This is a genomic window from Thermotoga sp. 38H-to, from assembly GCF_011057665.1.
Taxonomy (GTDB): Bacteria; Thermotogota; Thermotogae; order Thermotogales; family Thermotogaceae; genus Thermotoga.
Map to the genome: position 1 here is coordinate 512,702 of NZ_LNFZ01000001.1, position 230,686 is coordinate 743,387.

The following is a 230,686-nucleotide window of genomic DNA, read 5'->3' on the forward strand; positions in this document are numbered from 1 at the left end:
GTGGCACCTATGATCTGCGAAGACGGATTCTGGAAAACGTAACCCACATTCTTTCTCAAAAGGAACAGATCCGCCGGTGAACCATCCAGCAGGATCTCTCCTTCAGCTTCCAGGAGTCCCGCGAGGATCTTCAAAAGGGTGGTCTTCCCGGAGCCGTTTCTCCCCACCACAACGTAGATCTTTCCCGTTTCGAACTCGGCGTTCACGTCCTTCAAAACGTAGTCTCCGTTGTATCTGAAGGAAACGCTATTCAGCGTTATCTTCATCTTCTTTCAATCCCTTCACGGATCTGTAAACCCTTATTCCACCTGTTTTGCAGAGCTCCTCCACGTTCCCGAAAACCTCTTTCATGAAATCTCTGATCCTTCTGCCACCTTTGTTGTGGTAAGCGACGATCTGAAGGCTTCCGCCCTCTTCAAGGAACTCGGGAGCCCTTTTCACTATTTCCATCCAGACTTTCTTTCCTGCAACGATCGGAGGATTGCTCACGATCATGTCGAACTTCATACCTTCCCATGGCTCGTAGAGATTTCCCCACCTTATATCGACTTCGACGTTGTGATTCTTCGCGTTTATCTTGGCGAATTCCACTGCGCGCTTGTTTATGTCACTCATGTAAACTTCAAGATCTGGATATTCTCTTTTCAGGACGATTCCTATCACACCGTAGCCGCATCCAAGATCGAGCACTTTCTTTCCGTGGACTTTCAGGTTTTCAAGGAGCACCTGCGTGGCTTTGTCTATCTTTCCGTAAGAATACACACCGGAAGGTGTTTTGAAAATGTACTCATGACCGTTTTTTAGAACGAGTTTCGCTTCCCTGACCTTCAGCTTCGATGTGGGTTCCACCGTGTAGTAGTGTTCGAATTTTTCACTCATTGTTTTCACCTCCTTTCAATTCTTTCTCAAGATTTTCCAGAGTTTCAAAGAGAAAAGCTGCAAAACCGGGGTTCTCCGGGTCCCAGAGTCCCTTCTGCTTCAGTTCGATGGTATTTATCTCATAACCGTCTCCATTTTTCTTCCTGACGATGTGCCAGTTCACATCGGGATCAGAAAGAATGAGACTCGCAAGTGCTCCGGCTACGTCCCCAACCGGCTGGCAATCCACACTTTTCAGATAGAACCGCGCTTCCACTCTCGTTCCCTTTCCTCTTTCTGTGTGTAATTTAACGAATCCTCCCGTCTGTTCCGTGGCCTGTTTCAAAAACGGAAGACCGAGCCCCACTTTTCTCAGCCTGGGATCCCTTGTGGTGAAGAAGGGATCGAACACCCTCTCTGGATTCTCTATCCCCGGTCCATCGTCTTCCACAACGAAAGTGAACCATTCATCGGTCTCTTCTATCTCTATCTTTATGTTCTTCGCTCCTGCTTTCACGGCGTTTTGCGCTACATCCATGAGGTGATCAGCGATCGTTCTGAGCAATCGATTCACCTCTCAATTCCGAGCAATGCGAACACCTTTGCGTCTTCTACCATGTGCGAGATCCTTCGGTATTCGTTGGGTTGATGAGCAGTCCCATCTATCGTGCTCCAGACGACAGCGGGCCAGCCTTTCTTTCTGAAGAACGCAGCGCAGGTGCCTCCACCTATACCTCCCACTTTCGCTTCCAGGCCTCTTAGACTTCCCAAAGCACTGGAAAGTTTTGCCACGAGTTCTGAATCAGGCGGAGTTGGCTCGGGTGCAGGCTGTTTTACAACAACCTCCAGCTCAGCGCCTCTTCCATCGAGAATCGACTTGACGATGGACAGCACCTCGTCGAGATTGTAGCGAGGCAGGACCCTGCAGTCGAAGTAAAAGACGAATCTGCCGGGAACGGTGTTCACGTTGTCCACAGTTTTTTCAGCGCGAGTGGGCTCGAACGTGCTGAGCGGTTCATCGAAGAGTTCATCTCTATCGGAGTATTTCCTGTGGAGTGCTTCATCTATCTCTGTTATGAGATGTGCACCCTTTCTGAGAGCGTTCTCTGTTGTTTGCGGTCTTGAAGCGTGTCCCTGTTTTCCGTTCACCATCACTTTGAACCACAGGATGCTCTTCTCTGCGATCTCGATGAAGTCTCCCTTTTCGTTTCCAGCATCCGGGACCAGGAACATATCCTCTGGGCTGAACAACCCTTTTTCTATCAGATATTGGATTCCATACTCACTTCCCGCCTCCTCATCGGCAACGAGTGCAAGACCGAAGTTGTACTCGGGAGTGATACCAAGGTCGATAAGAGCCTTCCCAGCGTATATGGAGGCTATCATGGAACCTCCGTTGTCTTCGGCTCCCCTACCGTAAACTTTCCCGTCCTTCACAACGGGCACGAAAGGATCCGTCTCCCACAAAGAGAGATCTCCCGGTGGTACCGTGTCGATGTGAGTCACGATCCAGAGCGTTTTTTCTCTATTTTTTCCCGGAATCTTTGCCACAATGTTCGATCGCCATATACCCCTATCGTCTCTCACATCGCAGCGGTCGACCTCGAAACCGAAATCCCTGAGGAGGCCTTCAAGCCAGTCGGCCTTTTCTTTCTCTCCCGGGCCTCCAAAAGCAGGATTCACCGAGTTGATGGAGATGAATTTCTTCAAGGATTCCACCATTTCCTCTCTGAGCTCTTCTATTCTTTTTGTGATCTCCATTGAAAACACCTCCCAGATTCAAGTATATCCTAAAAAAATATTTGAAATGATACCCCAAGATTTTATATAATTGATTGATAGAAAAAATTTAGGGAGGTGTTTACATGGCAGAATTTTTCCCAGAAATCCCAAAGATTCAGTTTGAAGGTAAGGAAAGCACGAACCCGCTGGCGTTCAGGTTCTACGATCCGAACGAGGTGATCGATGGGAAGCCCCTCAAGGATCATCTGAAGTTTTCCGTCGCCTTCTGGCACACTTTCGTGAACGAGGGAAGAGATCCGTTTGGAGATCCAACCGCTGAACGCCCATGGAACAGGTTCTCCGATCCCATGGACAAAGCTTTTGCAAGGGTGGACGCTCTCTTCGAGTTCTGCGAAAAGCTCAACATCGAGTACTTCTGTTTCCACGACAGAGACATCGCTCCCGAAGGAAAGACGCTCAGAGAGACAAACAAGATACTGGACAAAGTGGTGGAAAGAATTAAGGAAAGAATGAAGGACAGCAACGTGAAACTCCTCTGGGGAACGGCGAATCTGTTCTCCCACCCGAGGTACATGCACGGCGCCGCGACGACATGCAGTGCGGATGTCTTTGCCTACGCGGCGGCCCAGGTGAAGAAGGCCCTCGAGATCACAAAAGAACTAGGAGGAGAAGGCTACGTCTTCTGGGGTGGAAGAGAAGGCTATGAAACACTCCTCAACACAGATCTCGGGCTGGAACTCGAAAATCTCGCGAGATTTCTCAGAATGGCAGTGGAGTACGCAAAGAAGATCGGCTTCACCGGACAGTTCCTCATAGAACCCAAGCCGAAAGAACCCACCAAGCACCAGTACGATTTCGATGTGGCAACGGCCTACGCTTTCCTGAAGAACCACGGCCTTGATGAGTACTTCAAGTTCAACATTGAAGCGAACCACGCGACACTTGCCGGTCACACATTCCAGCACGAACTGAGGATGGCAAGGATCCTCGGAAAACTTGGAAGCATCGACGCCAACCAGGGAGATCTCCTGCTCGGCTGGGACACCGACCAGTTCCCAACGAACATCTACGACACAACACTTGCCATGTACGAAGTGATAAAAGCAGGAGGATTCACAAAGGGTGGCCTCAACTTCGACGCGAAGGTGAGGAGGGCTTCCTACAAGGTAGAAGATCTCTTCATCGGTCACATCGCAGGAATGGACACCTTCGCCCTCGGCTTCAAGATAGCGTACAAACTCGCGAAAGACGGAGTGTTCGACAAGTTCATCGAGGAAAAATACAGAAGCTTCAAAGAAGGTATCGGAAAAGAGATCGTAGAAGGAAAAACCGATTTCGAAAAACTCGAAGAGTATATAATAGACAAAGAAGATATCGAACTTCCATCTGGAAAGCAGGAGTACCTCGAAAGCCTGCTCAACAGCTACATAGTGAAGACAATAGCAGAACTGAGGTGATGTGGGGTTTGAGACCCCTTTTCTTGAGACTTCAAAAGTTTCTTCTGCCACTTCTGATCACGATCGGAATAATTGTTGTAGTCGTTGTATCCGGACAGAGCGACAGGGTGAAGTTCCCAAAAGGAAGGATTGTGATCACAGATGGTGAAAAGTCACTCAAACTGGATGTGGAAATAGCGAACACCCCCGCTCTTCGTTCCATTGGTCTGATGTACAGAAAGAGCATCCCGGACGATTTCGGGATGCTCTTTGTTTTTGAAGAGGACACCTGCTCGGGTTTCTGGATGAAGAACACGTACGTTCCCCTCGAGATCGCTTTCATAGACAAAAACGGTGTCATATTCTCCATTCAGGAGATGGAGCCATGCAAAGAGGAACCCTGCAAGATCTACTACGCACCAGGCCCTTTCAGGTACGCTCTCGAGGTGAAGAAAGGCTTCTTCGAAAGGCACAGATTCGGCGTGGGAAGCAGGGTTTCAATAGAGAAATGATCACAATATAGACTGCGGCTTTGGGTACAGTCTAACTTCGGTTCCTTCATTCGTATGTACGATTTCTAACGAGAAGAAGTAGCACTTTCCATTCACCAATATCATCGGCCATTGAACCGCCGTTGTCGTTCCATCCACCGTTGTACACTTAAGAGAAAGGAAATAGGTCTTATCGACGAAATCTGGTTTGTTGTTAAGGAGAAATGGGATGAACTTTGTGGTATATTCCGTTATTCCCTCGATTTCGATCGATGTGACGGTTGCAGGCATGAAGAAACTTACCTGAAACACATAGTAGAGATACTGCCAGCCTTCTGCCCACACGAGTTGTTCGAAATCGCTTGGAATGTAGATCATAGAAGAGGCACCTTCCAGAAATCCCATCGCCCAATCCTCGTACTCGTCTGGAGAACTATCGGGATCTGGTATTTCAAACGAAGATGTGTTGCTCATCACCGCTTAAAGCTGATCGACGAGTCCCCTCGCTGCTTCTGAAAGCGTGTCAGCTTCCTGTGTTCCGCTGAGAAGATCAAACAGGCCAGAAAACACACTTTCTTTCCCATGATCATCCCCCCTATTATTGTTTGTATTATATTAAAATTTCGCCTGAAAAAGCAAAGTGTTTTTTGAAGAATCGCTGGAAAACAGAAAGATACCAGTTAAAACAAAAACAGGGATGCCTTTTGGCATCCCTTTACACTTCTGCTATTGCATCTGGCAGCCCCACGGGGAATCGAACCCCGACCTCCGGACTGAGAATCCGGCGGACTGGCCGTTATCCTATGGGGCCATCCAAGGGTAATTTTAAACCATATCGGAAAGAAAATCAAGTGGGGAGTTAAATTTTCCAGATACCAACACATCTAAGAGCTCTACGGAGGGCCGAACGAAAATCCATAAGGGTTGAAATCTTCACATCCTGTGATAAAATATAAAGACGGCGGGGCGTAGCGCAGGTGGCTAGCGCGCTTGCATGGGGCGCAAGAGGTCGCTGGTTCAAGTCCAGTCGCCCCGACCACGCAGAGGTCCCCACGTTTGGGGACCTCTTTTCATTTGTCGTATCTTTTCAGAAAGGCGTATATCTCAGCGATCACAAGGTACATCTCTTCAGGAATCTCTGAGAAAAGATCCAGTCTCAAAAGATCGTCTATGATATCCGGCCTTTCTTCTATTGGTATGCCATGCCTTCTGGCCATCTCGATTATCCTTTCTGCAACTTCACCCACACCCTTTGCCACAACCTCAGGTGCACTCGTTCTGGTGGGATCGTATTTCAAAGCCACTGCTTTCTTTATCTCATCCGTACGCATTGAATCCCTCCCAGTTCATGGGATCCTTTCTCAAAAAGAAGACGTGCGCGATCAATCCCAATCTTTCGAATTCCTTCTGAAGCTCTTCGCTGTGAGCGGACAATTCCTCCGAATTCTTCTCAGCGTAGAATCTCACCGAGAGAGATCTGCCCTCCAAAATCACGTCGGCAACGACCCTGCCGAACCGCACGGTGTTAACAACAAGGATCACTCTATTGTTGTCTTTCTCCCACCACATCTCCTGAACACCGAAAGAAGGCATCGAAGCGAACCTGACGTTTTCTTCCAGAAGGCTGTTCAAAAGAAAGACGGCATCTAAGAGGTCATCGTCCACCAGTTTTTCAGGTCTTGGGAGGAGTTCTTTGTCCGGAAGTTCAAACTCCATCATTTCTCTGTCTTTCCAGATGAGGACCCAGCCGTTTTCTCTTTTCTCAACCGCTACTTTGTCGTTCACAAAATCCTCAAAGAAGGTCAGATCCGGCTCCTCCTTGAGTTTGAATTCGACAAACGGAAAGTTTCTCCTTCTGAAAACAACAATCAGGTACTTTCCAGAGAGAGGTAATGCCATGTAGTTCTTCCCCGAGAATCCCTTAGAGAGCGGTTCATTCATCTGATAGACATCGTACTCTTCGGTGGAAAGGATGGGTCTTTTCAAAGTGACTGTTCTTCTGAGAGCCTCTTCATTTATATTCCGATTGATTGGAAAGTTCTTTTGAACGTACTCAAAGAAGCTCTTGACGGAAAACCTGATCCGAACGCTGGAAGGTCCTGACTCGAAAACCTCAGGGAAAGATTTCATTATGATCTTCTTTTCTTCATTGTTCATCTTGAGGAAGCGAGATGGAACGAGGTGTTTCACAAACAACTTCACAAAGTGAACGTACTTCTTATCGAACCCGCGGGAAATGTCGTGCAAGAATTCCAGAAGACCCGGCACTTTGAGAACCTTGAGGGAGAGTTCTTCATCGAAGTGTGCCAGGAGCTTCGCTTTGAGCTCCTTTCCGGTCATGACCCTGTTGTTCCAGACTCTCACGCTCTCTCCCGGCTTCGGTGCCTTGCCGTTTATCTCGAGGATGAGGATGCTGTTTTTCTTCGAGAGAACGAGCACGTTGCTGTACCTTCCCAGAACCTTCCAGACGTCCATTCTTCATCCTCCCCCTATGATTATCGACAGTCGTTTAAAATCATAAACGTGGAGGTGGAAGAATGTTCCTTCAAAAAATCCTCGGAGCGTTTCTGGTAACACCCGGTCTTTTCATACTCCTGTTGATCGTGGGGAGTTTCTTTTTCAAAAAAGCAAGATGGTTCCTCTTGGCTTTGGCAGCGATTGTGTATCTTTTCAGCAGTTACGTGGGGGAGTTTCTCTTTCTCTGGCCTCTCGAGAAAAACCTCGATGTTCCTGCAACGCTTCCAAACGACGCTGTGATCGTTGTTCTCGGTGGTGGTGTGGAAAGAAACACGAAGGCGGGTGACAACCTCAGCGATGCCACTCTGAGAAGGCTTCTGACAGGTGTACAGATCTACCAGAAGACAAAAATGCCTATACTCGTAACCGGTGGTAGTTTAACCGGGCTGAGGTCGGAAGCGATGATAATGAAAGACTACCTTGTTTCGCTGGGTGTTCCCGAAGAAAAGATCACCGTTGAAGACAGATCGAGAAACACGTACGAAAACGCCCTTTTCACGAGGGAAAAAATAGGAGATGTGCCCATCATTCTGGTAACCGATTCGATCCACATGAGAAGGGCTGTTTTCACTTTCAAGAGGTTTTTTCAGAGTGTGACACCGTACCCCGCTGGATTCTACTTTGGAGATCCGGAGTTCGTAGATTTCCTTCCGAATGCCACCTCTTTCTATCTGAATTCACGGGCCATCTACGAGTGGATCGGTCTTGTCTGGTACAATTTCAGGTGGAGGTGATACGATGAATCTTTCAACCGCGAAAACGTTGGCGGGGGTAGGGATGATACTCAAACTGTTTGGTGCGGTGCCGGTGGTAGGGTGGATCTTTTCTCTTGTGGGGCTCATACTGTTTCTCATTGGTATCTACAATATTTCACAGCAGGTGGGGGAAAGAAGAATCTTCAACTACCTCTTGATACCCGCTGTTTTGCTGTTGATCGTTTCTGTGATCTTCTCTGTTTCACTCGTTGCTTCACTCTTCGCGGGCGGTCTGTTCGCTGGTGGTGTGACCTTAGCCGGCTTCGTAACCATTGTTGTTCTTGGAATAATAGCCCTCGTTTACAAGGTGAAAGCCTACAGAATGATCGCCGAGAGTTTGAAAATCTCAGTCTTCAACACCGCCGCGTCTTTCTACAAATGGGGAGCGATCCTTCTTGTTGTTTTCGGGGTGGGTTTCATACTCATGTTCGTGGGTGATATTCTCGCGATAGTTGGCTTTTTCTCAAAACCATCCGAAGAAGCGGCTTGAAAAAACTCGGGGGGATGATTTTTTATCTAAATCACGGAAGAAAATGCCTCTTGATCAGGAAGTTTTGGAATCCTTGAAAAACATCTCCTGGAATTCGTCACTCTGAAAACTCAAGCTTCAATCCTGCATAGCAATCCATGATGTTCCCGAGAAACTCTCTTTTGAAGATATCAACTGCTCTTTCACCCGTGCAGTGACAGGGAACCACAGTTTCAACTACGAGTTCGTTGAAGATCTTCGCGATTTTCTCTATCTCATCATCGGAAGATCTCAGAAGATGGAAGCCTCCCATCACCATTTTGATGCGCTCGTTGAAAGTCTCTGCGATGTCAAGAAGAACGTTGTCGATCCCGCGGTGGGAACACCCGGTTATGACGACCAGTCCTCCCTTTGTTCTCACCACCAGAGTCTGTTCGTCTTCGAAGAGATCTTTTCGTCTCTCGCCGTTTCTCTCAACAAAGAAGTCCCCACCGGGAACCTTTCCTCTCAGATTCGCCGGTCCAACAAGAAGCATGTTTTTTTCGATCTCGGTGATTTCTTCGGCCACGAATTTCACCGTGTTTTTCTTGAGTACTTCATCCCAGTCGACTCCTGCGTATCTTTTTTCAGAATACTTCGGATCCAGAGCTTCCTTTCTGAGCCACACTCTCTTTCCAGACAAATACAAAAGACCCCCTGAGTGATCGTAGTGACCATGACTGATGACCACATCCTCCGGCAGTCCAATTTCCAGTTTTCGCGCGTTTTTGAGAAACACATCGAATTTCCCCGTATCGAAAAGAACGGAATCCACAAGCACAGAAAAACCGTGTTCGCTTTCAAATCCATTTCGAGATGAATTATCACAGAGAACGTGTATTCGCATCTTTCTCCCTCCGTTCAAAAACTGAAGGGGGTTGATACCCCCTTCATATTATTACCACCAGCCTCTCCATCCCCATCCTCTTCTATGTCTCCAGGAAAGGCCCACTCCAAATAGCCAGCCTCTTCTCCATCCATAACTAAAACCTCTCCCCCATTCCCAGGGTCTTGCCCAGCTACCACCGAACCTGCACCATCCATGACCTCTGCCCGTCATCGGTCCAAGTTCCATCGGGCCCATTCCATCGAACCTTGGCATACTGCTCACCTCCTGTTTTCAAGCTCTTCCAACCTCTCTTCAACATATCTGAGCTCTTCTTCCAGGTATCTTTTGTAATCCAGAAGCATTTCTTTTTCCTCTTCATGAGAAGGTGGCACTGGAGGATAATCGTAGTAAGCCCACCACGGTCCTCCTCCAAAACCGAATCCTCTCCTCCAGCCTCTTCTCCATCCGTATCCTCTGCTCCACCACATATTCTCACCTCCTATATATGTATTTTACATATATATATGAGGAAAAGTCAAGTTGTTCTCGACTTCAACATCAATTATTCACTGTAAGTTTTTCCCAGATTTCTTTGATCTTTTCGTGTTTTTCCCTGAAAATCTCAATCAGCTTGGGATGAAAATTGGACGGTGAGGTTCTTCCATCTCCCTCGAGGATCACCCTGACAGCCTCTTCATGGGACAAGGCTTTTTTGTAGGGTCTTTCTGAGCACAGGGCATCGTAAACATCAACTATCTTGACGATCTGTGCTTCTATGGGGATCTCGTCGTCTTTCAGGCCGAACGGATAGCCCGTTCCGTCGTAATTTTCATGGTGGTAGAGGGCTATGTTTCTTGCAATTTCCAGTTCTTTTCTGCCGGAGAGCAACTCCCCACCCCAGATGGTGTGTTTCTTCATGATTTCCCATTCTTCCGCTGTGAGCTTTCCTTTTTTATTCAAAATCTCCTTGGGGACCTTTATCTTTCCGATGTCGTGGAGTGGAGCGTACAGATATATTTTGTGAACAAGATCCTCATCGAGGCCCATCTCTTCGGCGAAGAACTTCGACAGTTTTTGAACTCTTCTGACGTGGTTCCCCGTCGGCTCGTCGAAACCTTCCACGATATCCACCAGTTTGTAGGTGAAAAATTCGTACGCTTCTTTGATGGCTTGGCTTTTCTCCTCTATCTCCTGTGCCATCTTCTGAAGCTCAGAATAAGACGCTTCGAGTTCCTCGTAGGATGCTTCGAGTTCTTCTCTCTGAGATTCAATAATGGTAATCATATCGGAGACTTCATCGATGAGCTGATTGATCTCAAGTATTTTCGAAGATGTACTTCCTAAGTCGAAGATCCTGGAACTCAGGTACTCTTTTGAAGCTTTCGAGAATACTTCGAGGGGAACTCTGAGTTCCCTGTCGATCAACTTGGATATTCTTAGAACGATCGGGAAAGAAATGACAAAAGCCAGCCCGATCACATAATTCAGGTGAAGAAGAGAGTTCCTCAGAAAAACAAGAAGCGGTACCTGAATCACAAAGACCGTGGATCCTGTTTTTCTGAAAAATGCAACACCAGACATGCTTATTTTCGCACCGCGATCTGTCGATTCGAAGTCTTCGGGATCGAGTTTCACATGGATCTCACCGTTTTGAAGAAGGATCGTTCCATCTTCTGAGAAAACGTACATGCCCGGCTGCAGAAGATCCTTCATCACCTTTGATGGAACGATATCTATTCCCAGAACACCGAGTAGATTTCCACGCTCATCAAATATTGCTTTTGAAATAGCGAAAGTGACTACTCCAAGAATCCGGTGAACGAAGGGAGGAGTAACCACAGCAGAGTTTGGGTTTTCGACAGCAGCTTTGTACCAGGGTCTCTTTCTTGGGTCGAAATCGGAAGGAAACGTGTAAAGAGGGTAGATGTAGTAAGTGCCATCCGGAGTGGCAAAGATGGGATAAGCTATGTAATCCCCGAAATGTTCACGAATCAGTTTCAAAACCTTGAGAGTCATTCCGGGATTTTCAAAATCCTCTCTGTGGTCGGCGAAGAAATCGAGGACATCCCGGTAATGATCGATTGTTCTTTTCCACTCGTTCGAAACACGTGTGAGCTTTTCGAACCAGGCATTTTTATCAATATAGTAGGTTACTGTAAAAACAATTATGGCTATCGCAAGCGATAGGAGAAAAATGAAGATCAGATTTCTTTTGTAAACCAGATTTTTGATAACATCACTCAATTTTCTCGGCGCCACGTTATCACCTCTTGACGTCATTCTTATTTTACTACATCCAGATCCAGAAAGCACATTACATCTTGACATATCCACTTACGAAGTGTTATGATTGAGCAGTACCATCTTTTGTTAAGGAGGCATGTGTTATGAGAGGAAAGGTTAAGTGGTTTGATGCCAAGAAGGGCTACGGATTCATCACAAAGGACGAAGGAGGAGACGTGTTCGTACACTGGTCAGCCATCGAAATGGAAGGTTTCAAAACTCTGAAAGAAGGCCAGGTCGTCGAGTTCGAGATTCAGGAAGGCAAGAAAGGTCCACAGGCAGCACACGTGAAAGTGGTTCAGTAAAGAGACGAATCAGCCCCCGTCCGGGGGCTTAAATTTTCTTTCTCTACTTGATTTTTGGTCTCACATATGGTACCATTTGGCATGTGAGACGTAATAATATTCATGGAGAGGTGAGGACACGGTGAAAAAGGGAATACATCCAGAGATGAAGCTCGTAACTGTTAAGTGTGCGTGTGGTACTGAGCATACTTTTTACACGACGGTTGACAATATAAGAATCGATGTGTGTTCTAATTGCCATCCATTCTACACCTCCGGTGGAAAAGGAGGCGTTCTTATAGTGGACACGGAGGGTAGAGTGGAGAAGTTCAAGAGGAAGTACGGAGACAACTATTGAGAGGCAATATCACTTTTGTGAGGAGGGTTTTTCGTGAAAGTTGGTGAACTTGTGAAGGGAAAGGTTTCTAAGATCGTGAAATACGGAGCCTTCGTGGATATCGAAGGGGGGGAAAGAGGATTCATTCACATTTCCAAGATCTCCAAAAACTATGTGAAAAGAATCGAAGATTATCTCCACGAGGGACAGGAGATATCCGCGAGGGTGATAGGAAGAGCCAGAAACGGCGGCTGGGAACTTTCCCTGAAAGATCTTGAAGAAGAAACACCGAAGACAAGTGAGAAATCTGAAGAAAAGAAGAATGTGGATTTCGAGAAGAAACTATCCAGATTCTTGAAAGAAAGCAGTCAAAAGCTTTCCGAATACAAGAAGAGACTCGAGAAAAAAGGCAGAAGAAGTGCATGGTAAAAAAGCGGGGATGACCCCCGCTTTCATTTTTTTTAATAGATCCTTTCTGGAAATTCTTTATCTTCTTTTACCACCACAACCTCCGTTCCAACACCAGCAAAGGCGTCGATTTCTTCCACATCTCTGTTGAACATCCTGATACAACCGTGTGAGATCCTTTTTCCTATTTCCCACGGTTTCGAGGTGCCGTGTATCGCGTACGTGGGATCCGATAACTGCATATACCTCGTTCCGAGTCCGTTGAGAGGCGTTCTGGGAGATATGTACTCTCCAAACCAATAAAGGGCGGGATCTATCTCTTTTCTGAGAATCCAGTAACGTCCTGGAGGGGTGGCGTCGTTCCTTCCAAGGGCCACGGGATAAACTTTGAGTAGAACCCCATCGTAGTAAAGAGCAACTTTGGATGAAAACAGGTTCACAACTATCGTGACAGGGTTCTCTTTGAAATAGACCCTTCCGATCTTCAAAATCTGACCAGCCATTATCCTGTCGGGATTTTCCAGACGATTTATCAAAACAATGTCCCCAACCCTCACACCGTATTGATTGGCAATGCTCCAGAGTGTTTCTCCCCTTTTCACAACGTGATCAGCGAACACAGTGTAGTTGAATGCTCCGTCCTCCCCTCTCATGGGTACCGCTACGCGTCTTATGACGTAGATTTCTTTCTTCATGTTGAAGGTGTAACCGTAGGGACCTTTGAAAGTAATTTCCAGTTCATGCACACCATCTTCAAGAAAGGAACTGAAAACGCAGATCCACTTCCCTTCCAGATTGAAAAATTTGAATCCCTTCCCCTCCAAGTTCAACGAAACAGGTATCACATTTTCTGGAGACTGAACGAACACGTACACCAGAACTTCATCGTTTTTTATGTCCGAGATCACTCTTATTTCGGGTTTCTCCAGAGGTACCATTAAAACCTGAGGTAATACACGGTGCATTCTCCTCCCGAAGGAATTCACGCCTTCGACAATCGGAAAGAAGGGACCTTCAAAATCCACCTTGAAGGTGTAATCGCTGTTTTTCACTTTTTCGGGGAACACGAATCCCGCTGGGGAGTAAAGAAGAAAAGTCGTTATTTCTCCTTCGTAGAGTTTTTTCACAGAGAGAGTCACACGATCTTCAGAAACGCTTTTCAGTTCAAGAAGGTGATCTGCCAGCAAGATCTGAAACAACATCAAGAATACCGCAAGCCACACGAATCTTGTCATCTTCATCAATCCTTTTGCTGAAACCGTCCCTGTCGTATATATAGACCTCCACTCTGTCGGAAGAGAACGCCTTTCGGGCATCGTTCAGAACGAGCAAATCCAGGTTTTTCTCTTTCAATTTCTTCATAGCGTTCTCTTCGAAATTTTCGACCTCAGCTGCGAAACCTACAAGAATCTGGTGTGATTTTCTCTGTCCGAGTTCCCTGAGAATATCTTTTGTTCTCTCAAGATGGAGAACGAGCTCGCCCTCTGTTTTCTTCAGCTTTCCCTCAAAAACTCTCTTCGGTCTGTAATCTCCCACAGCGGCGTTCATTATCACGATATCTGTATCTTCGAATCTTTTCATCACCTCTTCGTACATCTCTTCAGCGCTTTCCACCTTCACAAACTCATCCACATAATAAGGTGGTTTCAAAGATGTTGGTCCGGATACAAGAGAAACACTGGCTCCCATCCTCTTTGCGACCGTTGCCAGTGCGTATCCCATCTTTCCGGAACTCGCGTTGGTGATGAACCTCACAGCGTCTATGCGCTCTCTTGTTGGTCCCGCGGTGATAAGAACTCTCTTTCCGGCAAGTTTCTTTGGAAAAGTCAAAAGGTGTATCGCTTCGACTATCTTTTCGTTTTCCGGATACCTTCCCTTTCCAACTTCACCACATGCGAGATGCCCTTCTTCGGGTTCCACAATGAACCAGCCGTTTCTTCTTAGCTTCTCAAGATTCTCTTGGAGCAGTCTGTTGTTGTACATACGGTAATTCATCGTGGGAACAAGAATCTTCGCGTCTTTATCAAAAGCGAGAGCGACGAGCGTGAGGAGGTTGTCCGCTATTCCGTTTGCAATCTTTGAAATGGTGTTCGCAGTCGCGGGGGCAACAACGAGCACGTCCGCTGTTCTGGAAAGCTCAGTGTGCGGGATCCATCCATCATTGACATCCATCCAGTCATAATACACAGAACAGTTTCCAACAGCGGAAAACAACACCGGAGAAATCATTCTGGTGGCGTCCGGCGTCATCACTACGTGAAGTTCATGCCCTTCTTTTCTCAACTTGCTTGCCAAATCCACAGCCTTGTATATCGCTATGCCGCTACTGACACCGAGTACTATTCTCATCCTCACTTCACCTTCGGAATGAGTGCTTTCAGTATCTCCTCGTTTTTGATCCTGATGTAATTCAGGCTGAGCTCCATGAAGGCGATACTTACAGGATTCTCATCATCTGTGATCACAAACGGTTTGGCGTATTCTCTGATCGCTTCTGCACGCTTTGCCACAACAACAGGTATAGCGTACTTGTATGGTATCTTCTTCAACAGTTCATCGTACCTGAGATTGAACTTCACCATCTTTTCCATCCTTTCACCTCCATCTTGAACTGTTCTATCCTGTCCTGATTTCTGATGACTTTTGCCCTCTCGGTTCTCACAATCGACACAACCACTTCCACAGCATCTTCGAGCCTTTCGTTTATCACGATATAATCGAACTCATCCATGAACATGAGTTCCCACTTGGCGTTTTCGAGCCTTACAAGCACGTCCGCTTCCTTTTCTGTTCCTCTTTTGAGTATACGTTCCCTCAGATCTGCATAGGATGGAGGAGCCACATAGATGAACACCGCACCTGAGTATTTCTTTTTCACCGAAAGTGCCCCCTGAACGTCTATGTCGAGTACAACATCTTTTCCTTCGTTAATATGGGATTCCACAAAAGAGCGAAGAGTCCCGTAGAGATGACCGTGGACACGAGCCCACTCGAGAAACTCTCCTCTTTCAACACGCTTCAAAAACTCTTCTTCTGTGATGAAGAAGTAATCCTTACCGTCTTCCTCGTACGGTCGCTTCGGCCTCGTCGTGCAGGAAACGGAGAAAACTACGTTGTCCAGTCTTTTGAGAACTTCTTTGATTATACTGGTTTTCCCCGCACCGGAAGGACCACAGATGACGAAAAGCTCTCCTTTCATCAACCACACTCCTATTTTTTCGTTTCTCGCAACACTCTTTCTATTTCGTAGAAGTTCTCCATGAATCTCTGAGCGATCGTTTCCGGCTGGATGGCACTCAGAATGATATGGTTACTGTCCGTGATGATGATCGATCTTGTTTTTCTTCCATATGTGGCATCGATGAGCTTCCCCTCAAGCTTCGCCTCATCTTTCATTCTCTTCAAAGGAGAGGACTCGGGATTCACGATGGCGATCACACGGTCACCCGCCACCACATTTCCAAAACCGATGTTGATCAGACCGTACATTCTTTCTCCCCCTCACTCAACGTTCTGAATCTGTTCCCTGAACTGAGAAACCAGTACCTTCCCCTCGAGAGCAAGGCTGGTTATCTCACCGGAAATGGACTTGGAAAGGATTGTGTTCAACTCCCTCAACATCTCCTGACCGAGAAAATCCAGGTTCATCCCGACCGAATCGTCGCTTTCTATCAGCTCGAGAGCTCTTTTTATGTGACTTCTGAGCCGGGTGATCTCTTCTCTTATATCGGCTTTGGTAGCCATGAAAGCCACATGATTCTCCAGAATGTCTTCTTTCACAGAGACATCCTGTGGAAGGATCTTTTCTACTTCCTCCTTTATCTTTTCGCGGTAAAGTGCGGGAAGCTGATCAGAGATTTTTTCTATTTCTTCAACTCGGGATGAAAGGTCTTCCAGGATCCTCTTCAGGTCCACGCCTATCTTTTGACCCTCTTTCTTTCTTTCCTCGACAAGTTTTTCAAAGGCCTCTCTGAGAATGGGAATCAGATGGTTCCAGATGCTCTCTATCTCTTCGTCTGAAAGTTCTATCCGAAAGACCTCTCTGAAATTCAGAAGGTCCGAGAGTTTCACGGGTTCAGGAAGAGAAAGTTCCCCAACTATCTCATCGAGCATCGAATAATACGCCCTGACAACGTTTTTGTCTATTTCGAGAACCTTGGGAGGTTCCAGGAACTTCACCTGAATTCGGATTTGAACTTTTCCCCTGTTCACGTACTCCTGCACGAGATTGTTCAAATCTATTTCTTTCATTGAAAGGTACCCAGGCAACTGGTTTATGATGTTCAGACCTTTCGAATTCAAAGACTTCACTTCGACTCTGAAGTGATAGGGACCAGACACCTTCTCGACTCTGCTGAAGCCGGTCATGCTTCTTATCACCAGATATTCCCCCTTCTGGTTGAAATTATACCATTATCGGCGATTATTTTCAGTTAAATCCAGAAAACCGAGAATTTCTTCGATTTTCTCGAGGAAATAATTCACTTCTTCCTCCGTGTTGTATTTGCAGAGGCTGATTCTGATGGCCCCTTGGGCAATTTGTCTATCGATTCCCATCGCATCCAGAACATGGCTCAATCTTTCATCTTTGCTGGTACAGGCTGATGACGTTGAAACATAAATACCATACCCGGAGAGAAGGTTCTGAAGAGTGGACCCTCTGATGTTCGGAAAAGAAACGGAGAGTGTGTTGGGAAGGGATACCTCCAGAGGAGTTATGATTTGGGCTCCCAAGCTCTTCAAACCAGATACGAGTTTGCTTCTGAGTTTCTCCATGTGTTTTGCTGCTTCGCTCAGCTCTTCAACGGCGATTTCCATGGCACGGGCTGCCCCGACGATTCCCGGCACATTCTGCGTTCCAGATCTGAGCCCTCTTTCCTGCCCCCCACCGTGTATGAGGGGTCTGATGGGAACTCCCCTCCTGACGTATGTTATTCCAACGCCTTTCGGTCCGTGAAATTTGTGCGCGCTGAAACTCGCGTAGTCCACTCCCAGTCTCTCGAGGGAGAACGGGATCTTCCCAATCGTCTGAACGGCATCGACATGAACAAGAATTTCTCTGTTCTTTTTTTTCACTATCCTGACCACATCTTCAACAGGCTGGATGGTACCCACCTCGTTGTTCGCAGCCATGATACTGACGAGGAACGTATCCTCATCTACGAGCTTTTCCAGTTCTTCCAGTTTCACAACACCCCTGGAGTCAACGGGAACGTACTTCACCTTGAAACCCTTCATCGAGAGATATTTCACTGTTTCAAGAACCGCTTTGTGTTCTACGGGAGTGGTGATGATGGTTCTTTTTCTTTTCTCAAATGTCTCAGCGACTGTTTTGAGGACCCAGTTTATCGACTCCGTCGCACAGGAGGTGAAGAATATTTCTGAGGGTGAGACACCGAGTATTTTCGCCACCTTTTCTCTTGCTTTTTCCATGTGCAAATTGACTTCTATACCCATGCCGTGTGCGGAATTGGGATTTCCATACTTTTCGCGGTAGAAAACGATCATCTCTTCGAGAACCCGATCGTCCACCCTCGTCGTCGCGTTGTTGTCAAAATAAACCTTCATTTCGACCACCTCGTTTCTAACTCTTCAACACCCCTTTTCACAACCTCTTCCACGTATTTTCTGAGTTCTTCCTCGCTCGAAAATTTTTTCGGATCGATCGGCTCGTGTATCTTGAGAAAGACTTTTCCGGGGGTGAACGTCCATCTTCCTTTTGGAATCAGCAGATAAGTTCCCCAGATGGAAACGGGAAGAACTGGAACACCGGTTTTCATAGCGATCATGAGGCTGTCCTTTTTGAAAGGAAGAACCCTTCCGTCCGGTGATCTTGTTCCCTCCGGAAAGACGATGAAGGTAACACCACTTTTGAGCTTTTCAATAGCTTCCCTGAGAGCTCTCACCGCTCTTCTCGGATTTTTCCTGTCAAGAAACACACCGTTCAGATATCTTATGTACCAGTTCACCCCTGGAATTTTTCTCAGTTCTTCCTTCGCTATGAATGCGCCTGTGGCAACGAAGCCGAGAATCAACGGGATGTCCATGAGACTCTGATGATTCGCAGCCACCACGAAATTCTTGTCCTTTGGAATGTTTTCTCTGCCTTCAACTATCACATCAGAAAAAAGCCAAGTGAAGGCTCTTTTGCCGAATTTTTCTATCTCCTTCAAAACGTACTTTCTGGCTTTTTCACGATCTCTCATTAAAAATGATCTGAAAAGCACGTATCCTCCGTAAAAAACAATGTATACGGTGGCTATGAAGTAGAAGTACAGTGTCAGCAGAAGATCTTTGATTTTTCTCACTCTATCACCTCGACTTTTCTGGAGATGAACGCTTCTTCTTCGAGAGCAGGTAGATCAGGAATCTGATGTTCCAGCTTCTCGAGGATCGAGGGATGGGATCTCGTTGCAGGATTTTTCGGAGCAAAGAAAACACAACTGTCCTGGTAAGGCTTTATAGAGATCTCGTAGGTCCCAATTTCCTTCGCCTTTTCGACGATTTCTGTTTTGTCAAAACCAGAAAGAGGCCTTATCACGGGTCTTGTGGTCACGCTCTCTATGGACCAGAGGTTTTCCAGTGTCTGGCTCGCAACCTGACCTATGTTCTCTCCCGTGTAAAAAGCAATAGCGTCGGTTTCTTCTGCTATTTTTTCCGCTATCCTGAACATGGACCTTCTGTACATGATCAACGAGTATTTATCAGGTACCTTCTTTTTGATCTCAAGCTGCAACTTTGTGAGATTCACGATGTGCAATCTCAGGGGATGACCTCCACTGAACTCTCTGAGAACTCTCAATATATCTCTCACTTTTTCCACGGCCCCCTCCGATGTGAACGGAGGAGACACAAACGTGACAGACTCTATTAGAACTCCTCTTTTCAGAGCGTACCAGCCTGCCACCGGGCTGTCTATCCCTCCAGAGAGAAGAAGGACCGCTTTTCCTCCCGTTCCCACAGGGAGTCCACCGTAGCACTCCACCCTGTCCGTGAAAATCAGAACCCCTTCTGGTCTCACTTCCACCCCGAGAACAAAATCCGGATTGTGTACATCAACGGAAAGTTCCTTGAAGTTCTTGAGTATCAAAGCACCGAGTTCGCTGTTTATTTCGTACACGCCTTTTTCGTACTCCTTGTAGGCTTTCTTGGCCTGTACCTTGAAAGTTCTGTAATTTCTTTTTTCCAGCTTTTCTTTCACCGCAATGAGTGAATATTTCTTCACTTCCTCGAAATCGTGACTCACTAAGAATCCTTTGCTGAAATTTTGAATCCCAAAGATTTTTTTCAGCTTATCGTCGAGTGTTACGTTCTCATCTATCGGAATGAGAAACCTTCCCCACTGTCTCTTCACCTTCATTCCGGTGACCCTCTCGATGTTTCTTCTGAGAATCTCTTCAAAATCTTTTCTGTTTTTTCCTTTGAGACCTATCTCAGAGTATCTCACTATGTAAACTCTCAACTTTTCCACCTCCGGATAAGATTTTAGCAGAAGAAACACAAAATTTGCCGTTTTCTGTTTCATGATGTAAAATGAATATGAACCGCAAGTTTCAGGAGGGATGGCTGATGGCGGAACACATAATAACGCTCGTTTTATCTGGAGAAAAGCTGGAGATCACCACTTCGACGCCTTTCGTTGTGGCCCTCAGAGATCTCCTTTACGAAGGAGACTGGGAACCCTTAAAAGAAGACATGAAGAAAAAAGAGAACATAATGAAAGAAGTACAAACCTGTGAAATACTGGAGAAAGTAGTTCATCTCGATGAGACCGTTTATGAACCTCTCATCTTTCCCGAATTTCAGGAATGGCTCAGGGAAGAGAACATAAGCCCAAAAGATTTTAAAAATGTTTCTCTCAAAGGTCTGTACGATCTTGCACTGGAATACGCTGATCGTAACTTTTACGATACAGCACACGATATCATAAAGTTCATGCTCGACATAGATGAAAACTACGCTCCAGCCTATGAACTGAAAGGTTCTCTTCTAGTCGAGCAAGGCAAGATAGAAGAGGGAATAAAATACCTCGATAAAGCCGTGGAGATAGATCCCTGGCTGGTACAGGCGTACGCCTCCCTTGGGGAAGCCCATTATAACTTGGGTGATTATGAAAAAGCAATTCATTACTGGGAAAGAGAACTGGAATACAACCCAAACGACAAGATCACATATTTCATGATCACAGAAGCGTACCATGAGATAAACCGCAAAGATCTCGCCGCAAAAACACTGGAACGTCTTTTGAAAATAGATCCAGACAACATACCTGCCCTCTACCAGCTTTCTCAGCTTTATAGAGATCTAGGCAACGAAGAAAAGGCAAAAGAAATGGAAGAAAAGATCATGAACTGTAAACCCAAGTATCCCACAGAAGTAGAACCATGGGCTCGCGTGATGCTGAAACACGGAAAATACAAAGAAGTTGCTGAAGAGCTCGAAAAGATCGTGGAATCTTCTCCTTTGAACACTCTGGCACGGTTGCTCCTCGTGGTTCCCTACGTGAAACTCGGTCAGATCGATAAAGCCAGAGAAATCCTTGAGGATATTGGGCAGAACAATTTCTGGTATTATTATGGAAAAAAAGAGGTACTGGACGAACTTCTCACAGAGGAGGAAAAACAGGCTTGTGGAATCTCCTGACGTTCGTGATAGGCATCACAGTCGGAAGCTTTTTGAACGTTGTCATATACAGATCCACGAAGGAGGATCTCAAATTATGGGATCCTCCTCATTCATTCTGTCCCAGCTGTAAGAGGAAAATAGAGTGGTACGACAACATTCCCGTTGTCAGCTACATTCTGCTGAAAGGGAAATGCCGGTATTGTGGATGGAAAATCCCGATCAGATACCCTGTCGTGGAGTTCTCAACAGGGGTTTTGTTTCTGATAAATCGCGCCCTCATAAAAGATCCCCTGCTGTTCGTATCTTCGTGTGTGATCGTTTCTGCCCTCATCGCGATATCACTCATAGACTTTGAAACGTTCCTGATTCCGGATTACCTGAACTTTACCGTTCTGATCTTTTCCTTTGTGGTGGCCTTGAGAACCTCCTTTCTGGAACATTTGATCTCTTTTCTCATTGTGACAACCATATTTTTGGTTTTGAAAGTAATGTACAGAGACGGCCTGGGAACAGGTGATGTGATTCTTGCGATGGGAATAGGCTTCCTCCTCTCACCAGTTCCTTCCATTTTTGCCATCTTGATTGCTTCAATTTCTGGGATACTCTATGCACTCATCAAAGGAAAAGGTAAAATGGATATAAAAACGCGTATACCGTTCGGACCTTTCCTCGCCCTTGGAGGATACATTCTCTTTCTCATATCGTACGGAATGGGGTGGTTGTAGTTGGCAAAAGTGTTTCTGAAGAGTATAAATCGAAGAATCTCAGGTGGTCACCTATGGATTTTCTACAACGAGATTCTAAAAGTTGAAGGGGAGTATGAAAACGGAAGTGTTGTGGATGTTTTCAGACCAGATGGTTCTTTCTTCGGAAAGGGTTACATAAACGACAATTCAAAGATCAGGGTGAGAATCCTTGCCTGGAACAACGAGGTCATCGATCGAAACTTCATAAAGGACAGGATAGAGAGCGCTTTGAAGAGAAAGAGAAAGCTTGTGAAAGAAACAACGGCCTTCCGAGTCGTGCACAGCGAGGGAGACTTTCTGCCGGGTCTCATAGTCGATCTCTTTGGAGATTATCTGGTTTTTCAAATAACGACTCTGGGAATGGAGAAGATGAAAGAGTGGATCTTGGATAGTCTCATCGAGATATTCGAACCGAAGGGAATATACGAGAAATCCGAGGGCACTTTCAGGGAGAAAGAAGGACTTGAAAATCGATCGGGATGGATCTATGGTGAAGGTCCTGAACTGATAGAGTTCGAGATGAACGGCCTCAAATTCCTTGCTGATACCAGAGGGCAGAAAACGGGTTTCTTCTTGGACCAGAGGGAAAATGCCAAAATGGTGATGGATCTGGCCGAAGAGAAAGTCTGTCTGGACGCGTTTTCTTACACTGGAAACTTCGCGGTGCATCTCCTCAAAGGAGGAGCGAAACACGTTACCCTCGTTGACTATTCGGAGAGGGCTCTCGAAGTTGCCAGAGAGATTCTGAAACTGAACGGTTTTGACAGCGGCAGGTACGATCTGCTTCCGGGGAACGCTTTCGATATTCTTAAAAGTTTCGACAGAGAAGGACGAAAGTACGATCTCGTGGTCCTCGACCCTCCCTCTTTCGCGAAGAGTTCGAGCAATCTGGAAAGTGCGAAGAGAGGATACAAGGAGATAAACCTGAGAGCGATGAGGATACTGAAAAAACCAGGTGTTCTCGCGACTTCCTCCTGTACTCAGATAGTTTCTGAAGAGTTGTTCAGAGAAATCCTTCTGGATGCATCCTTTGATACGAAAACGAGTTTGACCGTTTTGAGAAGAGGAGGACAACCTCCAGATCATCCCGTTCTCATGAACGTTCCTGAAACGCAGTATCTGAAGTTCTATATCCTTCAGGTTGACAAGAGGTGATGGGTATGTTTTCTGAACGAGTTCTGCTGACCGAAGAAAGCCCCATCAGAAAACTGGTCCCTTTCGCTGAAATGGCAAAAAAGCGAGGAATAAGAATACACCATTTGAACATAGGACAGCCCGATCTGAAAACTCCCGAGGTGTTTTTTGAGTACATCTACAAGAATAAGCCAGAAGTGGTGTACTACTCGCACTCTGCGGGGATCTGGGAATTGAGAGAAGCCTTCGCATCTTACTACAGAAGAAGACAGAAAGTAGATGTGAAACCAGAAAACGTTTTGGTGACAAACGGTGGAAGCGAAGCCATTCTTTTTTCATTCGCTGTGATAGCAAATCCTGGTGACGAGATCCTCGTTCTGGAACCATTCTACGCGAATTACAATGCTTTCGCAAAGATCGCCGGTGTAAGATTGATCCCCGTAACAAGGAAAATGGAAGAAGGATTCACCATTCCTAAAAACATCGAAAGCTTCATAAACGAAAGGACGAAAGGAATAGTACTCTCAAACCCCTGCAATCCTACCGGTGTGGTTTATGGAAAAGATGAGATTAATTATCTCGGAGATATAGCGGAAAGGTACGGACTCTTTCTGATCGTTGATGAGGTGTACAGTGAAATTGTGTTTCAGGGAGAATTCGCAAGTGCCCTCAGCATTGAAAGTGACAGAGTCATAGTGATAGACAGCGTTTCGAAGAAGTTCAGCGCCTGTGGTGCGAGAGTGGGATGTTTGATCACTAGAAACGAAGAAGTGATAACACACGCTATGAAACTGGCTCAAGGAAGACTCGCTCCACCTCTGTTAGAACAAATCGGGTCTGTTGGTTTGCTGAACCTTGACGATTCCTTTTTTGATTTCGTGAGGGAGACGTACCGGGAAAGGGTCGAAACAGTATCGAGAAAACTCGAAGAACATGGCTTAAAACGATTCACTAAACCTTCGGGTGCCTTCTACATAGCCGTGGAACTTCCTGTGGAGGATGCGGAAGAATTCGCAAGATGGATGCTGACGGATTTCAACATGAACGGTGAAACAACCATGGTTGCTCCTCTGAGAGGATTCTATTTGACTCCCGGGCTCGGGGAAAAAGAGATAAGAATCGCGTGCGTGATTGAGAAGGATCTCCTTTCCAGGGCCATCGACGTGTTGATGGAAGGATTGAAAACGTTTTGTTCCAGTCGTGTCTCCTGTTGAAAAATATTCATTAAGGCATCACAGGAGGTTGGTTACTGAAGTGACAGAAAAAATGGAAAAACTCATCAATTTCCTTGAGATTTCCATGATTGTTCTCCTTTCCAGTTTCTCTTTCTTAGAAATTCTCAATGGTAATTTACTGTCTCTCGCTTACCCCTGTTTTGTTTTTGTTTTGCTTCTTTCCCTGTTCAGACGCAAGTGGTTTAGAAATTTGAAAAATGAGATGAACGAAAAAAGTGAAGAAATGTCTGCCATGAATCAGGAACTTACAGCGTTAAACCAGCAACTCACAGCCGTGAATCAGGAGCTGGAAGCCTCTTACGAAAGTCTTCAGGTTCTCTCCACCCAGCTGGCCAGAATCATGGAAACCATGGGAGAAATGGATCTTGAAGTCGATCCTGTTCCCACTCTTGAGAGGATTTTTTACGACGTGAAAAAACTTGTAGAACCACTCTCAGGACTCGAATTGAAAAACTCGCAGAGAACCATCGTTGTCGGTGAGTTCACAGAGAATCTGCTTTACAAAGAAGCCGGAAAGACATCCGCCAAAATCTTCGTCAGTAGAGAACTCGAAAAAGACGAAGAGTTGTTCCTGAATTCCGTTCTGAACTTTTCTCTCTTTCTTCTGAACGCCCACGATTCGTATCTTGAGGTTATGAGAAACAGAAACACACTATCCAATATGATCAGTTCTCTGGAAGAGGTTTTAAACGTTTCAAGAAGAACAGAACTCATAGAGAAGATACTACACTATCTGAAGGACATGTTCCCCGGAATCGTTCTATCGTCCGTTTCTTTTCTCGAAGGCAGAGAAATAAAAACCTTCTTTTTGAGGGACGGTCAGGTTGAAATGGTCAATCTCAGAAAAGGAATCGTAGTAAAGGCTTTTGAAACAAAGAAGGATCTCTTCGTAAACGATGTGAGGGATTTTCCAGAGTTTTACGATGTCTCAAACGGAAGAACACGATCTGCAGCTGCCATTTTCTTCGAGTACGAAAACACACCTCTCGTCCTCGAAATCGAAAAGGACTCGGAAATCACCGAATACGAGCTCTCATCCCTCAAAATGATGGCAAGAATCTTGGCGATCTTCTTCTCGCGTTTGAGTCTCTACAGAAAACTCCGAAAAACTTTTTTCCAAACAATAGAAGCGTTCTCATATGCGGTGGAGCTGAAAGATCCCTACACCAGCGGACACAGCATGAGAGTCGCCGATTATTCACAGGAAATAGCCAGAAGGATGGGTCTCCCCAATCATGTGGTGGAGAGAATCAGAATAGCCGCCGTTCTCCACGACATAGGAAAGATAGGTGTCAAAAGCGCCGTTCTAAACAAAACTTCCAAGCTCACAAAAGAAGAGTACGAAGAAGTGAAAAAGCATCCGGAACTCGGTGAAAAACTGATCAGCAAAATCGAAGACTTCTCTGATATAGCGAAGATAGTGAGGCATCACCATGAATGGTACAGTGGTCAGGGATACCCGGATGGACTTCGCGGGGAAGAAATACCGTTGGAATCGAGGATCATCGCTGTAGCTGACGCGTTCGACGCAATGACAAGCGACAGACCGTACAGAAAAGCCATGGATAGAAAAACAGCCCTCGAAATTCTCCGCAAAAACGAAGGTCTCCAGTGGGATCCTGAAATTTTGAAGATTGCCATAGACTACTTCAGCGGATTTTGATGAATTTTATTCCTATCTTTTCGCACGCTCCATCGTTCAATTCGTCGTCCCCGTACATAACACAGTCTTCCGGAGAAGCACCCATCTTTTCACATATCTCGAGGTAGTACCTCGGGTCTGGCTTGCAAAAATGGAAGCTCTCCATATCAGTTATCAGATGAAAATCATCTTCCGACAATCCAATCCAGTTCAGTCGCTTCAAAATGGCGATCCTTGGAAAGACAGGATTCGTTGCCAGAACAACTTTTCCCTCTTTTTTCTTCTCTTTCAAAAGCCCCACTGTCTCTTTCACGGGTTTGACAGTATCTTTGAGCGAATCGAAAAGCTCGCTTTCGTAAAACTCCATGAAGAGTTCTTTCCATTTCTCTGCACTTCGTGACGTTTTCTTTTCAAGGCATTTCATGTATCTCTCCAGATTGGTCGATCCATCTGGATTCCTGGTTATTCCCTCCACACAACCAAGAACCAACTCCGGCGAGATCGAAACACCTCTATCTTTAGAGAAAGAAATAAGCTTCTTAAAATATTCCTCTGCGAATCCGTTGTCTTCGGCCAGTGTGCCGTCGTAATCGAAAAGGAAAATTCTCACACTCACCCCTCCTTTTTAACTATCCTAACACTGGTTCGATGATAGAATCTTTAACGGGAGGTGACTGGTTTTGGAAAGAGAAACCATTGGAATAAAACTTCTGAGAGGAGATCCCAGAAAAGCCATAGTGAAACTCTCAATTCCCATGATGCTTGCCATGCTGGTCCAGACGATTTACAACTTAGCTGATGGTATCTGGGTCGCGGGACTGGGGCCTTACGCACTGGCAGCGATAGGATTGTTCTTCCCTGTTTTCATGGTGATCATCTCCCTCGCCGCAGGTATAGGGGTTGGAGCGAGTTCGGTGGTGTCCCAAAAGATCGGAGAAAGAGACAAGGAAGGAGCAGATACCGCGGCTTCTGTTTCCATCCTGCTTTCAATCGTCATTGGTTTTTTGAGCATTGCTGTTATTCTTCCCTTTATTTCTGACATCCTCATCTTCACGGGAGCCAGGGGAGAAACTCTCAGACTGGCCCTCGAGTATTCGGTGATCCTCGTGTATTTCATTCCCCTTATCATGTTCAACAACGTAGCAAACGGTGTTTTCAGAGGTGAGGGAGACGCGAAAAGGGCGATGGTGGCCATAACGATAGGTTCCCTTCTGAACATAGGTCTGGATCCCGTGTTCATCTACGTCTTCGGTATGGGGGTCAGAGGAGCAGCGTACGCCACCGTGGTATCAATCGCTGTTTCTTCCTTTCTGATCGCGTACTGGATGTTTTTCAAGAAGGACACGTACGTATCCTTCCGTTTGAAATGGGATGGAGAAATCCTGAAGAGGATACTGAAGATCGGTATTCCGGCTTCGCTGGCACAAATTTCAATGTCGGTGGCGATCTACGTGCTCAACATCTTTGCGGTGAGGGCAGGAGGAGACTACGGCGTGGCGGTTTTCACGAGTGCGTGGCGTGTCATAAATTTTGGGACTGTCCCGCTCATCGGAATGGCCATGGCCGTGACATCCGTTACAGGTGCCGCTTTTGGTGAGAGAAACGGAGAGAAACTCGAAACGGCACATCTCTACGCCGTGAAACTCGGATTTTTCGTAGGGCTGGCAGTGATGTTCACAATCTTGATTTTTGCCCCATACATCGCTAGGCTGTTCACTTATTCCCAGGAAGGTGAAAAATTATACAGCGATCTGGTGAAAGCCCTCAGAATCCTGAGTCTTTTTCTTCCAGGTGTTCCATTTGGAATGTTCACTTCCTCCATGTTTCAGGGAGTGGGTCAGGGACTCAAAAGTCTGATTGTCACCATAATGAGAACTGTGATTATGCAGGTTGTTTTTTCGTGGCTGTTCGTCTTTGTTCTGAGAATAGGACTTGTGGGCGTCTGGTGGGGCATAGTCCTTGGAAACGCCACATCGGCTTTCATCACTTTCAACTGGGGAAGGTTCACAGTGAAACACCTCAAAAGGGATTTTCAAAAAAACATCGTATAGGAGGGGTTTGAATGCTCAAGTTGGAGGCCAATTACTCCACGATCGAGAAGATCGTTCTGAAAAGCACCGAAGGATTTTCTCAATTCTCACTTTCGAAGGAGGATGAAAACCTTAAGGTGAAACTGAAACACGGTTCCTTTCCTTTTTCCCTGTCGGTGAAAGTCAAAGTAGTATCGACGCAGAAAACACCCGATGATCCCATCATCCTGAAAGTAGGTGTGCCCTCTTTCCTGATGGAAATGCTGAAAAGCAGAATAGAGCGAGAAGGACTGGAAGTTCACGGGAACGAGATTCACATCTACCCCAAAAAGATAGCGAGATTTCTCGAGGATCTGATCGTATCGAGATTGGAATTCGAAGACGACAGAGTGATACTTCACCTCGAGGAGGTCTGATCCTTGGCGACCTTCTGCAGAGGCTGACAGTTTCTGAGGATGAAGTATCTGGAAGCCTCTATTTGCTGTATGGCCTTTACATAGCCATCTAAAAACTCCACGTACCTTTGAGGAGTACCATTTTTTCTGTCGACAGCCAAACTCTTATCCAGTCTACCGTCCCATGAGACAATGAACACTCGGTTGTCGTCTATGAAAGATCCGTCCGGAACGTGATATCTCAAAGCAGCAAAACCATGTTTCGCGTTCAGAAGATCCTGCCCCATGAAGAAACCTTCTCTGTAATTTATTCCCATCACATTCAGGATCGTGGGAAGAAAGTCTATCTGTCCTCCAGGGATGTTGACCACTCTACGAATGTTCTTTCCAGGGATGTGGATAGCAAAGGGAATGTTGAGGGCGATTTCGAAAGAAAATTCTCTATCCAGGATCTCGGGTATCTTCGTTTTGACTTCCCTGTTGAATGGATACAGGCCCGCGTGGTCACCGTAGAGAACGATCACAGAGTTTTCGTAGAGGCCAGCTCGTTTCAATTCATCAAGAAAAACACCGAACGCTTCATCGGCGTAATGTATAGCCTGCAGATAGTGTCCAACGATGGTATCTGATATGTCTTCAGGAAGTTCGAGTTTTCTGTGCTCTTCAGGAATAACAAAGGGAGTGTGACTGGATATAGTTATCAAAAAAGCGTAGAAGGGTTGTGGATAGTTTCGCAGTTTCTGAACAGCCTGCTTGAAGAAAGAAACATCTGCCAGTCCCATCCCGAAAACCTCATCTTGCTGGAAATCCTCAAGACTCACGAATTCGTCAAAACCGATGTGTTTGTAAACCTCTTCTCTGTTCCAGAACCAGCCAACGTTTCCATGAAACGCTATTGTGTGATAGCCGTTTTGTTTCATAATTCTGGGCAAAGCAGGAAGGTTTATCACGGGGTACTCTTCATAGACCACACTGTCTCCCAGTGTGTGAAGAGAGGTGTTCACAACAAACTCGGCGTCGGCTGTGTTCCCGCTCCCCACCTGCTGGTAGCAGTTCGAGAAATAGACGGTTCCGGAGTCTCTCAAAAATGAATTTATGTTCGGCGTGATCTCTTGCCCGTTCACTTCAAGACCGATCACGAAATTCTGCAGCGATTCCATCTGAACGACTATCACGTTTTTTCCTTTTCCTATTCCAAAGAGGATTTTTTGAGAGGGTTCAGCTGTTTCACTTCTAACGGAAGAAACCGCCAAATCGTTGTTTTCTTCTTTCTTGTTCACAAAGAGATTGATGATGTCCTGAACGTGATAATCAAAAACACCGTATCTGTTGAAGACAAACTTCGACTGCAGATTCTGAGAGGTGTGGACGGCACCGAGAAAGGTGAAAGACAGAACCAGGACAAAAAGCGATGACAGAGAAAACGTTCGCTTCGTGTTTTCTTTGAAGAAGAACCACACAAAAGGAAGATCTGCCACAAAGAGAAGAGAGTACAAATCGATGAAGTACTTGATTTCACCGCCGAGATTTCCCACTTGAGGAAGCAGAACTACTTCCTTAATGGATGGAAGGTTTCCGAAGTTCTGAAAATACAAAAAATCAACGAATAACATAAGGGAGAGCACCGTGTAAAGAAGCTTGTGCCCTCCCTTAAAAACCAGAAGCAGCAACATCAACCATCCTGCGGTACTGAAAACAACGGAAACGCTGAAAGAACTCAAAGTAGGTACGTAGAAAAGAACGATCTTTGCTGCCAGAAAAACTATCAGAAGATAGTCGCTCATTTCATTCTCCTGTCGATGTAGAAGGTGTAGATTCTTCTGATGCTTTCATGGCTTCGAGAATTGATTCCACCTGATTGTAGGCAGACTCGTAATCCATGAAATTTGGATCGATTTTTTTCATCTCATCAAGGTAATACTTCGCAGACGTGGGATCGTTCAGTGCAAGGCTCATATCGTAGAGCATGTAATAAGAGTCGAGACGTATGCTGGTAGAAGCGTCCGTTGCATTGGCCACTGTGTAGAGACCGAGAAGAACCCCAAATATCTGGTTCGGATCGTAGGTTCCAGTTGACAGATAAGGTTTGATCTGGTTGTAAAGATTGGAGTAATAGCTGTACCTGATGTTGATGTCGTTGGGGTGCAAGCGGTACGCGTATTCCAGTACATACGTGGAAGACGGGTAGTTCTCGTAAAGATAATCCACAACTGTTTTCTTTTTGTTTTCCACATCTGCTTTCTGTTTCTCAAGTTCCTCTTTTTTTGCATCGGCTTCTTCAATGGAGAGTTTCCCGTACTTCTTTATAAGATCCTCATCTGGTTCCTGAGAATTTTCAAGCACTGTTCTGTACTGAGTCAATTCGGCTATCTGTTTGGTGAGTTCCTGGATCTTGCTGTCGGAGAGAAGGACGAAGAGAGATTTCAGCTCATCAGATGTTTCTGTTACCAGGTTTTCTCCCTGGAAGAGAAGGTTCGCCAGTTTTCCGTAGAGGTCTTCTTCGTTCTTGAAGTACTTCCACCAGTATTCAAGAACCTGATCGTTGAACGCGTACGATAGATTTTCTTCCTTCATGAACTCTTCCAACCACTTCTGGAATTTTTCCTGTTCCAGCTTCGTTTTCACATCACTGTACGCGTCGCTGTTCTCGAAGGCGTTGAAATCTGTGAGAACCGAGGAAGTCTTCACCCTGAACACGTACCACTGATCGAGGAAAAAGAACGGTCCAACAATCGAACCTGGAGTGGCACTGAACAGAGCCGTGTCTATTTCATCCGGGAAAATCCCCCTTGTAGCGTTGGAAAAAGGTTGAACAGTAACATTCATACTGGAAGCTGCTTCATCGAAACCCACCTCACTTGCTTTTGCAATGAACCCCTGAGCCGTGGAACTGCTGTCGAACGACACAGCTTCTATGTCAACTCTGTCGTACTGCTTCTGAAGGTCTTCCTTGTTTTCCTCGAAATATTTCTTTATTTCATCCTCGGTGACAACTCCCACTTTTTCCTGAACCTTCTTGATGGTGAGCTGAACTCGAATTTGAGGCTCCAGGTAGTTCTTCTCGTAGTTCGAAAGACTTCCGTACGTTCTCTCTATCCGGTTGAGCTGATTTTGATCGTTCTTTATTGTTTGGATAACGTTGTTCACTTCCTGGTTGATTTCTTTCTTGGAAGGCTTTATGTCGTTCTTTTCCGCATAGTAAAGAACCACTTTCTGCTGGAGAAAGACGTCCGCTATCAGAGCTTTGAGTCTGGGTTCCTCAAAAAGTGGATCTAGAGATATGATCTGATAAGAACTCAACAGGTTGGAGTAGTAGTCGTTCACTTCCCACGGCATGAGCCAGTAGGTAGGATCGTTCAGAGCCGTTCCGTCTTTTGTGATGTAAGCGAGACTCTGTTCGAGGGAGTATTTAACGTTGTTCTGGGTGTTTCTGAGGTTGATAGACACCGACCACCAGATCATACCCGCCACGAACGCAATAGCAATCGTCCAAATAATGACCCCTTGCCACTTTTTCATCCATTTTCTCATTCTTCAAACCCTCCTTCGAATTCCGCCTCTTCTTCCTCGAACTTTTTGGGTTTCACAATGGGGAAGGGAATCACATCCCTTATTGTGGGAGAATCCGTGATGAACATGAAGAGCCTGTCAAGACCAATTCCCAGTCCTCCCGTGGGAGGCATTCCATACTCGAGGGCCCTCACAAAATCGAGATCCATCATGTGTGCTTCTTCGTCCCCCTCTTCTCTCATTTTCGCCTGTTCGAGAAATCTCTGGTATTGATCAACGGGATCGTTCAGCTCACTGAACGCGTTCGCGATCTCCCTTCCAAATATGATGAGTTCGAACCTTTCCGTGAGTCTAGGATCCTCTCGGTGTCTTTTGGCAAGAGGGGAAATCACCACAGGATGATCGATTATGAAGGTGGGATTCACCAGTTCTTCTTCCACCAGATCTCTGAGTTTATCTATGAGGTGTGCTCTGTTCTTTATTTCCAGTTCCACTCCATATTCTTCGAGCTTCTTCAACAACACTTCATCGGGATCTTCGAGGATGTCCACCCCGAGTTTTTCTTTGAGAAAGTCTCTCATTCTCACTCTTTTCCAGGGTGGTGTGAAGTCTATCTCCTTGCCCTGGTAGGAGATTTTCAAGGTGCCGCATGTTCTTTTCACAACTTCCACTATCAGTTCTTCAGTGAGATCCATCATATCGTTGTAATCCGCGTAAGCCTGGTAGATTTCTATGCTGGTGAACTCGGGACTGTGTTTGTAAGATATTCCTTCGTTTCTGAAGTTCTTTCCTATCTCGTATATCTTCTCAAAACCGCCGATGATCAACCTCTTCAGGTAAAGCTCCGGTGCGATTCTCAGATACATATCTATATCAAAAACGTTTAGGTGGGTCACAAAAGGTCTCGCTTCCGCACCACCTGTGACGTAATGGAGGATAGGCGTTTCCACCTCGATGAATCCCCTGCTGTTGAGAAATTCCCGTATCACTTGAACAGCCTTGAAGCGCTTTCTGAACCTCTCAATAGCCTCGTCGCTTACGATGAGTTCGAGGTACCTCTGCCTGTATATGATTTCCTTATCTTTTATGCCGTGCCACTTCTCGGGCAAGGGACGTAGAGCCTTACTCAGAAGCGTGTATTCTTGAACGTAAATGGTCAACTCTCCGGTTTTGCTTTTGAACGGAAAGCCTCTTACTCCTATAAAGTCACCTATTTTGACGTGTCTTTTGAAGAGATCCATTTTTTCCTTTCCAACAGAATCTGCCCTTACGTAAGCCTGGATTCGACCTGTGTCATCTTTCATGTGAAAGAAGGCCGTCTTTCCATGGTGGCGTATCGACATGACTCTCCCTGCGAAAGAGAGTTTTTCAGATTCAAGAACTTCTCCAGCTTGGAGATAGTCGTACTTTTCTCTTATTTCCCTGGCTGTGAGTTCTTTTTCGAATTTGTAGGGATATAGCTCTATACCCATGGAACGAAGTTCCTGTATCTCCTTGAGCCGTTGTTCTTTGAACTCTTTTAACACACAACCACCTCCGTTACTTGTTCATAACCGCTATCACCTGATAACGCTGAACACCACTGGGAGCTTTTACCTTTACCACATCTCCCACCTTTCTACCGAGAAGGCTTTTGCCCAGTGGAGAGTCGGAGCTTAGCTTTTGAGCGAAAAAGTCCGCTTCCTGAGGTGTGACGATTCGAAACTTGTGTTCTTCACCGGTATCCAGGTTCTTTATAACAACCCATTTCCCCAGTGTGACCTCGTCGTTTTCCTCAGAATCTTCTATGATCTCCGCATTGCTCAGAATCTGCTCGATCTCCATGATCCTGCTTCCAACACGCCCCTGTTCGTTCTTCGCGGCTTCGTATTCCGAGTTTTCCGATAGGTCTCCGAGTTCCCTCGCTTCTTTTATTCTTTCAGAGATCTCGTACATGAATTTCCTTTTCAGATCTTCCAATTCCTTCTTCAGCTTTTCATAGCCCTCACGGGTGAGCCGAACCTTCTTCATTGTTCTTCGCCCTCCTTCTCTCTTTTTAGTTCTTTCACGATCTCCAAGAATTGATCCACTTCCCTGAAATCACGATAGACTGAAGCGAATCGTACGTAAGCAACCTGGTCCAGTTTCTTCAACTCCTCCATAACCAGTTCTCCTATTCGTTTCGTTTCAACTTCGAAGGATCCTTCTTCTCTGAGTTTCAAGCAGATTCTGTTCACAGCTTCTTCGATCTGCTCGTAGGTGACAGGTCTCTTCTCACAAGCTTTTATCATACCATTTTTTATCTTTTCCCTGTCGAACTTTTCCCGTCTGCCATCCTTTTTTACAACGAGAACAGGCGCTTCTTCGTATCTCTCGTAGGTGGTGAATCTTTTACCACAAGAAGAACACTCCCTGCGTCTTCTGATAGCAGTTCCATCGAGGGTTGGCCTCGAATCGAGCACTCTTGTGTCCATCGAACCACAAAACGGGCACTTCATTTTACATCACCAAACCTTTCAGCTATTTTGATAATTCTTTTCAGTTTCGAGTATATTTGAGATTTTGTGAGATTTAACTTTTTCCCCAGCTCTCTGAGTGAGAGTTCTTTGTTTCTCAATCGAACCAGGGCGACTCTTCTCAAATCTTCGGGTAAGTTTTCGAGTCCCATGTTCTCTTTTATAAGCTCTATCGCGCGTATCTGACGTGCTGTACTGTTGGCCGTTCTGATGGCGTTCGCCTCTATAAAGTTGACCGTTCTGTTCACATCACCGATCACTTTTCTTTCAGTGACGATTCGATCTATCTCTTCAAGCTTTCTTTGAACCCCTATAGCTTCAAGGAACACAAGAATATCCTTTATAGACTTTATATAAAGTTTTCTCGTATTTCTGAGTTCTACGATGCCTGCGTTTATGTTGAAGAACTCTTTCAAACTCTTTTTTGTGAGAGCGAGCGTTTCTTCCTCAAAAAGATTAATTTCCAGATGATAATGATACCTTGGATTCGTCATGGATCCTCCGCTGAGAAACAACCCTCTCAAAAATGAAACAAAGATGGCTACGTCGAAGAACGGATCTATCATCATGAAACTTTCTGAATACTCCGCAGTGATTTTTATGTACCTCTTCTTTATGTTGTGCGATTTCTCTACGATTATCTCCGAAACGGGTTTTGAGAGATACTTCATTAAATTCAAAAGCCGCCTCGAGGCGGCAAAAGAATATAAAGAAAAAACGATATGCCTGCTCTTGACGTCCAGATCGCCTCGTGCTTTTATGAAACCCAAGAGTTCCGCTATAGCCTCATCACGACTACCAAAAGGAACGTTCACGAGTTCTTCTTTTATCTCTTCAGAGAAAGTTCGCCTCAAGAGGCTCACCACCTCGAAATTCTCTCAATCACATCCGCCAGTTTCACAGAATCGTGTCTTATCTTTCTTTGACCATCTGAGGGATCTACTACCTCTATAAGAAAAGGCTCTGCTAGAATGGTGTTCTGTATGTTTTCAGCGTCGATCTCCACGAAATCACTGCCCTCTTTTCTATACCTTTCGAGCACCTCTTCAGAGGGCTTGCGGGTGTTCACCAGCACGAAATCTACGCTTTGCTCCAGGTACCTTTCGAGTTCTTTGACGTGGTCCGAGACCCTGTATCCTGTTGTTTCACCTGGCTGGGTCATGAGGTTACACACGTATATTTTTTTCGCTTTTGATCTTTTTATCGCATCCTTCACACCGTTTACGAGAACGTTTGTGATGATACTCGTGTAGAGACTCCCTGGGCCAAAGATGATGATATCGGCCCTTTCAATCGACTCGAGGACTTCGGGAAGTGCATCGATCGGTCTATCCAGCCTGACTTCGACTATCTTTCCACCTCTTCTGACGATGTTCGTTTCACCGATCACCTCTTCTCCATCTTCGAACCTTGCCACAAGTCTTGCGTGATCTTCGCTTACGGGTAAGACTCTCCCTTTTATAGCGAGCACCCTCTCCAAGATCCTTATGGCCTCCGAAAAACTTCCTTCGATCTTGGTAAGAGCCGCTATTATCAGGTTTCCCAGACTGTGTCCCTTAAAAGACCCCTCACTGAAACGATAGCTCATCAGCTTCGCAAGAAGATCTTCATCTTTTGCCAGAGCCACGATGTTGTTTCTCACATCGCCTGGAGGAGGTACGTTCAGCTCTTTTCTTAACTTTCCGGAGCTTCCCCCTTCGTCAGTGACTGAGACAACGGCGGTTATTTCAAAAGAATCGATGTTTTTCAAGCCTTTCAAAAGAGTGGAAAGTCCCGTTCCTCCACCTACAGCGACCACCTTCACCGCTCACACCTTCTCTCTGTCCCTGTGTTTCTCAATGACCGTAAAACCTTCTTTTTCCAGCATTTCTTTCAGCCTGTGTGCGATATACACAGATCTATGCTTGCCGCCGGTACATCCTATTCCCACAGTGATTATTCTTCTTCCAGTTCTCTGGTACTCTTCTATCGCCACTTTGAGTACTTCATAGATCTTTTCGATGAACTCTTCCACCACTGGATAATTTTTAAAGTACGCTTCTACCTCGCTATCCAAACCCGTTTTTGAAGAAAGTTCCGGTACGTAGTGTGGGTTCGGGAGAAAACGAGCATCAAAAACGAAATCCACGTCCATTGGAATTCCGTGTTTGAATCCGAAACTCATTATTCTGACAGAGGTTCCACCGGCCTGGTTCACGAGAAAATGCGTCAGAGTTTCGCGCAGTTGATGTGTGTTCATGCTGGTTGTATCTATCACAACGTCCGCGATTTCCCTTATACGAGACAGGATTTTCCTCTCCTTCTCTATGGCATCTTCCAGCCCTACTCCGTCCTTCTGAAGAGGGTGTCTTCTTCTCGTCAGAGCGTATCTCCTCAGAAGTTCCTCCGTGGACGCCTCCAGAAAAATTACCAGAGCGTTCGTCTTTTCTTTTATTCTCTCAACCGTCGATATGGGATCTCCGAGGTGTTCGCTTCGCACATCAATGGCCATCGCCATCTTTTCAAGATCGGAACTCATGAAGAGCTTCAAGAGTTCCTCCAGTATGTTACCGGGAACGTTATCAACACAGAAATACCCCAGATCCTCAAGAAAACCCATGGCGGAGGTTTTACCCGCTCCCGAAAGCCCGGACACAACGACTATTCTTTTCAAGGTTTCTGATCACCTTCCCTGAGTGCCTGAGAGAGTTTTTTCTTCAGATTTTTGATTCTCTCACTCATTTTCACATTTTCGAGCACGGTGTTGGCCAACATGACGAACAGGATGTTATCTATCCCCACTTCATCGATGAATTCTTCGTACCGCTTGAAGTCTTTTTCTATTTTCTCTATAGTTTGATTGACTATCTCCAGATCTTCATCCGTAACGAGGTTGTACACTTTCTTTCCAAGTCTAACGCTTATTTTCTTCTTCATCCTGTATCATCCCCTGATCGGTTGTGAGGGAGAGAAAGCGCTGAATTTTCTCCACGAGCGTGTTCAGGGACCTTTTGTGCTGCTCGATGGTCTTTTCCAACTGTTCTTTCTCCTTTTCTAAGTGAAGTATCCTCTCGTTCAACTGTTTCACCTTCGACCACAGTTCTCTGTTCTCTTCTTTCAGCTTTCTGTAATCTTCTATCATTGAATTGAGAATCCTTTCGAGATCCTCCAGTTCTTTCATTTGTTTTCCCTCCTTCGTGATTATATTAACACATCACGAATCGTTTTTATAACCAGGTTTTCAGGTATTTCAAGACCACGCAGCAGGATTTTTGCCCCCCTTTCTGTGTAATCCATCTCAACAAGTTCCAGTCCCATCATCTCTACAACTCTGAACACGTTGTTCAATTCCTGATAATTTACTTCCACTTCGAACTCTTTCATGAGCCTCAGCCTTCTCAGCTCTGCTCCCTTGACCGCTGTCTCAGCAGCCGAAGAGTAAGCTTCTATGAGTCCACGAACACCCAGTTTCACCCCACCGAAATATCTTGTGACAACGATCGCTGTGTTCATAAGATTGTATTTTTTCAAAACCCCAAGAATGGGTCTGCCCGCCGTTCCGTTCGGCTCGCCATCGTCCGAACTGTGTTCAAGGATACCGCTTGGAGAGAAAATTCTGTAAGCCCAGCAGTTGTGAGTGGCATCTCTTTCCGAAACTTCTTTCAACTTTTCACGAAAGTCTTTTTCATCCTTTATCGGAAATATGGTGGCATAGAACTCCGATCTCTTAACGTTGATCCTTTCCGTGTGGGGTTTCACCACCATCTTCCATTCCACCAGATTTCGACCTCCGTTTCCAGCTCCACACCGTATTTCTCTTTCACCTTTTTTTTCACAAACTCGATGAGTTTCATCACGTCGTTGAAAGTAGCGTTTTCTGCGTTCACGATGAATCCCGCATGTTTTTCCGATATCTGAGCCCCTCCGATTCTGTAGCCTTTCAAACCCAGGGATTCTATGGCCTTTCCCACGTAGAAATCCTCTCTTGGCCTCTTGAACACACTTCCCGCGCTTGGAAGGTCAAGGGGTTGTTTCTCCAGACGCCTCCTCATATAATCATCCATCCTCGCTTTTATGGTTTCCTTCTTCTCTTTTTTGAAGCTCATCATCACACGTGTTATGATCAATTTCTCCTTTTTAAATGTACTGTCCCTGTAGCCGAAAAAAATCTCGTTCTTCGAAAGCCAGATCCTTTCTCCATCTCTTAGAACCTCGACCGCTTCGACGAACTCCCCGATTTCTCCACCGTACGCTCCCGCGTTCATATAGATGGCTCCCCCCACACTCCCCGGTATCCCGTACGCGAACTCCAGTCCCCCGAGTTCCGCTTCCATCAAAAATAGACAGAGTCTCTTCAAGGGAGTTCCACTTTCCACCAGTACCTTTTCCTCCTTTATTTCAATTTGATTCAGCCTTTCTGTTTTCACCACTGCGATATCCAGATCCTCATCTTGAACCAGAAGATTCGTGCCGAGTCCCATTATTTGAAACGGAAGATCCTTCAGAACGGTGATGGCTCGTTCCAGGGAAAAAACATCGTTGGGAAGGACAAGATATTTCACCCTTCCACCGATTTTTATGCTGGTATGGCAGGAAAGTTTTTCGAACATTCGCACATCACAGCCTGCTTTGTAAAGAGATTCAAAGATTTTGTCCAAAGATATCCCTCCTTAAACTCTATAGTATAATTTCAAACTGGGAGGTGTTGACTTGAAGAATCTACTCGATCTTTCTTATGAAGAACTGGTAGCCAAGATCACGAACCTGGGTCTCGAGCGTTACAGGGCAGATCAGATTTTGGACTGGGTGTTCAACAAAAAAGTGAACAACTTCGATGAGATGACAAACCTTTCAAAACAGCACCGTGCTCTTCTGAAAGAGCACTTTTCTATTCCTTTCTTGAAACTCCTCGACAAGAAGGTTTCCAAAATAGATGGTACCACCAAATTCCTCTGGGAACTCGAAGACGCGAACACGATAGAATCTGTGATGCTTTTCCATCCGGACAGAGTAACGGCCTGCATCTCAACCCAGGTTGGATGTCCCGTGAAGTGTATTTTCTGCGCCACAGGAATGAGCGGATTTGTCAGAAATCTAACCACAGGAGAAATCGTAGCACAGATCCTTTCCATGGAAAAAGAAGAGAAGAAAAAAATAGGAAACGTTGTGTACATGGGAATGGGGGAGCCTCTTTTGAACTACGAAAACACGATAAAAAGCATAAGAATACTGAACCACAAAAAGATGGGAAATATAGGTATCAGGAGGATCACGATTTCGACAGTTGGAATCCCGGACAGAATAATCCAGCTGGCTGAAGAAGGGCTTGATGTGAAGCTTGCTCTTTCACTCCACGCTCCGACAAACTTCAAGAGGGATCAGCTCGTTCCTTTGAACAAGAAGTACTCCATCGAAGAGATCTTGAATGCGGTTAAGATCTATCAGAAGAAGACAGGAAATCGTGTAACGATAGAGTATGTGCTCATAAGGGGCATAAACGATGAGATAAGCGACGCAAAGAAACTGGCCGAAATCTTGAAGAACATGAAGGTTTTCGTGAATCTGATCCCCGTGAATCCAACAGTGGAAGGCTTGAGAAGACCGTCGAGGGAACGTCTTTTGACCTTCAAGAGGATACTACTGGAAAACGGAGTCGAAGCAGAAATCAGACGAGAAAAAGGTAGCGACATCGAAGCGGCCTGTGGTCAGCTGAGGCTGAAGAGAATGAATTCAACATCATGAGGGTATTTCTCGGAATAGTAACGGGCATTGTGGTTGGTGGTTTTTTCTTTCTGTTCGCAATAAAGCTTTATCAGAGTCAGTACAGCACGGTGCCAGATGTTGTCGGGCTTTCTGGAACAGAAGCGTGTGAAAGACTGAAGGCATCTGGTTTGTTTTGCGACACGTCTTCTTCCGAAACGGTGGTAGACGCTTATCCACGAACCGGTTCAAGGGTGAAGAAGGGAAGAACGGTAAACCTCTATTACGAAAATCCTCAAAAAAGAACCGTGCCTCGTCTTTCACAGCTGAATCTCTCAGTCGCAGAAGAGATCCTGAAGAGGCTCGGGTGGAATTATGAAACCGTTTATTTTCCTTTTGGCACCGAAAAAGACAGGATTCTCGCAACCTATCCGGAAGAGGGGCAGGTTTACAAAGGAAGATTAATTCTTCTGATCGATACAGGTGAGAGAGAAAGCTATTTTTTGGTGGAGAATTTTGTGGGCAAAAAAGCGGACGAACTGAAGGACGATCCCCGTGTTTTGCTTCTTGGAACGGGTGATACGGTAGTGGCACAGTATCCTCCTGAAGGTTCCATGGCAACGGAGGTTATCCTCATCCTTGGGGAGGAATGAGTTTGAGAAGAAGAGGAATAGTGGTGAGTTTTCACTCGAACATGGTCACGGTTGAAGACGAGGAAACAGGTGAAAAAGTCCTCTGCAAACTGAGAGGGAAATTCCGCCTGCAAAACCTCAAGATATACGTTGGAGACAGGGTGGAGTACACACCGGACGGAACAGGTTCTGGAGTCATAGAGAACGTGCTACATAGGAAAAATTTGCTCACCAAACCTCACGTTGCAAACGTGGATCAGGTGATTCTCGTGGCCACAGTGAAAATGCCGGAAACTTCGACCTACATAATCGATAAATTTCTTGTACTCGCCGAAAAGAACGAACTGGAAACGGTGATAGTCATCAACAAGATAGACCTTTACGATGGAGACGATTTGAAGAAGGTGAGAGAACTGGAAGAGATCTATTCTGAACTTTATCCAATCGTGAAAACCAGCGCGAAAACCGGAATGGGAATTGAGGAGCTCAAGGAATATCTAAAGGGAAAGATCAGCACGATGGCCGGACTCTCCGGGGTCGGAAAAAGTAGCTTGCTCAATGCCATAAATCCCGGCTTGAAGCTTCGTGTGAGCGAAGTCTCAGAGAAACTCCAGAGAGGAAGACATACCACAACAACTGCTCAGCTCTTGAAATTCGATTTCGGTGGTTATGTGGTTGATACTCCGGGTTTCGCAAATCTGGAGATCAACGACATAGAACCCAAGGAACTGAAACACTACTTCAAGGAATTCGGAGACAAACAGTGTTTCTTCTCAGATTGCAACCACGTGGATGAACCGGAGTGTGGAGTGAAAGAAGCTGTGGAGAACGGAGAAATCGCAGAGAGTCGATACGAGAACTACGTGAAGATGTTTTACGAGCTTCTGGAAAGGAGGAAAAAATAATGGCGAAAGTGGCCGCTTCAATTCTCGCATGTGACCTTGCAAGACTGGCCGATGAAGTGAAAAGAGTGGAAGAGCACGTGGATATGATCCATTTCGATGTCATGGATGGTCACTTTGTTCCAAACATTTCCTTCGGGCTTCCCGTTCTGAAAGCCCTCAGGAAAGAAACAAAACTTCCCATAAGTGTACACCTGATGATCACCAATCCCGAAGATTACATCGACCGATTCATAGAAGAAGGAGCAGATATGGTGGCCATCCATTACGAATCGACCTTTCATCTCCACAGATTGGTCCATCGTGTTAAAGACCTTGGAGCTCAGGCCTTTGTGGCCATAAACCCGCATACTCCCATCGATCTTCTTTCAGAGATCATAACCGACGTCGACGGTGTACTGGTGATGAGCGTCAATCCTGGTTTCTCTGGTCAGAGGTTCATAGCAAGGAGTCTTGAGAAAATAAGAAACCTGAGAAAGATGGTGAAGGAACTGGGACTGGAAACAGAAATCATGGTCGACGGCGGTGTAAACGAAGAGAACGCGTCGATACTGGTTAAAAACGGTGCGACGATCCTTGTAATGGGATACGGTATCTTCAAAAACGACAATTACGTCGAACTGATAAGGAGCATCAAACAGGAAAGAGAGGAATTTGCTGACTGAATCTGTTCGATTTTCCGTTTTTCTTCGTGCTGTTTTTAAAATTCCTCTCCAGAATCTCATAAGCTCTGTTTATGACCCTGTCAGGAATACCCGCTATCTTTGCGACCTCTATTCCATAACTTCTGTCTGCCACACCTTTCACCACCTTGTGGGTGAATATCACGTTTTTGCCCTCTTCCTTTACCAGAATGGTTTTGTTCTGGACCTGTGGAAAGTGTTTTTCGAGTTCCGTGAGTTCCGTGAAGTGAGTGGCAAACAAGACCTTACATCCTCTTTTTATGAGTTCTTCTGAAATTGCCCAGGCTATGCTGACTCCGTCCTGGGTGCTTGTGCCTCTTCCCACCTCATCCAGGAGAACCAGGCTCTTCTCCGTTGATTTCAGCAGGATGAGTGCCATCTCGTTCATCTCGACAAGGAACGTACTTCTACCACCAGCAAGATCGTCTCTGGCACCCATTCGTGTGAAGATCCTGTCGAACACGGGAAGAACCGCCTTCTGTGCTGGCACAAACGATCCTATCTGCGCCATGAGGGATATGAGACCCACCTGTCTGATGAAGGTGGACTTTCCGCTCATGTTGGGGCCTGTTATCACCACAAATCTCTTCTCGTTGTCCATGTAAATATCGTTTTCAACGAAGTTTTGCGTGAACCTTTCAACGACCGGGTGTCTTCCACCTTTGATCTCCAGTCTGTCTTCCGAAAAGACGGGTTTTGTGTAGTTGCACAGGATAGCATCGTAGGCTAACGTCGAAAGCACATCGATTTTTGCCAGTTCCTCTGAGATCTTGAGGAGAATCTCCTTGTGCTTTTTCACCTCTTCGCACACGTTTTTGAAAAGTTCCTTTTCCAGTTCTTCTATTCTCTCTTTAGCGGCCATTATCTTTGTCTCGAATTCCTTCAATTCGGGTGTGATGAATCTTTCAGAATTGACAAGAGTTTGTTTTCTTTCGTAATCATCGGGAATCTTGTCCAGATTCGCTTTCGTCACCTCTATGTAGTAACCAAAGACCTGGTTGTATCCAACCCTCAGCTTTTGAATACCCGTTCTTTTTCTCTCCTTCTCTTCAAACTCTTTGAGTCTCTCTTCGGCATGTTCCAGAAGATCCCTGTACTCGTCGAGTTCAGGTGAGAATCCCCTCTTTATAACCTTTCCCTCGCCGGGACTTCCCACCGGGTCATCTTCAATGGCTCTTCGAAGCAGGTCAAGCAGTCTTTCCGGGAAAGCGAGTTTTTCGAACACACCGAAAGTTGAAAGAATTTCGTTCAGTTTCGGAATGATTTCCAGCGTCTCTCTGAGTGCCACCAGATCCCTGGGAACGGTTCTATTGTATTCCACCCGTGAAACGATCCGCTCCACATCCCTTACGTTCGAAAGGAGGTTCCTCATCTCCTCCAGGCTCACCCTGTCGTTCACCAGTCTTTCCACAGCCTCGAGCCTTTCTTCGATCTGTTCTCTATCAACCAAGGGGTGGAGAATCCATTTTTTCAGGAGTCGAGACCCCATGGGAGTTTCCGTGTTGTTCAACACATCGAAAAGGTTCTTTCCTTTGTCACCGGGAATCAACGAAAGATTTTCCACCGTTGCGGAATCGAGTATCATGTAATCTCTCTGAGAGATGAGAAGAGGGGGCTTCAGATTCAGCTCTTCCGTGATCATCGTGTACTTGACATACTTTATCAGCGCCGCAAGGGTCTTCAGTGCAAGGGGTGAAAGTTCGAAATGATGAATGTCCTTCAGATTGTAGGCTTTTTCCACTTCTTCCAGATCTGAGAAATACCACTCGCTTATGGACTCTGTGTAAACACCTGGAAAGCGTTCCCTCAAAGAAGATTTCAGGTGCTCTGGACAGATGATCTGGGAAATGGAGTAATTTTTCAGCAGGTCCATCGTTTCCTGTTCGTCTGAACTTTCATGAACCAGGACCTCACCTGTCGAGATATCACAGAAAACCGTACAGTACCGTCCTTTCTCTTCTGAGACAACGGCCATGTAGTTGTTCGTTTCGCTGAGAAACTCATCTTCTACGATGGATCCAGGAGTGACAACACGCGTGACTTCCCTTCTGATCAGTTTCTTCGACTTCGAAGGCTCCTCCATCTGATCACAAATTGCCACCTTGTAGCCCGCTTCGACGAGCTTTTTCAGGTAGGTGTTCAGCGCGTGGTACGGGATGCCCGCCATGGGAGCGTCCTGCCTTCTTGTGAGAACTATGTTCAGAACCTTCGAAACGATCTTCGCGTCTTCGAAAAACGCCTCGTAAAAATCTCCCAGTCGAAACAGCAGAATGGAATCTTTGTACTGTTCTTTTATTCTCAGGTACTGTTCCATGAGAGGGGTTAACTTCACCGTTTCACCACCTTCACCATCCTCACGTGCGGAATGTTCGCTTCGTAGAAGACCTCCCCTTCCGCCCTGTAACCGAGTCTCTCGTAGAACTCTCTCACCTGGATTTGAGCGTTCAAAACGATCTTTTGAACTCCTTTAGAGGAAAGCTCTCTTTCTATACTCTCCATGAGGAACCTTCCGTGGCCCTTCCTTCTTTCTTCTTTCAGAATCGCCACACGTTCTATCTTGAACGTTCCATCATCGATCTTTCTTATCCTTGCGGTTCCTATGAACTTTCCTTCCTTTTCGAGAAGCACGTGAACACTCTCAGGATCTTTCCCATCGAGTTCTTCTTCCTCGGGAACTCCCTGCTCTTCTATGAAAACCTTCCTTCTGATTTTCAAAGCTTCTCTCAGGAGTTCTTCGTCGTTCTCAAAAAAGATCACCTGCATCTCGAATCACCTCTCAGGATATTTTAACCCCGGGTGATAGAATTTTCAGGAGGGGGTGAAAATTATGAGAAGCTTGTTAATTCTCTTATTCACGTCGACAATGATCTTTGCAACATCCGTTCTCATCCTTTTCCAAGACGGTGCGGTTCTCATGGAAAGTTTATCCGTGAGCGGCACAGAAACCGTCTCCGTTCCTCAGGGCTGGAACGTGATGGATGTAATCGGAGCAAAAAGCTGGTACGTGGTTTCGGAAAAAGAACCTTCCTGGGAAGAAATTATAAAAGGAAAAACCGTCGAAGCGGTGGACGAACCTCCCTCTCAGTTCGAAGTGATAAGTACTTCTCCTCTCGTTTTGAAAAAAGACACGAAGTACTACATCTACAACTCCACGTTGAAAAAGTGGCTTGTCCTGGAATACGAAGAACCTCAGAGTGATCGGAAACTCGTGATGAACGGGCAGGGAAAGGTAACTTTGCTTCTGCGTTCCTCAGGAAGCTGGAACGTCAGGTACTATCTCTTCGAAGATACTCTCACGGGAAACGCCTTTCTATCGGTCTCTGGTGTGGAAAGCGCGGATGTTTTCTTGGTTTCCAGGCCCGTCGAAGAAGTTTCAATTCGGAAAATGATGTACTTCAGCTCTTCACCCTCAAGAGAAATGCCCGAAGAACACGAGTCCGAGGAAGTCAAGGTGTATCACCTCGGCAAAGTAAAAGATCTGGACAAATCTCCTGTTGTGAATCTCATAGAAACGAATTTGCCCAGCACTAACGAGTACTACTCATACTCTTTTGCAGTGAACGATTCAATTTTCAACTATCAGAAAACCACCTTCACGAGAAGTTTCAAGACTCCTGTGGATCTTCCGGGAGGCACGGTGAGCATATTCTCTAACATTTCCGGTGTGGATATAATGATCGGGGAAACGAGCATCCCCGACACTCCGAAAAACTCCCTTCTGGAGCTTCCCGTAACGGATTCCTGGGACGTTCGCGTGAGAGGAGAGATTCTGGACGAGAGGAACTACAAAGACACATACGAATACGAAAGGACCTGGAAAGTGACCGTTCAGAACCTGAACGAAACGGAATCGAAGGTGAGAATCAACGTCTACGGGAATATGATGAGACTGCTCAGATTTTCCATCAAACCGTTGAAAGAAACTTCGGACCAGATCGTTTTCGAATTGATCGTTCCGCCCAATTCAGAGAAAGAATTCGAATTCAAAGTGAGAAGCGGGTGGTGAAGATTGGTAAAGGCACTTTTCAGCTTACTCTTCGTTGCGTTCATCTGGGGATCGACATTTCCTATACAGAAGATCGTACTGGTGGGAGTCTCTCCCACCTTTTATATCGCCGTTAGATTCTTCATCGCAGCGCTTTTTTCTTATTTTCTGTTTGGAAAGGGAAACATCAAATACGGAGCGATCCTCGGAACACTCCTGGGAATTGCCTACACCACTCAAACGTGGGGACTCACGATCACCACCTCCACGAAGAGCGGTTTCATCACATCGATGTACATCGTTTTCGTTCCGGTCTTTGCGTATCTTCTGGAGAGAGAAATCCCCACGATATTCCAGATCGTTTCCTTTTTTGTCGCAAGCCTGGGGCTTTACATGATCTCCGGTGGAATCAAAGATTTCAACTTCGGGGACTTTCTCACCCTGATCTGTGCGGTGAGCTTTGCTTTGCATGTTGTTCTGATAACGATGTTTTCAAAACGAGTCAAAGAAGTGGATCTCCTCTTTCCACAGTTTCTGGTGGTGGGGATTTTGAACCTGATACTGAATGTTTTCTGGAAGAACTGGAACTTCACACTCCCGGCTTTTGGGAGTGCGGTATTCACCGCTCTTGCGGCCACCATTCTGGCCATCTACCTTCAGGCAAAGTACCAGAAAGCGCTTGGAAACAACGTGTCTGCGATTGTTTTCCTGGGAGAACCAGTTTTCGCAGCAGTTGTTTCTTATTTCATGCTGGGTGAAACGATGACAAGAGAACAGCTTTTAGGGGCAGCACTCCTTTTGATCTCCATGGTGTTTTCCAGTCTGGAACGTGTTAAAATAGTTCGTGATGCGAACCAAAAGGGGAGGGATGAGTGTGAAGATTCTCTTTAAAAACGCCACGGTCTTTCCCATAACTTCCAGACCCTTCAAAGGAGATGTGCTTGTCTCGAACGGAAAAGTGGAAAAGGTGGGAGAAAACATAGAAGATCCCGACGCGGAAATCGTTGATCTAACGGGAAAATTCCTGTTTCCCGGTTTCGTAGATGCGCACTCCCACATCGGACTCTTCGAGGAAGGAGTAGGGTACTACTACAGCGATGGAAACGAAGCCACGGATCCCGTCACACCGCATGTGAAAGCACTCGACGGTTTCAATCCGCAGGATCCGGCCATAGAACGAGCCCTTGCCGGTGGAGTCACATCCGTGATGATCGTTCCTGGAAGCGCCAACCCGGTGGGTGGACAGGGAAGCGTGATAAAGTTCAGATCCATAATTGTGGAAGAGTGCGTTGTGAAGGATCCCGCAGGTTTGAAGATGGCGTTCGGAGAAAATCCAAAGAGGGTCTACGGTGAGAGGAAACAAACTCCTTCAACGAGAATGGGAACAGCGGGAGTGATCAGAGACTACTTCACTAAAGTGAAGAATTACATGAAGAAAAAGGAACTCGCCCAGAAAGAAGGGAAAGAATTCACCGAAACGGACTTGAAAATGGAAGTCGGTGAGATGGTCCTCAGAAAGAAGATTCCCGCCAGGATGCACGCCCACCGAGCGGACGACATTCTCACCGCCATCAGAATAGCGGAGGAGTTTGGTTTCAACCTCGTCATAGAACACGGAACGGAAGCTTACAAAATTTCTAAGGTGCTAGCGGAGAAGAAGATACCCGTCGTTGTGGGACCTCTCCTCACCTTCAGAACAAAGCTGGAACTGAAAGATTTGACGATGGAAACTATCGCAAAACTCTTGAAAGATGGGGTTCTTATAGCCTTGATGTGTGATCACCCGGTGATTCCTCTCGAGTTTGCAACCGTTCAGGCGGCAACTGCCATGAGGTACGGTGCGATGGAAGAAGATCTGCTGAAGATCCTGACGGTGAATCCTGCTAAGATCCTCGGACTCGAAGATAGAATCGGTTCCATCGAACCCGGAAAGGACGCGGATCTTGTGGTCTGGAGCGGACATCCGTTCGATATGAAATCCGTGGTGGAGAGGGTCTACATAGACGGAGTGGAAGTCTTCAGAAGATGAGGGCCTCAGATCACGAGGCCCCCATCTATTCCTATCACCTGTCCGGTGACGTAACTTGACTCGTCCGATGCGAGGAAGAGTATAACCTGCGCCACCTCTTCTGGTTTCCCAAACCTTCCCAGCGGTATTCTGGAAAGGGCCGCTTCACGTGCTTTTTCTGGAAGTTTTTCGGTCATGGGGGTTTCTATGAATCCGGGTGCCACAGCGTTCACTCTGATGTTTCTTCCAGCGAGTTCCTTCGCCCACGTCTTGGTCATCCCTATGACTCCCGCCTTCGACGCCGCGTAATTCGTCTGACCAGGATTTCCGTATATTCCAACGACAGAGGAGACGTTCACGATCGAACCGTTCCTCTGTTTGATCATGTATGGCACCACCATCTGAGTCACGTTGAAAACACCCTTCAGATTCACGTTTATTACCGCATCCCAGTCTTCTTCTTTCATCCTCACAAGAAGCGCATCCTTTGTTATTCCCGCGTTGTTCACCAGAACGTCGATTCGACCGTACTTTTGAACGACTTTTTCCACAACTTCCTTTATCTGATCCCTGTCGGTCACGTTCAGGACATAGGGATCGACCTTTCCTGGAAGTCCTTCTGCCTCTTTCACAAGAGAATCGAGATTTTCTTTCGAGATATCGCCAGCGATCACCGTTGCTCCTTCCTGTGCAAAAAGAAGCGTGGTGGCTTTCCCTATCCCGCTTCCAGCCCCTGTGATCAGACACACCTTCCCTTCAAGCCTCATGAACACACCTCCTTGCGTTTTTTTAAATTGTATCACGTGTTCTATTTAAGAAACCATTAAAGTTGCCCCGAAAGGGGTATAATCCTCTCATAAGGAGGTGGAACAACGCGCTCCTTTTTGATAGGAATAGCAATTACCATGATCGGACTGTCCGTTTTGAAAGTTCTGGATACTTACCTGTTCGTTGTACCGGAGAAGGATCTGGTGTATCAAAACATCAGAAGTGTTGAAAAAGAAAGTTTAAAAGACGATTTCACTTTCATTGTCTTTGGTGACAACAAAAATTCCATCTCCACCTTTTCCAAACTCATAGACACGGTGAACAGAGAACAAAACACAGCATTTGCCATAAACACGGGGGATATGGTCTTCGATGGATCTCTGTTCAAGTGGGAGTTGTACCTGGAACAGCTCAGAAGATTCAAAATACCGGTTCTTCCCGTCCCGGGTAATCACGATCTCGCGGACGATCCCGGAAACTATTTGAAGATTTTCGGGCCTCTCTACTATTCCTTCCACGTGGGAAACTCATATTTCATAGTCCTCAACAACGCGAACGAGAAATATGTGGACGCGTATCAATTAGAATGGTTAAAAAAAGAACTGGAGAAATCCCAGTCTTACAGATACCGATTCGTTTTTATGCACGTACCAGTGTACGATCCACGTAAGGAAAAACAACCTGGGCATTCCATGAAGGATCTGGAAAATGCCCAAACGCTTTTGAATATCCTGAAGAAATACAACGTCACAATGGTTTTTGCCGGTCACATCCACGGTTACTTCAGGGGAGAATGGAACGGTGTGCCGTACATCATCACGGGTGGAGCAGGAGCGGAGCTTTTTGGTACCGATCCAGAGCACTACTTTTACCATTTCATAAAGGTTCATGTGTCTCCAGTTGGAGTGAACTACGAGGTAATAAAGCTTCCGACTCCCGATTTCAACATGATCGATCGAACGGTGCACACTCTGTGGATCTACACCTATTCCTTCGTGATTCAGAACTACTGGATTGTTCTGCTTGGAATGGGATTGTTCACGTTGAGCGCCATTGTTCTGTCGGGTAAAGAGCGAGAGGTGGGAGAATTTCTGATGAGAAGAAGACTCGTCAGGTTTGTGGTGAAACTCTGGGAGCTTTTTGGAAATCAAGGAAGGGGGAGAAGCTGATGGAGATCGATCTTGCAGCGATAGTGAAGAACCTTGTGGATAGAGAGAAGCATTTCAAAGAAGAGGTCAGAAAATTAGAAGAAGAGATGGAAAATGAATATAAAAAAGAGATCGAAAAGCTCAGAGAGTTCAAAGAACAACGGAAAAAATTGATAGACGAACACTACAGGGAGCTGATCGAAAACGCGAAGCTGGAGATGGGTAGAATCGAATCCAAAGCCAAAAGGGAGCAAGCGGAGCTGAGGAAACGAATGGAGGATCTGGAATCACATCTTGATGAACTCGTTAGTGAAATAGTAGATATGCTCCTGTCAGAGGAGTGATGAAATGAAGCTCATGGGTCTTTCTGCAAAAGTGAAGGCCATGAAGTCGAAAATGCTCACCAAAGAGGACTTCAGGAACCTCATGAAGACGAACAACGTGATAGAGATAGCCGATTATTTGAAACAGCACACACATTATCAGAGGTTCTTGAAAGATGTAGACGTATCGAAGATCCACAGAAGAGATCTGGAAATCCTGTTAAGGGGAGCCATTGTCCATGATCTGTACAGAATCTACTTCTATCTTCCGTACGATATAAGGAAAATCTTTTTCATGTTCGAAAAAAGATTTGAGATCGAAAACGTAAAATTCATCATTCGAATAGTCCATTCCGGATACTTCGAGAACCTCAGTGAGTCAAAACTCTATCCTCTTTACCATAAAAGTATCAATGAATCCTCGCTTCTCTCAGCAAAAAACATGGAAGAGCTCTGGAAAGTACTCGAAAAAACGGAGTATCGCGTGCCGCTGGAGAACGCTTACAGGAACTACCAGACCTCTGGAAAGGTTTACTATCTGTTGAACGCTTTGGATCTGTGGTACTTCCTAACGATGAAGAGGAAGCTAAGTGGATCTTCTTTCTGTACAGAGGGAATCAGAGATCTGTTTTACTTACAGATAGACATGACGAACATAGAATGGATATACAGAGCGCGCCTTTTGTTCAAGCTTCAACCTTCCGAAGTTCTGAATTTACTCATTCCACTCAGGGGTTTACTCGAAAGACAGCTTTTCGTGGAGCTTTCCAACGTGTCCTCTACAGAAGAATTTCTCAAAAAACTTTCTCAAACTCCGTATGGAAAGTTCTTCAAGGATGTAAAGGAAGACGATCTGCCGTTCGTTCTGGAAAGAATATGTGATCGAATACTTCTCGATAAAGCGAGGAGGCTATCAAACAATTTGCAAAACGGGTGCGATGTTGCAGGTGGTTACGTCTATATTCGTGAGTACGAATACAAAGATCTCGTGACCATCATAGAAACAAAGAGATACAGCCTGAGTTTTGAAGAAGCCAAAGGATACCTTGTGACTTTTGAGGAGTGATCTGTATGCAAGAGAAACTCAGTGCGTTCAGCATCATAGCACCTGTTGATGAATCCGAAAGATTGCTGAAAAGAATCCTCGATACGGAGAGTGTGGAAATGATTCCGCTGGAGTCTATCCTCGAAGAGGAGACCCTGAATCTTCTTAGAACCCCAGACCATACCTTTTACGATGATATTTACAGCAAGTTCATGAACCTCTACGAGATGATTGGTGAAACACCATCACCGGAACCCCAGAATGTGGACATTTCGAAAATGAATATCTCACTGAAAGATGTGAATGCGTTCATAGAAAAAGTACTTCCCGTTGTTGAAACTCTACACAGAAAAATGAACGATTTGAAGCAGGAAAGAGAAAAGAAAACGAAAGATCTCGAGATAGTTGAAAGACTTCGGATGATAGATGTGAATCTGAAAGATTTAAGAGAATCTGAATTCTTCCGATACCACTTTGGAAACATAGGTAACGATTACGTGGAAAGATTGAAAGAGAGCGTCAAAGATGAAGATGTGTTGATACTGGAAGTAGCAGTCGAGGAGGAAAAAACATGGCTTTTCGTTATCCATCGAAAGGAATTGGACTTGGAGAGCACGTTAACGACAGCCGGTTTCGTGGAGTACTCTCTCTCCGAGAGCTACTCCGGTACTCCTTCTGAAATCTCCTTACAGCTCGAAGATGAACTGAAGGTGCTGGATTCAGAAATAGAGATACTGAATTCAACCATAAGAAGGGAGTTCTACAAGAACAGACGGCTTGTGAAAAATTATTTTGAGTACATCTACATCTTGAAAAATATCCACGATCTCCTCCAAAAAACGAAATCAACGGAGAATTTCCTCGTGATCTCGGGCTGGACAACCCATCAGAACCTGGAAGAAATGAAACGATTCCTGGAATCCAATCCCCGGATGGTTCTCCTGTCGTGCCAACCGAATACGAAACCCCCAACACTCTTGAAAAACAGAGGATTTTTCAAACATTTCGAGTCCATAACACGAATGTTCGGCATACCTTCCAGTGACGAAATAGATCCCACCCCTTTTGTTGCCATAATGTTTCTGGCGTTCTTTGGAATGATGTTCGGTGATGTTGGGCACGGTCTGGTTCTGGCGCTGTTCGGCTTTGGATTGTACTGGAGATTAAAAAACGATCTTCTCTATGTAATTGGATCGGCAGGAGTATCTTCTTCTATATTCGGGATGCTTTACGGGAGCGTATTCGGCTACGAGATCATTCCTTCTATCTGGAAAAGGCCCATGGAAAACATAAACTACTTCCTCGCTTTTTCCATATATATTGGAATAGCCACCATCACGTTCGCAATGATTTTGAACATTGTCAACAATCTAAAAAATCGAGAAAAACGAGAACTACTTTTCAACCACAACGGGATACTCGGACTGCTTTTCTACTGGATCGCCGTCGTATCGGTTTTGATCTTTTTCATGAATGGGTCTTTCCCAAGGTTTGGACTCATATCCATGGGTGTCCTCGTGGGTGTTATGTATGTGTACAGTTTCATATTCACAGAAGCCCCTTTATCAGAAAGAATTGTACAGGCTTTCTTCGAAGTTTTCGAGATTCTAATAAGCTACTTCAGCAACACCCTCTCCTTTGTGAGGCTTGGAGCTTTTGCCTTGAACCACGCCGGACTTTTCCTTGCATTTTACACCATGGCAAAAATGGCAAAGAATCCTGTTGTGACGTTCGTGATACTCTTTCTTGGAAACATCATAATAATCGGTCTGGAGGGACTCGTCGTATTCATTCAGACTTTGAGGCTTGAATTTTACGAATTTTTCACAAGATTCTTCAAAGACAGTGGAAGGGAATTCAATCCAGAAAGATACAAACTCTGATTGGAGGTGTAAGCATGGTTTTTCTGGTAGCAGCGATGATTCTTGTGGTGGCAACGTTGATTGGTGGTTTTTTCCTTTCTAGGAAAACTACCAAGAAAAAAACAGCTTTTGGTATTCTTCTCGGCAACGTGGTTGCGTTTTCATTGATAGTTTTCCTCGCCGTTGTTAGCCTTTCTTCGAGCGCGTTCGCACAGAACGTCCCCACCACACAGGCTCCATCATCGCAATCTTCAAATGGCCTTGGATTGATGGCAGTTGCCCTATCCACAGGACTGGCAGCGGTTGGAGCAGGCATAGCAGTGGGAATGACAGGAGCGGCTTCAGTTGGAGCCATAAGTGAAAAACCAGAACTGCTTGGAAGAACTCTCATTTACGTTGGTCTTGCCGAAGGAATAGTTATATACGGTCTTATCGTGAGTATCATGATACTCGGGAGGTTATGAGATGAGGTTTTTCCTCATCAGTGACAACATAGACACCGCCATTGGTCTTCGGTTGGCAGGTGTTGCGGGTACAGTTGTCCACGGAAGGGAAGAAACACTGGAGGCCTTCAAAAAAGCAATAGAAGACAAAACCATTGGAATCCTCCTCGTCACAGAACTCGCCGCGAAAGAAATACCAGAAGAGATCAAATCACACAAAATTTCCGGGAAACTTCCCCTGGTATTCGTCATACCTGACAGACACGGCTGGCGAGGCGACAGGAATTTCATTACAAGATACGTGGAAGACGTGGTGGGGGTGAAGCTCAATGAATGAGATAGAGACAAAACTTGAAAATCTCTACTCCGTTTTTGAACAACGCTTGAGAGAAATTCGCGAAGAGTTGAAAGAGAAGTACGATCGACTCATTGAAGAAGAGAAGAAGCACATCGAAAAGGAACTCAAAGAGTACGAAGAGACATTGATGAGAAAAGCGGAGCTGGAGAGAAAACAGATGATAGATAGAAAAACTTCCCAGATCACGTCGGAATTGCGAAAAGAGAAACTCCTCTACAATAAGAAATTGATATCCAGAGTATTCTCATCGTTGAGAGAACGGCTTCTCAATTTGCCCATCGAAGAGAAAAAGATACTTTACAGAAAACTCTACAACGACGCTTTGAGATTGATAGAGAGCGAAGATTTTGTGATAGTCTGCAATCCTGAAGACGCCGAAATCGTTTCTGAAATAGCAGGGGACAAGAGAGTGGAAACGAGCTCAGAAGTAACTGGAGGAATCCTTTTAAAGAAGGACAGAACAATCGTTCGAAGCACCGTGGATACTTTCCTCGAAGAACGAAAAAGCGAAATATTCACCTTCATAACGAAGAAGGCAGGTGAAATATGATGCGTGTTCTGGAAATAAACGGTCCTGTTGTACGCGTTGAAAACACGGAAGGGCTGTTCATGCATGAAGTGATTTACGTTGGAAAGATGAGATTGACCGGAGAAGTGATTGCGCTGGACGAAAAAACAGCGATCGTTCAGGTCTATGAAGAAACCTCCATGCTGGAACCCGGCGAACTCGTTGAGAGAACAGGAAAGATGCTCTCGGTTGCTCTGGGACCGGGGCTCCTTGGAAACATATACGATGGAATACAGCGACCGCTGAAGGTACTTCTTGAAAGCTCGGGGCCTTTCATAGGAAGGGGAATTCAAGCCTTTGGGTTGGACACTGAAAAATTCTGGTCTGTCAATGTGCTGAAAAAAGAAGGAGATAGAGTAAGAGGAGGAGAAGTGATAGCCGAGGTCCAGGAAACGGGTAGTGTGAAGCATAAAATAATGATTCCTCCTCACATAAAAGAAGGGACCTTATTGAATGTGAAACAAAGTGGTGATTACAAAGTAACCGACACTATAGCTGTGGTGAAAACAGAAAACGGAGAAGAGGAAATAAAGCTTTACCAGGAATGGCCCGTTCGTGTCCCGAGGCCAGTGAAGAGGTTTCTGGAGCTTTCGATTCCTTTGATTACGGGACAGAGAGTCATCGACATCTTCTTTCCGATCAGCAAAGGAGGGACCGCTGCCATACCTGGAGGTTTTGGAACAGGCAAAACCATCACACAACATCAGCTGGCGAAATGGGCAGACGCAGACGTGGTCGTGTACATAGGTTGTGGAGAGCGAGGTAACGAGATGACAGAGGTTTTGGAAGAATTCCCTCACCTTCAGGATCCACGTACCGGAAAACCTCTGATGGATAGAACCGTCTTGATAGCCAACACTTCGAACATGCCTGTTTCCGCGAGAGAAGCCTCCATATACACGGGTATCACCATTGCAGAGTACTTCAGAGACATGGGTTACCACGTGGCTCTCATGGCAGATTCCACTTCCAGATGGGCTGAGGCACTGCGTGAACTCTCCGGGAGACTGGAAGAGATGCCTGTGGAGGAAGGATATCCCGCTTATCTTGCTTCCAGAATCGCTCAATTCTATGAAAGGGCCGGTCTTTGTGAGAACCTCAACGGAACCACCGGATCTGTGACCATCATAGGTGCTGTTTCACCTCCAGGTGGAGACTTCTCAGAACCGGTCACACAGCACACGAAGAGATTCGTCAGATGCTTCTGGGCTCTGGATAGAAACCTGGCGTACTCGAGACATTATCCTTCCATAAACTGGATCACGAGTTACAGTGAGTACGCTGAAGTGTTGGAAGACTGGTTCAAGGAAAATGTGAACGAGAAGTGGCCAGAATACCGTCAGGAAGCAATTGACATTCTTGTAGAAGACGATAGGCTTCAGCAGATTATAAAGATAATGGGGGAAGACGTCCTTCCAGACGATCAGAAATTAACGGTGTTGGTGGCCAGAATCATAAAGGTCGGTGTTCTACAGCAAAATGCTTTTAGTGAGGTGGACGCTTTCTGCCCTCCTGAGAAGCAGTTCAGAATTTTGAAGCTCATTGTCGATACATACCGCAGTGCACGAAAGTTCATCGAAAAATCGATTCCTGTTGGGAAAATTCTTCCACCGGAAATCGTTTCAAAGCTCTCTACGCTGAAAGAAAGCAGGAATTTCGAAGAAGAAATCGTAAAAACCGAAAAAATCATCAAAGATCATTTTGAACAGCTTGAAAAACTCTATGCAACAGGAACGAGGTGATACGATGGCTGTGAAAGAACAAACCGGCCTCTCTGAGATAAAAGGCCCAATTATGGTCATGGAAAACGTGAGCGGTGTCCGATACGATGAGGTTGTCGAAATAGTTCTGGAAAATGGAGAAAGAAGAATGGGAAGAGTCATCATAGCGAAAGAAAAAGCGGTCGTGATTCAGGTGTTCGAAGGAACTGACGGGATAGACGTTGGAAAAACGAAGGTTAGATTCCTCGGCAGACCTCTGGAAGTCAAACTCTCTCGTGATCTGCTTGGAAGGACACTCGACGGCCTCGGAAACCCAAGAGACGACCTCGGTGAGATCATTCCTGAAAAAACTATGGATATAAATGGTTCCGCGATAAATCCTGCTGCGAGGGAATATCCCAGAAATTTCATTCAGACGGGTATATCCAGTATAGATGTCCTGATGACTTTGATAAGAGGGCAGAAACTTCCCATATTCGCCGGAAACGGTCTTCCTTACAACAGGCTCGCGGTCCAGATAGCGCGTCAGGCGAAGGTGACAACAGGCGAGGAATTCGCGGTGGTCTTTGGTGCAATAGGACTGAGAAAGGACGATGCTAGTTTTGTGGTGAAGAGTCTTGAGGAAAGCGGAGCTATAAAAAACATGGTCGTGGTTCTGAATCTGGCGAACGATTCCGTGGCAGAGAGAATAGCTACTCCACGGGTAGCTCTCACGATAGCCGAGTATCTTGCCTTCGATCTCGGTATGCATGTTCTGGTCATTCTCAACGATATGACCAACTACTGCGAAGCTCTGAGAGAACTTTCAAACTACAGAGGAGAAGTACCCGGGAGAAAAGGTTACCCCGGGTATCTGTACTCAGATCTGGCTTCCATCTACGAGAGGGCTGGTATCATAAGAGGGAAGAACGGTTCGATCACTCAGATACCGATACTCACTATGCCGAACGACGACATAACGCATCCAATACCTGACCTCACCGGATACATAACAGAGGGACAGATCGTCATGTCCAGAAACCTTTTCAGCAGGGGAATATATCCTCCACTCGACGTTCTATCGTCCCTCTCGAGGCTCATGAAGGACGGAATAGGGAAAGGTTACACAAGAGAAGATCATCCGGATGTCGCTTCACAGCTCTTCTCTGCCTATTCCAGGGTGATGGAGGTAAAATCCATCGCTTCTATCGTGGGTGAAGAGGACCTGCCGGATATCGACAGACTGTATCTCAAATTCGGTGAGGAGTTTGAACACTCTTTCGTGAATCAGGGTTTTGACGAAGAAAGGACGATAGAACAATCCCTGGATCTGGCGTGGAAAACCTTATCGATCCTTCCGAAAAATGAACTCACGAGGATCAAAGAGGAACACATAGAGAAGTACTACAGAGAAGGTGAAAAAACGTGAGTGTGGCTCCAACCCGCGGCAACCTGATCGCTCTGAAAGAACGTCTTTCCTTAGCACTTCAGGGATACGATCTTCTGGAAAGAAAACGAACGGTCATCATGAGGGAACTTGTGAGCCTCATAGAAGAAGCAAGGAAACTTCAGGAGGAATTGCTCAAGGTCTTCGAAAAAGCTTACCGTTCCCTTCAGAGAGCTAATCTGGACCTGGGAATAGAGAGTGTGGAAGAATACGCCAGCGGGATTTCTGAGTTCAGCGCTCTGAAGATCGTTTTCAGAAGTGTCATGGGAGTTGAGGTACCTGAGATGGAAATAGAAGGTTTCGATACGGAAATACCTTACGAGATTTACAGCACAAACGCAGCTCTCGATCAGGCCTATCTCGCCTTCAGGAAAGCGCTCGAGCTGGTAGCAAAAGTTGCGGTGATTGAGAACAAGGTCTATAGACTGGCTTACGAGGCAAAAAAAGTGAAGAAAAGGGTCAATGCTCTGGAGAACGTGGTGATCCCCCAGCTCAAAGAAACGATAAAATACATTCAGGATACCCTCGAAGAACAAGAAAGAGAAGAGTTCTTCAAGATCAAGCGATTGAAAGAAAGGGTGCAGGTTGGAAGAAGATGACTGCGGGTAGAATAAGAATAGACGAGGTTATAAAAGATGGTGAGAAAATCATCGCCGTTTCGAGAACAAGCCCTTTCTATACAGACGGAAAGGGTGGACAGCTTGGTGATAGAGGAAAGATCGGTCCTGCAAATGTTCTGAAGGTGAAGGAAAAGAATGGATACATCCTTCATTATCTGGATGCTCATCTCGAACCGGGTGAGTACGAGTACGAAATAGACCTTGCCAGGAGAAAAGACATCGCCTGTCAGCACACCGCTCAGCACATCCTCTCAGCCGCTTTTCTGAAAGTGGCCGATCTTGAAACGGTGAGTTTCCTCATGGGAGAGAGGGTCTCCACCATAGATCTGAACGCTCCGTTCGTTCTCGAAGATGTTCTGGAAGAAGCTGAGGATCTGGCCAACGAAGTGGTGAGAAGCTGTGAGAGAGTTGAAATTCTCGAGATAGAAAAAGAAGAAGCAGAGAAAATGAACCTCAGAAAACTGCCCAATGTGGAAGGAAAAGTCAGAGTGGTGAAGATAGGAGATTTCGATGTCACCGCCTGCGGAGGGTTTCATGTAGAAAACACTGGAGAAATCGGTCTGATAAAGATCGTGGACACGGAGAAGGTGAAGAAGGTGCTAACAAGGATCTATTTCGTTGCAGGCGATCGAGCCCTGAAAGATTACAGAGAAAAAGATAAACTCTTGAAGTCACTCTCCAGAGTGCTGACCACATCCACAAAGGAACTCCTGAAGAGAGCAGAGAACCTTCTCGAAGAAGTCAAAGAGAAGAGTGCAAAGCTCGACAAACTGTCGGAAAAGTACGCCGAGATTCTCTCAAAAGTAGCAGAACCAGAAAAGATCGGAAAGTACTATCTGTATCACTTCTCTGGAACTCCAGAGGAAATGAAGTACTTACCCAAGTTCCTCGCAGATCGCAAAGACACAATCGTTCTTTTAGAGCATCCTGACCGGGTAGAGATCGTTTCGAACTGGATAGATTGCAGAAAGATCTTCGAGAAATTGAAAGAACAGTTGAACATAGAAGGCGGATCGAGCCAGAAGAGGGCTGTGATAACAGCAAACTCCACTTCGAGAATCGTTGAAAAATTGAGGGAGATATTGAAATGGTTCTGAACTTTGTGGGCACCGGAACCCTCACGAGGTTTTTTCTTGAGTGTTTGAAAGATCGGTGTGAAATAGGATACATCCTGTCCCGCAGTATAGATAAGGCTCGAAACCTTGCTGAAGTTTACGGGGGAAAAGCTGCCACGATAGAAAAGCACCCTGAGTTGAACGGTGTGGTCTTCGTTATCGTCCCGGACAGATACATAGAAACGGTGGCGAACCACTTGAATCTCGGAGACGCTGTTTTGGTACATTGTTCTGGATTTCTCTCGTCGGAGATTTTCAAAAAGAGTGGAAGAGCATCGATCCACCCGAACTTTTCTTTTTCCAGCCTCGAAAAAGCCCTTGAAATGAAAGACCAGATCGTCTTTGGATTGGAAGGAGACGAAAGAGGTCTCGCGGTTGTGAAAAAAATCGCAGAAGAGATCTCCGGAAGGTACTTCGTGATCCCTTCGGAAAAAAAGAAAGCTTACCATCTCGCCGCTGTCATCGCTTCGAATTTCCCGGTGGCACTTGCCTATCTTTCAAAGAGGATATACACTCTTCTTGGTCTGGATGAACCGGAACTCCTCATTCACACCCTGATGAAAGGTGTGGCGGACAACATAAAGAAGATGAGAGTGGAATGTTCTCTGACAGGCCCTGTGAAAAGAGGAGACTGGCAGGTGGTAGAGGAAGAGCGCAGGGAGTACGAAAGGATCTTCGGAAACACCGTGCTCTACGATGAGATTGTGAAGCTGCTCAGGGAGGTGGCAGAAAGTGAACGTCGAGAAGCTCAAGAAGATGAAAGGTAAGGAAAAGATCGTGATGGTCACCGCGTACGATGCTCCCAGCGCCAGAATCGCGAGAGATGCCGGCATAGATGTCATTCTCGTTGGAGACTCCCTTGGAAACAACGTTCTCGGGTACGAAAACACGATTCCCGTAACTATGGAAGAAATGCTGATACACGTGGCAGCCGTGAAAAGGGGAGCCCCAGACGCTTTCATAGTAGCAGACATGCCTTTCCTTTCCTACCAGACTTCCGTGGAAAAAGCCGTGGAGAACGCTGGGAAGTTCTTGAAGGTCGGTGCGAATGCCGTGAAAATAGAGGGTGGAGAGGAATTCGGTGAGCTCGTTCAAAAACTGGTCGAAAGTGGAATACCAGTGATGGGTCACATAGGTCTCACGCCTCAATTCGTGAACCGTTTCGGTGGTTACAGAGTCCAAGGAAAAACGGAAAAAAACAGAGAATACCTCTTGAGAAGCGCCAAAGAACTTGAAAAGAGGGGGGCTTTTGCCATCGTTCTGGAGCTCATCGTCGAGGAAGTCGCTAAGGAGATCACAGAAAGTGTCTCCATTCCAACCATTGGTATCGGTTCAGGTCGTTTCTGCGATGGCCAGGTACTCGTCTGGCATGACCTTCTCGGCCTGAATCCGGACTTTGTGCCTCGCTTTTCCAAGAAATACGCGAATCTGTACGAAGTCATATTGAAAGCTCTGCAAGATTTCAGAAGAGAGGTAAAAGAAGGTCTGTTTCCCACCGAAGAACATTCGTTCACAGATAAATCCAAAGGAGGTGTGTCTTCATGAGGAAGCTTCTGGTGTTTGTTCTGATGCTTGGAGCTCTCGTCGGAATCTCGCAGCAGTTCAAGGACGTTCCCGTGAACCACTGGGCCTACGAGGCAGTAACAGAGATGTCGAAACTCGGCGTTATCACCGGAATGCCCGACGGTACGTTCCAGGGTAACTCCTACCTCACGAGGTACCAGGCAGCGGTGGCGTTCTACAGGCTCTACAACATACTCAAACAACCCTCCACTGACGTTTCTGGGCTGATAAACAAAGTTTCTACTCTCGAGGATCTCGTCAGTACCGCTTTGATGAAGGTTCAGAACCTCTCCGATAATTTCGGGGGAGTGACGTCCGATCTCGAAACCCTCAAGAACGACGTGGCGAACCTGAAATCCACTCTTGTTGACCTCAAAAACCTCAGAGTCGAAGTCATGAGCCAGGTTCAAGGTCAGTCAGATAAAATCCAGAATATAGATGCCAAAGTGAACGAGGTGTTTTCGAAAATCGCCGCTCTCGAATCCAAACTTTCGGGAGACTTCGTGGACAAAGATTACGTCGACGGCAAGATCGCACAGACCGTCTCAAAACTGAACGATCTTGAAGGAAGACTGTCCGCTGTTGAGACGAAAGCGACGAACCTTGAAGCGCTCATGAAGAACTCCGAAGCTTCTCTTAAAGATTACGTGGAAAAAACTCTCAAATCTTACACAGCCACACTCGACCAGAAACTCTCCGAACTCTCTACCAGCATCGAGAAAAACAACACCGCTCTGTCTGGAGAGATAGGAAACCTCAAAGTGCTCGTCTCCAAACTCCAGAGTGACCTTGAAACCCAGCAGAAGACGGCAAGAGCTCTCGATGCACGTGTGAGCGTTCTCGAGGGTCAGATCACAACTGTGAACAGCCGTGTTGAGAGTCTGGAAAAGAGAGTTTCTCAGGTAGAGTCAGCAGTTGACAAGGTGAATTCACTAGAAAGAAACTTGGGAGCAGTCACAGCAAGAGTCACCAAAGTCGAAGAAGAAGTCAAGAATCTCAATCAGAGTAACGCAGAGCTCTCCCAGAAAGTCGATGAGGTCGTTTCTTCGAAACCATGGATGGAAGATGTGAACAGCGTGAGTGCCACCCTCAGCAAGAAGATTTCCGACGTTCAGACCATGGCCCTTGCGGGTGTTGCCATCGGAATCGTCGGTGTAATAATTGGTTTTGTGATGGGAAGTAATAAATGAACTTCCTCAGAGAAGAAAAGGGGGCGAAAGCCCCCTTTTTTGTTTGGATGGTATAATTTTCTCAGGAAAGAAGAAAACAGAAGAGGTGGAAAGGTGAGTGAATTTCTCACACCTGAAAGAACCGTTTACGACTCCGGTGTGCAGTTTCTAAGACCCAAAAGCCTCGATGAATTCATCGGTCAGGAAAACGTGAAAAAGAAGCTTTCCCTCGCTCTCGAAGCCGCAAAGATGAGGGGAGAGATACTCGACCACGTCCTCCTCGCAGGACCACCGGGACTTGGAAAAACGACCCTCGCACACATAATCGCCAGTGAACTCCAGACGAACATCCATGTTACAAGCGGACCGGTTCTTGTGAAGCAGGGAGACATGGCCGCTATCCTCACAAGTCTGGAACGGGGAGATGTTCTCTTCATAGACGAAATACACCGATTGAACAAGGCCGTGGAAGAACTCCTCTATTCCGCTATCGAGGACTTCCAGATAGACATCATGATCGGAAAGGGCCCGAGCGCGAAATCCATCAGAATAGACGTTCAGCCCTTTACGCTCGTTGGTGCCACGACTCGGAGTGGTTTGTTGAGTTCTCCCCTCAGAAGCAGGTTCGGTATCATCCTCGAACTGGACTTCTACACTGTGAAGGAACTGAAAGAGATTATAAAAAGGGCGGCAAACCTGATGGATGTTGAGATAGAAGACACAGCGGCAGAGATGATAGCGAAAAGATCGAGAGGCACACCAAGAATTGCTATAAGACTCACAAAGAGAGTGAGGGACATGCTCACGGTGGTAAAGGCAGACAGAATCGACACCGATATCGTCTTGAAGACCATGGAAGTTCTGAACATAGACGACGAAGGACTGGACGAGTTCGACAGGAAGATCCTGAAGACGATCATTGAGATTTACAAAGGGGGACCTGTCGGATTGAACGCTCTCGCCGCTTCACTCGGTGTGGAAGCGGACACCTTGAGCGAAGTTTATGAGCCCTACCTCCTCCAGGCAGGATTCCTTGCCAGAACTCCAAGGGGAAGGGTCGTCACTGAAAAGGCTTACAAACACTTGAAGTACGAAGTCCCAGAAAACCGTCTTTTCTGAGGTGGTCTCCCATGGGATTGAAAGAGAACCTCGAAAGAGTTTTCAACAGGATGAAGAACGCCGCTCTTCGAGCAAACAGGGATCCCTCCGAAGTGAGACTCGTAGTTGCTTCGAAATACGCCAGTGTTCAAGAAATGGAAAAACTCGTGTCTTTTGGTGTCAGAGAGTTCGGAGAAAACAGAGCACAGGATCTCGTTAGAAAGAGTGAATACTTCAAGGGCAAACCCATCATCTGGCATTTCATTGGAAGAATACAGACGAACAAGGTGAAATACATCGTTCCAAGATGTGAACTGATCCACTCTGTCTGGAGAGAAGAAGAGTTGAAAGAAATAGAAAAAAGGGCAGAAAAACTTGGGAAAATTCAGAAGATTCTGCTTGAGGTGAATGTCTTCAAAGAAGAAACGAAGGCCGGACTTCTGGTTGAAGAAATCGAGGGGTTCCTGAAACTCTGTCAGAAATTCCCACACATTGAAGTTCTCGGTTTCATGACCATGGCTCCCTACACTGAAGATCCTGAAGAAGTGCGGTGGGGCTTCAGAACCCTCAGAGAGCTGAGAGACGAGCTCGCTGACAAATTCAGCGGGAACGTAAAACTCAAGGAACTATCCATGGGAATGAGCAACGACTTCGAAGTAGCGATAGAAGAAGGAGCAACCATGGTGAGAATTGGAAGTGTCATATTCGAGGGAGGGAAGTGAATGTTCGTGATAGCCAATCTGCTCAGATCGATCGCGGTGGTCCTGAGAACGTTCATATACGTGGAAATCGTGTCCATCGTTGTTTCTTCGATTCTCAGCTGGATTGTGCCTTATTATTACCATCCTGCAAGAAGGTTCTTTGATGCTCTATCTTCGATTGTTTTGAATCCCATTCGACGTGTTGTGCCTCCAATAGGTTCTGTGGATATATCCCCTATGATCGCCATCTTCATTCTCATGTTCCTGGACGGTTTTCTCGTACAAACCCTCTTCGATCTGGCGGTGAGACTTTCATGAAAATAGCCATCCTCTATAGAGAAGAGCGAGAAAAAGAGAGCAAATTCCTGAAAGAGAAGATCTCAAAAGAGCACGAAGTAGTCGAGTTCGGTGAAGCGAACGTTCCTGGAAGAATTGCAGCAGATTTGATAGTGGTGGTTGGAGGAGACGGAACCGTACTCAAGGCGGCAAAAAAAGCGGCCGATGGAACACCGATGGTGGGGTTCAAGGCGGGCAGACTGGGATTTCTCACATCCTACACCCTCGATGAGATAGATCGATTTCTCGAGGATCTCAGAAGCTGGAACTTTCGAGAAGAAACAAGATGGTTCATCCAGATCGAAAGCGAACTCGGAAACCATCTCGCACTGAACGACGTCACCCTTGAGCGCGATTTGAGTGGAAAGATGGTCGAAATAGAGGTTGAGGTGGAGCATCACTCTTCCATGTGGTTCTTCGCAGACGGCGTGGTGATTTCCACGCCGACAGGTTCCACGGCGTACTCTCTTTCCATAGGAGGGCCCATAATATTCCCAGAGTGCGAGGTGCTGGAGATCTCTCCCATCGCACCCCAATTCTTTCTCACCAGAAGCGTTGTGATACCCTCGAATTTCAAAGTGGTGGTTGAAGCCCAGAGAGGTATAAACATGCTGGTAGATGGTGTCCTGACGGGAAAAACAAAGCGAATCGAAGTAAGGAAATCCGGAAGATACGTCAGGATCCTGAGGCCTCCTGAATACGATTACGTAACGGTTATAAGAGACAAACTCGGCTATGGGAGGCGTATCGAGTGAACAGACTTTTGAACGAAAAGGTAGAAGAATTCAAGAAAGGTGTTCTCAAGGCAGGATGGTTCATAGAGAAGATGTTCAGAAACTCCATATCTTCACTCGTTGAAAGAAACGAATCGCTCGCCAGGGAAGTGATCGCAGATGAAGAGGTTGTCGATCAGATGGAAGTGGAAATCCAGGAAAAGGCCATGGAGATGCTCGGCCTCTTTTCTCCTATAGGAAAACCCCTTCTAACAGTAACAGCTGGTATAAGGGTGGCAGAACTCATCGAAAACATAGCCGATAAATGTCATGACATTGCAAAAAATGTCCTTGAACTCATGGAAGAACCGCCTTTGAAGCCTCTCGAAGACATTCCAGCCATGGCGAATCAAACGTCAGAAATGTTGAAATTCGCTCTCAGAATGTTCGCTGATGTGAACGTGGAAAGGTCTTTCGAAGTTTGCAGGATGGATTCGAAGGTCGATGACCTGTATGAAAAGGTCCGTGAGGAGCTCCTGCTCTACATGATGGAATCACCCAAATATGTGAAAAGGGCTCTCCTCCTTCTTGAGATAGCCGGTAACATAGAGGTCATAGCCGATTACGCCACCAACATCGTGGAAGTCTCCGTTTACATGGTTCAGGGGGAGGCTTACAAGTGCTACCACGACGAGCTCCTTCTCTTCAAAAAATCCGGAGGGGTGCTCTTTGAAAGTTCTGATTAAATATCTCTTGAAACTTTCTGTCATCCCGTTCCTGATCGGTCTTGGTGGTTTCATCGTCTTCGTCAGTCTCGAGATTCTCTACCAGCTCTCCGATCTGATAGTGAGGCACAGGGTGGGAATAGCAAAACTCTTTCTCATGCTGTACTACTACCTCCCTTACTTTGTCGCCATGGGTGTTCCCGTTGGTGTGCTCCTCGCCATTTTCTGGACGTTTTCCCGCCTTTCCGAGGAAAGAGAACTCATGGCCATCCAGGTTCACGGAATCTCCCAGAAAAATCTGATCGTTCCCTTTCTGATTCTTGGGGCTTTTCTCTCCATCGCGGTCTTCTTCCTCAGCGATCAAATCGTTCCTGAGTATCAATCAAAAGCAGAAGAAGCGATGTCAAAGTACGTTCTGAAAAAACCCGAGGTTTTTGTCATTGAAAACGTCATCTCAAAGATAGGAGACGACCAGTACTTCTACGTGGAAAAATACGACGAGAGAACGAGCACAATGTGGAACGTGGTTATCTTCAGATACGGGCGTGAAGAAACAATAGTCACTGCAAAAAGGGTTCAGAAAAAAAACAACGACTGGTACCTTTTCGATGGAAGGTACTACACCGTCGATAAAGATGGTTTCTTGAAACTCGACGTGCATTTTTCTGAGATGAAACTGGACATCACGGAGGACGTAGAAAAACTCCTTCGTGTGGGAAAAACACCGAAAGAGATGACGGGAAGGGAACTCAAGGAAAAGATAGAATTCTTCAAAAAAGTGGGAGTGAAACCTTCTCCCTGGATCGTAGAGCTTCACAGCAGATACGCGAACGCTCTGACACCAATAGTGATAGTGCTCGTTGGAGTGCCGCTCTCTCTTCTCTTTCAGCTGAGAAGCAAATCCTGGGGTGTGATCTTCACCTTCGTACTCGTTGTTCTTTATCAGGGAAGCGGAGCGTGGCTCAGTGCCATGGGAAAGGAAAATCTTCTTGATCCTGTACTCGCACCGTGGATACCAAACATCGTGTTCACGATAGTTGGAACTCTCCTGTTTATCCTTCTCGATACCTTTCTCGCTTACAGAATCACAGAATTTCTCTCGAGACTGTTTTTCGTCGTCTTTATCCTCGTCGTTTCTTCTCTTTTTTCATCACAGGTTGTCATAGTGTCCGATCGAATGGAAAGGTTTCCAGAGGAAATGATCTTTCATGGAAATGTTGAAATAGCCTACAAAGATATGACTGTCCAGGCGAGCGAAGCCACAGTTCAGCTCACCGAAGAAGGAAAAGCGAAAAAACTCGAAGCTTCAGGCGGAGTGATATACAGAAAAGCCGATACGATTCTGATGAGTGAACGTTTGATCTTCTATCTAGAAAACGAAAAAAGTGTCCTTACTCACATACGGGGAAGCACTGTTCTCGAAATAGAAAAAGAAAAGAAGAAAATTTATCTGTCCAGCGAAGAGCTCACTTCTGAGGGATCAAAAACGACTATGGAAATGGGTTCTATCTCTACTTGCTCGGAAACCCCACCCCATTACAAACTCAAAGCCAGATACATAGAAATAAAAGAGAACGACTACCTCTTGGCAAAGGATGTGGTCTTCTATCTTCTGGAGATACCGCTGTTTTATCAACCCATCTTTTTCACTTCTCTATCCGACAAACCGCAACCGTTCTCCGTTGAAGTGGGCGTGGGGAATAATCCTTACCTGAAAACCTCCTACAACGTGTCTTACCCCTCTGGACTCCTGTATTTTTCAACCAAAAGTGTACTGAATGGAGAATTATCGAAGGAACTCAACTGGAATCACAAGGTGGGAAACTGGTCTTTGAATCTGGACTACAAAGAATCGACATCCCACAGCGTTCTGGTAAAGTTCTTCGACAGCAAGAACACCTTCCTTTTCTCACAGAAAAACGAAGAGAGAGTATACCAGTTCGAAAGAAAAGAGAAGATTCTGAACGGAAGCCTTGACGTGATTCTCAAAAAAGAATCGGATGGCAAAGACAGTTACATATTCCCACGAGTAACTGTGAAAAAAGTGACCGTCAAAACGGATGTAGGAACTTTTTCTGTGGACAGTTTCAACCACGAAACGCGTATGGATGATCAGGAAAAGAGAAACTCCGGGTCGGTGAGTCTTTCTTTTCGTTCCGTTCCCTTCTTGCTTTTTCAGTCCGTGAGCGTCAGTACCACTGGAAAGTACTTGTTTGAAAACCAAAACCTCGACGAACGAACGAGTTACCTCAAGACAGACTCCATATGGGACTTTCGGAATCTTTCCCTCGGAAAGTTCCTCATACTGGATGATAAAATATACGCTGGCGTGTACAGATCGAACGAAGACGGCTACCGTGTCGGAAATCTGTTCACAACCACACTCAGAGTACCCGTGGGGCCTTTCTCTTTTGAGAGTTACTACAAGCTTTTCACGGTTTCTGGGAAAAACCTCAGAAAGTTTTACCAAAATGAGGCAAAAAACGAGATCGATTTGAAAGCCGCACTCTCTTACGGAAACTTCGAATCTTCTCTGGAGACAACCTACGATTTCCTTGACAAGGAGTTCTCGGATCCGTATCTCAAAGCCTCTTACTCGTTCAAAACAGGAGAGATCACTCACACCGTGAACTCCACAACCCGATTCGTTTTGGATGAGATCAGCAGAAGTTACACCAGCTGGAACTTCCAGCAGAGAATGGGAGCTTTTTTGAACAGATTCTATTTCACCTACTACTACAGAGAACCACACATCAAGTACATTGAGGATCAGATGAGGATATACGGAAAGAGTTTCCTTTTCATGGAAAATCCGCAAATAACGGCGTATACAAAGCTGAACGTTGATCCCTTTGAACTGGATAAATTCTGGATACGTGGGACGTTTAAAAAAGGAGAGTCCACTCACTCTTTGAAAATGAGTTATTCCAGCGACAACCTGGAATTTTCTTATCAGACAAAGAATGGTGATCCGGTGCTGGAAATATCTTTTTCCTTGAAAGACTGGAATGTGGAAAAATTTTCTCTGTCCATCGAAAAGGCACTGCACTGTCTTGGAACGAAGGTCTCAGCTTCATTCGGCAGGAATTTCACTCTCGAAAGTTTCTCCATTCTTTTCTTCATAAGAGATTTCCCGAACAGCGGTATTGGTTTCGACACGGAAGAAGGGATAGGGCTCAACGTTTTTTGAGAGGTGAGAACATGCGCGTTCCTCCACACAACTTGGAGGCCGAAATTGCCGTGCTCGGAAGCATATTGATAGATCCATCCGTTATAAACGACGTTCTCGAAATCCTGAGCCACGAAGATTTCTACCTGAAAAAACACCAGTACATTTTCAGAGCAATGGAAGAGCTTTACGACGAAGGAAAACCGGTGGATGTGGTTTCTGTCTGTGACAAACTCCAGAGTATGGGAAAACTCGAAGAAGTCGGAGGAGATCTGGAAGTGGCCCAGCTCGCTGAGGCTGTACCCAGTTCTGCACACGCCCTGTATTATGCCGAAGTTGTAAAAGAAAAATCCATTCTGAGGAGACTCATAGAGGTCTCAAGAAAAATCTCAGAAAGTGCTTACATGGAAGAAGACGTGGAGATTCTCCTCGATAACGCAGAGAAGATGATCTTCGAGATCTCTGAAATGAAAACGACGAAATCCTACGATCATCTGAGAGGTATCATGCACCGGGTTTTTGAAAACCTAGAGAATTTCAGAGAAAGAGCCAATCTCATAGAACCCGGTGTTCTCGTGACAGGACTTCCAACGGGATTCAAGAGTCTGGACAAACAGACAACGGGATTCCACAGTTCCGATCTGGTGATCATAGCCGCACGGCCATCCATGGGAAAAACCTCCTTCGCACTTTCAATAGCGAGGAACATGGCTGTCGATTTCGAAATTCCTGTTGGGATATTCAGTCTCGAGATGTCCAAGGAACAACTCGCTCAGAGGCTTCTCAGTATGGAGTCCGGTGTGGATCTTTACAGCATCAGAACAGGATACTTGGATCAAGAGAAATGGGAAAGGCTCACGATAGCGGCTTCCAGACTCTACAAAGCACCCATAGTGGTGGACGACGAATCACTCCTTGATCCACGATCGTTGAGGGCGAAAGCGAGAAGAATGAAAAAGGAATACGATATAAAGGCTATTTTTGTCGACTACCTTCAGCTCATGCACCTGAAAGGAAGAAAAGAAAGCAGACAGCAGGAAATATCCGAGATCTCGAGATCTCTGAAGCTCCTCGCAAGAGAACTCGACATAGTGGTGATAGCACTCTCACAGCTCTCAAGGGCTGTGGAACAGAGAGAAGATAAAAGACCAAGGTTGAGCGATCTCAGAGAGTCCGGTGCAATAGAGCAAGACGCAGACACAGTCATCTTCATTTACAGGGAGGAATATTACAGGAGCAAAAAGTCCAAAGAAGAAAGTAAACTTCACGAACCCCATGAAGCCGAGATCATAATAGGTAAACAGAGAAACGGTCCCGTTGGAACGATCACCCTCATCTTCGACCCCAGAACAGTTACGTTCCATGAAGTAGATGTGGTGCACTCATGATAGAATTTTCTTGAAAAAGACCGGGGAGGTGTTCGATGTGGATATAAAGACCTACAAGGAGAGAGTGGAAAAAGCAGTTGAATATCTGAAAGGCCAGATCGATGAAACACCCGAAATAGCGATAATACTGGGTTCTGGTCTTTCTGTCATAGCAGACGAGGTGGAAAAGGAAGGAACATCAAAGAAGATACCTTACAGCGAGATACCGGGATTTCCCATTTCCACAGCCCCGGGCCACAAGGGTGAGTTGATCTTCGGGAAACTCTTCGGAAAGAACGTCATGCTGATGAACGGAAGATTTCACTACTACGAGGGATATTCAATGAAGGAAGTCACATTCCCCATCAGGGTGATGCAACTTCTCGGTGTGGAAATTCTGGTTGTCACCAACGCCGCTGGCGGGTTGAATCCGGATTTCGAAGTGGGAAGACCCATGATCATAACCGACCACATCAACTTCATGGGTGACAACCCTCTCATAGGTCCCAACGTGGACGAGTGGGGTCCCAGGTTTCCGGACATGTCAGAGCCTTACGATAAGGAACTTATAGAACTCGCTTACAACAGTGCTAGAGAACTCGGTATTCCCGTCTATCAAGGTGTCTATGTGGCTGTTACGGGACCATGTTTCGAAACGCCCGCTGAGCTCAGGATGCTCAGAAAATTCGGAGCCGATGCCGTTGGAATGTCAACCGTTCCGGAAGTCATAGTGGCGAGGCACGGTCAGATAAGAGTCTTGGGAATCTCCGCCATCACCGACAGGGCCGTCCCTGAAGACCTAAAGCCACTCACCGCAGAGGAAGTCCTGGAAGTTGCTGAGAAGACGGGGAGAAAGATCGCACAGATCATCTTCGAGGTCATTAGAAAACTCTGAGGTGAAAACATGGTTCTCAAAGGTATCCTCTACAGCACGATCGCGGGAATGGCAACATCGCTCGGTGCGTTGCCATTCCTTTTTTTAAAGCCACACCACACGAGTGACAGGGTGATTGACTCTCTCCTGGGGTTCGCTGCCGGTGTCATGTTGGCCGCGAGCGCCTTCAGCCTGGTCGCTCCCTCCCTCGAAATAGGAGGAATCGTCAGATTTCTGATAGGTTTCGTCTTGGGTGGTTTTTTTGTCAACCTCGCGGACAAACTCATTCCACACGAACATTTGCTCAAAGGACACGAAGGACCTGAAACCAAAAGACTGAGGGGAATTTGGCTCTTCATCATCGCCATCACAATACACAACTTCCCCGAAGGAATGGCAGTAGGAGTTTCCGCCTTCACACCTCAGGCACTTGCGATCGCCATCGCAATTGGGGTCCAGAACATTCCCGAAGGTGCCGCCGTGATGGCCTCTTTGATACCTATGAAGTACAGAAAAGGCAAAGCCTTTTTGATAACTTTCCTCACAGGACTCGTTGAAGCGATTGGTGGTCTTCTCGGTGCGGGAATCGTGTCGATCTCTCAGCGCCTTCTTCCCTACATGATGGCCTTCGCTGCCGGTGCGATGATATACGTTGTCAGCGACGAAGTGATTCCAGAAACCCATTCGAAGGGAAACGAGCTACTCTCCACGTGGTGGATCATGGTGGGGTTCTTGGTGATGGCTTCCCTCGACGTGATGCTGGGGTGATGCATGTGCGGATTGAAAGAGTAGAAAGAATTGAAAGCGAACTGGAAGAGCACGTGGGAGACCAGACTTTCGTTGAAGAATCGAGATTTCTGGAGGAAGATGAGCAAAGAGAAGGGGAAATTCTCGATGAGATCATCTTCGTCGATGGTAAAAGAAGAAGTTTTGTTCGGATAACAACAGACGAAGGAACCACCGGTATATTCGCAGAACTCTGTATTGGAGCGGTTATCTGGGACAGAAAAGGTGGAACGAAAACGCTCTTCTCTCCAGATAAACCTCCTGTTAAGGAGAGAGTTCTTGGATTTTCCCAGAGCTTTCAGGGAGAAGGATACGAGGAAGTAGGGGGAATTCTCTTCAAAATCGTGAAAGAAGGCAAAGACGCCATGCAATCGATAGATCTGTACATGAGATCCTTGGAAATAGAAGAAGTGAGAAAGCATATGAACAAAGATATCCTCATTGTAAAGGATGGCCCGGCCGCTCGGGAGCTTCCATTCGAGGAAAACGTGGGACCCATCGGTCTTGTGAAGAACATCGGTGTCACCGAGTTGAGCAAGGAGGACTTCAAGAAACTGCGCTTTCTCAAAAAGGGAGAGCGAAGCAAGATGTTCGTCTCATCGAAAGAAACTCCTCTGAAAAAAGTGGGAGTGTATGTGAAACTCATCGATGGAGAGGGTATAAGAGGTCTTGTCAGGTTAGAAACGTACGTGAGGGACGACGATCAAATCCCATACGTCAGAAAAGTGTTCGACGATCTGGCAAAGACGTTACCACGTCTCACGGCAGACCTTCCCATTCCAAGACTTCCGGAAAATATTCTTCCGATACAGTTTCTAGAAGAGAACCTTTCGTACTATCTCACCGACAAGAACTACATGAACACGAGACTGTTCGCCTACATCGGGAGATGAAAGAGTGGAAAAGCTCTTCAAATTCGAAGCAGAACCAGAGAAATTACCATCGATCGTTCTCGCGTACCTGGGAGATGCCGTTCTAGAACTCATATTCAGATCGATGTTCACAGGGAATTACAGAATGTCCGTCATACACGAGAGGGTCAAAGAACACACCTCAAAACATGGTCAGGCATGGATGCTGGAGAATATATGGAATCTCCTCGATGAAAAGGAGCAAGAAATAGTGAAAAGAGCGATGAATTCGAAGGCGGCGAAAAGACACGGGAACGACCCCGCCTACAGAAAGAGCACCGGCTTTGAAGCCCTGATCGGTTACCTTTTTCTGAAAAGAGACTTTGACCGGATCGAAGAACTGCTTCGGGTGGTGATAGATCTTGAGGGTCTACGGAAGAAAGATCCTGGAGGAAGCGCTCAGGAATAACGTTCCTATAAAGAAAGTGTTCTTCCAGAAAATGCAAAATCCAGGCAGTTACTTTCTATCTCTTGTGGAAGAAGTTGAAAAGAGAGGGATCAGGTACTCTTTCGAATCGGAAGAAAAATTGAAGAACCTCTCGGGAACGAAGAAGCATCAGGGAGTGGTTTTCGATATAGAAGAGTACCGGTACAGTTCTGTGGAGGAAATTCTCGAAGCGAAGACGCCACCTCTGGTAGTTCTTCTCGACCAGATTCAGGATCCACACAATCTCGGTGCGATCGTGAGAACGTCCGTGGGTGCGGGAGCGAATGGAATCATCATTCCGAAGGACAAGTCAGTGAAAGTAACAGAAACCGTCGTTAAGGTTTCGGCTGGAACGGTTTTCAGAGCCAGAATCGCCGTTGTAACCAATCTGGCAAGAACGATAGAAGAGTTGAAGGAAAAGGGTGTCTGGACTTACGCTTCAGACATAGATGGAACACCTATCTACGAGGAGGATTTCACCTTTCCCACTGCCTTTGTCTTTGGTAACGAGGGAGAAGGCATCAGAAGACTCGTGCGGGAAAAGTGCGACAAAGTGGTCACCATCCCGATGGAGAACGACATAGATTCCCTGAACGTTTCGGTGAGTGTGGGGATAGTTCTCTTCGAAGCTGTGAGACAGAGGAGGATGAAAGATGCTGGATAAAATAGAACTCTTCATCTTAGACATGGACGGGACTTTCTATCTGGATGATTCGCTTCTTCCTGGATCTCTGGAATTTCTGAAGACTTTGAAAGATAGGAATAAAAGATTCGTCTTTTTCACCAACAACTCTTCGCTTGGTCCACAGGACTACGTGAGGAAGCTGAGAAACATGGGAGTGAACGTGCCGGACGATGCCGTCATAACCTCTGGAGAAATCACCGCAGAGTATATGCTGAAGCGGTTTGGAAGGTGTCGTATCTTTCTTCTGGGAACTTCACAGTTGAGGAAGGTCTTTGAGTCTTACGGACACGTCATCGATGAGGAAAATCCGGATTTCGTGGTCCTGGGTTTTGACAAAACACTGACGTATGAAAGGTTGAAAAAGGCCTGTGTTTTACTCAGAAAGGGAAAATTCTACATAGCCACCCATCCGGACATCAACTGTCCTTCGAAAGAAGGACCCATTCCGGACGCTGGAAGCATCATGGCAGCGATAGAAGCTTCGACGGAAAGAAAGCCAGACCTGATCGCTGGGAAACCCAATCCACTGGTTGTGGATATAATATCCGATAAATTCAGTATTCCAAAAGAGAAAATGGCAATGGTAGGAGACAGACTGTACACGGACGTGAAACTGGGAAAGAACGCGGGAATAGTCTCCATTCTCGTTCTCACCGGTGAGACTACCCCGGAAGACCTCGAAAGGGCTGAAACAAAACCGGACTTCGTCTTCAAAAACCTTGGAGAATTAGCCAAGGCTGTCCAGTAGCTTCATTTCCTCTTCGGAAAGTTTGATCTCCGCTGCTTTCAGATTCTCCCTGAGATGTTCTACTCTGCCGGCCTTCGGAATGGCAACAACGTTTGGTTTTGCGAGAAGCCACGCGAGCATGATCTGATAGACCGTTGCGTTGTGATTTTTCGCCACTTCTTCGAGTGTTCTCTTCGCTTTTTCTGAAAGAAGAGTTCTTCTCAGTGGAGAGTAAGCCACCAGAGTCACTCCGTTCTTCTGGCAGAACTCGAGAAGTCCATCTCTTTCTGGATCTCTGTCTTCTATGTTGTACTTGACCTGATCGCAGACTATGGGTTCCTGAGACTTTTTGATGGCCTCCTCGAGGAGTTTTCTGTCGAAATTCGAAACCCCTATGTATCTGATGAGGCCCTGTCTGACACCCTCTGCCATTGCGGAAAGGGTCTCTCCCAGGGGAATTTCTGGATTCGGCCAGTGAATCAAGTAAAGATCCACGTAGTCCGTGTCGAGTCGTTTGAGGGTGTTCTCGAGGGAGCGCAAGAGATCGTCCCTTCTCAGGTGTGTCGGCCACACCTTGGACACTATGAAAAGATCCTCGCGCTTGAAGTCCTTTATCGCCTTACCGATGAGTTCCTCTGCGTGTCCGCCGCCGTAGTACTCCGCCGTATCTATGTGGGTGTATCCCATCTCGATCGCTGTTTTCAAAAGGTCGATCATCTCCTCGTCTCTCGAGTAATCGGGTGTTTCAAAACCACCGATACCCCATGTTCCAAGGCCCAAAGCCGGTATCTTTTCCCCTGTCCTTCCAAGCTCCTTGTATAACACTCTGATCACCTCCTGAATTAGTCCAATATTATTATAACTCGATAATGATAAAATTCAATCAAATCGTGTGGGAGGTGGCAAGATGATCGATCTCAGGTCTGACACCGTGACAAAACCAACAGAAGAGATGAGAAAAGCCATGGCACAGGCTGAGGTAGGAGACGACGTGTACGGAGAAGATCCAACCATCAACGAACTCGAAAGACTCGCCGCGGAGATCTTTGGAAAGGAAGCGGCTCTCTTTGTACCCTCCGGTACCATGGGAAATCAGGTGAGCATAATGGCTCATACCCAGAGGGGCGATGAAGTGATTCTGGAGGCAGACAGCCACATCTTTTGGTACGAGGTTGGAGCCATGGCGGTTCTCTCCGGTGTCATGCCCCATACTGTGCCAGGAAAAAATGGAGCCATGGACCCCGATGATGTGAGAAAAGCCATAAGACCAAAAAACATACACTTCCCCAGAACTTCGCTCATAGTCATCGAGAATACACACAACCGTTCTGGTGGAAGAGTGGTCCCGCTTGAAAACATAAAAGAGATCTACACGATAGCCAAAGAATATGGCATAAAAGTCCACATAGATGGTTCGAGGATCTTCAACGCTTCAATCGCTTCAGGTGTTCCCGTGAAGGAGTACGCCAGGTACGCCGATTCCGTGATGTTCTGTCTTTCAAAAGGACTATGCGCTCCCGTTGGTTCGATGGTTGTAGGAGACAGAGACTTCATAGAAAGAGCGAGAAAGGCAAGGAAGATGCTCGGTGGAGGAATGAGACAGGCAGGTGTTCTCGCTGCCGCTGGAATAATCGCCTTGACAAAAATGGTAGATCGATTGAGGGAAGATCATGAAAACGCCAGATTTCTCGCCTTGAAGTTGAAAGAAATAGGGTACTCCGTGAATCCCGAAGATGTGGAAACCAACATGGTGATTCTGAGGACCGACAATCTGAAAGTGAGCGCGCACGAGTTTATAGAAGAGCTCAGAAACAACGGAGTACTCGTGAACGCCATATCCGATACAGAGATCAGACTGGTAACCCACAAAGACGTTTCAAGAAACGACATAGAAGAGGCTTTGAACATCTTCGAAAAACTCTTCAAAAAATTCTCCTGAACCAGGAAAAAATTTCACGTTTTTTTCACGGTCGAAACATTAAGATGAAGTTGGAGACTCTGAAGAGGAGGTGGAAGTATGAAAAGGTTTCTTGTGGTGATGCTCGTACTGACAGTGGCACTGGGTGTGTTCGCGGCGGGCTACAGAGGTTTCGCAGAACGGCCAGCTTTTGAAAGACAGCCCATGGGTTACGCTCAGCAGTTCCCGGGTTGCGGAGGAGGTCTCGGCTACGGTCCTAACGCTCCCATGTATGAAAGGCCTCAGATGAGAGCCGAAAGAGGTTTTGGCTACGGTCTCAAGCTCCAGATCAGAGACGAAGAACAGCTGAAACTCGCTCTCAAGACAAGGATCGCAGAAGCACTGAACAATCTGGATCTGAACGACGATCAGTTGAAAGAGCTCTACAACGTCGCGAAAGAAACAAAAGAACAACTCGATTCCCTGAAAGAAAAGTTCTTACAGCTCCATGAAGAGTACTACAATGCTCTTGTAAAAAGAGACACGAAAACAGCAGAAGACTTGAGAGACCAGATAAACGATCTGAGAGATGAAGTGCGGGACATCTACAGAGACTTTGTTGACAAAGTGGACGACATCATCACCGTGGATCAGTACAGAAAATTCAGAGGCATCGAAAGAATGTTCCTCGTTCTCCTCACCGACGAAGGTTTCGAAGTGCTGGAAGAAATGGTTCAGGAGTAACTCCCTTTCCCCACACCCCGGCGGGCCCGTAATGGGCCCGTTTTTCTTTTCCTCTCAAAATGTTGACAAATTTTGATCTTGATGTTTCTGTATGGTAATATTCTTATGGAACATTACATAAAACTTTGTGTAATCTTTTGTCAACACAAGAGGTGGTCTGATGTACAGAATCCTCGTGATAAATCCCGGTTCCTCCTCTACAAGGGTAGCAGTTTTCGAGGATGAAAAAAAGATCGCTGAGAAGAATATCTTCCACAGCGTTGAAGAGTTGAAGAAATTCAAAAGGTCTACGGGTCAGGAAGCTTTGAGAAGAAAAGCGGTGGAAGACTTCATAAACGAGGTCGGTTACAGGATAGAAGATTTCAGCGCGATCGCTGCCAGAGGAGGAGTGCTTGAGCCGGTTCCAGGGGGAACTTATGTTGTGGATGAATACATGGTGAATTACCTCATCAATCGTTCTCCCGTTGATCATGTATCAAATCTGGCAGCCGTAATCGGCTACAAACTGGGAAAACCCCACGGAATACCCTGTTTTGTAGTAGATCCGGTTTCAGTGGACGAGTTGTGTGATGAGGCACGTTTCTCTGGCATCCCTGAGATCGAAAGAAAAAGCTACTCTCACGCGCTAAACATCAAAGCAACATTGAGAAAAGTTTCCAGAGAGATGGGCAAAACACCAGAAGAAGTGAAGATCGTAGTAGCACATCTTGGAAGCGGAATCTCCGTTTGTGCCTGTAGAAACGGAGAGATCATAGATGTGAACAACGCCAACGACGAAGGACCTTTCAGTGTGGAGCGAACGGGAGAACTGCCCGTTGGGGACGTTGTGAAAACGGCCTACTCCTACAAACACTCGGCCACCGAACTGAAAGAAGAATTCACCAGAAAAGGAGGACTCCTGGCATACCTTGGAACAAGGGACCTCAGAAAAGCCCTCGATAGTATGGAATCCTCGAGGAAATCGAAACTGGTCGTCGAAGCCATGGCCTATCAGACAGCAAAAGAAATTGGTGGGATGTGTGCAGTTCTTGGAGAAAAACCCGACGCCATAGTAATAACGGGTGGCATGGCCCACGAAAACAGATTCGTCCGGATGATCACAGATTACATCGAAAAGTTCGGAAGAATAGAGGTAATCCCGGGAGAGCTGGAAATGGAAGCCCTCGCACTCGGCGTTTTGAGAGTTCTCAGAGGAGAAGAAAAAGCGAAGGACTATCGGAGTGTGATCGAATGAAGAATCTCCTTGAGATGGTTGAACTGGTTCGGGGAAAAAGAATGAAAATCGCCGTTGTGGCCGCAGAGGATGAAGAAGTTTTGAAAGCCGTTGCAAGAGCTGAGAAGGAAGAAATCGTAAATCCGATACTCTTTGGAAACAGAAAAGACATAGAAGCACTGATGGAAAGAACGAACCTCAAACTGGAAGCAGAAATCGTTCACGTTGAAGATCCTCTCGAGGCGGCCAGGAAAGCTGTCGAAAGCGTATCAAGAGATGAAGCACAGATACTGATGAAAGGAAAAATCAAAACGGGCGATTTGTTCTCCGTGTTTCTCAAGAAAGAGTACGGTCTCAGAGCAGGTAGAACTCTTTCCGCTGTTAGCGTTCATGAAGTTCCTGGATACCACAAAATCCTAATCGTCTCGGATGGTGGTCTTGTCATTTCACCGGATCTTCAACAGAGAATGGATATCGTGGAAAACTCGATCCTGGTCGCTCGTGCCCTTGGCATAGAGAATCCAAAGATCGCACTCCTGGGAACGGGTGATTTGAAAAATCCTTTAACTCTTGAGATCGCCGCACTATCGAAGATTTTCCAGCGGAAGAACGATTGTATCGTCGACGGACCTTTAACACTCGAGTTAGCCATCAATGAAGAGTTGGCTTCGAAGGGAGTATCGAACAGTCCAGTAGCGGGAGACGCCGATATACTGATAGCTCCCAGTATAGAAGCAGGAAACATCCTCAGCAAATCGCTCATATACATGGCTCGCGGGAGAGCGGCGATCGTTGTTGTCGGAGGCAAGATACCGGTTGTCCTCACCTCAAGAGCAGACAACGGGGAGACAAAGTTCTTTTCCATTGCTTTGAGTGTACTGGTCGCACAGAAAAAGGGGTGATCACGTGTTCAGAATCCTCACTATAAATCCCGGTTCTACATCCACAAAGCTTTCCATATTCGAAGACGAAAGAATGGTGAAGATACAAAATTTTACTCATTCACCGGATGAACTTGGTAGATTCCAGAAAATCCTGGATCAGCTCGAATTCAGGGAAAAGATAGTAAGGCAATTCGTTGAAGAAGCCGGATACACTCTGAGTTCTTTCTCGGCTTTTGTCAGCCGCGGAGGGCTCCTAGATCCCATACCAGGGGGAGTTTACCTGGTGGACGACCTGATGATAGAAACCCTGAAATCGGGAAAAAACGGAGAGCACGCTTCGAACCTGGGAGCAATCATAGCCCATAGATTTTCGTCTGAAACAGGTGTTCCAGCCTACGTGGTGGATCCCGTTGTTGTTGATGAGATGGAAGATGTTGCACGTGTCAGCGGACATCCAAATTATCAGAGAAAGTCCATATTTCACGCTTTGAACCAGAAGGCTGTAGCAAAAGAAGTTGCCAAGATGATGAATAAAAGATACGAAGAGATGAACCTCATCGTAGCTCATATGGGTGGGGGCATTTCGATCGCCGCACACAGAAAAGGAAGAGTGATCGACGTGAACAATGCACTGGACGGAGATGGCCCATTCACACCGGAAAGAAGCGGAACGCTACCTCTGACACAGCTTGTTGACCTTTGTTTCAGTGGGAAATTCACTTATGAAGAGATGAAAAAGCGTATCGTGGGAAACGGTGGACTCGTAGCGTATCTTGGTACCAGCGATGCCAGAGAAGTGGTCAAGAGAATCAAACAGGGTGATGAGTGGGCAAAGAGGGTTTACAAAGCAATGGCCTATCAGATAGCCAAATGGATCGGTAAGATGGCAGTTGCTTTGAAGGGTGAGATTGATTTTATAGTTCTCACAGGTGGTCTGGCCCATGAAAAAGAGTTCCTGGTTCCATGGATCACCGAAAGGGTGAGTTTCATAGCACCGGTATTGGTTTTTCCAGGGAGTAACGAGGAAAAAGCGCTTGCCCTTTCGGCACTGCGGGTACTGAGAGGCGAAGAAAATCCAAAAAATTATTCTGAAGAATCTCGAAAGTGGAGAGAAAAGTATGATTCGTATCTTGATGGGATCTTACGGTAGCGGAAAAACAGAAATATCGATCAACCTGGCTTTAAAACTGAAGAGTTCAGGAAAGGACGTATCATTGGTCGATTTGGACGTGGTAACACCCTATTTCAGATTGAGAGACCTGAAGGAAGAATTAGAAGTACTTGGAATCCACGTTGTGACAGTGGAAGACAACCTCAGGTACAGTGACTTGCCGATCATACCAAAAAGCACAGACTGGCTGTCCAGTGAAGAAGCCGTCATCGACACAGGAGGAGAAGAGGGAGCGAAAGTAATAGGAGTTCTAAGACATCTTTTGAATAGAAAAGACACACAGACGTATTTTGTCTTAAATGTCTTCAGACCGTTCTGTGAACGCCCGGAAGACATTATCGAAAACTTGGAGAAAATATCCGCTCTTTCCAGGATGAAGTTCGATTTCCTGATAAACAATTCCAATCTCGGAGACATGACCACAGCAGAAGTTGTTCTCGAAGGAGAGCGGATAGTTTCAGAGGTTTCCAGGAAAACAGGGATAAAGGTTCTTTTCACCGCTGTCCCGGAAGAACTGCTCGATCCTCCTGAGACTGAATATCCCCTTTTCAGGGTCAGAAGGTTCGTGAAAAGAAAATTGGGAATCGGGGGATGAGAATATGAGAGGCTACATAACGATCGATTCAGAAAGATGCAAGGGTTGTGGCCTGTGCATCTCCGTGTGCCCTGCAAAGGTGATCGAGTTTTCCCACAGGTACAATTCGAAAGGCTATCATCCTGCGGTGTACAAAGGAAATGGATGTATAGCCTGCGGATTCTGCTATCTCACTTGTCCGGATGTTTGTATAACCGTTTTCAGAGAGGTTCAGAAGAAAGTCAACGTGAAGGTTTGAGGAGTGGTGCTTATGAAAAAACTCATGATGAAAGGAAACGAAGCGATAGCAGAATCTGCGATAAGAGCGGGTTGTAGATTGTATTTTGCTTATCCAATCACTCCCCAGAGCGAGATAGCAGAATACATGGCGAGAAGACTTCCTGAAGTGGGAGGCGTTTTCCTTCAGACCGAAAGTGAAATAGCAACGGTCAACATGGTTTATGGAGCCGCTTGCACCGGAAAACGTGCCATGACGTCGACATCGTCTCCTGGTTTCAGCCTGATGCAGGAAGGGATCTCCTACATTGCAGGTGCAGAACTTCCCTGCGTTTTTGTCGACGTGGTACGTGGAGGTCCCGGGCTTGGAAATATCCAGCCTTCGCAGGGTGATTACTTTCAAGCGGTGAAAGGAGGAGGTCACGGAGATTACAGACTGATCGTTCTCGCACCATCAACACTTCAGGAAGCCGTGGATCTGACCCAGCTGGCCTTTGATCTCGCTGACAGATACAGAAACCCCGTTCTCATACTGGCGGATGGAATGATTGGTCAGATGATGGAACCCGTTGAGTTGCTGAAGATGAGAGATCTGTCCACTCTTCCAGATCATTCAGATTGGGCGCTTCGGGGTGCCAGAAATAGAGAGCCGCACAGAATAGCCGCTTTCAACATAGATCCTGTTGGTCTTGAGAGAATGAACAAGCGTTTACAGGAAAAGTACAGACTGATAGAAGCGTCAGAGCAGCGATGGGAAGAGTACAGAGTGGATGGTACAGAATACCTGATGGTCGGCTACGGTACGATGGGAAGAATCCTCAAGAGTGTTGTGGACTCTCTGAGAGAAGAAGGTATACCGGTTGGTCTGTTCAGACCTGTGACACTCTGGCCCTTCCCGAAAAAAAGGCTCAAAGAACTGGCCGAAAAAGTAAAACTCATCTTCGTTGTGGAAATGAGCTCTGGACAGATGGTCGAAGACGTTCAGATTTCGGTGGAGGGAAAGGTGCCGGTACACTTCTACGGACGCATGGGAGGATTTGTTCCGACACCCGAAGAAATACTGTCTGCCTTCAAGGAGGTGAGAAAATGGAAGTGATATTCAAAAGACCGAAAGCCTTGAGTGATAGAGAATTCACTTACTGTCCAGGATGCCACCACGGAATAATACACAGGCTGATAGCAGAAGTGATAGACGAGTTGGACATCCAGGAAAAAACTATAATGGTAGCCCCCGTCGGATGCTCAGTCTTCGCTTACGAGTTTTTCGAGGTAGACGGAACGGTTGCTCCACACGGAAGAGCACTCGCAGTGGCAACTGGTATAAAGAGAGCACTTCCAGACAGGATAGTCTTCACCTACCAGGGAGACGGGGATCTCGCGGCCATCGGTATCGCAGAGACGATTCACGCGGCGAACCGTGGAGAAAAACTGACAACGATATTTGTCAACAACGCGGTGTACGGTATGACGGGTGGACAAATGGCCCCCACCACCCTTCTGGGACAGAAAACCACCACGACTCCATACGGCAGAACCGCAGCGAACGATGGGTATCCTCTTCACGTTTCCGAAGCTCTGAGTACGATCGGTGGAGTTGCTTACCTTGAACGTACAACTGTGAGTACCACAAAGGATATTTTGAACACAAAGAAAGCCATAAAGAAAGCTTTCCTCGCACAGATAAAGGGTCTGGGATTCGGAATGGTGGAAGTGCTCAGCACCTGCCCCACCAACTGGGGGATGAGTCCAGTGGAAGCTCAAAACTGGCTTCTGGAGAACATGGTAAAGGAATTCCCCCCGAAGGTTTTTGTTGACAAGGTAGGCGATTGATATGGCATATCACGCGATAATAATAGCCGGTTTTGGTGGTCAGGGAATCATGCTCACAGGACAGATAATTGCTGCGGCTGCTGTTATAGAAGGAAAAAACGCTACCTGGCTTCCTTCGTACGGTCCCGAAATGAGAGGAGGCACCGCCAACTGCACCGTGATCGTTGATGAAAAGCCAATCACTTCCCCCGTGGTTGATCATCCCACGGAAGTGATAGCAATGAACTTTCCCTCCATGATGAAATTCGGAGCAAAACTCAGGTCCGGGGGCTTGCTTCTGGTCAATTCTTCTGTTGTTGAACAGATCATAGACAGGGGCGATATAGAAACGATCGAAATACCAGCGAACGAAATAGCGGAAGAAGCGGGAAACGTGAAAGCCGCGAACATGGTGATGCTCGGAGCTTTTCTGGAATTAACGGGAGTGGTGAGCTTTGAGGCCGCGGAAGAAGCGCTCAGGGAAAAACTTTCAAAAACCAGGGAAGATCTCCTCAAAATCGATCTGATCGCTATAAAAAAAGGCAGGGAGTTCATCGGTAGTTTGTACCACAAATCCTCTTGACAACCCGTGACTTTTCTGAGAAAATAGTATTCGGTTCAGGGGACGTGGTGCAGCCTGGTTAGCATGCCGGTCTGTCACACCGGTGGTCGCGGGTTCAAATCCCGTCGTCCCCGCCAGAAAGAAAAAAGGGGCTCAAAGCCCCTTTTCCTTTTTTATCTCTTCTTTGACTCTGAACAGCTCATCTCTCAAGGCTGCTGCGTCTTCGTACCTGAGCTCGCTCGCAGCTCGATACATTTCCTCTTCGAGAATGGCCATGTATTCCTCCGGCGAGAGCGTTTTCTTCATCTCAAAGATGTTCTTCACGGTGTCTCCGTACCTCTCTGGTTCCTCTTTCACCATGAACTGCTCGAATACTTCTATCTCCAGAGGCTTTATCACAGAACGTGGAGTGATACCGTGTTTTCTGTTGTACTCGAGCTGAATCCTCCTTCTTCTGTTCGTTTCTTCAATGGCTCTTTTCATCGCGTTTGTTATCCTGTCGGCGTACATGATGACCTTTCCGTTGACGTTCCTTGCAGTTCTTCCTATGATCTGGATGAGCGTTGTTTCAGACCGCAGAAAGCCCTCCACGTCCGCATCCATGATCGCCACCAGTGACACCTCGGGAAGATCGAGACCCTCCCTCAAAAGGTTCACACCAACGACCACGTCCACGTCTCCTCGTCGCAGTTTCTTCAAGACTTCGACCCTCTCTATGGCGTCCAGTTCGGAGTGAAGATAGAGCGATCTTATACCAAGCTCCGTCAGATGCTCGCTCAAGAGCTCTGCCGTTTTTTTGGTGAGCACCGTAACGAGGGCCCTCTCCCCTCTCTCTTTCACTTTCACGATCTCGTTCACAAGATCGTCCACCTGTCCCGCGGTGGGACGTACCTCCACCTCCGGATCCACGAGTCCGGTGGGCCTAATGATCTGCTCGACAACCTGTTCAGAGATCGAAAGTTCAAAATCCCCCGGTGTAGCGGAAACGAAGATGATCTGGCCTGTTTTTTTCAAAAATTCTTCAAAAGTCAGTGGTCTGTTGTCGTAAGCGGAAGGCAGGCGAAAACCGTATTCGACCAGATTTTTCTTCCTGGATCTGTCTCCGTTGTACATGGCCCTGAGTTGAGGAACCGTGATGTGTGATTCGTCTATGAACACGATGAAGTCTTCATCGAAATAATCGAGAAGTGTGTACGGAGGCTCTCCAGGTTTTCTTCCATCGAAGTGCCTGGAGTAGTTCTCTATCCCCGGGCAGTATCCCATGGTCTCCAGTAACTCTATGTCGTTCAGAGTTCTCTGCTTCAAGCGTTCGTACTCGAGAATCTTTCCCTGTTTTTTGAGCTCCGAGAGTCTTTCGTTAAGCTCCTCTTCTATTGATTCGACGGCCCTTTTGAGTTTCTCCTCCGTTGTGACAAATTCAACGGCAGGATAGATGATGATCTTGTCGAGACGCTCCAACGTATTGCGATTGAATCTGTCTATCAACGCTATCGAATCCACTTCGTCCCCGAAAAATTCGATCCTGATTCCCTCATCCTGATACGTCGGGTAGATCTCCACCGTGTCTCCTCTCAGTCTGAAGCATCCAGAAAGAGACACATCCTCCGTTCTCTGATAGCCTATCCTTGCCAGTCTTTCCGCGAGTTCCATAACGTCTATTCTATCTCCAACGGCGAGATTTATGTTCATCCTGTCGAAATCGTTCGGATCCCCCGTGGCGTAAATACACGAAACACTGGCAACTACCACCACATCGCGGCGAGTTCTCACAGATTTCAACGTGGACATTCTCATTCGCACGATCACATCGTTGATGTCGGCGTTCTTCTCTATGTAAAGATCCTTCGTTGGAATGTAGGCCTCTGGCTGATAGTAATCGTAGTAACTTATGAAGAACTCCACTCGATTTTCCGGAAAGAACGTTTTGAACTCCTGATACAGCTGGGCGGCAAGCGTCTTGTTTGGCGAGATCACAAGGGCGGGTCTGTTTACACGCGCTATCACGTTGGCCATGGTGAAAGTCTTTCCACTCCCCGTAACACCAAGGAGTGTTTGAAACCTCATTCCCCTGTTCAAACCTTCCACAAGTTTTTCTATGGCCTGTGGCTGATCACCCGTTGGCTTAAATTCACTCACCAGCTTGAACACAATTTTTTCCTCCTGGAAAACTTTTTAACATATCTATAATGGTAGAATCTCAAAGGACAGGTAAAACTATCTCTTGATCAATATTATGACCCAGTTGTGGGAGGTGAAGTTTAACGATGGAAAGGTTTCCCTATGAGAAACTTCCAGAAAGTGAACTCAAAGAGTTGAAAGAACTCGGAAGACTCTGCCGCGGTGACATACTGAAAATGACCTACATAGCTAACTCAGGCCATCCTGGAGGATCCATGTCTTCGATCGATCTTTATCTTACCGTCTTCAAGTACGCAAAACTCAGACCCGTCGATGATCCTGCAAGAGACAGAATCGTGATCAGCCATGGACACACTTCTCCGGGTGTCTACGCAGCTATGGCTCGTTTGGGGTTTGTCGATCTCGATGAAGTCCTCGCAGGATTCAGACACCCCGCTTCCGTTTTTGAAGGACACGTGACCCGAGGTGTTGGGATCATCGACTGGACAACCGGAAACCTCGGTCAGGGTCTTTCAGCCGGACTCGGTTTTGCCCTCGCATCCAGGTTCACAGGAAACGACTACCACGTCTTTGTTTTCATGAGCGACGCGGAACAGGCAAAAGGACAGGTAGCGGAGGCAAGAAGAGTGGCGAAAAAGTACGGTGTCACGAATCTCACGGTGATCATCGACTACAACGACGCCCAGATCAGTGGCCGTGCCAGAGACGTCATGCCCGTGAACATAAAGGAAAACTACTTAGCGGACGGCTGGAGAGTCATCGAAATCGACGGGCACGACTACGAACAAATCTACCTCGCACTGAAAGAAGCAATAGAAGACGAATTGAATCCCGTTGCCATTCTCGCCAAAACTGTCATGGGAAAAGGTGTTTCCTTCATGGAAAACGAGGTGAAATACCACGGGAAACCTCTGAACAGAGAAGAACTCGAAAAAGCCCTTGCGGAACTCGGAATTGAAAACGACGTGGATGTGTACATCGAAAAAAGAAAACAGCTTCCAGCGGAAAAACACAGGAAGGTTTACAAGACTTATCCGATCAAGATCGACACGGGAGAACCCATCACCTACACCTCATCTACCGACAACAGAAGCGCATTCGGAAAAGCCCTTCTGGATCTGGTGAAGAAGAACGTGAACAATCCAGAAGCCACTCCCATCGTCGCTGTGGACTGCGACCTGAAGGGATCGGTCAAACTCGATTTGCTCGACAAAGAGTTCCCTGAGAAACTCCTGGAAGTGGGTGTTCAGGAACACAACGCTGCTGCCATGGCGGGGGCACTCTCCGCGGAGGGCGTGATCACGTTTTTCGCCGACTTCGGTGTTTTTGGAATTTCCGAAACCTACAACCAGCACAGGCTGAACGCCATCAACGGAACGAATCTCAAAGTCGTTGTCACGCACTGTGGACTCAACGTGGGAGAGGACGGAAAGACTCACCATGGACTCGACTACGTTTCGGGGCCGATGAACTGGTATGGCTTCAAAGTGATCGTTCCCGGTGACCCCAACCAGACAGACAGAGCTGTGAGGTACGCTGCGAAGGAATACGGGAACTTCGTGATCGCCATGGGAAGATCCAATCTTCCCATCATCCTCGATGAAAACGGGAAACCCTTCTTCGGAGAGGGTTACACCTTCGAATATGGAAAGATCGATGTCGTTAGAAAAGGTGACGATGCGGTGATCATCACCTACGGTTCCACACTCTGCGAAGCTGTGAGTGCCGCAGATGAACTCAAGAAAGAAGGAGTGAACGTAACCGTTCTGAACGTCTCCTGTCCGGTGGACCTCGATATAGAAACCCTGAAGATGGTCAATGGAAAACCCGTTCTCGTTGTGGAAGATCACAACGTTTTCACAGGGCTCGGAAGTTACCTTGGAACCGTCCTTCTTGAAAACGGTATTCTCCCAAAGAAGTACGTGAGAGCAGGTGTCCCAGAGTTCGCCGTGTCCGGTAGCTACGAAATGCTCTACAAACTGTACGGTCTGGATAAAGAAGGAATAATCTACAGACTTAAAGAGATGCTCTGAAAAATCGTTCATGATAAAATTCTACGAGGGGAGGAAATCCCCTCGTAGATTTTGTTGTAAGGAGGTGTTCAGATGATCGAAGTAGGTGATCTGAAGAAGGGTATGTTCATCATCTACGATGGAGAAATATACAGAGTCCTCGAGGCGAGCAAACACTTCATGGGAAGAGGAAGCGGACTCATCAGAACAAAACTCAAGAATGTGAAAACAGGGCTCGTCAGGGAAGTGAACTTTCCAAGTGGTGATAAGGTCCCAGAAGCAGAGCTCTCTTTCAGGAAAGCCCAGTACCTTTACAGAGACGGAGATCACTATTATTTCATGACGCTCGATGATTATGAACAACACGCTCTGAGTGAGGAAGAAATAGGCGATGCAAAATACTACCTGGTTGAAAACATGGAATTGGACCTCGTGTTTCACGAAGGAACACCCATAGGAATAGAACTCCCAACCACCGTTGAACTGACAGTGGTGGAGACAGAACCATCCTTTAAAGGCGACACCGTTTCTGGTGGAGGAAAACCTGCGGTTCTTGAAACTGGATTGAAGATCACTGTACCTTACTTTATCGAAGTTGGTGATAAAATAAAAGTTGATACGAGAACAGGAGAGTACGTTGGAAGAGTATAAAAGGGGGGATCTTTATGGCGGAAGAATACAAGAACATCGAAATATCCGACGGGGTGATAAAAGAAATCGCAATCAGAAGTATCGAAGAGTTTTTGGGAGATGTGAGCTCGAAGGTTATCAAGAAGATCAGAAAGAGCCTCGATGTTACCAGAAACCCGGATGACAGCCTTGTGATCGAGTTCAAAATCGATGTGCCCTACGGCGAGTCGATCCCGGAATACGTTTCCAAACTCACTGAAAAGATCAAACACGATGTTGAAATGATGACATCCATGAAAGTGGAATCCATCAACGTCACAGTGGAGAACGTCTTTGAGAAAGAAGAGGAACTGGAAGAAGAACCAGAAGAAACCAAGGAGGATGAAGAAAAGAAAGAATAAATCTGGAAAGGAGATCCAGACATGAAAACACCGAGGCGAAGAATGAGGCTTGCTGTCTTCAAAGCCCTTTTTCAGCATGAATTCAGAAGAGACGAAGATCTTGAGCAGATTCTTGAGGAAATTCTGGATGAAACCTACGATAAAAAGGCAAAAGAAGATGCCCAACGATACATAAAAGGTATAAAAGAGAACCTTCCCATGATAGACGATCTCATTTCCCGATATCTGGAAAAGTGGTCTTTGAACCGACTATCGGTTGTGGACAGAAACGTTCTGAGACTCGCTACATACGAACTTCTCTTCGAAAAAGACATCCCTATAGAAGTGACCATCGATGAAGCCATAGAAATAGCCAAGAGATACGGTACAGAAAACAGCGGAAAATTCGTCAACGGAATACTGGACAGAATCGCCAAAGAACACGCTCCAAAAGAAAAATTCGAACTTTGAAGGTGATAATCTTGAAACCGATCAAAGAGATCGCCGATCAGTTGGGATTGAAAGACGATGTTCTCTATCCTTACGGCCACTACATAGCGAAGATCGACCACAGATTCTTGAAAAGTCTCGAAAATCGTGAAGACGGAAAACTGATTCTCGTGACGGCGGTTACCCCCACCCCTGCAGGTGAAGGAAAAACTACCACTAGCATAGGACTTTCCATGTCTCTGAACAAAATCGGTAAGAAATCGATAGTTACTTTGAGAGAACCTTCCCTCGGCCCCACCCTTGGATTGAAAGGCGGTGCGACAGGAGGTGGCAGGTCGAGGGTTCTTCCTTCCGATGAAATAAACCTTCATTTCACAGGAGATACACACGCCGTGGCCTCCGCTCACAATCTGCTGGCGGCCGTTCTGGATTCCCACATAAAACACGGCAACGAACTCAAAATAGACATAACAAGAGTATTTTGGAAGCGAACTATGGACATGAACGATCGTGCTTTGAGAAACATAGTGGTCGGTCTTGGAGGATCGGCAAACGGATTTCCAAGAGAGGATGGATTCATAATCACAGCCGCTTCCGAAGTGATGGCCATTCTGGCTCTGTCTGAAAACATGAAGGATCTGAAAGAAAGGCTTGGAAGAATAATCGTAGCGCTCAACACTGACAGGAAAATCGTCAGGGTCTCTGATTTTGGAATTCAGGGTGCCATGGCCGTTCTTTTGAAAGATGCCATGAATCCCAATCTTGTTCAGACAACAGAAGGAACTCCAGCGCTCATACACTGCGGACCTTTCGCCAACATCGCACACGGTACCAATTCCATCATAGCGACGAAGATGGCTATGAAACTCTCCGAATACACTGTCACGGAAGCGGGTTTTGGCGCAGACCTCGGTGCTGAAAAATTCATCGACTTTGTTTCCCGTATCGGTGGCTTTTATCCGAACGCAGCCGTTCTGGTGACCACAGTGAGAGCTTTGAAGTACCACGGTGGCGCGGACCTCAAAAACATCCACGAGGAAAACCTGGAAGCCCTCAAAGAAGGATTCAAGAATCTCAAAGTACACGTCGAAAATCTGAGAAAATTCAATCTACCCGTCGTGATAGCGCTGAACAGGTTCGGTACGGACACAGAAAAGGAAATCGCTTACGTGATGAAAGAATGCGAAAGACTCGGTGTGAGGGTGGCAGTCAGCGAGGTCTTCGAAAAGGGTAGTGAAGGCGGCATCGAACTCGCAAAAGCTGTGATGGAAGCTGCAAAGGATGTAAAACCGGTTTACCTCTACGAGATGAACGATCCTGTGGAAAAGAAGATAGAGATCCTTGCAAAAGAAATCTACAGAGCCGGAAGAGTGGAATTTTCCGATGCCGCAAAAAATGCTCTTAAGTTTATCAAAAAACACGGTTTTGATGATCTTCCCGTGATCGTTGCCAAAACTCCAAAGTCCATTTCCCACAATCCATCTCTCAGAGGTGCACCCGAAGGATACACGTTCGTTGTCAGTGATTTTCTCGTATCTGCTGGAGCAGGTTTCGTTGTTGCTCTTTCAGGGGATATAAATTTGATGCCTGGTCTTCCGGAAAGACCAAACGCCTTGAATATGGACGTAGACAATGATGGTAACGTAGTGGGTGTTTCATGAAGGGGGTCACAACGTGTGGATCGACTGTAAGACAATAGCTCAAAGCATCGAGGAAAGAACAAAAGAGAGAATAGAAAAACTCGGTTTCACTCCCAAACTGGTCAGCGTTGTGTGCACAGATGATCCATCGACTCTTTCTTATTTAAAGTCTCAGAGGAAAAAAGCCGAGAAACTCGGAATAGCTTTTGAAATTCTGAACGTTTCTCCTGAGGATATAGTTTCCACTCTGAAGAAACTCGAATCAGACGAAAGTGTGAACGGAGTCTTCGTCGCAAGACCTTTTCCTCCAGGTCTCGACGAAAGGGAAATCCTTTCCTATGTTCCCGTTGAGAAAGACGTTGAAGGTGTGAATCCTGCTAATCTCGGACTTCTTCTTTACGATGAAGAGCTCTTTCCACCGTGCACTGCCGAAGCTACTGTGAGAATACTGGAAAGAGAGGTAAGCCTCTCCGGAAAAAGAGTAACCGTTGTTGGAAGGAGTGTCACCGTGGGAAAACCACTCGCCCTGATGCTCTTGAAGAAAGGAAGGGACGCGACCGTCACGGTTTGTCACTCCAGAACGGTGAATCTCGAAGAAATAACGAAAAACAGCGACATTGTGGTGGTAGCCGTCGGTAGAGCGAACTTTTTGAAAAAGAACATGGTAAAAGAAGGAGCTATTGTGATAGACGTGGGAATAAACTACGTGGATGGAAAACTCCAGGGAGATGTCGATCCATCGGTTGAAGAGATCGCCAGAGTGACACCCGTTCCAGGGGGTGTGGGGCAGGTGACAACCGTACTCCTGTTTGAACACGTTGTGAGAGCGGCGGAGAGACAAATGAAATGAAGGATTACACCTATTCCGTTACAGAGATAAACGAGTACATAAAGAACCTGATAGAAGGAGATCCCTATCTCACCAACGTGAGCGTTTACGGTGAGATCTCTGGTGTGCGCCCCAGAAAGGGGCATATTTTTTTCTCCTTGGTTGAGGAAAACGCCAGACTGGAGTGTGTAATATTTGGTGGAGACAACATGGGAATTCGTCTTCAAGAAGGTAGAATGGCTCTTGTCGAGGGAAGTGTCAGTGTCTACATTCCTCATGGAACCTACAGATTCATCTGCTCGAACGTGAGATATCTGGATCGAGTTGGTATGTATCAGATAAAATTCGAAACCACACTGAAAAAACTCCTCGAAGAAGGTCTCCTTTCCAGAGCAAAGAAAACCATCCCCAGATTTCCTAAGAAGATCGGTATCATCACATCTCGAGACTCCGCTGCTTTGCAGGATGTGATAAGAACTGCCAGAGAAAGAAAAGCCCCACTCGAAATTTACGTTTTCCACGCTTCCGTTCAGGGTGATTCTGCAAGAGAGGAGCTCATAAAAGCTCTGCGAAAGGCTAACGAATACGATCTCGATCTTGTTATGATCGTGAGGGGTGGCGGTTCCAAAGAGGACCTCTGGGTCTTCAACGAAGAGGATGTGATCCGTGAGATTCTCAAACTTCGACATCCCGTTGTGACGGGAATAGGACACGAGATAGACCGTGTGATAGCGGATTTCGTGGCAGATGTGGCAATGCACACTCCAACGGGTGCTGCTGAGTACGTGATACCGGATGTGAGTGAGATACACGAAGACCTGGACTTATTCCTCGAAAAGCTAACAACTTCCCTGTCTAACAGATTCAACGTGGAAGAGAAAAAGTTGGAAACACTTTATTTTCGCCTCAGAATGATCGGCAGAAGGAAACTCGAGCTAAACGAATTTAAAATAGAGAAGGTCAAAGAATTGACCACAAAGTTGAGAAAGAAACTCATAGATTATTTCGAGCACAACCAAGAGAAACTCGACAGTCTCGGTAGAATGCTCGAAAGTTTGAACCCGTTGAGACCTCTCGAAAGAGGGTTTGTCCTGGTGAAAAAAGGTGAGGAAATCGTTAAAGAATCTTCTATCTTGAAACAAGGAGACGCTGTGTCACTCGTTTTCAAAGATGGAACCAAGAAAGCGCAGGTGATAGAGTGAATTTCGAGGAAATGATGAAAGAACTGGAGGAAATCGTAAACAGACTGGAAAAAGAAGATCTTCCCCTTGAAGAATCCATCAAACTCTTCGAACGCGGAGTGGAACTCTACAGAAAGTGCAAAGAGATTCTTCAGCAAAACAGACTGAAGATCATCGACGTGATGAAAGAGCTGGAAGGTGAGATAGATGCTCCTGGACGAGATCAAGAGAATGAGTTACGATGAGCTGAAAAAACTGGCCGAGGATATTCGAAGAAGGATCACAGAAGTTGTCCTGAAAAACGGGGGGCACCTCGCATCGAATCTTGGAACAATAGAATTGACCCTCGCTCTGTACAGGGTCTTCGACCCGAGAGAGGACGCCATTATTTGGGATACCGGCCACCAGACTTACACACACAAAATCCTCACCGGTCGTGATGATCTGTTTCACACAATAAGAACCTTTGGTGGTCTCAGTGGCTTTGTGACAAGAAGAGAGTCCTCATTCGATTGGTTTGGAACAGGCCATGCTGGAACCTCCATAGCCGCAGGCCTTGGTTTCGAAAAAGCCTTTGAGCTGCTCGAAGAGAAGAGACACGTTGTGGTTGTCATCGGTGATGGTGCCCTCACCTCCGGAATGGCACTCGAAGCATTGAACCAGCTGAAGAATCTCAACTCAAAAATGAAGATCATACTGAACGACAACGGCATGTCCATTTCGCCGAACGTAGGTGGGTTGGCCTACCATCTCTCGAAATTGAGAACCAGTCCTATTTACCTGAAAGGAAAAAAAGTCTTGAAGAAGGTTCTCGAAAAGACAGAAATTGGATTCGAAGTCGAGGAAGAGATGAAATATTTGAGAGACAGTCTCAAGGGAATGATACAGGGAACCAACTTCTTTGAATCCCTCGGATTGAAATACTTCGGCCCCTTTGACGGCCACAACATAGAGCTACTGGAAAAAGTTTTCAAAAGAATCAGAGACTACGATTATCCATCGGTTGTTCACGTGGTGACTAAAAAAGGGAAAGGATTCACCGCCGCAGAAGAAGATCCCACAAAGTATCACAGCGCTCCGCCATCTGAAAAACCGAAAATGCTCTCTTACAGTGAACTCCTGGGATATACCCTTTCAAGAATAGCGAGAGAAGATAAAAAAATTGTCGCCATAACGGCTGCGATGGCTGATGGAACGGGGCTTTCCATCTTCCAGAAAGAACATCCCGATCGCTTCTTCGATCTCGGAATAACGGAGCAGACGTGCGTAACTTTTGGAGCCGCTCTCGGTCTTCACGGAATGAAGCCTGTGGTCGCCATATACTCTACCTTCTTACAGAGAGCGTACGATCAGATTATTCACGATGTAGCTTTGCAGAACGCTCCCGTTCTCTTTGCGATCGACAGATCCGGTGTGGTGGGAGAAGACGGTCCCACCCATCACGGCCTGTTCGACATAAATTATCTGCTTCCTGTCCCGAACATGAAGATCATCTCTCCGTCTTCTCCTGAGGAGTTCGTGAATTCACTGTACACCCTTCTAAAGCACCTCGATGGCCCTGTTGCCATTCGATACCCCAAAGAATCCTTCTACGGTGAAGTCGAATCCCTCCTGGAGAACATGAAAGAGATCGACCTTGGCTGGAAGATATTGAAGAGAGGAAGGGAAGCCACGATAATAGCGACCGGTACCATTTTGAACGAAGTTTTGAAGATACCGCTGGATGTAACTGTGGTTAATGCTCTCACGGTGAAACCGCTGGACACAGCTGTTCTGAAAGAAATCGCCAGGGATCACGATCTCATTATCACCGTTGAAGAGGCCATGAAAATCGGTGGTTTTGGATCTTTCGTTGCTCAGAGACTTCAAGAAATGGGATGGCAGGGAAAGATCGTTAATTTAGGTGTCGAAGATCTTTTCGTTCCTCATGGGGGTAGAAAAGAACTTCTCAGCATGCTGGGGCTGGATTCGGAGGGGCTCACCAAAACTGTGCTAACATATATTAAGGCCAGAAGTAGGGAGGGGAAAGTATGAGGATCATGCTGGAAAATGGGGAACTCGAAATTACACTCAACGCACTGAAAAAAATCGTGTACTTTGCGACTCTGGAGAGCTACGGAACGGTAGGGCTGGGAGATTCTCGTTCCTTCTTTGAGAGAATCTTTGGAGGAGACAGAGGCATTAAGATCGAGGAACTGGAAGATTCTTCTCTCAACGTTGATGTGTACATCGAAGTAGAATACGGAGTGAACATCAGAGAAGTCGCCAAGAACATTGCGGACAACGTTGCTCACAAGCTGAAAACCCTCGCTGGGTGTGAAAAGCTGAACATAACAGTCCATGTGGTAGGTATCAGGTGAAACGGAGGTAGAGACCTTGAAAAAGATCACAGGCAGATTTCTCAAAATCATCATAAAGAAGGCAACTGAAAATCTATTAAAACACAGAGATGAAATAAACGCCCTGAATGTGTTTCCCGTTCCAGACGGAGACACGGGGTCCAACATGTGTTCCACCATGCTGGAGGCGTGCAAGTACATAGACAACGTTAAAAGCGATGATCTCGTTGAGGTATGGAAAGCCGTAAAAGAAGGCGCACTGATGGGAGCCCGGGGAAACTCCGGGGTGATACTGTCCCAGATTCTGAGGGGAATGGCGGACGCTTCTCCTAGAGAGTACATCACACCAGCGGATTTCGTAAAAATGATTTCAAACGCCAGAAAAGTCGCTTACAGCGCCGTCATGAGACCCGTTGAAGGAACGATGTTAACGGTCGTGAGGGTTCTGGATGAACGGCTACAAGGCAAGAATTTTGAAACTTTCGAGGAACTCTTCGACTGGATTGTCGAAACAGCGAGAGACACTGTGAACAGAACTCCACACATGCTTCAAAAACTCAGAGAAGCCGGTGTAGTGGATGCCGGTGCAAAGGGCCTCTATTACATATTCGAAGGCATGAGGGACGCCGTAAAGGGAAACATACAGGTTAATCTGGAAGAGGTGGAACAGGCTTCCGTTGAAGAGCTCCAGAGAATGGCCTTTGAAGAGATAACGAACCGCTACTGCACGGAAGTGGCTGTCAGGAGGAACCAGGTGGTTGAAAAAAGCGAACTCGAAGCTTTCCTCAACAAGATCGGTGACTCTGTTGTCCTCGTCGAGCAGGATGACCTGATAAAACTGCACGTTCACACGAATCATCCGGGTCAAGTACTGGAAAAAGTCATCGAATTCGGAGAAATAGTAAAGGTGAAAATAGACAACATGAAGCTTCAGCACGAACATGTGATTTCTACACAGCCCACAAAGGAAATCGGGGTTGTCGCTGTTTCCCCTGGAAAGGGTATCTCAGATATACTGAAGAGCCTCGGAGTGGACGTGATAGTGCCCGGCGGTCAGACTATGAATCCCAGCTTTGCCGATCTGAAAGCAGCCGTGGAACAGACACATGCCAAGAATGTCTTTTTGTTCCCAAACAACGCAAACGTCCTTCTCACAGCAAAGCAAGTAGCGGAAGCGTTCGACGATAGAAGAGTGATCGTTGTTCCAACTTCCTTCGTTCAAGAGTGTGTGGCTGCCATGGTGGAGTACGATCCCGACGCGGAACCTGAAGACCTTCTAAAGAGGTTTGAAGAAGCCATCTCCCAGTGTGTTCCCATCTCCGTTACAAGGGCAGTGAGAGATTCCAGGTACGGAAACAGACGAATAAGGAAAGGCGAGTATCTGCTGTTTGTCAGAAAGGAACTCGTGTCCCACGGGTTCAGCCTCGTGAAGGTCTTGAAAGAAGCTCTGGAAAAGGAAAACGCACACGAAAAAGAGATACTGACGGTTTTTCTGGGAGACAACTACAGAAAACCAGAACTTGAAAAGATTCAAAAACTCATAGGAGAAGAATTCCCAAATCTCGATCTTGAAATCTACGAAGGAGGACAGCCTCACTATCCTTATTTGATGCTTCTACAATGAGAGGTGGAAATATAAAGGCAATCGTTTATCTCCCGCTGGATCCAGAAAAAGCGAAACAGAATAATCTTCCAGTGAAACTCCCTGTCCTCGCTGAAGATCTCCCGAAGGTACTGGAAGAAGATAGGATACCCCTCGATGTCATATTGAGGGGTCTGGAAGCCCAATACGAGATCACAAAGGATGAATACTACAGATCCTATTATGTGTTCTTCCTCTACGAGAAATTCAAACAGCTCCTGCGCGAAGGAAAGCTCGACGAAGCCGAGAAAATTCTGGAAAAAGCCAAGGAAGTTCAGTACGACTACCGCTATCATTTCTACCGTGGACTTCTCCTGAAACACAGAGGAGAGCTTGGAGAAGCAGAAATCGAAATGAGGCTCGCCATTTCGATGAACGACCGTTTCGCACCAGCATATTTTGAACTTGCCGGTATACTCAAAGAGAAAAACGAGATCGAAGACAGTCTTCTCTTCTACGAAAAAGCCTACGAAGTCAACAAAGAGTTTCTCTTACCACTCCTCAAGAAAGGAGATCTCCTTCTGGAAGAAGGAAGGCTCGAAGAAGCGATCGAAGAATACAGGAGAATCCTCGAGAAAGACTCCAATTTTGTCGAAGTCTACGAAAGACTGGGAGTTATCTACAATCAGCTCCAACGATTCAAAGAAGCAGAGAAGTTCTTCAAAAAGGCTCTGGAAATAGAACGAAAAGATCATGTGGAGTACAATCTCTCTTACACTCTCATAAAACTCGGAAAACTCTTCGAAGCTCTCGAAATCCTAAAGAGACTTTATGAAAAAAACCCCGATGATCCCATAGTAGCCAACGAATACGGACTCCTTCTCAAGACACTCGGGCTGTACGAAGAAGCCCTCGAGGTTTTTGAGGATGCTTACCGCAGGCATAAAGAAGAGGAGATTCTGAAGTACAACTACGGAACGATCCTGCTTCACTTTGAGAAGGAGAAAGCCATATCCATCCTCTCGGAAGTCTCGGATGAGCTGAAAGATAGAGCCGAATTCATGATCTCACTCGCAGAAAAGGATGTGGTGATTCCTTCTCAAGAGGAATTCGAATGGCTGAAAGATTACTTTTTCGATGGCACTATCGATGTTGTTGCCCTTTCGGAAGAAATCGATTCAGAAGACAAGAACGTGAAAAAGCGAATAGAAAAACTCAGAGAAGGTGAGTTCCCGTTTTACGATACCACACTGGACTCTTCAGAAATGCTTGAGGTGATCCTTGGTATCATGTTCGAATCCCCTGATATCTTCAAAATGGAAGAAAACGCCGTGAAATTCGTCTCCGCGTTCTACGGTAGCTCTGTGATGATCGCCTCCACAATCGTTTTGACGAGAACTTTCCAGTATTTTCTCGCTGAAGAAGAACCTACCATGGAGGAACTTTTGAGAGAACTGGTCGCGGAGACCCAGGATGTGAACTGGAAATTTTCTCTGAGGCTCGCCAGATTCAGGCACGCAGACAGGTTTGATTTCAACAGACTCTCGGATCTTGTTATCGCGTTTCTACAATCCATAGAGCAGGGAACACCTGTATCAGATGACGAAAGGTTAAAATATCTACTGGAGAAACTGACTTTTCAGAAGGAGGGATAGAGATGTTCGATAAACAGGAGTTCGTATCGAAACTCGTCACAGAAGAAAAAGCAAAGATTGTTCTCCTCGTAATGGATGGTCTTGGGGACATTCCCGTGAACGGAAAAACACCTCTTCAGGCTGCGAACACTCCGAATCTGGACAATCTGGCAAAAGAAAGTGATCTCGGACAGACGATACCCGTTCTTCCCGGAATCACCCCGGGCAGTGGACCAGGACATCTTTCACTGTTCGGATACGATCCCATAAGGTACCAGATTGGAAGAGGAATACTCGAAGCTCTCGGCATAGGTGTTGAGGTAGGGGAAAAAGACGTCGTTGCAAGGGCGAATTTTGCCACCTGGGATGGAAAAGTGGTCCTCGACAGAAGAGCCGGAAGGCCTGCCACAGAAGAATCCTCCAAGGTGGTTCAGCTGCTCTCGGAAAAGATAAAGAAAATCGAAGACGTGGAGATCACTTTCTACCCTGGAAAGGAACACAGATTCGTTGTGAAATTCACAGGAGAAGGGCTCGGAGATAACGTGACAGATGCAGATCCCCAGAAAGAAGGACATCCCATGGTCTGGGCAGAAGGTCTGGACGAACCTTCGAAAAAAACGGCAAGGATCGCCAACGAATTGATCAAAAAGATAGCGGAAGTTCTGAAAGACAATCCGAAGATAAACTTCGCCCTCATCAGAGGTTTTTCCAAGTACCCGGATCTTCCGAAATTCCCTCAAGTTTACAAGATGAAAGCGGGAGCCATAGCAACGTACCCGATGTACAGGGGACTTGCAAAACTCGTGGGAATGGAAATAATAGAAACGGGCCAAACTGTAGCAGATGAGATAAAAACGCTGAAGGAAAAATGGAACGACTACGACTTTTTCTACGTCCACGTGAAGAAAACCGACTCTTACGGTGAAGATGGAAAATTCGAAGAAAAGGTGAAGGTGATAGAAGAAGTCGATGCAATCATTCCAGAGATAGTTTCACTGAATCCCGACGTTCTTGTGATTACGGGTGATCATTCCACTCCCGTTCCGCTGAAAGCGCACAGCTGGCATCCCGTACCTCTTCTCATCTGGTCCAAATATACAAGAAGAGGTCTCTCTCAGGCTTTCAACGAGTTCGAATGCGCGAGGGGCACACTCGGAACGATCCATGCGAGCGACGTCATGACCCTGGCGCTCGCGTACGCCGGAAGGCTGGAAAAATTCGGAGCATGATACTCGTTTTCTTCTCCCTGTGTCTCGGGGCGCTGATCGGCGCCCTTTTTCGTTTTCCGTGGTACGTGCTTTTTCTACTGGCAGCTATCTTCTGGAAAAGAAACAAAGATATCTCTGTGGTGATACTCTTCACTCTTCTGAGCGCTTCCCTCTACCAGATTGGAACCCTTCCCGCTGGAAACTACGAACTGGTAGGATATGCGGAAAGGGGAAGGTTGAAACAGGTGAAAGTGTTTCAAGAAAAGTGGAAGAGGATACACCCTGTGAGAATAGAAACCTCAGAAGAGGGATACGTCTACGCAATCGGATACTTCGATGGAAAGGCCTTCCATCCTTCGTACATAAAAAAGGTCGAAAAGCCTTCCCTCAAGACCCTGAAAGAGTCTTTCTCCGGAATGGCGAACGGAACAGTTCTTTCCGTACTTTTCGGAGAGAAAAACGGAGATATTTACAGAAGTGGTCTGGGACACTTCTTTGCAGTTTCAGGACTGCACGTGGGAATAGCTTTCTCACTCTACACAACGCTGTTGTCTTTCCTGACATGGAGAAGAACTTACCAGGAACTTGCCGCGCTTTTGTTACTTGTTCCCTACGTGATCGCAGTGGGCACGCCTTCTGTGATCAGGGCTTACCTGACTATTTTTCTCTGGGTCACGTTCAAAATCTTCGGTTTCAGGACGACTCCCCTTCATACAACGGCAACGGTGGGATCCTTTATGATGATCGTGGATCCCACCATTGTTTTCACTCCCTCTTTCCTGTTGTCCTTCTTTGTCACCCTTTGCATACTGGAGTCAAAAAACATTTTCGAACTGACAGTGAAGGCTTATCTGTCGGCTTTACCGTTTCTCTGCCTTTTCTTTGGAGGAACCAATATGTCGGCTCTGATTCTCTCCATTCCTGTATCCCTTCTCATGATACCAGTAACGTGGCTCGCTCACCTTTCGTTTCTTCTTTTCCTCCTGGGTCTCAAAACATCCGCTCTGATCGCAGCAAAGATAACGAACATCGTATCGCTTCCTCTGAACGGGTTCATAAAACTGGCGAATCTGCTCCCTGAAGTTCCTCTTCCACAGTATCTTTACTTCATTTTGATCTTTTTTCCTCTTCTTTTTCTTTCTCCCGACATTCGGGACATATTCCGTAAAATTTCAGATCGTGCCATTTTATAGCGTAACCTGTTTTTTTAGAGATGTCTGATATTATCTTATTCACCTGTTCCGAGTTTATCTCCACGATCCTCCCGCATTTCTGGCAAATCACGTGCTGATGCGATTCCCTGTTAGATCGATCGGCCAGCTCGTACCTGTAAAGCCCTTCTCCGAAGTTCAGCTTTCTCAGGAACCCCAGCTCCACAAGAAGTTCCACCGATCTGTAAACTGTGGCTTTGCTTATTCGAACGTTCCTGTTCAAAAGTTCTCGGTAAACCTCTTCTACTCCCAGATGCCTCCCTCGAGACTCCAGAAAGATCTTGAGAATCATTTCTCTCTGTGCCGTGATTCTGTATTTCCTCTTCTTCAATTCGTTTCGAAGTTCTTCGTACATCCGAGCACCTCCTCCTGCTTCACAGGTTCATGATCGGTTTTATGTCTATTTTCCATCCTGTGAGTTTTGCAGCAAGTCTTGCGTTCTGCCCTCCTTTTCCTATGGCAAGGGAAAGCTGTGTCGGAGGAACGATAACGCGTGCTGCTTTGTTCTCTTTGTCGAGTATTTCCACTTCTATGACGGTAGCCGGTGCGAGAGCGTTCGCTATGAGCTGCTTGGGATCGTCCGACCACTTCAGAACATCGAGCTTCTCGCCCTTGAGCTCCTTCAGTATAGCGGCTATCCTTGATCCTCCTTCACCAATGCAGGCACCTATGGGATCAACGTTCGGATCGTTCGACGAAACCGCTACCTTTGTTCGAACACCAGGTTCTCTGGCAATGGCCTTTATTTCCACGATTCCATTCTCCACTTCCGGAATTTCGAGTTTCATCAAGCCAATTACGAACTCCGGTACTCTCCTGCTCACGAGTATCTTTGGCCCTTTGGTCGTTTTCACCACATCGATGATGTAAACCTTCACCAAGTCACCAGCCTCGATTTCCTCATCAGGGATCCACTCTTTCTTTGGAAGTCTTGTCTCGAGCTTTCCTATCCTGATGTCTGCCCACTCACCCGTGACTCTTATGACTTCTGCGGTTGTAACCGTTCCCTTGAGTTCGGAATACTTCTCAAACTGTTTCTCCTTCTCGAGTTCTCTGATCCTCTGAATGAGAACCTGCTTTGCCGTCTGTGCAGCTATCCTCCCGAAATTCTTAACGTTCAACTCCTTCTTAACAACAGAGCCAACTTCCGCGAGGGGATCGACCTTTTTTGCCTCTTCGATGGATATCTGTGTGGCCGGATCTTCCACCTCTTCCACAACTTCGAGTAGCTGATACACCTTTATGTTTCCCGTGTTCCTATCTATAACAACTTCCACGTTCTTGGAATTTCCAAAGTTCTTCCTGTAGGCACTCACCAGTGCTTTTTCGAGGATAGGGATGACCTCCTCTTTGGAAATTCCTTTTTCTTCCTCCAGCTGGTCGAGGGCTTCCAGCAAACCTATGTTCATAATGCCACCTCCTTAGAATTCCACTTCCAGATTCGCTCTCTTCACATCATCGATGTTTATTTCGTATTTCCTCTTTTCGTCCGAGATCGTGATTGTCCCATCGACAAAGGATTCGATTCTGCCTATGAAGGTTTTTCCATCTTTTGTTACTATCTTTGCAAGTTTTCCAGTGAAACGAACGTAGTCTTTCGGACCTCTCAGTGGTCTGTCGAGTCCCGGCGAAGAGACTTCGAGTGTGTAAGAGTGCTCTATGAGGTCTTCACGATCCAAAAATCGTTCTATCTCCCTCGAAAAGAGTTCACAATCCCGCACACTCACATAACCCACGGGATTGTCTATGATGATCCTGAGGACCCATCCTCTGCTCTCACGTCTGTATTGAACATCGAATATTTCCAATCCTTGTTCTTCTGCTATCCTTTCTGCTTCTTTTCTTACCTTCTCGAGGATCATTTCTTCAAACATGTTCTCACCCACCCCGTATGATGAATGAAAAACCGGGACCTGAAAAGTCCCGGTCTTTCTCTGGCGGAGAGGGTGGGATTTGAACCCACGGGTGGCTTTTGACCACCACACGCTCTCCAGGCGTGCGCCTTAGACCCCTCGGCCACCTCTCCTCTCCATACCAGAAAAATATTATACACTCAATCGTTTATTCGTTCAAGTTTTCATTTGGCAAAAACGAAAAGCGTAAAGATAGGGAAGATTCCCAATATTGACAGAGATTCCCTTTCCGTAATTGATATTCATAAACACGAAAATAATATGTGGATTTCATCCTTTACAAAATTGAAAATAACAGTGAAAAAACACTTCATATAAATCATTTTAAATAATCCTATAATTATGCTATCAAGAACAAAAAGGAGGGTTCTTCATGAAAGAGAAAGTCGTTCTTGCATACAGTGGTGGTCTCGATACTTCCATTATCCTGAAGTGGCTCTGCGAAAAAGGTTTCGAAGTGATAGCCTACGTTGCGAACATTGGTCAGAAAGACGATTTCAATGCAATCAGAGAGAAGGCATTGAAGACAGGTGCCTCAAAAGTCTATGTGGAAGACCTCAGAAGGGAATTCGTCACGGATTACATATTCACCGCACTACTTGGAAACGCCATGTACGAAGGAAGGTACCTTCTTGGGACCGCCATCGCAAGACCTCTCATAGCCAAAAGACAGGTGGAAATAGCCGAGAAAGAAGGAGCACAGTACGTCGCACACGGTGCAACTGGTAAAGGAAACGACCAGGTGAGATTCGAACTCACCTACGCTGCTTTGAATCCGAATCTCAAAGTCATCTCACCCTGGAAGGACCCTGAATTTCTCGCCAAATTCAAGGGAAGAACAGATCTCATAAACTACGCCATGGAGAAAGGAATTCCCATCAAAGTCTCCAAAAAAAGACCCTACAGCGAAGACGAAAACCTCATGCACATATCCCACGAAGCGGGCAAACTGGAGGATCCGGCACACATACCTGACGAGGACGTGTTCACATGGACGGTCTCTCCAAAGGATGCTCCGGACGAAGAAACACTGCTCGAGATCCACTTCGAAAGCGGCATTCCGGTGAAGGTCGTGAATCCCAATGATGGAACAGAAAAAACGGATCCTCTCGAACTCTTCGAGTATCTGAACGAAATAGGCGCGAAAAACGGAGTGGGAAGGCTCGACATGGTCGAAAACAGATTCATAGGTATAAAATCAAGAGGGGTGTACGAAACCCCGGGTGCGACGATCCTGTGGATCGCACACAGAGATCTCGAGGGAATCACCATGGACAAAGAAGTCATGCACCTGAGAGACATGCTCGCTCCGAAGTTCGCGGAGCTCATATACAATGGTTTCTGGTTTTCTCCAGAAATGGAGTTCCTTCTTGCAGCGTTCAAAAAAGCGCAGGAAAACGTAACCGGAAAGGTGACGGTATCCATCTACAAAGGAAACGTTATGCCCGTCGCGAGATATTCGCCGTACTCGCTGTACAACCCGGAACTTTCAAGCATGGACGTTGAAGGGGGCTTCAATGCGACTGACTCGAAGGGCTTCATCAACATTCACGCCCTGAGGTTGAAGGTCTACCAGCTCGTGAAAAAGGGGTATCAGATATGAACGAAAAACTCTGGGAAAAAGGCTACAAAGTCAACGAAGAAGTAGAAAAATTCACCGTCGGAGACGATTACATAACAGACATGAAGATCATAGAATACGACATAAAGGCCTCCGTAGTACATTCCAGAATGCTACGCAAAATAGGCCTTCTGAGTGCGGAGGAACAGAGAAAAATAGAAGAAGCGCTCAGTGAGCTCCTCAATCTTGTAAAAGAGGGAAAGTTCCAGATAAAGCCAGAGGAGGAAGACTGCCACACCGCCATCGAGAACTTTCTCGTGAAAAAGCTTGGAGAGATCGGGAAAAAGATCCACACCGCTCGTTCAAGAAACGATCAGGTCTTAACCGCACTGAGACTCATGTACAAAGAAGAGTTGAAAGAGATAGAAAGCCTCCTCAAAGAACTTCAAAAGACTCTTGGAAAATTCATAGAAAAATTTGGTGATGTGAAATTTCCAGGATACACCCACACCAGAAAAGCGATGCCAACAGATTTTGCCACGTGGGCTGGAGCGCTGAAAGACGCCCTCGAAGACGACCTGAAACTTCTCAAAACAGCTTACGAAATCGTAGATCAATCGCCTTTAGGAACTGGAGCCGGTTATGGTGTTCCCATAGACATAGACAGAGAGTTCACTGCAAAAGAACTCGGATTCTCGAGGGTCCAGTGGAATCCCATCTACACCCAGAACAGCAGGGGGAAGTTTGAGTATCTGATTCTTCACACGCTCTCCCAGATATCCTACGACTTGAACAGGTTCGCCTCCGATATCATATTCTTCTCGCTTCCAGAGATAGGTTATCTCAAGCTACCAAAAGAGCTCTGCACGGGAAGTTCCATCATGCCGCACAAAATAAATCCTGATCCACTGGAACTCGTAAGAGCTTATCACCACGCGATAGTTTCGAAGATGCTGATGACGGTCACTCTGCCGTCGAATCTCATCTTCGGTTACCACAGAGACTTCCAGCTTCTGAAGAAACCAATGATAGAGGCTTTTGAGATTAGTAAGAATATCGTAAGAATAATGAAAATAATTTTTGACCATCTTGAAGTTGATAAAGAAAGATCCGAGTCTAGTATTACTGAGGAAGTGCTGGCCACACACAGGGTCTATGAACTTGTGAAACAGGGAGTGCCGTTCCGTGACGCTTACAGGATGGTGGCGGAAAAGTACGGGAGGGAAAAAGATTGATCAGGGCTGGAATAATAGGTGTGACAGGGTATACAGGGCTGGAACTCGTCAGGCTTTTGAAGAGCCATCCCGAGGTGAAGATAACCTATCTGTCCTCGAGAACCTACGCTGGAAAGAAACTCGAAGAAGTCTTCCCTTCGACACTAGAAGACAGTGTGCTCAGCGAGTTCGATCCAGAGGAAGTTTCAAAGAATTGCGATGTTCTTTTCACAGCGCTTCCGGCCGGTGCGAGCTATGATCTCGTCAAAGAGATTGAAGGTGTTAGGGTAATAGATCTTGGCGCGGATTTTCGTTTCGACGATCCGAAGGTGTACAAAGAGTGGTACGAAAAAGAGCTACCGGGATACGAGAATGTAAAAAGAGTCTATGGACTTCCAGAACTCCATCGTGAAGAGATAAAGAACGCTCAGGTGGTGGGAAACCCCGGATGTTACCCCACGAGTGTCATACTCGCTCTTGCTCCCGCGCTGAAACACAACCTTGTGGATCCAGAAACGATACTGGTCGACGCGAAATCCGGTGTTTCCGGGGCGGGAAGAAAGGAGAAGGTGGATTATCTTTTCTCCGAGGTGAACGAAAGTCTCAGACCTTACAACGTGGCAAAGCACAGACACGTTCCCGAGATGGAACAGGAACTTGAGAAGATCTCAGGTAAGAAAGTGAAGGTGGTGTTTACACCTCATCTTGTTCCCATGACACGCGGTATCCTCTCGACGATATACGTGAAAACGGACAAATCCCTCGAAGAGATATACGAAGCGTACCTCGAATTCTACAGGAACGAACCGTTCGTTCATGTTCTTCCCACGGGAATTTATCCCTCAACAAAATGGTGCTATGGATCCAACCACGTGTTCATTGGTATGCAGTTGGAAGAGAGAACGAACACTCTCATACTGATGAGTGCAATAGACAATCTCGTGAAGGGGGCATCGGGGCAGGCAGTTCAGAATATGAACATCATGTTCGGGCTGGCCGAGACGAAAGGACTCGAATTCACTCCAATATATCCATGAAAGGGGTTGAAAAAGAGTGTTCACTCCCAAGGGCTTCAGGTTCGCAGGAGTACACTGCAAGATAAAGAAGAAAAGAAGAGACCTCGGGATCATCTTCTCTGAAGCGCCGTGTGTTGCAGCGGGAGTCTTCACCACCAACGTTGTTAAAGCAGCACCGGTGATTTACGACATGGAGATACTGAAGAAGAATCCGAACGGCATCAGAGCGATCGTTGTGAACAGCGGTGTGGCCAACGCATGTACCGGTGAACAGGGAATGATCAACGCAAGGAGGATGGCAGAGAAAGCGGCTGAAGAGCTCGGAATCCCGGTTGAAAGTGTCCTTGTATCCTCCACAGGAGTTATAGGGGTTCAGCTTCCCATGGACAAGGTGGAAAGCGGTATTGAAGAAGCAGCAAGAGAGCTTTCGGATGATCCTCTTCCTTTTGCCGAAGCCATCATGACAACCGACACGAAGGTGAAGATGCACAACACAAGGGTGATGATCGGCGGAAAAGAAATTACCGTTCTGGGAATCGCCAAGGGATCTGGCATGATACACCCCAATATGGCGACAATGCTCTCCTTCATAACGACAGACGCGAAAGTCTCTGAAGAAGCGTTAGAAAAACTCCTGAAACTTTCAGTCGATGATTCCTACAACATGATAGACGTCGATGGAGACACGAGTACGAACGACATGGTAATCGTTCTCGCGAACGGTCTTGCGGGCAACACGACGATCCAACTTGAAACGGATGGCTTCTGGAAACTCTACGAAGCCGTTCACGAGGTGAATCAGGTCCTCGCAGAAAAGATAGTGGAAGACGGCGAGGGAGCCACAAAGGTTATAGAGGTTCATGTAATCAACGCTCCTGATATAAAGTCAGCGAGACTGATCGCCAGATCGATCGTCTCCTCAAACCTTGTGAAGACGGCCATATACGGAGAAGACGCGAACTGGGGAAGGGTCATCGCCGCGGCGGGATACTCCGGTGCAACTTTCGATCCTAACAAACTCGACCTGTTCTTCGAAAACGAAGCAGGAAGAATAAAAGTGGCAGAAAACGGGCGGGGAGTAGCCTTCGATGAAGAGGAGGCAAAGAAGATCCTCAGCGAAAAGAGAATAAGGATAGTACTCGACATGAAACAGGGAAAAGAGACCGCAAAGGCGTGGGGATGTGACCTCACGGAGAAGTACGTTGAGATAAACGGGAGGTATAGAACATGAGGATTGACACGGTCAACGTTCTCCTCGAAGCTCTTCCATACATAAAGGAATTCTACGGAAAGACCTTCGTCATAAAGTTCGGTGGCAGTGCTATGAAGCAGGAGAACGCAAAGAGAGCCTTCATTCAGGATATAATCCTCCTGAAGTACACCGGAATAAAGCCGATCATCGTTCACGGTGGTGGACCTGCCATCTCTCAGATGATGAAAGACCTCGGTATAGAACCTGTTTTCAAAAACGGTCACAGAGTGACCGATGAGAAAACCATGGAAATCGTTGAGATGGTCCTCGTTGGAAAGATCAACAAAGAAATCGTGATGAACCTGAATCTGCACGGTGGCCGGGCAGTCGGAATCTGTGGAAAAGATTCAAAACTCATAGTGGCAGAAAAAGAAACGAAACACGGAGACATAGGCTACGTTGGGAAGGTGAAGAAGGTCAATCCAGAAATTCTCCACGCACTGATAGAGAACGATTACATCCCGGTGATTGCCCCTGTGGGAATAGGGGAAGACGGTCATTCTTACAACATAAACGCTGACACCGCGGCTGCGGAGATAGCAAAAAGCCTGATGGCAGAAAAACTCATTCTCCTTACGGATGTGGACGGTGTACTGAAGGATGGCAAACTCATTTCCGCTTTGACACCGGACGAAGCAGAGGACCTGATCAGAGATGGCACAGTGACGGGAGGAATGATTCCAAAAATCGAATGTGCCGTGTCGGCGGTGAGAAGTGGAGTGGGAGCCGTTCACATCATAAACGGGGGATTGGAACACGCGATCCTGCTGGAGATATTCAGCAGGAAAGGTATCGGGACCATGATAAAAGAACTGGAGGGGTAAAGATGTATCTGATGAACACGTACAACAGGTTCCCCGTGACGTTTGTCTACGGTAAGGGCTCCTGGATCTACGATGAAGAAGGAAACGCATATCTTGATTTCACCTCAGGAATAGCGGTGAACGTCCTTGGACATTCCCACCCAAAACTGGTGGAAGCCATAAAAGATCAGGCAGAAAAGCTCATTCACTGTTCAAATCTTTTCTGGAACCGCCCACAGATGGAACTGGCAGAACTTCTGTCGAAGAACACGTTCGGCGGCAAGGTCTTCTTCGCAAACACGGGAACTGAAGTAAACGAAGCCGCCATAAAGATAGCGAGAAAATACGGAAAGAGAAGGAGTGAGAAAAAATACAAAATCCTCTCCGCTTATAACTCTTTTCACGGAAGAACTCTGGGTTCTCTCACAGCAACGGGACAGCCGAAATATCAGAAACTTTTTGAACCACTCGTTCCCGGTTTTGAATACTTCGAGTTCAACAACATCGAAGACCTGAGAAGAAAGATGTCAGAAGACGTGTGCGCTGTGTTCCTCGAACCAATTCAAGGGGAAAGCGGAATAGTACCCGCCGCCAAAGAATTCCTCGAAGAGGCGAGAAAACTCTGCGACGAGTACGACGCGCTTCTTGTGTTCGATGAAGTTCAGTGTGGAATGGGAAGGACCGGGAAACTCTTCGCGTATCAAAAGTATGGAGTCGTTCCGGATATTCTCACAACCGCCAAGGGACTCGGTGGGGGAGTGCCTATTGGAGCGGTCATTGTGAACGAAAGAGCGGACGTTCTGGAGCCAGGAGATCACGGCACCACGTTCGGAGGAAACCCACTTGCCTGCAGGGCTGGGGTGACCGTGATCAAAGAGTTGACGAAGGAAGGCTTCCTCGAAGAAGTGGAAGAGAAAGGAAACTACCTCATGAAAAAGCTCCAGGAAATGAAAGAAGAATTCGACGTGGTAGCCGACGTGAGGGGAATGGGACTCATGATAGGGGTTCAGTTCGGAGAGGAAATGAACAACAGAGAGGTCGCCACGAAATGCTTTGAAAATAGACTGCTCGTCGTTCCAGCAGGTAACAACACAATCAGATTCTTACCACCACTCACAGTAGAGTACAGCGAAATCGACTTAGCAGTTGAAACGCTCAAAAAAGCCCTGAGAGAAATTTAAAAGGGAGGCTATGCCTCCCTTATTCTTTCTTCTTTTTCTCGCTTTTTTTCTCCTCTTCTTCTTTTTCCATCACTTCTCCTTCTTCACCCAGCTGCTCGAGCTCTCCGTCACATTTTTCGCAGTACTTGTTCAGCTGATATTCGATGGACGTTGCAGAGTAGTAGATTGCCCCGCATTTTTTGCATCTGTATATGTAAGGCATGAAAACACCCCCTTGTGAGTATTACCGCGTCTTGTGAGCCTTCGCTTCGCTTCTGTAGTATATTCTAATACTTTATTTGGACAGTTTCAAGTTTTTAGAATGAATAATACAAGTCCTATTACTGAAACTATAAAACCGATGGCTTCAAAAAATGTCACAGCTTCACCCAGAAGAAGAAAAGACCACAGGACAGAAAGAACCGGCTCTCCAACCAGAACAACACTCACCACACTTGAGGAAAAATATCTGAGCGAGAGATTGATGAAAAGATACCCCAGAAACGAACATCCCACCCCCAGACCGATTAGGATGAACCACTCCTTCGTTTCAACGACCCCGAACGATGGCACAAGAAAAGCCAGAACAGCTGAAGCTAAAGCGTGCGTTCTCAGACTGAACTCCATACTTCCCATGGCCCTGTTCAGGTATCTTCCAAGAACAAGGTACCCACAAAAGAACACCACACCAACAACTGCAAGCAAATCACCCCTCGAAACACCTGAAAAACCCTCTTTTCCAGCAAGAGCCAGTACCACCCCCGTAACAACCGTGCTTCCCGTGACAATTCTGAAAGGACTGATCCTTTCTCCATAGATCAGCCACGAGAGCAATCCCGTCAAAACAGGCTGAAGCGTCAAAGGTATAACAGCTCCGGCAACGGTGGTGTGGTTGAAGGCGGAAACCCAGAAGAAAAAGTGCATCGCAAGGAAAAAGCCAGCAATCAAGGAAAGCATCTCCTTCTTCAAAGAAAAAAGCCCGACTCTTCTCTTCACCAGAAAGAAAAGCAATGAAGCAATGAAAACTCTGTAGAAAGCGATGGTTGTAGGTGGAAGAGAAGAGAGCTTTATGAATATCCCTGAAAAGGACGCCACTAAAACACTGAGTAAGAGATAAAAAACAGGCTTCAAGTGTTTCACATCCCTCGATAGCGTTGCTGAGTCGTTTATCATTTTACAATATCAAGCCAGAGGCAGGGGTTCGAATCCCCTTGGGAATGCCAAACACATAGAACGATAAGAACTTTCCTCAAAATTTCATGAAATCGTTTATTAATAACTTGACGTTGACTCACAAGATGGTATAACATATGAACAGATGATAATATATTCATGTATTTGTTTAGGGATGATAACTTTTGAAATAGAAAACGAGTTCAATCTGGAAAGATTTGCCTGCAAACGATGGATAGAAGCAAATGATGAATCCAACAAGACTCAGAATATTGCTCCTCCTCTCGAAAAAAGACATGTGCGTTGGAAAGATAGCCGAGATCCTGAGGATGGATCAATCGGCAGTGTCAGCTCAGCTCAAAGTTTTGCGCCACTTAAATCTCGTAAAAGCCAAACGTCACGGCAGGTACATGCGGTACAAACTGAACAACAAACACGTCAGAAATATACTAAGGGAAGGTTTTAAGTACGTTTTAAAAACTTCCCAATGAGAGGAGGGATCGGTATGTCTTGGAGAGGTTGGATTGTTCTTATCTTCTCGCTCTGGTTGATCGTTGCTTCCCTCATTCCTGGAATCGTTGGCAGTAAAGGAGCGAACATTGCGGATTTTCTGATCGTCGGTGTTGTTCTTCTCATAGCAGGTATTTTCATGCTTGGGACCTCAAAAGTTGCCGGCTGGATTGAGCTTCTGCTGGGAATCTGGTTGATCATAGCCGCTTTCATTCCGGGTATAACCGGTTCCAAAGGAGCAGCACTTGCAAACGGCCTGGTAGTTGGTATCATCGCCCTGATCCTTGCTTTCTTCGACAGAAAGAAGCAGGAAGAAAAATAGCGGGGCCCCTCGTGGCCCTTTGATTTTAGATGAAAATATAAATGCAATTTAGAATCAAAAAAACAAAGAAGCTCGCAATCCCCACGAAGCATTATCTCGTAACGATTTATTTACATCCTTGACCACTTGAACTGTTCTGTATTTTATAGTATATTTCTTTCTGGTGCACACTTCATGCCCCCATCGTCTAGCGGCCTAGGACACTGGCCTTTCAAGCCAGAGGCAGGGGTTCGAATCCCCTTGGGGGCGCCAGAGATCGAAGGGATGCCAGAGGAGCATCCCTTTTGTTTTTTTATTCATTCATGCACTCCTATGTTTGAACGCCGGGAAAATCCGATAGTAAACGTATTCCAAAGCTTTTTTCAGTGCGATATTTATGGGATATCTTTCCTGTGCGAGGAAGAAATCTATAGCGAGCAGTTTTGAGTACATTTCGCTGCAGTTTGGAAGGGTTTCAATGAAACTGGAAAGCGCAGGTTTCAGATATTTACATCCCCACACTTCTGGTTTTTCCTTTCTAAGAACGTAACTTCCCGAGAAGAGACGACACACCATAGGTCTGAAAGAGTGATACAAACAACCACCACGCTCAGAATGTGGATCGAAGAGTACACATCGATCCATTTCATCAACATTTTCAAGGATCTCTAACCACTTCTCTATCGAATCGTTTTGCAAGAGATGAATTGCGAGGGGAACAAATTCAAGAATGGTAACCTCAATATTAACAGAGGGAGTATTACAACACTCCCTGCATCCATTGCAGGAAGGAAAATTTTTCTGGATACTATCCAGTTCCTCGTAAAGCTTTATAACCTGTAGAGAAAGCTCTATTAGTCTTTCCACGAAGGATATTTATAACTCGCTGAAGTTAAAAAAACAGATAAGAGTTTTGAAAAAAAGAAGGAATAAAAATTGAAAAATCATGAGCGAAGCAAATAAGGTGTTCTCATTTCCTTTGCTCTATACATTCGCATATCTGCTACTTTCAGAAGTTCTTCAAGATTTTCTCCGTCTTCAGGAAATCTGGCAACTCCTATGTTCGATGCAACAGTTAAAGTTGTGTTCCCCACTCTGATGGGTTCTCTGAAGGTGGAAAGAATCCTTTCCAGGAAGAATTTCAGATACTCTTCTTTCATATCGTAGAGGAGAATGGTAAACTCATCGCCACCGTATCGAGCCACCACATCGCTCCTTCTTACCCTGTCCAAAATCCTTCTCGAAACTGTCTTTAACACCTCATCACCTGTCAGGTGACCGTATGTATCATTTATTGCCTTAAATCCAGCAAGATCCAAGAAAAGAACGAATGCCTTCTTTCCTTCACGCTTTGCCAAGTCCAGATATTTGTTTCCCAACTCGAAGAGATAGCGTCTGTTTGGAAGTCCTGTCAGTGGATCGTGATAAGCCATGTATTTCAGCTCTTTCATGCCAAGCGAGAGTCCCTCACTTTCAACAGCCACCAGTAGAGTCTGAATCAAAAGAACAGCATCTTCACTCAGAGACCCTTTCAGATATAGAACCAGAGATCTCCTACATTCACCATCTTTCAACACTGAAATAATCGCAGTTTTGCTGTTTTTCATTCTGAGAAGATGTCTCAGTTCTTCCAGTGTGAAGAAAAATCCCTCCTTGAAAAAGGGAGGAACTTTTCCCTCAGAAACTTTCACAGAAAGCTTCCCACTTTCACCGTCGTTTTCCAGGAAAACAAAACCGATTACAAGCTGTGAGGAACGCAACACTTTTTTCAACAATTCAAAATGATCGTTATTCACAGCTGTCACCCTTTGAGATTCAACTTTTTATTGTCTGAATTATATCACATTATTCTTTCGAAAACGATCAAATAATTTTCGATATTGTGTTATCATCATTGTTACTGTGGTGTGCGAGGTTCAGTTCTTTTCTCCCTCAATATGGAAAACGAGCCATCTGTTCTCTGCCAAAACCCAGAGATCAGATGGTGTTTTGAGTTCAGTTTTGACCCTTTTTGCCGCGGGTACTGCCAAACCTGCTATAGTCGCTGGTACCTCGTACAGGTACCACCATCTTAGCTTCTGAAGACGTTGCAATCCCTCGTTCTTGGTCAGGACATCTTTGAGCTTAATTTCTCCTGCATGGTCACGCCTGCACATATCCAGCGTGCTGACATCTCCCACAAAAATCATCGTACCAAACACCTCCTTAAAGAACTCTCAAAAACGCATCTCGAAGGGTCATAGAAGGTTCAGCTGTTCTTTTTATGATTTTGAAACTTTTCGGATTTTCAACGCCGTAGTTGTAGCGCGGGTGAAGGATGTCGTCTTTCGTTTTGAAGTCGGGAAGTAGTTTGTATTTAACTACATCAGCTTCGAAAGATACAACGTCTCCTACAGCAATATCCATATTTTCAGGGATCCTTTTGATCGCAACCCACAGATGATCCACCTTGACCTTCTTATCCAAATACCTCACAGTAACGTTTGTTATGAGAATTGTTGGCTTTTTCGAGAAAGGACTTCTTGTGGTACCAAACGCTTTGATTTTCCCCCTGACAGAAACTCTCTTTCCAACAAAAGGCAAAAGTTCGTTTCTAATTCTTCTCCTTGTCTTGTTTGATATCACATCCATCCCCCCTTGAATACAAATTTCATAAAATGTATAAGAAAAAGCCCCGCTTGATGCGGGGCTCACTGATATCTTTTGAATTTCAAGACTCTACAGCTCAGCTGGGCTCTTCGAAACGACCGTAACCATAACTTGTTTTTGCGCCTAAGCCATAAGCTTTTAGCATCTCCACGAATCTCTGTTTTATTAGTTCCTTTTCCGAATTTCCAATAACTCCGGAACGACTCTCAAGAACGGTAAACCAGAACACACCACTGCTCACCACCAAGTATTTTATTGGAACAGGGTCGTACCAATCATTCGGAGGAAGTTTTTCTTTCATATAATACGGCTGGAAGTGTGGATTGACGATATCCAGCGAAAATTTCAAATCCGAAACAGGTATTGCATCAAGAAAAATGAGGTCACCCTCTCTTTCGGTGTCTCCAAAAATATGAGCGAGTGATTCGTATTTATCCCTTTCGAATTCGAATAAAAAACTGGCAAACGCCCCCTTGACAGCGGTGCCAGGAATTATGGGAAGTCCGTAATTTCTGGAAAGAGTTATGCCCACCTCGATAGAAGAAGGATTCCCAGCCCCAAGCAAGAGTTTTCCTTTCACTCTCATCTTCAAGTTGATAAACGGTTTTCTTTTCTTGATCAGCTGTTCCCTTCTTTCTTTGAGAATACTGCTGATCTTTCCAAAATCGGATTGCAATTTCTCAACGGTCTGGAAGATTTTGCTTACTATCTCTTTATCTTTTGAGTTTGAACCCTCAAGCAAAAGAAAGCTGTACTTTTCCCAGTAAAGACTGAGATTTTTGCTTTCAGGTAGTTTCATTCTCTTCACCACCCAGGAGAACCTCTCCGCATCTTTTGAGCCATTTTGCACACTCAAGAGCAGCGATCTGTGCTTTCAAGTATGTCCTGGCATCCAAAAACTCGTTTTCCATCAGTCTTTCGACGATACCATCTTCCAGTGTCAGGTGTTCGATCATCTTTCCAAGGTGATCCACCACCTTGTTTTTTCCTTTCTTTTTCAGAAAGAGAATTGTTCCCATCAAACCGTTTTGAACGATCATACTTCCAAGACCCTTCACATCCCTGAGGTAATCATCTCTTTTGTCTTTCTCAACTTCCTCAACCAAATTCATCGCCAGTTTTGCCAGTTCAAGGCTGAGCGTCTTCATCTTCATCACCTCCAGGCATGTACCCACATCATGCCTTTTCCAACAGTTTCTTTTCCTCCGATGTTGATCAATTCTCCATTTACTTCGTTTTCGAAAACTTCCATCAAAGAATCTTTCCCGGAATCTTCTTTGTTACCGTAGTACGTCTTCCTCACCACAAAGTACATCACCGTATCCTGAGGCAGATATTCCTCGTACCACAAACCACCTTCTTCAACGGTTTTCTTCTCTCTGTTTATTCTCACTCTCGGTACAACTTCTGTCATAGCCTGAACGATTTCTGAGAAGAGAACATCATTCACAACAACCACATCGCTTTCCATTTTCTTTTTCAGGTAGTCAACTGGAGCACAATTGGAAATCTTCGATATCAATTCCCTTGTCCTTGGAAGTTCACCAACAAATGGTTCTAATTTTACTTCCTCAAGGAACACCTCACCAGATCCATAGAAGGAGACTGCCTTTCCATAATCAATATTCGCCTCTTCTAGTTCTTTAACAACATCGTTATCCCCTACAGATTTCGCAAATTTTATCAGTACAAGAGGACACGTAACCCACACAAAAAGCCTATCCGGGTTTCTCACAGGGAAAAGGAGAATTCTCGCTTCAGAAAAGCTCAAACTACCAGGAACCGTTCCTTTGTCGCTTTTCGGTTCACTTCCAAATATCTCTTCTATCTTTTTTTCATCTATCTTGTCCTCTTTGATGAGAGACCTGAAGTAGGCCCTCAAAGCACCTTTTATACCATGTATAATGGGAAATTTTGTGGTTCTCTCCCTCTGAATAGGCAGGTCAACAACTCCTATTTCGAAACCAGTTCCAGCATGAACCTGAGTTTCCGCGTAAAGAAGGAAGACTCTTCCTTCCATCTTCCTATCCCTCCTCAAAGTTTTTCGTACTTCATGAAGATACATCTTCCAAAACCAAAATCCGTGAATTTACTTTCATTCAGCACATGTCCATTGACCTTACCTTCCAGATAGTAAACAGCTCCCGGAGAGACAGCATGATAGATCTTCTTTGGTTTATTTTCGCGTAGGTCCCATCCGGAAACAACCTGCTTTCTAATCCCTGCGGTTGTGAGAACTCTCTTTCCAAGAATAGTTTTATCCTTCGGCATCCCTCCTCCATCGAAAACAGCCGGTGTTATGAGAGCAACCGCTACATTCTTATAGTCTGGAGGATCAAAAGCGGTGGTGTTCAGTTCTTCAACCTCGACCGCCGACCATTTGCTCTTCATTCCGAGAAACACACCGTCGAGTTTTGAAACAAGCTCGACCGTTCTTTCATCGTCTGTGAACATGAAAAATCCTCCATCGTAAAATCTGTAGTAGGAGATCGAATATATCATTCTTTCTTTCACTTTTTTTCTGTTTTCTTCAAAAGCTACTCCTATGTGGGTTTCCTTCTTAAAGATTTTTTCCGCGGAAACAAGATCGAATTTACACACACCCTGAGTGTTACTCCTGAGAAGTTCGAGATCACTCAGTTCTATGAGCCCTCCAGACGTAGATTCTTTACTATCCATTTTGTACTCAGGTTTCCAGGGAAGGTAAACTCCATCAATCTCGACAATGGGGGTGACTCTGTAGCCAGAATCCGTTTTATATATGTTTCTTGGAAGTGGAAAGTAGTGCTTCCTTCCTTCAGGGGTATTTTCAAAAACAAAAGGGCCGAACATCCTTACGTCTCCTGCTCTTTCAACATCTCCGGGATCGAATTTCTGATTTTTCATCAAAAGAGCCGTTCTCACAGCACCGTAAAAAGGAAAAGAAGATGGAAAAACACTCTCCACCCTATCAGAAAAAGAAAATCTTCTAGTCTCTCTGAAACCAACCCAGTCTTCAGGCTCAAAGTATATCGCCCACAGCTTCATTGAGACTCACCTCTCTTCATCGAGTACACCATTATGAGAAGTTCCAGTGCTTCTCTCATTGCTTCATCGAAGGAGGACTTCTTCGTGTTTTTGTAGTAAGCTAACAGTCGACTAAGAAAATTCTTGAAATTTCCAATAAACTCATTCTTCGATTTCTCTGAATGGATCGATCTTCTCAAAGTGAACTCTACAAACTTTTCCATTTTGTCCTCGTAGAGCGAGAAGTCCGGAGAGAGAAGTTTGTAAAGACTGCGGTGTGAAACATTGTAATTTTTCATCTCCTCAAGGATTTTCAACGATCTCTTGACAACGTCTTCTTCTTCAATTTCCCATGTTGATCCAGCAAAAATCATTTGCCCTGATCTCTTCACCTGCGTCACACAGAACGCGTTTCTTCCGTAAACGTTCTTTGCTCTCTTCTCTGCTTCCCTTGCTATCTTCAGAGCTACCTGAAGAGGAAACTTGTGATGGACAATAGCGATTCCAGCGCTCATAGTAGCGGCTCTTCCCATCAGAGGAGCGAAAGGCTTGTCGTTGTGGTACAGAACACCGTTTTCTGATCTGAATCTTTCCACATCAGAGCCGCTTTCAATCTCTATTTCGTACTCCAAGTGCCCCGAAAAGAATTTTCTGATGTCGTTTGCACATTCCAGTACGCTGTCTGCTGGAAGAAGTGCCAGAACATCGTCTCCACCGCTGTAAACGAGCATCCCGTTGTGTCTATCAACAATTTTCCCGACAAGTTGAGAGAAGATACCGAGTGTCCTCGAAACACCCCTGTGATAGGCTGGCTGAATGGTTTTGAATTCCTTCAGTTTTTCCCATGCATATTTGAGATCATCTGTTTCTTGAAACATCTCAATCACTTTCGGATTTATTACTTTTTCCAGGAAAGGTGCGTTCTCTCCAAGCATCCAATCACCCATTCGATCTCCATCCATGAGGAGAACAGCTATGTATCCATTCTTGAATTTTTCGGGATCCTCGATTTCCTTATTTGCCTGATTGTTTCTTGCAACATCCGTTGTTGAGTCGAATTTTATCCTGATATTGAGGATTTCCGGAAGAAATCTCTTCACAGTGTTCAGAGTTCCGAGCCTGTCCTCTTTTTCTATGTCTTTTTCTATATCTTTATCTTTGAACACAGCACAGGCTCTGACTCCAGCCCCAAAATCGTCCGCGTCAGTGAAGTGGTCGGGATAAACATCCTCTTCGTATCCCGGAAAGAGTCTGGCCATCTTTCTCGCAGCGAGTTTTGAGGTCAGAAGACGATGGAGGTACCTGTAAAACGTCCCAGGATTCTCTTTGTAACCAGCGTGTTCCGATACTTTCTTCAGAACTTCCTTGAAATCTTCAATTCCCGATCCCGTGAACAAGTTTCTCACCGTTTCAACTATCCTTTCAGGTTCATCGAAAGACACCTTTGATGTCTGAATGTCCGGAAAGAGAGACGATTGGTAATCGAACGAATGCTCGTTGAAAAGAAATTCGCTTTTACTGAGCTTTTCTTTTGTTTCATCAACTATTGTTTTCCATCTGTTTCTTATCGCTTCCTCACATTCTTTGAGTATTTCTTCGTCCGAGGATGGAACTATCGCAACAAAGAGATTTGGAAGAGAAGCGACTTCCCTCCGAGGAGGAACAGGACAGAGGTCTTCAAGATCTACGCCCATTGATTCGAGTGTTTCCTTGACGAAATAGTTTCCTCTCAAATACGGTGAGATGATGGAATCGAAGCCGTACTTTTTGCCAACAACTTCTATGGCACCGTAGATGAGATAAGAAAGAAGATAACTTCCAGCCCAAAGGTCTTTCACTTTTCTTGCCTGGGCTATCACTTCTTGAACAGGACCTATCGCTACCGCTACTAGAGATGCCTTCACCTGTTTCCCCTCTACACATCCCTTGAGAGCCGATGTTACGTCGAGATGGTCTATGATCGAGTGATTGGCTATTCTGGTATCAGCAGGAAGAAACTGACTTCCTTCCAGAATGTAAGGCAGATTCCACCAGATGGAATGAAAGAGCTTTTCATACGTGTCGTTTTTCTCTTTCAGCTTTGTCAATGCGTTTATCAGACGGCTCTTCATTTCTTCAACTTTTTGATTTTGAAAGAAACTCTTCACTTCCGGTAACCCTTCACCAGAAAATGGATGAACAAAGAGAGTCTCATCGAACGAAACATGAATTTGTTTTTTTGCATCCTTTTCGTAGGGGATTGGAAACCTGTCCATTGCGCTTGCAAGACGGTCTTCTTCACCTCTTGTTTTTTTGATGCCAAGGGTCTTTAGAATCTCGCCAGCTATGTTTTCATGATTTTTCACATCGAATGCCTTCACCAGCGGATCATGAAGAAGAGCGGTTATCTTAGATTTCCAGAATTCTTCTCTTTTGCTCACGATTATCCCCCCTGGATTTCTTTTCCGCCGAGTTTTTTGATCCATTCGAGGAGATTCTTGTAGTCTTTTTCTTCTTTCACTATCGTTTTGATGCCACTGGAAGGTGTTTTTCCACCTTTGACTTCTGTTATCAACTCACCATCATTAGTTACCCTGCTTCTCATCAGCAAAACAACTAATTTCCATTTTCCTCTCTCACCTTCGTGAACTGAAAGGAAAAGCGGAGAAGCTTTTCTCCCATCGATATCATCAATGCCCAATCCTCTCAGAGAAGAAGAGACAATGACTTTCAGTCTTCTTATCTCTCCTCTTCCTAAGTTCTGATATTGAATGGGAAGGCCGACGACAGCAGTTGGAATCTCGATCTTTTTCTCTGTTTTTCTACCTTTCAACAATCCTTCTAAAGCCTCAACCAAATCTTTAACACAATCGCCCTCAGAAAATCTCATTTTTTGTTTTAAAGATGGATACCACCCCTTGAAATTTCTCCCTACTTTGAAAACCTCTCTTAGGACTTCTAAAGGAGAATTCCCGCTAAATTTTGTTATTTCAAAAATTTTGTAATCGCAAAAACAGGGAAAATCCGGTATGCCGTTGAAATTGGTTCTTCCCAACTTGATTTTTACTTTTGATGACGAATTGTGATGATTCACAAATTCTCTGATGTGCTCTTGACACTCACTGATCACCAGATTGTAGTCATTTCTAGTAAGTTTTGGATCCACAATCTCGAATTCTCCAAAACCTTTCCTCGTCTTCGCTCCAAAACCGGAAAAAGTGGAAACGAGTTTGAGCAAACTCAGAATTATTCCTTTAATACTATCGTTTGCCGTCTGGAGAATTATGATAAAATTTTTTCCTTCTTGGAGATATTCATAAATTCCACTTTTGTCGTACAAACCGTACAAAGCATATTTTGTATCTTTTAAGCGGTCATCGGTAAAAGAAAACCTGTTATTCATGTATTTTCCCAAAGCTTGCGATTCTCCTTCCACCTTAACCTCCAAACTAAAAGAAGATTTTCTTTCCTGAGATCCGAAGATCAATCCCTCAAGATATTTCAAGCCCTTGTATTTCTCTTTTTCCCATCTCTCTTTCTCTTTCTTACTGAGATTTTCTAAACCTTCGAGTGAGTATATGTCTATCACCGTTGGAGCGATGGCACGAAACCAGAATCTGAGGACCCCTTTGATGCTTTGCGGCCTCAGCTCGAAGGGATATACTCTGTTTCCGTTCTCCCACTTCGGCTCAGCTGCGCCTCTTGAAAACATAGGAGTTACAACCTTACATTCGATCTCCAAAACACTCACCCCCTCAGAAGATGAAGCCATCTTCTCCTTTCTCCACTCCCAGAGTTTCCAGGTTGAACACCTTTTGAGAGTCCATAACGTAAAATCTAACTGAGTCTTCTTTCTCGTCTATCAGTCTTGAAACCTCCAATTTCAGCTTTTCATATTTTCCGGGGGAAAGTTCCCCCTCCAGAACGGAGTTTTGAACCCATTTGAGGTATTTTCTGGCTATTTTCAAAATTTTTGCTACTCTTTTTTCGTTCACGTCGTAAACCATTATGACGTACATTCCAATCATTCCTCGGATCCGAAAACCTGTTCACCTATGAGGTGCTTCTCCAGTTTATGAAGTTCCATCTTTATCAGAGATCTCATGGAAACGTACCGGTTCAACTTTTTGTGGAAAACTGTTTCCCTCAAAGCCTGTTCGTAATTTTTGACAAACAGACTTTTTCCCTCGTCGTTGAGCATTAGACCCTCTGAAATTTCATCGAAATGTTTTTCGTTTATCTGACGAGTGTTGACGAGATTCAAAAACAACCTGTCCACTACAGCTGGTTTGAATAGCTCTGCTATATCGAGATTGAGTGAGAACCTTCTGAAGTTCGTCTCATGGAGATAACCTATCCTCGGGTCCAGATGTGTCTGATAGATGAGGCTCAAAACAGTCGTATAAAGGAGCGAATTTCCGAAACTGATAAGCGTGTTGGCAAAATTCTTGGGAGGTCTTCGTGTTCTCTTCTCTATACGGAATCTTTCATCTGACACGAGACTGTCTATCATCGAGTAGTACTCTTCTCTCGCGTTTCCTTCTATTCCCATCAACTCTGATACATTGCTCGCCTCTTCTGCTTTCTTTTTATATCTCGTTAGTGAATCAGCCCGAACTTTTCGTTTTTTCAAAAAGTCGACCATGTTTTGAAACGATCTTGAAACTATTTCTCTTGCTATGAGCATTCTCTTTTCTTGGTTAATGTAGTGTTCAGCCTGTTTCAGTATCAGAAAACCGCTGTTTAAATACTCTCTGGGATAAAAAGTGCCTACATAATACCCCTCTCTGTTGAAAAAGTGAATAGGAATTCTTTTCTGAGAAAGAAACTCGAGGAATCTTTTGTTGAGATCTACCTCCCCAAAAACCTTTATATCCATCACGTTTTCAACGGGTATGTACTTTCGGCCCGATTCTGTTTCGAGGCAAATGGTATTCGCTTTTCTTTTCAACGTTCCGCTTGAAAAGAGATAGACGCTCTCCATCCTTCCACCTCACGAAAAACAGAAAAGTTCATAACCACACTTTCGGCAAATTCCTTTTCTCTTGGGTGGTGGAGGAGTTTCTTCTTCAAGGAGGGAAGATACTTCCTCGAGGACCTTTTTGATTTTCTCTCTGTTTTCTTCTGTGAGCTCAACCGGTATTCTTTTGTTCTCTTTTGGTACTATGATCTCTCCCCTCGCTTTCACACCTTTTTCCTCGAGCCTGTAAAGATAGTAAAGGAGCTGGTACTCAGCTCCCCTTTTTGAAGCGGATGATTTTTTCACTTCGCCAACCACTCTCACTCCTTCTCTTTCAAACATGGTATCGATCTTCATACCAGGAAGCATGACAGAATCGCTGTAGTCTTCGTGGATGAACCTTCCTATCTCTATGTGCATGTTTCCCTGATCTGGAAGAACCCCATGCGCCATCAGCCATGCTTCCCTTTTGCAGTTTATATAGCTCAAAACAACAGATCCAGAAATCATCATATGATGATCACCTCATCGGATCCTTCCACTCTCAAACCTTTCACGGGGTGGTACCATTTGTCGAGAACGTTCCTGTGAATAACCATCATGCCGGCAATCGTGTGTGGGAATGGAAGATCCCTCTTTATCCTCGCGCTCACGATGTAGGGGGAAAGTTCCCTGAACAAACTTTTCACGAGAGAGAAGTTTTCTCTTGATCTTTTCCCACTGAAGATCTCTGCAAATTCTTCGAATACTCTTTGAGCCTCTTCATCAACAAGAACGATGAACGGCACCGTTGGCTCTGGTTCAATGAGACTGAATTCTCCTATTTTTTTGAAATTCAAATTCTCGAGCGCCTTGCCGATTCCTTTCTTGTCCGGATTGCCGTACGTTTTCACGTAGCTGAAGAAATCCTCCACGAGCATGAAAAACTCGCTTTCCTCCAGAAATTTGTGGTTTTTCAACACGTTCATGGAAGTTTCTGTGAGAAAGCTCCCGTAAACATATGAGGAAAAGAGGGTGTTTTTTCTCTCATCCCTGACGGGTACGACTATCACTTCTCCCTTTTCCAACTCGAAGTGCCTGTTGCACCTCCCCGCTGCCTGAACAATACTGTCAACAGGTGCTATGTCTCTTATCACCCTCTCGAATGAGATATCAACACCTGCTTCCACCACCTGAGTGGAGACACACAGATCGTACTCATTTATCTTCGAAACGATCTCCAGTCTGTGCTTTGGTATCACCCTGGAGGAAAGGAAACAGGTTTTTCCCATGCCTTCAACAACGTCGTATATCTCCTCGGCTTCTCTTATCGTGTTTGTTATGATGAGCGTTCTTTTTCCATCCTTCAAGGTCTCTCTTACGAATTCCTTGTATTCTTCAAAGCTCATTTCTTTTTCTACTTTCAGAACAGTTCTGTTCAAGGCTGTGAAATAAACATTCTTGTTAGACACCACTTCCAGAGCCTCTTTCAAAAGAGCGGGCTTTGTCGCTGTGGAGAGCAAAACGGTGGTGCCCATTTTCGAGAGGAATTCAACGGTTTTTTCAACAGGGGTCCAGTATTCGTGAGGTATTGCCTGGACCTCATCAAGTATGAGAACAGCTTTTGGGAATTTGTAGAAGAACGGAATCTTTCTGAAAGTGATGAGAGACTCCAGAAGCGACACGAATGTTGTGACTACCACCCTGGAGTGCCAGAGGTTCATCAGGAGATCTTCGTATTTATCAGGTTCCTCATAAGCTGGATTTGCAAGGTGATGAAAGGGAAGGACGAAGAATGGGCTTTCTGTTTCAAATATTTCCTTTATCTTATCGACGGTCTGCTCAATTATGTTTATGAAGGGAAGAGCGTATATTACGATCGTGTCTTCATCAGCGAGATGGCTGGCAAAAAGGAGATTTGCAATAGTTTTTCCTATTCCCGTCGGTGCGGTTATGGAGTATATCTTTCCTCTTTCGGGTTTGAAGCTCAAGATTTCCTCCTGAAATTTCCACCTCAGAGAATCGATCTGGTTTTTTCTGCCAAGCTTTTCTCTGTAGGAGAGAATCTTCTCCTTTTCATAAGAAGGAAGGGAGGGAAGCGGTTCGCTCTTGAAAACCACATCCTCCCTATCCGAAGAAACGAGTATGGACATAAAAAGGTGGATCAAAAAGTAGTCAGATAGGTCTTTTTTTCCAAGGATAGAGAACTTACTGATCGATCTTTTTATCCTTTCTATTGTTTCTGATAGCTTAAGATCATGAAGATCATATCTTCTCAGGAAATCCTCTGGAATGGCTGAGAACTGCTTTTCCAGGACTTTCTCATCTATTTCTATATCCAGAAAGTTCCTGAAATCTCCGTGGTGTCTTCTTATTATTTCGAAGCCGAATATTCTGAGTTTGTCCGGCAAGTTTTTTGACCTGTGAAAGAAAGCAACCGCGGAGAAAAGAGCGTGCGCACTCAAAGATCTTTCGACTCTTTCACCGCTCAAATGCTTCTGAAAGTAGATTGTACTCTTTCCAACATCGTGCGATTCAGAGAGCAGGGAAACGAATTCTTCCAGAACATTTTCATCGTATCCGAAAAGTTCTTCCCAGGAAAGATCAAGCGACCTGAATTTTTCCAGAGAGCGTCTTTTAACACCCTCAAGATGATCAATCAGTCTTCTGTCAGGATGAGATTTCATCACATCCACACTATGTTCTGCTCTCCCACCCTCCACACTTCTCCCCCTTCCACCTTCACAGGAGATAAGTCCCTCTTGAAAATGTAAACCGCAGATTCAAGCATGTTTCGCTCTTTGTCCATTTTTCTTGTGACCCTCTCGAATATGAGATAGTGTGAAGGCTCCGGCAAAAGCTTTACTGTGTTCGGAACAACCGTGTGGACCTCGCAGGGAAAATCTGCTACACGGGTTGCTTCGTACTTTCCCACGTAATTCAGTCTGGCAATAAAGCTTGCCACACCAAGGTAAGGTGTGAAGATGGTTTCGCTGTGTTCGAGAAGGTTCTTCAACCTCTCAAAATCTTCGTCTTCCCAGCTGAAAAACACCCTGTAAGCAGGATTCTTCAGAAGTTGAAGACTTATTCTTGTTCTTTTTGAAGCTTTTTTGTCTTTCTTTGTTTCCACAAAGTTCGTTCCCGTTCGCAGAAACTTCAAAGGATTTTTTATCTGAACCGCCACTTTTGCACTGTCGAGTCTTTCGGGTGTGGAATATCCCAGAACACACCCCACAAGCCCCAAAAGAGTGGTTCTTGGTGGAAAGGGAAGGGTGTACGATGATGTCGTTGTGTAAGGTCTTCTGAAGAGAGCGTAGGGAGCAGAAACATCAAAGACCAGAACTTTCATTCTCACCACTCCAGTTTTACAAGCTGGAAACCTCCGAATATCTCCTCAAAAGGCTTCTCTTCTCCGTTCTCCGCGAGTTTTAAGCGGTTGTCAACAGAGTATTCTATTCTTTCGATCTTGTCCTTAAGGGATTCCAGAACCTGCTTGAGTTCGGTAACGTCGAGTTTCAACTCGGAGATGTCTCTTATTTCTTCATCTTCTTTCTCGGACACGACCTTCACAAGGTAATCGAGTTCTCCGGAGTGGTAGTTCACACCTTCCTTGTAAACAACTCTCATCAGGAGTCTGGGATTGTGCTCCATTTTCGATCTTGTGATGAGGTTCTTCGTACCCATCCAGATTCCTTCAAGAAGCTTGGAAACATCTTCTTCGGTGAGTCCTGTAAACTTTGCAGAATTCTGATTTATCACACCGTAGAATGCTATGAGGGCATAGGGTACAACCTGATCCTCACGAAAACTCCTCTGTTTTGAATTCTCGGTTGCGAATGCAGCAGTTCCCTGGATAGTCATGAGTTTGACTCTGTGAAGACTCGTTCCGTATCTGAACTGAACAGGACCAGTTATGGAAGATTCCATAGCTCCTTTTTTCGACTGAGGAATAACGGCACCGAAGAGTCTGATATCGATGCACTTCTGGCATGCGTCGTTTACGTCCTTGATTCCAAGCTCTTTGACTCTGTCTTCCGGTACCACCGCTTCACCGGTCACCCAGAGCGTTTCGTCGTAGCACTCCGCAAGATAATCCCTCACAGTTCTTTTGAGTCTCACGTCTGTGACAAAGAGTCTGGATGTTTCTTCATCAAAGCGCGGTCTGTTCTCATCGAGTGGATCACCGTTCGGATTTGCCCACTTCACATCGTAGATGAAAAGCACTTCACTCCTGTTCTTCACTGGATTCATCGACCCCTACCTCCCTGAAGAAAGTTTTCCCGAGAGAAAGTCCCGAGACGAAGACAAAACTGATCTCGTCGGGTGATGCTGACCAGTTCCCAGCTTCGAGGAAAGCTTCAGCAGTCTCCCTGAAAAGCTCTGCCACACTTTCACTCATTCCACCGTAGGCTTCGATCTTGGCTCTGATTTCCGGAAGAAGCCCCTCCACATCTCTCTTTGTCAGTCTGAGTCCTTTCAGTTTCTTCGTGAAAGCCTTCGAGTTTCTTTTAACGTACTGCAGATAAAGAAGGTAATTTGCCAGAACTCCTTCTAAAAAGACTGCTTTCTTCCACGGTTCATCGAAAAACTCCGGATACCTGGAGAAGAAATCTTCACCCTTCAAAACGGAAGCACCCCCCTTTAAGACGTTCAAGCGTCTCAGATAAACATACGTGGCAAAAGCTTCACGTGCAGAAAGTAAAGTATCATTTCCAAAGAAATCGCTTCTTATTTTCGAAAGAAAGAGAGTCAGCAGCAGTTTTTTATCAAACGTTCCCTCAGAGAATACAGCACTAAACAGGGAGTTGAAGTATCTGTCCAGATCCTCGAAGAATTTGTGAATCACTGAGAAGTTCACAGAAACTTTGAAACCGTCTTCTTTGAGTTGAGATTCTATCTTCTTTGATTCTTCAAGGATCCGTCTTACTCTGGTAGGCGAGACTTCCTCAACGTGAAGAACTATTCTTTCTGCCTGTTGTTCTTTTTCTATCAGTACAAAATCGTAAACAGCTCTTTCGTTTTCCGAAAGAACTTTTTCAATCTCTTCTTCGAGCCTAGCGAAACTGCGAAACTTTGAGTTTTTGTCGGTGTCTTTTATTTCATATATTTTTTCAATCACTGATTCCAGAATATCCTGATCGGGTACGGAGGGGATTATCCAGAGAATTCTGTTGTTGCTGAAGAAGGAAAAAGAAAGCTTTTCATCAATTGCTCTTCTGGCTTTTTCCAGAACACTCCTGCAATCATCACAAATCTGGATCGGATGTTTCTTGGAAAGAAAAGGTGTGAAGCCAGGCTTGTCAAAGGTGGCAAATTTGAACACATCACTCAGTCTGGAATTTGCTTCTTTTCCACACAGAAAACATTTTGCCTCTCCCTTAGTTTTCTTCTGTGTGACTTTATCTTCAAACGCCTGGAGAATTTCTGGAACTTCTGCGGGAAATTTTCCATCGATGGATATCGTGAGGAATCTGTTTTTTACATCGTAATTTCTTAGCTTGTCAATAATCTCTTCTTTATTTCTCTCGAGGACATCTTTGATGTGAGATATCTTCGGATGGTCGAAAAAGCCTAAGAAGACATCAAAGGTCCTTTCCAGAGGGTCTCTTGAACCACTAGATTTGTCGAGAAATTTCATGGTGGGGGAAACAGAAGAGGAGAAATTCCCGCGCTGTTTTCTGTAGAGGAAGATTTTCGAGTTCTTACCCCCTGGTTTTTTCTCGATAGAAACAACATCCTTGAAAACCAAACCCTCTGAATTACTCTCAAGAAAGATAGCTATTCCTTCATCAGAAGGAACTTCTTCAGCGAAGTTTGAAAAAGAATCACCACCAATTTTCCCAAGATTGTATATCTTTTCAAGCACCCCTATCCCCCCTGCGGTGTTATCATTCACATTTTAACGTACACTTTCTGACAACAATCTAAATCCATAGTCATTGCACCTGAAAGGAAGTATTGAAACAGTATCGAAGATGAAGAAATCATACGGTTTGTGGGCTTTTCATACCTCTAAGGAAGGATTGAATCTCTTCTTGATAGCCTTGTAGTTGTCTGTGGTCATGGTTTCCATACCTCTAAGGAAGTATTGAAACTTGTTTTTGGCATGCTGGCGCTGGCGCTGGCGGGCGCGTTTCCATACCTCTAAGGAAGTATTGAAACCAAGCCGAATTGGAAATGGAACGATGAAACAGAAGCTGTTTCCATACCTCTAAGGAATTATTGAAACGTTCTCTCAATGTCACGTCTCATCACCTCTTCTTCGGTTTCCATACCTCTAAGGAATTATTGAAACCTTTTACAACATGAAAGTTGTCGCAAAAGAAAGCGGGTTTCCATACCTCTAAGGAATTATTGAAACGAGCAGCTTCTTCACAAGAAAAAACAGAATGGGACAGTTTCCATACCTCTAAGGAATTATTGAAACCGTTCGAGTGTATCCTCGAGCCCAGCGAGTCGAGTGAGTTTCCATACCTCTAAGGAATTATTGAAACTCAGGAGCATTTGTCTCGCAAGATCCGCTGACTGAAGGTTTCCATACCTCTAAGGAATTATTGAAACGAGACAGAAAAGAGGTATTCTACGAAGAGTTTTCACAGTTTCCATACCTCTAAGGAATTATTGAAACATGGTCAAGCGAGATGTGGATACGATGTGGAAAGAGAGTTTCCATACCTCTAAGGAATTATTGAAACGCTCCATAATCTTTTACGTTTACCCATTCCTGACCCTGTTTCCATACCTCTAAGGAATTATTGAAACGATACATCTACCTGATGGACGTTACAAGTTTCGACGAGTGTTTCCATACCTCTAAGGAATTATTGAAACACTGGTTGAAATACAACTGGACGAACTCCCCAAAGGTTTCCATACCTCTAAGGAATTATTGAAACTGTTTACGCTGTTCAGGGTTGAGTCTTTTGCTATGTTGTTTCCATACCTCTAAGGAATTATTGAAACCAGTATACGGTACAGGCTACAAGTGAAGGACTTGATTGTTTCCATACCTCTAAGGAATTATTGAAACCCGTTGAGTTCAAGAGAAATTATACCACAAACACACTCTGAAAGCAAGATGTTTTTTGAACTTCCATATTCTCCTTTTCCATAAACCATTCTAACACACAAGAGAGCACCTTCAAGTACTGTTTGGAAAAATGGAATAATTGCATAGTCAAACAATGAAAGAACACAAGCAAAAAACAGAAGATAAATTATATCAACCTACGTCAGGGCATTTTGGGGTGTTTTTGGTAAAAATCGATTAGTTCCATGTTTCACAAATAGATGAAAGAAGGTATTCCTCAGTGTGTTAGAAGTTAACTGTTAACTTCTCGAATTTAAAGCACTTACACGTAATCTATCTCCACAAATTCTCTTCATATTGTCTCTTCATATCATCCATTATTCCTTTTTTAACGCATAGCTTCCGGTACCACAAATCCGCATGAAATTTTTCGTTACCGGTAATTGCATACTCTGTATCGATCTTCCAGTGCCATGTACACGCATCACCCACTTTGTGAATGATTGGAACTAACCTGGTTTGTATGAATAAAACATATTAAGATTTAGTTAATAAAGATTTTTCTAACATCACCTTCTGAAATACTTCCAGATGTTAAAATATCAGAGAAGCTTTCGCCGTGGAGGTGATCTTTGTGAATCCCTACGAAGTCCTTGGTGTTCCACCTGGTGCTTCAAAGGAAGAGATAGAGAAAGCTTACAGAGAGCTGGTGAAAAAGTACCATCCGGACCGATACAAGGATCATCCTCTCAAAGATCTTGCGGAAGAAAAAATGAAGCAGATCAACGAAGCGTACGCTGTATTGATGAGTGGTGAGTTTTCAGAAACACCCGGACAGGAAAATGTACATAACACGTTCTATTCCATGGGATACAGATACAGGGGGAACGACGGCTGTCGCGATATTCTCGCCTGCCTTGGATGTGCATGGTGCACAGATACCTGTTGTGAAGCATGCGGGGGTGACTGCATTCCTTGCATGTGAAGAAAGTCACTTATGGAGGGCTCGTTTCCGCTCTCGTTGTCCTTCTACTCTACATTGGGAACTTCACGAAGAGCAAGATATTTTTCGCCGCTTTGAGCAGTGTTTTCACAGGGGTTCTTGTGGAACTCTTCGGGATCGGATCTGTTCCAATCATAATCGCTGTGAATGTTCTTGTGTTTCTTCTTGTTCCTAATCCAGGCTATGTTTTGCTCTTTTTCGTGCTTTCTTTTTACGGTTTTCTCAGAAAGAAACCGATTCTCATCAGGTTTCTCTACTTGAACGCTTCTACTCTGCTTTTGGTGTTTGTGGCTTCAAAATTCTTCAATGCTGAACTGCCTGATGTTTCCTTTTCTCTCTACGTGCTCGGCTTTCTTGGTGTTCAGGTTGCGTTCTTTGTCTACGACTACCTGTACAACAGGATCCTTCAAGAACTTCTCAGAATCATCAGGAGGAAAAATTGATGTTTGGATATATCAAACCCTTGAAGTGCGAACTGAAAGTGAAGGAGTACGAAGAATTCAGAGGGTACTACTGCGGTGTCTGCAAAGCTTTGAAAAAGTATTCAATCATTCCGCGTTTCCTCCTCACCTACGAAGCCGCATCACTTGGACTTCTTCTTTCAAGTCTGAACAACAGCGATTTGAAAAGAAAAAAAGAACTCTGTATCTTCACCCTCAAAAAGGTGGATTTTTACTCCTCAAGCGAAATAGACGAGGTGGCTCGTGTTTTCACTGCCCTTCTTCGTGAAAAGCTGAAAGACAACTACATAGACAGAAAAAATCCCGTTTACCTATTTGCGAGCGCTTTTTTGAAGAAAGATCCCGAAATATCCAGTCTTTTTGAGAACTTCTACGAAATGGAAAAAAAGGAACAAGATTTCAAAATCCTCGCAGAAGAACAGGGCAAAATAGTTGGAACAATCCTCAGCAAAATGGTTAAAGAAGAAACCCAGAGAAAAATTCTTTACTACCTTGGTTTGTCTCTTGGAAAATGGCTCTATATCGTAGATGCGCTGGATGACTTTGAAAAGGATAAGAGAAAAAACGTGTTCAACCCGCTCGTCAAGAAATACAACGGTGACCTTGAAAAGGCACGATCCGAACTGAGACGCCACCTGAAGAAATGTATTGATGAGATATGGAAAGCCTACGACCTTCTCGATATAAAGAGGAACAAGACAATACTTGATAATGTGATCTTTCTCGGAATTCCGACCACAACGGAAAAAATCCTCAAAAGGAGCCAAACTTGAAAATGACAGCAAAGGAGAGGGACGCCTTTGTGAGAACTATGAAGCTCTGTACAAAATTACTTCACCATACTGGGGTTCCTGAAGCTTTATCCTTCCTTCCTCGTACTTCCCGACTGTTGGAGGTTCATTCTCAAGTCCAACGATTCTGATCGTTATGTATCCATACTGGTCTATCGTGCCGGTTATGTTGAAATAGACTTCTGTCTCCAAGTCGTATCCCTGCGGGCTACCAATCGCTCCGGTTTTCCCGGTGAAGCTGGAACCATTCTGGTCTTCTACTATCAACACAACTCTGAAAGATTCCACAATTCCATCACCGTTAAAATCGCCTACGAAAGTGCCGCTTTCCCATCTGCCCTTTATCACAGGAACAGAAGGTCCAGAGCTGGACGATACAAAAGAAGTAACAAAAAGCAGAATAACCACAACGAAACTGAGAAAGATGAAACCCTTTTTCACGCTACCCCTCCTCATAGCGCCCCTCTCCTTTATTCTTTCTTTTTGCATTCACAGGAAAAACAGCTCTTCGGTGGTGATAGAACTCAATAAAGAACAAACTGACTTTACTCAACAATCCTGTAGATCTCTACATCTCCATGTCCGTACTTTCTGCTCTCACCGGTGCCACAAAGCCTCGAGAGTTTCACCAGAGCGGTCGTTTCAGGGGTGAGGGTTTTCAAGGTCACGATAACACCGTTCTTTGTGTTTCTCAGAGAAACCGGCTGGAAGGCGGGTTCAACCTCGACACCGAGGAAGAGTTTCATGTCTTCTTTCAACTGCTTCAGTGAGAAACCCTTTGCTCCTTTCACCTTCAAAGTGAACACCCCGGGTGAATCGAAAAGATCTCTCTTTTCGTATATTTCGACGTAGGCTCTTCCGGGTTTCACGACTGCGTTCAAAACACGGGGAACGTTGAGAACCAAGAAATGAAAGAGCGAAGAAAGAGGCGAGGAGATAACAAGAGCGTAACCACTCCTCGCCCGAAACGGACCGATCACTCTCATTGTTCCATCCGGTGCTTCTTCCACGAAGGAAGCCACTGCCGGATCGATGGACTCGATTTTCGAGAGGACAAACTCCCACTTCTTTTCATCCGATGTGAACTCCTCTTCTACGTAGATTGGGAATCTTCCAACCACAACGCACACCATCCTATCGGAGATATCACTCTGTAACTGTTGTTTTCACTCTGAACGAGGTATCTCCTCGTGAGAGGAGCTTCGTCATCTTTATGGTACTTTATAATGTTTCTCACCTGTTTTCTTGTCTCTTCGTCAAGGAGAATGAAGAGCGAATTTGCCATGAGTCCTCCACCGTATCCTATGTGTATGAGTACGTACTTCTTGCTTTGAAGCACTTTCTCTATCTTTTGGAATCTTTCTTCGATTTTACTGGTGTCGAGCTTTTCAAAATTCTCCTTTGCTTTTTTAAAGCGTTCTCTTTCGAATTTGAAGACTTCGGAGTAGAACTCGTTCACGATCGAAAAGATCTCTTCAATGCTTCCAGGAAGTTCTACTCCGTAGCGTTTTCTCACGTGTGTGAGAAAGTAATCGTATTCTTCTTTCACAAACCTCACATCAAAGACGAAATCTCTGTTGATAGGAACAAACTCCAGAGGGAAAGTTCTGGGGTGAGTGTTGGGACGAGCTACGTAGAAAATCCCGACATCGTGCACAACCAGCTGGGTCCTCAGTGTTTGAGAATCAGAAACTCTTAGGAAGCGGAAGTAATCGGTGTTGATCTCTTTTGGAGCAAATCTGAACAATCCATTCAGGAATTCATTGGTCTGATAGAATGCCCTTTTGTGATTTTGAAGATCCTTTTGTACATTCCTGCGGAATTCTTCAAGAAGATTCCTGTTGTTCCTCAAAACGTGCCAGGTGAGTGCAAGTCTTACAGCGCCTTTCAGCGAACTTCCCGGGACATAAACGCTTCCGTCGGGATGGTGAACAACTTCAGGAATCTCCGGATTTTTCTTCCCACTGGAGAAATCTGAGTAGAGGCTCACCTCATAGAAAACACCATCTTCCACGTTTTCTACTTCTTTAAAACTGAGGGGTTTAGAGATATTTTCAGAGATGTTTTGCTTGATTTCAGGGTGTTTCCTCAAAACTTCAAGAAATTTTCTTGTGATAAGCCTCACAGCTGTTTTTTTGTTTTCTTCCTCTTTCAGAACAACGAGGTTGCAAGGAGGATACTTTTCGCCGCTTCCTATGTGAAGGGGAGTCAGTGTTTTGAGAGTCACCTTCATTTCCCATCACCACCGAAAGCCACGCAGAGTGGAGACGTCTGGACAAAATAGTCTTCTATCTTCAACACCCCACGGCCCTCTGGCTTGAAAGGAAACACAGAACCTTCCTGAACATAAGAAATCTCCTTCTTTACCTTCATTTCATCCCTTTTTACTCCGCGCCTTTTTACTACCCTGTAGTATCCTTCGTTCATCTTTGATCTCTCTTCTGCAGAAGGTACAAAAAGCGACAGGGTGAGATAGTACTCACCCTCTTCCGGGAAATCTGGAGCAGATTCGAACTCGGCATTGAAAAGTCCGTATCCGTAAGTTGAGTCAGCGCCTATTCCACTATCTCCAAGAGACTTGACAGCTGTTTTGAAAAGCCCCTCGTATTCATCGGGAAATTCTGCCAGAAATGCCGGAGTGAACCCCTCTTTTACGAAAGCAACTTCCACAAAGTAGAGATTGGAGGAACTCGTTATCCTGTCGAGGGAATTTCTTGGAATCCTCACTATCTCCACCGGATTTTCCTTGCAGACAGCACCGCTTGCTTCCTTTATCGACCGATAGTCAGCGAGCTTGTCCAGGAAAACATAACTTGCTTTCTTCAGCTCCTTTGGACTTTCCTCATCATCTTCTTCCAACGAATAGGTGTTGTAAAGAAAAGGTTTTGGAACAAGAAGGCGATCACCGCGAACGAACAGAAGAGAAGAGACCTTCAACTTCTTTGCGAAGTCTTCGGCTTTCTCAGACCACTTGAAAGCGTGATACACGACAGCACCGTAGATGGTATCGGAATGGATGGTGGGGAGGGTGGAATCGGTCTCGTTCCCCCTACCCACCTTGAAACCACTTCTGAAACTCATCTTCACCAGAAGGCGCACTCCTATCACCCTTTCACGATTTCGGGAATGGCTTTCTTAAAGCCCTCAACACCACCTTTGACTTCTTTTTCTACTGGTGTTCCTTCTCCTTTGTAGTAATCGGCACTCTTGAAGATCACTTTTTCTATACTGAACTTCACTTTTCCGTATCCTCTGCTGCCGTTTCCACCGAGATAGTCGTCTTCGAGAAGCTCCAGAGCTGTGGCTATATTTTCGAGGTCTTCCTTTATGTGCTTTTCGTTCTCTGCCGTGTAGATGATCTCAAATTCAAACTCCGCACCTGCAGGAATTCTTTCAAAGCTTCTCGGATCGGCTTTACAGGTGACTCTGTCCAGTGCGTTCTCTGTTTTCCATTCCGTGTATGGAAGGTCGGTCTCCATGCTGAGGAGTTTTGTTTTTGAATCTTCTGTGAGGAACGCGTCTCTGACAAGAAGGCGTGAAGGGATGTTGTTTCCATTTTTCGAAGTCGAAGTCGAACCGAACACCCTGCAGACTTTACATTCCTTATCTTCGCATTCGTGTCTTCTTACCTTGTTCCCAGATATATCCAGATTCAACAACCTTTCCATCAGGCTTCTCATCTTTCCTTTCACAGAGCTTCCGGGGATGTAGGGTTCTCCCGTGAGAGGATTTCTGATAACGGGATTGTCTATACCACCGATGTTCACGCCGAGCTCCTGACCTCCGATTCTAAGACCTGTTTCCAGAATGATCTTTCCCTTTATGATGTACTTTCCGAGTATCGGCCTTTCCACCGCTCATCCCTCCTTATCTTCTGGCTGCCCTTCTGTTGCTTTTTTCGGATTCAGAATGGAATTTGTGATACGCAAGGATTGCATCGTAGAACTTTTTGAATTTCTCAAACTCATCAGGAGTCTTTATCTCGTTTATGAGAGGTTCAAGTATTTCCTTCAATTCTTTGATACCTTCGATATCCCTTCCAACCTGATATGCGAGAAATATTTTCATGAAGTGAAGCTCGTTAAGGATCTCTTCGTTGAACTTCTCCGGGTTATCCCTGTAGTCCTTCTTTTTGTAGATGTAGTTGCTCCAGATTTTGGTTAAGTGACCATGAAACTTTCTAAGCTGGTTTGTCTTCAGCTTTCCAGAAAGTTCCCTTCCGATTTCCTCTGCCTTTCTCACAAGGTCCTTCAAATCTTCTTTGAGAGAAACGCTCTGAGAAACTGCCACCGCTCATCCCTCCTTCAGCTTTTTCTTGCATGAAGATCCACAAACTGGAGGATTACATTCAAGGCGTTTTCACCGAGGTGATCTATGTTCTCTCTCATGAGATTTGCCACTCTTTTGTCTTCGTCTTTGTTCTCCCTTGCCTCTATGTAGGCGAGGAAGGCTTTGTTCAGAGGAGACTCTTCCCTTGTGAGATTCAAAGCCTTTCTGATGACACTTCTGTCCACTTTATCTGCTATTTCCTTCAGCTCTTGATAAAAGTTGTACATTTCGAAGAAGGTGTTCCACTTCACTGCATAGTAGCTTCTGTTCGAAAATGCTATGCTGTTCTTCCCGGATTTCTTGGCAGCGCTTTCGGCTCTTTCAGACATTTCTCTTATGAGGCTCATGCTTGTCTTTTCATCGGTGATCACGTATCCCGCAGAGAACGTCATGAAATCGTTCGTTGTGAATCTTCCAAACGCCTCTCTCAACTCTTTTGCCACATCCAGAACATCGTTCCATCCGCCAACCAAATAGAGATCGTCTCCACCGGAATAGATCACCATAACGTTCTTTCTTTCAACAATACTCTCTACTCTTTCTTTGAAGAAAAAGCTCATGAGCCTTGAGAGGGTGCTGTATCTGGAGAGGGTCTTTTTCTTTAAGCCTTTGAGAAAGATCTTTCCAAGGTTGTCAACGTCAACAAGGAGGCTCGCTATTTTTTTGCCAGGTGCTTTTTCTGCGATTTTCTCGAACTCCTGTTCTTTGAAATACGTCACCACCTGTATTCTTCTGACGTTCTTTTCCTTCTCTGAGAATTCGTATATCCTTCTCAACTTGTAGCTGAAACCCTCTCCCGGTTCTCTCGAGAAATCGAATTTTCTCTTAAAAATCTCGAACTTTCCATTCTTTCTTTCAGCAAGATACACGTGAGACTCTTCAAGAAGTTCTCTTCCAAGATCGTACATTTCCTTGCAGAAGTCACATGCAATTTCCTCTTCCCCTTCTCGAATGGAAAAGAGCCTGTCTACTCTGTTTCCACAGATTTTGCAGGTGTGGTTTCCCTTCTCCTGGATCAGATTCAAATCATCGGGGAAGATCGCTTCAAGGTCTTTTTCCGTGTACATTCTGTATTTTCTTTCGTTCAACTTTTCACCGATCTTCTTGAAAACCTTGGACATGTCTTCCACGTCTTTCACCGAAAATTCAACAGATTCGATCACAAGGTGGAGTGAAAGACCCCTATTTCTGAACCATTCGTTCAACTCGTTTCTGATCTCTTCGAGGGCTTTCTTCACCTTCTCCGTGTTGGAAAGGACGAGGTAGAAATGCCCTCCTCCTATGAAGTGAACGTTTGTCCTGTAAAAGCCTGTTTTATCAAGAATCTCATCCACAACGACTTCCTGGAGAATTTCTATGAAGAAACTCCTTCCTCTGTAGGATCTGAGAGCGCCTTTTGAAGAGACGTTGGCAATGAAGTTCTGTATCCCGGAGACATCTCCCCCAACAAGGAGGAAAGGTTTCACGTCGGAATTCTCAAAGTATGATTTCATCTCCTGGTAGGATTCGAATTTGAGGTCGTTTTCCTTTGCGTAGTCATAGAGCGAGAGAGCGAGCATAGCCGTGACCTTCAGATGGTCGTAGAGCGATATATCCATGTCTCCTTCCACTCTTGTTTCCTGAGGAATGAACGAGAAGTACTTGTAAGTGAGAAAATTCACATCATCTGGTGTGGGAGAAATCTTCTGAGCGTCTTCGACAAATCTCCTGTAGAGATCCTCGTAGGTTTTCTGATCTTCTTTCATATCCTTTACCGCTTCCACCACTTCGTTGGCTGGTTTTGCAGGAAAGTAAGTGACGTTTCTGGAAGATTCCCCCTCCGGGATCTTTGAGAGGAGGTTGTCCATTCTTCGAAGTTCTTCAAACTTCTGACCTTCAGTCATTCTTTCTTTGCTCGAGAGGTTGTCTGCGAAGCACACATACCAAACCTTTTCGTTTTCCAAACTTTTTTTCAGAAGATCCTTTTCATGATGGTAGTGAATGTAGTCCTGAATTACAGCGAATTTCTTCACTTTGTTTGTAAAATCGTATCCGGCAATCTGATGTCTTCTGTCATCCCCCGCCCTTCTTACGATCTTTCCTATGTCGTGCAGGAGAGCCCCAACGACAAGCTCTTCTCTGTCTTTCAAGGAAGATTCACCTCCTTTTCTCAATCAAGCTCCAGAATTTCACCCACCACAAAAGGATTTTGCTTTTGTTCTTCGTAAGTTCTCTTGTCCACAGCCAGGATAGTTTTTACTTTTCTTCCGTATCTAATTTGATTTTTGGCACGCTCGATAACGTACGTAAGAAAAGTGGTTCCACCTGTGAGATTGACGATCACTTCATCCACGTCAGAAAGATGTTCTTTGATTTCGGATACTACTCGATCTATTTCACTTACACCCATAAAAGGGTCTTCGAGAAGGATTACCCTAAATTCACCCTTGAATTCAGCTTTCTCCAGAATTTCTGAAAGAATAGCTTTTCCCTGTTTTGAAGTTATAACCAGGAGTAGATCAGGTGAAATTTTTTTCAGAACGGTGTATAAAGCACCTTTTGTCGTACCGAGAGGAGTGAGAAGAGCTCTTTTTCTGTTTCGCTGAGTTTTTCTCGCAGACTCCAGAAGTTGTTCCGGTGGGGTTTGAACAAGCACTTTCAGGTGATCTTCTATCTTTTTCAAGGAGGGAAGCTGGAGTTTGTTGAATCCGAAATGAGCAACATGATTTCTTGCCTGAAGGATGGTATCATAGCCAAACGTTGAAATGTTCACAGACTCTCTAACATTTCTATCCAAGAAGTCACTCTTCTCCCCTCCAGACATCAAATAGACATTTATAAGATATTCTCTTGCCAAACGAAGAGCCATACCTAAATCTCCTGTTTGAAGATAGAAATCCAGTAACTCTTTTTCAGATTCCAATTCTTTTTCGCTCAGTTCAAAATTCTCCGATTTAACATGTATAGCCCTGTATCTTTTTTCGATCCCATCTAAGAGAGCCGCAATCTCTGGAACAAAAACCTCCGTCTCCTCTCTTATTCTTGCCTTATTTCTATCAATAAAATTGAAGAAATTGGTTAAATTCTTCCTTATGGCTACTATGGATCCAAGACGTATAGAAGACGAAAGATCCTGAAGTTTTTGAGACATAGAACCAAGTAGCTTTGGTTTTTTCGAACTTTGACTTCTCCTGTATATTTCTTCATTTCTCTTTTTTATCAAATCAGCGAGTTCTTTCGCATATCCATACTCTTTGAACAATCGAACAGCATATATCCATGATGTAGCTTCAGTTAGTGGGGTCAAATCTTCGCACTCTGTTACTTTTGTTTCTTTATTGTACTTGCCGTAAACTACGCTCACATTAACATCTTTGGCCTCTTTAAGGTACAGGGCTACTACACTTGCCATCAATGGAATACTTCTGAACGAATGAGTAACATCCAGTATAACTCTGTCCCCTTCTTCCAGATTCTCTATAAGATTCTTTACTAGAAAGTTCATTAGGTCACCTGGGGGTAGCTCTTCTAATATTTCAAAATCTTTGTAAGGTACCTTTCTTGCCTCCAAAAATTTTATGCACTCGCTCCATTTTTCTTTCTCTTTTACCACTTTTGTCAGAAAGAATAACACTTCAACATGCTTCCCGATATGATTCAGATACTCAACTATTGCCAGAGGAAAGATTCTTTGTTGAACACAAAAACCCTCTTCAAAAACTACACAACTTTTTTCGTATTCACCTAAACCAAGAAAAGTAACCAGCTTGACTGTTTCACACATTTCATCACCCCTTATATATCTTTCTTCAACGCTACCATTCCGAATCCCATGCTGTTTTTCTCTCCAAAACCCGCTTCATAGCCGATCTCTACAAGCTTTTTCTCGCCCCTGATTTTGAACGGGAAAACCACGGCTCTGACGAACGCGTTTTTCAATTTGATCCTCTTGGTTATCCGCTGACGTGATTTGATGTAATCCCAATCGGGGATGACTTCAACAGTGCCTTCTGGATCTTTTCCGTAAAAAGCTCTGTACTTCTTCATAAGATTTTTTCTGAAAACTTCGTAGAACTCTTCCTCTCCCGGATGAAGATACCTGTGGTAAAGCTTTCCGTTGTTTTCTTCAGGTACACTGACCACAAGCGGTGACAGCATGATAAAGTGGTATTCCGACTGGTCAGGAAGAGAATTTTCGATGTCTATGGATCTCACGATGAACTCTGTTTTCCCTACCCTGATCACGGGATCTTCGGAGAGAGAAGAAAACAGGTACCTGACGAATTCAACTACTGGGGATGAGATGTACCACCATCCTTTTCCTGGAAATATGAAGATTTTCTCACCGCTGACTCTGGAATTTTCAAAGAAAAGCTGTGAAAAAGTGAAAAACTTGAACCTCTTCCCATAACCCTTCTCGTGAAGGAATCTGGCAAAGTTTTCATTCTGTGAAGCCAATCTCTTGTAGATGAAAGAAGAAAGAAAATAGTTGTAATTCAACGGAACAGTGCTTTCCATCGCCTGAAAAGAAACTTTCAATCTCATACTGTTTCCCCCTTGAATGTCTTTGTGATAATTTTATCATTAAAATTTTCTTTGCATACTATTCTTTTTTCTTTGAGTAGTCATTATCGATGATTTTTTTCTGATGTAATAGTCAAGAAAAATTCTCCAAACTCTGCGATTTTTTGTTTGACCAAATATATGCAAAAAGTATATAATTTCCCTGAGGTGAGAGTCGTGAGAAAGGTCTGTCAGTGCTGGTGGTGCGGGTATTGATACTCCCTCCCCTTACCACGAAGAAAAACAAAACTGGGAGGGAAGACTATGGCAGAGGCAAAGAACACTCCGTTGATTGGAAAGGATGCCCTTGGTCGAGAAGTTCGTGATCTTTCTAAAGTCCCATGGTGGGGCGTGGACAGGAAAGAAATAGAGTGGTACCCGACCATCGATTACGATAAATGTGTGACATGTGGAATCTGCTTTGTAACCTGCGGAAGACGAGTGTTCGACTTCGACAAAAAAGAGGGAAAAGTGATAGTGGCGCGTCCTTACAACTGTATGGTCGCGTGTCAGACGTGCATGAACCTTTGTCCGACAGGAGCGATAAGTTTCCCCGATGCTTCCTATATAAAAAAGCTGGTTGCGCAGAACAAAATTGTGAAGAAAGCCTTTGAGATAATAAAGCCTCTCCTGGCCGAAGATCATCTGTCACCAAAAGAAACGGAAACCAAACCCGAACCCTGAGAGGAGGTGAAACAATGATCATAGCCATTCCTGTCTCCGAAAACAGAGGAAAAGATTCTCCCATATCGGAACACTTCGGTAGAGCGCCGTATTTCGCATTCGTGAAGGTGGAGAACAACACAATAGCGGATATCAGTGTTGAAGAAAACCCTCTTGCACAGGATCATGTTCACGGTGCTGTCCCAAATTTTGTGAAAGAAAAAGGAGCAGAGCTGGTGATAGTGAGAGGTATCGGAAGAAGAGCCATCTCTACCTTCGAAGCCCTGGGTATAAAAGTGATAAGGGGTGCATCTGGAACGGTGGAAGAAGTGGTGAACCAGTATCTCTCAGGACAACTGGAAGATTCAGACTACGAAGTTCATGACCATCACCATCACGAACACCACTGAAAAACAAAGAGGGGCTTTGGCCCCTCTTTTTCATTCTAGATCTCTGAGGATGGATTCGAGCCTTGCGAGACGTTCCCTGTTGGCGTTGAGTTTTTCTTTCGTCTCTTCGACCACTTCCTCAGGTGCCTTTTCGACAAAGTCTTTGTTTGCGAGTTTCTTCTCCAGACGATCTATTTCTTTCTGGATCTTCTCCATGATCTGTTTCAATCTCTCTTTTTCCTTTTCGAAATCTATGAGCCCTCCGAGGTCCACGTAGGCCTCTATTTCCTCTTCAACGTAGGCTGTTGCAGTCTTCGGCGGTTTTTCGTTCACGAAACTGACTTCTTCTATGTTTCCGAGAGTCTTGAGAAGGAGCTCTTCTTCTTCCGTGATCTCATAGCCCTTGATGTACACCTTCACCCTCTGAGACTGCGGCAGATTCATCTCGGCTCTCACGTTCCTGACGCCGCGCACCATGTTCATGAGCCTGGTGAATTCCTTCTCCGCGGTTTCATCGATGAGTTCTCTTTCAACCTCTGTCCACTTCGCTATCGTTATGGATTCACCGGCCACGGGAAGTTTCTGCCAGAGCTCTTCTGTGAGGAACGGCATGAACGGGTGAAGGAGTCTCAAGGACGCATCCAGCACCTTCACAAGAACCGTCTGAACAAGGTTCCTCTCTTCGGTCTTCAACCTCGGCTTTGAAGCCTCTATGTACCAATCACAGAAATCATCCCAGAAGAAGTTGTAAATGGTCCTTGCTGCGATGTTGAAATCGTAGTTCTCGAGAGCGTTTGTGACCTCTTCCACCGTTTTGTTGAGTCTCGTGAGAATCCATTTGTCAACCGTCTTGAGGTTTTCGAGAGGTACCTCTTTGTAATCTTCAAGGTTCATCAAAACAAACCTCGTGGCGTTCCATATCTTGTTCGCGAACTTCTTGTAGGCATCGAAGTACCTCGGATCGAGTTTTATGTCCCTTCCCTGAGCGGCGAGTATTGCGAGGGTGAACCTCATCGGATCGGCACCGTACTCGTCTATCACCTCGAGAGGATCGATGCCGTTTCCGAGGGATTTGCTCATCTTCCTTCCGTATTTGTCCCTGACGAGCTGGTGAATGTAGACATGGCTGAAAGGCTTGTCGTTCATGAACTCGTATCCCATCATGATCATTCTCGCAACCCAGAAGAAGATGATGTCAAAGCCCGTGACGAGAAGGTCAGTTGGGTAGTACCTCTTAAGGTCTTCGGTTTCTTCGGGCCAGCCGAGGGTCGAGAACGGCCAGAGGGCAGAGGAGAACCAGGTGTCGAGCACGTCTTCGTCCTGTTTCAGATTCGTGGAGCCGCACTTTTCACACTTTTCCACGTCTTCTTCGGAGACGTTCAGATGGCCGCAGTCCTGACAGTACCAGACGGGAATCCTGTGGCCCCACCAGAGCTGTCTGGAGATACACCAGTCCCTGATTTCGTACATCCAGTTCAGATAGACCTTCGTCCATCTCTCCGGGAAGAACCTTATCTCTCCATTTTCTACGGCCTCAATAGCTCTTTTGGCAAGTGGTTTTGTAGAAACGAACCACTGGTCAGAAAGCTTCGGTTCTATCACCGTGTCACATCTGTAGCAGTGCCCAACAGAATGAGTGTAGTCCTCTATCTTGACGAGAAAGCCCTGTTCTTCAAGATCTTTCACTATTCTTTCTCTCGCTTCATACCTGTCCAGTCCCTTGTATTTTCCACCGTTTTCGTTTATCCTCGCGTTGTCATCGAAGATTTCTATCATTGGAAGATTGTGTCTTTGAGCTATGAGATAGTCGTTCGGGTCGTGCGCGGGGGTTACCTTCACCGCACCCGTTCCGAACTTCGGGTCAACGTACTTGTCCGCAACAACGGGTATTTCTCTTCCAACTAGCGGAAGAATGAGCGTCTTACCGACGAAGTCTTTGTATCTTTCATCCTCCGGGTGAACGGCGACAGCCGTGTCACCGAGCATCGTCTCGGGTCTTGTGGTTGCCACAACGATGTACTCATCGGAGTCTTTGACGGGGTATTTCACGTAGTAGAGTTTGGACTTGTGTTCCTTGTGTTCGACTTCCTCGTCTGAGAGCACCGTTTTACACCTTGGACACCAGTTCACTATGTACTTTCCTCTGTATATCAGACCCTTCCTGTAGAGCTCAACGAACACCTTCCTTACGGCTCTGCTGAGCCCCTCGTCCAGTGTGAACCTCTCCCTTGTCCAGTCCACCGAAGCTCCAAGAGCCTTTATCTGTTCTCTTATTTCCCTCCTGTATTTGTTAGCCCACTCCCAGGTGATCTCGAGGAACTTTTCTCTTCCGATTTCTTCCCTCGTCTTTCCCTGTGTTTGAAGGAGGAACTTTTCCACCGCGTTCTGCGTAGCGATACCCGCGTGGTCTTCTCCGGGTACCCAGAGGACATCGTACCCTTTCATTCTCTTGTATCTGACCACGATATCCTGGAGAGTTATGTTCAGAGCGTGCCCCATGTGGATCCTTCCGGTGATGTTTGGAGGCGGTATCACAATGGAGAATTTCTCTCCGACACCTTTCGGTGTGAAGTAGCCCTTTTCTTCCCAGTATCTGTACCATTTGGTCTCTATCTCAGCTGGATTGTATCTCGTCGAGAGTTCTGCCACTCTCAGCACCTCCTTTTCCTGTGATATTTTATCAGAAACCGAGGATCGCTCCGATCACTCCACACCCAAAAATGATGAAAAGAGGGTGCACCTTGAAGAAAGAACACACAAAAGCGGCAGCAGAAAGCAGGATCAACATAGGATTCTGAACGGAACTGAGAAGCGAAAGAAGAGTCACGATCAAAAGGGTTGTGGTAACCCCTTCGAGCGCTTTCATCAACCTCACTCTCTGAAGCTTCACGTATTTTCTGAGGAAAATAGCAGCGGTGATAACCAGAATGGGAGCCCCAAGGAAGGCGAGCGTGTTCAACACAGCACCTATCAGACCAAAAAATTTGTATCCCGTGTAAGTTGCCAGGTTTATCGCAACGGGACCTGGAGTCATCTGAGCAATCGAAACCGCCTGAGAGAACTCCTCAGGAGAGAGAAAGCCACCGGTGACGAGTTCGTTTTTGAGTATTCCAACGATCGCCCATCCACCGCCAAAAGAAAGAAAACCGATCTTCAGAAAGATGAAGGCGAGTTTCAGCAAGGTTCATACCTCCTTCAGGTACAGAAGCAGAACGAGCAAAATGACCACCGGAATCACGAGGGATCCATTGAGAAGCAGAACAAAAACCGCTACTCCTATCATGACGGCTCTGTAGAGATTCCAGCGCTGGTTTCTCACGAGCCGGTACAGAACACTCCCTACAAGTCCGATTATGGAAGCGTAAGCACCTCTCAGAAAACTTCGAACGTAACTGATCCCTGAGAGAGTGCGTATCACTTCTGCAACCGCAACTATGGCAAAAAACGGTGGTAGCACAACGGCCACGCCAGAGGCGATCGCACCGTAGATACCTCCGATTCTCCTTCCCACAAGCACCGCAGTGTTGAAGGCGATAGGACCCGGTACCACCTGAGCTGTGCTCACGATACGAAAGAATTCTTTCTCCGTCAAAAGGCCGGATCTTTCCAGCTCCCATTTCATCACGGGAATCATGGCGTATCCTCCACCTATGGTGAGGGCGGAGATCCTCAAGAAAAGGAAGAACAGTCTTCCAATCAAATTCGATCCCTCCTGAACTTCGATTTTAGAACTTTTTCCTTCAACTCAAATTTCCATTGAGTTAAATCTGAATATGATTTAATAGTATCAAAAGAAACCGGGAGGGATCGAGTTGGTACTCGTCGTGGATTATGGCTCTCAGTACTCCAGACTCATAACAAGAAGGATCAGAGAAAACGAGGTCTATTCCGAAGTGGTCTTCCCCGATGATAAGGTGGATCTTTCGAAAGTAGACACCGTGATCCTCTCCGGTGGTCCAAGAAGCGTTTATGAAGAGGACGCCCCAAAGCTTCCAGAGTGGTTCCACGAATACAAAGGTCCAGTACTCGCTATTTGTTATGGAATGCAGCTGATCGTGAAAGAACTAGGAGGAGAGGTCAAGAGAGGACGAGGGGAGTACGGAAGAACTCTCGTGGAGCTCTCGAAGGACCCAATATTCGAAGGAATTCCGGAGAAGGTTCACGTCTGGATGAGCCACGGTGATGAGGTGGTGAGGCTTCCGGAAGGGTTCCACCCGATCGCCGTGTCCGAAACGGGTGTGATCGCCGCTGCCACAGATGGAAAAAGGTTCTGGCTGCTCCAGTTCCACCCGGAAGTGCACCACACCGAATACGGTGATCGTATGATTTCCAATTTCCTCTTCAATGTGTGTAAACTCGAGAAAAACTGGAAGATAGGAGACCTCGTGGAAGAGAAAATAAGACACATCAAAGAGACAATAGGGAACAAAAAAGCGATCCTCGCGCTTTCTGGAGGAGTAGATTCTTCCGTTGCAGCGGTCCTCGTGCACAGAGCGATAGGAAAGAACCTCGTGTGTGTCTTCGTGGACCACGGCCTTCTCAGAAAGAACGAGCGAGAAGAAGTGGAGAGGGTCTTCAAGGAGCACTTCGACATGAATCTGGTGGTTGTGGATGCCAGGAAGAGATTTCTCGAAAAACTCAGAGGAGTCACGGATCCGGAGAAGAAGAGGAAGATCATAGGAGAAGAATTCATACGAGTGTTCGAAGAGGAAGCGAAAAAACACGATGTGGAATTTCTTGTTCAGGGAACGATCTATTCAGACGTCATAGAAAGCGCCGCATCCGGAAAGACGACTGCGAAGATAAAGAGCCACCACAACGTGGGTGGTCTTCCAGAGAAGATGAACCTGAAACTGGTAGAACCCCTCAGAGACCTCTTCAAAGACGAGGTGAGAAAAGTAGGAAAGTATCTCGGCATACCGGACAGGATCATAAACAGGCATCCGTTCCCCGGTCCTGGACTCGCCGTGAGGGTGCTGGGAGAGGTCACGGAAGAAAAGCTCGAAATCCTGAGAGAAGCGGACTACATATTCATAGAAACTCTCAGAAAGCATGATTACTACGATAAAGTGTGGCAGGCGTTTGCAGTTCTTCTTCCTATAAAAAGCGTAGGTGTGAAGGGTGACGCGAGGGCGTATGAGTACGTGGTGGCGCTTCGAGCCGTGAACAGCGTGGAGGGGATGACCGCAGACTGGTCCAGAATTCCGCATGATATACTGGACGAGGCAGCAAGAAGGATCACAAGAGAAGTGAAAGGTGTCGGCAGAGTGGTCTACGATATAACTTCAAAACCGCCTGCAACTATAGAGTGGGAGTGAAAACTTGGAAAAACTGCTGAAAGAACTCGAAAGGATACGAGAGGAAGCAAAACCGCTCGTTGAACATCGGTTCGAAGAGTTCAAAAGATTGGGCGAAGAAGGAACAGAAGAGGATCTCTTCTGTGAACTCTCTTTCTGTGTTCTCACAGCCAACTGGAGTGCAGAAGGTGGAATTAGAGCGCAGAAAGAAATCGGAAAGGGCTTTGTGCATCTTCCGCTTGAGGAACTCGCGGAGAAACTGAGAGAGGTTGGACACAGGTATCCTCAAAAGAGAGCCGAGTTCATAGTAGAAAACAGAAAACTGCTGGGAAAGTTGAAGAACCTTGTGAAGGGTGATCCTTTTCAATCCAGAGAGTTTCTCGTAAGAAACGCAAAGGGAATCGGCTGGAAAGAGGCGAGCCACTTTCTCAGAAACACCGGTGTGGAAGACCTCGCTATTTTGGATAAACACGTTCTGAGACTCATGAAAAGACACGGCCTGATTCAGGAGATACCAAAAGGATGGAGTAAGAAAAGATATCTCTACGTGGAAGAGATCCTCAGAAAAGTCGCCGAAGCGTTTGGAGAATCTCCCGGGAAGTTCGATCTCTACCTGTGGTACCTTGTGAAGGGGAAGGTAGATAAATAGGGGGTGATGGAGTGCGAAAATACGTGTGGATAGTCGTTTTCATCGTGCTGGGAATCTACTTTCTCATCGGTGTGTATCAGGTAGGACCCTCCGAAGTCGCTCTTCTCAAGACTTTTGGAAGATTCACCTCGGTCGTTCCTTCAGGAATCCATTACCACCTGCCGTATCCGATTCAGTCTCATGTGACCGTCGACGTCACAACTGTGAGAAAGATCGAAATAGGATTCAGAAGCATTCAGCGAGGGGAGAGGATCTCTTACCAATCGGTTCCTCAAGAAGCCATAATGATCACAGGAGACAACAACCTCGTGAGTGTGGAAGCGGTGGTTCAGTACAGAGTGAAAGATCCCGTCGCTTACGCCTTCAACATCACAGAAGCGGATTCTATCGTGAGATTCACAACAGAATCTGTTCTTCGTGAGAAGGTGGCGATGAGAAGCATCGACGATGTTCTCACCACAGGAAGAGATGAAATAGGATTCGAAACTGCCCGGATGCTCCAGGAGATTCTCGATTCCTACAACTGCGGTATAAAGGTGGAAAACGTTTATCTCCAGGAAGTGGTCCCGCCAGATCCCGTTGTTGACGCCTTCGACGATGTGAACAACGCTCGTCAGGACAAAGAACGTCTCATAAACGAGGCAAGAAAATACGCCAACGACGTTGTTCCAAAAGCCCAGGGACAGGCACAAGAGATACTGAGACAGGCAGAGGCCTACGCTCAGGAAGTTTATCTGAAAGCGCTCGGCGAAGCGAAAAGATTCGAAGAGGTGCTGGAAGAATACTCAAAGGCTCCTGATATCACGAGAAAACGAATGCTCCTCGACGCTCTCCAATCTTTGCTTGAAAAATCCGAAAACAAGGTTTTCTTTGTGGGAAACGGTGATTCTCTGAACATCCTCAACATTTCCGACCTTTTGAAGGGGATGGGAAAATGAAAATCTGGATGCTTTCTCTTCTGATCATTCTGATCGTAGTGGGTGCGATCCTTTTGTTCTCTTCTTTCTACGTCCTGGATCAGACACAGCAGGCAGTGGTTTTGAGATTCGGAAAGATCGTCGCGGTGGAAACGGAACCCGGGCTTCATTTCAAACAGCCGTTCGTTGATAATGTGGTGAGGTTCGATAAAAGAATCCTCCTCTACGATATAGAACCAGAAAAGATCATAGCCGCCGACAAGAAAACACTCGTGATAGACACGTACGTTCTCTGGAGGATAAAAGATGCGGAAGCGTTCATAAAATCACTGAAGAGCGTGAAGCTCGCTCTTCCAAGAATCGACGATGTGGTTTACTCACACGTGAGAAACATCTTCGCAAAAGCAAACTTCGACGAGATCATCTCCGAGAAGAGAGAAGACCTTTTGAGGGAAGTCACGGCTCTTTCAAGAGAAGATCTGAAGGACTTCGGCATAGAAGTGGTCGATGTGAGGGTGAAGCACGCCGACCTTCCCGCTGAGAACGAAAAGGCCGTGTACGAAAGAATGAAAGCGGAAAGATACAGCATCGCTGCACAGATCAGGGCTGAAGGTGAGAAAGAGGCAAGAAAGATACGTGCGGAAGCCGACAAGACAGCGAAGGTTCTGATCGCGGAAGCTCAAAGCAAAGCGGAACAAATTAAAGGAACCGGAGAAGCAAGCGCGGTGAAGATCTACGCGGAGGTGTTTTCAAAAGACAAGGACTTCTACGAGTTCTGGAGAACGATGGAAGTTTACAGATCCATCGAAAAAGGAATTCTCATAATTGGAGACGAACTCGACGCACTGAAATACCTCAAAACGAAGAGAGGGAACCTCCCCTCACTTCATTTTTAAAAAGTTACTCACACCGAAGAGTATCCTGAAAATCCATATGTTGAATCTGTTCACCCTGTTCTTTTCGGGACCGTAACCAAAATTCTTCACTGGTCTGAGAAATTTGTACCTTCCAGCGTTGTGAACGATGGGAATGAGCTCACCATTTTCGAGATAAAACTTCGAATCCTCCACATAGAATTTTTCCCGGGCTGTTGAAGGAATGAAGTTGTACTTCGAAGGAAGTTCCACGTGGGGGTTTTTGTAAATCACGTAGTTTCCAACGACGGCATCTCCACCCCAGACGTTCATGTTTCTCAGACGTCTTTCCATTGTTCTTGCCAAATCGATGAAACCTTCCCTTGGCGCTATTATCACACCCACGTTGAAGAGCTTTTTGTTTGAAAGAAAAGACTTTATCTCCTTTCCATTCACAAGATCTTCTTCCTTCACCACGAGATCTATGGGTGGGCTCAACTGCTCAACAACCGCTCGAAAAGCGTCTCTGTGTTTCTCGAATAGATGCGAGATATCACTCTGGAAGATGATGTCTCCACCATCACAAAACAGGATCTGATCGTACTCAGGATGATTCTCAAGAAAGACAGCAAGATTGATGAAACGTGTGTTGTTTATGTGTCCAGAGCTTTCCACCGCCGGAAAGTTGATAACCTCTTCAGGAAGTCCTGTAAGACCGTAGTTTATGATGAGAACGTCCGTGTTGCTCAAATTCACATTCTCCTTCAGAGATCTGTACCAGTCGTTCACCAGAAAGTCTCTTATTTTGTCGTTACCTGCCGTTGCTATCAGATTCAAAGGCATCCCTCCTGAGTTTCTTTCTGAGATTTGCCATCTCTATTGCCACCATGGCTGCTTCAAAACCTTTGTTTCCACTCTTTGCTCCGGCTCTGTTCAGAGCCTGCTCAAGGGTGTCCGTGGTGAGAACGCCGAAAACAATCGGAATATCAGAGGTCATGTTGAACTGTGCCACTGCTTTACCTATCTCGTTCGCCACCACGTTGAAATGATACGTCTCTCCCCTTATCACAGCACCAAGAACGATTATAGCATCGTGCACGTTGAGTTCAAGGAGTTTCTTGAGCGTGTATATTGCTTCTATGCTTCCTGGAATTCTCACAACCGTTATGTCTTCGTCTGAGACACCGTGTCTTTTCAGCCCGTCAAGTGCCCCTTCGAGGAGTTTCGAAGTGACGAGGTCGTTGAATCTTGGAACGACTATGGCTATCTTCAAACCTTCTCCTCTGTAGTCTCCCTGAACAACCTTCATGAATTCACCTCCCTGAAGATTTCTTCGAGTTCGTGTCCGAGTTTTTTCATTTTTGTCGAAAGATAGAACCTGTTGTGAGGTGTTACTCTTCCGTACAGTCTCTTCGTTTCGACAACTTCGATCCCGTATTTTTCAAGACCAACCGTCTTTCTTTGGTTGTTGGTGAAGAGAAGAACCCTTTCGATGCCAAGGGCTTTCAAGATCTGCACCGCCGGTGCGTAATCCCTTTCGTCTTCAGAAAAACCAAGAACCCTGTTTGCTTCCACAGTGTCTAAACCTTCGTCCTGAAGGGAATAGGCTGCTATTTTGTTCGAAAGACCGATTCCTCTCCCCTCTTGTCTCAAGTAGATCAGGATACCCCCGTGAATTGACATGTATCTGAGAAAATTCGCCAGCTGTGAACCGCAGTCACACCTCAAAGAAGAAAGAACGTCTCCGGTCACGCACTCGGAGTGTATCCTCACCGCAACGGGTTCTTCGAGAGGTTCCTTAACGATCGCGAAATGCTCTTTGTCATCGAGGTGGTTTTCGAAAGAAACAACCCTGAAAACACCGAAATCCGTCGGGAGTGTCGCTTCGGCTTTTTTCTTTATGAGAAGCTTTCTCTTCACGAATTCACACCAGACATCTTCCATCTCCAGAACGGGCAGGGAAAACCTCTTCGAAATTTGTAAAACATAATCCAGATTGTGAGAATTTCCCTTCTCATCCAGAATTTCCACGATCACCGCATAACGACTGAAACCTGCGAGTTCAGAAATTTCCAAAGATGCCTCCGTGTGTCCTTTTCGTCTCTGGAAACCGATTCCTCCGATCACTGTGACGTGGCCTGGGTACCTGAACTCATAGAAATATCTGCCCTCTGCCAGTTTTCTGCACGTTTCTGCCCTTTCTGACGCCGAAATCCCGGTGCCAGTGCCCCAGTCCACCGGGACAAAATAGTTCGCTCCGTAGTTCGAGGAAAGTTTTACGAACCCTCTTTTCAAAAGATCTTCTTCGTCGGCTGTAACACAGAAGAGTCCCTTCCCGTATGTGACGAAAAAATTCACAACGTCTTCGGTGATCAATTGAGCGGGAAAAACAAAATCCGCTTCGTTCTCTCTGTTTCTGTCGATCAAAACGACAGGTTTTCCTCCCTCAAAAGTCTCTCTCAGTTCTTCCACTGTCTATCACCCCTTTCAAGTAGCGAGCGATGATATCGATCTCGTAGTTAACGAGATCTCCGGGCACCAGGTACTGGAGGTTTGTGTTCTCGAATGTGTGTGGGATCACCTGAACACTGAACGTATCCAGAGAAGTTTCAACGACGGTGAGGCTGATACCGTTCAACGCGATAGAACCTTTTGGAACGATTGCCCATCTTTCCATCGGCATCGAAAAGAACATGAAATAGCTGTTTCCACGCCTTTCCATTCCGACAAACCTGACGGTGCCGTCCACATGACCCGTTACCAGGTGTCCATCAACCCTGCTGCCAAGAGTCAGAGATTTCTCAAGATTGTAAAAACGGGAGACGAAAAGATTGGTTTTCCTCCTCGTCTCTTCACCCACATCGAACCAGTATTCTTCCTCCGAAACCCCCGAGACCGTCAGACACACACCGTTCACCGCTATACTCTCTCCCAGATTCACTTTCCACGTTCTTTTGAAGAAGATCCTCTCTCCTCTGATGTATCCTCTTTCCACCTTTTGAACTATTCCCGTGAACACGGTCTCATCTCCACTAAGAACTCCGAGTCGGAAAACTCCACGTTCACCACTTTGAACTTCGGAGGAGTTGAAACATCAGACAAATAACCAGAAAAGACATCAAGCCCTTTCCCAAAGATTTTCGTCGAATAAAACCCAAAAACCACGTCTGCGTGATCCAAAAATTCGCTGAACACTTTCGATCCACCCTCCACCAAGACAGAATCGATACCCCTTTCGTACAGATTTCTCAATATACTCTCCACGGAACAATCGCTCAGAACCTTTTCTACGTGTGGTGGATATTCCGATTCTTCATTTTCTGTGAAAACGATCACTCGAGCGTTTTCTTCGAACACTCTGAACGCTTTTCCACTCAAAGCGCCCCTTCTGTCGAGAATCACCCTCACGGGATTTCTCCCTTCTTTCAACCTACAAGTTAGCTGGGGATTGTCCTTCAAAACCGTTCCAGCACCGACGAGAACAGCCGAGTAGATGCTTCTCATCTCGTGAACCTTGAATCTGAGCCTGTTCGTGATCCATTTGGAATCTCCTCTGTGATCAGCTATTTTCCCATCCAAAGTGGACGCGTACTTCAACGCGATGAACGGTCTCTTCTTTGTCACGTAAGTGATGAAGAACTCACACAGCTTTTTCACTTCTTCCTCCAAAACACCTTCTATCAATTCGATCCTATGATTTTTGAGCTTCTCCACTCCATTTCCTGAAATTGGATTTGGATCCCTTGTTCCGATCACAACGGTTTTTATTCCACTTTCTATGATCAGATCCGTGCATGGAGGTGTCTTTCCGTGATGATCACAGGGTTCAAGGGTAACTATGAGAGTCGCTCCTCGCAAATCTTCTCCATTTCTCTTTGCATTCTCTATCGCTACCCTTTCAGCGTGTGGACCACCAAAATAGGGGTGAAAACCCTCCGCGATTATTCTGCCGTCTCTCACAACGACCGCACCAACTGGTGGGTTGGGGTTCACCCTTCCAAGTCCTTTCTTTGCAAGCTCTATCGCTCTTTTCATGAAAACTTCATACATACAACATCCTCCCTGTGTAAAAGAAAAGGGACCCTCTCGGGTCCCATATAATCTCCACATTACGCTCTCTCCCATCCGGACTTTCACCGTCGGCCCCGGAATTCCACCGGGTCAACCCTCATGAGAGGGCTCGCGGGCTTTCACCGCCGGTCGGGAATTCCACCCTGCCCCGAGAGCGTTTCTTCTGTATTCAGTTTTCTCCATTCTATCAAGGATTTATTTCCAGAAGATAACAGATCCTTTAATATTCATCCGCTGACCACTCTGTTTTTCCCGCGCTGTTTTGCCAGGTAGAGGTTATCGTCTGCTTCCTTGAGAAGATCATCTATAGTCTCATGGTCTTTCATTTCACAAACGCCGATACTCACGGTTACATTCAAACCGTTTTCAAAGGTTTCTCCCTCGATCTTTGTTCTGATTCTCTCCGCGAGGCTCATTGCTTCGTTCAAAGTCGTTTCAGGACAGAGGATCAAAAACTCTTCTCCACCCCACCTCGCAACCACATCGGAAGCTCTAAGAGAGGAAACAAGAAGCCGAGCAACTCTTTTGAGCACATCATCCCCAACCAAGTGTCCATACGTGTCGTTTACCTTTTTAAAATCATCGATATCGATCATAAGAAGTGAAAAAGGTCTTCTATGTCTTTTCCAGAGATGGAACTCCTTTTCAAGTTCTTCGTCCATTTTTCGACGATTGAAAAGCCCCGTTAATTCATCGGTGACCGATAACTTCTCAAGCTTTTCATTCAGATTCCTCAGCTGCTGATTCTTCTTGTAGAGCTCCCTCTCTGTCAAGCTGTATATCTCCTTGGACACAGTTCCTATCTCGTTGTCAGGATAAGAAGATACATCCGGGGTTCTTCCCACCATTATCTTTTCCACATCTTCTTTTAGAGAATTCAAAGGTTTAAGAACTTTCCCGTTGAACCAGTTGTTTATGAAAACTGTTGTCAAGGAAATGATGCCCGTAAAGAAAATAGAGACAATCCCCACATTGATGAGAATGGGCCTAAGCAACTCACTTTTATCCACGGAAGTAACGACGATCCATTCGAGTTCTGGGATACGAGAGTAGTAAGCCATCTTCTTCTCGCCGTTTATTTCGTATTCGATTTCTCCAGATAAACCCGTTATGGGAAGATTTCTCCCAATGACATCGGATATTTTCATGGTCAGAAGTGATTCGTCTGGATGGATGATTATCGTCTGATCGTCCCTTAAAACGTACGTTGTCACAGTTTCATAGTTATTAAAAGAACGGGGAAAATTTCTCAAAAGTCTCTCCAGAAGTGTCTCAACAGATATCACACCGGTCACGTTTCCTTCATCGTCTGTGAGTACCTTGCTCACGGAAAACAAAAGCTCTTTTGTTTTGAACTCTTTGTAGGGAATCCCACCGGTGGGTCTAGGTCTGGACTCGAGAGCGGCTCTGTACCAGGGTCTTACTCTTGGATCGTATCCTTCCGCGGGTTCGTAATCGTTGATCAGAAGAAATCCGTTCTCGTATCCCGAGTACAGGTAGTATATATCTCTGTCTGCCTCCTGGAAGATTCTGTAGATTTCAAGCACTTTCCGCCTTTCTTCATCAGTTAAGTAAGGTGCATACCGTACTTCAGGAATGCGGCTCAAAACATCAACGACAACATAGAACTTTCTGAGATATCCGTTTATGAAAGACGTCACGGTATTGTTCACGTTCCTTATGAAAGCGCGGGCAGCTTTCATTCCAGAAAGGTAGAGCTGAAAGATGCTCAGAACACCTATCACAACAAACACAACAATAACAGTTATAGTTATTCTCCAGAAAAGTTCTTTTTTAAGAGAACTCATCTTTTCCCCCACTATCTTCTTTTGATACACTTAATAATAATATTACCACAACAGTGAACTACCATGACTTATAGAAGACATGGCTTCCCACTTCAACCTGTGATAGCTCGTAGACCCCTTTCGGGTCCCACCGCCAGAGCACGATCCACGGACATGAACTCGGAGATTCCCACCCTACTGAAGCATCAAGCCATACCTGGCCAAATTCTTAGCAGCGTTTACACCTCTATCATGATGCACTCTGCATACAGGACATATCCATTCTCTGACACTAAGGTCTTTGACTTCTTTGTTTATGTACCCACACTCACTGCACATCTGACTTGAGGGATAGTATCTGCTTGCTTTTATCACTTCAATTTCACAGCGCTTTGCTTTGTACTCGAGAAGTTCTATGTAGCTGTATTTTGGATTGTCTTCTTTGATGTAGAACTGAATGTGTTGTGGTACACAAAAAGTTTGGCAGAAGAATTTCTTTTTCTTGAACTTTGGATAGCTAGCTTGCTTTTCGAAGAATTTTTTGAACATACGATCTAACGACTGCTGAAGTGCTTGAGAGCTTGCTTTGTTGAACCATGGATACTTGTTGAGTTTCACTAAAACAGATGCCCATTTGTTGTGGTATGTAGGACGTTTCATCACTCTGTAAATGATAGTGACTAAAAATACGAAATTTGTAATGCTTATCCTTCCCTTTAAGAACCTCTAAAGACGCTCCACCTAGAGTCAAAAGGCAATAGCTCTCAGACCAAAAAGCAGATTTCCACAATTTGTCTTTCGTTTATGAACTTCGATAGCTGTGAACTCGATCGTGCAGAAAACAAAACATGAATGTGATCTTTGTCGTGATTCCATTTTAGATGTCATTGTCTATTACTTTTGCTTGATATTTTGATAATTCAATTTGAAGACTGAATAGCTGTTTGACTCAAGAATCACGTTCCCGCCTCGCTTTAGTATATTAACTACATCACAAGCGCAAGTTTTACAAATTTCATCTCCACCTTATAAAAGGTGGTGTCTTATTTCGTAATTTTACCGATAAAAAAAGGGCCTCTCAGGCCCCTTTCAGATCCTTTCATCTTTTCAGATAATGTTTTCTCATCTCTTCGTTTTCTGGAAGTGCGAGGATCTCTTCGATCACCTTTTCCACCTGATCATCGTTCTTTGTTCTCGGATCTCTGTAGAGAAGCTCTTTTATGATCCTTATGTCTCCCGTGAGGAACGCCTCCAGTGCCATCTCCATCCTCATGATTCTGGGTCTCAGGTAGTACTTCACCACGCGATCTGGAAGCGGTGGTTCGATCTTTTCTGGATGGATTCCGTTTTTGTCCACAAGGGCTGGGACTTCAACAACCACGTCATCGTCTACTCCATGGATGATACCCCTATTTGGTATGTTCACCACGAATCTTGCCTTATTATCGTTCAACAGTGCATCGATGAATGGAACGTGCTGCTCTCCGCTCTTTCTTTCTGGATCGAGAATTTTCTCCACTTCGAGCACAAACTGTTTTTCTGAGAGGTCTTTCCCCAGAACACTTCCAAGGTCGGAGAGCCTCACGGACGGATTTTCTTTGATGAACTTTGCCACCTTCTTTGTGATTTCAGTGACCTTTCCAAGTGTATCCTGGTACCATTTCCAACCTATTTCAGAATCTGCTCCTCCCCAGGGTTCACCGTACCATTTCTTCTTGGTTTCGAGATCCCTGTGGTACCTCCACGAAGAGTTTCTCACGGTGTCACCGATGGGCATCACACCGTAGAATCTGTACATGTCTATCGCAGTGGGAGAGAGTTGGTCGTTGAAGGGGTTCGCTGGTTTCCAATCTTTTGATTTTTCCTCGATCCATTTGTCAAGGAGAGGATACGCGTTCTCCCCGTTGTATCTAAATCTATTCAGCCAGATACCGTGGTTCACTCCTACAACCTGCCAGTCCACTTTTTCTTCTTCCAGTCCCAATTTCTCAATGATTTCCATCACTCCATAGTGTCCATGGCAGAATCCCACTGCCTTTATGGGAACCGTTCTTGTCACAAGCGTCGTTCCCTCGAAAACAGGATTTGCTGCTTGCAAGTACCACGCCTTTGGAGAGAGCTTCTCTATCTTCTTTGCTATGTCAACGAAGTACTTGAGCTGGTTGTAGTTGGAGAAGGTGTAGTAGTCAGAGACCATGTTGAACTCCTGAGCGTCTATTCCTCTGTAGTAGCCGTATTTTTCACTGATCTGCCTGACCTTCTCCAAGTAGGTGTGCCCTCCCACCATGGCCGTGTTTATCACAAAATCCGCGTCAACGATGACGTCATCTAAACTCGTGGTTTTTTCAAATTTCAGATCCGCTCCCACTTCTTCAACGTATTTTTTCGCGATGGTTAGAACGGCGTCGAGTCTCTCTTCATCGATGTCCATGAGGGTGACTGTGCTCCCGGAAAGACCGGGGGTTTTACACAGATCACTCACAAGCCTCAGGGAAAACACCGCACTTCCCGCACCGATGATACCGATCTTCACAGATGGCATGAAAACACCTCCCTGTAGTTCGTATCCACCAGTTACAACTATATACTTTCAGAACGATTTTTCTATGAATTCAAACGTTTCTTAAAAGATTAAAAGGCTAGCCGGAAGCCAGCCAGAATCTTCAAGGATTTTTTTCAAACTCTCTTGTACAGTCTGTACTTACCCACTCTCAGATCCTCGGGCTTGAGAATTCTGAAGGATCTCGCCGGAAGAGGAAGCTTCACAACCCCACCGTCAACGTAGAATCTTTCTCCACTGAACACATCAACAAGGGGAGTGGTGTTCATGATTTTCCCGTCGGGAATGGAAAGAACCAGCACTTTCTCTTCTCCTGAATTCACCACCACAATGGTGTTTTGAAGGGGGTGAGGAGTCCTTCTGAGAAACGCGAGAGGTGAATCGTTCAGCAAAACAAACTCTCCAAAGCGCAAACCTGGATCCGTCCTTCTCAGCTTGATTATCTTCTTGTAGAACTCGAACAGATCAACATCCCATTTCTCCCTGTTCCATTCCATGGTGGCGCGACACTCTGGATCTTCTCCACCTGTGAGACCTATCTCTGTTCCATAATAAACAAGTGGAACACCGGGATAGGTGAACTGAAGAACTACAGCGAGCTTTCTCAGGTCTCTGTCGGGAACCATTGTGGCAAGTCTAGGAGTGTCATGACTGTCGAGCATATTCCAGCATCCGAATATGTTCTTTGTTTCCCTGTAAGCCCTTTCCAGGTGAAAACCTATGGAATCCGTTTCGCCATTCACATAGCTCAGTACGAGGTTTCTGAAGTTGTAATTCATCAGACCATCAACTATATCCCATCCTGCAGGATAAGTCCATATCTCACTCACAAGGTACTTTTCCGCTGAGAGTTCTTTCACTTTCATGTTGATCCACAGATTGACGGTAGGTCCAAGATCGTGGCCACAATCCAACCTCCAACCGTCTATCCCCAGTTTCAGGTAGTGCTCGACAACTTTCAAGATGTATTCCTTCACTTCCTCAACTTCCACGTTCAGTTCAGGAAGGCTTCCAACGTCGAACCATGATCTGTGCCTATCTTTATAAAGAAAAAACCTGTTCACGTACTCTAGATCGTTTCTCTTCGCTTTTTTGAACCACGGATGCTGACTCCCAACGTGGTTGAACACGCCATCGAGTATGAGCTTCATATTCCTCTCATGGAAAACCCTCAAAAGATGGAGAAAAGCCCTCTTCCCACCGAACTGCGGATCTATTTTGAAATAATCGATCGTGTCGTATTTGTGATTGGTATCAGACAAAAAGATAGGAGTGAGGTACAGAACGTTGATTTCGAGTTCTTCAAGATAATCGACTTTCTCGGCTATTCCCCACAGATCTCCTCCGTAGAAGACCTTCACATGCTGAGCACCAGGAAGTTTGCGGGGAGGAACTCCCCATTTCTCTATGATTCCTCCCCGCTTCAGGTACAAATCCTTTTTGTCTTCCACCGTTTTTCCTTTTCCGATGAAGAATCTATCCGGAAAGATCTGATAAACGACGCTGTCGTAAACCCAGGATGGCGTCGGATACATCATCCTTTCACCGATCCTTTCGTGAGACCACCCACTATGTACTTCTGGAGAGACAGGAAAAGTATCACCATTGGTGTCATACCGAGAAGAGCAGCAGCCGTGAAGAGTCCCCATTCTGTTTCATAAGCACCCGTTGAGAACGTCCAGAGGCCGAGGGCGTAGGTGTAGTTTTTCACGTCTTGAAGGATGATCCTTGCAAGGACGAACTCGTTGAACGTCCCGATGAAGGTGAGTATCAATATGACCGTGAGGATCGGAAGTGCGAGTGGAACGACTATCTTGTAGAAGGTCTGGAATCTGGTCGCACCGTCGATCATGGCGGCCTCTTCGAGAGACGAAGGAATGGTGTCGTAGAATCCCTTTATGAGGTACATGTTGTAAGCTATGTTGCCGAGATAAGCAAATATCAATCCTCCGAGAGAATCCAATCCTAGGAACGGAAGGAACTGACCGATGAGCTTCAAAAGACCGTATATCGCAACCATGTACATAATAGCAGGGAACATCTGAATGAGAAGAAGAGCCATGATTCCGTACTGCCTTCCCCAGAATCTCATTCTGCTGAACGGATATGCCGCCAAGGCACAAACAGCCGTGGTAATGAGTGAAACAAGGCCTGCGACGATCACCGAGTTCATGACCCATCTGAGGAAATAATGCTTCGTCTTCTGCTCCCATATCTGCGCGAGTCTGTAGAGATCTCCATCGATCTTTTTGAGATCGGACTTCAATTCCTTCAAAGGAATGGTGTCTATCAGAGTTCCCGCCTTTCTCGAAGCCACCGCTGTGTTAGTGAGGACCTCTTGAACGAAGTTCATCTTCACAAGGTCGTACAGCATTTCAAGGTGCTCAGAGGAGACATAAAGTCCTTTGAAGGAAAGATCAACAAGATTCGAATAACTTCCTTTGAAGTCATCGAGGATATTTTGAGCGTTTTCAACGATTTCCACAGCGTTTTTGTAGCCCGTTTCTACCCTTTTGTTCAGATCTCTGTAGTCTTCTATCCAAGAGAGCTTCGCTGCCAGTTTTCTTATCTTTCCAATGAAATCGTCTCCTCCGTACTCCGATACATAGTTACTCACAAAGTCCTTGAGAGTCTTGTATATCGAGAGAAGCTTTATCTGCGCAGCGCTGTTGAAAGATTTCATATCTTCGAGAGAATCAATTCTGCTTTGGATCTGATAGCTGAAGATCTTGAGATCCAGATATATCTTCGCTGAAGAAATTTCTTTTTCTTTCTCAGAGAGGGAGGATTTCACTCTGTTCATACTATTCTCCAGACCATCGAGTTTTGCTGTTAGTACCACGATTTCGTTTTCTATACTTTTCAAATCCTTTATCTTCTGAACGAAATCGTCAATTCCGTCGCTCACTTTCTCTACGATTCCTTCAACAATAGGAACCGTTTCTTCAAAGGATTGAACGAAGCTTCCATAGAGGGCTTTTTTGGAAATATCACCGTCTTTGCTTATCACATTCTCTATCTCTTCTAAAGAACTCTTCATGGCAAAGATCTTTTCTGAGAGATCCGAAAGATCAGAAAAAGCAGAAATTTTGTTGTAGAGAGTGTTGAGTTCAGACAGGAGTTTTTTGAGCGAAGATTTCAATTCTGAGTCTTCATAAGGAAATGTAGCTTCCACTTTGCTGCTCCTGATACTGTGCACCATTTCCTTGAGTTTGAGGAGAACCTCGCTCACGGGATCGATATCGGGCTTCAAAACCTCGAGTACTTTTTGTTTTTCCAGGATTTCTTTCTCAAGGATTTCCTTCTGTTTCTCAAGAGTAGCTATTTCTCTCTGAAGAGTTTCAATTTCATCGTTAAGTTTTTCGATCTCTTTCATGAACGTTCCTACTTCTCTCTCATAAACCAGTCCAAGTTCAGAAAGGGCATCATTCAGAACATCCTGATTCTCAACGCTGTAACCCACTACTTTTTCTATTTCGACCTTCATAGCCTGAAATTCAGCACTTCTAAAGTTTTTGCCTTTCAATTTTTCATAGAGTGCAACAGCGATCCTCTGTGAATCAGGCAATGGGATTTTCTCCATCTGTTCTTGAGTCAATTTCTTTGCCTCTTCCAGAACATCTTTCGTGTAAGACAAAACATCGGAAAAATTCTGAGAAAGAGTCTTTTCTATTTTCGAATTTCTCGCATTGACATCTTCCAAAAGTTTCTTCGTTTCGGCGAGGTAATTTTCGAATCTTCTAATTCGATCTTCAACGAGACGATCCGTTTTCTCTCTGGAAACGTTATCAAAAGGTTCTACCCTGGAAACAAGACTCTGCATCTCCTGTATGAGCACGGGAAGATTCTTCTCAGGCGCCACCAGATCTTTGTAGTGCTGAAGGGTGAGACGAGACGAGAAGAGTTTCGGGGAAAAAGCCGCCTCATCTCTTCTGAAAGAAGTAGAAACAACCCAAACGATGGGAAAGAGAACCACAACAACAAGAAGTGTTAGAAGAACATATGTGAGCCATCTATTCTTTTTCCTCACCATCATTCGCTCACCTCTTCAAACGCCCCAGAGAGTTTGAAGTTCACAAAGCTGATTCCTCCAACGAGGAAGAATATGATGATGGATATAGCGCTGGCAAAACCGAAGTCCTGTCCTCTTCCTCCTTCGAACGCAAGTTTGTAAACGTAGGAGATCAGAATGTCTGTATGACCAACGGGAGTCGTGGTTCCGGCCATCGCAGGACCTCCACCGGTGAGCAGATATATGTTCACGAAGTTGTTGAAGTTGAAAGCGAAACTTCCGACCAATAATGGAGCCACAGTGGTCATCAGAAGCGGAAACGTGATAGTCCAGAATCTCCTCCACTTTCCAGCTCCATCGATCGCAGCAGCTTCGTAGAGCTCCTCTGGAATGCTCTGCAAAGCTCCGAGTGAGACGGCCATCATGTACGGAAATCCCAGCCAGGTATTGACGGTGAGAACGGCGACCTTTGCCCAGAACGAATCGTTGAACCACTTCACCGGATCCAACCCCAAGAACGGAAGAACGAATCGGTTGAGAATCCCATAAGTCTCGTTGAACATCCCGTTTCTCCAGACAAGAACGGAAATGAAAGCCGGCACGGCCCATGGAATAATGAGTAACGTCCTGTACACGTTCTTTCCCTTCAACGTCCTATCGTTTAAAACAAGAGCGAGGGAAAGTCCTATTGCAAAAGTGAAAAGAACACTGAGAGCAGCCCAGGTGAACGTCCAGGTGAAAACCTTGAAAAAGGGACCTGCAATCTTCGGATCAGTAAATATCCTGGAGAAATTCTTGAAACCAATGTACTCCATGTATCCAATCACAAAAAATTCCCTTCCATTTTCATCGTAATCGTAGAAAGAACCTTCCTTCTCAACGAGATACCTTCCAGTGAGATTGTTCTTCACCACAAGTTTCATTTTTATCTTTCCGTTTTCGATGGACTCTTCGAAAGCCAGAGAATAAAGCCTCTTCACCGGATAAAAATTCCACTCACCGTTTTCACCTATTCTAAACATGTAACTTTGATCCTCGAGCCAAAACTCTGCCCTGTTGAGATACTTCTGAACCACGTTCACTTTGAAGAAAGGCTCGTACCTCTTCAGAGAAACCTTTCCTGGTGAGAAAAGCGGTTTGTAAACCTTACCGTCTGAATAAACAGCGTTCACCTCTTTTATAGAAACGGGCCAGGGGACTATTTCATAAACCTTTCCATTCACTTCGACAGTTCCATCCTTCACGGGAAAGAGGGTTGACTCTCTCAAAAGGACCTCTTTCCCACTCCTTTTTGTGACAACGGGATGCTCCGCTATGTAGATGTTTCCATCTTTCTCGAAAAGAACAACAAAATCCACGGTAGGATTCAAACCGTCGAAAACGGAGAAAACCATGTATTCAACAGGTTCAGCGTTCTCTGGAACATAAGTGTAATTCGGATCGAAAAGGATTCTCTCGATGGCTTCTTGTTTTGTCATGAGGTGTCCTGTTCCATAATTGGTGAACGCAACCTTCACCGTAAAGTATATGGGATAGAGAACAAGCATGAAAAGTAGTATCAAAGCAGGAATGGTGTATCTGTAAGGGTAAGCCTTCGGATTGAAAATGAAGTAATCTATGAGTACGAGAAGTGTGAGAAGGACAATTCCGAGTTCATAATACGAATTTTGAAGCAGGAAAATCCCTGCCCAGACCATTCCTGCGTTGAATACAGCAAGAAACAATACCAGAAAGATTTTGAGAAGCCTTTTCACAGCAACCAGACCTCCCTGAATTTTTAAAAGAGGGGGGAAAGCCCCCCTCTTATTCGACTAATGATAACAATTCGAATTATTTCTCTATCTGTGCCTTGATCTTCTCCACAGCCTCTTTAAGAGCCTCTTCGACACTGGCCTGACCGTTGATAATGATGCTGAGAGCGTCTCCCATGGCAGACCAGACAGGAGCCATTTCCGGCACGTTTGGCATCGGTGTTCCCATGGAAGCACTCTGAGTGAACGCCACAACATCAGGATTGTCTTTGACGAGTTCGAGAACATCTTTTCTCGCAGGAAGCCTTGGATCTGCGAGGTATATCTTGTACATGGTTTCTTTTCTCGCTATGAAGTTCGTGAGAAATTCCATTGCAATCACTTTATTTGGAGACTTGACGTTGATCATGAATCCCTGAACACCAACGAATGGTTTGGCGGGAACTCCTGGTTCGAGCTCGGGAATAGGAGCAACTCCGTAGTTTATACCCGCGTCTTTGTAAGATTTTATAGCCCACGGTCCGTTGATGATCATAGCTGCGAGACCTTCTTTAAACATGGAATCCATAGTTCCGTAGTTGTCACCCGGGGTGAGAACGTCTTCATCGATCATTCTCTTTATGAGTTTCGCTCCTTTGATTGCTCCTTCGTTTGCAAGTCCAATATCCGACACGTCGAGTCCCTGGGGTGTTTCCTTGAAGACGTATCCTCCGTAACCCAGGATGAACGGCGCAGAGAAGTAGAAGTTAGCAACATCGTAGATGAAACCTCTGACTTCTCCTCCGTACTCCTCATCTATCTGTTTTGCTTTTTCTATGAGCTCGTCCATGGTCTTAGGAACAGAATCAACGTAGTCCTTGTTGTAGATGAGAGCAACCGCTTCCATGGCGTACGGTACTCCGTAGAGTTTCCCTCCGTAAGAGAAAGCCTTGAGAGCTGTGTCGTAGAAATTCTTTAAGTCAGAGAAGTTGGGAATGGGTTCGATCAAACCGTTAACGGCGAGTTCTCCTATCCAGTCGTGCGCTCCAACAATGATGTCTGCGCCCTGTCCCTGCGGAGCCGCCGTTAGGAATTTGGATTTGATGCTTCCAAAATCGACGTACTGAACTTCGACGGGAATTCCGTACTTAGCCTTGAATTCTTCCCCGAGTTTCTGGAGAATGTCAACCTGCTTTTCAGAACACCAGATAGTGAGCTTTGTCTGAGCTAACATTAGAGCAGAAACCACAACAAGCATTAAAACGAGCAGTCTCTTCACCATGGACACCTCCTTTAGATTACAAAGAGTTTCAAAGAGTTTACTGTCAGAAAATTCACAAAATGTTTCACTAAGGATTTTAACACCGATTTTTCGTGGTGTCAATCTGGATTCGAACTGGAGATTTTCAATTACTCATCAAATATTCCATTCAGAGATGTCGAAGTTCCGTTAACCCTATTGACACGTTATGAATTGAGTGTTAATATAAACAGACGGATTTGTGTTAATTTATTGATCATGGAATGTTTTGAAAAGAGGAGGAAAGGTTGTGAAAAAGTCCTTTTTATTGATTGTTCTGGCTTTTTTATTCTTTGTCACCTCCTGCTTTCAAACGTCCGTGAGTCAATCTTCAGTTTCGAGTGATCCACATTCAAATAGCACAAACACAGGTGATTCAACCTCCGTTTCTAGTAACGTTGAAGAAGCAAAATACCCCGTTGTCTACGAAATATTCATTCGCTCTTTTTACGACAGCGACGGAGACGGAGTAGGAGACATAAACGGTGTTTCTCAGAAGGTTGACTACCTTAGGGAACTTGGTGTTGAGGCTGTGTGGTTCATGCCATTCAACGAGGCCGTTTCATATCACGGATACGACATAACAGACTATTACAACGTTGAGAAAGACTTCGGCACCATGGAAGATCTCGAAAACATGATCCAGGTGCTTCATGAGAACGGGATGAAGGTAATAATGGATCTCGTGATCAACCACACATCTGACCAGCATCCCTGGTTCAAAGACGCCGTGGAAAACACGACAAGCTCTCCGTACTGGGACTACTACATAATGAGTTTTGAAGATCATTCTGGTCAGGATCACTGGCACTGGAAGATCAATTCAAAAGGTCAAAAAGTCTGGTATTTCGGACTTTTTGGCTACTCAATGCCGGATCTGAACCACGACAGCCAGAAAGTGAGAGAAGAAGTGAAGAAAATCGTTGATTTCTGGATTTCTAAAGGTGTTGATGGATTCAGAATAGACGCTGCAAAACATATATACGGCTGGTCCTGGGACGATGGGATACAGGAGTCAGCCGAATATTTTGAATGGTTCAGAGATTATGTGCTTTCCAAAAAAACCGATGCCATACTCGTGGGAGAGGTGTTCAGTGGAAGCACATACGATCTTTCTCTATATCCAATTCCTGTTTTCAATTTCGCCCTCATGTACAGTATAAGGAACAACCCAGAAGGGCAGGATGGAATAATAGAAAACAATTGGGTCGAAGGTTCTTTCTCGTTTCTTGAGAATCACGATCTCAACAGGTTTTTCTCCCACCTTCAAGAACATTACAACAGATTTTCCGAGTCCGACTACGAGTTTATCAAAAAACGTGTTACTCTCTGGTATTTCCTGTTGTTCACACTGAAAGGATCTCCAGTTATCTACTACGGTGGTGAAATTGGAACGAGAGGTTTCAAATGGCATGGCCCTGTCTATGACGAGCCGGTGAGAGAACCGATGCAGTGGTACGCAAGCGGCACAGGAGAGGGCCAAACTTTCTGGACGAAGGAAGTCTACAAAAACGCGGGAATAACCTTTGGGAACGCCAATGTTGACGGCTGCATCTATGACGATCCTTACGACGGCTTCTCCGTCGAAGAACAGGAAAACGATCCGAAGAGTCTTTTGAATTTTATCAGATTCATTCTCAATTTCAGAAAGGATCACGATGCCATTTTAAATGGAGATCAAACGATCTTCAGAGACTGGAAAAATCTCATAGCGTTCTACAGAGAATCCCCCAATGAAAAACTGCTGGTGGTCTTGAATTCGGATCCCGTCTGGCAGAACAGCTTCATCTTCGAAGAAAACATGACAATGATTCTCGAGGTGGATTTTGAAAACTTCATTTTGAACGAGTCAAACGTGTCTTTTTCAGCGGGTGAATCCTTCACTGTGGATCCCATGAAAGCGTACATCTTCAAAAAGTAAGGAGGTATGAAAATGAAAAAACTCTTCCTGGTCTTAGCGGTCCTATCTCTTGTTCTTTACGGATGTCTGAGAACACCACCTGTCGTCAAAGATATGGTCACCACTGATGGTTCTCTCAGTGACTGGAGAAGTAAGGTCAAGGAAGACGCGACGGATGATTCCAAATGGGGAACTGACAACGAGCTTTTGAAGGCAGGCTTGCTCTTCGACGGTGCAAACACCTACATCGCCGGTGAATATGTGATAGGAGGCGACGGAAATATCAATGTCTTTCTCGCTCTGATCGACCTTGTTGGCGTGACCGGTGCCCAGACAGTCTCCTACACGGGTTTGAACGATAGAAACAGAGAATTCACAAATCCCAACGGTGACATAGATCTCATCGTTGAAGTAAATCAGAAAAACGATTACAAAGTCTGGAGAGTGTCTCAGGATGGAAAACTCACAGACATCACCAATCAGGTAACCGCCCAGTTTGGAACTGGATCCACAATTGTAGAACTCAAGATCCCGGTCTCCGATCAGGTCAATCAGGTGAAAGCCGTCTTCGCCATTAGCGGTGGAGCAGATAACGGAAAGCAGTGGGTAGGAGACTTCTATCCAAATCAGCCTGACCACGATTCGACAACAAATGGTGGCATCACAAAGCCAGCGTCTGTTGCAAATTTCGTTGTGTGTGACAGCCAGGGCAATGTGACAGAAGAGATAAATCAAACAGAACCAACAACACCAAGTGAATCAGAAGAGCCCTCTGAACCGGAGCAACCCGCTGAAACAGGTGTAATTGTTGTGGACGGCGATCTGAGTGACCTTGGAACACCCGTGGCGACGAGCACGAAATCTGTTGCAACGAATTTCGAAGGTAAAAATGGAGCAGACCTGTACCAGTTCTACGTGACATACGACGCGACGTATCTCTACATAGGATTCGATACTCAAAACTCTGCATCTTGGGGTGTTGCCTACGGAATAGGAATCGACACAAAACCTGGTGGTTACTACACAGGAGACAGTGACGCGTGGGAAAGAAAGATAAACTTCGACGCAGGTTACGCTGTGGATTATGAGATCTACTTCTGGTGGGATGATGGTTCTGGGCTAGGTTCTAACAACTTCTGTGCATGGAACGGTTCAGGATGGAATTATGAATCAATAGCTGATGTTGGAGGAACGTTCGCTTACACCGGTGACACTACAAATGGACTTCAAACGATGGAAATAGTGATTCCATGGTCTGCAATTGGAGGAAAACAGGACGTGGCTCTGATTGTCTGGGTGACAGGAGGCAGTGGTTCAGCTGTAGACAGTATTCCTGATGATTTTGCGGTCAGTGACAACTCAGGTGATGAATGGAGTGACTCTGATACATTCACTAGTCTCTATGTTCTCAACGTGAACTGAGGGGGTGAGTATCTTGAAGAAGTTGATCCTTTCTCTTTTATTGATCATGATTCTCTCTGGATGTATGACGCTGCTCAACATAAAACTACCGGATGGTGTTTATGTGGTTGGAAATTTCTCAAATGGTGTGCCGAATCCAGAGTACAAAATGGCGCTTCAGGGTGACTTCTACACCCTGGAGCTCCCTTCTTCTGCTTTGAACTTTGAAAACGACATTGCCTGGTATCAGGTTGTGGTTGTTGAAAACGGAAAACCGGTGAAGAACACTTCCGGGATTCCTCTTTGGAAACAGCTCGTTGGAACCACCGTCACTGTTTATGCAACACCGAACCTGATGGAAAACGACACAGCAAAAGGAGTGGGAGACTCTGAAAAAGAAACGCCTCCCTGGTACTGTGCGGGAGATTTCAATAACTGGCAGCACGAAGAGATGACCTATCAGGATGGAAAATTCGTTTTGAACACAGGCTACTCCGTCTCCTACGGTGAAACGATAAAATACAAAATCGCAAGAAACACCGACTGGACTCCTTACGAGGAGCAGTTCGATGGAACCAGCTACAACGCTAGAGAAAATCAGGACGCTGTCTTCACCGCGGACAAAGATGGTACTCTCATCATAGAATTCGATCCAAAAACGAGCACACTTCAAGCCTATGTGAAGTGAGGTGAGGAATATGAAAAAACTCGCTGTTTCGATAATGTGTCTTCTGATGTTTTCTTACGTATTCCCCTTTTTACCGACGGGCTCTCTAAAGGTTGATTACTCCTACGATCTGGAAAACCAGAGCGGATCCAGCTACACCGAGCTGTACCTTTCGGGGAACAGCCTTTCTGGTGAGTTCACGACCAAGGATTTGAAACTCGACTCTGGATACATATCTCTCGATACAGATCTGGTGGATCTCAAAGCCTATTACAACAGGGTCTTTGGATCCACGGGTGACTGGTTCGGAATCTACAGCTTCGACGATTCCAGAAACGGACTTGAAATCGAGCTTTTCGGTTTCAGAGGTGTGACCACGGGGGATGTTTCATATCTTCAGTACCGAGGAAATCTTTCGAATTTCTATTTCAGTGCGATGCTTGGGAAACGCTCCACAGTGAAGGACATGTACTTCGATTTCAACTGGGAGCCAGGCCTCAGGTATTTTGGAGAATTCGGTGTGAGCTATGAGAACGAGGAAAAGATAGGATCAAACAATTTCTTCTACATGTTCGGAGTTTCAACTGTGGACTGGAAACACGGAGTGAAACTCACCGGAGTAGGTTCGGAGACACACCTAGACTACTGTGATTACGTGAACGACAACGATCTCGAAGGTGAGATATTCGCGAATCTCTGGACGACATTCGACAACTTCAAACTCTGGTTCGATTACAAATTCACATCGAAGACTCCCAAATACGGTGTTGAGTACTCTTCGGGTGATATTTGGTTCAAGGTTTGGAAAGAAGGAACAAAATTCGACTCTGACATTCTCAACTGGGATGACTTCGGAATGGAAGTTGGGAAAAACTTCTCGTTTATTGGTTTCAACGGAAAGATCTCCTACAAGTTTGGCAAACCTGCCCACGATTCCACAAGTGCGATGGGTGAGGTTTTCTATGCAGAATTATGGAGAAACTTCGGCAGTGTCAACTTCTTTGCCAAGTGGCAGTATCTGAACACTCTCTACACAGAAGCGTACACAGTTTACTACGAGCTGAAGTTCACGGATGAAAAGTCCGAGTTCAAACTCTCTCTTGGCGATGGCAACTTCTCCAGCCAGACAAACTTCGTCAAGAAAATCTCTCTTGAATATTCGACGTGGTGGTAAGGAGGTGTCTAAAGTATGAAAAAACTTCTCATTCTCTCTGTGCTTTTGCTGAGTGTCTTTGTGTTTTCTGATGTCTTTGTAGAAAACGGAAAAGTGGTTTTCACCTTCGAGTGGGAAGGAGCCAAGGTGGTGTACCTCGCGGGAACCTTCAACAACTGGAGTCCAACAGCGCTTCCAATGGAAGAGGTGGAACTCGGTCTCTGGAAAGCGGAGCTTGAACTTGAACCCGGAACATATCAATACAAATACGTGATAGATGGAACTATTTGGAAAGAAGATCCCAACGCCCCCGGATACGTGGACGATGGTTTCGGAGGCTACAACGGAATATTCACACTAGTAGAAAAGGACGGGCAGCTCTTCATCGTTGGCCCTCAGAAGAAAGAAGAATCAAAGAAATACGAGCCCAACCCCGACAGGGAAGACACCATTTTCATCGAAGATGGTGTAGTAGTTCTCAGGTACTACAATCCCGAAGCAGAATTTTTAACCATAGCTGGAAGTTTCAACAACTGGAACGCAGAAGAAATAGAGATGTATCCACTTGGAGACGGATGGTGGGAAGGAGTACTGGAACTTGGTCCCGGAGTGTATGAATACAAGTTCGTTGTGAACGGTGAAGAGTGGGTAACCGACCCCAACGCCTTCGCCTTCGTCGATGACGGTTTTGGGGGGAAGAACGGTGTTTTCGAAGTTTACGAAGAAAACGGAGAACTGAAGGTGAAATCTCCCATCGAAGAAACTGCTCAGATTACAGAAGAGGAAACATTTGAAGTTGCTCAACAAGAAACCGCAGAAGCCGAACTAGAAGAAGCTGAAAAATCCGAGCCGAAAGAAGGACTCAGTGTGGAAGACAGTTTTGTCGTCTTCACTGTTAGAAAGCCAGAAGCTTCCGAGGCTTATGTTGCGGGAAGCTTCAACAACTGGAGCACCACAGCGAATCCAATGGAAAGAGAAGGAGACCTCTGGGTGGCAAGAATCAAGCTCAATCCCGGCACTTATCAGTACAAATACGTCTTCACAATAGTGGGAAGTCAGGTCTGGCAGGAAGATCCCAACGCACCTTCCTACGTCCCGGATGGATTCGGCGGGAAAAACGGTGCTTTCATGCTCTCTGAAGAGGATGGAAAACTCGTCATAAAACCACTGGAACAGAGCTCCGAGAGCGAAACACCGTTTTTTGGAAAATACACCATCGACCTGACTTACAAATACGCAACGGATACCTTCCTCAAATCTCTTGAAAACTCCCATGAACTCACCCTTGGTGTAAAAACCGACTTCTTGAAAGTAACCTTGAATTTCAAACCGGAAGGCTCTTTCCTGGACAGCGCGAACATAAAGGTGGAAAAGGAAGGCTTCGAAGTTTTCGGACACTACAACGTGGCATCTTTGGTGGAAGGGAAGCCTTACGAAAAATGGTTCGCTGAAACAGGATTTGGCCTTGGTATTTCTTTCCTTTCTTACAAGTTCACAGCCGACATTGCCTTCGACACAAACGCGGAAAAGGAAAGATTTCTGATAGGAGTTTCAGGAGAAAGTTTCGGTACTTACTTTGGAACCAATTACCTGCTTGGGATAGAAAAAATAGACCTCGCAGGTTTCTTATCCTTTGATCTTCTTGGAGCAAAAACAACCGTCTGGACCGGTTTAATCTTTGCCAAGCCCGTTCTCTACTTTGTGAACCTCGAAGTCGATTCGGACAACTTCGATGTCAACTACCTGTACTATGAAAAAACATCTTCAGAAGACAAAGGATTTCTCAAAGCAAGCATTGATCTCTTCAACCTGGAACTCTACGGGGATTACAATTTCAACAACAAAACGTATACGGTAAGCGCAGGGTACGTTTTCGATGACACCTATGTCCTCGGATTGGCCTACAGATACGGAGACTGCGACAACTTTGAAAACGACCCCGACAAAATAACCGTCTTTGGGGAGCTCAGAAACGAATTCGCAAGCGCAAAACTTGGAGTAACTTACGACGCATACAAGAACATCTATCTGGATTTCCAAGGTGAAGTCAACTTCTGATTGTGAGGTGATTCAAAGTGAAGACTAAACTCTGGTTGTTACTTGTTCTCCTCCTTTCCGCTTTGATATTCTCAGAAACCACCATCGTAGTCCACTATCACAGATACGATGGAAAATACGATGGATGGAATCTCTGGATATGGCCCGTGGAGCCTGTGTCTCAGGAAGGGAAAGCTTATCAGTTCACAGGTGAGGATGATTTTGGTAAAGTAGCAGTAGTGAAATTACCAATGGATCTTACAAAGGTGGGGATCATAGTGAGGCTGAACGAGTGGCAGGCAAAAGACGTGGCAAAAGACAGGTTCATAGAGATAAAAGACGGAAAGGCTGAAGTGTGGATACTCCAGGGAGTGGAAGAGATTTTCTACGAAAAACCAGACACATCTCCCAGAATCTTCTTCGCACAGGCAAGGTCGAACAAGGTGATCGAGGCTTTTCTGACCAATCCTGTGGATACGAAAAAGAAAGAACTCTTCAAGGTTACTGTTGACGGAAAAGAGATTCCCGTCTCAAGAGTGGAAAAGGCCGATCCCACGGACATAGACGTGACGAACTACGTGAGAATCGTCCTTTCTGAATCCCTGAAAGAAGAAGACCTCAGAAAAGACGTGGAACTGATCATAGAAGGTTACAAACCGGCAAGAGTCATCATGATGGAGATCCTGGACGACTACTATTACGATGGAGAGCTCGGAGCCGTATATTCTCCAGAGAAGACGATATTCAGAGTCTGGTCCCCCGTTTCTAAGTGGGTAAAGGTGCTTCTCTTCAAAAACGGAGAAGACACAGAACCGTACCAGGTTGTGAACATGGAATACAAGGGAAACGGGGTCTGGGAAGCGGTTGTTGAAGGCGATCTCGACGGAGTGTTCTACCTCTATCAGCTGGAAAATTACGGAAAGGTCAGAACAACCGTCGATCCTTATTCGAAAGCGGTTTACGCAAACAGCAAAAAGAGCGCCGTTGTGAATCTTGCCAGGACAAACCCAGAAGGATGGGAAAACGACAGGGGACCGAAAATCGAAGGATACGAAGACGCGATAATCTATGAAATACACATAGCGGACATCACAGGACTCGAAAACTCCGGGGTAAAAAACAAAGGCCTCTATCTCGGGCTCACCGAAGAAAACACGAAAGGACCGGGCGGTGTGACAACAGGCCTTTCGCACCTTGTGGAACTCGGTGTTACACACGTTCATATACTTCCTTTCTTTGATTTCTACACAGGCGACGAACTCGATAAAGATTTCGAGAAGTACTACAACTGGGGTTACGATCCTTACCTGTTCATGGTTCCGGAGGGCAGATACTCAACCGATCCCAAAAACCCACACACGAGAATCAGAGAAGTCAAAGAAATGGTCAAAGCCCTTCACAAACACGGTATAGGTGTGATTATGGACATGGTGTTCCCTCACACCTACGGTATAGGCGAACTCTCTGCGTTCGATCAGACGGTGCCGTACTACTTCTACAGAATCGACAAGACAGGTGCCTATTTGAACGAAAGCGGATGTGGTAACGTCATCGCAAGCGAAAGACCCATGATGAGAAAATTCATAGTCGATACCGTCACCTACTGGGTAAAGGAGTATCACATAGACGGATTCAGGTTCGATCAGATGGGTCTTATCGACAAAAAGACAATGCTCGAAGTCGAAAGAGCTCTTCATAAAATCGATCCAACTATCATTCTCTACGGCGAACCGTGGGGTGGATGGGGAGCACCGATCAGGTTTGGAAAGAGCGATGTCGCCGGCACACACGTGGCAGCTTTCAACGATGAGTTCAGAGACGCAATAAGGGGTTCCGTGTTCAACCCGAGCGTCAAGGGATTCGTCATGGGAGGATACGGAAAGGAAACCAAGATCAAAAGAGGTGTTGTTGGAAGCATAAACTACGACGAAAAACTCATCAAAAGCTTCGCCCTTGATCCAGAAGAGACGATAAACTACGCAGCGTCTCACGACAACCACACACTGTGGGACAAGAACTACCTCGCCGCCAAGGCCGATAAGGAAAAAGAATGGACCGAAGAAGAGCTGAAAAACGCCCAGAAACTGGCTGGTGCGATACTTCTCACTTCCCAGGGTGTTCCTTTCCTCCATGGAGGTCAGGACTTCTGCAGAACGAAGCACTTCAACGACAACTCCTACAACGCTCCCATCTCGATAAACGGCTTTGACTACGAAAGAAAACTTCAGTTCATAGACGTGTTCAACTATCACAAAGGTCTCATAAAACTCAGAAAAGAACACCCTGCTTTCAGACTGAAAACTTCAGAAGAAATCAAAAAACACCTGGAATTTCTTCCAGGTGGAAGGAGAATAGTTGCATTCATGGTCAAAGATCATGCAGGCGGAGATCCCTGGAAAGACATCATAGTGATCTACAATGGAAACCCGGAGAAGACAACATACAAATTACCAGAAGGAAAATGGAACGTGGTTGTGAACGGTCAGAAAGCCGGTACAGAAGTAATAGAAACTGCTGAAGGAATGATAGAACTAGAACCACTTTCAGCGTACGTTTTGTATCGAGAGTGATATTTAAGAATTGGTTGAAGCCCCAGCCTCATGCTGGGGCTTTAAAACCTGATTTCAGGAGGCTGATACAATGAAAAGATCACTGATACTGGTCTTGATTCTTGTATCGATCATAATCTTCTCTCAAACGTTCAAACTTGAAAAAGTACTCGGATTCAGCGATGTTTCATCTTTAACGTTCAAAGATGGATATCTCTTATTTGGAACAGGAAATGGTGAGATTGTCGTTTACAAAGATGGGGTTTATTACAAAGCGTTCAAAGTACACAACAATAGAGTAAACGAGGTGACCTTTGAGAACGGGTTTATTGTGAGCGCTTCGGACGACAAAACAGTAGGTGTGACGAATCTAAAGACGGGTGAAACACATCTCCTCAAAGGTCATATGAAAGGTGTTTCTTCCGTCGCTGCGGCGGGCAATAAAATTCTGAGCGCCTCCTTCGATGGAACGATGAGAGTATGGTCTTTCCCGGATGGAAAAGAAATCTCTTCTCAAAAGCTTGGACCATCGGTTGTTCAAATCGCTGCCCATGAGAACAGATACGTCGTGGGACTGGCCAATGGACTTGCACTGATCAGAGACCTCTCGAATCCTTCATTTTCCATTCTCCTAAAGGCCCATCCTGAGGGAATTAAAAAGATCGTGTTCTCAGAGAATGGACAGTTGATCGCAACCTGTGGAGGAAACACTGTAAAGGTATGGAACACTTCGAATGGAGGACTCGTTCTCCAGTACGACCACGTCATAACAGTGAACGATGTGGCTTTTCTTGACAATGACAATCTCATTTTTGTAGCCGACGACTATAAAGCTGTGGTTTTGAACATTCAGAAGAACGAAATGGTGAAATCAATCGACGCTCACAACAACTTCGTTCTTTTCGTTTCTTCAGATGACAGCAACATAGCAACCTACGGAATGGACAAAGTTGTCAAAGTGTGGAATGCCAACCTGGAGCTTCAGTACTTTCTCTACGGTCACCAGCTCTCAGTGAACACAGTAGCTTCATCAAGCAACGGGAAATTCATTGTGAGCGGCAGTGACGACAGAGAAATTCTGGTATGGGACGCTGAGAAGGGGATCGTTGAACACAGGATAAAAACTTTATCAAGCGTCAGAAAGCTTTTAATAGTAGAAAACAGCATCATTTCCTGTCTGGACAGCAATCAACTTAAGATTTATAACCTGGAAAACGGAAAGCTCGTGAAAAGAATAAAAGTTGGCACAACGAGTACAATGGACATCGCTCTTCAAAACGATAGAATGTCAATAGGATTCTACGATGGAAGTGTCGCTCTGTTCAGCTATCCATCCTTCGAAGAGATATGGAGAAAAGACACAGAACACGAAATGGTTCAGACGATTGATATGAACAATAAATTCGTCGCATTTGGAGTTTCTTATTCTGATCCAAAAGACAAGATGGGCTACGTAGAAGTTCTTTCCGCAGATACCGGAGAAAGAGTACTTCTGCTGGAAGGTCACAGAGGAAACGTGAATGCTGTGAAATTCGCTGGAGAATTTCTTGTCTCAGGCGGGGAAGATGGAAAGGTCATTCTCTGGAGTTTGGATACGGGTTCAAAAGTCAAGGAGATCTATCTGAACGAACCGGTGTCATCTCTGCTCGCCGATGAAAAGGAACTCTTTGTTGGAACCTGGAATGGAAGTATCAAAATTTTTGCTTTTCCAGATCTGACTTTGAAGACTTCTTTGAAAGTCTCTGACCAAAAGATAGGACATTTCGTGAAAGTGGACAATCAAATCCTGGTTCCATGCGGTGATGGAAAGATAAGAATCCTCGTAGAAAAGTGAGGGGGAGACCCCCCTCATTTTACACCAGTCTTTCACTTATCATCATGGAAGAAAGTATCGAAGTTCCCTCCAGAACCACCTCTTTGTTGGAGAGACTACCCTTTTCCACGGAAACTTCTTTATCCATCGGATGAACTTGTCTTCTCGTTTCTGACACGATCACCTCAAACACACTCTCAGGTAGAAACACACCTTCTCCGCCAACAATCACGATCTCCGGACTTAGAATGTTCACAAGATTTACGATACCATCTATGAGGATACCTGTGAACTCATCCAGTACTTCTTTAGCCAGTGGGTCTTCTTCATACATTCTGCAGAGCGTTTCAAATTTTTCGTACATAGTGTTTCCTGGAAGAGTTTTTTTCTTTTCATACTGATGGACGCAGTGGGAAATGGAAGTGTTGGCCTCCCAGCATCCAACCCTTCCACAAAAGCACGGTCCCCTGTCGTACATTTTCATGTGACCGATCTCTCCAGCTGCGTTGAAAGAACCTTTGTAGAGTTTCCCTTCGATGATAATGCCTCCACCTATTCCTTCTCTGACGAGTATGTACACGATGTTCTTTCTATCTCCGAAATGCTTGTTCCTCATCATTTCTGCGAGAGCCGCAAGATTAGCGTCGTTCTCCAAATACACCTCAAACACTTTGAAGTACTTATCTACATCTATGTCACGCCATCTGTTGAGATTTGGAGCGAATGCCAATTTCTTGTGACTCTTGTCAACAGATCCTGGAACCCCTATCACAATCAATGGGAAGACACCTGGAAACTTGGAAACTTTTTCTGTCAAAACCCTGAAACATTCTTCAGGTGTGTCGGGCGTGTCAAATTCGTCAACCACTTCAACAGACCCATCGAAAAACGATATTCCAACGATGGAATGTGTTACCCCAAGGTCAACCACTATTGCCTTTGAAAAATCTTTGTTCACGTAAAGTCGCTTGGAGTGTCTCCCCAGCTTCGATGGGAGTATACCCCTTTCATAAATCATCTTTTTCTTCTTCATTTCGTTCACAAGCTTTGTAACGGTACTTGGATCGAGCCCGGTTTTTTCTGATATCATGTTCCGGGTGACCCCCGGTTCGAATCTTATTGTGTTGAGGACCCTCAATTTGTTGATAGTTCTTGCCTGTTTTAAGGAATAGATTTCCACAATTTTTCAGACCTCCCGGAAAGTTTCCTTTCACTTTCAAAGATTATATCCGAATTGTGGTTACAAAAACTTTACCAACATTAACCTTTCACAGCCCCAGCGCTCAAACCGGCTATGATTCTGTTCTGGAAAATCAAAACGAGTATCACAAGTGGAAGTGTGACAATAACAGCTGCGGCCATGAGCTGACCCCACGGTATCTCGTACTGAGATGCGCCTTTGAAGAGAGCAACTGCGACGGGAACGGTGTACAAATTTGGTTTTTGCATGAACGTGAGAGCAAAGAGAAACTCGTTCCACGCGGCGATGAACGTCAAAAGTCCTGTTGCTACAAGACCAGGAGCAGACATAGGAAGTACGATAGACCAGAGAGTTCTGAGTTTAGAAGCTCCATCGATGAATGCCGATTCTTCTACTTCTTTTGGAAGCTCCCTGAAGAAACTCTGAAGCACCCAGACAGTGAGAGGCAGATTCATAGCGGTATAAGGTATGATGAGACCAGTGTAGGTGTTTATCAACTTCAGTCCTCTCAAGATCAAAAACAGTGCCCCCAGAATGGAAACCTGCGGAAACATACTTACTGCAAGGATCAAAGACATCACGATGACTTTTCCTCTGAACCTGAGTCTTGCAATAGCGTATCCGGCAAGTGATCCTACAGCCAGTGCCAAAGCAGTGGTTACACCTGCCACAATGATACTGTTTTTGATGTTTATATGAAACGGTCTTTCCTTGAAGACCTTCACATAGTTTTCAAAAGTCACCCTTTTTGGGAAAAGAGAAGGATTCTTTTCAAAAAGATCTCGATCTGGCTTTATCGACGAAATAAAAGCCCAGTAAAGAGGAAAGACACACCACACAAGAATGAATACAACAGCTATATAAAGAAGGATTCTTTGCGTTATCGATTTGCTCATTAGATTCCCTCCTCAGTCGAGTTTCAACCTCAAGGACTTTATGTAAAGTATTGCAAAGATCGATATGAGAACGAATATGAAAACAGATATGGCAGAGCCGTATCCGAACCACGAACCAGTGAAAGCTCTGTCCATCAAAACGTGTCGGTTATAAACGGCCAGAGTTTCTGTGTTCACTGCGCCCCTCGTCATGATATAAACAACATCGAACACGCGCAGTGCGTCGAGTGTCCTGAAAATCAGCGCCACTCCTATCGTTGGCGTTATCAATGGGAGAGTGATTCTGAAGAACCTCTGGATCGTATTTGCTCCGTCGATTCTCGCCGCTTCGTAGATATCCTCTGGTATCACCTGAAGACCTGCGAGGATCAAAAGAGCCATGAACGGAGTCGTTTTCCACACATCGACGAATATGATCGCCCACATGGCGAGTCCCGGTGTTCCGAGAATGGGAGTTCCCGGCTCTATTATCCCGAGTTTTTCCCAGAGTCTCGACATTATTCCAAATTGATCGTGGAACATCCATCGCCACATCTGAGAAGAAATGGCCGTTGGAATCGCCCATGGAACGAGCATAGCAGCCCTCACAATGCCTCTCAACGCGAATCTCTGATGAACAACGATGGCGATGAGAACACCAAGCACCGTCTCCAGAGAAACCGAAATCACCGTGAAAAAGACGGTGTTTTTCAAAGCCATTATGAAGCGGGTGTCTTCAAAGAGTCTGAAATAGTTCTGAAGCCCAACGAATCTTCTCTCTATACCGGGCCTCAAACCGAAACTGTAGAAACTGTCGTAGAACGTTTTGAACAGAGGAAAAAAGGCCACTATAGATATGACGAGAATAGTAGGAAGTATCATCCAGAACGCCGTCCAGCCACTTCTTTTTTCCATCTTTCTGTATCCTCCTTCAACAGAGTAAAAGAGGCGGGGGAGAACCCCTCGCCTCTGTTACTGTCCAAGCAGGAATTTGAGCTCTTTTGCGATGTTCTTTATTGCGTCTTCCGGTGTTGTCTGCCTTGTCAGAGCAGCGTGCACGTACCTCTGAATGACATCGGAAACTTCTGTGTAGTTAGCAACTCTCGGTCTTGGAAGAGCGTTGATGAAAACTCCGAGAAGTTCAACCATGAATGGAGCAGCTTCTTTGAGTTTTGGATCTTTGTAAACGGCTTTCCTCGTTGGATTCTGTCCGGCGTTGATCGCTTTGTAGAGCTGCTGGTCGTAACTTGTGAGGAATTTAATGAGCTTTTTCGCGGCTTCCTTTTCCTCAGGAGGAGAGAATTTGTTTATACCGAGGACCCATCCACCGAGTGTGGCAGCTCTTCTTCCACCAGGACCCATTGGAAGAGGAGCAACTCCGACTTTTCCTTTGATTGGAGATTCATCGCTGTTCACGAGGGACCAAGCGTACGGCCAGTTTCTCATGAAGACAGCTTCTCCGTTCTGGAAGATTCTTCTTGCGTCTTCTTCCATGTAGGTGGTAACTCCCTCAGGGGTGACTTTGTGCTTGTAGATGAGATCGACCATGAACTGAAGAGCCGCTACAGCTTCTGGAGAATCGATCACAACTTTTCCGCTCTCATCGAGCACATCCCCACCGAAAGACCAGAGGTATTCAAGGAAATCACAGACAAGGCCTTCGTATCTTGCACCCTGCCAGACGAATCCGTGGATGCCTTCAGCCTGAGAAATCTTCTTTGCCATTTCGACGAGTTCATCCCACGTTCTTGGAGCGTGATCGTAACCGTACTTTTCGAGGAGGTCCTTTCTGTAGTAAAGGAGACCCGCATCCGTGAACCATGGAACAGCAACGATTCTTCCATTGACCGTGACAGACATCACCGTTCCGGGAAGGAACTCACCGAGTTCGAAGTAGTCTTTGTCTGCTGTCAGATCTTCAAGGAATGGGGCAAACTCAGCAGGCCATATCACATCGAGCATGAGAACGTCTGGATCCGTCTCTCCAGCGGCAAAGTACGTGACATAGAGATCGTGTCTTTCAGTTGAACTGTCCGGCATCGGAATGATTTCCACTTCGATATCTGGGTACTGCTGGTGGAACATCTCCAGCTGCTTTTTCAGTACCTCGAGTTCCTTTCCAACCCCTCCGGATGTCATGGTGATTTTCACAGCGAAGAGTCCACCAACTAGAAGAACTGCTAGCAACAGGACAAAGTACTTCTTCATGGCAAAAGCACCTCCTTAAGTATCAGTTAAATGACGTTGTAATCAAATTAACCTATTTGATATTTTGCCAGACTTTTAAATTCTTTGCAAGTGAGTTATCAGGAGAAAACGGGAGATTTTTTTCGTTAAATGAAAATAATCGAGGATATTCACTCGAAATGAACAAATAGGAGGGAAAATAGTACATCAAAAAGAAAGGGCGGCCTGGCCGCCCTTTTCAATCTTCCAGACCGTTGTTTTTGACCACGTTCGAGTACCAGTACCCACTGTCTTTTATGATGCGTTTTTGAGTGCTGTAGTCCACGTACACAATACCAAATCTCTTGGAATATCCCTCTGCCCATTCGAAATTGTCGAGGAGCGACCAGACGAAGTAACCTTTAAGCGGTACTCCCTCCTGTATGGCCTTCCATGCCTGACCAATGTGGGCCTTCAAATAATCAATTCTGTTTTGATCGTGAACTCTTCCATCTTCACTAACTACGTCGTCAAAAGCAGCCCCATTCTCTGTGATGTAAACCTCTGGTGGGTTGTATTCTTCTTTCACCTTCTTCAGGACCCAGTAGATTCCTTCTGGAACGATTTCCCATCCCATGGCTGTTTTTGGAAGATCTCTTTCAACGAAAGAGACCTTAGCTGGTGCATCTGGATCGAACTTCACCAAATGACCGGAGTAATAGTTCAATCCAACAAAGTCGATCTTTTCCTGTATCTCGGACATGTCATCTTTGTAATTCTCCGGTAGATACTCTCTGGCAAATTCCAGAACGAGCTCCGGATAATCTCCTTTGTAGATCGGATTGAGAAAGAGAGGATAGTTGTTGAATTGATGCATGAATCTCGCCGCTCTGATGTCTTCCTCTTTTTCACTCGCAGGTTCGAAATATCCATTGTTGAAGACTATTCCGATCTTTCCATCTTTCACGGTTTCCCTGAACACTTTCACTGCTCTGGCGTGTGCCCTCAAGAGATTGTGAACAGCTCGGAAAGCCACGTAAATATCTCTCATTCCAGGAGCGTGGACTCCGTACAGATGACCCACTATGGCAACAACCCACGGTTCGTTCAAGGTGATCCAGTTCTTCACACGGTCGCCGAAATTTTCAAAGAGAACCCTTGAGTATTCTGCGAACCAATCCGCTATTTCTCTGTTCGCCCATCCTCCTTTCAACTGAAGAGCGAAGGGAAGATCCCAGTGATAGATGGTCACAAAGGGTGTGATACCTTTTTCCAGCAGGGTGTCTATGATCCTGTTGTAAAAATCCAGTCCTTTCTGATTCACCCTTCCTGTTCCTTCCGGAAGTATTCTTGGCCAGCTGATTGAAAATCTGTAAGCCTTTACTCCGAGTTTCTCTATGATTTCAATGTCCTCTTTCCATCTGTTGTAGTGGTCGCAGGCCACATCTCCCGTGTCACCGTTCTTTACATTTCCAGGAGTATGGGAGAAGGTGTGCCAGATAGACATACCAGCTCCGTCTGCGAGGGGAGAACCCTCGATCTGGTAGGAAGCTGTTGCAACACCCCAGAGGAATCCTTCAGGGAACTTTTTCACGTTCATCACCTCTCCTGTTGTTTTGATTCGTGTGCCTAACTATTCTATCAAAACTCTCTGCACAAAAAAAGAGGGGGAGTACCCCCTCGTCTGTACTATATCATCGGAGAACAAAAGGTCAGCCCATCACAACTTCAACCCTGTGCACCTTTCCATCCTCGAAAACTGGAAGTACTTGTCCTTCTATCTTTTTTCCATCAACAATGATCTCTTTGACTCCTTTGGAAACATGAGAGAGATTCTTCACCGTTATATCGTAGATGCTTCCTCTGAACTTTCTTGTGATCCTGAATCCTTCCCATTCTTTCGGGATGCAGGGATCCACCACCAGGCCGTCGTAAGTAGGCCTTATCCCGAGTATATGCTGAGTGATCGCTACAAAGCTCCAAGCAGCAGTCCCCGTGAGCCAGGAATTCTTTGCCTCTCCATGCCTCGGTGCATCTTTTCCGGCAACCATCTGAGCGTAGACGTACGGCTCAGTCCTGTGTATTTCGCTGATGTCTTCGAGATAAGCCGGTGTGATTTTTCTGTAGATCTCAAAGGCTCTGTCTCCCCTACCTATAACAGTCTCGGCTATCGCTACCCATGGGTTGTTGTGACAGAAGATCCCCGCGTTTTCTTTGTAGCCCGGTGGGTAACTCGAGATCTCACCAAGCTCGATGTAATATCTGCTGTACGCCGGCTGCTGAAGAACGAGTCCGTAGGGTGTGTCGAGATATTTTTTGACAGAATCGAGAGCTTTTTCCGCGTATCCGTTGTCCACACCGATACTTGCCATAACACACATTCCCTGTGGTTCTATGAAGATCTTACCTTCTTCACACTCTTTGCTTCCCACCTTTCTCCCAAAGGCATCGTACGCCCTGAGGAACCATTCACCATCCCAGCCGTATTTCAGAGTGGTCTCGATCATTTTGTTCACATGTTTTTCTGCTTCTCTCGCTTCTTCTTCAAGTCCTCGTCTTTTGCAGATCTCCACGAATTCTTTTCCAGCAAGAACGAAGAGCCCCGCTATGAAGACGGACTCCGCTACCCTTCCGTCGAGAGCGTTGACGGTTGTTTGGAAAGACTCATCGGGATCTTTCGAGAAACAATTGAGGTTAAGACAATCGTTCCAATCGGCCCTTCCTATCAATGGAAGACCGTGGGGACCGAGGTTGTTCACAGTGAAGTAGAAAGATCTCTTCAGATGCTCGAAGAGTGATGCCTTTTTGTTCGGATCGTTGTCGAAGGGAACCTCTTCGTCCAGTATGCTCCAGTCACCCGTTTCTTTGATGTAAGCGCTCGTTGAGAGAATGAGCCAAAGCGGATCGTCGTTGAAGCCTCCTCCTATTTCGTTGTTGCCCTTCTTGGTGAGCGGCTGGAACTGGTGGTAAGTGCTTCCATCCTCGAATTGGATAGAGGCCAAATCGAGTATTCTCTGCCTTGCCTTCTCCGGGATCATGTGAACAAAACCTAAGATATCCTGGTTCGAGTCCCTGAAACCTATTCCTCTACTGATACCAGACTCGAAGTACGAAGCGCTTCGAGAGATGTTGAACGTGACCATACACTGGTACTGATTCCAGATGTTCACCATTCTGTTGAGTTTTTCGTCATGGGTTTCTACCTGTATTCTTCCAAGAAGGTCGTCCCAGTATTCTTTGAGTTCCTTCAGGGCGTGCTCAACATCTTCACCTGTTTTGAATTTCTCTATCATCTCTTTTGCTCGCTTTTTGTTTATCACACCGGGCTTTTCCCATTTTTCCTCCTCTGGATTCTCTACGTACCCGAGAATGAAGATGAGTTCTTTCTTTTCGGATGGAGCGAGTTCTATCTCTAAGTAATGTGAAGCGATCGGTGCCCACCCGCTCGCGACGGAATTTCTGGGTTTTCCTTCCACCACCGCTTGAGGAGCTTCAAAACCGCTGTAGAGACCTATGAAGGACTCTCTGTCTGTATCAAAACCATCTATCGGTTGATTCACAGAATAGAACGCGTAGTGGTTTCTTCTTTCTCTGTATTCTGTCTTGTGGTAAATCACAGAACCTTCTATTTCCACTTCACCCGTACTGTAGTTTCTCTGGAAGTTCGTCATATCATCGAGAGCGTTCCAGAGGCAGAACTCTATAAAGGAGAAAAGTTTTATCCTCCTCGGCGTGTTCGTTCTGTTCTCCAGAACAAGGTGATGGACCTCCCCTGTGAAATGTCTTGGCACAAAGTAGGTGATGGTGGCTCTCAGGCCGTTCCTTTCACCTGTGATCTTTGTGTATCCAAGACCGTGGCGCGCTTCAAAGAAGGAAAGATCTTTTCTCACAGGCATCCACGTGGGTGTCCAGAAATCTCCATTTTCTTCTCTGATGTAAAAGTACCTTCCTCCAGCATCCGTTGGAACGTTGTTGTATCTGAACCTCGTTATTCTTCTGAGTCTCGCGTCTTTGTAAAAACAGTAACCCCCTGCCATGTGAGATATGATGGAAAAGAAGTCCTCCGTTCCCAGATAATTTATCCATGGATACGGAGTTTGAGGAGTTGTGATCACGTATTCACGGTTGACGTCATCAAAATAACCGAATCGCACGCTATCACCCTCTCTTCACTTTTTCTGTCTCTGGTATTTTATTCTGAAAATGTTTTCATTCAAAATCTGAAGAGATGGATGCAGAAACAAGTATCGGCGAATATTTTTCAAAAGAAACCATTTTCTTCTAAATCCGCGGTTCCAGTCTCCGGTATTTATTAGACGAAATCAAAAAAGATAATTTATTAGTGGGCAAAAATCTTAGTGTTTAAGATCGAAAACATACAGGCTATTAATAGATAATTTGTTCACATATTTATTATGAAACCATTAATGAGTTAAAATATATTTTGGAGGAGGTGAGAACATGAAATACGTGCTCTGGGCAGTTCTGATTTTGAGTTTGCTGGCTGGATGTGTGCTTTTCACAACCGGAACCAACACCGTAAAAGCTCCTGTGTATCTCACGGACAACCCAACTTTCAACATCGAAAAATTACTGGTGAAAATTTCAAACGCGGAATACCACTATTCATTGGATGGAGAAGAGTACACTGCTACCGCTGCTCTGCTGGAGAATGAGTTCGATCTCCTCTCACTTGCTGGAACTAAAGTTCAGTTCTTCGAGATGGAATTGCCCGAGGGCGCTAATCTCGAGTGGATCAGACTCTACATCGATGCCGCCACTGCTGTTACAAACGGTTCAACAGAGACTGTTAGGGTTTCTTCCAGAAAGATCAAAATCATAAAGCCTGTTATAGTGCAGAACGGCGACTCGATCGTTCTCGACTTCGATGTGGCAAGATCTCTCAAAATCGCAACCACGGGCAACAACAAAAAATACTTGCTCAGGCCCGTTATAATTCCATATCACCACAGAGAGAGGAACGAGTACGGTTTTGGTGAGGGAGAGGAACACAGGTATGAGGTGGAAGGAAGGTTGAAAGAAACACTTTCAGGAACACCATGTCTTGTGGCACTCTTTGAGGGAGAAACCTGCTCCGGTACACTCGTGAATCTTGAAATCACAGACGATCATTTTGACTTCGAAGATCTGAAAGAAGCCACTTACACCGTTTGTGTGTACACCGATTTTGAACTTCCAGAGGAAAATGAAGTCGCTAACACTGATGAAGAATTGGAGATAGACGAAGACGATATGGAAAACGCAAATAATGAGATTTCAACCATACTAGCAGATCTCTCTCCATTCGCATCAGAAACGTTCTATCTCAACGACTCGACGATCACCTACATTTTCGATTCAAATCTGATAGAACTTGCACTCGGTGATTAAAAGTAGGGGAGGGATGCCTGGAAGACTCGAAGAAGGATATCTGGGAAGGCAGATCGTTAAAGATGGCGGGTAAATAATCTTTACACTTCGACTGTTTCTTTCTCTCTTCTCCTCCTTCTGGAGGAGACTTTCTTTTCTTCTTTCACTACCTTTTCAAGGAGTTCTTTTTTGAGTTCGATGGCTTTGAGATTTTCGAGAGCTTTCTTTACCCTCTCTTCGTGGATCTCTCTAACAACTTCCGGCGGCAAGAACATCATCATAGTTTCACCTCCTTTTTGTTGTCATGCCTTTTTATCATTTATTTCTTCTGTCCTGTTATTTTTATAACATAACAGTGATACAAATCAAGAACACATTTTAGAAGAATCGTTTAAGGCTTTATTTATGGGTGTTTACACAGGAAAAATTAGGTTGATCAAAGAGCGGGGTGCCATCCCCGCTCTCGAGTGACAAGTTTGAACCTTCAACCTTCTACAACAAAAGTGTAGATCTTGAACGGATGGTAAACCACTGGGAAGGTGACTTTCTGTTTTTTCTCTTCCAGAACGTTCGTCTGGTAGATTTCACCGTTCCACGGGGTCTTAATGGAAAGTTTTCCTGATGTTCCGAAGATCTCAACAAGCCTCAGAACAATTTTGCCATTCACCCTTCTCAGTGAAGTGAGACGGAAATTCTGGGGAGAGATCTCCAGTAAAGGAGAGGGGAGGTTCAACACCCCGCGATGAACGATGAAAGATCTGTTGAGATCTTCTGATTCTTTTACAACATCTCTCAAGCTGTCCCCAGGGTGCACGTAGACAGAATAGGTGAAACTGTGTTTACCCTCGTCACAGAGAAAATCGGGGAAAATACCCGCTTTTATCAGTGAAAGCGCCATAGTACCCTGATGAACACTGCCACCGTATTTTCCGTCGTTCATAATAGACACACCGAAGTCTGTCTGGGAGAGATCCATCCACCTGTGAAACGGCACCTCGAAACGTGCCTGTTCGAAACTGGTGTTTCTGTGTGTGGGCCTTTCGATGAAACCACCGGAGATATCGAACCTTGCCTTTCTCGACAGAACAGTTGTTGGGAAGTAAGCTCTGAGAAGAGCTCGTCTTGTGTGCCAGTCTACCTTCGTTTCTATATCGAGCCTTCTACTCTTTCTGTAAAGGATGTAATGCTGCGTGATCCTGCTTCCTTCTGATTCATATTCAACACGGATCACTTCTCGAACAGGGCCAGACTCTATTTTTTCTATGTTTTTCGCCCTCAGGGTATATCCTGTCTTTTCCACGTTTTCTGCGATATCCCAGTTGTCCCAGTAGGCAGGGATGTTTTTATGAAGTTTCAAGATGTTTCCCTTCTCTTCGAAAACGTACCTGTCCAGTTCTTTGTCGTAGATTTGAATTGTTCCGTCATCGTTGACGTGCACCCTGAGAAATTCGTTCTCCATGATGTTTGTTTCTCTCAACTCACTTGGAGTTTCCTCAAACGTGGCTTTGCGAAATTTCAGTTCTACTTTCGTGAACGGAGGAATCTCCCTGTCTATGAAGTACACATACCTTCCATCGTGAGTTCTCTGTTTCAAGAGCGCTTCTCCTTCAAAGGAAATCGCGAGATCTTCGTTGAGGAAGAAAAGACACTTCTTTGGAAAAGAGGAAACGTTCAAAAGGGTTAAAACCTCTTCGTTCTCAGAAGAAAAAACTTTGAGAGATTCGATAACGATGTCTTTTGATTTTTCTATCACATGTCTGAGTTCTTTTTCTGTATCTTCATAGACTTCCTTTATAGAAGAACCAGGTAGAATATCGTGAAATTCGTTTCTCAACAGAATCTTCCAGAGTTCGTCTATTTCGTCAGAAAAATCTTTATCCGTGAAAGCAGAAATCAATTCCGCAAGGTAAAGACTGTCTTCCGCTTCTTTGTGAAGTTTCTTTGTCCTGGACTGTGAAGTGTAGGTTCCCCTGTGAAGTTCAAGGTAAAGCTCTCCGTCCCACACAGGAAGTTCTCCGTCGATATCCATTTTTTTGAAGAATTCTTCCACAGTTCCCATCTCAAGGCGCGGCAGTCCAGGAAAATCCTTCAGAACTTCGTAATTTTCCAGCATCTCTTCGGTTGGACCGCCACCGCCATCACCGTGGCCGAACGAAAGAAGGACTCTGTTTGTGAAATCCTTCTGCCTGAAATTCTTCCAGGTTTTGTAGATCGTATCGGGATCTATCTTCCCGTTGTACCCCTCGTTGGGATTTTTGAAACTGAAATAGATCACTTCGGATCCATCTATTCCCCTCCAGCGGCACAGATCGTACGGAAACTCGTTCGTGTCGTTCCAGTTGAGTTTCGTGGTGACGAAGTATTTTATCCCGGCTTCTTTCAGAATTTGGGGAAGCACCCAGGAAAACCCAAACACGTCTGGAAGCCAGCACACCTTGCTCTTTCTTTTGAATTCCCTTTCGAAGAATTTTTGCCCATAGTAGAACTGTCTCACAAGCGACTCTATCGATGGAACGTTGCAGTCCGACTCCACCCACATGCCACCAACGGGTTCCCATCTTCCTTCCTTTACAAGTTTTCTGACTTCCTCGAAAAGTTCTGGTGAATTTTGCTTGAGATCCTCGTACATCTGAGCGGAAGACTGAGTGTAAACGAACACCGGATAAAGCTTAGAGAGCAACACAGAGTTTGCGAAAGTGCGTAGGATCTTTCTCTTCGTCTCCTCAACTGGCCAGAGCCAGGCGTAGTCTATGTGCGCGTGCCCCACAAGGTGAATCGTTCCAAAACTCGGATGGTCTTTTCTTATTCTATCCAGCTTTTCTTTGAATTTTTCGAACTCTTCCAGAATCTGATTTCTCAACTCTTCAGAAAGCTTCACACCTGTGAACTCTTTGAACTCCGGTGTGTTCCAGGTGTTTTTGATCTCATCTTTTATTCCCGGATCTTCCGGTGCTGTCATCAGATAGGTATCTGTGTCTCTTGGGATCCACACTTTCGAGAGAAACTTCTCGGAGATGTCCAGCAGTTTCTTAGAAAGTGACTCATCTTCTATTACTTCTGCCGTTTTTATGGTGAGTTCGAGAGTTTTCACCACCTTCATCAGTGCTTCATCAACGACGATGAAGAAAGCTTCTGTAAACACCGGTTTTTCCGGTCTTCCAAAAAGACCTCTTGGCATCACCTGAGCTTCTATCGTGTGTGGTTTTCCATCAGCAAGGGGGGTGATGTTCAACATCCTATGATACTCGTTGATCTCACCGTAAGGCTTCCCATCCACAAAAACAAGGGTCTCCCCACCGAACCAGAGTTTCAGGTAGGCCCTCTGCTCTCCAGCGGCAGAGAAAGGCTCTAGCTCTTTCCTGAACCAGACGGGAGCGGAGCTGAAGTCCCATTCGAAGGAAGGATCCACGATTCTCTCAACAGCACCATCGGAGAAAATCCAGCTTTCTATTCTTTCTATTCTCAGAACAGTATACGGAACAATCTCTGAAAGCATTCTCCACAATCGGCCTTTCACAACTTTTTCCTCCTGTTATTCTCTACACCATTTCATAACCTTTTCCACAGGAATTGTTGCAAGAGCAATGCAGTTGTCCGCGGCTCCGTAGTAGACGTAGTAGTAACCGTTGTACTCTATCATCGCATCGCTGAAGACCACGTTTGGTACTCCTCCGAACTTTTCCCAGTCCTCTTCCGGTTCCAGAATGGGTTCCTGTGATCTCTTTATCACCTTCGTGGGATCTTCCAGATCGAGCAGCATGAACCCGAGTCGGTATATGGGTCTGGAAGTACCCGTGTTCTGCACACCATGGTAGAGAACAAGCCAGCCGTACTCAGTCTTTATGGGAGGGGCACCCACTCCGATCTTCAGGTCATCCCACATTCCAGGCCTTGGAGAAGCAATCTTCACAAAGTTGTCCCAGTGCACGAGATCATCGGAAAACGCGAGCCACATGTCAGGCGGTATTCTATGGAACATAACGTACTTTCCATTTATCTTTTCGGGAAATAGAGCCGCGTCTTTGTTGTCCACTTCTGGTATCACAACACCGTACCTCTTCCAGGTGATGAAATTCTTCGTGGAGGCCATAGCGATTCTGACACCACGTGGAGAATAGGCGGTATAAACCATGTAGTACTCGTCTCCTATCCTCGTGATCCTGGGATCTTCCACTCCATAGAGTTCATCATCACTCTTGGGAGCAAAGACGGGTTTTTCAAATTTGTTGAAGTGGATTCCGTCGGTGCTCACAGCGTATCCGATTCTTGAAACCATGTCCTCTCCCTGAGCTCTGTAGAGCAAGTGAAAGAGCTCTCCGTCGTAGACCACAGCCGGGTTGAAAACAAACCTGCTCTCCCAGAGAAAGTACGGAGAAGGTTCCAGAATGGGGTTTGCCGGATGTCTTTCCAGTTTCAGCTCCATGTTCTCCCTCCTCTACTTGAAAGACATAGAAATTCCCTGAAGGAATTGCTTTCTGAAAATCAAAAAGATGAGAACCATTGGAAGAGTTTGTATCACAGACCCTGCCATCAATGGCCCCACATAGGCTGCGTATTCGTGGTTAAAAGTGGCAAGCAAAACGGAGAGAGGCATCTTGTTGTAATCCTTCACCACCATCAGAGGCCAGAGGAAATTGTCCCAGATCCCTATGAACGTGAAAAGACCTACAATAGAGAGTGTGCTTCTGGAGAGAGGTACCATCACTCTAAATATTATCCATAAGGTGCTTGCACCATCAATTTTGGCGGCTTCTATGTAATCCTGAGGAATCGTTTTATAGGACTGTGTTAACATGAAGAGGCTCCATGCACTCATCAGAAACGGAATGATCATGGCAGAGTAAGTGTTGTAGAGACCAAGCTTTCTTATGAGAACGAACAACGGGATTATGAACATGAACCCAGGAAAGAGCATCTGGAAAATTATGAAGTTGAAGACAGCGTTGCTTCCCTTGAATCTCAACTTTGAAAGTCCATAGGCAATGATGGAAGAAGTGAAAACCACAGAGAAAGTAACTGTGAGAGTTACAAACAAGCTGTTAAAAAAAGCTCTCAAAAATGGTCTTTCCATTTTCTCTGCCATTGTAAAGATGTACTTGTAGTGCTCCAGAGTGATTCTGGAGGGAAGAAATCGTGTGAATATCTCTTCAGGAGGCTTTATAGACGAAAGAAAAAGCCATACGTACGGGTATATCCAGATCAAGGCAAGAAGAATCATCACCCCATGAAGTATGATCTCACCCAATTTTTTTCTCATACGATGGTCACCTCTTTTTCAATGACTTTTCTGATGAAGATCACAATGGAGAAGTTTATCAATGCTGTCATAATCGCTATTGTCGTCGCATAGCTTGGATTTATTCTCTGAAAGGCGGTGTTGTACATGTATAGCATAAATGTGAGAGTTCTGTTCATCGGTCCTCCACCGGTGATCATGTATGGCTCTGTGAATATACCAAAGGAGAGGTTCACAGCGAGTATCAAAACCGTCACAATTGCCGGGTTTAGTAGAGGAAGTGTGATCTTCCAGAACTTCACCCAGGAAGTTGCACCATCCAGTTCCGCCGCCTCGAATATAGATTTGGGAATAGCCTGAAGTCCTGAGTAGAGAATGAGACCGTAGTACCCGACGAATTTCCAAGTGACCATTATCGCTATAGTCAACATTGCAAGCTGTGGATCTGTGAACCATGGTATCGTGATTCCAAACGCGTTGTAAAGAAATCTGTTTATGGGGCCTGTTTCTGAGAATATTCTCTGGAACATGATTGAGTACGCAACACCTGATGATACATAGGCAACCAAAAAACTCAGAGTCACAAACGTCTTGAAGTACTTCATGCGGTTCAGAGCGATTGCAAACAGAATCGACGCGATGAAAACCATGGGTATGAAATAGGAAAGAAAGTTCATCGTGTTCAGAAAGACCCTCCAGAACATCTTGTCTTCGAAGATCCTGAAGAAATTCTGAAGCCCCACGAATTTAGGAGATCCCACGAATTTCCATCGTGAAAAGGCGAGTATCAGCATCCAGACAAACGGATATCCCCAGAAAATAGCGGTGTATAGAAAATAGATAGAGACGAGACCCCACCCGAGCCTTGCTTCTCTTCTTCTGAGGCTCATCTTTCTCCCTCCGTACCAAACTCAAGGGTAATGGCAAATACATGCACATTTGGAGCGTTGGGTAAGGTTATCTCTTTTATAGGAGTATCAACAGGTATGCTTATCAGGTCAAGACCACATTTTATGTTCTGTTTTTCCCCACTGGCGATATATCTATAATCGAACATCAATTCCTTTGGAAGGATACACCAATCAGTGGCCGTAACTTTGAACATTTTATCATCCACAAAAATTTCAATCTCATAGTCCCCGTGATTTGCAGCCATAAGTAAGTGAAGATTTTTCACATGGATCGCCTCTTCCAACGATATTCTCTGTCCAAAACATCTCACATTATCAAGACCAGAAACCTTAAGAAGAAATGGAGTACTTTCCACAAAGATCAATCCTTCTTCAATCTCATTAGCAGGGAAATAAGCACCTACTATTCCTGCAGGATTATCGAAATTACCTGGTGATACTGGTGTTCCAAATCCATCATTGTTGAATATTTCTTCTAGATTCAAGATAGCGTAATTGCTGATCACTTCTAAAGATACTCTATAAGTCAATTTTTGTTTTTTTGATTCTTCCTCCTGGAAAACCTGACCTTCAACCAAATACAACCTGTTTTCTCGGAGATCAAAGAAAACCGATTTCACTTTTTCACCCTCTCTAAAACTAATTCCATATCTTTCTGGTACGAGTATCAACTGGTCTAAAAAGCCGCTTCCAGATAGAGAAATCCTCAAACTGTTATCCAGCATAATTTCTCCAACGTAGAAAATACCATCACCAGAGAGATTTTTCTCTATCTTTTCACCCATATTCGAATAAACTGCTAAGCTTACATCCGAGAAATTACCACTCGCAAAAACTCTATATTTCCCTGATACTCTCTGACTTTCCCATTTCAGTCTTGCATTTCCTTTAAAGGTGACAGCTGCTCCCCCTCCGAAATCCCCAGTAACAATCTTCACATCGGATATTCCTGGATTCCCGGATTCGGCCTCTAATACAATCAATCCTTTCCTTGATACAATATGGGGATTTTCTATAAGATTCTGATATCGATAAGGCAAACTCATCGCGTGGAGCACAACTCTCAGCGCGCAGATTGTGGACTCTGCACCGGCATTTCTGTTTACGTGTAAATACTCCAGTCCATCATATCCTTCTCCATTTGGACCCAGCATAGGAACACCCAATCTGTTTCCCCCGAAGAGCCATGAAGCGGCAAGGGACGTCAGATAAGCATATTTTTCTTCTCCTGTGATCTCCCAGATTTTTACCAGGGGTGTTACAATGCAATCCAAGGAATAGGAGAGTTCAGGAAAGAGATGAACGTATCTGTCTATGGAGTAAATTAGCCCAGTTGCCAGAAACAAAGGAACCTGTGATTCAAGCATTTTTTCTGCTACCTTCAGATAATTTTCTTCCCCCGTTGCAATGTACGCTTCCACTAAGGCTTCTGCGTAATGATTTCCCCATCCGTTCCATGAAAACCGTTCTTTATAAACTGAGAAGAACGTCCCCACGAAATCCTCTCGAATAAAATCTAAGAGTTTATCAGCAAATTCTTTTATGTCCTCTTTCACATCAAAAACTTTATTGTATTCACACAATCCAAGTATAAAAAGGGCAAGTCGTGAAGATGTCTCCGGCGGAGATTTCTTTACCGCATGATAGATAGCCTGGATGGAACGCAATACTTCCTCATCTTTCGTAAACTGAGCCAGTTTTGATAATCCCCAAAACGCTCTTAGGGTCCACCATGAAGAGGGGATTTTTGCGCTCGTTGGACCATGTTTGTTTATTGTTCCATCTAAGTAAGCGAAGTTGTACAGTAGACCATCAGATGCTTGCATTCGAAGAACAAACCTCGCAGCCTCCTTTGCAAGATCGAGGTATTCCTTCTTTCCGGTTTTTTCGTAAGCTTCACTGTAGAGAAGAACCACCCTCGCCACATCATCAACGCAAAAATCTCCTTCACCCTTTGCTCCAAGAACCTGATATTTGTCTCCGCGTTTTTCGGCATAAACCCAGTAACCTTTCACTTCCTGTCCTTCCAGAAAAAAATTTTGGGACAGAGATTCAAGGTGTGATGGATTAAAAGAGATTGAAAAACCGGCGATCGCTATGAAAAAAGATAAGATGAAAACTTTCTTTATCATTTCCCCACCTCCTGCTTCTTCGGGGAACTAAAAGATGGGGGAAAACCCCCATCAAAATTCTCTGAAGGGTTTCCCCCCAATCTTCAGATTTCTGAAAGATTCACTCTTTTTCTCTAAAAATCGTACGGCGGATTCTACACCTTCAGCCTCATAAATACTGAAGAGTCTGAGATGACGAACAACATCGCCGTATTTGTATCTGTTTGGCATATCTTCCAGTCTCATAGAATAGATTCCCTTTGTGGCGGAATAAACCTCGAACTCACTGGGCATCCACTTAAAAACACCATCCCTGAATTCAAGACTTTCATATATCCAGGTGTCCCCATCGAGCCATTTCCTATAGTCTGAAGGAACAAGTGGATTCTCGGGGAGTATTTCTGCCACGCCTATTCGTGCAATGGGTGAAAAGTTTGTTCTCCAGCGTTCCATGGAAGCGAATATATAAGTTGCCCCCCACCAGAGAGGTTTCATACTATCTTTTGCAGGAAAAACGATGTAGGGTAACTTATCAACCCAGGTCACTGCATTCCTTTCCAACCAATACTCGTAAGGAGTGACGCCTAACTGATCAGCCCAGATCAGTCTTCTGAAAACAGGAAGTATATGTAAAGTGTCTTCAAACAGAATTGCCAAAGGTCTTGTTACCATCGTCTGAAGTTTCATTATATCAGCGTAATTCTCGAATTCAAAAGAATTGTCAACAAGTATATCACCATTGCAGAAAATATGAACCACCAGATTTTGTATCAAACCTCTAAACTTTTCAGAGGCCAGGGTTGTCATTATACCAGCGGCAACAGGACCAGCGCCTATTATTTTCACAGAAACTATTCTGAAAGCACCTGAAGTTTCTTCATAGTGATTGCCAAGATTTCCATCAACATAGAAAGTCGATTCTGGCCAACCACTCACTCTAGCTATGCCTATTTCATCCAAAATAGTACCTTCAATATTTTCGTATCTGATGATCTTCGCAAGACCCCGTTTGTTGACTGTTGCTCCAATTTTTTCAGATTTTATCTCCCAACCAGTTTCTGTCTCAATCACATCAAAAACCTTTTCATATTCAGGTTTACTCACTCTCTCATCTGAAAACACAATTTCTCCTTTTCCTTTTGCAAGAAACACAAGATAATCTTGTGCTGAAATTTTGCCGTTTCCATCAACATCTTCCACTTGATAAGGGATTTCCTTTCCATCAAAGTAAATCCTAATACTATCCCAGACAGGCTCGAAATCTTCTGGTATTAAGTCAAGAAAATGCGAAAATTTCATAACAACAGGTACTTCAACATCCCCAGCTACTACAGGTATCGAAAAATTGGTGCCGAAAAGAACAAAACTAATTAGAAGTAACATTGACACAAAGAAACCTTTCATAATTTCACCCCCAATAAGGAAAAATAAAGGTGAGAGGGAAATCCCCCCTCACCACAGGAGTGCGTTGATTTCTTTAACAGCCTGTTTTAGAGCCTCTTCGGGTGTAGCTTTCAGATACATGAGAGGCTCCATCAGATATGTGGTCATGGCGTTCTGGACGTCTATTGTGTTGGTAATCAGCGCAGGCGGTACAGCGTAAGCCACAGCTTCTGCGATCTTTGCAAAGTAAGGATCCTTCATGTACTCGGCGAACACCGGATTCGTTCCAAGATCTTCTCTTGCGGGCGGCATCCTTGTGAGCTCGATCCAGCGTGCGTCGTTCTGTGCGTTGGAGAAGACCCATTTGATGAATTCAAAGGCTTCCTTCTTGTATTTGCAATGTTCGAACATAACGAGTCCTTTAGTATCCGCAAAGGTGTAGATTGGTTTGTCTTCGGGGTAATTATCTGGAACGGGAGGAGGTGTCATCACTATGTGCGGGTACACTTCGGGATAGTGTTCTTTTGTGTAGCTCAGGTGCCATGGTCCCATGAGCTGACCAAGGATCGTACCGTTTTCGAAAGGATCTTGGCCCAGATCCACAGCGGTCCAACCGTTCTTGAAAAGTGTGTAGATGAATTCAGCGACGGCTTTTCCGTACTCGTTATTGAAGACGGCTTTACCATTTTCGATGTAGGGTTTTCCACCACTTGCCGCATAGTAGAACGTTATGAAGTCGAACCATCTGTCCCACCAGTTTCTCCCAGCGACTGCTCTTATAACGTACTTTTCTTTCGGAACAACCCATTTCTTTGCCAGTTCGTAAATCTCAGAGTAAGTTCTTGGAGGTTTTTCGTATCCAAGTTCTTTCAGAAGATCTCCTCTCCACCAGAAGAGCATGGGGTTGGAGTAAATGGGTATGACGTAGTAATGTCCGTTGAGCTTCCAGCCCTCGAGTATGCCTCTCATTTTCCTTGCGTCCGCAAGTTTCCAAAACTCTTCTCCAAACTCCTCATCGAAAGCAACGAGAACATCCAGTTCTTCTGCGAGCTGGGCAGCAAAGCCACTGAATATGTTGGTACAAATATCTGGTGCGTTTCCAGCTGCGATAGCGTTCAAAATGGCTTCTTCAGAACTTCCAGCGGCTGGGATAACCGACCACTCGATCTGAACATCCGGATGTTCTGCGTTCCACTTTTCAACGAGTTCTTTCCAGAAAGTTTCCTGATTCGGGTTTGGTGCTGTCCAGAACACTATTTTCTTGACCTCGGCGAATGCAAAGACAGAAAGAACAACGAGCATAACAAGAAGTACTCTCTTCCACATACGTATCCCTCCTTTATAAAAGGTTGATGTTATTTTGTGCTTTTTCTCTTTACAAACTGTGTGAAAACAAGAATGCGAACAGGGTGTGGATTAATGCCAGTTAGCAATTCATGTAAGCGCTTACACGCAAGACAGCCCATTTCGTACTTGAAGACCCTCAGTGTCGTCAAAGGAGGATCGAAGTTTTCAGCATCAACAATATCGTCAAAACCTATTACAGAAACATCTTCTGGCACTCTGATACCATGCTCTTTGAGGCGTTTTATCGTCCAGAACGCGATGCTATCGTTGGAAGTGAAAATAGCTTCCGGTGTGCCATAAGAGTTCAACATGATGTCGATAACTTTTCTGGTTCCTTCTTCTGTGTCATCGCACTCATAAAATCGAGGCATTAATCCTGCTTTTTCCATTGCGTCTTTATAACCGTCGTATCTCATCTTGAAACCGTATGGATGCAGCGGACCGTGAATGTGAACGATTCGTCTGAAACCTTTAGAAATGAGGTAATTTGTCGCATAAAGCGCTCCATCGTATCCGTCACTTATCACACAATCCACACGCTCTCCGGGAATGTAATGGTCCACCAGAACAAAAGGTTTCTTCCTCGATTTGATTTCCTTCAAAGTCTTCTCCGAGAGATCTCCCCCTATGAATATGTAACCATCGGCTCCATTTGACTCAAAAAAGTTCTCGAGCATTTTCAGTTCTACATTCATTCCAAGTCTTCCACAATTTTCCTCAATGGCTCTTATTATCACTCCGTAGAACTCTCCCAAAATGCCATTGCTTTGAAGAGGCGACAGTATTCTTTTACTGGCAAACACATGGATATTGAACAGTTTTCCCTTCGAAGCAAGGAGCTTCGCTGAAATCTCTGGCTTATAACCCAGCTCTTCAATGGCTTTCCAGACTTTATATCTTGTTTTTTCCGAAACATAACCCGAACCGTTTATCACTCTTGAAACAGTTGCGATGGAAACCCCGGCAAGCTTTGCGACATCTTCTATTGTTGGCACAGATTACACCTCCTGTAAGCGCTTACATATCGTTTATACAAAAATCTCCGTGTTAAATCAAGATCTATTTCAGACGAATAACTTCAACTATTTCCAATTAAGAGAAATTATTCAGGATTATGATGCAAAATCTCAATTTTAATCAAAATTCACAAAAAACAAAAGCCCCCTGATGGGGGCTTGAAGGTTTTCCGTACCAAAACTCTTACTTTGCGTAAGCGACGCTTCTTTTCTCTCTTATCACCACAACTTTCAGAACACCAGGATACTCGAGCTCTTCTTCTATCTTTTTAGAAATATCGTAGGCGAGTTTTTCAGCGAGAGCGTCATCCACTTTGTCGGGTTCCACAATCACTCTAATTTCTCTTCCAGCCTGAATGGCGTAGGCCTTTTCAACGTACTTGAAGCTTTTTGCTATCTCCTCCAGCTTCATAAGACGTTTGATGTAGTTTTCCAGACTCTCTCTTCTCGCACCTGGTCTTGCCGCAGAGAGAGCATCGGCAGCTGCCACGAGTACTGCTTCAGGTGTCATGGGTTCTTCTTCTCCGTGATGGCTGAGAATCATGTTTATGATGTCTTCTTTTTCTCCGTATCTTCGGGCAAGCTCTGCACCTATGGTCGTGTGTGAACCTTCCAGCTCCTGATCAACAGCTTTTCCTATATCGTGGAGGAGTCCTCCTCTTCTCGCTTTGTCCGCGTTTAGCCCAAGTTCAGAAGCCATGTAACCGGCGAGCAGAGCCACTTCTATCGAATGGTTCAGAACGTTTTGGCCATAGCTCGTTCTGTATTTCAATTTTCCAAGGAGTTTCACAAGCTCCGGATGGAGCCCCATAACACCCGCTTTGAACGTCGCCTCTTGTCCAGCTTCTTTTATGGCTTTCTCCACTTCCTGCTTTGCTTTTTCGTACATTTCTTCGATCCTTGCAGGATGTATTCTTCCATCCGCCACCAGTTTTTCCAGTGTGATACGGGCTATCTCTCTTCTCAGAGGGTTAAAGCAGGAAAGAACCACCACTTCCGGGGTGTCGTCTATTATCAAGTCCACACCCGTGATCTTTTCAAACGTTCTGATGTTTCTTCCTTCTCTGCCTATGATTCTTCCCTTCATGTCGTCCGACGGAAGTGAAACGGTAGAAACGGTGATTTCTCCTACATAATCCGGTGCGTATCTCTGAACAGCGAATGCTATGACTTTCTTGGCTTCCTTTTCGACTTCTTCTTCAACCTGTTCTTTCATCTCTTTGTAGAGTTTCGCAAGGTCGTGTTCGTACCTCTGCCTGGCTTCTTCGAGAATGAGCTCTCTTGCTTCTTCCACAGTCATACCGGCAAGACGCTTCAATTCTTCGTCGATTCTTTTTTCCTTTTCTTCGACCTCTCTCATTTTCTCTTCCAGATTTGCTTTGAGTTCCTCAATCTGATGTTCCCTTTTTTCAAGGTTTTCCTCTTTCCTCGTCAGGAGTTCTTCTCTCTTTAAAATTCTTTCCTCAAACGCTCTCAATTCTTCTTCTCTTCTGGATCGCTCTTTCTCGAATTCCTCTCTGAGCCTGTGAACTTCCTCTCTTCCTTCTATTATCGCTTTCTTTTTTATCTCGTTTGCTTCTTTTTCTGCTTTCTCGATTATGGTTTGAGCGTCTTCTTTCGCTTTTCTGAGCTTTTGATTTATCTGATAACTTGCTATTAAGTATCCAATCAGAAGACCACCGGCTCCTGCTACTATGTACCACAGCATCATTCTTCACCTCCATCTATTTTATTGAGAATTTCCTCGATGAGAGAAGGATCGAACCCTCTTCTGTAGAGATAATCTCTTAACTCCCATCGATCTTTGAATCGACCTTTCAATCTCTTCAATTCTTCGTGAAAATCGATCTCCTCCAGAGCCTTTTCGATCGCTCTTTCTATGATCTCTTCATCCACTCCAAGTGATTTGAGCTTCATCCTCACAACTCTCGGTCCAAAGAGTTTCAACCGCATTTCGTCGAGTGCAAAGAGATAAGCCGCTTTTTCATCGTCCAGATATCCCTGCTTCTTCAAGGTATTAATGGTACTTTCCACTTCCTCATCTGCGAAGCCCTGTTTCTTCAACCGCTCGCGAAGTTCGTCTTCAAATCTGACTCGATACTTTAGGAGCTTCAACGCATAATTAAGAGGCTTCTTCGTCTGAAGATTTCTCTTCCTTCTTCTGTTCTTCTTTCTCCACTGATAGTAATCCATATTTTTCTCTTATTCTCCTTTCGATCTCTCCTGCTATTTCAGGGTTATCTTTGAGAAACTGAACGGCGTTCGAGCTTCCCTGCCCAAGGGAAACTTCCTCACCTTTGAGAGTGGTGTAGTAATACCAGCTACCTTTTCTTTCTACCATGCTTTCCTCAACAGCGATATTGAACAGCTCGTACTCTCTATCGATCCCTTTCCCGTATATGATGTACGTCTGAGCGGTTTTGAACGGAGGAGCAACCTTGTTCTTCACGATCTTTACACTTATCACGTTGCCTATCACATCTTTTCCTTCCTTTATAGGTTCACCCCTCCTGACTTCCATCCTCATGGTTGCGTAGAATTTCAAGGCGAGTCCGCCGGTCGTGGTTTCCGGGCTTCCAAACATAACGCCTATCTTCATTCTGATCTGGTTTGTGAATATAACTACCGCCTTGGATTTGTTCACACTTCCCGCGATCTTTCTCAGTGCTTGCGACATGAGACGCGCCTGAAGACCCACCTGCATGTCTCCCATGGCACCTTCTATTTCCGCTCTGGGAACGAGAGCCGCGACGGAATCAACAACTATGAGGTCGACCACACCGCTCCTCACAAGTTCATCCACTATTTCGAGTGCCTGTTCTCCATGATCAGGTTGAGAAATAAGAAGACTTTTCAGATCCACTCCGAGGTTTTTCGCGTAAACAGGATCCAGTGCGTGTTCTGCGTCTATGAAAGCAGCCACTCCTCCCATCTTTTGGGCCTCTGCTATGGCGTGGAGCGCGAGGGTGGTTTTTCCACTCGATTCCTGACCAAAAATCTCCACGATCCTTCCTCTTGGGTATCCTCCAACACCCGTTGCGATATCGATGGCGAGAGATCCTGTTGGTATCACCTCTACAGGCTGAACCTGGGTTTCATCACCCAGGATCATTATGGAACCCTTTCCAAAGTTTTCTTCTATTCTTTTCAGTGCTTTCTCCAGGACACTCTTTTTCTGTTTTTCATCAGACATACTTGATCAATCCTCCTTCGAACTGGCATTCGTAAAGAACTCTGTAGATAGGACCTGTCGGTGTTAACGTGGACGAGTAAATTTTGAATCTGTCCACCGCAACTTCGATGGGCGGAAAATCGATGTCTTCGATCAGTTTTTCCCACTTGTCTGGGTAGTACTTCACCCTTCCAATCGTAATGTGAGGTACGAACTTCTCTTCAAACGAAAAACCGTGATGAGACAGCTCGTTTCTGAGCTCTTCGTAGAGTTTCATCAGGCGATCGGTGTTCTCCACTCCAAGCCAGAAGACGCGCGGAGACATCTTCCTTTTGAAGTACCCAAAACCCTTCACAGTGAACGAAAAAGAAGGAAATCCTCTCACCCTTCTACAGAGGTGTTCGGATATTTCAGAGATCTTCTGCTCGTCAACCTCTCCCAGGAAAAAAAGCGTGAGGTGCATGTTTTCTTCAGAAACCCACGTTGCACCAAAACCCCTTTTCATGAGTTTTTCTATGATCTCAGAGGCTTGCTTCTTGACTTCTTCGTTGACATCGATAGCAATGAAGGTCCTCATAAACTATCCCTCCAATTTCGTGATTCTTGCAATGTCGATCATGTACGTGATCCAAGAGATCACCGTTACTGCAAATGAGAGCACCACAAAGAACATGAGAAATGTGTTACTCAAAAAGCCCATCTCGAAGAGATACGCACCGATCAGCACCACAAACTGAAAAACAGTCTTCGCCTTCCCTATCCACCTTGCTGGCACGACGTTTCCCTTACTAGCTGCGAGTATCCTGAGTCCGTTTATAAAGGTGTCCCTTGCAAAGATAACCAGAACGTACCACAACGGAAGGACATCCAACATGGCCACTGCCGTGGATATCACGAGAATCTTGTCAGAAACCTGATCGAAGACCTTTCCAAAATCCGTTACCTGGTTTTTCTTCCTTGCAAAAAAACCATCGAGATAATCTGTGAAAGCAGCAAACATAAAAACTAAGAACGACAAAGAGAGCCATCCTTCCATGTAAAACCAGACAACAGGAATTACCAGCACTGCTCTCAGCAAAGAAAAAAAGTTCGCAAGATTCATATCACTGACCCCCACATGTCGTACTCGTCGTGCTCTTTTATCACCACTTCAAGAAAGTCTCCTGTTCTCCCTTTTCCCCTTACAAAAACTACTCCATCCACTTCAGGTGCTTCCGACCAGGTCCTTCCCACAAGAAACTTCCCTTCTTTTCCTTCTACTAGGAACTTCAATTTTCTTCCAACGAATCTATCAAGTCTGCTGTTTGAAATCTCCACCTGAAGAAGGAGCAGTTCTTCCTGCCTTCTTTTCGCCACTTCCGGGTCAACCTTTTCTTTGAGGTTGAAAGCAACCGTTCCCTCTTCGTCCGAATAAACAAAAGCTCCGAGTTTGTCAAACTGGATTTCTTCCACGAAGCGCTTAAGTTCTTCGAAGTCTTCTTCAGTTTCTCCCGGAAATCCCAAGATTATACTCGTTCTGAGGACAGCGTCTGGAAACCTTTTTCTGATGCTCGAAAGCATTTTTTTCAATTCTTCTGAACTCTTCGTTCGTCCCATTAGTTTCAATATTTTATCGCTTCCATGCTGCACCGGAACATCGAAATACTTTACAACCTTATCCAGTTCCAGCATTGCGCTTATTATTTCCTCTGTCAGATGATCCGGATGAAGGTACATAACCCTGATCCAAAACTCACCGTTTAGACTGTTCAGTTTCCTCAGAAGATCAGGCAGTGCTTGTTTCCTATAGAGATCGATCCCATAGGACGTTGTGTCCTGAGCGACGAGGATTATTTCCTTTTTTCCTTCTTTCAAAAGATCTTCCACCTCGTACGTTATGTCTTCTATGCTCCTGCTTCTCAGACTTCCTTTGAACAAAGGTATGGAACAGAAAGTGCATCCCCTGTCACAACCGTCGGATATCTTCACGTAAGCGTAGGGTCGCTCCTCCAGATCGATTCTTTTTCTGTATCTGTACACGGTCTCTGGTCGATCTGGAACAAGATCCGTACCTTCTTCAAGGGCATTCGCTATCTCTTCGGGACCTGCAACACCTATCCACTGATCTACCTCGGGGATTTCTTTTTTCAGTTCTTCGTAATAACGCTGAACGAGACAACCTTTAACAACCAGTTTGTAACCGTACTGATCCTTTGCGTCTATGAAAGAGAAGATTTCATCTATTGATTCTCTCTTCGCGTCCTCTATGAAAGCACAGGTGTCCAACACAATCACCTCCGCATCCTTCACATCGAAGACTACCTCGTGACCTCTTTCTCTCAACACACCTGCCAGGACTTCACAATCCGCTTCGTTTTTTGGACATCCCAGAACCTTTATACCAAACCTCACTTCATCATTTTCCTCCTCTTTTTGAGATACAATTCTCTGATCTTTTCAAGGTGCTTTTTGTACTCTTCTTCCCTGTAATTTGGATAGGTGAACTCCATGTGCCTGAATTCTCCTCGCACATAAACCAGTGTTACCTCTGCGTAGATTCCCTTACCTATGTAGATGCGGTTTCCCCAGTGTTTGGTGGAAGCGAGAACGAACTGTGTGTGATGAATGTATCCCGGATCTATGTTGACTTTTCTCTTTCCTTCTATCGAGAACATCTTCTCTATCTCATTGGTTTCGCGTTTTATATCCGCCAGTTGGAAAGGATGGACGAGCCTTTCAAAACTCACGAGTCTTCCCTTCAAACCCTGCCCCATCTCTTCTGAATAGTAAAGAGTGTACTTCTCGAAATCGAGCACGTCCGAAACGTAGTCCATGGGTCCAAAACGTTCTTCAAGAACTGGCCTCACTTCGTTGAACCAGTAATCTATGTGCGATGCGAATATGAACATCACAAGATTCACCATGTCAGGTGCCTTCACTTCTCCCATGAAACATTCACCTCGAACTTTCTGATCTTCACTGTCCATTCCTCGGAAGCTGTTTTCAGGACTACATCACTTCTGGATTCGACAGTGTATTTCCCTTCTTGAAGAGGAATCTCTCCACTCACACTTTTACCGTTCACAATCGTCTCCTCTGGTGCAACAAGATAAGCAGGCGGTGTCTGCCGCAGTTTCACATTCTCCACTGCTGAAAACAGAAGAAGAACCAGTCCTGCTATCAGAAAAAAGAACATCACCAGGTCTTTTGTCTTTTCTCTCTCCTTCTTTTTTCTCGGCTTCTTTTCTTCAACTTCTTCAGATGCTTCCTCCTTGCCTTCTTCGTACAGTTTAAGCATCTCATCTGGAGAAAGTTCGAGAAACTCCGAATATCGTTTTATGTAGCTTTTTATATAGACTTCTGCGTCGAGCCCCTTCAGATCCCCTTCCTCTATCCGTTTCAATTTCGATGGATTTATGTTCGTGAACAGAGAAGCGTCGAGAAGGGTTATTCCTCTTTCTTCCCTCTTCTTTCTGAAAGTCTCACCGAGTTCCTTCCATTTTTCGCTCAAAACAATCTCCTCCAGACCCCCGTGTCTGGTATCCTGAGGCTGAATTTATTTTATCACAGCCGAAAAATCTTTCAGAAAAGGCCTTTTTTGAGCCGTTGTGTGTAGATGTGTGCCAGTCTGGTGGGTTCCGGTATCCTTCTTCCGGGTAAGGTAAAAGCCTTGATCAGTCTTTTCGAACTTTCAATGTCCATGAGATGGCCCGGAGACACGAAGATAGGAGCACTTCCTTCCTTTGTTCTGATTACACAGCCTATTATCTCCTCGCCGTCGTAGAGATAACTCCAGGAACACCTTTTATCTTCAGGCATTTTGAACGTTCCATACAGTCTGGATTTTGCCACACCAATGGTCGGGATCTCTATGAAGAGTCCCATGTGGGAGGCTATCCCAAGTTTTCTGGGATGTGCCAGTCCCTGACCATCGAAGACCACAACATCGGGTTTCGTTCTCAGCTTTTCCCAGGCCTTCAAGAACAGAGGTCCTTCTCTGAAAGCAAGGAGCCCCGGAATGTAGGGAAAAGTTATCTCTCCCCTTTCAGAAACGACCTCTAATATTTTGAAAGAAGGATATTCGAGTACCACTATCACCGCGAGCCCTTCTTCTTTTCCCGGAAACGAAAGGTCCACTCCCGCCACGTACTCTGGTTCTCTTTCGTATGGAACGAGTTTTATCTTCTTTCTGAGTTCGTTCTGCACCTTTATCGCTTCCTCCGGAGAAAGATCCCATTTGTGGAGCTTTCTGTAATTCATCGAATCACTCCCTGAAATCGTCTATCAGAATCAAAGCAGATACCGGAAAATCAGGATATATTCTGTTTTTTACGAGACTTTCCAGTATCGTGTAGTACATTGTGTAATCTCCCGGTCTGTCGAACCTGTGCACCGTAAAATGCCTGGAAGGATGCGCTTTCCTCAGAATTTCCAGGATATAGTCCTCCTTTTCCGGTTCCCCTATGAAGACATGGTCTCCCTCGAATTTCTGCGATATTCCCACGTCTTCCCAGACAACACGGTCCGGTTCGAATCCAACCCTGTCTTTCCACACTCCCCTCAGGTTGGCTTCGAATACCCTCGAAACAAGCGATGAGGTGTTCACAACGAGGAAGTTCACGCGGTATTTTTCCTGAACACTGCTTCCAATGAGATTCTCTTTGAAAGAAACGAGTCTTTTTTCATCCACAAAAACGTTTCCGTCGTTATCCATCTTGTATGGAAGGATCGAAAAACTCATTCTAATACCGTTTTTCAGTTTAGAAAAGAGCGTTAGAATCTCTGGAAGACCGATATCCGTTTCGATGTAAGGACTTATCTTTTTGTAAAGTACGGAAATTTCGAGAGGATTTCTTGAAAGGGCCTTGCTGAGGAGTTTCTTCAGTACATCCTTCTGTCTTTCTATTCGGGCAAGATCCCCCATGGAGTCTTTTCTGTATCTTATGTACGCAAGAAGCTGTTCTCCATTCAATTTGTAAGGAACCCCAGGTTTGAAATCTATGACGAGATTCTGCGACAGATCTTCATAAAACATGACCTCGTTCGGTATCACCTCTATTGGTCCCAGTTCATCCCCGAGTATTTTGAAAGCCTCGTAGTTGAATATCACGTAAGAATCCGGCTTCTGTCCCAGAAGTGATTCGATGATCTGAAATAGTTTTTCCATTCCATAAGTGTTGTAAATCGCGTTGATCTTTTTTCCCTCTATCATCAAATCCCTGGGTATCGATACAAAAGAGAGATTTCCTTTTTTCCAGTCCAGCACACCAACAACTATCACATCGGTTCGAACGGTGTGTTCGATCTCTTTATCTTTTCCCAGAACGAGAAACACGTAAGGGTTTTTCACCTCACCCTTGAAGAGATAAGATACCATCTTATCCAGTAAAAAGAAGGATGATATAATTAAAAAGAAGGCTAAACTAATTGAAAGTGACAGAAAGATTTTCTTCAACACGATATCACCCTGACTGTATTCTATCACCGGGGAGGTGATTCTGATGAAAATAGGTATCATAGGGCTTGGAAGGGTCGGTTCCAGCACAGCCTTTGCACTTCTGATGAAAGGTTTTGCGAGGGAAATGGTTTTGATAGACGTCGATAAGAAAAGAGCCGAAGGAGACGCACTCGATCTCATTCACGGAACACCTTTCACAAGAAGAGCGAACATCTACGCCGGAGACTACCCAGATCTAAGAGGATCAGACGTGGTTATCGTTGCTGCGGGAGTGCCTCAGAAACCAGGAGAGACAAGGCTTCAGCTTCTTGGGAGGAACGCGAGAGTGATGAAAGAAATTGCGAGAAACATCTCCAAATACGCTCCCGATTCGATTGTCATCGTGGTTACGAATCCTGTTGATGTTCTCACGTATTTCTTCCTCAAAGAGTCTGGAATGGATCCCAGGATGGTGTTCGGTTCTGGAACAGTACTTGACACGGCAAGACTCAGAACGTTGATAGCTCAACACTGCGGATTTTCGCCAAAAAGTGTGCACGTGTATGTGATAGGAGAGCACGGAGATTCAGAGGTTCCCGTGTGGAGCGGTGCTATGATAGGAGGTATTCCTCTAAAGAACATGTGTCAGATCTGTCAGAAGTGTGATTCGAAGATATTGGTAAATTTCGCCGAAAAAACCAAAAGAGCCGCATACGAGATCATAGAAAGAAAGGGTGCCACCCACTACGCTATAGCTCTCGCTGTGGCCGACATAGTGGAGAGCATCTTCTTCGACGAAAAGAGAGTGTTGACGCTTTCCGTCTACCTCGAAGATTACCTTGGTGTAAAAGACATCTGTATCAGCGTCCCTGTGACCCTTGGAAAGAACGGTGTGGAAAGAATTCTCGAACTGGAATTGAACGAAGAAGAACTGGATGCCTTCAGAAAGTCAGCCTCCATATTGAAGAACGCCATCGACGAAATAACGACCGAAGAGAACAAGCATCAGAACACCAGCGGTTGAGAGGACATAGATTGTATCTATCGGTTTCCACTTTATGTCTTTGAACCGTATTCTTGGAGGCTCACCTGTGTAGAGGCGGGCTTCCATGGCTACAGCCAGCTCTTCGGCTTTTCTGAGGGCCGATATGAGAAGAGGCACTATTATCACCACGAGCGCTCTTATTCTGTCGAAAAACTTCCCTCTTTCGAAGTTTGCTCCCCTGGCGATCTGAGCCTTCAAGATCCTGTCCGCTTCGAGCGCCAGAATAGGAACGAATCTCATCGCAATAGTCATCACCATTCCTATTTCATGGCCGATTTTCCTGGCACCGAATATCGAGAAGATACTTTCTATGGCCCTGGCAGAAAGCAAGGGAGGAGTGGTGGCAGAGAAATTCTCGGCGAGGAGGATTATGAGTACCAGTCTGAGCATGATGTAAACGGCAGACCATATGGCTCTGTCGGTGATTATCCAGAAGATCTTTTCACCCTCTGGTGAGGAAAAGAACTGAATCAGAACCGCAAACACGAGGAAGAACCAAAGACTCCTAAGTCCCGCAAGGTAAACTCTGAATCCTGTTCGGCTCAGAAACATAAGAAGAAAAATGGCCAGACCCGGCACAAGGTAAAGCGAAAGATCGGGTACGATCAATATAGCAGAAACGAGAAAGATCATACCCAGGAGTTTCGCTCTTGGATCGAGTCTGTGAACAATTGAATCAACCGGGATGTATCTTCCTATCAGAACCGTTGGCAATCTCATTTTTTACCCTTTCTCTTCTTTTTCTTTCTTTCTTCTGAAACCCCGTCGAGGAGCTTTTTCATCTTCTTCAATTCGCGGTAGACCAGATAATTCACGCTGTCTCTTTCGAATTTCCCGGTCTTTGTAATCTTTCCAGCCTTCATTCCCATAACGATCTCAATCGCGTCGTCTATGGTTTCCACGGTCCATATATGAAAGAGACCTTTCTTCATAGCCTGGACGATTTCATCTTTCAGCACCAGATTTTTCGCGTTGGCTTTGGGTATGATCACACCCTGTTTCCCATCGAACCCACGGGTTTTACAGGCCCTGTAAAAACCCTCTACTTTTTCCACGATTCCCCCAACGGGTTGTACCTCACCGTGCTGATTTATGGAACCAGTTACGGCTATTCCCTGTTTTATGGGCACCTTAGAAATAGCAGAAAGGAGAGCCAGTGCCTCCGCAAGTGAAGCGCTGTCTCCCTCCACTTCACTGTAAACTTGCTCGAAACTGATAGACGCACCGACAGAAAGCGGAAAGTCCTGAGCGTATCTACTCCCTAGAAATCCCTCCAGTATGAGAACTGCCTTACTGTGGATTTTCCCACTCAAATCTGCTTCACGCTGAATGTCAACAACACCTGGCCTCCCAAGATAAACCTTCGCAGTGATTTTCACTGGAACACCGAAAGAATGATCACCAAGATCGAGAACGGTAAGACCGTTTATCTGTCCCACTCTGGATCCGGTCACCTCTATCATGAGATCGAATGTTTTTATCATTTCGTCGTACTTTTCTTCGAGGAGATTTACTCTGTTCTCCATAGCCTGATAGGCCTTGAGAACGTGATCGGAAGTGGTAACTTCTGATCCTTCAAGTCTTGCAAGTTCCCCCGATTCAACTATGAGATTCACTATGTCTCCAAAAACAGCGGAAAGCTTCGTGCTGTTTCCGGCGTTTCTCATTGCGTACCATATGACTTTCTTCACCGCACCTTTGTCGAAGTGAGGAAGGTTTTTTTCTCGACAGACGGACGAGATGAAGGATACGTACTTCTGAACGTTCAATTCGTTTCTGGGTATCTCCCAGTCGAACTCCGCTTTTATCCTGAACAGTTTCCTGAAGTCTGGATCGAGTTCGTAAAGGAGTTCGTACAGGTAAGGTGTACCAATGATGACAACTTTCAAATCAAGGGGTATTTTTTCTGGTTTCAGAGTGATCGTGTTTGAAATTCCCAAAGTATGTTCAAGATTTTCAACGGAAATCTGAGTTTCCATGAGAACCCTTTTCAGGTTGTACCACGCGTAAGGTTGACTCAAAAGTCGTTCGGCTTCAACGATCAAAAAGCCACCATTTGCTTTGTGGATACTACCCGGCCTTATCATATTGAAATCCGTGTGGAGAAAACCACCTCTCACATAGTACTCAATCTTCCCGAACAGGTTGGAATAAGAGGGATTTGTTTCATAAATGACAGGAGCTCCAGTGAGATCCGAGTTGTCTACGATTAAATTCAAAGAGTACTTCCTCATATAGATCTCTTTTCTCTCCCGAGCGTCCATTCTCAAAAAGTCTAGAAGGTTCTCTACGATATCCTTCTTTATAGATTCGAGAAATTCCCTCACGGCTTCGTTTTCGAATTCACTCTCCACTTCAACAAAGAGTGGATCAATGGCGAAGAGGGCCGTTCTTTTGTGGAATTCTTCGAGGGATTTTCTGAACTCGATGTCCAGCTTCCTGATTCTGTAGAGCGTTCCGTCCACCAGGTGCTTCAACTTCATCTGCCTTTCTTCGATTTCTTTTTTGGCCTGATCTGGAAGAGCATCCACCATCTCCGGTGAGAGTGGTCTGCCATCCACCACAGGCAACATAGCGACACCGGCTGGAGTCAGCTGAACCATGAAACCGAGCTCCTTTGCTTTAGCCTCCAAACTCTCCCAGAGCTGCTTTCTCATGAGAGCGTATTTTTCTTCCTTTTCGGAAATTTTTCTTGCGAACTCCTCACTTTCGAAGGATTTATTCAAAACTTCGACCACTTCGTTGATCAAATCTTCGAGTCTTCTTTTAAACCTTCTTCCCTGTCCCGCTTTGAAAGAAATAGCCTTTGGTTCATACGGATTCTCAAAATTGTAAACATATCCCCAGTCATTTGGAACGGGAAGTTTCTTCGCAACATCCTGGAGCATCATCTGGACAAAGGTTCTTCTTCCCGTTCCCGTCACTCCCGTGACGAAGATGTTGTAACCCTTTTCTTTGATTCTTATTCCCGTCTCGATAGCCTCCTTTGCTCTCTTTTGACCTATGAAACCCTCGTTTGGAGGGACCTCTTCCGTGGTCTGGAAATTCAAAAAATCAAGGTCGAAATTGTTTATCTCATCGGGCTTCAATTTTCTGATCATCGTCCCACTTCCCTGTGAAGTAATTTTCTGTACGATCACATTTTATTGTACAATATTTTGAGGAGAAAACTGTTCGGGTGAACAAGAAAGGGTGGGATTGATGGGAAATGTCATAGTTGTAACTTCCGGTAAAGGAGGGGTGGGTAAAACCACCGTAACGGCCAACCTTGGATGTGCCCTGGCCAAACTCGGGGAGAAGGTGTGTCTCATCGATGCCGACATAGGCCTGAAAAATCTGGACATAGTCCTCGGACTCGAAAACAGAATCGTTTACACCATGATAGATGTAGTGAACGGTAAAGTCTCTCCTCAGGAGGCTCTTGTCAAACATAAAATGCTGAAAAATCTGTATCTTCTTCCTGCTTCACAGATAGCCACGAAAGAAATGGTCTCACCAAACGACATGAAGGCCATTGTGAAGGAACTGATACCACATTTCGACTACATCATAATCGATTCTCCAGCCGGCATCGAAAGGGGATTCAGAAACGCCGTCGCTCCGGCTGAAAGAGTGCTTGTTGTCACGACTCCCGAACTTCCTGCAATCTCTGACGCAGATCGTGTGATAGGGCTTCTGGAAAACTTTGGATTTTCCGATGAGAAGATAAACGTGATCATAAACAGATTCAAACCGCACATGGTGAAAAAGGGCGAAATGCTCACCACTGACGATATCAAACATACACTATCATTGGAGATTATAGCTGTTATACCAGATTCAGAGGATATCATAGTTGCCTCAAACACGGGAATTCCCGTTTCACTGAACGGAAATTCGAAAATTTCCAAAAACTTTGAAAACCTCGCAAGAAGAATTCGAGGAGAGGGCGTGCCTTTGGAGAACGACTTTGTCACCGTTTCGAAAGGTTTTCTCGATGCATTGAAAGACTTCTTCTCAAAACTCAAGAGGGGATGATATCATGAAGTTCCTATTTTGGGAGTTCGGAAAGAAGAATAAGAGCAGAGAAACGGCCAAAAAAAGACTGGAACAGATAGTTGGAACAACTAAGAGAAAACAGATGAACATAACAGAGATCATTCCAAAAGAAATGCTCGATAAGAATTCGGATAAGATAAAAGAAAGAATCGCCAGCTGGCTTTCCGAAACCTTCAATGTCGAAAAAGAAAAGATAAAGATAGACTTCGAAGAAAGAGAAGGCCACGTGGTGATAATCACAAACGTGTTCTTCAAATGAAGGGAGGGAAGTTGATGTTGAAAAGACTCACAGTTCGAACTTCTTCACGAACACAGTTCGTGGATATCACTTCGGAGGTTGTGAAAGTCATAGAAGAATCTAAGGTGAAAAATGGTATCTGCGTGGTTTTTGTTCCCCACACCACCGCGGGTATCACAATAAACGAAAACGCTGATCCGAGTGTGCGACAGGATATAATGAACACGATGAACAAACTGGTACCACCATCGGCTGGTTATACCCACCTAGAAGGAAATGCCGATTCTCATATAAAAGCATCAGTGTTGGGGTCTTCTGTCACGCTCATAATAGAAAACGGACGCCCCCTCCTTGGAACCTGGCAGGGAATATATTTCTGCGAATTTGACGGTCCAAGGACGAGGAGCGTTTACATAAAGGTTGTTGAGGGATGATTCAATCCAGTACACGCGTTCTGATTTTCTCTTCTATCGAGATCTCTGTGAGCTCCTCGATGAAGATCATCTTTGGTGGTTCTATTCCGTTGAAACGGGTGTTGTACTCCACTGTGTAAGCCCCCGCGTTTATGAAGCACACAAGATCGTTCAAGGTGATGCTCTTTGGAAGAAAGATTCTGTCGTATATCACATCGACGCTGTCACAGGTGGGACCCGCCAGATGGTACTCTTCGAGTTCCTCTCTTTCTTTTCCGAGAACCCTGACCTCGTACTCGAAGTTCTGGATGGTTTCTGCAAGCCCGTGAAACACTCCCGCGTCGATGTAGACCCATTTTTCACCGGATCTTTCGCTCTTCAAAAGCACCTTTGTGACGAGCCAACCCGCTTCTCCGACCATATACCTTCCAGGCTCGGCTATCACTTTCAAATTGTGGACAAACCAGAGATTTTCGTCTATTGCCTCTTCGATGACTTTTCCTATCTCTTCCATACTCGGAATCGGCTTTTTGTGTTGAACGGGAAAGCCTCCTCCAATGTTCAAGAGGAAAAGATTCAAACCGGATCTCATGGCTTTCTTGAACACTTTTCCTGCGACTTCGATAGCCTTTTTCCAGCTTTCGGGATTCAGATTCTGAGATCCCACATGAAAACTCAACCCCGCGGGTATCAGTTTCATCTTCGAAGCATAAAAGAGAATCTGAAGAGCGTGCTCTGGATTGGTTCCGAACTTTCTGGAAAGGGGCCAGTCCGCGTCTGCACCATCTGTTTCCATCCTCACAAAAACGAAACTTCCAGGAGCGTTTATAGCAACCTTTTCCACCTCCATTTCACTATCCACCGCAAAGAGCCTTATACCATTTTTGTACGCGAACGCGATGTCTTCCTCTCTTTTTATAGTGTTGCCAAAACTCATTCTTCTTCCATTCACCCCAAGTGCCAATAGCTTCTCTATCTCTCCCTTGGAAGCCACATCGAAATTGCACCCCAATCTGGCAAGAAGGGAAATGATGCGCGGATGCGAGTTTGCCTTCACCGCATAGTAAATATCCGCATCTCTGAGAACAGATTTCATTTCCAGATACTTCTTCTCCACGACCGACAAGTCGAAAAGAAGGAAAGGTGTTTTCACCACTTCGAGGGCTCTTCTAATCCAGTATTCCATCATGGACTCCTCCTCAATGGGATATAGTTATGCATATAAAGAATAGTGAAAAAACTCTTTCATAAAAAGCCCCTGGAAGTTAAATTAATGTGTCTTCAGAATAACACTAAGATTTCAAAACATCGTAACCCTTTCATGATGAAGAAAAAAAGATTTTTGACAAAGTCGTATCCGGGGTGTACACTTAGGAAGTACCGCCTTGAGCGGAAAGATTTTTAAGAAGGAGTGATTTCTTCATGAGAGGTACGGTTAAGTGGTTCGACTCTAAGAAAGGCTACGGTTTCATCACCATGGAGAACGGAGAAGACATCTTCGTTCACTGGTCAGCGATCCAGATGGATGGTTTCAAGACCCTCAGGGAAAACGAAACAGTCGAGTTCGAAATCCAGAAAGGTACCAAAGGACCTCAGGCTGTCAACGTGAGACCTGTTAGATAATAGAGGTCGAAACCGAATCCAGGCCCCGGTGTTTATCACCGGGGCTTTTTTTGATATATTAAAAGTCGGATCAAAAAAATCAGGAGGTGCTTCGAATTGGTAAGAGTCAGGTTCGCTCCCAGCCCAACGGGTCATCTCCACGTTGGTGGAGCAAGAACAGCTCTTTTCAACTGGATGTTCGCAAGAAAAGAGGGTGGAAAGTTCATCCTTCGAATAGAAGATACCGACCTCGAGAGAAGTTCAAGAGAATATGAACAGCAAATTCTGGAATCTCTGAAGTGGTGCGGTCTCAATTGGGACGAAGGACCTGATGTAGGGGGAGACTTCGGCCCTTACCGACAGAGCGAGAGACTCGAAATCTACCAAGAATACGCTGAGGAATTGGTGGAAAATAGAAGGGCCTATTACGTGGTTTACGACAAAGAAGATCCTACCAGAGAACTCTTCACAACTTACGAGTATCCAGACGAATACAAAGAGAAAGGCCATCCCGTCACCGTAAAGTTCAAAGTGCTTCCTGGAAAAACCTCTTTCAACGATCTTTTGAAAGGCTACATGGAATTCGACAACTCCACCATAGAAGATTTCATCATCATGAAGTCGAACGGTTTCCCAACCTACAACTTCGCGGTCGTGGTGGACGATCATCTCATGAGAATTTCCCATGTGTTTCGTGGTGAAGATCACCTTTCGAACACTCCAAAACAGCTCATGATATATGAGGCTTTTGGATGGGAAGTCCCTGTGTTCATGCACATTCCACTGATACTGGGACCGGATCGAACACCTCTGAGCAAAAGGCACGGTGCCACTTCTGTTGAACACTTCAGAAGGGAGGGCATTTTGAGCAGGGCTTTGATGAACTATCTCGCACTTCTTGGCTGGAGAATGGAAGAAGACGAGATCTTCACAATAGAAGAGAAACTTCAGTCATTCGATCCAAAGGATATCTCAAACAAGGGGGTTATCTTCGATTATCAGAAACTCGAATGGGTGAACGGGAAACACATGAGAAAGATCGATCTCGAAGATCTGAAGAAAGAATTCATCGAATGGGCAAAGTACGTGGGAAAGAAAATTCCCCCTCTGGATGAAAGATATTTCATAGAAACTCTACGTATATGCCGGGAAAAGGTGAACACACTCTCTCAGCTGCACGACATCATGTATCCATTCATGAGCGATGATTACGAGTACGAGAAGGACTATGTGGAAAAGTTCTTGAAGAGAGAAGAAGCCGAGAAGGTACTCGAAGAAGCGAAAAAAGCCTTCGAAAATCTCAACAGCTGGAACATGGAAGAGATAGAAAAAATATTGAGAAATCTTTCCGAAACGGTCTTGTCATCGAAAAAAGTGGTCTTTCAGATCATCAGAGGAGCAGTTACCGGAAAGTTAGTAACGCCTGGTCTTTTCGAAACCATAGAAGTGTTGGGAAAAGAAAGAACACTGAAAAGACTTGAAAGAACCTTACAGTTCTTAAAGAAGACTTAAAAGAACATGCATTATAATAGTTAAGGGTGATAAAATGAGGCTTGCCTTCTTTGGAGATGTTCATGGAAATCTCGAAGCGTTGAAGGCCGTTCTGGAGGACATAGAGAACAAAGGTGTCGATGAAGTATTCTGCCTTGGAGATCTGGTTGGCTACGGACCCGATCCTGAGGCTGTTGTGCAGACAATAATGGAACGAAACATCAAAACGATTATGGGAAATTACGACGATGCCGTTGGCTATTCCAGAGAGAGCTGCGGTTGTTCTTACGCACCCGGAAGGGAGACAGAAGTCGGGGACATCTCTCTCAAGTGGTCGATCGAAAACACCTCTGAGAAAACCAGAGAATTTTTGAGAAGTCTTCCAAAAAAGTTGAGTTTCGAAGTCGAAGGTGTCAAATTCTTGCTCGTTCATGGAAGTCCTCTGAACGAACTCCTCGAGTACGTAAAACCAAACACTCCTCCAGACAGGCTGAAAAGGATCGTAGAATCGGTTGAAGAGGACGTTGTTGTGAACGGACACACTCACCTTCCTATGGTGAAATGGGTTATGGGAAAGCTCGTTCTGAACCCAGGAAGCACCGGAAGACCGAAAGATGGTGATCCGAGGGCCTCTTACATGATCGTCGATGTTGAAAACGGCACGATCAGCTTTGAAATATTGCGTGTCGAATACGATGTGAAAACAACCGTGGAAAAGATCGTAAGAAACGGCCTTCCGGTTGAACTCGCGACCGTTCTGGCGCTCGGACAAACGTTTGACATGGGACCGGGAAAGGTCACTTTCACCCTCGGTCAATGAAGGCACAGCATCCTTTGAACTCGCCTGTCCCACCAACGGGTTTTGTGATGACATCCACAAGATCTTTCAACTCGCTTTGAAGCTTCTTTCTGTATTCCCCCCTCGGCTGCATACAGCCGAGGATCACTCTTTTGAACAGATTTCTTGCCTTTTCAAAAATCCTCACGACCTCCTGAAAATCGAGTGGATGAGACTTTCCAAACCTTGTTCCGGGAGTTGGGATGAACACGTTCAAAACAACGGTGTCTGTTTCCTGAGAGAGGATCTCAAGTGCTCTTTCTTCGTGGGTGATCTTTCCACCCATTATTCCAACTGTGATGTGAAACACCACGTTCTCATAAAAGTGAGCGATATCTAAAATTTCCTGTGGAGTCAATGTGAGTCCGTATATGCTTTTCAAAACGGTTTCATCACCGAAGAAATCCATAGAAACGACGTCAGCCAGCTCCTTTGCAACCTTGGACTTTTGAAACCCCACGTGAAAGTTGTAAAGAAGACCGTGGGCTTCTTTCAGCTCTTTCAAACGTTCGTAATGTTTCTCAAACGGAATGGAACCATCTGGAAGCATTCCGCCGCTTATCAGAAAGCTTCTGTAGCCTTTATTCACAAAGGCTGGAATTTCATCCACGGAGATCATATGGCTCAAATAGTGTGCTCCACAGTGGGGACAGTTGAGTGAACAAAACGTACCTGTTACACTCACGGGAATCGTGTGAGATGGATCCACCGTCACGAGTGAAACCTCCTTAACAGAATCTCACAATATGTTAGCACATTAGAGTTAAAATCTTCGAAGGGGGTGATATTATGAGAAAGTTCCTGGTGATCCTTCTGGCTCTACTGATAACCGTTTTGCTTCTTGGTGTGAGACTCACCATCCTTCACGTCAACGACACGCACGGTCACGCCTGGGCATTCGATGAGTATCGTAATCCCGGAATTGGAGGCCTTGCAGCCATCGCCACGATCGTAGAAGAGGTGAGAAGGGAAGTCGAGAGTCAGGGTGGGCATGTGATCTTTCTCCACGCAGGAGATTTGAACACAGGTGTTCCAGAGTCCGACCTTCAGGATGCTATACCCGACATTGTTGGATTCAACATGATAGGACTCAAAGCCATGGCCGTTGGAAATCACGAGTTCGACAATCCAAGGGAAGTTCTCGAAAAACAGATGAAATTCGCAGATTTTCCGTTCCTTTCAGCGAACATAGTGAAAGAAGATGGTAACCCGTTCTTCAAACCCTACATCATCGAAAATCTCGGTGAATTGAAAGTCGCCATCATCGGTTTCACCACAGAAGAAACGGAGATTCTGGAACCTCTCTACCTCGAAGGTCTGAAGTTTGAAAACGCCCTGAAAGTGGCCCGAGAAATAGCACCCGAACTGAAAAAACAGGCAGATATTGTTATCGCTCTTGCACACCTCGACTGGGGAGAGCCGAAGAAAGAAGGAATCACCACGACACACCAGTTGGCAGGAGTTGAAGGAATAGACGTTGTTATAGCTGGACACAGCCACGTTCTTGGGTCCGACGTCGTGGAAGGAAAGATAATAGCCTCGGCTGGAGATTATGGAAAGTACGTTGGAAGACTCGATCTGGACATCGAAGACGGAAAGATCGTGGCATGGCACTGGGAAGCGATACCCGTCAATTTGAAGGTGTACGAAAACGAAAAGTACAGATACCTTGGAAAACCATACCTCGAGAACAGATACGTTGCAAAGGCTCTCGAATATTTCAAGAAAGTGGGAGATGAAAAACTCGATACCGTCATAGGAGAGACAAAGATCTACCTCGATGGTGAAAGAGAACACGTCAGATCGAAAAGTACGAATCTTGCCAACCTCATAGCGGACGCCATGAGGTGGAAAGTGGGAGCGGATATCGCCTTCACAAACGGTGGAGGCATAAGAGCCTCTATAAAACCTGGAAAGATCACTGTGAGAGATATATTGACAGTTCTCCCGTTCGGAAACACCCTCTACGTGCTGGAGCTCACCGGGGAACAGATCATGAAAGTGCTCGAGTACGCTGCTACCATTTCAGAAGGCAAAGGTGCGTTCCTCCAGGTTTCCGGCCTCACATGGAAGAGCAAAGACGGAAAAGTTGTGGAAGTCCTCGTGAACGGAGAACCGTTCGATCCAGAAAGAAAATACAAAGTGGTCACGAACAACTACATGGCAGGTGGTGGAGACGGCTACGTCATGCTCAAAGAGTGGGAGGGATACGACACAGGATATCTTATGTCAGATGCCGTTATTGAGTACATACAGAATGTTCTGAACGGGAAAATAGAAGAGTACGACGATTCGCAGAGGTACGTGAGGGAGTAACTGGATTAGTCCAAGGAGTTCAGACTGAGGCGGAGCAATTCCGCCTCTTTGTTTTTGATATTAAAAAATTAGTGTGAAAATTATTTATATTTACTAAATAACTTTTATGCATACAAACCAAGATAGTTCCAATCATTCACAAAGTGGGTGGTGTGTGTATTTAGCATCAGAAGGTCGATACAGAGTATGCAATTACCGGTAACGAAAAATTTCATGCGGGTTTGTGGTACCGGAAGCTATGCGTTAAAAAGGGAATAATGAATGATAAGACGAAACAATATGAAGAGAATTTGTTATGAATGATGATGTGTAAGTAGCAGAAATTCATACATCTTGCAGTTAACTTCTAACTCTTTGAGGGAAACCTTTTTTCATCTATTTGTGAAATGTGGAACTAATCGATTTTTGCCCAAAACACCCCAAAATGCCCTGACGTAGGTTGATGTAATTAATCTTTTGTTTTTGCCTTGAATTCTCTCTCTGTTTGACTATGCAATTATTCCATTTTTCCAAACAGTTCTTGAAAACACCCCCTTGTGTGTTAGAATCGTTTATGGAAAATGAGTATATGGAAGTTCAAAAAACATCTTGCTTTCAGTTTGTGTTTGTGGTATAATTTATTCTGAACTCAATGGGTTTCAATACTTCCTTAGAGGTATGGAAACACACAACTCTGACATTTTATAGACTGACTTTTCCGGGTTTCAATACTTCCTTAGAGGTATGGAAACTTCATCAAGCCACACAAGGTCTTTTATCCCAAAGAGGTGTTTCAATACTTCCTTAGAGGTATGGAAACGGTATCTCTGTCTGTGCGAGCTTGAGGTTCTGTTCGAGGTTTCAATACTTCCTTAGAGGTATGGAAACCCATCATCATCCCTCCTTACACGAAGAATGGTTTTGTTTCAATACTTCCTTAGAGGTATGGAAACCTTTCCTCGAGATCTGCGATGTTCCCCTCAATGCGGTGTTTCAATACTTCCTTAGAGGTATGGAAACTTCGCTATGATCGTCCATGTTCCGTCTGAATTCTCCGTTTCAATACTTCCTTAGAGGTATGGAAACACTCTTCTACGTCTATAACTACTTCTCCTGTCTGCTTTCCGAGTTTCAATACTTCCTTAGAGGTATGGAAACAAAATAACCATATAGTGCGCCTGCTTCAACGCAACGTGTTTCAATACTTCCTTAGAGGTATGGAAACCCGAAAAAGTTCAGTGTATCCTGAAAATATACCTTGGTTTCAATACTTCCTTAGAGGTATGGAAACTTCACATCTATACCTTGCTTTCATTGTTCTGTTTGAGTTTCAATACTTCCTTAGAGGTATGGAAACTTTTCTACAACGATGAAACCGGCGAAAGGTTTGCAAGTTTCAATACTTCCTTAGAGGTATGGAAACTGGTGAACGTCGACAGAAGGAAGTTGCCTGTCCTTGTTTCAATACTTCCTTAGAGGTATGGAAACTATCTCACGGGCCGACGAGGAGTGGGGAAAACCACAGTTTCAATACTTCCTTAGAGGTATGGAAACTTAACATAGAAAACTCCTTTGTCAGTATATACAATGTTTCAATACTTCCTTAGAGGTATGGAAACTCCTTCAGGAATACGAAATTCTTTTTTGGCGATCAGTTTCAATACTTCCTTAGAGGTATGGAAACCACCGAACGAAGCAAGAGCGATGGTAGGCTACGAGCGTTTCAATACTTCCTTAGAGGTATGGAAACCAGAAGCTTGGACTGATTAAACTTATAAAAAATTCTGTTTCAATACTTCCTTAGAGGTATGGAAACATAAATGGAAAAATCCCCACGTGAGTGGGGAATGTTTTTTGTTATATGCTTCAGGTCAAAAGATCACATAGGTTCCTTTCTTTTTCACAAATTCCACGAATTTTCTGTAAGTTGGATGAACAGAAAGTGTGCTCGAATCTCCCGTCGCTATCAGCTTTCTTTTTGCTCGTGTGAGCGAAACGTTTAACCTTCTCAAATCTTCGAGGAACCCTATTTCACCGTTTTTGTTCGAGCGAACAAACGAAATGATGACGACCTCTTTTTCCCTTCCTTGGAAACCGTCTACACTGTGTACTTCCACCTCTTCTTCGATCAGCTCTCTTATGAGATTCACCTGATCATCGTAGGGAGTGATAATCCCGATCCAATCCTCTTTCACTCCCATGGAAAGAAGTTTTTCCACAATCTCTTTCACGATTTGTGCTTCCAGCGGATTTTCCCTCGAGGGAGAGTCTTTCCTTTGCTTTTCGAATCTGTCGGGTCTGTTTTTCGTGTCTATGAAGACCAGAACGTTTTTTGGAGAGAGAACGACATCCCAAAACTTTCCAAAGTTCGGTATCTCTACTCCAAGGTCAAAGAGTGTTATGTTTTTGACTTCCTCGGCTGCCTTCAGTTTTCCATCGTAAAATTCTTCACTCGGGAATTCCATCAAGAGTTCGTTCATTCTGTACTGGGTATCGAGAAGAGAAGACTTCTCGGGGTATCGATTTATGAGTTCTTCAAACAGTGTTCTCGAAAGGTCCTTCGCGTCTTCTGAGAGTATCGTGGGAGGAAGCTGTTTGTGATCCCCAGCGAGGACGAACTTTTTGCCTTTCGATATGGGGATGAGAATGCTTGGAATGGTTGCCTGAGAAGCTTCGTCAACAACTACCACATCGAAAACAATTCCCGATACTATTTCCAGAGCTGCGGACGAATTGGTAGAAAGCACAACCTGTGCTTCCCGTACTATCCTGTTCGCTATTATTTCCTCTTTGCGTTCTATGAGTTCTCTAATATCTTGAATCTGATTATTCAACTTTATCCACTCTGCCATCTCTTTTATCTTTTCCTTAGAAACTCCCCTGGCACTCCAGTTTTTCTCCGCGTACTCCAGGATCTTCTTGTCGCTGAGCCCCCTTCTCCACTGCGGTGAAGGTTTTGTGAAACTGTCCCTTTTTTCGATCAACTTTGTGAGTTCTTCCTTCATCTTTTTTACTTTCTCGTACTCATCGTCCGTTTCGATCTGATGTGCGAGTGTGGACTCCTTCAGATGAGAAGACACGCGCGAAGGATGGCCAATTCTTACCAGAGACACCTCTCCCCAGAGCCTCTCCACGAGGTTATCCACAGCAAGATTGCTCTCCGTTGTGACCAGAATCTTCTTTCCACGTGCCGCTTCCTGTCTTATGTACTCCACGAGTGTTCTGGTCTTCCCCGTCCCGAAGGGGCCGTGTATGAGAAAGAAATCGGAACTTCCAAGAGCGAGAGAAACCGCTTCTCTCTGACTTTCGTTCAAACCCTCATCGAAAGAAGTGAACTCCTCTTCAAACGATTCTTCAGGCTTTTTTCTTCCAAGGAGAAACTCAAGGGCTCTTTTCCCTTCTGGAGAAAGCGTCATCAAGTTCTCTATCTGTCTCCTAAACGTGATGTCACTTGCAAAGAGATCTATCCTCACATTTTTGAGCTTCCACGATGGAAGTCTATCAACTGCTACCGTGATGAAACGTTCTCCCTTTTCCACCACTGTTCCTGTGTAATCACTTTTGAGAGGATTTCCTTTGCTCATGAGAACAAGATCACCCACAGCAATCTCCGTGTCTATCTTCTTTCTTCTTCCAAATCTCACAAGGAAGTATCCAAGTTCTTCTCCTATGAACTTTCCTGTGAGGCCCAGAACGGCACGACCCTTTTTCTCTCTTTCCTCTCCCGAGAGTCGCTTCATCTCGTCGAGCATTGCGTTTATTTCCGCGTTTCTTTCGAGTTCTACAAGTTTCACGAGTTTCTTTATGAACTGCTGAACCGTCATTACTCTTTCACCCTCATTCTCGGACCATCCTGGATGAATTTTCCTCTGAAGATTTCTTCCTTCAGCATTAGGTGACTATCGAGGTCATGAAACTCAAAAGCCCCTGTTCCGAGTGCAAAGTGAACACTCTGGTTTATCCCGAGGGAGGATTCTCCCATGCATCCGATCATGAGCTTCAAACCAGCCGATTCTGCTATTTTCACTATGGCAAGAGCGTCGGAAATTCCAGACTTCATGAGTTTTATGTTCACGTAATCAACCGCCTCTTCCTTCACGAGCCTCATCAAATCGAACTTCGTTCTCACGGATTCGTCCGCCGCAACGGGAAACGGTGAGTGGAACCTCACGAACTTCAAGCCTTCAATGTCTTCCCTCCTCACAGGCTGTTCGTACACAGCGATGTCTATTCCCTTCTGATATACTGCCCGCACGAATTCCACCGCTTCTTTCGGTGTGTAGCCCATGTTCGCGTCAACTATGTACTTTGCTCCTCGAGTGACCCTTGCTATCTCTTCCATAGCTTCGATGTCTTCCTTCAGGTTCTCTCCAACCTTGATCTTGATCACTCTGAAACCCTCTTCGAATATTTTCTTTGCCTCACTCACACGGTTTTCGATGGTGTCTATTCCAACTGTTTTGTCCGTCTCTATCTCATCTCTTTTTCCTCCGAGGAGATAACAGACCTGTGTTCCAAGCTCCTGAGAGAGAGCGTCCAGCGTAGCAAACTGAACGGCTGCTTTCAAACTCGGAAATCCGAAGAGCTTGTCCGTGACTTCAAAGATTCTGGCATAGTTTCGCACATCGATGCCTGCGATCATCTCTTTCACAACGTTCTCTATCACAAGGAGCGCTTCCACCCTTTCACCGTTCACTCTAAAAGAAGGGGACGCCTCTCCGTACCCCCTAACGCCGCTTTCCAGAACGATCTCAACCTCGACATTTCTGCTCTCGGAAGATATGCTCCCAGTTATGTGAAACGGCTTTTCGTATTCGTATCTCTTGAGAGAAAGCTTCACGTCCACGATCTTCGACATTTTTCACACCTCCTCGAAACCAATCACTTCTATACTACTTTCGAACGGTAGACGTTTCTCTTCGCTCTCCGCTTCTCCAACTTGGTTGTCTGTGGGGTCGTTTCTCACAAAACGAGTTTTCGGATCGAAATCTTTCATGAAACCATCGTTTGCCACCATTCTGAAGCCATCCAGGTTTCCAAAGTAGAACTTCCTGAAAGGTTCGTTGTCCCTTCTTGCACCACCAAAGGAAAGATCCGCAGGAAGCCACCCGTAGGGTTCCACGTAAAAAAGTGCCCAGTCGTGGGGAGAACCGAAGACCGGGTTTATGTACCATCCAGATTGCCACCTTGCGGGAACACCAGCGATCCTGCACATAGTGATGAAAAGAAGCGCCTGAAAACCGCAATCACCTTTCAAATTGTTCACCACAAAATCTGTTATGTTTTCGTACAGGGCGTACGGTTTCACGTAGGAGTACCTCACGTTAAATGTGATCCAGTCGTATATTCTTTTCGCTTTGAGGTATGGGTTTATCTCGTCGCCTACCACTGTTTGTGTTAACCACCTGAGTTTCGGAGTGAAAACGATGTGTGGAGGTTCTTCTTTTAAGAACTCTTCAAGCCCTGTGTTCTTCTCTGAAACCCTTTCAGGATCAACGTGGTTCACCCACTCCCTAATAGTGTACTCGAATTCCACGAAAAAGGTGCTGTCTTCGCTTTCGAAATAGATGGTTCTTTGCGGAGCATCGTTCGGTGAAATGTAGTAACTTTCGTGGCTTGTTTTTAGAAGTTTCACACCTTCGATCTGAAGCCCTTCCTTGGGAAATGGAAGCCATACCCGGTGCCTGGAAGACGTTTCCTTCAGTTTCAAAGTTATTCTCGCTCTTACTCTGTACTTTTTCGGATTCTCACCCTTTGTGAGACGTTCCAGTCGTTCGTGAAGAATTTTCTTTGCTTTCTCGCTTTTTTCATCTTTCCTGAGTCTTTCTCTGTACTCCGGCCTGGCGAAGGCAAGGTTATGGAAGAAACGCCTTTCGAATCTCTTCTCACCTTCCACGACGATGTAGTCGAGCGCTCCTTCGTTCATGAGGTACTGAAACTCTTCCTCCGAGAAACCTCCAAACATCTCCATCATCTTCTTCAACGCTTCTTTTTCGGTGAAGGGATAATCCTCGAGAAGTCTTTCGATTCTTTCTTTTTCGTAGATGAGTCTTTCACGCTGAAGTGAAGGGAGGTCTTTTTTCAGAAAGTCGTCGATCAATTTCAAGGCGACTGAAAAGTTCCCCAGCGTTTCTTCTCTGACAACCTCCTCTGGTAAACTGTAAAAGAGGAACTCCATATTGATACCTCCCCCAGAAAGGAAGTGACAGACATGTTCATAGAATTATCTTACCCTATAGAAGAGAGAATGTTGACCTACCCAGACAACCCGCCGGACTATTTTGAGCCGACAAGCAGAATAGAGCGGGGAGATGCCGCCAACACGACGATGATTCATCATTTCTCGCACACAGGCACACACGTGGACGCCCCTTACCATTTTTGTGAAGAGGGCTGGACATTGGATCAGATACCTCTTGAATACTTCATTTTTGAAAAACCCCTGCTCGTGGACAGGGAGAAGAAACCAATGGAACTCTTCACCATCGAAGATATCGAAGAACTGGATCTGAATGGTGTGGATCTTCTCATGTTCAGATCGGGTTTTGCGAAGTTGAGAAGAACAGATCCTGCAACCTACAGGTACATGTTCCCCGGCATTTCAAAAGAGTTGGCTCGTTTTCTGAGGGAATCTGTCCCCTCTCTCAAAGCGGTCATGCTCGATTTTCTCAGTGCCGATCCCATCGTGTTGGGTGAAAAAGAAAACTACCCCGCGCACAGATGGCTTTTGTCGAAGAAATTCAGCAGCAAAAGACCCATCATCATATTCGAAGATGTGAATTTAGAACTTGTCGCTGGAAAGAAGATAAAACGTGTGATCGCTCTTCCTTTGAGATTCAAGGGGCTGGACGGTGGACCCGTCAGCGTTCTGGCAGAGGTGGAATGATTTGAACAAAAACCCCGCCGTCCGGCGGGGTATCTTCACACTTCCAGTCTCAGAAGGTCCCTCAGATGCTTTTTCTCCTCATCGATGATCGCCTGAACGGGTTCTTTCTCCGGTACGTAGCTCAATATTTCGCTGTAAAAGACTATGGAATCTTTTTCCACTTCGATGGCCCTTCTCACGGCTTCTCTCAGATCATCAGGGGGAATTTCTTCGAGTTTGGGAAAGATAGAGATCTCTGCGAGAGCTTCGAGATAGCCGAGCACCTCATCGGATGGGTTAAGATCCTGCTCGTATTTTTCTAGGATCTCCTTGAACTTTCTGGAGTGGTCCCTCTCTTGTTCCGCCAGCCGTTCAAAGAGTGCCTTCGTTTCCCCCTCCGTTTTCTCCGCGAGATTCTTGTAATAAGAGTAACCGGTTGATTCGATCCTCAAAGCTATATTCAGAAGATCCCTTGGGCCTATCATTCTACCGCCTCCTCCACCGGCAGGGCTGGAGTAACCTTACTTATAGCTCCAAACCTACAGACTTCGATACAGCTACCACACCTGACACACTCCGCCTGATCTATCACGTGAGGCTGCCTCACCTGACCGCTTATACACTGAACAGGACAGACTCTCGCACACGCGGTACATCCAACACATTTTTCAGGATCAATCACATAGCTGATCAACGCTTTACACTTCTTGGATGGACACTTCTTCTCTCTGACATGCGCCAGATACTCGTCTCTGAAGTATCTGAGTGTGGAAAGAACAGGATTCGGTGCGGTTTGACCAAGTCCACAGAGGGAAGTGTCCTTTACCACATGCGCCAGCTTTTCGAGCTCTTCTATGTCCTCCTCTGTTCCCTCGCCGGAAGTGATCTTCTCCAGGATTTCGAGCATCTTCTTCGTTCCTTCTCTACAGGGCGTACATTTTCCACAGGATTCTTCCACGGTGAACTCGAGGAAGAACCTTGCGACGTCAACCATACAGTCGTCTTCGTCCATCACTATCATTCCACCAGAACCCATGATTGCACCGAGTTTCTGGAGGGATTCGAAATCAACAGGAGTGTTCACATACTCAGCGGGGATACATCCTCCACTCGGTCCCCCAGTCTGGATGGCTTTCAGCTTTTTGTCTCCGGCTATTCCTCCTCCAATCTCGTATATGAGCTCTCTGAGTGTGATTCCCATGGGAACTTCCACAAGACCTGTGTTCTTCACTTTACCAGCGAGAGCGAACACTTTCGTCCCCGGAGAGTTCTCCGTCCCGTATTTTCTGAACTCTTTCGCACCGTTTCTGATGATCCAGGGTACGTTCGCAAGTGTTTCAACGTTGTTGATCACTGTGGGGTATCCCCAGAGTCCCTTCTCAACGGGATAGGGAGGCTTCACCCTCGGCTGGCCTCTCTCACCCTCTATGGAGGCCATCAACGCGGTTTCCTCACCACAAACGAACGCACCCGCACCGATTCTGATCTCTATATCGAAGGAAAAATCCGTTCCCATTATGTTTTCTCCAAGAAAACCGTACTCTCTTGCCTGATTCAGTGCGATGTTGAGCCTTTCGATGGCGAGAGGATACTCCGCCCTGACATAAACGAACCCCTTCTGAGCACCTATCGCGTAGGCGGCTATTGCCATTCCCTCTATGACGGCGTGTGGATCTCCTTCAAGAACCGATCTGTCCATGAAAGCACCCGGATCTCCTTCGTCCGCGTTACAGACAACGAATTTCTTCTCGGCCTTTTGCTTTGCCGCGAGTTCCCACTTGAGCCCTGTTGGAAAACCCGCTCCTCCTCTTCCTCTGAGTCCGCTGTCCTTTATCTCCCTTATCACGTCTTCCGGTTTCATCTGAAGAGCCTTTGCAAGGGCAAAGTATCCGTCTCTTGCGATGTACTCCTCTATCTTCGTGGGATCTATGACACCGAGATTCCTTGTGACGATCCTGACCTGTTTCTTGAAGAAAGGCACTTCCTCATGGACCCTTGGAACAGGTTTTCCTTCGGGAGCTTTGTAAAGGTACTTCTCCACGATCCTTCCCTTCAAAATGTGTTCTTCAACGATCTCTCTTGCCGCATCTGGCGTGAGCTTCTGGTAAAACACACCTTCCGGGTAGATCACGGCGATCGGCCCCAGAGTACACGCTCCCATACAACCGGTCTCTATCACCCTGACAACTTCATCGAGGCCGTACTTTCTCAATTCTTCTTCGAAGGCATCTTTGACACTCTTTTCGCCGGCGGAAATACACGCTCCACCTGCACAGATAAGGATCGTGTTCGTTGTGAGCGGCACTTTCCTTCACCTCCAGAGTCAGGCTTCTCCTCTTTTGACCACCAGATCTTCGACGACCCTTCCTTCGAGTATGTGCATCTTCACGATTCTCTTTGCGTTTTCCGGAGTGACCCTTCCGTATATGACTGGCTCCTGACCTTCGAGCCTCACTTCAACGGTGGGTTCCACCTCGCAGAGTCCCATGCAACCCGACTGAACAACCGCTATATCGTTTATGTTGTATTCATTGAGGGCTTCAACGATCGCCTTCAGAGTCTCTTTGGCACCCGCCGCTATTCCACACGTACCCATCGCAACAGTTATCTTCCCTCTTTTACCTGTTTCGCCCCTCAGCTGGAGATCCTTCAGAGCCTGTTCCTTTATCTTCATGAGCTCCTCCAGACTCTTCACCTTGGCCATCCTCATCCCTCCCGCTTGTACTTACTGATGATCTGAGGCACCATATCGGGAGTTACTCTGCCGTAAAAATCGTCTTCATCCACCATGACAACCGGTGCCATGCTGCACGCTCCAAGACATCTCACACCATGAACGGAGAACATACCATCACTGGTGGGTTCATCCGGATTCACCTTGAGTTCTTCGAGGAATCTTTCGAAGATTCTGTCCGCACCCTTCACGTAACACGCGGTACCGAGACAAACCTTGATCTGATGTTTTCCCTTTGGCTTTGTAGAGAAGAAGTTGTAGAAGGTGACCACTCCATAAACCTTCGAGAGAGGAACGTCGAGTTTGTCTGAGATGTACTCGAGAACATCCGCGGGAAGATATCCGAAGAGTTCCTGTGCCTTGTGAAGCACCTGTATGAGTGCATCCTTCTTTCCCTCGTACCCATTTTCTTCTATGAAATTCTCCAGCTCTTTGAAGAGTTCTTCTTTCGACTTGACCAAAACCGCCACCTCCTGATCGGAATTTATCGGGATTTTTTTCACAATTTTTATCTGATATTTTTTTCACATTCACCATAGTCGATTATAACACCTCTCACTGTCATATGATGAAAAGAAAAGAAACAGTCACAAAGTGTTGCATGTAGTGATAGAATCAAATGGGGATTAATTCTTGAAATCGTTTGAAATCAGGAGGGAGCAACATGTTTGAAAACGAAATCCTCTTCGACAACGGTCAGCACAAATTCCTGTTTCTGGGATGGGAAGAGAAAGAAGAAGAGATCGTTCAGACGAACCAGTATCTGATCCTCGATGGAAACGAAGGGATTCTCCTGGACCCGGGCGGAGCACACGTCTTTCCCAGGGTGATGTCCAACGTAGCGGAAGTGGTTGATCTTTCCAGCATAAAACACATATTCTACACGCATCAGGATCCAGATGTCACATCCGGGATTTTGCTTTGGCTTTCGATATGTGAGAACGCGAAGATATACATATCCTCTCTCTGGGTGAGGTTTCTCCCACACTTTGGAATCTACGATCAGAAAAGGATCGTTCCGATCCCTGACAAAGGAACAAAGATAAAATTCCTGAGTGGTAACGAGCTCGAGATACTCCCGGCGCATTTCCTTCATTCTACAGGGAATTTCGTTCTCTACGATCCGGTGGCAAAGATCCTCTTCTCAGGAGATATAGGCGCCGCGGTGTTCGAAAAGGGAAAGAGGTACAGGTACGTCGATGATTTCGAAAGACATCTTCCGCTCATGGAGGCCTTCCACAAAAGGTACATGTCTTCCAATGCGGCCTGCAAGAAATGGGTGGATATGGTTTCAAATAAGAAGATAGATATGATCGCACCTCAGCACGGCGCTGTGTTCAGAGGAGAGTCTGTGAAGAAATTCCTCGAGTGGTTCAGAAATCTCAAATGCGGTGTTGATCTGATAGACGATCTCTATTCTTTGTGAGGTGATTCTATGAGAGAAAGAGAAATTGTGGACAAACTCACTTCTGCGTTCTTTGCAGAGAACACGATCATATCCTTCACAAGCCAGCTGGACGAAGCACTGACCAGAAAGCTGAGAAAAATGCAGCGCAGAATAGAGGAAGTTAAAGAAAGGTTTGTGAATCTCAACAGACTGTTTCAGAAACTGGTGGGAGATTTTCAAGCGAAAAGTGATCAGCTCGTCTCTGTCATCCAAGACATGGAGAAGATCAGCGAAAACATCATGGAGGAGTTGAAAAAATCCGGAACAAATGTAGATCAGATCATCGAAAGGGTGAAAGAAGCTTCATCCCAGATAGGAGAGACCCTTGAAAACATAAGATCGATCGAAAAGTTGATTCAGAACATTATGAGAATCGCCAGGGAAACCAACATCCTCGCCTTGAACGCCACCATAGAGGCTGCGAGGGCCGGAGAAGCGGGAAAAGGCTTCATGATCGTAGCAAACGAGGTTCAGAATCTATCAAACGAAACAAATGAAGTGACAAAGCAGATCGTCGAGAAGGCCAGAGAAATCCTCGAATCTTCACAAAGATCCCTTGAAAACCTCGAGTTCATGGCGAATCTGTTTGAAACAGTTGGAAAAACCCTCCAGAATATGGTTCGTTTCATGGAAAACAACGTAAAGCTCCTTCAGGAGGTCAGAAACTCCCTCGATACCTCGAAGGAGTCACTCTCAGAAAAGAGTGCGGAAATCGACAGTGCAACGAAGGTTCTGGAAGAGACTGCAGGAGGATTCACGACCATAAACAGAGTTATCAACTCAGTGATCACCGCTCAGAGAAAACTGAAGGATCTAAAGATTTAATTTATTGTTTAAGTATACCATTATGAAATGCATTATGTATCTGATACAATAACGTGGGTTAAATCCATGTTGTCGAGGAGGTGCAATCGGATGCCCGTTGCGAAGAAATACTTTGAAATACGATGGCACGGTAGAGCCGGGCAAGG

General features: G+C 45.4%; 229 protein-coding genes, 5 tRNA genes, 1 pseudogene, 2 CRISPR repeat arrays and 1 riboswitch (2 of these 238 cut by a window edge). Of the genes and pseudogenes, 112 read left to right on the top strand and 123 right to left on the bottom strand.

The annotated features are described in order from the left end of the window. The 4 genes in view from ecfA1 to AS158_RS02785 are tightly spaced (at most 5 nt apart) and all read right to left on the bottom strand, a layout consistent with a single transcriptional unit that may run on beyond the window. Positions 1-266 carry the start of an energy-coupling factor ABC transporter ATP-binding protein EcfA1 gene (gene ecfA1, locus AS158_RS02770; protein ID WP_165304448.1) on the bottom strand. The gene continues 496 nt to the left of window position 1, outside the view, so the window shows 266 of its 762 coding nt (coding positions 1-266); it begins with the start codon at positions 264-266; the stop codon falls past the left edge of the window. After that, a complete protein-coding gene (locus AS158_RS02775; protein WP_008194670.1) occupies positions 247-879 on the bottom strand; it encodes a class I SAM-dependent methyltransferase in 633 nt (210 codons plus the stop codon). Before AS158_RS02775 ends, ecfA1 begins: the two co-directional genes overlap by 20 nt. Next, on the bottom strand, positions 872-1,423 hold the full coding sequence (locus tag AS158_RS02780; RefSeq protein WP_008194669.1) for a HAMP domain-containing sensor histidine kinase: 552 nt from the start codon (positions 1,421-1,423) through the stop codon (positions 872-874). The genes AS158_RS02775 and AS158_RS02780 overlap by 8 nt, the downstream gene beginning before the upstream one ends. A 5-nt stretch (positions 1,424-1,428) precedes the next feature. Continuing rightward, positions 1,429-2,619: a M20 family metallo-hydrolase gene (locus AS158_RS02785; protein WP_165304449.1), complete on the bottom strand. Its 1,191-nt coding sequence runs from the start codon at positions 2,617-2,619 to the stop codon at positions 1,429-1,431. Positions 2,620-2,723: 104 nt separating this feature from the next. On the opposite strand from AS158_RS02785, the gene xylA reads away from it, so the two are divergent. Together xylA and AS158_RS02795 are read left to right on the top strand one after the other, a co-directional pair. Next, on the top strand, positions 2,724-4,058 hold the full coding sequence (xylA, locus tag AS158_RS02790; protein ID WP_004082185.1) for a xylose isomerase: 1,335 nt from the start codon (positions 2,724-2,726) through the stop codon (positions 4,056-4,058). Then, positions 4,058-4,549, top strand: coding sequence for a DUF192 domain-containing protein (locus AS158_RS02795; protein ID WP_004082186.1), 492 nt, complete (start codon positions 4,058-4,060; stop codon positions 4,547-4,549). Before xylA ends, AS158_RS02795 begins: the two co-directional genes overlap by 1 nt. Here the strand turns inward: AS158_RS02795 and AS158_RS02800 are convergent, their stop codons facing one another. Together AS158_RS02800 and AS158_RS02805 are read right to left on the bottom strand one after the other, a co-directional pair. Then, entirely contained in the window at positions 4,550-5,002 is a 453-nt protein-coding gene (locus AS158_RS02800; protein WP_241241235.1) for a hypothetical protein, read from the bottom strand. Between the two features lie 262 nt (positions 5,003-5,264). Next, positions 5,265-5,339 (bottom strand) — tRNA-Glu (locus AS158_RS02805). Positions 5,340-5,490: 151 nt separating this feature from the next. Between AS158_RS02805 and AS158_RS02810 the strand changes: the two genes are divergently transcribed. Beyond that, positions 5,491-5,567, top strand: a tRNA-Pro gene (locus AS158_RS02810). A 31-nt stretch (positions 5,568-5,598) separates the two neighbouring features. Here AS158_RS02810 and AS158_RS02815 read toward each other — a convergent pair. Next, positions 5,599-5,859, bottom strand: coding sequence for a FlhB-like flagellar biosynthesis protein (locus tag AS158_RS02815; protein WP_004082188.1), 261 nt, complete (start codon positions 5,857-5,859; stop codon positions 5,599-5,601). Next, positions 5,846-7,003: a flagellar hook-length control protein FliK gene (locus tag AS158_RS02820; protein WP_165304450.1), complete on the bottom strand. Its 1,158-nt coding sequence runs from the start codon at positions 7,001-7,003 to the stop codon at positions 5,846-5,848. Before AS158_RS02820 ends, AS158_RS02815 begins: the two co-directional genes overlap by 14 nt. Before the next feature lie 62 nt (positions 7,004-7,065). On the opposite strand from AS158_RS02820, the gene AS158_RS02825 reads away from it, so the two are divergent. Both AS158_RS02825 and AS158_RS02830 read left to right on the top strand, forming a co-directional pair. Continuing rightward, complete coding sequence (locus AS158_RS02825) at positions 7,066-7,779, top strand: YdcF family protein (protein ID WP_004082190.1); 714 nt, start codon at positions 7,066-7,068, stop codon at positions 7,777-7,779. Between the two features lie 4 nt (positions 7,780-7,783). Beyond that, the gene (locus AS158_RS02830) at positions 7,784-8,290 is read left to right on the top strand and encodes a DUF996 domain-containing protein (RefSeq protein ID WP_165304451.1); all 507 of its coding nucleotides are present in this window, start codon (positions 7,784-7,786) and stop codon (positions 8,288-8,290) included. Positions 8,291-8,387: 97 nt separating this feature from the next. On the opposite strand, the gene AS158_RS02835 is transcribed toward AS158_RS02830, so the two are convergent. From AS158_RS02835 to AS158_RS02850, 4 genes are all read right to left on the bottom strand, one after another. Then, positions 8,388-9,155, bottom strand: coding sequence for an MBL fold metallo-hydrolase (locus tag AS158_RS02835; protein ID WP_165304452.1), 768 nt, complete (start codon positions 9,153-9,155; stop codon positions 8,388-8,390). A gap of 51 nt (positions 9,156-9,206) precedes the next feature. Then, entirely contained in the window at positions 9,207-9,410 is a 204-nt protein-coding gene (locus tag AS158_RS02840; protein WP_165304453.1) for a DUF5320 domain-containing protein, read from the bottom strand. A 5-nt stretch (positions 9,411-9,415) separates the two neighbouring features. Further along, positions 9,416-9,625, bottom strand: a complete 210-nt coding sequence (locus tag AS158_RS02845) for a DUF5320 domain-containing protein (protein ID WP_165304454.1) — start codon at positions 9,623-9,625, stop codon at positions 9,416-9,418. A 70-nt stretch (positions 9,626-9,695) separates the two neighbouring features. Further along, the gene (locus tag AS158_RS02850) at positions 9,696-11,396 is read right to left on the bottom strand and encodes an HD domain-containing phosphohydrolase (protein ID WP_165304455.1); all 1,701 of its coding nucleotides are present in this window, start codon (positions 11,394-11,396) and stop codon (positions 9,696-9,698) included. Positions 11,397-11,524: 128 nt separating this feature from the next. Here AS158_RS02850 and AS158_RS02855 point away from each other — a divergent pair, with 128 nt between their 5' ends. From AS158_RS02855 to AS158_RS02865, 3 genes are all read left to right on the top strand, one after another. Continuing rightward, the gene (locus AS158_RS02855; RefSeq protein WP_011943539.1) at positions 11,525-11,725 is read left to right on the top strand and encodes a cold-shock protein; all 201 of its coding nucleotides are present in this window, start codon (positions 11,525-11,527) and stop codon (positions 11,723-11,725) included. A gap of 121 nt (positions 11,726-11,846) precedes the next feature. Further along, positions 11,847-12,062 carry a 50S ribosomal protein L31 gene (rpmE, locus tag AS158_RS02860; RefSeq protein ID WP_165304456.1) on the top strand — a complete coding sequence of 72 codons (216 nt, stop codon included), beginning with the start codon at positions 11,847-11,849 and terminating at the stop codon, positions 12,060-12,062. A 33-nt stretch (positions 12,063-12,095) separates the two neighbouring features. Next, positions 12,096-12,470: a S1 RNA-binding domain-containing protein gene (locus AS158_RS02865; RefSeq protein WP_038052439.1), complete on the top strand. Its 375-nt coding sequence runs from the start codon at positions 12,096-12,098 to the stop codon at positions 12,468-12,470. A gap of 32 nt (positions 12,471-12,502) precedes the next feature. Here AS158_RS02865 and AS158_RS02870 read toward each other — a convergent pair whose 3' ends face one another. Genes AS158_RS02870 through thiI form a run of 9 tightly spaced genes read right to left on the bottom strand, consistent with a single transcriptional unit; the run spans position 12,503 to position 19,911 of the window. Then, positions 12,503-13,651, bottom strand: coding sequence for a L,D-transpeptidase family protein (locus tag AS158_RS02870; RefSeq protein ID WP_165304532.1), 1,149 nt, complete (start codon positions 13,649-13,651; stop codon positions 12,503-12,505). After that, on the bottom strand, positions 13,614-14,798 hold the full coding sequence (gene coaBC / locus AS158_RS02875) for a bifunctional phosphopantothenoylcysteine decarboxylase/phosphopantothenate--cysteine ligase CoaBC (protein WP_038052434.1): 1,185 nt from the start codon (positions 14,796-14,798) through the stop codon (positions 13,614-13,616). Before coaBC ends, AS158_RS02870 begins: the two co-directional genes overlap by 38 nt. Positions 14,799-14,800: 2 nt before the next feature. Further along, a complete protein-coding gene (locus tag AS158_RS02880; protein ID WP_011943541.1) occupies positions 14,801-15,040 on the bottom strand; it encodes a DNA-directed RNA polymerase subunit omega in 240 nt (79 codons plus the stop codon). Continuing rightward, positions 15,025-15,648 carry a guanylate kinase gene (gmk, locus tag AS158_RS02885; RefSeq protein WP_038052422.1) on the bottom strand — a complete coding sequence of 208 codons (624 nt, stop codon included), beginning with the start codon at positions 15,646-15,648 and terminating at the stop codon, positions 15,025-15,027. The genes AS158_RS02880 and gmk overlap by 16 nt, the downstream gene beginning before the upstream one ends. Before the next feature lie 11 nt (positions 15,649-15,659). Beyond that, complete coding sequence (locus AS158_RS02890; RefSeq protein ID WP_004082206.1) at positions 15,660-15,938, bottom strand: DUF370 domain-containing protein; 279 nt, start codon at positions 15,936-15,938, stop codon at positions 15,660-15,662. 12 nt (positions 15,939-15,950) lie between these two features. Continuing rightward, the gene (locus tag AS158_RS02895) at positions 15,951-16,829 is read right to left on the bottom strand and encodes a YicC/YloC family endoribonuclease (RefSeq protein WP_038052419.1); all 879 of its coding nucleotides are present in this window, start codon (positions 16,827-16,829) and stop codon (positions 15,951-15,953) included. A gap of 33 nt (positions 16,830-16,862) precedes the next feature. Continuing rightward, entirely contained in the window at positions 16,863-18,017 is a 1,155-nt protein-coding gene (locus AS158_RS02900) for a cysteine desulfurase family protein (RefSeq protein ID WP_038052416.1), read from the bottom strand. Continuing rightward, positions 18,014-18,757: a lysophospholipid acyltransferase family protein gene (locus AS158_RS02905; protein ID WP_038052414.1), complete on the bottom strand. Its 744-nt coding sequence runs from the start codon at positions 18,755-18,757 to the stop codon at positions 18,014-18,016. Before AS158_RS02905 ends, AS158_RS02900 begins: the two co-directional genes overlap by 4 nt. Then, positions 18,754-19,911: a tRNA uracil 4-sulfurtransferase ThiI gene (gene thiI, locus AS158_RS02910; RefSeq protein WP_038052411.1), complete on the bottom strand. Its 1,158-nt coding sequence runs from the start codon at positions 19,909-19,911 to the stop codon at positions 18,754-18,756. The genes AS158_RS02905 and thiI overlap by 4 nt, the downstream gene beginning before the upstream one ends. A 107-nt stretch (positions 19,912-20,018) precedes the next feature. Here thiI and AS158_RS02915 point away from each other — a divergent pair, with 107 nt between their 5' ends. The 5 genes from AS158_RS02915 to AS158_RS02935 are packed head-to-tail and all read left to right on the top strand — an operon-like array spanning position 20,019 to position 25,852. Beyond that, complete coding sequence (locus AS158_RS02915) at positions 20,019-21,092, top strand: tetratricopeptide repeat protein (protein WP_038052408.1); 1,074 nt, start codon at positions 20,019-20,021, stop codon at positions 21,090-21,092. Further along, a complete protein-coding gene (locus AS158_RS02920) occupies positions 21,077-21,799 on the top strand; it encodes an A24 family peptidase (RefSeq protein ID WP_038052405.1) in 723 nt (240 codons plus the stop codon). The genes AS158_RS02915 and AS158_RS02920 overlap by 16 nt, the downstream gene beginning before the upstream one ends. Beyond that, positions 21,800-22,975, top strand: a complete 1,176-nt coding sequence (locus AS158_RS02925) for a class I SAM-dependent rRNA methyltransferase (RefSeq protein ID WP_038052402.1) — start codon at positions 21,800-21,802, stop codon at positions 22,973-22,975. A 5-nt stretch (positions 22,976-22,980) separates the two neighbouring features. Further along, positions 22,981-24,168: a pyridoxal phosphate-dependent aminotransferase gene (locus AS158_RS02930; protein ID WP_038052399.1), complete on the top strand. Its 1,188-nt coding sequence runs from the start codon at positions 22,981-22,983 to the stop codon at positions 24,166-24,168. A gap of 40 nt (positions 24,169-24,208) precedes the next feature. Next, positions 24,209-25,852 (top strand): HD-GYP domain-containing protein, encoded by a 1,644-nt coding sequence (locus AS158_RS02935; RefSeq protein WP_038052390.1) that lies wholly within the window; start codon positions 24,209-24,211, stop codon positions 25,850-25,852. On the opposite strand, the gene AS158_RS02940 is transcribed toward AS158_RS02935, so the two are convergent. Further along, positions 25,839-26,441, bottom strand: a complete 603-nt coding sequence (locus AS158_RS02940; protein ID WP_165304457.1) for an HAD family hydrolase — start codon at positions 26,439-26,441, stop codon at positions 25,839-25,841. The two genes, AS158_RS02935 and AS158_RS02940, sit on opposite strands and share 14 nt — an antisense overlap. 64 nt (positions 26,442-26,505) lie before the next feature. Here AS158_RS02940 and AS158_RS02945 point away from each other — a divergent pair, with 64 nt between their 5' ends. Continuing rightward, positions 26,506-27,882, top strand: a complete 1,377-nt coding sequence (locus AS158_RS02945) for an MATE family efflux transporter (RefSeq protein ID WP_165304533.1) — start codon at positions 26,506-26,508, stop codon at positions 27,880-27,882. An 11-nt stretch (positions 27,883-27,893) separates the two neighbouring features. Beyond that, the gene (locus AS158_RS02950) at positions 27,894-28,277 is read left to right on the top strand and encodes a hypothetical protein (protein ID WP_011943553.1); all 384 of its coding nucleotides are present in this window, start codon (positions 27,894-27,896) and stop codon (positions 28,275-28,277) included. Here the strand turns inward: AS158_RS02950 and AS158_RS02955 are convergent. From AS158_RS02955 to murB, 12 genes are read right to left on the bottom strand one after another with little or no spacing between them, the layout of a single operon-like run. After that, a complete protein-coding gene (locus AS158_RS02955) occupies positions 28,259-30,040 on the bottom strand; it encodes an LTA synthase family protein (protein ID WP_038052379.1) in 1,782 nt (593 codons plus the stop codon). The genes AS158_RS02950 and AS158_RS02955 overlap by 19 nt on opposite strands. A 1-nt stretch (position 30,041) precedes the next feature. Further along, the gene (locus AS158_RS02960; RefSeq protein ID WP_038052376.1) at positions 30,042-31,787 is read right to left on the bottom strand and encodes a peptidyl-prolyl cis-trans isomerase; all 1,746 of its coding nucleotides are present in this window, start codon (positions 31,785-31,787) and stop codon (positions 30,042-30,044) included. Then, positions 31,784-33,292, bottom strand: a complete 1,509-nt coding sequence (gene lysS / locus AS158_RS02965) for a lysine--tRNA ligase (RefSeq protein WP_165304458.1) — start codon at positions 33,290-33,292, stop codon at positions 31,784-31,786. The genes AS158_RS02960 and lysS overlap by 4 nt, the downstream gene beginning before the upstream one ends. A gap of 13 nt (positions 33,293-33,305) precedes the next feature. Further along, entirely contained in the window at positions 33,306-33,776 is a 471-nt protein-coding gene (gene greA, locus AS158_RS02970) for a transcription elongation factor GreA (protein WP_165304459.1), read from the bottom strand. Continuing rightward, positions 33,773-34,243: a transcriptional regulator NrdR gene (gene nrdR / locus AS158_RS02975; RefSeq protein ID WP_004082223.1), complete on the bottom strand. Its 471-nt coding sequence runs from the start codon at positions 34,241-34,243 to the stop codon at positions 33,773-33,775. Before nrdR ends, greA begins: the two co-directional genes overlap by 4 nt. Then, on the bottom strand, positions 34,240-35,124 hold the full coding sequence (gene whiA, locus AS158_RS02980; RefSeq protein ID WP_241241237.1) for a DNA-binding protein WhiA: 885 nt from the start codon (positions 35,122-35,124) through the stop codon (positions 34,240-34,242). The genes nrdR and whiA overlap by 4 nt, the downstream gene beginning before the upstream one ends. Continuing rightward, positions 35,121-36,065, bottom strand: a complete 945-nt coding sequence (locus tag AS158_RS02985) for a YvcK family protein (RefSeq protein ID WP_165304461.1) — start codon at positions 36,063-36,065, stop codon at positions 35,121-35,123. The genes whiA and AS158_RS02985 overlap by 4 nt, the downstream gene beginning before the upstream one ends. Positions 36,066-36,068: 3 nt before the next feature. Continuing rightward, entirely contained in the window at positions 36,069-36,914 is an 846-nt protein-coding gene (rapZ, locus tag AS158_RS02990; RefSeq protein ID WP_165304462.1) for an RNase adapter RapZ, read from the bottom strand. After that, a complete protein-coding gene (locus tag AS158_RS02995; RefSeq protein ID WP_165304463.1) occupies positions 36,911-37,177 on the bottom strand; it encodes a hypothetical protein in 267 nt (88 codons plus the stop codon). The genes rapZ and AS158_RS02995 overlap by 4 nt, the downstream gene beginning before the upstream one ends. Next, positions 37,155-37,421 (bottom strand): hypothetical protein, encoded by a 267-nt coding sequence (locus tag AS158_RS03000; protein WP_165304464.1) that lies wholly within the window; start codon positions 37,419-37,421, stop codon positions 37,155-37,157. Before AS158_RS03000 ends, AS158_RS02995 begins: the two co-directional genes overlap by 23 nt. 20 nt (positions 37,422-37,441) lie before the next feature. Then, complete coding sequence (locus AS158_RS03005; protein ID WP_165304465.1) at positions 37,442-38,017, bottom strand: YigZ family protein; 576 nt, start codon at positions 38,015-38,017, stop codon at positions 37,442-37,444. Then, positions 37,996-38,898 (bottom strand): UDP-N-acetylmuramate dehydrogenase, encoded by a 903-nt coding sequence (gene murB, locus AS158_RS03010; RefSeq protein WP_165304466.1) that lies wholly within the window; start codon positions 38,896-38,898, stop codon positions 37,996-37,998. Before murB ends, AS158_RS03005 begins: the two co-directional genes overlap by 22 nt. 52 nt (positions 38,899-38,950) lie before the next feature. Here murB and rlmN point away from each other — a divergent pair, with 52 nt between their 5' ends. The 4 genes from rlmN to rpe are packed head-to-tail and all read left to right on the top strand — an operon-like array spanning position 38,951 to position 42,139. Then, complete coding sequence (gene rlmN, locus AS158_RS03015) at positions 38,951-39,982, top strand: 23S rRNA (adenine(2503)-C(2))-methyltransferase RlmN (protein WP_165304467.1); 1,032 nt, start codon at positions 38,951-38,953, stop codon at positions 39,980-39,982. After that, positions 39,979-40,593: a PASTA domain-containing protein gene (locus AS158_RS03020; RefSeq protein WP_165304468.1), complete on the top strand. Its 615-nt coding sequence runs from the start codon at positions 39,979-39,981 to the stop codon at positions 40,591-40,593. The genes rlmN and AS158_RS03020 overlap by 4 nt, the downstream gene beginning before the upstream one ends. After that, positions 40,590-41,477, top strand: coding sequence for a ribosome small subunit-dependent GTPase A (gene rsgA, locus AS158_RS03025; protein WP_206516517.1), 888 nt, complete (start codon positions 40,590-40,592; stop codon positions 41,475-41,477). Before AS158_RS03020 ends, rsgA begins: the two co-directional genes overlap by 4 nt. Then, positions 41,477-42,139: a ribulose-phosphate 3-epimerase gene (gene rpe, locus AS158_RS03030; protein WP_165304470.1), complete on the top strand. Its 663-nt coding sequence runs from the start codon at positions 41,477-41,479 to the stop codon at positions 42,137-42,139. Before rsgA ends, rpe begins: the two co-directional genes overlap by 1 nt. On the opposite strand, the gene mutS is transcribed toward rpe, so the two are convergent. Both mutS and AS158_RS03040 read right to left on the bottom strand, forming a co-directional pair. Further along, on the bottom strand, positions 42,108-44,489 hold the full coding sequence (gene mutS / locus AS158_RS03035; protein WP_165304471.1) for a DNA mismatch repair protein MutS: 2,382 nt from the start codon (positions 44,487-44,489) through the stop codon (positions 42,108-42,110). The two genes, rpe and mutS, sit on opposite strands and share 32 nt — an antisense overlap. Next, entirely contained in the window at positions 44,486-44,920 is a 435-nt protein-coding gene (locus tag AS158_RS03040) for a GNAT family N-acetyltransferase (protein WP_008194580.1), read from the bottom strand. Before AS158_RS03040 ends, mutS begins: the two co-directional genes overlap by 4 nt. Before the next feature lie 64 nt (positions 44,921-44,984). Between AS158_RS03040 and AS158_RS03045 the strand changes: the two genes are divergently transcribed. Genes AS158_RS03045 through AS158_RS03055 form a run of 3 tightly spaced genes read left to right on the top strand, consistent with a single transcriptional unit; the run spans position 44,985 to position 48,171 of the window. Continuing rightward, a complete protein-coding gene (locus AS158_RS03045; RefSeq protein WP_165304472.1) occupies positions 44,985-46,163 on the top strand; it encodes a hypothetical protein in 1,179 nt (392 codons plus the stop codon). Between the two features lie 3 nt (positions 46,164-46,166). Continuing rightward, a complete protein-coding gene (locus AS158_RS03050) occupies positions 46,167-47,033 on the top strand; it encodes a DMT family transporter (RefSeq protein ID WP_165304473.1) in 867 nt (288 codons plus the stop codon). After that, the gene (locus AS158_RS03055) at positions 47,011-48,171 is read left to right on the top strand and encodes an amidohydrolase (protein WP_038050976.1); all 1,161 of its coding nucleotides are present in this window, start codon (positions 47,011-47,013) and stop codon (positions 48,169-48,171) included. Before AS158_RS03050 ends, AS158_RS03055 begins: the two co-directional genes overlap by 23 nt. Before the next feature lie 5 nt (positions 48,172-48,176). Here the strand turns inward: AS158_RS03055 and fabG are convergent, their stop codons facing one another. Then, complete coding sequence (fabG, locus tag AS158_RS03060) at positions 48,177-48,917, bottom strand: 3-oxoacyl-[acyl-carrier-protein] reductase (RefSeq protein ID WP_008194573.1); 741 nt, start codon at positions 48,915-48,917, stop codon at positions 48,177-48,179. A 138-nt stretch (positions 48,918-49,055) separates the two neighbouring features. On the opposite strand from fabG, the gene AS158_RS03065 reads away from it, so the two are divergent. The 27 genes from AS158_RS03065 to AS158_RS03195 all read left to right on the top strand — a co-directional run bounded on the left by AS158_RS03065 (position 49,056) and on the right by AS158_RS03195 (position 74,819). Continuing rightward, a complete protein-coding gene (locus AS158_RS03065; protein ID WP_165304474.1) occupies positions 49,056-50,087 on the top strand; it encodes a metallophosphoesterase in 1,032 nt (343 codons plus the stop codon). Beyond that, on the top strand, positions 50,087-50,410 hold the full coding sequence (locus AS158_RS03070; protein ID WP_165304475.1) for a V-type ATPase 116kDa subunit family protein: 324 nt from the start codon (positions 50,087-50,089) through the stop codon (positions 50,408-50,410). Before AS158_RS03065 ends, AS158_RS03070 begins: the two co-directional genes overlap by 1 nt. A 4-nt stretch (positions 50,411-50,414) precedes the next feature. Next, on the top strand, positions 50,415-51,455 hold the full coding sequence (locus AS158_RS03075) for a V-type ATPase subunit (protein WP_165304476.1): 1,041 nt from the start codon (positions 50,415-50,417) through the stop codon (positions 51,453-51,455). Positions 51,456-51,460: 5 nt separating this feature from the next. Then, entirely contained in the window at positions 51,461-53,317 is a 1,857-nt protein-coding gene (locus AS158_RS03080; RefSeq protein ID WP_012310942.1) for a V-type ATPase 116kDa subunit family protein, read from the top strand. A 14-nt stretch (positions 53,318-53,331) separates the two neighbouring features. After that, complete coding sequence (locus tag AS158_RS03085; protein WP_012310941.1) at positions 53,332-53,760, top strand: ATP synthase subunit C; 429 nt, start codon at positions 53,332-53,334, stop codon at positions 53,758-53,760. Between the two features lies 1 nt (position 53,761). Continuing rightward, complete coding sequence (locus AS158_RS03090; RefSeq protein WP_012310940.1) at positions 53,762-54,076, top strand: V-type ATP synthase subunit F; 315 nt, start codon at positions 53,762-53,764, stop codon at positions 54,074-54,076. Beyond that, positions 54,069-54,647: a V-type ATP synthase subunit E family protein gene (locus AS158_RS03095; RefSeq protein ID WP_038033089.1), complete on the top strand. Its 579-nt coding sequence runs from the start codon at positions 54,069-54,071 to the stop codon at positions 54,645-54,647. The genes AS158_RS03090 and AS158_RS03095 overlap by 8 nt, the downstream gene beginning before the upstream one ends. Continuing rightward, positions 54,644-56,407: a V-type ATP synthase subunit A gene (locus tag AS158_RS03100; RefSeq protein ID WP_038033090.1), complete on the top strand. Its 1,764-nt coding sequence runs from the start codon at positions 54,644-54,646 to the stop codon at positions 56,405-56,407. The genes AS158_RS03095 and AS158_RS03100 overlap by 4 nt, the downstream gene beginning before the upstream one ends. 4 nt (positions 56,408-56,411) lie before the next feature. Further along, positions 56,412-57,794 carry a V-type ATP synthase subunit B gene (locus AS158_RS03105; RefSeq protein ID WP_012310937.1) on the top strand — a complete coding sequence of 461 codons (1,383 nt, stop codon included), beginning with the start codon at positions 56,412-56,414 and terminating at the stop codon, positions 57,792-57,794. Further along, positions 57,791-58,411 (top strand): V-type ATP synthase subunit D, encoded by a 621-nt coding sequence (locus AS158_RS03110; RefSeq protein WP_012310936.1) that lies wholly within the window; start codon positions 57,791-57,793, stop codon positions 58,409-58,411. The genes AS158_RS03105 and AS158_RS03110 overlap by 4 nt, the downstream gene beginning before the upstream one ends. Then, positions 58,408-59,529, top strand: coding sequence for an alanyl-tRNA editing protein (locus AS158_RS03115; protein WP_012310935.1), 1,122 nt, complete (start codon positions 58,408-58,410; stop codon positions 59,527-59,529). Before AS158_RS03110 ends, AS158_RS03115 begins: the two co-directional genes overlap by 4 nt. After that, positions 59,520-60,314, top strand: coding sequence for a Rossmann-like and DUF2520 domain-containing protein (locus AS158_RS03120; RefSeq protein WP_012310934.1), 795 nt, complete (start codon positions 59,520-59,522; stop codon positions 60,312-60,314). Before AS158_RS03115 ends, AS158_RS03120 begins: the two co-directional genes overlap by 10 nt. Further along, positions 60,280-61,092: a 3-methyl-2-oxobutanoate hydroxymethyltransferase gene (gene panB / locus AS158_RS03125; protein WP_165304477.1), complete on the top strand. Its 813-nt coding sequence runs from the start codon at positions 60,280-60,282 to the stop codon at positions 61,090-61,092. The genes AS158_RS03120 and panB overlap by 35 nt, the downstream gene beginning before the upstream one ends. Next, entirely contained in the window at positions 61,089-62,300 is a 1,212-nt protein-coding gene (locus AS158_RS03130) for an S-layer homology domain-containing protein (RefSeq protein WP_038052351.1), read from the top strand. The genes panB and AS158_RS03130 overlap by 4 nt, the downstream gene beginning before the upstream one ends. Positions 62,301-62,393: 93 nt before the next feature. Continuing rightward, complete coding sequence (gene ruvB / locus AS158_RS03135) at positions 62,394-63,398, top strand: Holliday junction branch migration DNA helicase RuvB (RefSeq protein WP_038052537.1); 1,005 nt, start codon at positions 62,394-62,396, stop codon at positions 63,396-63,398. Between the two features lie 11 nt (positions 63,399-63,409). Further along, entirely contained in the window at positions 63,410-64,099 is a 690-nt protein-coding gene (locus AS158_RS03140; protein WP_038052349.1) for a YggS family pyridoxal phosphate-dependent enzyme, read from the top strand. Next, a complete protein-coding gene (locus AS158_RS03145; RefSeq protein WP_038052347.1) occupies positions 64,100-64,396 on the top strand; it encodes a YggT family protein in 297 nt (98 codons plus the stop codon). It abuts the gene before it with no gap. Next, positions 64,393-65,169, top strand: a complete 777-nt coding sequence (locus AS158_RS03150; RefSeq protein WP_038052345.1) for an NAD(+) kinase — start codon at positions 64,393-64,395, stop codon at positions 65,167-65,169. Before AS158_RS03145 ends, AS158_RS03150 begins: the two co-directional genes overlap by 4 nt. Continuing rightward, complete coding sequence (gene phoU, locus AS158_RS03155; protein ID WP_038052343.1) at positions 65,166-65,873, top strand: phosphate signaling complex protein PhoU; 708 nt, start codon at positions 65,166-65,168, stop codon at positions 65,871-65,873. The genes AS158_RS03150 and phoU overlap by 4 nt, the downstream gene beginning before the upstream one ends. After that, positions 65,857-69,042 (top strand): LptF/LptG family permease, encoded by a 3,186-nt coding sequence (locus tag AS158_RS03160; protein WP_165304478.1) that lies wholly within the window; start codon positions 65,857-65,859, stop codon positions 69,040-69,042. Before phoU ends, AS158_RS03160 begins: the two co-directional genes overlap by 17 nt. A gap of 11 nt (positions 69,043-69,053) precedes the next feature. Next, entirely contained in the window at positions 69,054-70,409 is a 1,356-nt protein-coding gene (gene dnaB, locus AS158_RS03165) for a replicative DNA helicase (RefSeq protein ID WP_038052341.1), read from the top strand. Between the two features lie 37 nt (positions 70,410-70,446). After that, positions 70,447-71,283 (top strand): purine-nucleoside phosphorylase, encoded by an 837-nt coding sequence (locus AS158_RS03170; RefSeq protein WP_038052339.1) that lies wholly within the window; start codon positions 70,447-70,449, stop codon positions 71,281-71,283. A gap of 9 nt (positions 71,284-71,292) precedes the next feature. Then, positions 71,293-72,030, top strand: a complete 738-nt coding sequence (locus tag AS158_RS03175) for a ZIP family metal transporter (protein WP_038052337.1) — start codon at positions 71,293-71,295, stop codon at positions 72,028-72,030. Further along, a complete protein-coding gene (locus tag AS158_RS03180) occupies positions 72,030-72,941 on the top strand; it encodes a DNA double-strand break repair nuclease NurA (protein ID WP_038052335.1) in 912 nt (303 codons plus the stop codon). The genes AS158_RS03175 and AS158_RS03180 overlap by 1 nt, the downstream gene beginning before the upstream one ends. Before the next feature lie 4 nt (positions 72,942-72,945). Beyond that, positions 72,946-73,368 (top strand): Mini-ribonuclease 3, encoded by a 423-nt coding sequence (locus AS158_RS03185; RefSeq protein ID WP_038052333.1) that lies wholly within the window; start codon positions 72,946-72,948, stop codon positions 73,366-73,368. Then, entirely contained in the window at positions 73,322-74,050 is a 729-nt protein-coding gene (gene rlmB, locus AS158_RS03190) for a 23S rRNA (guanosine(2251)-2'-O)-methyltransferase RlmB (protein WP_165304479.1), read from the top strand. Before AS158_RS03185 ends, rlmB begins: the two co-directional genes overlap by 47 nt. Beyond that, a complete protein-coding gene (locus AS158_RS03195) occupies positions 74,040-74,819 on the top strand; it encodes an HAD-IIA family hydrolase (RefSeq protein ID WP_038052327.1) in 780 nt (259 codons plus the stop codon). Before rlmB ends, AS158_RS03195 begins: the two co-directional genes overlap by 11 nt. Here AS158_RS03195 and AS158_RS03200 read toward each other — a convergent pair. Next, complete coding sequence (locus AS158_RS03200; RefSeq protein WP_038052324.1) at positions 74,799-75,623, bottom strand: aldo/keto reductase; 825 nt, start codon at positions 75,621-75,623, stop codon at positions 74,799-74,801. The genes AS158_RS03195 and AS158_RS03200 overlap by 21 nt on opposite strands. Before the next feature lie 82 nt (positions 75,624-75,705). Between AS158_RS03200 and ltaE the strand changes: the two genes are divergently transcribed. The 11 genes from ltaE (at position 75,706) to AS158_RS03255 (ending at position 84,026) form a co-directional block, all read left to right on the top strand. Further along, positions 75,706-76,737: a low-specificity L-threonine aldolase gene (gene ltaE, locus AS158_RS03205; RefSeq protein ID WP_038052321.1), complete on the top strand. Its 1,032-nt coding sequence runs from the start codon at positions 75,706-75,708 to the stop codon at positions 76,735-76,737. Positions 76,738-76,815: 78 nt separating this feature from the next. Next, positions 76,816-77,439: a hypothetical protein gene (locus tag AS158_RS03210; RefSeq protein WP_165304480.1), complete on the top strand. Its 624-nt coding sequence runs from the start codon at positions 76,816-76,818 to the stop codon at positions 77,437-77,439. 160 nt (positions 77,440-77,599) lie between these two features. Continuing rightward, complete coding sequence (buk, locus tag AS158_RS03215) at positions 77,600-78,673, top strand: butyrate kinase (RefSeq protein WP_165304481.1); 1,074 nt, start codon at positions 77,600-77,602, stop codon at positions 78,671-78,673. Next, on the top strand, positions 78,670-79,554 hold the full coding sequence (locus tag AS158_RS03220; protein ID WP_165304482.1) for a phosphate acyltransferase: 885 nt from the start codon (positions 78,670-78,672) through the stop codon (positions 79,552-79,554). The genes buk (AS158_RS03215) and AS158_RS03220 overlap by 4 nt, the downstream gene beginning before the upstream one ends. 4 nt (positions 79,555-79,558) lie before the next feature. Next, positions 79,559-80,686 (top strand): butyrate kinase, encoded by a 1,128-nt coding sequence (buk, locus tag AS158_RS03225; protein WP_038052309.1) that lies wholly within the window; start codon positions 79,559-79,561, stop codon positions 80,684-80,686. Next, positions 80,655-81,302, top strand: a complete 648-nt coding sequence (locus AS158_RS03230) for a hypothetical protein (RefSeq protein ID WP_038052307.1) — start codon at positions 80,655-80,657, stop codon at positions 81,300-81,302. The genes buk (AS158_RS03225) and AS158_RS03230 overlap by 32 nt, the downstream gene beginning before the upstream one ends. Positions 81,303-81,306: 4 nt before the next feature. Then, positions 81,307-81,540 (top strand): ferredoxin family protein, encoded by a 234-nt coding sequence (locus AS158_RS03235; RefSeq protein WP_011943592.1) that lies wholly within the window; start codon positions 81,307-81,309, stop codon positions 81,538-81,540. A 12-nt stretch (positions 81,541-81,552) separates the two neighbouring features. Next, complete coding sequence (locus tag AS158_RS03240; RefSeq protein WP_165304483.1) at positions 81,553-82,614, top strand: 3-methyl-2-oxobutanoate dehydrogenase subunit VorB; 1,062 nt, start codon at positions 81,553-81,555, stop codon at positions 82,612-82,614. Then, on the top strand, positions 82,605-83,348 hold the full coding sequence (locus AS158_RS03245; RefSeq protein ID WP_038052304.1) for a thiamine pyrophosphate-dependent enzyme: 744 nt from the start codon (positions 82,605-82,607) through the stop codon (positions 83,346-83,348). Before AS158_RS03240 ends, AS158_RS03245 begins: the two co-directional genes overlap by 10 nt. A gap of 1 nt (position 83,349) precedes the next feature. After that, the gene (locus tag AS158_RS03250) at positions 83,350-83,910 is read left to right on the top strand and encodes a 2-oxoacid:acceptor oxidoreductase family protein (protein ID WP_038052301.1); all 561 of its coding nucleotides are present in this window, start codon (positions 83,350-83,352) and stop codon (positions 83,908-83,910) included. Positions 83,911-83,948: 38 nt separating this feature from the next. Further along, positions 83,949-84,026 (top strand) — tRNA-Asp (locus tag AS158_RS03255). 16 nt (positions 84,027-84,042) lie between these two features. Here the strand turns inward: AS158_RS03255 and uvrB are convergent. Further along, complete coding sequence (uvrB, locus tag AS158_RS03260) at positions 84,043-86,037, bottom strand: excinuclease ABC subunit UvrB (RefSeq protein ID WP_038052298.1); 1,995 nt, start codon at positions 86,035-86,037, stop codon at positions 84,043-84,045. A 116-nt stretch (positions 86,038-86,153) separates the two neighbouring features. Between uvrB and AS158_RS03265 the strand changes: the two genes are divergently transcribed. From AS158_RS03265 to AS158_RS03330, 14 genes are all read left to right on the top strand, one after another. After that, positions 86,154-88,061, top strand: coding sequence for a transketolase (locus tag AS158_RS03265; RefSeq protein WP_165304484.1), 1,908 nt, complete (start codon positions 86,154-86,156; stop codon positions 88,059-88,061). A gap of 72 nt (positions 88,062-88,133) precedes the next feature. After that, the gene (efp, locus tag AS158_RS03270) at positions 88,134-88,691 is read left to right on the top strand and encodes an elongation factor P (RefSeq protein ID WP_038052293.1); all 558 of its coding nucleotides are present in this window, start codon (positions 88,134-88,136) and stop codon (positions 88,689-88,691) included. Positions 88,692-88,705: 14 nt separating this feature from the next. Further along, positions 88,706-89,071, top strand: a complete 366-nt coding sequence (locus AS158_RS03275; RefSeq protein WP_038052290.1) for an Asp23/Gls24 family envelope stress response protein — start codon at positions 88,706-88,708, stop codon at positions 89,069-89,071. A gap of 21 nt (positions 89,072-89,092) precedes the next feature. After that, complete coding sequence (gene nusB, locus AS158_RS03280) at positions 89,093-89,521, top strand: transcription antitermination factor NusB (protein WP_038052287.1); 429 nt, start codon at positions 89,093-89,095, stop codon at positions 89,519-89,521. An 11-nt stretch (positions 89,522-89,532) separates the two neighbouring features. Beyond that, positions 89,533-91,161: a formate--tetrahydrofolate ligase gene (locus AS158_RS03285; protein WP_038052284.1), complete on the top strand. Its 1,629-nt coding sequence runs from the start codon at positions 89,533-89,535 to the stop codon at positions 91,159-91,161. A gap of 13 nt (positions 91,162-91,174) precedes the next feature. Then, complete coding sequence (locus tag AS158_RS03290; RefSeq protein WP_038052282.1) at positions 91,175-91,990, top strand: bifunctional 5,10-methylenetetrahydrofolate dehydrogenase/5,10-methenyltetrahydrofolate cyclohydrolase; 816 nt, start codon at positions 91,175-91,177, stop codon at positions 91,988-91,990. Further along, positions 91,987-93,171, top strand: coding sequence for an exodeoxyribonuclease VII large subunit (gene xseA, locus AS158_RS03295; RefSeq protein WP_038052279.1), 1,185 nt, complete (start codon positions 91,987-91,989; stop codon positions 93,169-93,171). The genes AS158_RS03290 and xseA overlap by 4 nt, the downstream gene beginning before the upstream one ends. Next, a complete protein-coding gene (locus AS158_RS03300) occupies positions 93,168-93,395 on the top strand; it encodes an exodeoxyribonuclease VII small subunit (RefSeq protein ID WP_012896319.1) in 228 nt (75 codons plus the stop codon). Before xseA ends, AS158_RS03300 begins: the two co-directional genes overlap by 4 nt. After that, complete coding sequence (gene dxs / locus AS158_RS03305; RefSeq protein WP_165304485.1) at positions 93,358-95,184, top strand: 1-deoxy-D-xylulose-5-phosphate synthase; 1,827 nt, start codon at positions 93,358-93,360, stop codon at positions 95,182-95,184. The genes AS158_RS03300 and dxs overlap by 38 nt, the downstream gene beginning before the upstream one ends. Continuing rightward, on the top strand, positions 95,181-95,510 hold the full coding sequence (locus AS158_RS03310; protein ID WP_004082317.1) for an Asp23/Gls24 family envelope stress response protein: 330 nt from the start codon (positions 95,181-95,183) through the stop codon (positions 95,508-95,510). Before dxs ends, AS158_RS03310 begins: the two co-directional genes overlap by 4 nt. A gap of 16 nt (positions 95,511-95,526) precedes the next feature. Further along, complete coding sequence (locus AS158_RS03315; RefSeq protein ID WP_165304486.1) at positions 95,527-97,113, top strand: DAK2 domain-containing protein; 1,587 nt, start codon at positions 95,527-95,529, stop codon at positions 97,111-97,113. Then, on the top strand, positions 97,110-98,726 hold the full coding sequence (locus AS158_RS03320) for a tetratricopeptide repeat protein (RefSeq protein WP_165304487.1): 1,617 nt from the start codon (positions 97,110-97,112) through the stop codon (positions 98,724-98,726). Before AS158_RS03315 ends, AS158_RS03320 begins: the two co-directional genes overlap by 4 nt. Positions 98,727-98,728: 2 nt before the next feature. Further along, positions 98,729-99,934, top strand: a complete 1,206-nt coding sequence (locus AS158_RS03325) for a 2,3-bisphosphoglycerate-independent phosphoglycerate mutase (RefSeq protein WP_165304488.1) — start codon at positions 98,729-98,731, stop codon at positions 99,932-99,934. Continuing rightward, a complete protein-coding gene (locus AS158_RS03330) occupies positions 99,931-101,106 on the top strand; it encodes a ComEC/Rec2 family competence protein (protein WP_165304489.1) in 1,176 nt (391 codons plus the stop codon). Before AS158_RS03325 ends, AS158_RS03330 begins: the two co-directional genes overlap by 4 nt. Here AS158_RS03330 and AS158_RS03335 read toward each other — a convergent pair. From AS158_RS03335 to AS158_RS03350, 4 genes are all read right to left on the bottom strand, one after another. After that, on the bottom strand, positions 101,021-101,479 hold the full coding sequence (locus AS158_RS03335; RefSeq protein ID WP_165304490.1) for a Fur family transcriptional regulator: 459 nt from the start codon (positions 101,477-101,479) through the stop codon (positions 101,021-101,023). The genes AS158_RS03330 and AS158_RS03335 overlap by 86 nt on opposite strands. Before the next feature lie 19 nt (positions 101,480-101,498). Further along, positions 101,499-102,533 carry a transcription termination factor NusA gene (gene nusA / locus AS158_RS03340; RefSeq protein WP_011943610.1) on the bottom strand — a complete coding sequence of 345 codons (1,035 nt, stop codon included), beginning with the start codon at positions 102,531-102,533 and terminating at the stop codon, positions 101,499-101,501. Positions 102,534-102,545: 12 nt separating this feature from the next. Further along, the gene (rimP, locus tag AS158_RS03345) at positions 102,546-102,998 is read right to left on the bottom strand and encodes a ribosome maturation factor RimP (protein WP_011943611.1); all 453 of its coding nucleotides are present in this window, start codon (positions 102,996-102,998) and stop codon (positions 102,546-102,548) included. Between the two features lie 61 nt (positions 102,999-103,059). Further along, positions 103,060-103,150: transfer RNA gene (locus AS158_RS03350), tRNA-Ser, on the bottom strand. 260 nt (positions 103,151-103,410) lie between these two features. On the opposite strand from AS158_RS03350, the gene AS158_RS03355 reads away from it, so the two are divergent. The 6 genes from AS158_RS03355 to AS158_RS03380 are packed head-to-tail and all read left to right on the top strand — an operon-like array spanning position 103,411 to position 110,064. Next, on the top strand, positions 103,411-104,640 hold the full coding sequence (locus AS158_RS03355) for an argininosuccinate synthase (RefSeq protein ID WP_165304491.1): 1,230 nt from the start codon (positions 103,411-103,413) through the stop codon (positions 104,638-104,640). Then, a complete protein-coding gene (argH, locus tag AS158_RS03360) occupies positions 104,637-105,833 on the top strand; it encodes an argininosuccinate lyase (protein WP_165304492.1) in 1,197 nt (398 codons plus the stop codon). Before AS158_RS03355 ends, argH begins: the two co-directional genes overlap by 4 nt. Then, a complete protein-coding gene (gene argC, locus AS158_RS03365; protein ID WP_038052248.1) occupies positions 105,830-106,849 on the top strand; it encodes an N-acetyl-gamma-glutamyl-phosphate reductase in 1,020 nt (339 codons plus the stop codon). Before argH ends, argC begins: the two co-directional genes overlap by 4 nt. Positions 106,850-106,865: 16 nt before the next feature. Continuing rightward, a complete protein-coding gene (argJ, locus tag AS158_RS03370) occupies positions 106,866-108,059 on the top strand; it encodes a bifunctional glutamate N-acetyltransferase/amino-acid acetyltransferase ArgJ (protein ID WP_038052245.1) in 1,194 nt (397 codons plus the stop codon). Then, positions 108,056-108,904, top strand: a complete 849-nt coding sequence (gene argB / locus AS158_RS03375) for an acetylglutamate kinase (protein ID WP_012896308.1) — start codon at positions 108,056-108,058, stop codon at positions 108,902-108,904. Before argJ ends, argB begins: the two co-directional genes overlap by 4 nt. A 2-nt stretch (positions 108,905-108,906) precedes the next feature. Further along, the gene (locus tag AS158_RS03380; RefSeq protein ID WP_038052242.1) at positions 108,907-110,064 is read left to right on the top strand and encodes an aspartate aminotransferase family protein; all 1,158 of its coding nucleotides are present in this window, start codon (positions 108,907-108,909) and stop codon (positions 110,062-110,064) included. Positions 110,065-110,083: 19 nt separating this feature from the next. Here AS158_RS03380 and AS158_RS03385 read toward each other — a convergent pair whose 3' ends face one another. Continuing rightward, entirely contained in the window at positions 110,084-110,266 is a 183-nt protein-coding gene (locus AS158_RS03385; protein ID WP_038052238.1) for a hypothetical protein, read from the bottom strand. Between the two features lie 86 nt (positions 110,267-110,352). Next, positions 110,353-111,174 carry a DMT family transporter gene (locus tag AS158_RS03390; protein ID WP_038052524.1) on the bottom strand — a complete coding sequence of 274 codons (822 nt, stop codon included), beginning with the start codon at positions 111,172-111,174 and terminating at the stop codon, positions 110,353-110,355. Positions 111,175-111,461: 287 nt separating this feature from the next. On the opposite strand from AS158_RS03390, the gene AS158_RS03395 reads away from it, so the two are divergent. From AS158_RS03395 to AS158_RS03405, 3 genes are all read left to right on the top strand, one after another. Then, a complete protein-coding gene (locus AS158_RS03395) occupies positions 111,462-111,707 on the top strand; it encodes a metalloregulator ArsR/SmtB family transcription factor (protein WP_011943619.1) in 246 nt (81 codons plus the stop codon). A 14-nt stretch (positions 111,708-111,721) separates the two neighbouring features. Then, positions 111,722-112,048 (top strand): SPW repeat protein, encoded by a 327-nt coding sequence (locus tag AS158_RS03400; protein WP_038052236.1) that lies wholly within the window; start codon positions 111,722-111,724, stop codon positions 112,046-112,048. A 176-nt stretch (positions 112,049-112,224) separates the two neighbouring features. Next, positions 112,225-112,300, top strand: a tRNA-Glu gene (locus AS158_RS03405). 48 nt (positions 112,301-112,348) lie between these two features. Here AS158_RS03405 and AS158_RS03410 read toward each other — a convergent pair. The 17 genes from AS158_RS03410 to AS158_RS03490 all read right to left on the bottom strand — a co-directional run bounded on the left by AS158_RS03410 (position 112,349) and on the right by AS158_RS03490 (position 128,466). After that, positions 112,349-112,894, bottom strand: coding sequence for a YkgJ family cysteine cluster protein (locus AS158_RS03410; RefSeq protein WP_012896304.1), 546 nt, complete (start codon positions 112,892-112,894; stop codon positions 112,349-112,351). 77 nt (positions 112,895-112,971) lie between these two features. Further along, positions 112,972-113,823 (bottom strand): GGDEF domain-containing protein, encoded by an 852-nt coding sequence (locus AS158_RS03415; RefSeq protein WP_008194432.1) that lies wholly within the window; start codon positions 113,821-113,823, stop codon positions 112,972-112,974. A 120-nt stretch (positions 113,824-113,943) separates the two neighbouring features. Continuing rightward, positions 113,944-114,216 (bottom strand): hypothetical protein, encoded by a 273-nt coding sequence (locus tag AS158_RS03420; protein ID WP_008194431.1) that lies wholly within the window; start codon positions 114,214-114,216, stop codon positions 113,944-113,946. A gap of 16 nt (positions 114,217-114,232) precedes the next feature. Next, the gene (locus AS158_RS03425) at positions 114,233-114,658 is read right to left on the bottom strand and encodes a hypothetical protein (protein ID WP_227738406.1); all 426 of its coding nucleotides are present in this window, start codon (positions 114,656-114,658) and stop codon (positions 114,233-114,235) included. A gap of 94 nt (positions 114,659-114,752) precedes the next feature. Continuing rightward, complete coding sequence (cmr6, locus tag AS158_RS03430; RefSeq protein WP_004082337.1) at positions 114,753-115,475, bottom strand: type III-B CRISPR module RAMP protein Cmr6; 723 nt, start codon at positions 115,473-115,475, stop codon at positions 114,753-114,755. After that, positions 115,462-115,824: a type III-B CRISPR module-associated protein Cmr5 gene (gene cmr5, locus AS158_RS03435; protein WP_004082338.1), complete on the bottom strand. Its 363-nt coding sequence runs from the start codon at positions 115,822-115,824 to the stop codon at positions 115,462-115,464. Before cmr5 ends, cmr6 begins: the two co-directional genes overlap by 14 nt. A gap of 5 nt (positions 115,825-115,829) precedes the next feature. Beyond that, the gene (gene cmr4, locus AS158_RS03440) at positions 115,830-116,696 is read right to left on the bottom strand and encodes a type III-B CRISPR module RAMP protein Cmr4 (protein WP_004082339.1); all 867 of its coding nucleotides are present in this window, start codon (positions 116,694-116,696) and stop codon (positions 115,830-115,832) included. Between the two features lie 14 nt (positions 116,697-116,710). Next, entirely contained in the window at positions 116,711-117,703 is a 993-nt protein-coding gene (gene cmr3 / locus AS158_RS03445) for a type III-B CRISPR module-associated protein Cmr3 (protein ID WP_004082340.1), read from the bottom strand. Continuing rightward, positions 117,700-120,102: a type III-B CRISPR-associated protein Cas10/Cmr2 gene (cas10, locus tag AS158_RS03450; protein WP_004082341.1), complete on the bottom strand. Its 2,403-nt coding sequence runs from the start codon at positions 120,100-120,102 to the stop codon at positions 117,700-117,702. Before cas10 (AS158_RS03450) ends, cmr3 begins: the two co-directional genes overlap by 4 nt. Positions 120,103-120,104: 2 nt before the next feature. Continuing rightward, a complete protein-coding gene (gene cmr1, locus AS158_RS03455) occupies positions 120,105-121,412 on the bottom strand; it encodes a type III-B CRISPR module RAMP protein Cmr1 (protein ID WP_227738453.1) in 1,308 nt (435 codons plus the stop codon). 4 nt (positions 121,413-121,416) lie between these two features. After that, positions 121,417-121,680 carry a CRISPR-associated endonuclease Cas2 gene (gene cas2 / locus AS158_RS03460; protein WP_004082343.1) on the bottom strand — a complete coding sequence of 88 codons (264 nt, stop codon included), beginning with the start codon at positions 121,678-121,680 and terminating at the stop codon, positions 121,417-121,419. Positions 121,681-121,685: 5 nt separating this feature from the next. Beyond that, positions 121,686-122,645 (bottom strand): type I-B CRISPR-associated endonuclease Cas1b, encoded by a 960-nt coding sequence (gene cas1b, locus AS158_RS03465; protein ID WP_004082344.1) that lies wholly within the window; start codon positions 122,643-122,645, stop codon positions 121,686-121,688. Between the two features lie 9 nt (positions 122,646-122,654). Continuing rightward, entirely contained in the window at positions 122,655-123,134 is a 480-nt protein-coding gene (gene cas4, locus AS158_RS03470) for a CRISPR-associated protein Cas4 (RefSeq protein WP_004082345.1), read from the bottom strand. Further along, positions 123,131-125,323 carry a CRISPR-associated helicase/endonuclease Cas3 gene (locus AS158_RS03475; protein WP_081501960.1) on the bottom strand — a complete coding sequence of 731 codons (2,193 nt, stop codon included), beginning with the start codon at positions 125,321-125,323 and terminating at the stop codon, positions 123,131-123,133. The genes cas4 and AS158_RS03475 overlap by 4 nt, the downstream gene beginning before the upstream one ends. Continuing rightward, complete coding sequence (gene cas5b / locus AS158_RS03480) at positions 125,287-125,949, bottom strand: type I-B CRISPR-associated protein Cas5b (RefSeq protein WP_004082347.1); 663 nt, start codon at positions 125,947-125,949, stop codon at positions 125,287-125,289. Before cas5b ends, AS158_RS03475 begins: the two co-directional genes overlap by 37 nt. A 2-nt stretch (positions 125,950-125,951) precedes the next feature. Further along, on the bottom strand, positions 125,952-126,851 hold the full coding sequence (gene cas7b / locus AS158_RS03485) for a type I-B CRISPR-associated protein Cas7/Csh2 (protein ID WP_004082348.1): 900 nt from the start codon (positions 126,849-126,851) through the stop codon (positions 125,952-125,954). Then, entirely contained in the window at positions 126,826-128,466 is a 1,641-nt protein-coding gene (locus AS158_RS03490; RefSeq protein ID WP_004082349.1) for a TIGR02556 family CRISPR-associated protein, read from the bottom strand. Before AS158_RS03490 ends, cas7b begins: the two co-directional genes overlap by 26 nt. 134 nt (positions 128,467-128,600) lie before the next feature. Continuing rightward, positions 128,601-129,630: a CRISPR direct-repeat array (repeat unit 30 nt; unit sequence GTTTCCATACCTCTAAGGAATTATTGAAAC). Between the two features lie 634 nt (positions 129,631-130,264). Between AS158_RS03490 and AS158_RS03495 the strand changes: the two genes are divergently transcribed. The 3 genes from AS158_RS03495 to AS158_RS03505 are packed head-to-tail and all read left to right on the top strand — an operon-like array spanning position 130,265 to position 131,867. Then, a complete protein-coding gene (locus AS158_RS03495; protein WP_004082350.1) occupies positions 130,265-130,615 on the top strand; it encodes a J domain-containing protein in 351 nt (116 codons plus the stop codon). Continuing rightward, positions 130,612-131,076 (top strand): hypothetical protein, encoded by a 465-nt coding sequence (locus tag AS158_RS03500; protein WP_004082351.1) that lies wholly within the window; start codon positions 130,612-130,614, stop codon positions 131,074-131,076. Before AS158_RS03495 ends, AS158_RS03500 begins: the two co-directional genes overlap by 4 nt. After that, positions 131,076-131,867: a DUF5685 family protein gene (locus AS158_RS03505; RefSeq protein WP_008194416.1), complete on the top strand. Its 792-nt coding sequence runs from the start codon at positions 131,076-131,078 to the stop codon at positions 131,865-131,867. The genes AS158_RS03500 and AS158_RS03505 overlap by 1 nt, the downstream gene beginning before the upstream one ends. 36 nt (positions 131,868-131,903) lie before the next feature. Here the strand turns inward: AS158_RS03505 and AS158_RS03510 are convergent, their stop codons facing one another. From AS158_RS03510 to cas6, 9 genes are all read right to left on the bottom strand, one after another. After that, complete coding sequence (locus AS158_RS03510) at positions 131,904-132,326, bottom strand: hypothetical protein (protein ID WP_038050942.1); 423 nt, start codon at positions 132,324-132,326, stop codon at positions 131,904-131,906. Positions 132,327-132,430: 104 nt separating this feature from the next. Continuing rightward, positions 132,431-133,006 (bottom strand): hypothetical protein, encoded by a 576-nt coding sequence (locus AS158_RS03515; RefSeq protein WP_004082353.1) that lies wholly within the window; start codon positions 133,004-133,006, stop codon positions 132,431-132,433. Beyond that, positions 132,979-134,118 (bottom strand): type III-A CRISPR-associated RAMP protein Csm5, encoded by a 1,140-nt coding sequence (gene csm5, locus AS158_RS03520; RefSeq protein WP_004082354.1) that lies wholly within the window; start codon positions 134,116-134,118, stop codon positions 132,979-132,981. Before csm5 ends, AS158_RS03515 begins: the two co-directional genes overlap by 28 nt. Further along, entirely contained in the window at positions 134,115-134,966 is an 852-nt protein-coding gene (gene csm4 / locus AS158_RS03525; RefSeq protein ID WP_029683077.1) for a type III-A CRISPR-associated RAMP protein Csm4, read from the bottom strand. The genes csm5 and csm4 overlap by 4 nt, the downstream gene beginning before the upstream one ends. A 23-nt stretch (positions 134,967-134,989) precedes the next feature. After that, a complete protein-coding gene (csm3, locus tag AS158_RS03530; RefSeq protein ID WP_008194400.1) occupies positions 134,990-135,739 on the bottom strand; it encodes a type III-A CRISPR-associated RAMP protein Csm3 in 750 nt (249 codons plus the stop codon). Positions 135,740-135,752: 13 nt separating this feature from the next. Further along, the gene (gene csm2 / locus AS158_RS03535; protein ID WP_008194398.1) at positions 135,753-136,175 is read right to left on the bottom strand and encodes a type III-A CRISPR-associated protein Csm2; all 423 of its coding nucleotides are present in this window, start codon (positions 136,173-136,175) and stop codon (positions 135,753-135,755) included. A 14-nt stretch (positions 136,176-136,189) separates the two neighbouring features. Next, positions 136,190-138,343: a type III-A CRISPR-associated protein Cas10/Csm1 gene (gene cas10, locus AS158_RS03540; protein ID WP_008194396.1), complete on the bottom strand. Its 2,154-nt coding sequence runs from the start codon at positions 138,341-138,343 to the stop codon at positions 136,190-136,192. Positions 138,344-138,363: 20 nt separating this feature from the next. Continuing rightward, positions 138,364-139,977 carry a TM1812 family CRISPR-associated protein gene (locus AS158_RS03545; RefSeq protein WP_029683078.1) on the bottom strand — a complete coding sequence of 538 codons (1,614 nt, stop codon included), beginning with the start codon at positions 139,975-139,977 and terminating at the stop codon, positions 138,364-138,366. Positions 139,978-139,988: 11 nt separating this feature from the next. Beyond that, positions 139,989-140,738 carry a CRISPR-associated endoribonuclease Cas6 gene (gene cas6 / locus AS158_RS03550; protein WP_008194392.1) on the bottom strand — a complete coding sequence of 250 codons (750 nt, stop codon included), beginning with the start codon at positions 140,736-140,738 and terminating at the stop codon, positions 139,989-139,991. 282 nt (positions 140,739-141,020) lie between these two features. On the opposite strand from cas6, the gene AS158_RS03555 reads away from it, so the two are divergent. Together AS158_RS03555 and AS158_RS03560 are read left to right on the top strand one after the other, a co-directional pair. After that, positions 141,021-141,440 (top strand): ferredoxin family protein, encoded by a 420-nt coding sequence (locus AS158_RS03555; protein WP_008194389.1) that lies wholly within the window; start codon positions 141,021-141,023, stop codon positions 141,438-141,440. Between the two features lie 14 nt (positions 141,441-141,454). Then, on the top strand, positions 141,455-141,829 hold the full coding sequence (locus AS158_RS03560; RefSeq protein ID WP_008194387.1) for a NifB/NifX family molybdenum-iron cluster-binding protein: 375 nt from the start codon (positions 141,455-141,457) through the stop codon (positions 141,827-141,829). Positions 141,830-141,859: 30 nt separating this feature from the next. Here the strand turns inward: AS158_RS03560 and AS158_RS03565 are convergent, their stop codons facing one another. From AS158_RS03565 to AS158_RS03575, 3 genes are read right to left on the bottom strand one after another with little or no spacing between them, the layout of a single operon-like run. Continuing rightward, positions 141,860-144,457 (bottom strand): valine--tRNA ligase, encoded by a 2,598-nt coding sequence (locus tag AS158_RS03565; protein WP_008194385.1) that lies wholly within the window; start codon positions 144,455-144,457, stop codon positions 141,860-141,862. 31 nt (positions 144,458-144,488) lie between these two features. Further along, the gene (locus tag AS158_RS03570) at positions 144,489-144,989 is read right to left on the bottom strand and encodes a chromate transporter (RefSeq protein ID WP_008194383.1); all 501 of its coding nucleotides are present in this window, start codon (positions 144,987-144,989) and stop codon (positions 144,489-144,491) included. Positions 144,990-144,992: 3 nt separating this feature from the next. Further along, positions 144,993-145,508, bottom strand: a complete 516-nt coding sequence (locus AS158_RS03575; RefSeq protein WP_008194381.1) for a chromate transporter — start codon at positions 145,506-145,508, stop codon at positions 144,993-144,995. Between the two features lie 112 nt (positions 145,509-145,620). On the opposite strand from AS158_RS03575, the gene guaA reads away from it, so the two are divergent. Genes guaA through AS158_RS03595 form a run of 4 tightly spaced genes read left to right on the top strand, consistent with a single transcriptional unit; the run spans position 145,621 to position 149,567 of the window. Continuing rightward, the gene (gene guaA, locus AS158_RS03580) at positions 145,621-147,126 is read left to right on the top strand and encodes a glutamine-hydrolyzing GMP synthase (RefSeq protein ID WP_008194380.1); all 1,506 of its coding nucleotides are present in this window, start codon (positions 145,621-145,623) and stop codon (positions 147,124-147,126) included. A gap of 4 nt (positions 147,127-147,130) precedes the next feature. After that, on the top strand, positions 147,131-147,754 hold the full coding sequence (locus AS158_RS03585; protein ID WP_008194378.1) for an N-glycosylase/DNA lyase: 624 nt from the start codon (positions 147,131-147,133) through the stop codon (positions 147,752-147,754). 11 nt (positions 147,755-147,765) lie between these two features. Next, the gene (hflK, locus tag AS158_RS03590; protein ID WP_008194376.1) at positions 147,766-148,692 is read left to right on the top strand and encodes an FtsH protease activity modulator HflK; all 927 of its coding nucleotides are present in this window, start codon (positions 147,766-147,768) and stop codon (positions 148,690-148,692) included. After that, complete coding sequence (locus tag AS158_RS03595) at positions 148,689-149,567, top strand: protease modulator HflC (RefSeq protein ID WP_038052228.1); 879 nt, start codon at positions 148,689-148,691, stop codon at positions 149,565-149,567. Before hflK ends, AS158_RS03595 begins: the two co-directional genes overlap by 4 nt. Here the strand turns inward: AS158_RS03595 and AS158_RS03600 are convergent. The 13 genes and pseudogenes from AS158_RS03600 to malE form a co-directional block, all read right to left on the bottom strand. Next, on the bottom strand, positions 149,553-150,368 hold the full coding sequence (locus AS158_RS03600) for a glycosyltransferase (RefSeq protein WP_241241238.1): 816 nt from the start codon (positions 150,366-150,368) through the stop codon (positions 149,553-149,555). The two genes, AS158_RS03595 and AS158_RS03600, sit on opposite strands and share 15 nt — an antisense overlap. Continuing rightward, entirely contained in the window at positions 150,337-150,834 is a 498-nt protein-coding gene (gene ribH / locus AS158_RS03605; RefSeq protein WP_165304494.1) for a 6,7-dimethyl-8-ribityllumazine synthase, read from the bottom strand. The genes AS158_RS03600 and ribH overlap by 32 nt, the downstream gene beginning before the upstream one ends. Then, positions 150,831-151,997, bottom strand: a complete 1,167-nt coding sequence (locus AS158_RS03610; protein WP_165304495.1) for a bifunctional 3,4-dihydroxy-2-butanone-4-phosphate synthase/GTP cyclohydrolase II — start codon at positions 151,995-151,997, stop codon at positions 150,831-150,833. The genes ribH and AS158_RS03610 overlap by 4 nt, the downstream gene beginning before the upstream one ends. Further along, on the bottom strand, positions 151,972-152,544 hold the full coding sequence (locus AS158_RS03615) for a riboflavin synthase (protein WP_165304496.1): 573 nt from the start codon (positions 152,542-152,544) through the stop codon (positions 151,972-151,974). Before AS158_RS03615 ends, AS158_RS03610 begins: the two co-directional genes overlap by 26 nt. After that, positions 152,529-153,575, bottom strand: coding sequence for a bifunctional diaminohydroxyphosphoribosylaminopyrimidine deaminase/5-amino-6-(5-phosphoribosylamino)uracil reductase RibD (gene ribD, locus AS158_RS03620; protein WP_165304497.1), 1,047 nt, complete (start codon positions 153,573-153,575; stop codon positions 152,529-152,531). Before ribD ends, AS158_RS03615 begins: the two co-directional genes overlap by 16 nt. 59 nt (positions 153,576-153,634) lie before the next feature. Then, positions 153,635-153,756: riboswitch (FMN riboswitch) on the bottom strand. A 67-nt stretch (positions 153,757-153,823) separates the two neighbouring features. Further along, positions 153,824-155,404, bottom strand: a complete 1,581-nt coding sequence (locus AS158_RS09300; protein ID WP_165304498.1) for a sensor domain-containing diguanylate cyclase — start codon at positions 155,402-155,404, stop codon at positions 153,824-153,826. Positions 155,405-155,578: 174 nt separating this feature from the next. Then, positions 155,579-156,043 (bottom strand): transposase, encoded by a 465-nt coding sequence (locus AS158_RS03630; protein WP_241241239.1) that lies wholly within the window; start codon positions 156,041-156,043, stop codon positions 155,579-155,581. Positions 156,044-156,098: 55 nt separating this feature from the next. Beyond that, positions 156,099-156,343: pseudogene (locus AS158_RS03635) on the bottom strand (IS200/IS605 family transposase); the annotation flags it as partial. 139 nt (positions 156,344-156,482) lie between these two features. Then, entirely contained in the window at positions 156,483-157,925 is a 1,443-nt protein-coding gene (gene aglA, locus AS158_RS03640; protein WP_165304499.1) for an alpha-glucosidase AglA, read from the bottom strand. Positions 157,926-158,059: 134 nt separating this feature from the next. Beyond that, positions 158,060-159,481 carry a cyclomaltodextrinase gene (aglB, locus tag AS158_RS03645; protein WP_165304500.1) on the bottom strand — a complete coding sequence of 474 codons (1,422 nt, stop codon included), beginning with the start codon at positions 159,479-159,481 and terminating at the stop codon, positions 158,060-158,062. Next, a complete protein-coding gene (locus AS158_RS03650; RefSeq protein ID WP_165304501.1) occupies positions 159,478-161,979 on the bottom strand; it encodes an ABC transporter permease subunit in 2,502 nt (833 codons plus the stop codon). The genes aglB and AS158_RS03650 overlap by 4 nt, the downstream gene beginning before the upstream one ends. After that, positions 161,976-163,709, bottom strand: a complete 1,734-nt coding sequence (locus tag AS158_RS03655) for a DUF4896 domain-containing protein (RefSeq protein WP_165304502.1) — start codon at positions 163,707-163,709, stop codon at positions 161,976-161,978. Before AS158_RS03655 ends, AS158_RS03650 begins: the two co-directional genes overlap by 4 nt. Positions 163,710-163,785: 76 nt before the next feature. Further along, a complete protein-coding gene (gene malE / locus AS158_RS03660) occupies positions 163,786-164,964 on the bottom strand; it encodes a maltose/maltodextrin ABC transporter substrate-binding protein MalE (RefSeq protein ID WP_165304503.1) in 1,179 nt (392 codons plus the stop codon). A 271-nt stretch (positions 164,965-165,235) separates the two neighbouring features. Here malE and AS158_RS03665 point away from each other — a divergent pair, with 271 nt between their 5' ends. From AS158_RS03665 to AS158_RS03695, 7 genes are all read left to right on the top strand, one after another. Further along, on the top strand, positions 165,236-166,906 hold the full coding sequence (locus AS158_RS03665) for an alpha-amylase family glycosyl hydrolase (protein ID WP_165304504.1): 1,671 nt from the start codon (positions 165,236-165,238) through the stop codon (positions 166,904-166,906). Positions 166,907-166,918: 12 nt separating this feature from the next. Next, positions 166,919-168,307: a hypothetical protein gene (locus AS158_RS03670; protein WP_165304505.1), complete on the top strand. Its 1,389-nt coding sequence runs from the start codon at positions 166,919-166,921 to the stop codon at positions 168,305-168,307. Between the two features lie 13 nt (positions 168,308-168,320). Beyond that, on the top strand, positions 168,321-168,974 hold the full coding sequence (locus AS158_RS03675; RefSeq protein WP_165304506.1) for a hypothetical protein: 654 nt from the start codon (positions 168,321-168,323) through the stop codon (positions 168,972-168,974). Positions 168,975-168,984: 10 nt separating this feature from the next. After that, entirely contained in the window at positions 168,985-170,127 is a 1,143-nt protein-coding gene (locus AS158_RS03680; RefSeq protein ID WP_165304507.1) for a hypothetical protein, read from the top strand. 15 nt (positions 170,128-170,142) lie between these two features. After that, a complete protein-coding gene (locus AS158_RS03685; protein WP_165304508.1) occupies positions 170,143-172,164 on the top strand; it encodes a glycogen-binding domain-containing protein in 2,022 nt (673 codons plus the stop codon). A 17-nt stretch (positions 172,165-172,181) separates the two neighbouring features. Continuing rightward, positions 172,182-174,713: a type I pullulanase gene (gene pulA / locus AS158_RS03690; RefSeq protein WP_165304509.1), complete on the top strand. Its 2,532-nt coding sequence runs from the start codon at positions 172,182-172,184 to the stop codon at positions 174,711-174,713. A gap of 70 nt (positions 174,714-174,783) precedes the next feature. Next, positions 174,784-176,526 (top strand): WD40 repeat domain-containing protein, encoded by a 1,743-nt coding sequence (locus tag AS158_RS03695; protein WP_165304510.1) that lies wholly within the window; start codon positions 174,784-174,786, stop codon positions 176,524-176,526. A gap of 19 nt (positions 176,527-176,545) precedes the next feature. On the opposite strand, the gene AS158_RS03700 is transcribed toward AS158_RS03695, so the two are convergent. The 6 genes from AS158_RS03700 to AS158_RS03725 form a co-directional block, all read right to left on the bottom strand. Next, positions 176,546-177,685, bottom strand: coding sequence for an ROK family transcriptional regulator (locus AS158_RS03700; RefSeq protein ID WP_165304511.1), 1,140 nt, complete (start codon positions 177,683-177,685; stop codon positions 176,546-176,548). 80 nt (positions 177,686-177,765) lie between these two features. Then, positions 177,766-178,602, bottom strand: a complete 837-nt coding sequence (locus AS158_RS03705; protein ID WP_165304512.1) for a carbohydrate ABC transporter permease — start codon at positions 178,600-178,602, stop codon at positions 177,766-177,768. A 12-nt stretch (positions 178,603-178,614) separates the two neighbouring features. After that, entirely contained in the window at positions 178,615-179,496 is an 882-nt protein-coding gene (locus AS158_RS03710) for a sugar ABC transporter permease (protein ID WP_165304513.1), read from the bottom strand. 57 nt (positions 179,497-179,553) lie between these two features. Then, positions 179,554-180,789 carry an ABC transporter substrate-binding protein gene (locus tag AS158_RS03715; protein WP_008194326.1) on the bottom strand — a complete coding sequence of 412 codons (1,236 nt, stop codon included), beginning with the start codon at positions 180,787-180,789 and terminating at the stop codon, positions 179,554-179,556. Between the two features lie 217 nt (positions 180,790-181,006). After that, positions 181,007-182,347, bottom strand: coding sequence for a GH1 family beta-glucosidase (locus AS158_RS03720; RefSeq protein WP_165304514.1), 1,341 nt, complete (start codon positions 182,345-182,347; stop codon positions 181,007-181,009). A gap of 112 nt (positions 182,348-182,459) precedes the next feature. Further along, entirely contained in the window at positions 182,460-184,901 is a 2,442-nt protein-coding gene (locus AS158_RS03725) for a glycosyl hydrolase family 65 protein (RefSeq protein WP_011943512.1), read from the bottom strand. 307 nt (positions 184,902-185,208) lie between these two features. On the opposite strand from AS158_RS03725, the gene AS158_RS03730 reads away from it, so the two are divergent. After that, complete coding sequence (locus AS158_RS03730; protein WP_038052178.1) at positions 185,209-186,138, top strand: DUF4382 domain-containing protein; 930 nt, start codon at positions 185,209-185,211, stop codon at positions 186,136-186,138. A gap of 80 nt (positions 186,139-186,218) precedes the next feature. Here AS158_RS03730 and AS158_RS03735 read toward each other — a convergent pair whose 3' ends face one another. The 19 genes from AS158_RS03735 to AS158_RS03825 form a co-directional block, all read right to left on the bottom strand. Next, positions 186,219-186,398 (bottom strand): hypothetical protein, encoded by a 180-nt coding sequence (locus tag AS158_RS03735; protein WP_012310848.1) that lies wholly within the window; start codon positions 186,396-186,398, stop codon positions 186,219-186,221. Between the two features lie 203 nt (positions 186,399-186,601). Next, positions 186,602-189,634, bottom strand: coding sequence for an alpha-mannosidase (locus AS158_RS03740; RefSeq protein WP_165304515.1), 3,033 nt, complete (start codon positions 189,632-189,634; stop codon positions 186,602-186,604). A 15-nt stretch (positions 189,635-189,649) separates the two neighbouring features. Next, the gene (locus AS158_RS03745; protein WP_012310846.1) at positions 189,650-190,540 is read right to left on the bottom strand and encodes a glycosidase; all 891 of its coding nucleotides are present in this window, start codon (positions 190,538-190,540) and stop codon (positions 189,650-189,652) included. Positions 190,541-190,552: 12 nt separating this feature from the next. Then, positions 190,553-191,374 carry a carbohydrate ABC transporter permease gene (locus AS158_RS03750; protein ID WP_012896065.1) on the bottom strand — a complete coding sequence of 274 codons (822 nt, stop codon included), beginning with the start codon at positions 191,372-191,374 and terminating at the stop codon, positions 190,553-190,555. Then, positions 191,371-192,243: a sugar ABC transporter permease gene (locus AS158_RS03755; protein WP_012896066.1), complete on the bottom strand. Its 873-nt coding sequence runs from the start codon at positions 192,241-192,243 to the stop codon at positions 191,371-191,373. Before AS158_RS03755 ends, AS158_RS03750 begins: the two co-directional genes overlap by 4 nt. Further along, positions 192,240-194,396: a hypothetical protein gene (locus AS158_RS03760; protein WP_012896067.1), complete on the bottom strand. Its 2,157-nt coding sequence runs from the start codon at positions 194,394-194,396 to the stop codon at positions 192,240-192,242. Before AS158_RS03760 ends, AS158_RS03755 begins: the two co-directional genes overlap by 4 nt. A 51-nt stretch (positions 194,397-194,447) precedes the next feature. Further along, positions 194,448-195,779: a hypothetical protein gene (locus tag AS158_RS03765; RefSeq protein ID WP_012896068.1), complete on the bottom strand. Its 1,332-nt coding sequence runs from the start codon at positions 195,777-195,779 to the stop codon at positions 194,448-194,450. A gap of 48 nt (positions 195,780-195,827) precedes the next feature. Then, the gene (locus tag AS158_RS03770; RefSeq protein WP_012896069.1) at positions 195,828-197,084 is read right to left on the bottom strand and encodes an extracellular solute-binding protein; all 1,257 of its coding nucleotides are present in this window, start codon (positions 197,082-197,084) and stop codon (positions 195,828-195,830) included. Between the two features lie 29 nt (positions 197,085-197,113). Then, on the bottom strand, positions 197,114-198,100 hold the full coding sequence (locus tag AS158_RS03775) for a LacI family DNA-binding transcriptional regulator (RefSeq protein WP_011943502.1): 987 nt from the start codon (positions 198,098-198,100) through the stop codon (positions 197,114-197,116). 205 nt (positions 198,101-198,305) lie between these two features. Then, the gene (gene rny / locus AS158_RS03780) at positions 198,306-199,829 is read right to left on the bottom strand and encodes a ribonuclease Y (protein WP_011943501.1); all 1,524 of its coding nucleotides are present in this window, start codon (positions 199,827-199,829) and stop codon (positions 198,306-198,308) included. Further along, positions 199,829-200,314 carry a regulatory protein RecX gene (locus tag AS158_RS03785; protein WP_011943500.1) on the bottom strand — a complete coding sequence of 162 codons (486 nt, stop codon included), beginning with the start codon at positions 200,312-200,314 and terminating at the stop codon, positions 199,829-199,831. The genes rny and AS158_RS03785 overlap by 1 nt, the downstream gene beginning before the upstream one ends. Continuing rightward, entirely contained in the window at positions 200,244-201,314 is a 1,071-nt protein-coding gene (recA, locus tag AS158_RS03790; protein ID WP_011943499.1) for a recombinase RecA, read from the bottom strand. Before recA ends, AS158_RS03785 begins: the two co-directional genes overlap by 71 nt. Continuing rightward, positions 201,307-201,870 (bottom strand): RNA 2',3'-cyclic phosphodiesterase, encoded by a 564-nt coding sequence (gene thpR, locus AS158_RS03795; protein WP_165304516.1) that lies wholly within the window; start codon positions 201,868-201,870, stop codon positions 201,307-201,309. Before thpR ends, recA begins: the two co-directional genes overlap by 8 nt. 3 nt (positions 201,871-201,873) lie before the next feature. Next, complete coding sequence (gene pgsA / locus AS158_RS03800; RefSeq protein WP_165304517.1) at positions 201,874-202,395, bottom strand: CDP-diacylglycerol--glycerol-3-phosphate 3-phosphatidyltransferase; 522 nt, start codon at positions 202,393-202,395, stop codon at positions 201,874-201,876. Continuing rightward, positions 202,392-203,684 (bottom strand): 30S ribosomal protein S12 methylthiotransferase RimO, encoded by a 1,293-nt coding sequence (gene rimO, locus AS158_RS03805; protein WP_165304518.1) that lies wholly within the window; start codon positions 203,682-203,684, stop codon positions 202,392-202,394. Before rimO ends, pgsA begins: the two co-directional genes overlap by 4 nt. Beyond that, positions 203,681-204,220, bottom strand: coding sequence for a DUF4416 family protein (locus tag AS158_RS03810; protein ID WP_165304519.1), 540 nt, complete (start codon positions 204,218-204,220; stop codon positions 203,681-203,683). The genes rimO and AS158_RS03810 overlap by 4 nt, the downstream gene beginning before the upstream one ends. After that, positions 204,208-204,783, bottom strand: a complete 576-nt coding sequence (locus AS158_RS03815; protein WP_165304520.1) for a helix-turn-helix domain-containing protein — start codon at positions 204,781-204,783, stop codon at positions 204,208-204,210. The genes AS158_RS03810 and AS158_RS03815 overlap by 13 nt, the downstream gene beginning before the upstream one ends. A 71-nt stretch (positions 204,784-204,854) precedes the next feature. Continuing rightward, complete coding sequence (gene nfi / locus AS158_RS03820) at positions 204,855-205,532, bottom strand: endonuclease V (RefSeq protein WP_165304521.1); 678 nt, start codon at positions 205,530-205,532, stop codon at positions 204,855-204,857. Between the two features lie 4 nt (positions 205,533-205,536). Next, positions 205,537-206,790, bottom strand: coding sequence for an LCP family protein (locus AS158_RS03825; RefSeq protein WP_206516522.1), 1,254 nt, complete (start codon positions 206,788-206,790; stop codon positions 205,537-205,539). Here AS158_RS03825 and AS158_RS03830 point away from each other — a divergent pair. Further along, a complete protein-coding gene (locus AS158_RS03830; protein WP_165304523.1) occupies positions 206,774-207,733 on the top strand; it encodes an L-lactate dehydrogenase in 960 nt (319 codons plus the stop codon). The genes AS158_RS03825 and AS158_RS03830 overlap by 17 nt on opposite strands. Here the strand turns inward: AS158_RS03830 and ecfT are convergent. Beyond that, positions 207,659-208,474, bottom strand: coding sequence for an energy-coupling factor transporter transmembrane protein EcfT (gene ecfT, locus AS158_RS03835; RefSeq protein WP_038052162.1), 816 nt, complete (start codon positions 208,472-208,474; stop codon positions 207,659-207,661). The two genes, AS158_RS03830 and ecfT, sit on opposite strands and share 75 nt — an antisense overlap. Further along, complete coding sequence (locus AS158_RS03840; RefSeq protein WP_038052160.1) at positions 208,471-210,855, bottom strand: ATP-binding protein; 2,385 nt, start codon at positions 210,853-210,855, stop codon at positions 208,471-208,473. Before AS158_RS03840 ends, ecfT begins: the two co-directional genes overlap by 4 nt. Positions 210,856-210,955: 100 nt before the next feature. Between AS158_RS03840 and minD the strand changes: the two genes are divergently transcribed. The 3 genes from minD to AS158_RS03855 are packed head-to-tail and all read left to right on the top strand — an operon-like array spanning position 210,956 to position 212,464. Continuing rightward, positions 210,956-211,771 carry a septum site-determining protein MinD gene (gene minD, locus AS158_RS03845; protein WP_038052158.1) on the top strand — a complete coding sequence of 272 codons (816 nt, stop codon included), beginning with the start codon at positions 210,956-210,958 and terminating at the stop codon, positions 211,769-211,771. A 4-nt stretch (positions 211,772-211,775) separates the two neighbouring features. After that, the gene (locus AS158_RS03850; protein WP_038052156.1) at positions 211,776-212,051 is read left to right on the top strand and encodes a hypothetical protein; all 276 of its coding nucleotides are present in this window, start codon (positions 211,776-211,778) and stop codon (positions 212,049-212,051) included. A gap of 14 nt (positions 212,052-212,065) precedes the next feature. Then, entirely contained in the window at positions 212,066-212,464 is a 399-nt protein-coding gene (locus tag AS158_RS03855) for a secondary thiamine-phosphate synthase enzyme YjbQ (RefSeq protein ID WP_038052154.1), read from the top strand. A gap of 1 nt (position 212,465) precedes the next feature. Here the strand turns inward: AS158_RS03855 and AS158_RS03860 are convergent, their stop codons facing one another. Beyond that, complete coding sequence (locus AS158_RS03860; RefSeq protein WP_038052151.1) at positions 212,466-213,632, bottom strand: type III PLP-dependent enzyme; 1,167 nt, start codon at positions 213,630-213,632, stop codon at positions 212,466-212,468. A 233-nt stretch (positions 213,633-213,865) separates the two neighbouring features. On the opposite strand from AS158_RS03860, the gene AS158_RS03865 reads away from it, so the two are divergent. The 3 genes from AS158_RS03865 to AS158_RS03875 all read left to right on the top strand — a co-directional run bounded on the left by AS158_RS03865 (position 213,866) and on the right by AS158_RS03875 (position 216,356). Beyond that, the gene (locus AS158_RS03865; RefSeq protein ID WP_038052149.1) at positions 213,866-214,066 is read left to right on the top strand and encodes a cold-shock protein; all 201 of its coding nucleotides are present in this window, start codon (positions 213,866-213,868) and stop codon (positions 214,064-214,066) included. A 96-nt stretch (positions 214,067-214,162) separates the two neighbouring features. After that, positions 214,163-215,557, top strand: coding sequence for a glutamate--tRNA ligase (gene gltX, locus AS158_RS03870; protein ID WP_038052147.1), 1,395 nt, complete (start codon positions 214,163-214,165; stop codon positions 215,555-215,557). A gap of 34 nt (positions 215,558-215,591) precedes the next feature. Further along, on the top strand, positions 215,592-216,356 hold the full coding sequence (locus tag AS158_RS03875) for a metallophosphoesterase family protein (RefSeq protein ID WP_038052145.1): 765 nt from the start codon (positions 215,592-215,594) through the stop codon (positions 216,354-216,356). On the opposite strand, the gene AS158_RS03880 is transcribed toward AS158_RS03875, so the two are convergent. Continuing rightward, on the bottom strand, positions 216,340-217,089 hold the full coding sequence (locus AS158_RS03880; protein WP_038052143.1) for a radical SAM protein: 750 nt from the start codon (positions 217,087-217,089) through the stop codon (positions 216,340-216,342). The genes AS158_RS03875 and AS158_RS03880 overlap by 17 nt on opposite strands. A gap of 74 nt (positions 217,090-217,163) precedes the next feature. Here AS158_RS03880 and AS158_RS03885 point away from each other — a divergent pair, with 74 nt between their 5' ends. After that, on the top strand, positions 217,164-218,690 hold the full coding sequence (locus AS158_RS03885) for a bifunctional UDP-sugar hydrolase/5'-nucleotidase (protein WP_038052137.1): 1,527 nt from the start codon (positions 217,164-217,166) through the stop codon (positions 218,688-218,690). A gap of 635 nt (positions 218,691-219,325) precedes the next feature. After that, a CRISPR array of direct repeats spans positions 219,326-220,485; the repeat unit is 30 nt; unit sequence GTTTCAATACTTCCTTAGAGGTATGGAAAC. Between the two features lie 55 nt (positions 220,486-220,540). On the opposite strand, the gene AS158_RS03890 is transcribed toward AS158_RS03885, so the two are convergent. The 3 genes from AS158_RS03890 to AS158_RS03900 are packed head-to-tail and all read right to left on the bottom strand — an operon-like array spanning position 220,541 to position 224,847. Further along, positions 220,541-222,493: an IGHMBP2 family helicase gene (locus AS158_RS03890; RefSeq protein ID WP_038052135.1), complete on the bottom strand. Its 1,953-nt coding sequence runs from the start codon at positions 222,491-222,493 to the stop codon at positions 220,541-220,543. Next, the gene (locus AS158_RS03895; RefSeq protein ID WP_038052133.1) at positions 222,493-223,527 is read right to left on the bottom strand and encodes an L-Ala-D/L-Glu epimerase; all 1,035 of its coding nucleotides are present in this window, start codon (positions 223,525-223,527) and stop codon (positions 222,493-222,495) included. The genes AS158_RS03890 and AS158_RS03895 overlap by 1 nt, the downstream gene beginning before the upstream one ends. Before the next feature lie 3 nt (positions 223,528-223,530). Then, complete coding sequence (locus AS158_RS03900) at positions 223,531-224,847, bottom strand: transglutaminase domain-containing protein (RefSeq protein ID WP_038052132.1); 1,317 nt, start codon at positions 224,845-224,847, stop codon at positions 223,531-223,533. Between the two features lie 33 nt (positions 224,848-224,880). Between AS158_RS03900 and AS158_RS03905 the strand changes: the two genes are divergently transcribed. Beyond that, on the top strand, positions 224,881-225,555 hold the full coding sequence (locus AS158_RS03905) for a cyclase family protein (RefSeq protein WP_038052130.1): 675 nt from the start codon (positions 224,881-224,883) through the stop codon (positions 225,553-225,555). A gap of 35 nt (positions 225,556-225,590) precedes the next feature. Here the strand turns inward: AS158_RS03905 and AS158_RS03910 are convergent, their stop codons facing one another. From AS158_RS03910 to AS158_RS03925, 4 genes are read right to left on the bottom strand one after another with little or no spacing between them, the layout of a single operon-like run. Beyond that, positions 225,591-226,019, bottom strand: a complete 429-nt coding sequence (locus AS158_RS03910; protein ID WP_008194237.1) for a ferritin family protein — start codon at positions 226,017-226,019, stop codon at positions 225,591-225,593. Further along, complete coding sequence (gene nuoF, locus AS158_RS03915; RefSeq protein WP_008194235.1) at positions 226,016-227,839, bottom strand: NADH-quinone oxidoreductase subunit NuoF; 1,824 nt, start codon at positions 227,837-227,839, stop codon at positions 226,016-226,018. The genes AS158_RS03910 and nuoF overlap by 4 nt, the downstream gene beginning before the upstream one ends. A gap of 18 nt (positions 227,840-227,857) precedes the next feature. Continuing rightward, a complete protein-coding gene (locus tag AS158_RS03920; RefSeq protein ID WP_004082448.1) occupies positions 227,858-228,238 on the bottom strand; it encodes a hypothetical protein in 381 nt (126 codons plus the stop codon). 2 nt (positions 228,239-228,240) lie between these two features. After that, positions 228,241-228,729, bottom strand: coding sequence for an NAD(P)H-dependent oxidoreductase subunit E (locus AS158_RS03925; protein WP_004082449.1), 489 nt, complete (start codon positions 228,727-228,729; stop codon positions 228,241-228,243). 203 nt (positions 228,730-228,932) lie between these two features. Here AS158_RS03925 and AS158_RS03930 point away from each other — a divergent pair, with 203 nt between their 5' ends. From AS158_RS03930 to porC, 3 genes are all read left to right on the top strand, one after another. Beyond that, the gene (locus AS158_RS03930) at positions 228,933-229,694 is read left to right on the top strand and encodes an MBL fold metallo-hydrolase (RefSeq protein WP_038052128.1); all 762 of its coding nucleotides are present in this window, start codon (positions 228,933-228,935) and stop codon (positions 229,692-229,694) included. 9 nt (positions 229,695-229,703) lie between these two features. Continuing rightward, positions 229,704-230,540 carry a methyl-accepting chemotaxis protein gene (locus AS158_RS03935; RefSeq protein WP_038052126.1) on the top strand — a complete coding sequence of 279 codons (837 nt, stop codon included), beginning with the start codon at positions 229,704-229,706 and terminating at the stop codon, positions 230,538-230,540. 90 nt (positions 230,541-230,630) lie between these two features. Next, positions 230,631-230,686, top strand: partial view of a pyruvate synthase subunit PorC gene (gene porC / locus AS158_RS03940; protein ID WP_004082456.1) — the 5' end (the start) only. Its footprint extends 523 nt past the window's final position; the window shows 56 of its 579 coding nt (coding positions 1-56); the start codon lies at positions 230,631-230,633; the stop codon falls past the right edge of the window.

Bases quoted from the DNA above. Each gene is read 5' to 3' on its own strand.
- AS158_RS02775 (WP_008194670.1), bottom strand. From the start codon at position 879: ATGAGTGAAAAATTCGAACACTACTACACGGTGGAACCCACATCGAAG.
- AS158_RS02785 (WP_165304449.1), bottom strand. From the start codon at position 2,619: ATGGAGATCACAAAAAGAATAGAAGAGCTCAGAGAGGAAATGGTGGAA.
- xylA (WP_004082185.1), top strand. From the start codon at position 2,724: ATGGCAGAATTTTTCCCAGAAATCCCAAAGATTCAGTTTGAAGGTAAG.
- AS158_RS02795 (WP_004082186.1), top strand. From the start codon at position 4,058: ATGTGGGGTTTGAGACCCCTTTTCTTGAGACTTCAAAAGTTTCTTCTG.
- AS158_RS02800 (WP_241241235.1), bottom strand. From the start codon at position 5,002: ATGAGCAACACATCTTCGTTTGAAATACCAGATCCCGATAGTTCTCCA.
- AS158_RS02815 (WP_004082188.1), bottom strand. From the start codon at position 5,859: ATGCGTACGGATGAGATAAAGAAAGCAGTGGCTTTGAAATACGATCCC.
- AS158_RS02820 (WP_165304450.1), bottom strand. From the start codon at position 7,003: ATGGACGTCTGGAAGGTTCTGGGAAGGTACAGCAACGTGCTCGTTCTC.
- AS158_RS02825 (WP_004082190.1), top strand. From the start codon at position 7,066: ATGTTCCTTCAAAAAATCCTCGGAGCGTTTCTGGTAACACCCGGTCTT.
- AS158_RS02830 (WP_165304451.1), top strand. From the start codon at position 7,784: ATGAATCTTTCAACCGCGAAAACGTTGGCGGGGGTAGGGATGATACTC.
- AS158_RS02835 (WP_165304452.1), bottom strand. From the start codon at position 9,155: ATGCGAATACACGTTCTCTGTGATAATTCATCTCGAAATGGATTTGAA.
- AS158_RS02840 (WP_165304453.1), bottom strand. From the start codon at position 9,410: ATGCCAAGGTTCGATGGAATGGGCCCGATGGAACTTGGACCGATGACG.
- AS158_RS02845 (WP_165304454.1), bottom strand. From the start codon at position 9,625: ATGTGGTGGAGCAGAGGATACGGATGGAGAAGAGGCTGGAGGAGAGGA.
- AS158_RS02855 (WP_011943539.1), top strand. From the start codon at position 11,525: ATGAGAGGAAAGGTTAAGTGGTTTGATGCCAAGAAGGGCTACGGATTC.
- AS158_RS02870 (WP_165304532.1), bottom strand. From the start codon at position 13,651: ATGTTGTTTCAGATCTTGCTGGCAGATCACCTTCTTGAACTGAAAAGC.
- coaBC (WP_038052434.1), bottom strand. From the start codon at position 14,798: ATGAGAATAGTACTCGGTGTCAGTAGCGGCATAGCGATATACAAGGCT.
- AS158_RS02880 (WP_011943541.1), bottom strand. From the start codon at position 15,040: ATGGAAAAGATGGTGAAGTTCAATCTCAGGTACGATGAACTGTTGAAG.
- gmk (WP_038052422.1), bottom strand. From the start codon at position 15,648: ATGAAAGGAGAGCTTTTCGTCATCTGTGGTCCTTCCGGTGCGGGGAAA.
- AS158_RS02890 (WP_004082206.1), bottom strand. From the start codon at position 15,938: ATGTACGGTCTGATCAACATCGGTTTTGGAAATGTGGTGGCGGGTGAC.
- AS158_RS02900 (WP_038052416.1), bottom strand. From the start codon at position 18,017: ATGAAGGTTTATTTTGACAACAACGCGACGACGAGGGTGGACGATCGG.
- AS158_RS02915 (WP_038052408.1), top strand. From the start codon at position 20,019: ATGGCGGAACACATAATAACGCTCGTTTTATCTGGAGAAAAGCTGGAG.
- AS158_RS02930 (WP_038052399.1), top strand. From the start codon at position 22,981: ATGTTTTCTGAACGAGTTCTGCTGACCGAAGAAAGCCCCATCAGAAAA.
- AS158_RS02950 (WP_011943553.1), top strand. From the start codon at position 27,894: ATGCTCAAGTTGGAGGCCAATTACTCCACGATCGAGAAGATCGTTCTG.
- AS158_RS02955 (WP_038052379.1), bottom strand. From the start codon at position 30,040: ATGAGCGACTATCTTCTGATAGTTTTTCTGGCAGCAAAGATCGTTCTT.
- AS158_RS02960 (WP_038052376.1), bottom strand. From the start codon at position 31,787: ATGAGAAAATGGATGAAAAAGTGGCAAGGGGTCATTATTTGGACGATT.
- greA (WP_165304459.1), bottom strand. From the start codon at position 33,776: ATGAAGAAGGTTCGGCTCACCCGTGAGGGCTATGAAAAGCTGAAGAAG.
- nrdR (WP_004082223.1), bottom strand. From the start codon at position 34,243: ATGAAGTGCCCGTTTTGTGGTTCGATGGACACAAGAGTGCTCGATTCG.
- AS158_RS02995 (WP_165304463.1), bottom strand. From the start codon at position 37,177: ATGAAGAAGAAAATAAGCGTTAGACTTGGAAAGAAAGTGTACAACCTC.
- AS158_RS03000 (WP_165304464.1), bottom strand. From the start codon at position 37,421: ATGAAAGAACTGGAGGATCTCGAAAGGATTCTCAATTCAATGATAGAA.
- AS158_RS03020 (WP_165304468.1), top strand. From the start codon at position 39,979: ATGAGGGTATTTCTCGGAATAGTAACGGGCATTGTGGTTGGTGGTTTT.
- rsgA (WP_206516517.1), top strand. From the start codon at position 40,590: ATGAGTTTGAGAAGAAGAGGAATAGTGGTGAGTTTTCACTCGAACATG.
- rpe (WP_165304470.1), top strand. From the start codon at position 41,477: ATGGCGAAAGTGGCCGCTTCAATTCTCGCATGTGACCTTGCAAGACTG.
- AS158_RS03040 (WP_008194580.1), bottom strand. From the start codon at position 44,920: ATGCAGGTGATCTTTTTTGAGAACGACGAAGAACTCCTGAGAGAAGCT.
- AS158_RS03045 (WP_165304472.1), top strand. From the start codon at position 44,985: ATGAGAAGCTTGTTAATTCTCTTATTCACGTCGACAATGATCTTTGCA.
- AS158_RS03055 (WP_038050976.1), top strand. From the start codon at position 47,011: ATGAGTGTGAAGATTCTCTTTAAAAACGCCACGGTCTTTCCCATAACT.
- fabG (WP_008194573.1), bottom strand. From the start codon at position 48,917: ATGAGGCTTGAAGGGAAGGTGTGTCTGATCACAGGGGCTGGAAGCGGG.
- AS158_RS03065 (WP_165304474.1), top strand. From the start codon at position 49,056: ATGATCGGACTGTCCGTTTTGAAAGTTCTGGATACTTACCTGTTCGTT.
- AS158_RS03070 (WP_165304475.1), top strand. From the start codon at position 50,087: ATGGAGATCGATCTTGCAGCGATAGTGAAGAACCTTGTGGATAGAGAG.
- AS158_RS03075 (WP_165304476.1), top strand. From the start codon at position 50,415: ATGAAGCTCATGGGTCTTTCTGCAAAAGTGAAGGCCATGAAGTCGAAA.
- AS158_RS03080 (WP_012310942.1), top strand. From the start codon at position 51,461: ATGCAAGAGAAACTCAGTGCGTTCAGCATCATAGCACCTGTTGATGAA.
- AS158_RS03085 (WP_012310941.1), top strand. From the start codon at position 53,332: ATGGTTTTTCTGGTAGCAGCGATGATTCTTGTGGTGGCAACGTTGATT.
- AS158_RS03090 (WP_012310940.1), top strand. From the start codon at position 53,762: ATGAGGTTTTTCCTCATCAGTGACAACATAGACACCGCCATTGGTCTT.
- AS158_RS03095 (WP_038033089.1), top strand. From the start codon at position 54,069: ATGAATGAGATAGAGACAAAACTTGAAAATCTCTACTCCGTTTTTGAA.
- AS158_RS03100 (WP_038033090.1), top strand. From the start codon at position 54,644: ATGATGCGTGTTCTGGAAATAAACGGTCCTGTTGTACGCGTTGAAAAC.
- AS158_RS03105 (WP_012310937.1), top strand. From the start codon at position 56,412: ATGGCTGTGAAAGAACAAACCGGCCTCTCTGAGATAAAAGGCCCAATT.
- AS158_RS03115 (WP_012310935.1), top strand. From the start codon at position 58,408: ATGACTGCGGGTAGAATAAGAATAGACGAGGTTATAAAAGATGGTGAG.
- AS158_RS03120 (WP_012310934.1), top strand. From the start codon at position 59,520: ATGGTTCTGAACTTTGTGGGCACCGGAACCCTCACGAGGTTTTTTCTT.
- AS158_RS03130 (WP_038052351.1), top strand. From the start codon at position 61,089: ATGAGGAAGCTTCTGGTGTTTGTTCTGATGCTTGGAGCTCTCGTCGGA.
- AS158_RS03140 (WP_038052349.1), top strand. From the start codon at position 63,410: ATGGGATTGAAAGAGAACCTCGAAAGAGTTTTCAACAGGATGAAGAAC.
- AS158_RS03145 (WP_038052347.1), top strand. From the start codon at position 64,100: ATGTTCGTGATAGCCAATCTGCTCAGATCGATCGCGGTGGTCCTGAGA.
- AS158_RS03150 (WP_038052345.1), top strand. From the start codon at position 64,393: ATGAAAATAGCCATCCTCTATAGAGAAGAGCGAGAAAAAGAGAGCAAA.
- dnaB (WP_038052341.1), top strand. From the start codon at position 69,054: ATGCGCGTTCCTCCACACAACTTGGAGGCCGAAATTGCCGTGCTCGGA.
- AS158_RS03175 (WP_038052337.1), top strand. From the start codon at position 71,293: ATGGTTCTCAAAGGTATCCTCTACAGCACGATCGCGGGAATGGCAACA.
- AS158_RS03180 (WP_038052335.1), top strand. From the start codon at position 72,030: ATGCATGTGCGGATTGAAAGAGTAGAAAGAATTGAAAGCGAACTGGAA.
- AS158_RS03195 (WP_038052327.1), top strand. From the start codon at position 74,040: ATGCTGGATAAAATAGAACTCTTCATCTTAGACATGGACGGGACTTTC.
- ltaE (WP_038052321.1), top strand. From the start codon at position 75,706: ATGATCGATCTCAGGTCTGACACCGTGACAAAACCAACAGAAGAGATG.
- AS158_RS03210 (WP_165304480.1), top strand. From the start codon at position 76,816: ATGAAAAGGTTTCTTGTGGTGATGCTCGTACTGACAGTGGCACTGGGT.
- buk (WP_165304481.1), top strand. From the start codon at position 77,600: ATGTACAGAATCCTCGTGATAAATCCCGGTTCCTCCTCTACAAGGGTA.
- AS158_RS03220 (WP_165304482.1), top strand. From the start codon at position 78,670: ATGAAGAATCTCCTTGAGATGGTTGAACTGGTTCGGGGAAAAAGAATG.
- AS158_RS03230 (WP_038052307.1), top strand. From the start codon at position 80,655: ATGATTCGTATCTTGATGGGATCTTACGGTAGCGGAAAAACAGAAATA.
- AS158_RS03235 (WP_011943592.1), top strand. From the start codon at position 81,307: ATGAGAGGCTACATAACGATCGATTCAGAAAGATGCAAGGGTTGTGGC.
- AS158_RS03240 (WP_165304483.1), top strand. From the start codon at position 81,553: ATGAAAAAACTCATGATGAAAGGAAACGAAGCGATAGCAGAATCTGCG.
- AS158_RS03245 (WP_038052304.1), top strand. From the start codon at position 82,605: ATGGAAGTGATATTCAAAAGACCGAAAGCCTTGAGTGATAGAGAATTC.
- AS158_RS03250 (WP_038052301.1), top strand. From the start codon at position 83,350: ATGGCATATCACGCGATAATAATAGCCGGTTTTGGTGGTCAGGGAATC.
- AS158_RS03265 (WP_165304484.1), top strand. From the start codon at position 86,154: ATGGAAAGGTTTCCCTATGAGAAACTTCCAGAAAGTGAACTCAAAGAG.
- efp (WP_038052293.1), top strand. From the start codon at position 88,134: ATGATCGAAGTAGGTGATCTGAAGAAGGGTATGTTCATCATCTACGAT.
- AS158_RS03275 (WP_038052290.1), top strand. From the start codon at position 88,706: ATGGCGGAAGAATACAAGAACATCGAAATATCCGACGGGGTGATAAAA.
- nusB (WP_038052287.1), top strand. From the start codon at position 89,093: ATGAAAACACCGAGGCGAAGAATGAGGCTTGCTGTCTTCAAAGCCCTT.
- xseA (WP_038052279.1), top strand. From the start codon at position 91,987: ATGAAGGATTACACCTATTCCGTTACAGAGATAAACGAGTACATAAAG.
- dxs (WP_165304485.1), top strand. From the start codon at position 93,358: ATGCTCCTGGACGAGATCAAGAGAATGAGTTACGATGAGCTGAAAAAA.
- AS158_RS03310 (WP_004082317.1), top strand. From the start codon at position 95,181: ATGAGGATCATGCTGGAAAATGGGGAACTCGAAATTACACTCAACGCA.
- AS158_RS03320 (WP_165304487.1), top strand. From the start codon at position 97,110: ATGAGAGGTGGAAATATAAAGGCAATCGTTTATCTCCCGCTGGATCCA.
- AS158_RS03325 (WP_165304488.1), top strand. From the start codon at position 98,729: ATGTTCGATAAACAGGAGTTCGTATCGAAACTCGTCACAGAAGAAAAA.
- AS158_RS03330 (WP_165304489.1), top strand. From the start codon at position 99,931: ATGATACTCGTTTTCTTCTCCCTGTGTCTCGGGGCGCTGATCGGCGCC.
- AS158_RS03335 (WP_165304490.1), bottom strand. From the start codon at position 101,479: ATGTACGAAGAACTTCGAAACGAATTGAAGAAGAGGAAATACAGAATC.
- nusA (WP_011943610.1), bottom strand. From the start codon at position 102,533: ATGAACATAGGTTTGCTGGAAGCCCTCGACCAGCTGGAGGAAGAAAAA.
- rimP (WP_011943611.1), bottom strand. From the start codon at position 102,998: ATGTTTGAAGAAATGATCCTCGAGAAGGTAAGAAAAGAAGCAGAAAGG.
- AS158_RS03355 (WP_165304491.1), top strand. From the start codon at position 103,411: ATGAAAGAGAAAGTCGTTCTTGCATACAGTGGTGGTCTCGATACTTCC.
- argH (WP_165304492.1), top strand. From the start codon at position 104,637: ATGAACGAAAAACTCTGGGAAAAAGGCTACAAAGTCAACGAAGAAGTA.
- argB (WP_012896308.1), top strand. From the start codon at position 108,056: ATGAGGATTGACACGGTCAACGTTCTCCTCGAAGCTCTTCCATACATA.
- AS158_RS03380 (WP_038052242.1), top strand. From the start codon at position 108,907: ATGTATCTGATGAACACGTACAACAGGTTCCCCGTGACGTTTGTCTAC.
- AS158_RS03385 (WP_038052238.1), bottom strand. From the start codon at position 110,266: ATGCCTTACATATACAGATGCAAAAAATGCGGGGCAATCTACTACTCT.
- AS158_RS03395 (WP_011943619.1), top strand. From the start codon at position 111,462: ATGATGAATCCAACAAGACTCAGAATATTGCTCCTCCTCTCGAAAAAA.
- AS158_RS03400 (WP_038052236.1), top strand. From the start codon at position 111,722: ATGTCTTGGAGAGGTTGGATTGTTCTTATCTTCTCGCTCTGGTTGATC.
- AS158_RS03420 (WP_008194431.1), bottom strand. From the start codon at position 114,216: ATGATTTTTGTGGGAGATGTCAGCACGCTGGATATGTGCAGGCGTGAC.
- AS158_RS03425 (WP_227738406.1), bottom strand. From the start codon at position 114,658: ATGGATGTGATATCAAACAAGACAAGGAGAAGAATTAGAAACGAACTT.
- cmr6 (WP_004082337.1), bottom strand. From the start codon at position 115,475: ATGAAACTACCTGAAAGCAAAAATCTCAGTCTTTACTGGGAAAAGTAC.
- cmr5 (WP_004082338.1), bottom strand. From the start codon at position 115,824: ATGAAGACGCTCAGCCTTGAACTGGCAAAACTGGCGATGAATTTGGTT.
- cmr4 (WP_004082339.1), bottom strand. From the start codon at position 116,696: ATGGAAGGAAGAGTCTTCCTTCTTTACGCGGAAACTCAGGTTCATGCT.
- cmr3 (WP_004082340.1), bottom strand. From the start codon at position 117,703: ATGAAGCTGTGGGCGATATACTTTGAGCCTGAAGACTGGGTTGGTTTC.
- cas2 (WP_004082343.1), bottom strand. From the start codon at position 121,680: ATGTACGTCATAATGGTTTACGACGTGAACGAAAAAAGAGTAGCAAAA.
- cas1b (WP_004082344.1), bottom strand. From the start codon at position 122,645: ATGGAGAGCGTCTATCTCTTTTCAAGCGGAACGTTGAAAAGAAAAGCG.
- cas4 (WP_004082345.1), bottom strand. From the start codon at position 123,134: ATGATGATTTCTGGATCTGTTGTTTTGAGCTATATAAACTGCAAAAGG.
- cas5b (WP_004082347.1), bottom strand. From the start codon at position 125,949: ATGAAAGTTCTGGTCTTTGATGTTTCTGCTCCCTACGCTCTCTTCAGA.
- cas7b (WP_004082348.1), bottom strand. From the start codon at position 126,851: ATGAATCCAGTGAAGAACAGGAGTGAAGTGCTTTTCATCTACGATGTG.
- AS158_RS03505 (WP_008194416.1), top strand. From the start codon at position 131,076: ATGTTTGGATATATCAAACCCTTGAAGTGCGAACTGAAAGTGAAGGAG.
- csm5 (WP_004082354.1), bottom strand. From the start codon at position 134,118: ATGAAGGTGACTCTCAAAACACTGACTCCCCTTCACATAGGAAGCGGC.
- csm4 (WP_029683077.1), bottom strand. From the start codon at position 134,966: ATGAGTTTCAGAAGTGGTTTCAAGGTGGGTAGGGGGAACGAGACCGAT.
- AS158_RS03545 (WP_029683078.1), bottom strand. From the start codon at position 139,977: ATGTGTGAAACAGTCAAGCTGGTTACTTTTCTTGGTTTAGGTGAATAC.
- cas6 (WP_008194392.1), bottom strand. From the start codon at position 140,738: ATGAGATTGAAAGTTTCTTTTCAGGCGATGGAAAGCACTGTTCCGTTG.
- AS158_RS03555 (WP_008194389.1), top strand. From the start codon at position 141,021: ATGGCAGAGGCAAAGAACACTCCGTTGATTGGAAAGGATGCCCTTGGT.
- AS158_RS03560 (WP_008194387.1), top strand. From the start codon at position 141,455: ATGATCATAGCCATTCCTGTCTCCGAAAACAGAGGAAAAGATTCTCCC.
- AS158_RS03595 (WP_038052228.1), top strand. From the start codon at position 148,689: ATGAAAATCTGGATGCTTTCTCTTCTGATCATTCTGATCGTAGTGGGT.
- AS158_RS03600 (WP_241241238.1), bottom strand. From the start codon at position 150,368: ATGCCTTTGAATCTGATAGCAACGGCAGGTAACGACAAAATAAGAGAC.
- ribH (WP_165304494.1), bottom strand. From the start codon at position 150,834: ATGAAGGTTGTTCAGGGAGACTACAGAGGAGAAGGTTTGAAGATAGCC.
- ribD (WP_165304497.1), bottom strand. From the start codon at position 153,575: ATGTATGAAGTTTTCATGAAAAGAGCGATAGAGCTTGCAAAGAAAGGA.
- AS158_RS09300 (WP_165304498.1), bottom strand. From the start codon at position 155,404: ATGAGTTCTCTTAAAAAAGAACTTTTCTGGAGAATAACTATAACTGTT.
- AS158_RS03630 (WP_241241239.1), bottom strand. From the start codon at position 156,043: ATGAAACGTCCTACATACCACAACAAATGGGCATCTGTTTTAGTGAAA.
- aglA (WP_165304499.1), bottom strand. From the start codon at position 157,925: ATGCCATCTGTGAAGATCGGTATCATCGGTGCGGGAAGTGCGGTGTTT.
- aglB (WP_165304500.1), bottom strand. From the start codon at position 159,481: ATGATGTATCCGACGCCATCCTGGGTTTACGACAGCGTCGTTTATCAG.
- AS158_RS03650 (WP_165304501.1), bottom strand. From the start codon at position 161,979: ATGATGGTGAGGAAAAAGAATAGATGGCTCACATATGTTCTTCTAACA.
- AS158_RS03670 (WP_165304505.1), top strand. From the start codon at position 166,919: ATGAAAAAACTCTTCCTGGTCTTAGCGGTCCTATCTCTTGTTCTTTAC.
- AS158_RS03680 (WP_165304507.1), top strand. From the start codon at position 168,985: ATGAAAAAACTCGCTGTTTCGATAATGTGTCTTCTGATGTTTTCTTAC.
- AS158_RS03685 (WP_165304508.1), top strand. From the start codon at position 170,143: ATGAAAAAACTTCTCATTCTCTCTGTGCTTTTGCTGAGTGTCTTTGTG.
- AS158_RS03695 (WP_165304510.1), top strand. From the start codon at position 174,784: ATGAAAAGATCACTGATACTGGTCTTGATTCTTGTATCGATCATAATC.
- AS158_RS03705 (WP_165304512.1), bottom strand. From the start codon at position 178,602: ATGAGCAAATCGATAACGCAAAGAATCCTTCTTTATATAGCTGTTGTA.
- AS158_RS03710 (WP_165304513.1), bottom strand. From the start codon at position 179,496: ATGGAAAAAAGAAGTGGCTGGACGGCGTTCTGGATGATACTTCCTACT.
- AS158_RS03715 (WP_008194326.1), bottom strand. From the start codon at position 180,789: ATGAAGAAGTACTTTGTCCTGTTGCTAGCAGTTCTTCTAGTTGGTGGA.
- AS158_RS03720 (WP_165304514.1), bottom strand. From the start codon at position 182,347: ATGAACGTGAAAAAGTTCCCTGAAGGATTCCTCTGGGGTGTTGCAACA.
- AS158_RS03730 (WP_038052178.1), top strand. From the start codon at position 185,209: ATGAAATACGTGCTCTGGGCAGTTCTGATTTTGAGTTTGCTGGCTGGA.
- AS158_RS03735 (WP_012310848.1), bottom strand. From the start codon at position 186,398: ATGATGATGTTCTTGCCGCCGGAAGTTGTTAGAGAGATCCACGAAGAG.
- AS158_RS03745 (WP_012310846.1), bottom strand. From the start codon at position 190,540: ATGGAGCTGAAACTGGAAAGACATCCGGCAAACCCCATTCTGGAACCT.
- AS158_RS03750 (WP_012896065.1), bottom strand. From the start codon at position 191,374: ATGAGAAAAAAATTGGGTGAGATCATACTTCATGGGGTGATGATTCTT.
- AS158_RS03755 (WP_012896066.1), bottom strand. From the start codon at position 192,243: ATGAGCCTCAGAAGAAGAGAAGCAAGGCTCGGGTGGGGTCTCGTCTCT.
- AS158_RS03760 (WP_012896067.1), bottom strand. From the start codon at position 194,396: ATGATAAAGAAAGTTTTCATCTTATCTTTTTTCATAGCGATCGCCGGT.
- AS158_RS03765 (WP_012896068.1), bottom strand. From the start codon at position 195,779: ATGAAAGGTTTCTTTGTGTCAATGTTACTTCTAATTAGTTTTGTTCTT.
- AS158_RS03770 (WP_012896069.1), bottom strand. From the start codon at position 197,084: ATGTGGAAGAGAGTACTTCTTGTTATGCTCGTTGTTCTTTCTGTCTTT.
- rny (WP_011943501.1), bottom strand. From the start codon at position 199,829: ATGCTGTGGTACATAGTAGCAGGAGCCGGTGGTCTTCTGATTGGATAC.
- AS158_RS03785 (WP_011943500.1), bottom strand. From the start codon at position 200,314: ATGGATTACTATCAGTGGAGAAAGAAGAACAGAAGAAGGAAGAGAAAT.
- recA (WP_011943499.1), bottom strand. From the start codon at position 201,314: ATGTCTGATGAAAAACAGAAAAAGAGTGTCCTGGAGAAAGCACTGAAA.
- thpR (WP_165304516.1), bottom strand. From the start codon at position 201,870: ATGAGGACCTTCATTGCTATCGATGTCAACGAAGAAGTCAAGAAGCAA.
- pgsA (WP_165304517.1), bottom strand. From the start codon at position 202,395: ATGAATCTTGCGAACTTTTTTTCTTTGCTGAGAGCAGTGCTGGTAATT.
- AS158_RS03810 (WP_165304519.1), bottom strand. From the start codon at position 204,220: ATGGGAGAAGTGAAGGCACCTGACATGGTGAATCTTGTGATGTTCATA.
- nfi (WP_165304521.1), bottom strand. From the start codon at position 205,532: ATGAATTACAGAAAGCTCCACAAATGGGATCTTTCTCCGGAGGAAGCG.
- AS158_RS03830 (WP_165304523.1), top strand. From the start codon at position 206,774: ATGAAAATAGGTATCATAGGGCTTGGAAGGGTCGGTTCCAGCACAGCC.
- AS158_RS03825 (WP_206516522.1), bottom strand. From the start codon at position 206,790: ATGATACCTATTTTCATCAGAATCACCTCCCCGGTGATAGAATACAGT.
- ecfT (WP_038052162.1), bottom strand. From the start codon at position 208,474: ATGAGATTGCCAACGGTTCTGATAGGAAGATACATCCCGGTTGATTCA.
- AS158_RS03840 (WP_038052160.1), bottom strand. From the start codon at position 210,855: ATGATCAGAAAATTGAAGCCCGATGAGATAAACAATTTCGACCTTGAT.
- minD (WP_038052158.1), top strand. From the start codon at position 210,956: ATGGGAAATGTCATAGTTGTAACTTCCGGTAAAGGAGGGGTGGGTAAA.
- AS158_RS03850 (WP_038052156.1), top strand. From the start codon at position 211,776: ATGAAGTTCCTATTTTGGGAGTTCGGAAAGAAGAATAAGAGCAGAGAA.
- AS158_RS03855 (WP_038052154.1), top strand. From the start codon at position 212,066: ATGTTGAAAAGACTCACAGTTCGAACTTCTTCACGAACACAGTTCGTG.
- AS158_RS03860 (WP_038052151.1), bottom strand. From the start codon at position 213,632: ATGATGGAATACTGGATTAGAAGAGCCCTCGAAGTGGTGAAAACACCT.
- AS158_RS03865 (WP_038052149.1), top strand. From the start codon at position 213,866: ATGAGAGGTACGGTTAAGTGGTTCGACTCTAAGAAAGGCTACGGTTTC.
- AS158_RS03875 (WP_038052145.1), top strand. From the start codon at position 215,592: ATGAGGCTTGCCTTCTTTGGAGATGTTCATGGAAATCTCGAAGCGTTG.
- AS158_RS03885 (WP_038052137.1), top strand. From the start codon at position 217,164: ATGAGAAAGTTCCTGGTGATCCTTCTGGCTCTACTGATAACCGTTTTG.
- AS158_RS03890 (WP_038052135.1), bottom strand. From the start codon at position 222,493: ATGACGGTTCAGCAGTTCATAAAGAAACTCGTGAAACTTGTAGAACTC.
- AS158_RS03895 (WP_038052133.1), bottom strand. From the start codon at position 223,527: ATGTCGAAGATCGTGGACGTGAAGCTTTCTCTCAAGAGATACGAATAC.
- AS158_RS03900 (WP_038052132.1), bottom strand. From the start codon at position 224,847: ATGGAGTTCCTCTTTTACAGTTTACCAGAGGAGGTTGTCAGAGAAGAA.
- AS158_RS03905 (WP_038052130.1), top strand. From the start codon at position 224,881: ATGTTCATAGAATTATCTTACCCTATAGAAGAGAGAATGTTGACCTAC.
- AS158_RS03910 (WP_008194237.1), bottom strand. From the start codon at position 226,019: ATGATAGGCCCAAGGGATCTTCTGAATATAGCTTTGAGGATCGAATCA.
- AS158_RS03920 (WP_004082448.1), bottom strand. From the start codon at position 228,238: ATGGCCAAGGTGAAGAGTCTGGAGGAGCTCATGAAGATAAAGGAACAG.
- AS158_RS03930 (WP_038052128.1), top strand. From the start codon at position 228,933: ATGTTTGAAAACGAAATCCTCTTCGACAACGGTCAGCACAAATTCCTG.
- AS158_RS03935 (WP_038052126.1), top strand. From the start codon at position 229,704: ATGAGAGAAAGAGAAATTGTGGACAAACTCACTTCTGCGTTCTTTGCA.